Here is a 228,500-nt window from a genome sequence, read left to right as displayed (position 1 = left end):
CCCATCCCGAACCCGGAAGCTAAGACCCACAGCGCCGATGGTACTGCACCCGGGAGGGTGTGGGAGAGTAGGTCACCGCCGGACAACCATTACAGCCAGGCCCCGACACACAGTGTCGGGGCCTGAGCCTTTTAACACCCCAAACACAGAGCTGAAGGCCTCCATAGCAGCCTGTGGAAGTGAGGGAGCGTGGGGGAGGAACATGACACATCTGCGGGAGTGTTGGGTGGGAGGAACACCTGCCGGCGCTTCAGCGTTGATTACTCTTGAGTAGCTTCAACTAAAAACCAACTCGGGAGATCCCATGACTGCACGGACCATCGTCATCACCGGCGCCAGCGACGGGATCGGCGCGTCCGCCGCCCGGACCCTCGCCGCACGAGGCGAGAACGTCGTCGTCGTCGGACGTTCGGCCGAGAAGACCGAACGGATCGCGAACGAAATCGGCGCGGACTACTTCGTCAGCGACTTCGCCGACCTGGCGCAGGTGCGCCGGCTCGCCGCGCAGCTGCGGGAGAAGTACCCGCGGATCGACGTCCTGGCCAACAACGCTGGCGGCATCATGGGCGCCCGGGAGCTCACCGTCGACGGTCACGAGAAGACCTTCCAGATCAACCACTTGGCACCGTTCCTACTCACCACCGAACTGCTGGACACCCTGACCTCCAGCAAGGCCACCGTCATCAACACTTCCAGCGCCGCCAATTCGCTCTACGGCCGGCTGGACATCGACGACCTGGAGCTCGCGAACAAATACTCCGCCAATCTGGCCTACGGTAACGCGAAGCTGGAGAACATCCTCTTCACGGCCGAGCTGCACAACCGCTACCACGCAGCCGGCATCTCCACGGCGGCGTTCCATCCCGGCGTAGTGGCCACCAACTTTGCCGCGGACACCACCAGCCCGTTCCGCTTTATGTACCGAAGCTTCCTCAACCGGTTCATGCTGTCCCCGGAGCAGGGCGCTGACACCCTCGTGTGGCTTGCCACGGCCGTCCCGGGGCAGGAGTGGGTCCCGGGCGCCTACTACGCCAAGCGGGCGCTGGCGAAGGCCAACAAGCAGGCCTACGACGCGGAACTCTCCAGGGAACTGTGGGAGCGCAGCACCGCCATGGTGGCCCAGGACTCCGACAGGCTCGACCCCCGCGGTTGAGCCTCCTCCCAATGAAGGAAATCGTGGGATAGTCTTTCCCTGCCCCTCGCCGACACGCGGCCGAGGGCTTCATATTGGGGGAGTGCTCGAAGGTGCGCCTGAAGAAACTGATGATTGCCTCGCTGGCTGCCAGCGCCGTCGTGCTGAGCGGCACCGCCGTGCCGGCGTCTGCCGCGCCGGCGCCGAAGTCGTACAAGAACTGCACGGAGCTGAACAAGGTCTACCCGCACGGCGTGGGCCGCAAGGGCGCCAAGGACAAGACTACCGGCAAGCGGGTCACCACCTTCCGCGTGGACAACACCCTCTACGGCTACAACGACGGCGGCGCCGTCCGGCACCGCGGCGAGTACGACCTCGACCGTGACAACGACGGCATCGCCTGCGAAAAGCGCTAACCCGACCTTTGCGCCGGGGCCCCGCCAGGCGGTGGGGGTCCCGCTGCTGACGTTCCTGCCCGGTTCTTAGGTCGGCCACGGGATGACTCCGCGCCAACCCGGGCTACACCGGGCTGCCGGAGTGCTGCCGCAGGTTAGAACTGGGCGGGAACGTCGGCCGCTGTGCTGCGGGAGCGTCACGTGCGCCGCCGGAGCTGCGGGAGCCGGAGGCTAGCCTGCGGCTTCGACCTTGTCGATCGCCGTCAGGGCGCTTTCCATCGTCCCGGCGAGGTCGCTGGCCGGGGCGGGCTTAGCAAACAGGTACCCCTGCAGCGAGTCGCAGCCCAGATCCATCAGGTACTTGGCCTGTGCCGGCGTCTCGATGCCCTCGGCCGTGACCTTCAGCCCGAGGTTTTGCGCGGCGTTGATCATGGTGCGGAAGAACGGCAGGTGTTCCTTGCCCGTCTTGATCATCGCCACGAAGGAACGGTCGATCTTGACCTTGTCCAGCGGCAGTTCCTTAAGCCGGCCCAGCGTTGAGTAACCCGTGCCGAAGTCGTCCATCGCGATCCGGACGCCGGCCTCGCGCAGCTGCGCCAACTGCCGGAGCACGTCCGAATCGGCGTCGAAGAACACGCTCTCGGTCAGTTCGAGCATGAGCTGGCGCGGGTCCACCCCGGTGGAGGCGACAATGCCCAGCACGTCGGTGGCGAAGTCCCGGTGCTGGAACTGCAGGCCGGAGACATTCACGGCCACGCTGTACGCGGCGTCGCCGGCCAGCCAGGGCCGGATCTCGGCACAGGCGCGGCGCATGACCTCGTCGCCGATCTCGCGGATCAGGCCGCTCTGTTCGGCCACCGGCAGGAACTGGTTGGGCGGCACCAGCTTGCCGTGCCGCTCCCAGCGCGCGAAGGCCTCGAACTGCACCACGGCGCCGAGCCCGGGGGACACCACCGGCTGGTAGTGGACCGAGATCTGCCCCAGTTCCACCGCCTGCCGCAGGCCGGTCTCGCCCTGGGCTTTGTTGGCGGCCGTGTTCAGCATCTCCGGCCGGAACTGCAGCCAGGTGTTCTTCCCCGCCGCCTTGGCCGCCGTCATGGCCGAGTCCGCCTGCCGCAGCAGTTCAGCGCCGTCGTGGGTCTCCGGCGTCTTGGCCGCCAGTCCCATGCTGACCGCGGGCCGCACCATCGATCCGCCGATCCGTGCCGGGACGTACAGGGACTCGGAAATCCGTTTCGCCACGGCTCCGGCATTGAGGCACTCGGTCAGCAGCACCACGAATTCGTCGCCGCCCAGCCTGGCCACGGTGTCGTGCGGCCGGACGCAGTTGCGCAGCCGGCTGGCCACCTCCACGAGCAGCTCGTCCGCGGCGGAACGGCCCAGCATGTCGTTGTAGCTCTTGAAATCGTCCACGTTGATCAGCAGCACGTCCACCGGGTCCGGCCGGCGCAGCGCCGCGGCGAGGCGCTCGTTGAACAGGGTCCCGTTCGGCAGCCCGGTCAGCGTGTCCCGCAGCACGGCCGCCTTGAGCTGGTCGTCGTGCTCCGCGGGAGTGAGACGGGGAAGCACGCCGGTGGTGCCGGGCACCAGTTCTGCCTCCAGCGAGCCGAATGTCCGACGGCGGGGAGCGGCTGCCGCCGCGGCGGCACCCGCCGTGGCTCCGCCGTCGTGCGGGGTTGCGGGTGGTGTGGCGCCGGGGCGGGCCGGGACTCCCGGGCGCACGGAGACTGCGACGGTCCCGGCCGTGCCGGGCGCTGCCGGAAGCGCGGCGCAGGTGATTTGGACCGGGAACTCGGAGGCGTCGCCGCGGCGGCCCGCGCCGGTGAAGGGCGTCCGCCCGGCGCCGCCTTCCAGTCCGGCGAGGACCTTGTGGAAGTCCTCCCGTGCCGACTCGGCAAGCAGCATGCTGTAGTCGGCGCCCAGCAGTTGCGCCCGGGAATAGCCGAAGAGCTGCTCCGCGGCAGTGTTCAGGAAAGCGATGGATCCATCCGGGCCAAGCAGCAAGAGGGCGTCGGGGCTGTGCTCCAGCACTGTCTGTGCAAACGCTGCGTCCATGATGTGTACTGCCCCCAAAAGCGATGGATCTGTGAATGGTGCCGCGCACCGCCGGGAACCGGATTGGGTTCGCCGCGGCCGCGCCTGCTGAAATCATATGTGGTCGCTAGCACAGTCTCATGCCGCCCCGACAGTAATCGTGAAAGCGTGCGAATATGTCGTCCGGTCGCCCAGACAAGGGGCCGAACTAGAGCGCCACTGCCGGCTCCTGCAGGGCCGTGATGGCCTCCGCGGACTGTGCGACGGCCGCCGCCCGGCGTGCCCCGGGCACGGGGCGGGAGAAGAGGTAGCCCTGCAGGGCGTCGCACTCGTGTTCCATCAGGTACCGGGCCTGGGTGGGCGTCTCGATGCCCTCCGCCGTCACCCGCAGGCCCAGGCTGTGGGCCATGTGGATCATGGACGTCAGGATGGGAAGCCGCTCCTCGCCGGTGTGCAGCATGGACACGAACGACTTGTCGATCTTGACCGCGTCCACCGGAAGCTCCTGCAGGCGGCCCAGCGAGGAGTAGCCGGTGCCGAAGTCGTCCAGCGCCACCCGGATGCCCGCGGCGCGCAGGGTGATCAGCTGCTGGATGACGTGGGAGTCGGCGTCGAAGAACACGCTTTCGGTGACCTCCAGGACCAGCTGGTGCGGATCAACCCGGCTCCATGCGGCGATGTCCAGCACCCGCTCGGCGAAGTCCTTGTGCTGCAGCTGCACGCCGGAGACGTTGACGGCCAGGGTCCGCCCGGGGTCCTCCGCCAGCCAGGACTGCAGCTCGGTGCAGCTTTGCCGGAGCACCTCGGCCCCGATGTCGCGGATCAGGCCGCTGCGCTCCGCGGTCTGGATGAAGGCGTCCGGCGCCATCAGCACCCCGTCGCGTTCCCAGCGGGCCAGGGCCTCAAACTGGATCACCTCGCGGCGGTTCGTGGAGATTACGGGCTGGTAGAAGACGGTGATCTGGCCGAGTTCGACGGCGCGGCGCAGCCCCGCGGTCAGCTGCGTGCGTTCCAGCAAGGTGGCCAGCATCTCCGGCTGGAAGTGCACGTAGCAGTTCTTGCCTGCCTCCTTGGCGGCGTACATGGCCACATCGGCCTGCCGCAACAGCTCGGAGGAAGACATGTCCTCGGTGCCGCGCGTCGCCACGCCCAGGCTCAGCCCCGGGCGCATCAGGGTGCCCTCGATGGAGACCGGGGCGTTCAGCGTGGCCACGATCCGCTGCGCGACCGCGTCCGAATCGCCGCAGCCGACCAGCAGCACCACGAATTCGTCGCCGCCCAGGCGGGCCACGGTGCCGTGCGGGCCCACGCAGTTTTGCAGCCGGCGGGAAATCTCCACCAGCATCTGGTCCCCGGCGTGGTGGCCCAGGATGTCGTTGACTTCCTTGAAGTCGTCCAGGTCCAGCAGCAGCACCGCCACCGGTCCGGGGGACTCCAACGCGGCGGTGGCGCGTTCGTTGAACAGCATCCGGTTCGCCAGCCCGGTCAGCGGATCCTGGAACGCGAGGGCCTTCAGCTGATCAGCCTGCTGTGCCAGCTCGTCGAGGGCGCGGCGGGCCTGGTCCTGCGCCACGGTGCGGGAGGTGACGTCGCGGAAGTTCCAGATCCGGCCCACCACCTCATCGGCGACCTTCTGCGGGCGGGAATACAGCTCCACGGTGCGGCCGTCCTGGAACTCGAGGACGTCGTGGCTGTGCAGCTCGTGGTTGGCGTAGAGCTCGGCGACCTTGGCCTTGAAGCAGTCCGGGGCAACCAATTTCTGGGCGATGAATTTGACCAGGGCGTAGGCGTCCTCCTCGGCGAGGATCTCCCGCGGCATGTCCCACAGCCGCAGGTACTGTTCGTTGACGCCGGTGATCTGGCCGGTGTTGGACACCACCACGATGGCGTCCGCCGTCGTCTCCAGCGTCGCGTCCAGGAGCGAGACGGCGCTGCGCCGGCCGGCGTCGTGGTCCTGGCGGTGCGTGGTGTCGCGGACTGCGACCGCCACCGACGTTCCGGCCGGCGTGGTCACGAGCGAGCAGGTGATTTCCAACGGCAGTTCGCGGCCGTCGCGGTGCAGCCCGAGGCCGGGGAAAGGCCTCGTCCCCGACGTCCCTGCGCGGCCGAGCCGGCTCAGAACCCGCAGGAAGCCGCCGCGGTCGTCCTCCACCAGCAGCCGGTTGTGCGCGACGCCGATCAGCTCCTCGCCGGAGTAGCCGAACAGGCGCTCCGCCGCGGGATTCAGATAGGAGATGACCCCCTCCGTGGTGAGTTGCAGCAACGCGTCAGGGCCCTGCGTCAGCAGGGTTTCCGCCAATCCTTGTTCCACGTCGATGCCAGCCCCCGGGCGTTCGTCACTCGAATCCACCGGCAGGGCGGTGGTCATTAAACTTCAAGCATCATAGGGCCATGAGACCCAAATCACAGCACCGACTGCGTTTGGGCGGCAGTGTCGTGGCGCAATGCGGTGATGGTCCGGGCCGACGCCGAGAGCGCAGCGGGCAGACCGGTCGCCGGTTGGGGCCGGGAAAACAGGAAGCCCTGGAGGGAATCGCATCCGCGTCGCATCAGGTACTCGGCCTGTTCCCGGGTCTCGACGCCTTCAGCGGTGACGGTCAGGCCCAGGCCGTGGGCCATGTCGATCATGCAGTTCAGGATGGGGAGCTCCTCGGTACCGGCGTGGATCAAGGCGACGAAGGACTGATCGATCTTGAGCGTGTCCACCGGGAGGTCCTGCAGGCGGCCCAGCGAGGAGTAGCCGGTGCCGAAGTCGTCCAGCGCCACCCGCACCCCGGCGCCACGGAGCTGCACCAGCTGGCGCTGGACCTGGCAGTCGTCGTCGAAGAAGACACTCTCGGTGACCTCCACGACCAGCTGGTGCGGATCCACCCCGCAGGAGCCCGCGGTCGCGAACAGCAGCTCCGGGAAGTTGCCGTGCTGGAGCTGCACACCGGAGACGTTGACGGCGAGGGACCGGGTGGGGTCCGCGGAAAGCCAGGGCTCCAGCTCCGTGCAGCCGCGCAGCAGGACCTCGGTGCCGATTTCGACGATCAGGCCGCTGCGCTCCGCGGCGGGAATGAACTGATGCGGCGGGACGAGGGCACCGTCGCGTTCCCAGCGGGCCAGCGCCTCGACCTTGACAACGGTGCCCAGCCGGGCGGAGACGATTGGCTGGTAATGCACCGCGATCTCCCCGCTGTCGACCGCGGTGCGCAGCCCGGCCTCCAGGTCGGTGCGCTCCAGCAGTGCGGTCATCATTTCCGGGCGGAAGCGCAGGTAGCGGTTCTTGCCGGCGGACTTGGCAGCGTACATGGCGATGTCGGCGCGGCGGAGCAGCTCGGAGGCATCGACGGCGTCTTCGCTGATGGACGCCAGCCCCAGGCTCAGGCTGGGCCGCAGCATGGTGCCATCAATCCAGACCGGCAGCTTGAGGGATTCGACGACCCGCGCGGCGGCCGCGTCGGCGTCGAGCGACCCGACCAGCAGGACCACGAATTCGTCGCCGCCCAGCCGTGCTACAACGTCGTTGGGCCGGACGCAGGCGCGCAGCCGGCGGCCGACCTCGATCAGCATCTGGTCCCCGGCATGGTGGCCGTGGATGTCGTTGACTTCCTTGAAGTCGTCCAGGTCCAGCAGCAGGACGTCGACGGCGGTCCCGTAGGGTCCGGCCAAGGCGTGCGCCAGACGGTCGTTGAAGAGCTGGCGGTTGGAGAGCCCGGTCAGCGGATCCTGGAACGCGAGGGTCTTCAGCTGGCTGGCCTGCTGCGCGAGGTCCGCCATGGCCTGGTTGATCTGGTCCTGGGCTCGCCGGGCCGCGGTGACGTCCCGGAAGCTCCAGACGCGGCCCACCACGCGGTCCTCGACCTTCTGCGGGCGGGAATACCGTTCAAAGGTCCGCCCGTCGCGGAAGCGCAGCACGTCGTGGCTCTCGGCTTCCGGATCGGCGTAGAGGGCCGTGACCTTTGCGAGGAACTGCTCGGGGTCCGTGAGCTGGCCCAGGACGAAGCCCATCACGGACTCGTCGTCGCCGGTGTCCACGAGTTCGCGGGGGATGCCCCACATCGAGAGGAACTGGTTGTTGACGGAGGAGATCCGGCCCTCGGCACTGACCACAAGGATGCCGTCCGCGGTGGATTCCAGTGTGGCTGAGAGCAGGGACATGGCTTCGCGGAGCCGGGCGTCCTCCTCGGGGCGCGCTGAAGTGCTCACGCGGCCGTAACCGGACAAATCTGAGACCAACGATGCTGCATTCTGAATCCTCCCCTCAGAAATCATAGGGGGCGAAGCGCGGGCCCAGCGCCACGGCGCGGGCGTCCGGCGGGTTGCCGCGCTCCCGCTGGGGCCGGGCCGCTGGGCCGGGGCGCTGGGTCCGGGCTGGGGCCGGGCCGCTCAGACCGGGCCGCTGGGGCCGGGCCGCTCAGTCGGCGGTGGCCAGTCGGCCGGCGGCGGCCGCGTCCGCGCCAATTCCGGCGTCGGCCCTTCCCAGGCCCCGCACCGTCCACCCCGCCGCGGTCCAGGCGGCGGCGTCGAGGGCGTTCCGGGCGTCCAGCACCGTCCGGCGTCGGACCAGCTCCCCGGCCGCGGTCGGGGAGAGCGCGCGGTAGGCCTCCCACTCGGTCAGCAGCAGCACCAGTTCGGCGCCGTCGAGCGCCTGCTCGACGGCGGCCTCGAAGCGCAGCTGCGGATACCGCAGCCAGGCGTTGTTGATCGCCGCCGGATCGGTGACGGTGACATGCGCCCCCGCTTCGGCCAGTTGCTGGGCCACATCCAGGGCGGGGGAGTCGCGGATGTCGTCGGTGTCCGGTTTGAAGGCCGCCCCGAGCACGGTTACCCGCCGGCCGCCCAGCTGGCCGCCGCACAGCTCCCGGGCAGCCTCCACGGTGCGGGTGCGCTGGCCGCGGTTGATGCCGTCCACCGTGGCCATCCAGGCGTCCACCGAGTCCACGCCCAACGCGGCGGCCTGCACCCGGAGGGAACGGATGTCCTTGGGCAGGCAGCCGCCGCCAAAGCCGAGGCCGGCATGCAGGTACCGGCCGCCGATCCGCGGATCCAGGCCCATCGCCTCGCCGAGCTCCGTCACGTCCGCGCCGGATGCCTCGCAGAGTTCGGCCATCGCGTTGATGAAGCTCAGTTTGGTGGCCAGATAGGCGTTCGACGCCGATTTGATCAGCTCAGCGGTCGCGAAGTTGCAGATGAGCCGGGGGATTCCGGCGCAGAGCAGCGGCCCGTACACCGTGTCCAGGGCGGCGGTGACGGCGGCGCCGGGGCTGTTCGGGTGCCGCGCGGATTCCTTGCCGCCCGGTACGCCGTACACCAGCCGGTCCGGCACCAGGGAATCCTTCACCGCCGTGCCCTGGCGCAGGAACTCGGGGTTCCAGCCGAGGAGCACATCCGGGCGCCCGGCCAGCACACCGCGGAGCATGTCCACCGTTCCCACCGGCACGGTGGACTTGCCGACGACGGCGGCACGCGGCGCCAGGAACGGGAGCAACGCTTCGGTGGCGGAGACCAGGTAGCTCAAGTCGGCGCCGTCGGAGGTCTTGGACTGCGGTGTTCCGACGCAGAGAAAATGCAACTGCGCGCCGGCGGCGTCGGCGAAGCTGGTGGAGAAGGCGAGCCGGCCGTTGGCGCGGCCGTCGCGCAGGAGTTCGTCCAGACCCGGTTCGTAGAACGGGGCGGCGCCGCGGTCCAGCTGGGCCACCTTGGCGGCGTCGACGTCGATCCCCACCACGGTGTGCCCCATCGAGGCCAGGGTGGCGGCGTGCACGGCGCCGAGGTAGCCGCAGCCGATCACAGAAATCTTCACAGGGTTGCTCCTCTGGTGGTTGAACGGGGGCTGGCGGAACCGGTGCTGGCGGAACCGGTGCGGGCGGAACCGGTGCGGACCGCTTCGTAGTGCCGCACGAGCTCCTCGCCCAGCGCGTGCCAGGTCCGGCCCTGCACCGAGGCGTGGGCGGCGGCGGCGAAAGCGCGGCGTTTGGCGTCGTCGCCCGTAAGGTCTGCCACCCGGGACCGGAGCGCTGCGAGATCACCCGGTTCGTAAAGCCAGCCGGTCCGCGAATTCTCCACCAGGTCCAGCGGGCCGCCGCGGCCGGTGGCGACCACCGGGACGCCGGAGGCCATAGCCTCCTGGATGGTCTGGCAGAAGGTCTCGAATTCGCCGGGGTGGACGAACAGATCGAACGAGGCGACGGCCCGGGCCAGTTCCTCGCCGCCGAGGAACCCGGTGAACACGGCGTCCGGGAGCGCGGCTTCGAGGGTTTCGCGCTGCGGCCCGCCGCCGACGATCACCAGCCGGGTGCCGGGAATATCTGCGAGCACGGCCAGGTCCTCCACTTGTTTCTCGACGGCGAGCCGGCCGACGTAGCCGATGATGCGTTCGCCGCCGGGGGCGACCGAGGCCCGCCACGCGTCGTCGCGCTTCTCCGGGCTGAACCGCCGGGTGTCCACGCCGCGGCGCCACATGTGCACCCGGGGAATGCCGCGGCCCAGGAACTGGTTCAGCGCAAAGGTCGACGGGACCAGGGTGCGGGTGGCGAGCAGGTGGATCTGCTCCACCCGGTTCCAGGCCCAGTTTTCCAGGAACGGGACGCCGTAGCGGCCCGCGTAGCCGGGGACCTCGGTCTGGTAGACGGCGACGCTGGGGATCCCAAGCTGGTGCGCGGCTTGGGCTGCCCGCCAGCCGAGCACGAACGGCGAGGCGAGGTGGACGACGTCGGGGGCGTAGTCGGCAAGGATTCGCTTGACCCGGGCCACACCGCCCAACGCCACCCGTACGTTCGTGTAGCCGGCCAGCGGCACGGACGGGAGCCGGTGCACCCGCGCGCCGTGGACCTCGCCGGGGACTTGGGGGTCCTGCGCGGATGGCGCGATCACCAGCACCTCGTCGCCGCGGTCCTGCAGATGCTCCAGAACCCTCAGGATGGAGTGCGTGACCCCATTCATCTGCGGCAGGAATGATTCGGCGACTAGTGCGATCCTCACGCCTCCACCGTGGCCGCGGCGGCTGACGGCGCGGGGTTCCCGGTGTGGCCTGCGGGGGAAGAGTGGGTTAACAGGCGTGGGTGGGCCGCGGGTTCCGGGGCCTGGCGGGCCCTTCGGTGTCCCACTGTGCATGCCCGTCGGCCGGACGCGTGTCCGGACATCATCCCAATACGCGCGCTCGCTGCCGCGCCGAATGACGATTATCCAAAAATGGCCGCAAACCAGCTGCCCAGGCGGCCGCTTCTGGCAAGTGGATGGTGCCGGAGTGCGCTGGTTCCCGTGGTCCTTCCAGTCCAGGGCCGCCCGTTTGCCGGAGATGGCCGCCAAGCCGGGCCTCGGAGCGGCCATCTCCGGCAAAACGGGCGCGGTTCGCGCTCGGGGCCGGAGTGCCCGGCGCCCAGGAGCTCCCCGGAGCTCCCCGGAGTGCCCGGTGCCCCGGAATGCCCGCAGTGCCAGGTGCCGCGCCGGCCAGCGTCAGCGGCGCGGATCGTGCCGCAGCACGTCCGGGAGTTCGTCCACGTAGACCGTCTGGGGCGGCTCGTAGTAGATGACCAGCACCTCGTCCCCGACGGCGAAGACGCTCTCCTTGTCGAACGGGTGGGCATGGAAGGCACTCGTCCCGCCGCGGAAGGGCAGCATGACCTCCCCGATGGTGCCGGGCCCCACCCGCCCCGTCACCCGGCCGATCCGGCCGGTCAGGCTGCGGTCGACTTCCTTATGCATCCGGGGCTTTCGGTGGCTGCTTGGCTGCCTGCCGGCCGTCCTGCCGGCCATCTTTCAATGCCGTCCGCAGCGCGGGAAGGTAGTCGCCGACCTGCGCCAGGATGCCGCCGATCATCCGGTTGATGCCCTCCCCGCCGTTGAGGACGGTGAGCTGCCCGACGTGGGCGAACGGCTCCGCGGCCGCGGCGATGATGGCCGGCATGTTCTCGGCCAGCTGCTGCGAGATGACCGCGTCCTGGTTGGTGCCGAGGGCTTCGCCGCGCGCCTTGATGCCGTCGGCTTCGGCCAGCGCTTTGGCCTTGATCGACGACGCCGTCGCGTCACCGCGGGCCTTCGTGGCGGCGGCCTCGGCTTCACCGGTGACGCGGGTGGCCCCGGCGGCGGCCGCGGCAGCTGTCGCATTGGCCTGCGCCTGGAGCTCGGTGCGCCGGGCGTTGACCTGCGCCTCGAGTTCGGTCCGGCGGGCCAGCGCCTCGGCCGCGCTGATGTCCGCGGATTTCTGCCCCTCGGCCTCGGTGCGCTTGGCGTAAGCCTTGGCGTCGGCGGGCTTGCGGATGGTGGTCTGGAGTTTTTGTTCCTCACGGTCCGCCTCGAGCTTGGCGACCTCGGTTTCCTGCACCACCACCTGCTGCCGCGCGGTGGCCTCGGCCAGCGGTCCGGCCTGGGCGGCGTTGGCCCGGGCCCGTTCGGCGTTGGCCTGCGCCTCCGACTGTTTGATCGCGGAGAGGCTCTGGGCGTCGGCGATTTGCGCGGCCGCCTCCGCCTCCCGCTCGGCCGCCTCACGGTTCCGGGTGGCCTCCGCGATCCGGGCTTCCATCTTTACCTGGGCGATGTGCGGCTTGGCGATGTTCTGGATGTAGCCGGTGGGGTCCTGGAGGTCCTTGATCTGGAGCGAATCCACCACCAGGCCGAGCTTTTCCATCTCCACCCCGCTCGCGCTGCGGACCTGCGAGCCGAGCTTGTCGCGCTCGCGGATGATCTCCTCCACGGTCATGCTGCCAATGATGGAGCGCAAATGTCCCTCGAAGACGTTGTAGACCTGGCTCTGCATCTTGGGCTGCTGGCCGAGGAAGCGGCGCGCAGCGTTCGCGATGAACGGCGGCGCGTCGCCGATCTTGTAGATCACCACGCCCTCGACGATCACCTGGATGCCCTGGGAGGTCACGCAGGAGACCTTGAGCTCCGTCTCGTTCAGGGTCAGGGACAGGGTCCGCACGGTCTGCAGGCCGGGAAACACGAGCGCCCCCTTGCCGGTGACGATCTTGAAGTCCATGCCGTCCCGCGTCTCGAGGGTTCCGCGGGTCAGGCCGGAGATGATCAGGGCCTCGTTCGGTTCGGCCACCTTCCACATCAGCTTGATCGCAATCCAGATCACGGCGACGACGACAAGTGCCCCGGCGAGGACCGCGAGGAACGGGACAAAAGCTGAGAAGTCCGGCATGGAAACTCTTTCAGGTCGTGGGGTCAGGCCAGTCTGGGGTGCTGCCGCCGAATAAGTCCAGCATTTGGCGGAACGGCTGGGGCAAAAGAAAGCTGGTGCGGACACCCATGAAGCTCCAGGCGCCCGCACCAGCAGGTAGTACGAATTTGTTGGATTACTGAGAATCGGTCCTCATTCGCGGCTCCCTTTTCCCGGTGTTCGCTTACCGGGTTTGTGCGTCATCGGCCAGATGCCTCGAGAGCAGCCAGCCGGCGCCAATCATTGCCACGCCCAGCACCATGTGGGTCCAGTTGTCCATGGTGTTGAACGCCAGGAAATTGGCCGCCGACCCCACGCCGACGATCAGCCCGTAAACGCTAAAGACGATGTACAGCAGGCCGAAGCCCATGAGGAAGTTCCGGGCTCCCATGCCGTTGCGGGACATGGTCAAGCCCGCGGCGCCAATGGCCAGCTGAACGATGTTCAGCAGCATGGACACCTGGAACAGGCCAAGGAACATGGCCCTGGAATCTGGCCCGAAGAACCTCAGCTCGCTGTACTGCGTGGTGATGCCCGGGATGAACCCCAGGACACCCACGACAAGAAGGACAATACCCACACCCATGCCGACGTTTTGGACATCAGTCCGTCCGAAATGTACGCCGTGTGCATGTGGGGATGCGGTAGTCATTTTCTGCCTCCAACCACTGATTGCGGACACCTTAAATTTTACGGCGGGGTAGCGGAAAAAGCGCCGCCGCAGGGCCACCTGCGGTGGTGCGCTCGGGGCGCGGCGGGCGGCGATGGCAACGTTTCCGGCCGGCTGAAATCGGGGGCCCAAGAGCCTGTCGGAACCCGGCGGAAGGCCCCGCACGTGGCACCATGGAAGACGATGAAACTGCGCGCTGATCAGACCGGGAACCGTGGCCTTCCGATGCCTCTATGGCTGCAGGGGGCGCTGGAGTCCGCGCAGGCCGCCGTGATCTCCGCACTCGTCGTGATCGCACCAATTATCGCGGTCTGGGCCACGGCCGGATTCCGCGAGGGCGGCTTTGAATTCCTCGCCCGGCTGGCCGGCCAGGCCTGGCTGCTGATCCACGGCGTCCCCTTGCTGCTCGAAACCGTCGGCGCCGGAACCGCGGGACGGCCCGAATCCGGCACCCTGTCGCTGATCCCGCTGGGCCTCACGCTCCTCCCGTTCCTGCTCGCCTGGCGCGCGGGGCGGCGGCTGGCCCGCGCCTCCTACACTGACCAGCTCTGGCAGGCGCTGCTCGGCTCCTGGATGATGTACGGCGCCTTCGGATTCGCCACCGGTTTCGTCTGCCGCACCTCCGAGGTCGGTGTCAGCCTGTGGTACGCCTCCATCGTCCCGTTGATCCCCTTCGCGCTCGGCATGGTGATTGGTGCCCGCCGGGAAGCGGGCTCCTGGAGCCGGCTGATCGGCGTCGACGCCGTCGCCTGGCTCTCGCGCACCAGCCAGCACTCGCGCTGGGCAGGCTCCTACCTTGGCTCCGCCGTCAAGGCCGGCTTCGTGGCCGTGATGGCCAGCCTGGCCATGGCTGCCGCCCTCCTCACCGTGGACCTCATCATCCACTGGAACCTCATCATTGCCGTCTACGAGGCGCTCGACGCCGGCCCGGTGGGCGGCGCGGCGCTCACCATCGCGCAGTTGGGCTACCTGCCCAACCTGGCCGTGTTCGCGCTGGCCTGGACTTCCGGCTCCGGGTTCGCGCTCGGCGTCGGATCGCAGGCCGGGCCGCTGGCCACCGCCGTCGGGCCGCTGCCCTCCATCCCGGTGTTCGCCGCGCTGCCCGCCGGTGCGCTGGAGTACGGCTTCGTGGCCCTCGTGGTTCCTGCGCTCGCCGGGCTCCTGGCGGGCTGGTGGTTCCTGCGCGAAGGCGAAAACCACTTCGACGAATGGCTCTCCATCAAGGTCAAGGCGCGCTGGTTCACGGCCACCGTCTCCACGCTGGTCCTGGGCGCCATGATCGGCGCCGTGGCAGGTCTGCTCGCGGCGGCGCTGGCTTGGTTGGCCCGCGGTTCCGCCGGCATCGGACGGCTCACGGAGATCGGCCCGGACCCCCTGACAACGGCGTTGTTCGTGGCAGCTGAAACGGGCATCGGCGTCGTGATCGGCTACGCGGCCGGGCCGTGGCTGGAACGACGGCAGAAACTGCACGAAGCGGATCTGGAACTGGCCGCCGAAGCCGATTAAACGGCGACGTTCCGGGCCTGGCGGGTGGCCGGCGCTAGCGCAGCTGCGTGGGCAGCGAATTCTCCAGCTGGGTCCGGCACGCCGAGGCAGCCTGCTGGGTCAGGGCATGGCGGGCGCACTGCTGGTAGTCCCGGATCTGGTTGAAGAACACCGCGGAGGCCAGCACCATCAGCACCATGACCGCGGAGACCACCAAACCGGAGATGGTGCCGAACAGCACCAGGCGGGATTCCTTGAGCTTCGCCGCACGCACGAGCAGTACGATGCCGAGCACCAGTGCGGCCGCGGTAAGGATTGCGGTGGGCCAGAGGTAGCTGACGTCCAGCTGGAAGACGAAGAACGCCCCAAGCACCGTGACGATAAACGCGCGGAACAGGTTGTGCGTCCGGAGCAGCGATGCCTTGGCCGCTTCGCTCCGGGGATTCTGTCCCCGCTGGGCTCCGCCGGGGTCCTGGGGGGAATTCATATTTTCCAGCGTACGCGAGTGGCCCCATAAGCTAAGTCAATGCGCATAGTTGTCCTCGTCTCAGGCACCGGCTCCAATCTCCAGGCAGTCATCGACGCCGTCAGGGCCGGCGAGCTGGACGTGGAACTCGCCGCCGTTGGCGCCGACCGGCCCGGAACGTACGGGGTGGAGCGCTCCGCGGCCGCTGGGATCCCGACCTTCGTGGTGGATTTCAAGGCCTACCCGGACCGGGCCGCGTGGAATGCCGCGCTTATCGAAGCCGTTGCCGCCTACCGGCCCGACGTCGTCGTGTCCTCCGGGTTCATGCGGATTGTCAGTGCCGACTTCATCGACGCGTTCGGCGGCAAGTACCTGAACACCCATCCGGCGCTGCTGCCGGCCTTCCCCGGCGCGCACGGCGTCCGCGACGCCCTGGCCTACGGCGTGAAGGTCACCGGGTGCACGGTGCACTGGGCGGACGCGGGCGTCGACACCGGCCCGATCATCGCCCAGGAAGCCGTGAGCGTGGACGACGGCGACACCGAGGACACCCTGCACGAGCGCATCAAGACGGTAGAGCGGCGGTTGCTGGTGTCGACGCTGAAGTCGCTCGCCGCGGGAGCTAAGACCCCCAACTAGCCCGCAGTTGTTGTCGTTTTGAGCCCWCAAAACGACAACAACTGCGAGGCAGTTGGGCCCTCCCGGGGCGGCGCCGACGGCCGTTTTTCGACGGGGAAATACCCAACCAAGTAGTCGGCTCGACAAAAGCGAGTACTCCGCGAATAAGTCGGGTAGTGACTGGCGAAAATCGGGTATCTCGCCGCCGGTTGAGGGGCCGTCCGGGGCCATAGTCTGACGCAGTCTCATTCGTCTCTTGCGTCCCTGGGGGTCCATCGTGTCACAGTTCAGCTTTGCCAAAACCAGCCCGAAGGTTCTCTGCCTTACTGCGGCGCTCGTCCTCGGAACGGGCGCCGTTTCTGCCGCCTATGCCGCTTCGACGACGTCCGGCACCGGCGAAATCAGCGGCTGCTACAACATCAACAACGGCGGCCAGCTCCGGGTGCTGGCAGCCGGCCAAACGTGCGATTTGAAGAAGGAAACCGCCATCTCTTGGAACATGCAGGGGATCCAGGGCATTGCCGGCCCGCAGGGGATCCCAGGGATCGCCGGCCCGCAGGGGATCCAGGGGCTCGTAGGCGAGGCCGGCGCCACTGGCGCCATGGGAGCCACCGGAGCCCAGGGTGAGAAGGGCGACAAGGGTGATACCGGCGAGGCCGGCGCCATGGGAGCCACCGGAGCCCAGGGTGAGAAGGGCGACAAGGGTGATACCGGCGAGGCCGGCGCCATGGGAGCCACCGGAGCCCAGGGCGAGAAGGGCGACACCGGCGAGACCGGTGCCCAGGGCATCCAGGGCGAGAAGGGCGAGCCCGGAGCTACCGGTGCCGTCGGTGCAACAGGCGCCACCGGGCTGCAAGGCGAAAAGGGCGACACCGGAGCCATCGGCCCCGTTGGACCGGCCGGTGCCAGGGGGGCCACAGGTGCGACCGGAGCCACCGGAGCCACCGGGGCCACCGGAGCCACCGGGGCGGCCGCGTCGACCAGCGTGACTGTCGAGTCGAACAGCGGCTCAACGCTCGTGGTTCAGGTCAACTGCCCAGCCGGCAGGACCGCCGTCTCGGGCGGCTACTCGCTGGGCTCCACCACCGGCAACAACGGCGCCGTTGTCAGCCAGCCCGTCATGACCGGCGGGACGCCTACCGGCTGGACCGTAACGCAGCGGACAACTACGGCCATGACGGTGTACGCGACCTGCATCCAGTAGCCACCCCCCGAATGCCCTATCACTTGTGGTGCTTCTGAGACCCTCAGGGCAACCAAAAGGGATAGGGCATTTCGGCGTCCCGGGCCGGCGGGGGAGCGGCGGCGGGAAAGCTACTCCAGACGGCGCTGCTTGGTCTCCGGGGCAAAGAACGCCATCCACAGCACCGAGATCAACACCAGACCGCCGGCCAGGGCGAAGGACGTGGCCAGCCCCAGTTCAGGCCACAGGAACGTGGCGAAGATCAACGGCCCGAACCCGGCGCCGAGCCGGGAGAACGTCGAGGCCCAGCCGAAGCCCGAGCCGCGCAGCTCGGTCGGGTAGAGCTCCGACACGTAGGCGTACAGCACCGGGATCGCCACCTGCACCACGAAGCCGAACACCAGCAGCCAGAACACGGCCGCCGTCGGGATGTCCACGACGACGGCGACAATCACCAGCGTCAGCGCCGACAGCGGGCCGGTGATGGCAAGGATCCACTTGCGGCCCGTCCGCTCCACCAGCAGCGCGGCGACCACCACGCCCAGCAGGCCGACAGCGGCCATCGACGCCGTCGTCAGGAACGCCTTGTACTCCTCGAAGCCGGCGCCGATCAGGATCCGGGGCATCCAGGTCAACGACAGGTAATAGACCAGCAGGATGCTGAAGAACAAAGCCCAGGCCGCCGTCGTAATCTTCCAATTGAACTGCCAGAGCGCGCGCAACTGGGTCCAGGCGCTGCCGGCGGAAAGCCGGGGCGCGTCCTGGGGTTCGGGCAGGCTGTAGACCCGGGCCTCGGCGCCGGTGGCCGCGACCAGGTGGTCGATCACCCTGGCGGCTTCCTCGCGGCGGCCCTTGCGGATCAGGAACAGCGGCGACTCCGGGACGCTGCGCCGGATCCAGAACACCAGCAGCGCGGGCAGCACCATGATCAGCATGGTCAGCCGCCAGTCGGCGAAGGCGGCGATCAGCCCGGCCGAGACGAACCCGCACAGCGCCGCACCGATCGGCCACCAGCCATCCATCGCGGTGAGGACCCGGCCGCGCTGCTTGCGGGGCGTGAACTCGCCCACCAGTGCGTAGTCCACCGGGATGCAACCGCCCAGGCCGAAGCCCGCCATGAACCGGAACGCCACGAACCAGAGGAAGCCGGGGGAGAACGCGCCCAGCACCGTGAACACCGAGAAGATCAACAAGGTGGCGGTGAAAGCCTTCTTGCGCCCGATCGTGTCCGCGATGGTGCCCCAGACAAAGGCGCCCACAGCCATACCGATCAGGTTGGAGGTGCCGATCCAGGCCGCGTCGCCAGCGGTCAGGGACCAGTGCTTTGACAGCAACGGAATGAGGATCCCGTTCAGCGTGACGTCCCAGGCATCGAACATGAAGCCCAGGCCGCCGATCAGGAAAATCCGGCCCTGGACCTTCCACCGCCACGGCAGTTCCTGGACCACCTGTTCGCCGCTGGGCACAGTGGTGTAAGTATTCATCTCGCCTCCTGGGAAAACTCTACGTCCCGGCGCGCGCCAGCGGTGAAGCTTCACACTCGGGCGCGCTGGCTCCCGGCGGGGATGCAGAGAGCCGTGACGCGATAAACTGGCCGCATCCCCACCACCCGCGGCCGCGCCGCGATATAAGACGGAGACTTTTGTGAGCTTTACGCAGCTTGAGCGTGTATCCATCGACCGTGTTCCCATCCGCCGGGCCCTCATCTCGGTCTACGACAAGACCGGTCTGGAGGAGCTCGCCAAGGGCCTGCACGAAGCCGGCGTCAAGATCGTCTCCACCGGTTCCACCGCCAAGAAGATCGCCGCCGCCGGAATCCCGGTGCAGGAAGTCGAAGAAGTCACCGGCTCCCCGGAAATGCTGGACGGCCGCGTCAAGACCCTGCACCCGCGCGTGCACGGCGGCATCCTCGCCGACCGCCGCGTCCCGGCGCACATGAAGACGCTCGAGGACATGTCGATCGAGCCGTTCGACCTCGTCGTCGTGAACCTCTACCCCTTCGTGGAGACCGTAAAGTCCGGCGCCGCGCAGGACGACGTCGTCGAGCAGATCGACATCGGCGGCCCCGCGATGGTGCGGTCGGCCGCGAAGAACCACGCCGCCGTCGCGATCGTGGTGGACCCGGCCTCCTACGGTTCCGTCGTGGAGGCGGCCTCCTCGGGCGGCTTTGACCTGAAGACCCGACGCCGGCTCGCCGCCAAGGCGTTCGCGCACACCGCGTCCTACGACACCGCCGTGGCCACCTGGACCGCCAGCCAGTTCCTGGATGAAGACGGCGACGGCGTGATCGACTGGCCCGCCTACGCCGGCCTGGCCCTGGAACGCTCCGAGGTCCTCCGCTACGGCGAAAACCCGCACCAGCAGGCCGCGCTGTATGTGGACAAGGCTGCCCCGGCCGGTATCGCCCAGGCCGACCAGCTGCACGGCAAGGCGATGAGCTACAACAACTTCGTCGACGCCGACGCCGCCCTGCGCGCCGCGTTCGACTTTGCCGAGCCCGCCGTTGCGATCATCAAGCACGCCAACCCCTGCGGCGTTGCCGTGGGTTCCGCCGCCGCGGCGGACCCGATCGCCGACGCCCACGCCAAGGCCCACGCCTGCGATCCGGTGTCCGCGTTCGGCGGCGTGATCGCGGCCAACCGCACCGTCACCGCCGGCATGGCCCGGACCGTGGCCGGGATCTTCACCGAGGTCGTCATCGCGCCGGGCTTTGAGGACGAGGCCGTGGAGATCCTTGCCAAGAAGAAGAACATCCGCCTCCTGACCCTGCCCGAGGGCTACGGCCGCTACCCGACCGAGTTCCGCCAGGTCTCCGGCGGCATGCTGGTCCAGGCCACGGACAAGGTCGACGCCGAGGGCGACAACCCGGCCAACTGGACGCTCGCTGCGGGAGAGGCCGCCGACGCCGCCACCCTGGCCGACCTTGCCTTCGCCTGGACGGCCTGCCGTGCGGCCAAGTCCAACGCGATCCTGCTCGCCGCCGACGGTGCCGCCGTCGGGATCGGCATGGGCCAGGTCAACCGGCTCGACTCCTGCCGTCTCGCCGTCGAGCGGGCCAACACCCTGGGTGTCACAGTGGAGTCCGACGTGGAAGGTGCCGGCGGGGCATCTAACACCGATGCCGCCGGCGCTCCGGAACGGGCCCGCGGCGCCGTTGCAGCCTCGGACGCGTTCTTCCCGTTCGCCGACGGCCTGCAGATCCTGATCGACGCCGGCGTCCGCGCCGTCGTGCAGCCCGGCGGATCCGTCCGCGACGAGGAAGTCATCGCCGCAGCCAACGCCGCCGGCATCACCATGTACTTCACCGGAGCTCGGCACTTCTTCCACTAGGGGACATGCTCAACTGCTGCCACCAAGAATGGACATGCCCTTCCTTTCCGGGAGGGCATGTCCATTTTTGTGCTGTCTTTGGTGTGCTTCGGGGTCCAGGGAGCTGAGGCCGCGGGACATGCTCATTCGTCGGGGCCAGGAGTGGGCGCGGGCGGAAAACTCGGCGGGACATGCTCATCGTGCGCGCCAAGGAGTGGGCGCGGGCGGAAAACTCTGCGGGACATGCTCATCGTGCGCGCCAAGGAGCGGGCATATGCGGATTATGTCCACTGGCCGGCGCGTGCGGCGGGCATGTCCACTCGGAGCGCCAAGGAGCATCGCCGACGGGCATGTCCATCCTTTGCAGTTCGGACCGGGCAAGACCTCCAGGCCTGACGGACATGCCCATCCTTGGAACCCACGAATGGATATATGGGGGTTATGTCCGGCGGGTGGTCTGAGCGATGGTTATGTCCGGCGGGTGGTCTGAGCGATGGGCATGTCCGGTGGGGGGCCAGGCTCAGGAACCAGCACACAGCAACGCGGGGTCACTTGCCGCCCTGTCGAGGGGGAGGGTGGCAAGTGACCCCGCGTTGCCCTATTCCTTTCCTAGGGTGTGGGCGTATTGGGGGTGGGGTTCTTAGGCGGCTGCGGCGGTGCTGTAGGCCTGCTGGATCACCGAGCCCCAGTACGGGCCGTACATCACGGTGGAGCGGCTGCCGTAGCCGTAGCTGTTGATGGAGTTCTGGTAGCCGGAGGAGCTGGTACCGATGAACCAGGGGCCGCCGGACGATCCACCGGTCATGTCGCAAGGGATGCCCTGGGCGTTGAACTGGGGATTGTTGGGATCATCGGAGGCCGGGCCGGTGCAGCTCTTCAACGACTGGCCGTCGAAGGGCGCCGCGGCCGGGTAGCCGTAGGACTTGTAGGTGAGGCCGCGCGCTGCGTTGAACTGGACGCCGGAGGCGCCGACGACGTCGGACAGGTTCTGTCCGTTCAGCGGGGACACGACGGCGAATCCGGTGTCGTACTGCATGTCGCCGGCCGAGCTCCACTGGGTCGTGGTGTAGAGGGCCTTGGCAGCCCACTTGCCGTACGGGGCGGCGCCGTTGAGGTACGCGGGGACGAAGACGAAGTTGGTGGCGAAGGCCCCCGGACCCTCGTTGACGCAGTGTCCGGCGGTGGAGACGGTGCTCTTGTTGGTGGAGGTTACCGAGTTGCCGGAGCAGACGTAGTTGCTGCCGCCCATCGTGAAGAACACTTTGCCGATGTTGGAGATCGGCGACTCGTCGGCGTGCAGGGTGGTCTTGCCCTTGGCGGCCTTGCCGGAGATCTGCGTGCTGGCACCCTTCTCCACGGTGGCGGCGGAGGACTTGTTCCCGCGGGCCAGAGCCTTGTCCGCCAGCACGTCGCCCGGAATGGCCGACTTCATACGCTCGGGCGTCCAGTAGTCGGCGGCCCGCGAGCCGTCGACGGACTGGCTGGCCACCTGGGGAGCCTTCTTGTCCTGCGCCGCAACGGTCGAGGCGGTGGCGCCGCCGGCCGCGCAGATGGCCAGGAGGGCCGCGGCGGAGAGGCTGAAGAGGCTGGTGGCCAGAGTCTTGGGTGTTCTCATGGGTGTCCTAACCGGGAGGAATGCGGGGCGGCCTGCGGGTGCGGGCCGCTGTGATGGGTTAGAAACTACGTCAACTTGACGAACATGTAAAGAACTTTGTCAACAACTGTCACAGCAGATTCGCGCAGGGTTAGGCCGGCTGCACGAGTCACGGGGGCGCCGGAGCCCGTCCCGGATAGGCGCCAATGGGGCCACCTCGGGTAAGTTAGAGCCGTTGAGATAACACAAGATTTCCGGATATCCGCAGACTTTCAGGGAGACGCCCGAGCAATGGCCAAGATTATCTATACCCACACCGACGAAGCGCCGATGCTGGCCACCTATTCGTTCTTGCCGATTGTCGAGGCATTCGCGTCGACGGCCGGTGTGGAAGTGGAGACCCGCGACATTTCGCTAGCCGGCCGCATCATCGCCGTCTTCGGCGACTACCTCACCGAAGAGCAGCGCGTCAGCGACGCCCTGGCTGAACTGGGCGCGCTCGCCAAAAAGCCCGAGGCCAACATCATTAAGCTGCCCAACATCAGCGCCTCCGTGCCGCAGCTGAAGGCCGCCATCGCCGAGCTCCAGGGCCAGGGCTACGCCCTGCCGGACTACCCGGACAACCCGGCCTCGGACGAGGAGACGGACATCCGCTCCCGCTACGACAAGATCAAGGGCTCCGCCGTGAACCCGGTCCTGCGCGAAGGCAACTCCGACCGCCGTGCGCCGCTCTCGGTCAAGAACTACGCCCGGAAGAACCCGCACAGCATGGGCGCCTGGACCCCGGAGTCCAAGACCAACGTCGCCCACATGGATGCCGACGACTTCCGCTCTAACGAGAAGTCCGTGGTCATTGAGGCGGATACCAACCTCAAGGTCCAGCTGGTCAAGGAAGACGGCACGGTCAAGGTCCTGAAGCGGGCGTTCCCCGTGCTGGCCGGCGAAGTCATCGACGGCACCGTGATGCGGGCCGCCGCCCTGGACACCTTCCTCGCCGCCCAGGTTGCCCGGGCCAAGGAAGAGGGCGTGCTCTTCTCCGCACACCTGAAGGCCACCATGATGAAGGTCTCCGACCCGATCATCTTCGGCCACGTCGTCAAGGCCTACTTCTCGGACCTCTTTGCCACCTACGGCGATCAGATCGCCGCGGCCGGCCTGAGCCCCAACAATGGCCTCGCCTCCATCCTCAACGGCCTCGAGGACCTCCCGGAAGAGATCCGCGGCGACGTCGAAGCCGCCATCCAGAAGGGCCTCAACGACGGCCCCGAGCTGGCGATGGTCGACTCGGACAAGGGCATCACCAACCTGCACGTTCCCTCCGACGTCATCGTCGATGCCTCGATGCCGGCCATGATCCGCAGCTCCGGCCACATGTGGGGCCGCGATGGCCAGGAGGCCGACACCCTCGCCGTCCTCCCGGACAGCAGCTACGCCGGGATCTACCAGGTCGTCATCGACGACTGCCGCGCCAACGGCGCCTTCGACCCGACCACCATGGGTACGGTCCCGAACGTCGGGCTGATGGCCCAGGCCGCCGAGGAATACGGCAGCCACGACAAGACCTTCGAGATCCAGGTCGCCGGCACCGTCCAGGTGGTCGACGACGCCGGCACCGTCCTGATCGAACACCAGGTTGCCCCCGGTGACATCTGGCGCGCCTGCCAGACCAAGGACGTGCCGATCCGCGACTGGGTCAAGCTCGCCGTCACCCGCGCCCGCGCCTCCGCCACCCCGGCCGTGTTCTGGCTGGACAAGGGCCGCGCGCACGACGCCCGGATGATCGCCAAGGTCGAGGAATACCTCAAGGACCACGACACCGAGGGCCTGCAGCTCGAAATCATGTCCCCGGACGAGGCCACGGCCTTCACCCTGGCCCGACTGCGCAAGGGCGAGGACACGATCTCGGTCACCGGCAACGTGCTCCGCGACTACCTCACGGACCTGTTCCCGATCCTTGAGCTCGGCACCAGCGCCAAGATGCTCTCGATCGTTCCGCTGATCAACGGCGGCGGCCTGTTCGAGACCGGCGCCGGCGGCTCGGCCCCGAAGCACGTCCAGCAGCTGCTCAAGGAAAACCACCTGCGCTGGGACAGCCTGGGCGAGTTCCTTGCCCTCGCCGTGAGCTTCGAGCACCTGGCAACCTCCACGGGCAACGCCCGCGCGCAGGTCCTCGCGGACACCCTGGACCGCGCCACCGGCACGTTCCTGCTGGAGGACAAGTCCCCGAAGCGCAAGGCCGGCGAGCTGGACAACCGCGGCAGCCACTTCTACCTGGCCAAGTTCTGGGCCGACGAGCTGGCACGCCAGAGCGACGACACCGAGCTGGCCGCGGCCTTCGCCGCCGTCTCGGACGCCCTGGCCGCCAACGAGGAAACCATCGTTGGCGAACTGCTTTCGGTCCAGGGATCCCCGGTGGACATCGGCGGCTACTACCGTCCGGACGAAGCCAAGGTCTCCGCCGTGATGCGGCCCTCGGCCAAGTTCAGCGAAGTGCTGTCCCTGCTGGGCTAGCCCGCACAACGCGAACGGCGCACCGGGAGTTCCCGGTGCGCCGTTCGGCGTTTAAGCAACCGGCCGGTCCATGTCCGGCCGACGACGGCGGTGCGTCCCGCCGTCGTCGGACCGTGGCGGCCGGCGAGTGCCTAGCGGTCGGAGATCCTCCGGTCGCCGCCGGCCTCGCTGGCCGGTTCGGTTGCCAGATCCGGGTCCGCGTCCAGCGGCGCTCCGGTCCCCAGCACGTCGTACTCCGGGTCGGTCACCGGCGTCAGCCCGCCCGCTTCCCCGCTGTTGACCCGTTCGCGCCACGCGCCGGTCTCAAAGTCGCGGCCCTCAATGAACTTCTTGAACCGCTGCAGGTCCGCCCCCACCTGCCGGGAGTCCAGCCCGACCGCAGCGCCGATTTTCTCGGCTGCAGTGCCGGGCTCCCAACTGAGTTCGACGTCGACCCGGGTCTCCGCCGGTCCCAGCTCCGCGAAGCGCACGGTGCCGGCGTTTCGGGGGCTGTCCAGGCTTTCCCAGGACACCTGCCGGTCGGGGTCCTGGCTGGTGATCCTGGCGTCGTAGTCGCGCTTGACCCCGCCGATGCTGGTCTGGAAGTGGACGGTGGTGTCATCGAGCTGCTGGACGGCGTCGACGCCGCTCATAAACTGCGGGAAGTCTTCGAACTGGGTCCACTGGTTGTAGGCCTGGCTCAGGGGGACGTTGACGGCGATGGATTCCTGGACTGTTGCCATGCTTGCTTTCACTCCTTCGGCTGGCAGGCTGCGGCCTGCGCGTCGTTGCAAGGGACGGATACAAGGTTGGTACAAGTGCTCGGACAGCGGTTGGGTCAGTCAGGCCGTTTCCGGCCTGACTGACCAAGCTAGCCGGATCCGGCTAATTGTGAAAGTCCGCGCGCCGTCAGTGGCCGCCCTTGCCCTTGCCCTTGGGCTTGCTCTTCACTACGGGGACAGGCGCCACGGGAGCCGGCGCTGCCGCTGCCTGGGCCGCGGCTGCCGCCTTCGCGGCTGCTGCTGCCGCCGCGGCCGTGGCTGCCGCCGCAGCCTTATCGGCTGCTGCCTTCTTGGCCGCCGCCGCATCCCGGGCGGCTTTGTCGGCCGCCGCCTGCTTGGCCGTGAGGTCGGCGCGCACGGCATCGATGGCCGCCTTGATGCTTTGGTGGCGTTTGAAGGACACTTGTCCGTCCGCCGCCGCCGCGTCGAGCCTGGCCGTCAGTTCGTCCAGCAGTTTCAATGCGCCGGCGGAGTCGTTGGTGGCTGCGGCCTCGGTCACTGCCAGGACCTGGGACTGGAGCTGACGTGCAGCCGTGCCGTCCAGCTCGGGCGGAGCGCCGCATCCGGTGAGTGACCCTGCGATCAGGGCAGCGGTGAGCAGCGGACCGGCTATGGCCAGGTTCCACCGCGGTTTGCCAGTGGCATTCATGGTTGCACGCTCTTCTGCAGTTGCTTCAGGTGCTCGCCCAAATCGCCGGAGACGGCCGGATAGGGCACGACGGCGGGCGGCTGGGGGACAGTGAGGGAGACGGCGACGGCGGCTGCCGCTAGGAGCGCCACCAAGGCGAGGACGACGGCGATCCTCGTGCGGAGTCGGGCCCGCCGGAAGCGTGCGAGCGGGCGGGCCAGCACGCCTGCGCGGCGCGCCGGGGCGTCGTCCGGGGTCAGTGCGTGGTGCCGGCGGGTTCCGGGCCTGATGCCCGGGGCGTGGCCGGCCGAGCCCGCCGCTGTGTTTTGGACAGGGTCCTGAGCTGTGTCCTGGACAACGTCCCGAACTCCCGTCGCCGAGCGCGGCGGCCTGGCGGGCGGTGCGGGCAGTACCCTGGTCCGTTCTTCGGCCAGCAGGCCCGGCAAGGAGTCGGGGGAGACCAGGGCCTGGCGCAACGCAGCCTCCAGGTCGGCCGCCGCGGGCCGGTCCAGGGGGTCCAGTGCGGTCATGGCCCGGATCAGCTGGGCCCACTCGGCCGGCACCGCGTCAGGAATAACGGGGGCGCGGTGCAACCGGGCCACTGCCGACTCGACGGCGCTTCCCGGGTACTCCACGGAGCCCTTGATGCACTCCAGCAGGACCAGTCCCAGCGAGTAGATGTCGCTGGCCGGGCCCATGTCGGCGCCGCGGGCCTGCTCCGGACTCAGGTAGGCGGCCGTTCCCACCATCGTTCCGGTGGCGGTGAGCCTGGTCCCGTCGATGATCCTGGCAATGCCAAAATCGGTCAGCTTTGGCCGCAGCGGTTCTCCGGGTCGGACCTGCACCAGCAGGACGTTGGCCGGCTTGATGTCGCGGTGGATGATTCCGAGGGAGTGGACGTAGGCGAGGGCATCCGCGAGTCCCGCGCCGATCACGGCAAGCTCGTCGAAAGGGACCGGGCTGTGCCGGATCCGGCTCCGGAGGTCCTGGCCCTCCACCAGTTCCATGGTCAGGAAGGGCCTGGGCTCGTCCGGGATCCGGGTGTCCGTGCCGGCGTCGAAGAGCGTTACGAGGCTCGGATGGTTCAGTGTGGCCAGGAGTTCGATCTCGGCCTGCTGGCGCTTGAGCTCATCGGCCTCCGCGGATTGCGGGGCGAAGAGCTTGAGCGCGACGTCCCGGCCCAGGTTCTCGTCCCGGGCAGAGTACACGGACGCCATGCCGCCCCGGCCGATCACTTCGCCCAGACGGTAGCGGCCGCTCAGGATCTCGGTCGTGACCTCACTGGGTAAAGCGTCCACGATGTTCCCCGTCTTTCGTCCTGGCGCCGCGGTGGCGTCCCTAAAGAATAATACGGGTGCGGGTATCGGGTTCCGGCACGGGCCGCATCGTTCATCTGTCGTCTGTGGTGGCGGTTTCACCTTTCTCGCGAAGGGAGGGGGTGCCGCCGGAGCCTGCGAGGCCGTTGAATCCCCCAGCGGACCCAACGACTTCGCTCCGGCGGCAATAGACCTGGACGGGAGCGGCCACGCGTTACGGTGGCCGTCCCGCGGGCGGAGCTTGCGCCGGCGTCGGGCGCAGCAGCCGGCGTGGGCATTGCCGCAGGGATGCGCGTTGGGTGGGGGCCGGACCGGACGCGAGGAGCGCTGAGACGGCGCGCCTAGGCGAAGCGTTGGTGCCGGGTATCCGGTCGCGGACGGTGGTGTCCATGGGGAAATCTCCTGAATGACTGGTGGCGGGCGTGCGTGGCAGCCCGAAGGACCGTGCTCTGCGCAGGAAAGTGGCAGAGGACGGCCCTACTAGTCAGGAGAAGATCCGGGATCGGCGGCGACAGCAGGATGGACGTGCTGTAGCGGGCCGCTGATGGGGTCGGTGCCCATTGGTGGGATGAGGAAGAACGCGCTTGGCGTCCACGCAGCAGCGCCGGAAGGCCCGCTGGACGTGGAACCGCTGCCGGACCCCGACCCTGGGGTCGGCGGGAGCGCAGCGGGGGCAGGCAGCCCGGTGTCGCCGCCACGGGGCCGGGGCGCGTCATTGCCGCCCGTGGGCGCCGCGGGTGCACCGTCTCCGGTCGACCGGGGGCCCGCAGGAGTTCGGTTTCCTGCCGCCAAGGCGCCCGGCAGGCTGCCGCGGGCCGGGACGTCCGGCAGGGTCAGGGAGGGAACGTAGCCGTAGCCCGCCGCAGGGTAAACGGCCCGAAGGCCGCGCGGCCGGTCCACAGCCGCCGGGCTTTGCTTCAGCAAAGGATCAGCGCTTGCCGGGGTAACTGCGGCGGTCTTCCGTGGCGGGACAAGCGGTGCAGGGCCGGCCCCGACCTGGCCCGGGACGACCACGGGGACGACTACCGGCACCGGTACCACCGCAGGCGGGGGCGGGGTGGCCGGGGGTACCGTGCCGGGGACGGATCCGCTCACTGGGGGCGCTGGCTCGGGCGCGGACGGGACAGCCGGGAGGTCTCCGGCGCCGGTGTCGGGAGCGGTGACCGGAACAGCCGGGTCCGTGACGGGTGCCGGATCACTGGAAGGGGCGGGGGCGGGCTCTCCGGGCGGGACCGGCGCGGGAGCCGGGGCGGGCTCGGCCGGGGGACTGGCGACCGGCTCACTGACCGGTGGGACGGGGGCCGGAGTCTCGGTAACCTGGGAGGCCGGTTCGGGCTGGGCAACCGGCAACACCGGTTGCGGGACGACAGGAGGCGAGGACTCCGCAAGCGGCACAACGGGTTGCACGACGGCGGGCTCCGCGACAACTGGCGCCGGGACAGCCGGCACAGGTACAGCCGGAGGCGAAACCTGAGCCGGGGTGACGGCAGGCGCAGTCGGGGCTGGAGCCGACGGTGCCGGGCTTACGGGTGCTATCGGGTCATCGGCCTTCGGGAATTGGATCATGGTCACGACGGCCGAACCGGGGGCGGGTGGAACTGCGCTGGAGACCTTGAGTTCGTCGGCGTTGGCCGTGGCGGCGGAGAGCGCCAGCCAGGACAGTCCGGCTCCCAAGGCCAGCAGCCCCCGTCGCAGGAAGCGGCGCGCACGGGGACGGCTGGCTGCAGATTCCATGCGCAACACACCTCCCCGAAATCCATCGACGATTGGCCTACAGAGTAAGTCCGGGGGCCGGGGCGAGTCCATAGTCCACGGCAAACTTGGGCCCGCAAAGCCCGGAAATCCAGGGTCAGCGCACGTCGTTCGGGTAGCTCACTCCCAGCTGGGCGCGGACGCCGTCGAACAGCCGCATCGTGTTGAGGGAGTCCTCCACGGGCATCACCGGACTCTCGGTGAGGCCCTGCTGGATGCATCGGGTGACCTCGCGGAGTTCGTAGCTGTAGCCGCGCCCCACAACGCTGAACTGTTCGGTGCGAGGCTCCTCGAAGCCGACCCGCACGACGAGTTCCGTGGGGTTGTTGACCGAGCCCAGGCTCTGCAGGAACCCCTGGCTCCCGGCCACCGTGGCGGCGCGCGGCCCATGGGCCAGAAGCGAGGAGGTCAGCTGCGCCTGGGCCCCGTGGTGATAGCCCAGAGTCAGCGCGTTTTGGGCGTCCACGCCGTCGTCATTGATCCAGCCGGTGGCACTGACCGTCTGAGGGAAACCCAGCGTGCCCAGCGCCCACAGCAGCGGATAGATGGTGATGTCCAGCAGGGCTCCGCCGCCGTCCCTGGGAGCCCACAGCCGGGAGGTGGGGGAGTAGGGGGCCGGGAAGCCCAGGTCCGCGCCGACCCACTTGACCTCGCCGATCTCACCCGAAGCAGCGATCTCGAAGGCCCGCTGCATGCTGGGCAGGAACCGGCTCCACATTGCTTCCATCAAGAACAGCCCCTTGTCCCGCGCCAGCTCCACCAGCTCGGCCGCCTCCCGGGCGTTGACGGTAAGGGCCTTCTCGCACAGCACATGCTTGCCGGCCCGCAGGGCCGCCAATGCGATTTCGTGGTGGTGGGCGTGCGGCGTGGCGACATAGACGACGTCGACGGCGTCATTGGCCAGCAGCCGGTCGTAGCCGGCCACGCCGTCGTGGTCCCCGTAAGCCCGGGCAAAGCCATAGTCGGCCGCGAACGCGTCGGCCGCTGCCTGGCTGCGCGAGCTCACCGCGTAGAGCTCCGCGTCCGGGAGGAGTTCGAGGTCCCGGGTGACGGCGGCGGCGATCCCGCCGGTGGCGACCACACCCCACCGCAGCCGGGCGCCGGTGGCCGTCCGCGGGTCCTGGTCGGGTTGGTTGGACAGCCACGGCTTCGCGATAGGGGCAGACATGCTGCCATCTTCTCACCCGGTTGCGGGAGGGGCGCGTCTTTGGCGGCGCGAGCTGCGGGAGGGGCGCGGTTTTGGGGTACAAAAAGGCCCCGGCCCTCCCGCGGTGAACTGGTCACTGCGGGAGAACCGGGGCCCGGTTTTAGAGCGTCAGACTACTTGGTGATCGGTCCGAGTACCGGATCGTCGACGTAAGCGGTCTTAACGTTTTCCTTGGTCACGATGACCGGCTCCAGCAGGTAGGCCGGGACGGTCTTGACCTTGTTGTTGTAGGACTTGTCATCGTTGATCTCAGGCGTCTTGCCGGCCTGGATGTCCTTGACCATGGTGATCGCGTGCTCGACGAGCTTGCGGGTGTCCTTGTTGATGGTGGAGTACTGCTCACCGGCCATGATGGACTTCACGGACTCAACTTCGGAGTCCTGCCCGGTGACGACCGGCAACGGCTTGCCTGCGGCCTTGACCGAGGTCAGGATGGCGCGGGCCAGCGTGTCGTTCGGGGACAGCACGCCGTCCACGGAGGCGCTGCCGTAGGTGCCGGCGAGCAGGGTGTCCATACGGCGCTGGGCGTTCTCAGCCTTCCAGCCCTGGGTAACGGCCTGTTCGAAGGTCTTCTGGCCCGACTTGACCACGAGGGTGCCGTCGTCGATCTTCGGCTGGAGCACCTTCATGGCGCCGTCGAAGAAGACCTTCGCGTTGGCGTCATCGGGGGATCCGGCGAACAGTTCGATGTTGTACGGGCCCGAGGGCTTCTTGGCCTTCATGCCGTCCAGCAGGGCCTGGCCCTGCAGCTCGCCAACCTTGAAGTTGTCGTATGCCACGTAGTAGTCCACGTTGGGGGTGTTCAGGAGCAGACGGTCGTACGCGATGATGGTGGCGCCGGCGTCCTTGGCCTGCTTGAGCTGGGTACCCAGCTGGGCGCCGTCGATGGCACCCACGATGATGACCTTGGCACCCTTGGTGACCATGGCGCTGATCTGGTTCTGCTGTTCCGAGACGCCGCCGTTGGCGAACTGCACATCTGCCTTGAAACCGGCACCCTTGAGGCCGTCGTTGAACAGCTTCTCCGCCAGCACCCAGTTTTCACTGGTCTTCTGGGGGAGTGCGACGCCGATCGAGGAGTCCTTGGGGAACGCCTCGGCGCCGCTGCTCGCGCCACCGGACGTTCCGCTGTCGGAACGGCCGCAGGCTGTCAGCGCCAGTGCCGCAATAGCAGCGATCGCTGCTGCCTTTCCTGCTTTACCAATCATTTGCATTGCTTGGTTCACTTTCTATAGATGGTGTTCGGAGAATCAGGGGTATCGGGGCCAAGAAACCGGTCAGGCTTCCTTGGCAATGACCTCTTTGGTGGAGGTGGTTTCGTCGGGCTTGATCTCGTTGCCGCGGCCGAAGTTCTTCATCATCATGCCGATGATCGACCGCTTGCCCTGGGACTTGTTGTAGACGTCGAAGGCGACGGCGATCAGGAGCACGAGGCCCTTGATGATCTGGGTGAGGTCGGCGCCGACGCCGAGCAGCTGCAGGCCGTTGTTCAGCACGGCCATCACGAGGCCACCGACGATCGAGCCGATCACGGTGCCGACGCCGCCGGTGACCGCGGCGCCGCCGATGAAGACGGCAGCGATCGCGTCAAGTTCCCAGCCGACGCCGTCGAACGGGCCCGAGGCGGTGGAGCGGCCGACGAAGATCATGCCGGCGAGGCCGGCCAGGATGGACATGTTCATCATGACCAGGAAGTTGATCTTCTTGGACTGCACGCCGGACAGCTCGGCCGCGTGCCGGTTGCCGCCGACGGCGTAGACGTGGCGGCCCACGATGGTCTTGGAGGAGATGAAGCCATAGACCAGGACCAGTACGGCGAGGATCAGGCCAGGGATCGGGAACGAGGTGCCCGGACGGCCGGTCGCGAACAGGTACGTGGCGTAGAGGATGGCGCCGCAGATCAGGACGAGTTTGGTGACTGTCACCCAGGCTTCGGGTACCTCGGCGCCCAGGGCCTTGGCCTTCCGGCGGGAGCGGATCTCGCTGACGATGACGAACGCCACACCGGCCAGCCCCAGCAGCAGGGTCAGGTTGTTGTACCCGGTGACCGGCCCGAATTCAGGCAGGTAGCCGGAACCGATGTACTGGAAGTCGGCGGGGACGGGGATGGTGTTGGACTTGCCGACGAACTGGTTGAAGCCGCGGAAGAGCAGCATGCCGGCCAGGGTGACGATGAAGGCCGGGATGCCGACATAGGCGGTCCAGAAGCCCTGCCAGGCGCCGATCAGGACGCCGAGCAGCAAGCCGAACAGGATGCCGAGGTACCACGGGATGCCCCAGTCCTGGATCATCAGGGCGACGCTGACGCCGACGAATGCCGCGACCGACCCTACGGAGAGGTCGATGTGGCCGGCGATGATCACCAGCACCATGCCGATCGCGAGGATCAGGATGTAGGAGTTGCCGTTGAAGAGGTTGATCACGTTGCCCGGGGTGAGGGTGTTGCCCCCGGTGGCGATCTGGAAGAAGACGATCAGTGCAACCAGGGCGAAGATCATGCCGAATTGGCGGGTATTGCCGCCAAAGAGCTTCTTGAGCGCGTTCATTTTGTCAGTCCTTGTTGTCCGGAATGTTCTGGATGGTCCAGAGGGTCAGGCAGTCTTGCGGGCGGAAGTCATGAGTTTCATGAGGCTTTCCTGGCTGGCTTCCTCTTTGTTCAGCACGCCGGTGATGGCGCCTTCGAAGATGGTGTAGATGCGGTCGGAGAGCCCCAACAGTTCAGGAAGCTCCGAGGAGATCACGATGACGCCCTTGCCCTGGTTGGCCAGTTGCTGGATGATCCCGTAAATCTCGTACTTGGCGCCGACGTCGATCCCTCGGGTCGGCTCGTCCAGGATCAGCAGGTCCGGGTCGGTGAACATCCACTTCGCCAGCACCACCTTCTGCTGGTTGCCGCCGGACAACTTGGCGACGCCTTCCTCCACGGACGGCGTCTTGGTGCGCAGCGACTTGCGGTACTGCTCGGCGACGGTGAATTCCTTGTCGGCGTCGACGACGTTGTGCTTGCTGATCTTCTTCAACGCCGCCGAAACCGTGGTGGCCTTGATGTCGTCCAGCAGGTTCAGCCCGAGGGACTTGCGGTCCTCCGTGACGTAGCCGAGGCCCGCGTCGATCGCCTGCTTGACGGTCTTGAGGTGCAGTTCCTTGCCGTCCTTGTAGACCTGGCCGGAGATGAAGCGGCCGTAGGAGCGGCCGAAGAGGGAGCGGGCGAGTTCGGTGCGCCCGGCGCCCATCAGGCCGGCGAAGCCGACGATCTCGCCGCGGCGCACGAAGAAGTTGGAGTTCTTGCAGACCAGGCGGTCCTGGATCTGCGGGTGCCCCACGTTCCAGTTCTTGACCTCGAAGAACGTCTCGCCGATCTTGGGTTCGTGCTCCGGGAACCGGGATTCCAGGGTCCGGCCCACCATGCCCTTGATGATGCGGTCCTCGTCGACGCCGTCAGCCTTGACGTCGAGGGTCTCGATCGACTTGCCGTCGCGGATGATCGTGATGGAGTCGGCGATCTGCTCGATCTCGTTGAGCTTGTGCGAAATGATGATCGAGGTGATGCCCCGGCCCTTCAGGCCCAGGATCAGATCCAGCAGGTGCTGGGAGTCCGATTCGTTGAGGGCCGCGGTGGGCTCGTCGAGGATGAGGAGCTTGACCTTCTTGTTCAGCGCCTTGGCGATCTCCACCAGCTGCTGCTTGCCGACGCCGATTTCCTTGACCGGGGTGTCCGGGTCCTCGCGGAGCCCGACCCGGGCGAGCAGTTCGGTGGAGCGGATCCGTGCCTCGGCCCAGTCGATCACCCCGCGCCTGGTCGGCTCGTTGCCCAGGAAGATGTTCTCCATGATGGACAGCTCCGGGATGAGGGCAAGTTCCTGGTGGATGATCACGATGCCGGCGTGCTCGCTGGCCCGGATGTCCTTGAACTGCTGGACTTCGCTCTGGTAGACGATGTCGCCGGTGTAGCTGCCGTAGGGGTAAACGCCCGAGAGCACCTTCATGAGGGTGGATTTTCCGGCGCCGTTTTCGCCGCAGATGGCGTGGATTTCGCCGGCCTTCACCCGCAGGTTCACCTCGGCCAATGCTTTAACGCCGGGGAACTCTTTGGTGATGGAGCGCATCTCGAGAATTATCGGATCGCTGTGCGTGTTGAGGGACGTCATCTGCCCTTACGCCTCCAATGCATGACTTCGTTGTCCGCCCCTGCAAACCGCAGGGCCGTCTGATGGAAAAGTAAACTGGATCACGCCGTTGTCGTCAAGTCTTTAACGCAACGGCTAGGTAACGGCTGCTTTAGTTTCGCCGTATTCCGGCATGTTGGAAGACCAGCGCGGTGGCGCCAAGGGCCTCGGCACGGTCGCCAAGCGAGGACATCGTCAGGGTGGTGGTTTCGCCGATGACGGGGACCGCGTGGCGCACCAGGCCGCGCCGGATCGGGTCCAGCAGCAGCTCGCCGAGCCCCGCCAGCGGGCCTCCCACCACGATCACCTCCGGGTTGATGAGGTTCGCGACGTTGCCCAGCGCGCGGCCGACGGCGAGCCCGGCGTCGTCCACCACCCGGAGCGTTGCCGAGTCCCGGGCGCGCGCCTTGCGCACGATGTCCTCCGGGGTCAGCGGTGCGTCCTCGCCCCGGCCCAGCAGCTCGATCATGGTGGTGGTGGAGGCGATGGTTTCCAGGCAGCCGCGGTTCCCGCAGCGGCAGACGAGGCCGTGCTCGTGGATGGTGGCATGGCCGATTTCGCCGGTGATCCCGACGTTCCCGTAGTACGGCATTCCGTTCAGGATCAGCCCGGCGCCGATGCCCGAGCCGATCTTCAGGAAGAGCAGGTTGCTGATGCCGGTGTGCGGGCCCCACGTCACCTCGGAGAGCGCGCCCAGATTCGCGTCGTTGTCGACGAATACCGGCAGATCCAGCGCTTCCTCAAGGCGTTTGAGGATGTTGATGCCCACCCACTCGGGCAGGATGGCGCCCTGCGCCACGGTGCCGGTACGGCGGTCGATAGGGCCCGGGATGCCGACGCCGGCCCCCACCAGGGCGCTGCGTTCCACGCCGCTATTGGCCAGCAGCCGGTCGAGCACCCCGACGGCGGCGGTGATGCCCTCCTCGGCGTGGTGGCCCAGCGGCAACAGGACCGATTCCTCCGCCACCACGTGGTAGCTGAGCGAGGCCAGGACCACCCGCAGGTGGCGGCGGCCGAAGTCGATGCCGACTGCGACGGCACCGTTGCTGTTGAGCCGGACGTTCAGGGCGCGGCGCCCGGAGCTGGTGATCGGTTCGGTGGACGCCAGCCCCGCGTCCTGCATGATCTTGACGATGTTGGAGACCGTGGCGGTGGAGAGTCCGGTCTGCCGGGCCAGTTCCGCCTGGGTGGAAGGGCCGGCCAGCAGGCATTCAATGATCCGCTGCTGGTTCAGATGTCGAAGCGCGGACTGCGACCCGGGGTTTTTAGTGCGGCTCCTCGTTGAGCGCGTTGGTGAGGGCATGCAATGAAGAGTGCCGCATCCGGGGCTTGTAGTCAAGAAGTTAACGCATGGAGTGCGGCGCTACGGGATTCCGGCGGCGCCGCGGGGTGCCACCCGGCCTGCGCCCCGCCGCAGGGACGTTCCGCCCTGACCGCCCTCCGACCGGGCGGATTTGCACCAGCCCGGCCTTACCGGGCCGAGGCTAGGCTGGAATAGAGTCCGCGGCAGGCCTGCGGAAAGTCCGGAGAATCTCGAGGTGGTAATGGTGCTGCTGGCCCTGATGCAAGCGAACTCGGCCGTGCTCGACGTGGCGGCGAACGTGGCGGCGGTCGAGGAGGCTGCGCGTGCAGCATCCGCCGAGGGCGCGCAGCTGCTGCTGACGCCGGAACTCTTTCCGGTCGGGTACGCGCCGATCCGGCTGCGTGCGGCCTTTGATCCCGCCACGCTGCCGGCGCTCCGCGCGGCCCTGGCCGGGGTGGCCCGGCGGCACCGGATCGCGCTGGTGTACAGCCTGCCCGCGGTGACGCCGGCAGGGGAGTGGCGGATCTCCGCCACCTTGGTGGATGAATCCGGCGAGGAGTTGCTCCGCTACGAAAAGGTGCACTTGTTCGGCCCCGATGAACGGGAAGCGTTTGCTGCCGCCAGCGAGGCCCCGGATGTCGTGGAGTTCCACGGGTTCAAGACCTCGCTGGTCATTTGCTACGACATCGAGTTTCCCGAGTCCGCCCGGGCCGCCGCCCTGCGCGGCGCTGAACTGCTGCTGGTGCCCACGGCCCTCGCCGGCGGATTCGACGCCGTGCCGGAGGTGCTGGTCCGGGCCCGGGCGCTGGAGAACCAGCTGACCGTGGCCTACGCCAACCACACCGGCGTGGAGGCGGGCTGCGAGTTCCGGGGCGGCAGCATCGTCGCCGGCCCGGACGGTTCCGTCCTGGCCGCGGCCGGACCCGGCGTGGAGCTGCTGTTCGCCGACGTCGGTGTGCCGGCGGACGCCGCCGAGGACGCCGCGGAGCACGGTGCCGACGCCGCGGTGGCCTATCTGCGCGATCGCCGCCCGGAGCTCTACCGCGCCTGGGGGATCTGAGCGGCGGACGTCCGTCCGGCGGACGTTGAGGCTGCCGGGGAGTCGGTAGCGGCGGCCGCGAAGACAGCCGGGACGGTGGCGCCGGCGCCGGCGTCGGCCAGCTCCGGGCCGCCCAGGTACTGCAGCGCGACCCAGAGCTCCGCGCGGGCTTGGGCCTGGTTGAGATCCAGGCCCAGCAGGTCAGCGATGACGCCGAGCTGCCGGCGGACGCTGTTACGGTGCAGTCCCGTGGCCTTCGCGGTGGCGTCCCAGCTGCCGTTCTCGCCAAGCCACGCGCGCAGGATGCCAAGCAGGCTGTCGCGGCGCTCCGGTTCGAGGGCGAGTACGGGTGCCAGCAGGCGCCCGGCCAGCAGGGTGCCGGCCTCGGGGCCGAGCAGGCCCGTCACGGACCAGGTGACGTCGTCCTCCCGCACGCTCCGGCGGCCGGTGAGGACCTGGTTTCGCAGCGAGGAGGCGCGCTGGTGGGCGCCGGCCAGGCCCTCGAAGTCGGTGCCCCCGCCGATCACCAGGCGCCAGCCGAGACGTTCCACCTCGGCGAGCAGCGCGTCGTCGACCCTGAGCCGGGTAATGGCGGCAAAGCCGTAGTCGGTGAGCTCCACGAGTTTGGTGTCGAAGAGCCGGCGCCATTCGAGCAGCTCCCGCACCGGGGCTTCGCCTGTGCGGCGCGGACCGTCCGCCGGCCGGGTGCCCCCGGCGGCGGCGCCGACCCGGACTCCCTGGACGACGCGCAAATGCCCGGACCGGGTGGAGGAAATGCTCTGCGCCAGCAGGTCCTTCAAGCCGGTGACGTGCCGTGCCGTTCCGGAGGCCACGGTCTCCGGATGCAACAGCAACGCCGTGGCCAGCTGGCTCGGGGCCAGGGAACCGCTTGTGCGCTGGCGGACCAGCAGTTCCAGCAGCCCGACGGCGGTGGAGACGACACTGTTCTGGGCCGGGGTCAGCGGTGCGTCCGTGCCGAGGACAAGCGCGCCGAGGGTGGCGTCCCGGGTGCTGCGCAACGGATACCCGAAGACAAGCGAGGAGCCTGCGGCGTCGAATGAATCCATTTCCACCCGGGGACCGCTGCCGGCGAGCAGCCGGGTCAGCAACGGCTGCAAAGCGGCGGAATCGACTCCCGCTGCGGCGCCGGCGCCGGCCTGGAGCCCGGCGGAACCGGCCGCGCCGCGGGCCCGGACTCGTCCGTCCGCGCCGAACAACACGGCCCAGACCGGGACGCGCTGCACGAGGGCCGCGAGGAGTTCATGTTCGGGACGCGCAGACAGGACCGCGCGCATCAGTTGCCGGTTGGTGTCGGCCAGTTGGCGGAAAGTCTTGGCGTTGTCGGATTCGAGGAGCCGGGAGAATTCGAGTCCCAGGGCGGCGAAGGGGAGGCTGCCCGGGATGGACACCAGGGTCAGCCCGTGCCGCCGGCAGGCCGCGACCACAGCGTCCGGCACGGCCTCGAAATAAGGTTCCAGGCCGAAGCCGAGCGCCCCGACCCGGGCCCGGACCAGGCGCTGCACGTAGGCATCCACCGCCGCCTCGCTGCCGCCGACGCCCTCGAAGGGAAGGCCGGCGGTAAGCAGGAACTCGCCGTCGAGCAGGTAGGGGGTCGGGTCGGCCAGCTCGCTCGGCTCGACCCAGCGTAAGCGCTCGTCCCCGTTGCCGGCGTCGTGCAGGACCTCCAGCGCCGGGAGCTGGCGCAGGAACTGCGCCAGCGTGACGAAGCCGAAGCGCTCGGCGTCCTCAGCAGCCACGGCCGGGGCCTTTCCGGCGGCGGCCCGGCGCGCCGTGTCCCGGTGCAATATGTCTCATGACTGAAGACTATAGGTCATTTTGCACAACGGTGAGAGGTGGCTCACAGCCCTAGGGTTGGTCTGGGGAAACCGACCACTACTGAAGATAAGGACGTCAACGATGACTGTGCCAACTCTGCTCGGGGAACGCCCACCGGCCGCCGCCAGCCGCCCCGGGCTCGCCGCCCAGCTCCTGCGCCGCAAGCCGATCGGACAACTGGTCCGCGAGGCCGAAACCGGGCACGGCGGCACGCGGCTGGTCCGCAGCTTCGGTGTGTTGCAGCTGACCATGATCAGCGTCGGCGCCACGCTCGGCACGGGCATCCTGGTGATCCTGGGCGAATCGGTCCCGCTGGCCGGCCCGGCCATCTGGATCTCCTTTGCCATCGCCGGCTTGGCGGCCTTGCTCTCGGCCGTGTCGTACGCGGAGATGGCCGGCCTGGTGCCCGCCGCCGGGTCAAGCTACTCCTACACGTACGCCACGATGGGCGAGGGCATGGCCTGGATCTGCGGCTGGTGCCTGGTGCTCGAATACGCTGTCTCCGTGGCCGCCGTCGCGGTCGGTGCGGGCCAGTACGTCAACGAGGCCCTGGCTGTCTTCGGCCTGACGCTTCCGGACACTGTTTCGCAGCCGCCGGGAGCAGGCGGCGTGCTGAACCTGCCCGCGATCGTCATAGTCGTCCTGGCCATGGTGCTCCTGGTCCGCGGCGCCAAGGAAAGCGCCTGGATCAACACCGCGATCGTCCTGGTCAAGGTCGGCATCCTGCTGTTCTTCTGCGCCGTGGCCTTCACCGCCTTCAACGGCGGGCACTTCGAACCCCTGATGCCAATGGGCGCCGCCGGAGTGTCGGCCGCTGCCTCCCGGGTCTTCTTCTCCTACATCGGCTTCGACGCCGCCTCCACGGCCGGCGAGGAGGCCCGCGATCCCAAGCGCGACCTTCCGCGGGCCATCCTGCTCTCCATGCTGATCGTCACCAGCATCTACGTGCTGGTGGCCGTCGCCGCGATCGGCGCCCGGCCCTGGGGCTGGTTCGACGGCACCGAAGCGGCGCTCGTGAAAATCCTGGAGGAAATCACCGGCCAGCCGTGGGTCGGTGTGCTGTTCGCCGTCGGCGCCGTGCTCGCCATCGCCAGCATCGTGCTGACCGTCCTCTACGGACAGACCCGGATCCTGCTGTCCATGTCCCGCGACGGCCTCGTTCCCAAGGTCTTCGGCCGGGTCTCGGCCCGGACCGGCACCCCGGTTGCCGGAACCCTGATCGTGGGCACCGCCGTCGCGCTGACCGCCGGCCTGGTACCGCTCGGCGCCCTCGCGGACGCCACCAGCATCGGCACCCTCTTCGCGTTCGCGCTGGTCAACGTGGCCGTCATCCACCTGCGGCGCAGCCGGCCGGAACTCACCCGCAGTTTCCGCGTCCCGCTCTTTCCGCTGACACCGGTCCTCGGCGCCATCATGTGCGCCTACCTGATGGCCAACCTCGGTGCCGAGACCTGGGCGGTCTTCGCTGCCTGGATGCTCGTGGGCCTTGCCGCCTACTTCGGCTACGGCCGGAAGAATTCCAGGGTGGCAGCCCTGAGCCACGAGGAATACCGTGAACTATCCGGCCGCCAACCCGCAAACACCACCCCAACCCAGGAAGTGAAGGCAGAGATCTCATGACCACCGCCACCGAACTGCCGCCCGGTCCGGCTTCCACCCCGGCTCATGTCCCGGCCGGGGACGGAACGCCCGCGGCGCCCATCACCATGCTGAATCCGGATTTCCCGTTCAGCTACGACCACTACCTGGCCCACCCGGACGGCTTGGGATCCGTGCCGCCCGAACTGTATGGGACCGAAGTCGCCGTCGTCGGGGCCGGCCTGTCCGGGTTGGTGACCGCCTACGAGCTGATGAAGCTGGGCCTGCGGCCGGTGGTCTATGAGGCCGACCGGATCGGCGGCCGGCTGAGGACCGCCAGTTTCCCGTCCGCCCCCGGCGTCGTGGCGGACCTCGGCGGCATGCGTTTCCCGGTCTCGGGCAAGGCTTTCTACCACTACGTCGACCTCCTCGGCCTGCAGACCCAGGAATTCCCGAATCCGCTGGCGCCGGCGACCTCCAGCACCGTGATCGAGCTCGCAGGCCAGAAGTACTACGCCGAGACCGCCGCGGACCTGCCGCCGTTCTTCCTTGAGGTGGCGGACGCCTGGAAGGCGGCCGTGAACGACGGCGCCGCGTTCGTCGAGATGCAGGAGGCCATCCGGGCCCGGGACACGGCCCGGATCAAGGAGCTGTGGAACGCGCTGCTCCCCGAACTGGACGAGCAGACGTTCTACGGCTTCATCGCCGGCAGCGACGCTTTCAAGCAGGCCGGCTTCGCCCACCGCGAGGCGTTCGGCCAGGTGGGCTTCGGTACCGGCGGCTGGGACACCGACTTCCCCAACTCCATCCTCGAAATCCTTCGGGTGGTCTACACCGACGCCGATGACCAGCACCGGCTCATCGCCGGCGGCGCGCAGCGGCTCCCCGAGGCGCTGTGGGAGCACGCGCCGTCGGGCATGGCCCACTGGCCGGACGGCACCTCCCTGGCTTCCCTGCACGCCGGCGCCCCGCGGGGCGCCGTGGACCGCATCGCGCGGGACGGCGACGGGGACTTCCGGGTCCGGGAACGCTGGGGACGCGAGGCGGCGTACCCGGCTGTGGTGACCACGTGCCAGTCGTGGCTGCTGTCGACGCGCATCCACACGGACGAGTCCCTGTTTCCGGCGCAGCTGTGGACCGCGATCGAGCGCTCGCACTACATGCAGTCCTCCAAGACCTTCGTCATGGTCGACCGGCCGTTCTGGAAGGACATCGACGCCGAGAGCGGCCGTGAGGTCCTGTCCATGACGCTGACCGACCGGCTGAACCGGGCCACGTACCTGCTGGACAACGGCCCGGACCAGCCGGCCGTGATCCTGCTGTCCTACACCTGGAACGACGACGCGCTGAAGTGGCTGGCACTCGATGCCGAAGAACGCGTGAAGCTCATGCTGCACTCGCTCGAGCAGATCTACCCGGGCGTCGACATTGCCAGCCACATCGTTGGCCAGCCGATCACGGTCTCATGGGAGGCCGACCCCAACTTCATGGGCGCGTTCAAAGCCAACCTGCCGGGGCACTACCGCTACCAGCAGCGGCTCTTCACCCACTTCAAGCAGGATGACCTGGCCGCCGAGCAGCGCGGCATCTTCCTCGCCGGCGACGACATTTCCTTCACCGCCGGCTGGGCGGAGGGTGCCGTCACCACCGGTTTGAACGCGGTCTGGGGCGTGGTCAACCATCTCGGCGGCCGGAGCGCCCCGGGGAACCCGGGACCGGGAGAGCTGCTCTCCGAACTGGGCCCGATCGCCCTGGACTGAACGGACTGGACGGAGTGGGTCCGGACTGAACGGACTGAACGGCCCGGGTCCAGCCCCCGCGCTGGCACCCGGGCGGTCAGGCGTGCAGTTCGCGGTGGGCGCGGGCGAGCTCCTGGTAGTGGGCGGCGTTGTGCTTGACGCCCTCGAACTCCTCATCGCTCAGTTCGCGGCGGACCTTCGCCGGCACCCCTGCGACGAGTGACCGGGGCGGCACCACGGTGCCTTCCAGGACCACCGCGCCGGCGGCCACGAGCGAGCCGGCGCCGATCACCGCGCCGTTCAGGATGGTGGCGCTCATGCCGATCAGGCAGTCGTCCTCGACCGTGCAGCCGTGCACCACGGCGCTGTGGCCGACACTGACCCGGGCGCCAATGGTGCAGGGGAAGTCCGGGTCCGCGTGCAGCACGACGTTGTCCTGCAGGTTGGTGCCGGCACCCACGGTGATCGCGGCGGTGTCGGCCCGGACCGAGACGCCGTAGAAGGCGCTGGAGTTCTCTGCCAGCGTGGCCCTGCCAATCACCGAGGCGCTCGGGGCAACGAAGGCGGATTCGTGGACGGCCGGGGTGTCACCGGCGAAAGCGTAAACGGGACTCATGCCTCCAGCCTAGGACACCGGCCTCTTGCGGGCAGGGCGGCGCTGAGTAGTATCGGGGCCATTCCAAAGCACACCCCTGGAGGTGGCCGAGATGTTCCTGCAGTTGATGAAACGTTTGGAAGGCGCCGATGTGCTCGACCCGGCCGTCCGGGCCGCGGAGCCGCTGGCCTCCCGCCTGATCGCCGACGCCCGGCTCCGGCGCTTCTTCCGCGGCGACGCCACCGGCATCCCGCCGCACGTGATCCTCACCGATTTACCCTTCGGGGCGTGGTTCATGGCGATCTTCCTGGACCTCTTTCCGGACGAGGGCAGCCGACGCGCCGCCCGCCGGCTGGTGGGCCTCGGCCTCCTCGCAGCGGCGCCGACCGGACTCAGCGGCTGGGCGGAATGGGCGCGGGCCGACCCAGCCACGCGGCGCGTCGGCGTCGTCCATGCCGCCTCCAACCTCGCTGCGACGCTGCTCTTCCTGGCGTCTTGGCGCGCGCGGCGCAAGGACCGCCACCGGCTGGGCGTGCGCCTGGCACGGGTGGGCGCCGTCCTGCTGGTTGCGGGCGGCTTCCTGGGCGGCTACATGCGCAGCGTCCGACGCCCCTGACAGACAGACGCTCCCGCGGATCCGGCGGAAATCGGCGGAACGCTCCCGCCACACGTGCGGGAGCGTGTGCTGGAGACGCCGGGGGCGCTGCTCAGGCGGGGGAGCGGAGGACCGTGAAGCCGCGTCCGAGGCCGGGGTGCCCGGGTTCGGGCACGACGACGGCGACCGGCGCCCCGGGTTCCGCCACCCGCCGCAGCTCACGGACGACGTCGTCCCACTCCGACGGCGGCGATCCCGCCAGCGCGTCCACCGCCCAGACGGCGGGGAAGGCTGCATCGGCAAAGGGCAGCGCACGGCCGGTCGCGACGGAGGCGGAGAGCCCCCTGGCCCGGGCGGCATGGATGTTCTCCTCGGAGGCGTCCACGCCGGTGAAGTGGATCCCGGCGCGGACAAAGAGCAGCCCGTCCGCGCCGGAGCCGCAGTCCAGGCCCAGCACGCCCCGCCGGCCCTCGGCCTTGAGGAGGGCGAGAAAACCGGAGAGATTGTCCTGCCGCGTTGATGCCATGGCTCCAGTTAAGGGCGGAGCCGGAGTGAAGACAAGCCCTGGCTGAACGCCCTTAGCTGGACGGCCCTAGCTGAAAACAACGGTTCGGTTGCCGTCCAGCAGCACCCGGTGCTCGGCGTGCCACTGGACGGCCTGGGCGAGCGTGCGGCCCTCGACGTCGCGGCCCATCTGGACAAACTGCTCGGCGGTGCGCCGGTGGTCCACCCGGATGACTTCCTGCTCGATGATCGGCCCCTCGTCCAGGGCTGCGGTGACGTAGTGGGCTGTGGCGCCAATAAGCTTCACGCCGCGGGCATGGGCCTGGTGGTACGGCTTGGCGCCCTTGAAGGAGGGCAGGAAGGAATGGTGGATGTTGATGGCCTTGCCGGTGAGCTCCGTGCACAGCTCGTCGGAGAGGATCTGCATGTACCGGGCCAGCACCGTGAGCTCGATGTCGTGCTCGGCCATGAGCTTGCGCAGCGCGTCCTCGGCCTCGACCTTGGTGTCCCGGGTGACGGGGATGTGGTGGAACGGGATGCCGTAGAACTCGGCCAGGCCCGCGAGATCCCGGTGGTTTGAGACGATAGCCGGGATCTCGATCGGCAGGGTGCCGGAACGCTGCAGGAACAGCAGGTCATTGAGGCAGTGCGCCGAGGTGCTCGCCATCAGCAGGGTGCGGACCTTCCGTCCGGCCGGGTTGAGGCTCCATTGCATGCCGAAGGCCTGGGCCACCGGTTCAAGCGCGGCGTGCAGCTCGGCCGGCGCGGCCGCCGTCGTCGCCTCGACCCGCATGAAGAACGTTCCGGTGCCCTGGCTGCCGTACTGCTGCGAGTCCGTAATATTGCAGCCGGCCACGAGGAGGGCGCCGGCCACGGCGTGCACGATCCCGGGGCGGTCCGGGCAGGAGAGGGTCAGAACGTAGGAGGCAGTCAGCTGGTCTTCAGTCACGAAAGACAGCCTACCCGCGGCTGGGATAGTCTGGAGCCGTCGCAACTGGCGTTGGGTGGCTAACCACCAGGGAGCGGCACGCACGCAGACCACGGATCGTACGCCTGGGCCGAGGGTCATGTTTTTCCGGACGGCAGCCACGCTGCCGTCCCGCCGACGGCATCCCCTCAGGGTGCTGCGCCTGCAGTATGGGCCCCGTTTCGGGTGCCCGTAATTTAGCGGCGCCGCGGCGGGCCAGCCGGTAACCTGACCTTAAAGCAGTGACCGTTGCCAAGCCAGGAGTTCTTCGTGACTACTTCCCTTAGCCTTTCCTCAGCAGCCGTGAGCAACCAGCCGCTCGCTGAACTCGACCCCGAAATTGCCGCCGTCCTGGCCCAGGAGCTCGGCCGCCAGCGCGGCACCCTGGAAATGATCGCCTCCGAGAACTTCGCGCCGCGCGCCGTGATGGAGGCACAGGGTTCCGTCCTGACCAACAAGTACGCCGAGGGCTACCCGGGACGCCGCTACTACGGCGGCTGCGAGTACGTCGACATCGCCGAGCAGCTCGCGATCGACCGCGTCAAGGAGCTTTTTGGCGCCGAGTTCGCCAACGTCCAGCCGCACTCCGGTGCGCAGGCCAACGCCGCAGCGCTGTCCGCCATGATCACCCCGGGAGATAAGATCCTGGGCCTCTCGCTGGCCCACGGCGGCCACCTCACCCACGGAATGAAGCTGAACTTCTCCGGCAAGCTGTACGAGGTCGCCGCCTACCAGGTCGAGGAAGACAACTTCCGGATCGACATGGACAAGCTCCGCGCGCAGGCCATCGCCGAGAAGCCCAAGGTCATTATCGCCGGCTGGTCGGCCTACCCCCGCCACCTCGACTTCGCGGCCTTCCGCTCGATCGCCGACGAGGTCGGCGCGCTGCTCTGGACCGACATGGCGCACTTCGCCGGCCTGGTGGCCGCGGGACTGCACCCGAGCCCGGTCCCGCACTCCGACGTCGTCACCTCCACCGTGCACAAGACCCTCGCCGGTCCCCGCTCCGGCGTGATCCTGGCCAAGCAGGAGTGGGCGAAGAAGATCAACTCCAACGTCTTCCCGGGCCAGCAGGGCGGACCGCTGATGCACGTCATCGCCGCGAAGGCCGTCGCCTTCAAGATCGCCGGCACGGAAGAATTCAAGGAGCGCCAGGAGCGTGTGCTGGAGGGCGCCCGGATCATCGCCGACCGCCTGAACCAGTCCGATCTCTCCGACGCCGGAGTCTCCGTGCTGACCGGCGGCACCGACGTGCACCTGGTCCTCGTGGACCTGCGCAACTCCCAGCTGGACGGACAGCAGGCTGAGGACCTCCTGCACTCGGTCGGCATCACGGTCAACCGAAACGCCGTTCCCTTCGACCCGCGCCCGCCGATGGTCACCTCGGGCCTGCGCATCGGCACTCCGGCCCTGGCCACCCGAGGCTTCGGCGCCAAGGAATTCACCGAGGTCGCGGAGATCATCGCCACCGCGCTCAAGGCGGGTTCCGCGACCGACGTCGAAGCGCTCCAAACCCGCGTGGACAAGCTTGCCGAGGACTTCCCGCTGTACCCGCAGCACGAGCAGTGGTGATCCGATGACCGCCACTGACTCTGTCCCCGCAGACTCCGCACCGACGCAGGCGAACACCGCCCGGGTCCTGGACGGCAAGGCGACCGCGGCCGCGATCAAGGCCGAGCTTACCGAACGCGTCGCCGCGCTGAAGACGCATGGGATCGTTCCGGGCCTCGGCACCATCCTGGTCGGCTCCGACCCGGGCAGCACCTGGTACGTGGGCGGCAAACACAAGGACTGCGCCGAGGTGGGGATCACCTCGATCCGCCGCGACCTGCCGGAAGAGACCAGCCAGGAGGAGCTGCTGGCCGTGGTGCGGGAGCTCAATGAGAACCCGGAATGCACGGGCTACATCGTCCAGCTGCCGCTGCCGGCGCACATTGACCAGGACGTCATCCTGGAGGCCATGGATCCGGAGAAAGACGCCGACGGCCTGCACCCGATGAATCTGGGCCGGCTCGTGGCAAATGTCAGCGGGCCCATGAAGTCCCCGCTGCCCTGCACGCCCAAGGGCTGCGTGGAACTCCTGACCCGGCACGGCATCGACCTCAACGGCAAACGCGTCCTCGTGGTGGGCCGCGGTGTCACGATCGGCCGCCCGGTGGGCCTCCTGCTCACCCGCAAAGACGTCAACGCCACCGTCATCCTGGCCCACACCGGCACCGTGGACCTGCCCGCCGAACTCCGGCAGGCCGACGTCGTGATCGCTGCGGCCGGCCAGCCGCACATGATCAAGGCAGAGGACCTCAAGCCCGGCGCCATCGTGCTCGACGTCGGCGTCAGCCGCGTCGACGACGGCACCGGCAAGGCCGTGGTGACCGGGGATGTCGAGCCTGCCGCGGCCGACGTCGCCGCCTGGCTGTCGCCGAACCCCGGGGGAGTGGGGCCGATGACCCGCGCCATGCTGCTGGCCAACGTGGTGGAAACCGCGGAACGCCAGCTGGCAAGCGGGCCCGCCGCCTAGGTGTACTGAGCGCGCAGGGCGCCCCCTCCTTCGGGAGCGGGCGCCCTGGCCGTTTAAGCCGGACATCACGAATTGGCAAACGTCTGGAATATTTTACGAAGAGACTCTTTCATAGTTTGCCGGGATCGACTACCGTGTTTCGGGTGTCTGAACTTGTCTCGAAAGAATCCCCTGTGAGCAGCCCCGAAGGATCCGGCTCTCCCCAGTACGTCATTACCGCCGAAAACCTCACCAAGAAGTACGGTGACATCACCGCCGTCGACGGCATCTCCTTCCGCGTGCCCGCCGGCGAAGCCTTCGGACTGCTCGGGCCCAACGGCGCCGGCAAGTCCACCACCATGAAGATGATCGGCGGCGTTTCGCAGCGCACCTCCGGCAGCCTCAGCATCATGGGCCTGGACCCGGAGCAGCACGGCCCCGAAGTCCGCGCCCACCTCGGCGTGGTGCCGCAGCAGGACAACCTGGATGAGGAACTGAAGGTCCGGGACAATCTGCTGGTCTACGGCCGCTACTTCGGCCTGCCGATGAGCTACCTCAAACCCAAGGCGGACGAGCTGCTTGAGTTCGCGCAGCTGACGGACAAGGCCAAGTCCAAGGTCGACGCGCTCTCCGGCGGCATGAAGCGCCGCCTCACGATCGCCCGTTCCCTGATCAACGAACCGCGGATCCTGCTCCTGGACGAGCCCACCACCGGGCTTGACCCGCAGGCCCGGCACATCCTCTGGGACCGGCTGTTCCGGCTCAAGGAACAGGGCGTCACCCTGATCCTCACCACCCACTACATGGACGAGGCCGAGCAGCTCTGCGACCGCCTGATCGTGGTGGACAAGGGCAAGATCATGGCCGAAGGGTCCCCGGCGAGCCTGATCCGCGAATACTCCACCCGCGAAGTCCTGGAGCTGCGCTTCGGCTCCGAGCGCAACGCCACGGTCGGCTCCGAGCTCGAAGGCATCGGCGAACGGATCGAGACCCTGCCGGACCGCGTGCTCATTTACGCCCACGACGGCGAGGCCGCCCTGGAGCAGGTGTCCGCCCGGGGACTGCACCCGGTCACCTCGCTGGTCCGCCGTTCCTCGCTGGAAGACGTCTTCCTGCGCCTGACCGGCCGGAGCCTCGTTGACTAATTCAATTAACGCCGCGGCGGGGACGACGGCACCGCCCGCCCTGCGCGCTCATTCGCCGGCCGTCTCGGCAGCCCGCGCCCGCCGCTGGGGCGCCTTCTACTACGCCGAGCAGGTCCTGCGGGTCATGAAGGGCTACGGCTGGACCATCGTCATGTACGGCGTCGGCCAGCCGGTGGCCTACCTCTTCGCCATGGGCGTGGGCCTGGCCACGCTGGTGGACACGAACTCCACGGCGGCCTTCGGCGGCGTCAGCTACCTGGCCTTCATCGCCCCCGCCCTGCTAATCTCCGCCGCCGTGATGACCGCCGCTAACGAGTTCACCTTCCCGGTGTTGGACGGCTTCAAATGGCGCCGGGTCTACTACGGTCCGCACGCCTCGCCGCTGACCCCGGAGCAGATCGCGGCCGGGCAGATCATTGCCGTCACGGTGCGGTTCGTGCTGCAGTCCGCCATCTACTTCGGCGTCGTCGCACTCTTCGGTGCGTCCCCGGGCGCCTGGGGCTGGGTCTCGATCCTGGTGGCCACGCTGGCCGGGCTGTCCTTCGGTCTGCCGCTGATGGCCTACGCGGCCACCATCAAGAACGACAGGGGCCAGTTCGCCATGGTCATGCGCTTCATTGTGATGCCACTGTTCCTTTTCTCCGGGACCTTCTTCCCACTGGACACCCTGCCCCTGGCGGTCCGCTGGATCGGCTGGATCTCGCCGATCTGGCACGGCACCGAACTGGGCCGCGTCTTCAGCTACGGCTATCAGGAAGCGCCACTGCTCACCGTGGTCCACGTCGTCTTCCTGCTCGGCCTCGCCGTTCTCGGCTGGGTCCTGACCCGGCGCCAGTTCGCCAAAAGGATGGCATCATGAGCGTGCTCGCCGGACACCGCGATCCGGGAAACCAGGCGGGCGGCCAGAGCGTCACCGACGCCGCCCGCAACCGCCGCTTCGGGCCGCTTTACTCGCGCAACGTGCGCGCCGTCGTCGCCCGCGGGCTGATGGCCACCAAGAGCAGCAACTGGATGGTCATGGTCTCCGGATTCTTCGAACCGGTGCTGTACCTGATCTCGATGGGCGTGGGGCTGGGCGCGATCGTCGGCGCGGTGCAGGGTCCCGGCGGGCAGCAGATCTCGTACGCGGCCTACATCGCCCCGGCCCTGCTGGCGGTTTCGGCGATGAACGGCGCCGTCTACGACTCCACCTGGAACGTCTTCTTCAAGATGAACTTCGCGAAGCTGTACCAGGGCATGCTCTACACCTCCCTGGGACCGATCGACGTCGCGATGGGCGAAATTTTCCTCGCCCTGCTCCGCGGACTCATGTACGCCACCGGCTTCACCGCCGTGATGGGCGTGATGGGCCTGATCACCACGCCGTGGGCCATCCTGATGATCCCGGCGTCGGTGCTGATCGCGTTCGGTTTCGCGAGCTTCGGCATGGGCATCACCAGCTTCATGAAGACCTTCCAGCAGATGGACTGGATCAACTTCGTGATGCTGCCGATGTTCCTCTTCAGCGCCACCTTCTACCCGTTGAGCGTGTACCCGCAGTGGATCCAGTGGCTGATCCAGGCGATGCCGCTGTGGCACGGGGTGGAGCTGCTGCGCCAGATCAGCGTCGGCGTGTTCACCCCCGCCACCGCGGTGCACATCGGTTACTACCTCGCCATGATCGTGCTCGGCGTGGCGTTGACCACCGGCCGGCTCCGCAAACTGTTCCTGAAGTGACACAACCGGTCGTCACAGGCCCGGCGCAAAGGAGAACCCCATGATCGGCAAATGGCACGCCCTCGTCATCGACTGCGAGCAGCCGGACACGGCCGCGACCTTCTACCAGCAGCTGCTCGGCATGGTCCGGGTGGACGAGGATGCGGACTGGATCACGATCGGCGACGCGGCCGACCGCCCCGCGCTCGCTTTCCAGCGGGTCGAGCGGCTGGTCCGGCCGCAGTGGCCGGACGCGGACCACCCGCAGCAGATGCACGTGGACGTGATGGTGGGGGACCTCGACGCCGCGGAGGACGAGGTGCTGAAGCTCGGCGCCACGAACCTGTTCGCCGGCGGAGAGTCCTTCCGGGTCTACTCGGACCCCAGCGGGCACCCGTTTTGCCTGGTGCTGTCCTGACGACGAAGTGACGGCGTAGTTCCCCCCGCGCCGTTCGCCCGGGGTGGAAGCGCAACCCCGGGTCTGGCCGGTTTGCGATAATAGGCACATGCGATCTCTGGACAACCCTTCTGCCAAGCCGTCCGCGTTCAACGCGGCCACCGGAAAATTCTCGATGTTCCGCATCGGCGGTCTCGGGATGACGGTCTTCATCATCGCGTTCCTGGTGGCCGTCATCTTCGCGGCGAACCAGAACGACGTCGTGGGCTGGGTTGTCGCGGTCATCGCCGCCTTTTGGCTCGCTCTGGCATCTTTCGTGGTGTTCAGCATCCAGCGGGCTGCCAAGAAAGCCGGCGCCAAGCTGAACGAGGCGCAGAACGCGTTCAACTCCGCGGTGGGCCGGGCGCCGTCGTCCGGCAGCGCCGACCACGGCGGCACCCGCCTTGTCGGCGACCGCCGCGGAGCGGACGAGGTCCGCGACATGAAGCTGGACCACTCCTTCAAGATTGTCCAGGTGCAGGTCCGCGTGGTGGAGCAGGAACAGGCCAAGGGCGGCGCCGCAGACCAGGACACCATCCGCCGGGCGCTGGAAACCATCGAGATCACGGCCACCAATGCACGGGACATGATCAAGTCCGCGGACGGCACCGACCAGCCGGTCCACGGAACCATCATCGACTAGAGTGGAACGGGTGAGCTCGGCATTGAAGAAGGACCACCTTCGCATCGCATCGGTTAACGTCAACGGCCTCCGCGCCGCCTACAAAAAAGGCATGGCGGAATGGCTGGCGCCGCGTGAGGTCGATATCCTCTGCCTCCAGGAAGTGCGCGCGCCTGATGCGATCGTCCACGAGCTCCTCGGCGAGGGCTGGCACATCCTGCACGCCGAGGCCGAGGCCAAAGGCCGGGCCGGCGTCGCCATTGCTTCCCGCACCGAGCCCGTCGCCACCCGTTCCGGCATCGGCGACGACTACTTCGCGACGGCTGGCCGCTGGGTGGAAGCCGACTACATTGTCCGCGACGCCGCGGGCCAGGCCTCGCAGCTGACCGTGGCCAGCGCCTACGTGCACTCCGGCGAGGCCGGCACCCCGAAGCAGGATGACAAGTTCCGTTTCCTGGACGTGCTGGCAAACCGGCTGCCGGAGCTGGCCAAGCACAGCGACCATGCCCTGGTGGTGGGCGACCTCAACGTCGGCCACACCGAGCTGGACATCAAGAACTGGAAGGGCAACGTCAAACGTGCCGGCTTCCTGCCCGAGGAGCGTGCCTACTTCGACCGCTTCTTCGGCGAGGAAATCGGCTGGAAGGATGTTCACAGGGGCCTGGCGGGTAGCGTCGACGGCCCCTACACTTGGTGGTCGCAGAGGGGACAGGCCTTCGACAACGACACCGGCTGGCGCATTGATTACCACATGGCCACGCCCGCTCTCGCCGCCGCGGCGGTGTCAGCAGTTGTTGACCGGGCGCCGTCCTGGGACACACGCTTCTCCGACCACGCCCCGCTGGTAGTGGACTACCGGCTCTAGTCTTAAGGTTCCTCCCATGACCTCTCCTTCAAACGCGTCGACTCTGGCCGGCGTCGACGCCGGCGTCGCACTGGACGCCGTCGTCTCACCCGCCGGACAGGCTCCGGCGGTTCCCGGTGCCAGGCACCGCATTCTCTCCGGCATGCAGCCCTCCGCCGACTCGTTGCACCTCGGCAACTACCTCGGTGCCCTCGTCAACTGGGTCAGGATGCAGGACGAATACGACGCCGTCTTCTTCATCCCCGACCTGCACGCCATCACGGTGCCGCAGGATCCTGCCGAGCTGGCCCACCGGACCCGCGTCACCGCCGCGCAGTACATTGCCGGCGGGGTCGACGTGGACAAGTGCACGCTCTTCGTCCAGTCCCAGGTCCCGGAACACGCCCAGCTGGCCTGGGTGCTCAACTGCATCACCGGCTTCGGCGAGGCCTCCCGGATGACCCAGTTCAAGGACAAGGCCCTGAAACAGGGCTCGGACCAGGCCAGCGTCGGACTCTTCACCTACCCGATCCTGCAGGCCGCGGACATCCTGCTCTACCAGCCGCACGGCGTGCCGGTGGGGGAGGACCAGCGCCAGCACGTGGAGCTGAGCCGCGACCTCGCGCAGCGCTTCAACTCCCGCTTCGGTGAGACCTTCACGGTGCCCCAGCCCTTCATCCAGAAGGAGTCGGCCAAGATCTACGACCTGCAGCACCCGACGGCGAAGATGTCGAAGTCCGCGGAGTCGCCGGCCGGCCTGATCAACCTGCTGGACGACCCCAAGGTGATCGCCAAGCGGATCAAATCCGCCGTGACGGACGCGGAAACCGAAATCCGCTTCGACCGCGAGAACAAGCCCGGCGTCTCCAACCTGCTGACGATCTACTCGGCCATCAGCGGGCAGAGCGTGGAGCAACTCGTCGCCGCGTATGAGGGCAAGATGTACGGCCACCTCAAGGTGGACCTCGCCGAGGTGGTCACGGAACACCTGAGCCCGATCCGGGACCGGGCGAACCAGCTGCTGGACGATCCTGCGGAGCTGGACCGGCTGCTCGCCCTGGGCGCGGACAAAGCCCGGGAGATCGCCTCGGTCACCCTCCGGGACGTCTACGCCAAGGTCGGCTTCCTGCCCTACGCCGGAGCACGGGGAGTCCACTAGCGCAATGTCCTCTGCCAGCAAAGTCACCGCCAACGACACCGGGCGCGCCGTCCACCACAGCGCACGCAAGGGTTCAGGCGCCGCACCCCACCAAAGTGCGGCGGCCGGCAACGGACAGACCCCGGATGAGGGCATCAGCATCGGCGTCATCCTCGGTTTCCCGCGGGAGATCGCCGAGGAACTGCAGCGTTGGCGGGCCTCCTTCGGGGACCCGATGGCCGCGTCCATACCGGCGCACATAACCCTGGTCACCACCACCATGACGCAGGACTGGGAAGCAACCCGCAACCACGTCCGCGAGGTGGCGCGGGGGCAGGAGCCGTTCACCGTGACGATCGCCGGCACCGGGTCCTTCCGCCCGGTATCGCCGGTGGTCTACCTGAACGTCGAGGCCGGTTTCGGCGAGTGCGTCAGGCTGCACCAGCAGCTCCAGACCGGGCCGCTGGAGCGCGAACTGCCGTTTGCCTACCACCCGCACGTCACCGTGGCCCACGACGTGGCCCCGGAAAGCCTCGACGAGGCCGAGACGGCGCTGAAGAATTACAGGGCCAGCTTCCCGGTGGCTAGCATGGGACTTTACGAGCACGACGACAACGGCATCTGGCAGCTACGGGAAGAGCTTGACTTTGGCACCGAACCTGACGACCACCGAGGCGCGGCCGGCGCAACAGGCGCCCGCTGAACCTCCGCTTCCCACCGACCTCGCCCAGCTGAGGCTGGAAGTCATCCGGAAAAGGGTGGACTGGGGCAAGGCTCGGCGCTCCGCCGGCGGAGGCCTGGCCGCGCCGCTGGCCATGGTCCAGTGGCTGCTCGCCCGGCTCAACGTGTTCCGGCCGATGCGGGCCTTCCGGCATTACAACCTGCAGCACGGCCCGCTGATGAGCGCCGGCATCGGCTTCAACATGTTCTTCTCCATCACCGGCCTGCTGGCCACCGGCTTTTCGATCGCCGGGCTGTTGCTGCGCGGCCAGCCGGCGCTGCTGGACAAGGTCGTCGGCAGCGTCGCCACCAGTGCCCCCGGACTGCTCAAGGTCGGCGGCCGGGAGGGGCTGGTGGACCCGCAGGAGCTGCTGAACCCCAGCGGCCTCGGCTGGACGGCGGTGATCGCCGCCGTCGTCACCGTGGTGACCTCGCTGGGCTGGATTGCCGGCCTGCGTGACGGCCTGCGCGGCGTGCTGCGGCTTCCCCCGCTCAAGGTCAACCCGGTCCTGTTGAAACTGCGCGACACCGGCACCCTCCTGCTGCTCGGCGTCGCCCTGGTGATCAGCGCCGGTGCCTCGCTCGTGTTCGGCACCGCCGCCGGCTGGGTGGCCGAACAGCTCCACCTGGACCCGCTGGTGGCCGGCCCGCTGACTACGTCCATCAAGATCGCGGTGCCGCTGGTTCTGGGCTGGGTGACCGCGCTGATCATGTTCCGGCTCGCCGGCGGGCTCAAACTGCAGCGCCGGGCCCTGCTGGAAGGCACCATCCTGGCCGCGGTGGGCACCAGCGTCCTGCAGATCTTCAGCGCCGAACTCCTCGCCAGCGCCGGCCGGAACCCTATCCTCGCGCCCTTCGCCATCATCATCGGCCTGCTCATCTGGTTCAACCTGGTCAGCCAGGTCTACCTCGTCTCGGCCGCGTGGTCAGCGATCCGCGAAGAGGACGTCACAACAGCCCCGTCCGCCAGGACTGCCGGCTGGGGAGCGCGCCAGGTCCAGCCCGGGAAGACGCCGGCCGAGCAGCGGGAGCGACGCCGCCCGGCGGCTAGCTTCCGGCGTCGAGGTACTGATCGGCCCACGCCGAAATAATCCTGGCGGCGCGGGCTGCCTGGCCCTTGCCGGTGAGCAGGTGATCGGAGCCCTCGAGCGAGACGAAGCTGCGCGGGTGCCGCGCGGTCTGGAAGATGCTGCTGGCATTGTCGATGCCCACCGTGTTGTCGGTGGGGGAGTGCAGCACCATCAGGGGCTTGTGCAGCCGCCGAATGCAATCGGTCAGGTCCGCGTTTTCCAGGTCCTCGACGAAATGCCGGCGGATCTCCACCCGCTTGCCGCCGAGGTCCACCTCGGCGCTGCCCTCGCTCAGGATGCGGTCCAGCGCGGCGTCAAAGACATGCGCGACGTGCTTGGGCGAGAACGGTGCCCCTACCGTGGCGACGGCGTCGAGTTCCGGGATGCTCCCGGCGGCCGCCAGCACCGCGGCCCCGCCGAACGAGTGACCCACGAGCAGCGAGACGGCGCGGCCGGAGTCGCGCATGAACTCGGCCGCCCGGACGGTGTCCGCCACCTTGTGGCTGAAGGACCCCTCGGACCAGAGCCCAGCGGACTCGCCCAGGCCGAGATTGTCGAAGCGGAGCATGCCCACCCCGTTGTCCGCCAGCGCCTTGCACATCCGTGAGGCCGAGGGGCTGTCCTTGCCCAGCGTGAAGCCGTGGGAGAACACGCCCCAGCCTTTTACCGGACCCTCGGGGAGGTCGATGACGCCGGAGAGCAGCTCGCCGGTGGAACCTTCGAAGGACACTTTTTCGGAGCGGGACACGGGGGCCCTTTCATTTAGGGGGCTTACGACGGCGGCGCCCCCACCGGAGGGTGGGAGGCGCCGTCGTCGTTGGAGCTGGTGGCAGGCGTGCGCTAGATCTTGCGGGCCAGGATGGCCTGCTTGACCTCGGCGATTGCCTGCGTGACCTGGATGCCGCGCGGGCAGGCCTCGGTGCAGTTGAAGGTGGTGCGGCAGCGCCACACGCCTTCCTTGTCGTTGAGGATCTCCAGGCGCATGTCGCCGGCGTCATCACGGGAATCGAAGATGAAGCGGTGCGCGTTGACGATCGCGGCCGGGCCGAAGTACTGGCCGTCGGTCCAGAACACCGGGCAGGACGAGGTGCACGCGGCGCACAGGATGCACTTGGTGGTGTCGTCGAACCGTTCGCGGTCCTCGGCGGACTGCAGGCGTTCCTTGGTCGGCTCGTGGCCGCGGTTGATCAGGAAGGGCATGACTTCGCGGAAGGACTGGAAGAACGGCTCCATGTCCACGATCAGGTCCTTTTCCACCGGCAAGCCCTTGATCGGCTCGACCGTGATGGGCTTGGAGGTGTCCAGGTCCTTGAGCAGGGTCTTGCAGGCGAGGCGGTTGCGGCCGTTGATGCGCATGGCATCGGAACCGCAGACGCCGTGGGCGCAGGACCGGCGGAAGGAGACGCTGCCGTCAATCTCCCACTTGACCTTGTGCAGGGCGTCCAGGACACGGTCCGTGCCGTACATGGTGACGTGGAAGTCGTCCCAGGTGGACTCGTCGGAGACCTCCGGGTTGTAGCGGCGCACCTGCAGGTGGACGTCGAAGGACGGGATGTCCCCGCCGCCGCCGACGCCGGCGGGCAGTTCGATCTTGGAGGCTGGCTCAGCGAGTTCAGCGGTCATCTTAGTACTTCCTCACCATCGGCTCGTAGCGCGTAAAGACCACCGGTTTGGTGGCAAGCCGGATGCCGGCAATCGACTCGGCGGAACCGTCCGCCGGTGCGTGGTCATCCTTGTACGCCATGGAGTGCTTCATGAATTTTTCGTCGTCGCGCTCGGGGAAGTCCTCGCGGAAGTGTCCGCCGCGGGATTCCTCGCGGTGCAGGGCCGCCACGGTCATGACCTTGGCGAGCTCCAGCAGGAAGCCCAGTTCCACGGCCTCGAGCAGGTCCAGGTTGAAGCGCTTGCCCTTGTCCTGGACGCTGATGCGCTGGTACCGCTCCTCGAAGGACGCGATGTCCTTCAGGACCTGGTTGAGCGTCTCGGCGGTGCGGAACACCTGCATGTTGGCGTCCATGGTGTCCTGCAGTTCCTTGCGGATCTGGGCCACCTTCTCGGTGCCGTCAGAGGTGCGGACGTGCTCCAGCAGGTTCAGCGTGTAGGCCTCGGGATCCGCGGGCAGTTCCACGAAGTCCGCGGTCTTGGCGTATTCGGCGGCGGCGATGCCCGCGCGCTTGCCGAAGACGTTGATGTCCAGCAGCGAGTTGGTGCCCAGCCGGTTGGAACCGTGCACCGAGACGCAGGCAACCTCGCCCGCCGCGTAGAGACCCGGGACGACGGTGTCGTTGTCCTGCAGGACCTCGGCGCTGATGTTGGTGGGGATGCCGCCCATGGCGTAGTGCGCCGTCGGGAAGACCGGAACCGGCTCCGTGTACGGCTCCACACCCAGGTAGGTGCGGGCAAACTCGGTGATGTCCGGGAGCTTGGCGTCGATGTGCGCCGGCTCGAGGTGCGTCAGGTCGAGCAGGACGTAGTCCTTGTTCGGGCCGCAGCCGCGGCCTTCACGGACTTCGTTGGCCATGGAGCGGGCCACGATGTCGCGCGGGGCGAGGTCCTTGATGGTGGGTGCATAGCGCTCCATGAAGCGCTCACCCTCGGAGTTGCGCAGGATCGCGCCTTCGCCGCGGGCGGCCTCGGAGAGCAGGATGCCCAGGCCGGCCAGGCCGGTTGGGTGGAACTGGAAGAACTCCATGTCCTCCAGCGGGATGCCGCGGCGGAACGCGATGCCCATGCCGTCACCGGTGAGGGTGTGGGCGTTGGAGGTGGTCTTGAAGACCTTGCCGGCGCCGCCGGAGGCGAACACCACGGACTTGGCCTGGAAGACGTGCAGTTCGCCGGAGGCGAGGTCGTAGGACACGACGCCGGCAACGCGCTTCTGCTTGTACGCCGTGCCGTCCTCGCGGACTGCGTCTTCCTCGACGGTGAGCAGGTCGAGGACGTAGTACTCGTTGTAGAACTCGACGTTGTGCTTGACGCAGTTTTGGTACAGCGTCTGCAGGATCATGTGGCCGGTGCGGTCCGCGGCGTAGCAGGCACGGCGGACCGGAGCCTTGCCGTGGTCGCGGGTGTGGCCGCCGAAGCGGCGCTGGTCGATCCGGCCCTCGGGCGTGCGGTTGAACGGCAGGCCCATCTTCTCAAGGTCCAGGACGGCGTCGATCGCTTCCTTCGCCATGACCTCGGCGGCGTCCTGGTCCACCAGGTAGTCGCCGCCCTTGATGGTGTCGAAGGTGTGCCACTCCCAGTTGTCTTCCTCGACATTGGCCAGGGCTGCACACATGCCGCCTTGTGCCGCGCCGGTGTGGGAGCGCGTGGGGTAAAGCTTGGTCAGTACTGCTGTTCGCGCACGCTGACCGGATTCGATCGCGGCGCGCATGCCAGCGCCACCGGCACCGACAATGACGACGTCGTACTTATGGACCTGCATACCAGATGCTCTTTCTCTCAAAATTCGCTGTAAAACACCGCCGGCGGAGCCTGCGCAGTGAAGTCTCGTGATCCCTGTGTCCCGCGCGGGCAGGCAAGGATCAGCGCCCGGAGGCCCGGGCCGCTACGGAGCGGGGCAGAACCCGCCGGGCAGCTGCACGCCGTCGACCACTGGGCACGGGTTGAAGGTGAAGATCACCAGCGTGCCGAGGATGATGATGGCTGCGGCCGCGGCGTAGAGCACGATCTTCAGCCAGAGACGCGTCGCGTCCTTTTCGGCGTAGTCGTTGATGATGGTGCGCACGCCGTTGGTGCCGTGCAGCATGGCGAGCCACAGCATGGCCAGGTCCCAGACCTGCCAGAACGGGTCGGCCCACTTGCCGGCCACGAAGCCGAAGTCGATCGCGTGGATGCCTTCGCCCACCAGCAGGTTGACGGTCAGGTGGCCGAAGATGAGGACCACGAGGACGACGCCGGAAAGCCGCATGAAGAGCCATGCCAGCATTTCGAAGTTGCCCTTGGACGAACCGCTGCGGCGGTACTGCGGCGCAATCTTGCCGCTGCGCGGACTCTGAATGGTTGCACTCATGGCTTAGTGACCTCCGAGGGCGAGGGACAGGTGGCGGATGGAGAAGCCCACCATGACGACGACCCAGAGGGCCAGGACCGTCCACAGCATCTGGCGCTGGTACTTCGCGCCCTTCTTCCAGAAGTCGACGGCGATGATCCGCAGGCCGTTGAAGGCGTGGAATACGATCGCTGCGACGAGGCCCGTTTCACCCAGGGCCATAAGGGGGTTCTTGTAGGCACCGATCACGGCGGTGTAGGCCTCGGGGGACACACGCACCAATGAGGTGTCCAGCACGTGGACCAACAAGAAGAAAAAGATCACTACACCGGTAACGCGGTGTCCAACCCAGGACCACATGCCTTCACGGCCGCGGTACAAGGTGCCAGCTGGTTTTGTCGGCACTGAATAAACCTCCCTGCAACACAGCGGCGCTGGCATGGGATCCACGCGGGGGGAACGCCTGCTGCGAGAGCACTCGTAAGCTCAAGCCTAAATCTAGGCTTCGCCCTCAGCTTATTCAATTCAGCGGATCGATGGTGACGGCGCTCGGCGCGGTTTTTGACCGCTTTTGAGACGAACGCCACATTCGCTTGCGCCGCCGTCGACTCCGTTTGCGTGCGTTGCGTGCCAACTCCGGGGTGTGCGGGCGGCGTTCCGCTAAAGTAGCCGTGATGACTACAGACAATATGGCCAGCCATGACTCACCCCAGGACGCTGCGGCGGACTCCCCGCTGCGGCGTTTCATCGCGGTGATTCCGGCAGGCGGTGTGGGGACCCGGCTCTGGCCGCTGTCCCGGGCCGCCGCCCCCAAATTCCTGCACGATCTCACCGGATCCGGCAGCACGTTGCTGCGCGCCACCTACGACCGGCTGGAACCCCTCGCCGGCAGCCGCGTACTGGTCGTCACCGGAACGGCGCACCGCGAGGCCGTGTGCCGCCAACTGCCCGAGGTGCGCGAGGCGGACCTGGTGCTGGAGAGCGAGCCCAAGGACTCGGGTGCGGCCATCGGCCTCGCCGCGGCGATCCTGTTCGAGCGCGATCCGGAAACGATCATGGGTTCCTTCGCCGCGGATCAGGTCATCAGCCCCGACGCACTGTTCCAGGACGCGGTCCGTGAGGCCATCCACACGGCGGCCGCCGGCAAGATCGTCACCATTGGCATCAAGCCCACGCACCCGTCCACCGGCTTTGGCTACATCCGCGCCGGCGACAAGTTGAGTGTGCCCGGCGCCCCGAGCGCCCACACAGTCGTCGAATTCGTCGAGAAGCCCAGCGAGGAAGTCGCCCAGCAGTACGTGGACAGCGGCGAGTACGTCTGGAACGCGGGCATGTTCGTCGCGCCGGTCTCGCTCATGCTCAAGCACCTGGAGGCCAACCAGCCGGAACTCTTCGCGGGCCTGCAGGAGATTGCCAAGGCCTGGGACACCCCGCTGCGCGACGAGGTCACCTCCCGCGTCTGGCCAACCCTGCCCAAGATCGCCATCGACTACGCGGTCGCCGAGCCCGCCGCGGCAGCCGGGGACGTCGCCGTCGTGCCCGGCACCTTCCGCTGGGACGACGTCGGGGACTTCGCCTCCGTGGGCCGGCTCAACAGTGCCAAGGAGGTCGACGACGTCACCGTGATCGGCGAGGGTGCCCGGGTCTTCACTGAGAACTCGAGCGGCGTGGTGGTCTCCGACACCAAGCGTGTGATCGCCCTGATCGGCATCGAGGATGTGGTGATCGTGGACACCCCCGATGCCCTGCTCGTGATGACGAAGGCGCATTCGCAGCGGGTCAAGGCCGCCGTGGACGCGCTCAAGGCCAGCGGCGACACGGACGTCCTCTAGTCTTCTTCAGCTAAGCGGGACTGTCCTGCCGTAACCGTCCGACAGCGATGCCGCTATTTTTCTGACTCTCGCTAGAGTGATTGTGTGCGCAATTACACTACTGAAGCTGAGCCAACCACCCTGGTGGGGCCGTGGCTGGAGCCACTCCTGCCGGAGCTGATCGCCTTCCGCCGCGACCTGCATGCGCACCCCGAGCTGTCCTTCAAGGAGTTCCGCACCACGGATAAGCTGGCCAAGCGGCTTGAGGCTGCCGGCCTGACCCCGCGCCGGCTCGAGGGTACCGGGCTGACCGTGGATGTCGGCGAGGGCCCCATCGCCACCGCGCTCCGCGGCGACATTGACGCCCTGCCCATCATCGAGGAGACCGGACTGCCGTTCGCGTCCAAGAACCACGGCGTGACGCACGCCTGCGGCCACGACGTCCACACCACCACGATGCTGGGCATCGCCCTGATCCTGCAGCGGATGCACGACTCCTCGCCGCTGGGCGGCACGGTGCGGATCATCTTCCAGCCGGCCGAGGAGACCATGCCCGGCGGGGCGCACGCGTGCATCGAACAAGGTGTGCTGGAGGGGGTGCCGCGGATCCTGGCGCTGCACTGCGACCCCCGGATCGAGGTCGGCAAGATCGGCACCCGGATCGGCGCCATCACCTCGGCGTCGGACACCATCAAGATTGAACTGAGCGGCCGAGGCGGCCACACCTCGCGCCCGCACCTGACCGAGGAACTCGTCTTCGCCCTCGCGCAGATCGCCATCAACGTCCCGGCCGTGCTCTCCCGGCGCGTCGACGTCCGCAGCGGGGTGTCCGTGGTCTGGGGACACATCTCGGCTGGCTCCGCACCGAACGCCATCCCGGCGAGCGGCTACATGGCCGGCACCATGCGCTGCCTGGACCGGGATGCCTGGCACAGCGCGGGGGAGATCCTCGACGAGGTGGTGCAGCAGATCGCGGCGCCCTACGGCGTCGACGTGCACCTGGAGCACACCCGCGGCGTGCCGCCCGTGGTGAACTCCGAACACGAGACCGCGCTGATCGAGGCTTCGGCCCGGGCCGAAATCGGCGAGAGCTCCGTGGTGCTGACGCCGCAGTCGATGGGCGGCGAGGACTTCGCCTGGTTCCTCGCGGACCTGCCCGGCGCGATGATGCGGCTGGGCACGAAAACTCCCGGCGGCGAGGAGTACGACCTGCACCGCGGCGATTACATCCTGGACGAACGCGCCCTGGGCCTCGGCATCCGGGTGCTCACGGCGGCGGCCCTCCGCACCCTCCGCGACCTCTAGGGCAGGCGCCGGCCGACGCTCCGGAGCCGCACCTTCGCCTGCTCAAGGGCGGGCGTGCCCGCGGAAATTCCCCACCTTTCCCTTCGCGGGGCCGGGACGCGCCAGCGCTGCCTGCGGACACGCCGTCGGCGCCCCTTGAGTTGGGGAAATCCGGCGGGCGGCTGCACCGGTAAATGCGTTGTGCACAACTCAGTTGTGCGCAACTTAGTTGTGCGCTAAGGTTTTTAGGTGAGCAAAACTGATTCCCCTGCGTCCGCCGGGACCGACGCCCCCCGCCTGGACAGGCAGGTGTGCTTCGCCATGTACTCGGCTTCGCGGGCCGCTACCGCCGTCTACCGGCCCATACTCGAGGAACTCGGACTGACGTACCCGCAGTACCTCGTGATGATGGTGCTCTGGGAGGACCAGCCCCGCAGCGTCCGCGAGCTGGGCGAGGAACTCGGGCTGGACTCCGGAACCCTCTCGCCGCTGCTCAAGCGCCTCGAGTACCTGGGATACGTGGAACGACGGCGGTCCGCGGCGGACGAACGGCGCGTCGAGGTCTTCCTCACTGAGTCCGGCGCCGCCCTCAGCGCCCGTGCCACCGGAATTCCGCAGCGGCTCGCCGATGCCGCCGGACTCTCCGCTAACGAGCTCGACCAGCTCCGCGAGACCCTGGGCCGGCTCACCGCCGCGCTGCAGTCCGGCCGCTGACCGGCCCCGCCAATTGCGGGCTGCGGCCGCGCGGCAACCCCACAAGCTTCCCTTCCCCCAACAGATTGGAATCCCCATGAAGACCCTCTATACGGCCGAAGCACTGGCCTCCGGCGAAGGCCGCGACGGCAACGCGCAGACGTCCGACGGCAAACTCAATGTCACCCTGGCCAGCCCGGTTGAGCTCGGCGGCAACGGCGAAGGCACCAACCCCGAGCAGCTCTTCGCCGCCGGGTACGCCGCCTGCTTCCACTCTGCCCTGCGCCTGGTGGGCCGCCAGCAGAAGGCGGACCTGACCGACTCCGCCGTCGCCGCGAAGATCCACCTCGGCGCCCTCGACGGCGGCTCCGGCTACGGCATCGCCGCCGAACTCGAGATCGCGCTGCCGGCCGTGGACCGCGAAACCGCCGAAGCGCTCGTCGCCAAGGCCCACGAGGTCTGCCCCTACTCCAACGCCACCCGTGGCAACATCACCGTAGACATCACCATCCTGGAGCTCGCCGCATGAGCACCGAGAACAGCACCCTTCCCGCCACCACCCGAGAGATCCAGCTGGCCTCCCGCCCGCACGGCCGCCCCGTGCCGGAGAACTTCCGGCTGGCCGAATCCCCGCTGCCGGAGCTCCAGGACGGCCAGGTCCTGGTTCGCAACCTGTTCATCTCCGTGGACCCCTACATGCGCGGCCGGATGAACGACGTGAAGTCCTACTCCGCGCCGTTCGCCCTGGACGCCGCCATGGAGGGCGGCGCCGTCGGCGAGGTCATCGCCTCCCGCTCGGCCGACCGCGCGGTTGGGGACACTGTGGTGCACAGCCTCGGCTGGCGCGAGTACGCCGTCCTGGACGCCGCCGCGACGACGCCGGCCCGCACCGACCTGGCCCCGGCGTCGGCCTTCCTGGGTGCCCTCGGCATGACCGGCCTGACCGCCTACGCCGGACTGCTCAAGGTCGCCGAGTTCAAGCCGGGCGAGGCCGTCTTCGTCTCCGGCGCAGCCGGCGCCGTCGGCTCGCTGGTGGGGCAGATTGCCAAGGCCATGGGCGCCTCCCGGGTGATCGGCAGCGCCGGCACCCCGGAGAAGGTGGCCCGCCTGCTGGAGCTCGGCTTCGACGCCGCCTTCAACTACCATGACGGCCCGGTCCGGGACCTGCTGAAGGAGGCCGCGGGGGAGAAGGGCATCGACGTCTACTTCGACAACGTCGGCGGCGAGCACCTCGAGGCCGCGCTGTCCGTGCTCAACGTCGGCGGCCGCGTCGCCATGTGCGGCGCCATCTCTCAGTACAACTCCACCGAGCCGACGCCGGCCCCGCGGAACCTCATGCTGGCCATCGGCAAGCAGCTGACCCTCAAGGGCTTCCTGGTGGGCGGTTACTGGCAGTACATGGGCGAGTTCGTCGAGAAGCTCTCCGGCTGGCTGGCCGACGGCACCGTCCGTTACGACGAGACCGTGGTGGACGGGCTGGAGAACGCACCGCAGGCCTTCATGGACCTGCTGGAGGGCGCCAACACCGGCAAGATGCTGGTCCGCCTCTAAGCTAACTCCGCCTCCAGCGCAGGCGCGAACGTTGCCCCTGGGGCCCCGATTTCCACGATTTCGGGGCCTCACGCGTACGGTCGCGCGGGAACGGCGCAGCGCTTGGTAACAAGTTCTCAACAATCTGTGAAATGGCTGTGAAGTGTGTTACTCGACGTGTTCCATGACACTAAAGTAACTTGCATCAGTGCGCCTCGGCGCAGTGCTGCGAATCCGTCAGTGACAACAGTGTTTCGGGGGAAAACCGGAAGCAGACACTCATTGAACTCCCGTCGTAGCGCCTATCTCTTTCTTCCTGGAGGAACTTTGACGAACTCACTGCGCGCAACTTTCAAGCGCGGTTCAATGGCCGGCGTCGCCACCGCAGGTGCGGCCGCTTTGCTGCTCACCGGTTGCGGGGCTGCCCCGACCGCCAGCAGCACCGCCAGCGCAAGCGCCAGCAACTACACCGGCTGCATCGTGTCCGACTCCGGCGGATTCGACGACCAGTCGTTCAACCAGTCCTCCTACGAGGGCCTGAAGAAGACCGAGAAGGATCTCGGCATCAAGGTCAACCAGGTTGAGTCGAAGACCAACAACGACTTCGAGCCGAACCTGCGCGCCATGGTCACTGCCGGCTGCAACCTGACCATCACGGTCGGCTTCCTGCTCGGCGACGCCACCAAGGCCCAGGCCACGGCGAACCCGGACAAGCACTTCGCGATCATCGACTTCGGCTACGACAAGCCGATCGCCAACGTCAAGCCGATCATCTATGACACGGCCCAGGCTGCTTTCCTGGCCGGCTACCTCGCCGCGGGCACCACCAAGACCGGTACCGTCGCGACCTTCGGCGGCATCAAGATCCCCACCGTCACCATCTTCATGGACGGCTACGCCGACGGCGTGAAGTACTACAACGAGAAGAAGGGCAAGAACGTCAAGGTTCTTGGCTGGGACAAGGCCAAGCAGGACGGCTCCTTCACCGGCGACTTCGAGAAGCAGGACAAGGGCAAGCAGTTCACCCAGAACTTCCTGGACCAGGGTGCGGACATTGTCATGCCCGTCGCCGGTCCGGTCGGCAAGGGTGCAGGCGCAGCGCTGAAGGAAGCCAAGGCAGCAGGCAAGGACGTCAAGCTCATCTGGGTTGACTCCGACGGCTTCCTGACCGCCCCGGATTACAAGGACATCATGCTCTCCTCCGTGATGAAGCAGATGGGCGAGGCCGTTGAGACCGTCGTGAAGGAAGACACGGAAGGCAAGTTCACCAACACGCCTTACGTCGGCACCCTCGCGAACGACGGCGTCCAGCTGGCTCCGTTCCACGACCTGGACTCCCAGGTTCCGGCCGAACTGAAGTCCGAGCTGGACCAGATCAAGAAGGACATCGCCGACGGCAAGCTGAAGGTTGAGTCCGCAGCCAGCCCGAAGGCGTAACTTCCGCCGCTAAGCGCCACGGCCCGGACGGTCCCAGACCGCACGGGCTGTGGCGCTTTTCGTTGCGGCTACTCTTGGCCGCAGCGCTGGCGGCAGGCACTAGGCTGGTTCTGCAGCCCCATCACCCCGTCCGGTCGTGACCCGGACACACTTCGAGATTGGTCAGAGTTTTGAAACTTGAACTCAAGGGGATCACCAAACGCTTCGGCTCCCTGGTAGCCAACGACCACATTGACGTGGTCGTTGAACCCGGGCAGATCCACTGTCTGCTCGGCGAGAACGGCGCCGGCAAGTCCACACTGATGAACGTCCTCTACGGGCTCTACGAACCCACCGAGGGCGAAATCCTCATCGACGACAAACCCGTCAGCTTCCGCGGCCCGGGGGACGCGATGGCGGCAGGCATCGGCATGGTGCACCAACACTTCATGCTGGTCCCGGTCTTCACGGTCGCCGAAAACGTGGCCCTCGGGGCGGAAACCACCAAGGCCGGCGGCTTCCTCAATCTCGATGACACCCGCCGGAAGATCCAGGAGATCTCCGACCGGTACGGCTTCGACGTCGACCCCGACGCCCTGATCGAGGACCTGCCGGTCGGCGTCCAGCAGCGCGTGGAGATCATCAAGGCCCTGGTCCGCGACGCCAAGGTGCTCATCCTCGACGAGCCCACCGCCGTGCTGACCCCGCAGGACACCGACGAGCTGCTGGACATCATGCGCCAGCTCAAGAGCCACGGCACCTCGATCGTCTTCATCTCGCACAAGCTGCGCGAGGTCAAGGCCGTCTCGGACACCATCACGGTGATCCGGCGCGGCAAGGTCGTCGGCACGGCCAGCCCCACGGCCTCGACGACGGAACTCGCCTCCATGATGGTGGGCCGGGCAGTCAACCTGACCCTGGACAAGGCCCCGGCCCGGCCGCAGGAGACCACGTTCCAGGTCAAGGACCTCACCGTGATCGCACCGAGCGGCCAGCACGTCGTGGACGGGATCAGCTTCGACATTGCCCGCGGCGAGATCCTGGCCGTCGCCGGCGTGCAGGGCAACGGGCAGACCGAGCTGACCGAGGCGATCCTCGGCCTGCAGGACCGGGTCCACGGCTCCATCCTGCTCGACGGCGAGGAGTTGGTGGGCCGCAGCGTCAAGGACGTGCTGAAGGCCGGCGTCGGCTTCGTGCCCGAGGACCGCTCGGTGGACGGTCTGATCGGAACGTTCTCGATCGCCGAGAACCTGATCCTGGACCGCTACGACCAGGAACCGTTCGCGAAGGGCATCAGCATGAGCCCGGCGAAGGTGCTGGAAAACGCGAAGACCCGGATCGACGAGTTCGACGTGCGCACCCCGTCCGGCTCGCTCGCCGCGGGCACCCTGTCCGGCGGCAACCAGCAGAAGGTGGTCATGGCTCGCGAGCTGTCGCGCCCGCTGCGCCTCTTTATCGCGTCCCAGCCGACCCGCGGCGTCGACGTCGGCTCCATCGAGTTCCTGCACAAGCGGATCGTAGCGGAACGCGACCACGGCACCCCCGTGATGATCGTCTCCACCGAACTCGACGAAGTGATCGAGCTGGCGGACCGGATCGCCGTGCTTTACAAGGGCAGGCTGGTGGGCATCGTCCCGGCCGGCACCGGACGTGACGTCCTGGGCCTCATGATGGCCGGCCTGTCGCCCGACGAGGCCCACGCCGACAGCACCAAGACCCCGGCAACCGCAGCCGCCGCCCCGGCCGCCGCCGCCCAGCCCGCACAGGAGTCCACCTCCGGCGCCGTAGGAGAGCACCATGACTGAAACCAACCGGCCACGCCACGCGGCTGAATCCGATCCGGCGAAAACCGCGGGAACCGCAGCCCAGCCAACCGCGACGCCGAACACCCCCGACGTCGAAACCGCCGAAACCCCCGACGCCACGGACGCCACCACCGCCACCTCGCTGGACACCGCTGGCGGGGCAATGCGCCCCTCGGCCGTCCCGGTCTCGGGCCAGAGCGGCATCGTCCCCGGCGGCCCCGACTCGCTCATGCGCAAAATCTTCACCGGAAGCGGCATGGTCTCCGTGCTGGCCGTGCTGCTCGCGCTGATCCTCGGCGGCCTGCTGATCGCCAGCACGGACAAGGCCGTCAGCGCGAGCGCGGGCTACCTCTTCGCCCGGCCCAGCGACTTCTTCTCCGCCGTCTGGTCTGCCGCCACCCGCTCCTACGTGGCGCTCTTCCAGGGCTCCGTGTTCAACCCCCGCGGCACCGGCGCGGCCGGGCAGTTCGCCCCGCTGATGGAAACCCTCACCATCGCCACCCCGCTGATCACCGCCGGCCTCGGCGTCGCCCTGGCCTTCCGCGCCGGACTCTTCAACATCGGTGCTCAGGGCCAGATCATCATGGCCGGCATCCTCGCCTCGTGGGTCGGCTTCGCCCTGCACCTGCCGATGGGCCTGCACCTGCTGCTGGTCCTCGTGGCCGGCATCCTCGGCGGCGCCCTCTGGGCCGGCCTGGTCGGCTTCCTCAAGGCCCGCACCGGCGCCCACGAGGTGATCCTGACGATCATGTTCAACTACATCGCGCTGTACTTCCTGCGCTACCTGCTCAACACCCCCGCGTTCCAGCGGCCGGGCGAGACCAACCCGATTTCCCCGATCCTGGACCCCAGTGCCGTCTACCCGCAGATTTTGGGCACCCAGTACCGGCTGCACCTGGGCTTCATCCTGGCCATCGCGGCGACCGTCTTCGTCTGGTGGGTGCTGAACCGCTCCACGATCGGCTTCGAATTCCGGGCCGTCGGCGCCAACCCGAAGGCCGCCCTGACCGCCGGCATCAACGTCCCGCGCGCCACCATCCTGGTGATGGCCATCGCGGGCGCCCTCGCCGGCATGTCCGGCGTCGCCCAGGTGGCCGGCACCGAAAAGGTCCTCACCGACGGCGTCGCGGCCACCTACGGCTTTGACGCCATCACGGTTGCGCTGCTGGGACGCTCGACGCCGTGGGGCACCTTCGCCGCAGGCCTGCTCTTCGGCGCCTTCCGCGCCGGGGCCGTCCAGATGCAGATCCAGACCGGAACCCCGATCGACATCGTGCTGGTGGTCCAGTCGCTGATCGTGCTCTTCATCGCCGCCCCGCCGCTGGTGCGGGCGGTGTTCGGCCTGAACCCGCGCAAGAAGAAGGCCGTCAAGGCCAACAAGTCCAAGACGGCAGCAACCACCGGAGTAGCAGCATGAGCACAACAGCAACGTCGCCCCAGCCGGGGAAGCCGCAGCCTGCACCCCTGGACGGGGGAGCTCCCGCGGCCAAGCACCACCACACGGCCGTGACCGCCAAGCCCGTGACCTGGAAGCTCCCGGTCACCCTGCTGGTGCTGGCCATCGTGGCGTTCGTCTTCTTCGGACTGATGGGGCCGCACCAGACCGCCAAGTTCGGAATCTCCACCGGGAGCGACTTCTTCCAGCTGCCGGCCCTGGAGGTTCAGGCCTTCCTCGGCGGCATCGTTCTCTCGGTGATCATGCTGGCGCTGGCCGGCTATGCCGTGTTCCTCAAGACCCGGAACCGCAAGGTCCCGGCCTGGGTCACGATCGCCTTCATCGCGCTGTTTGTCGCCGCGTTCCTGATCTGGGTGGTCGGCGGGGCCCGCACCACCAGCATTTCCCTCGCCGGGCTGATCGCAGGGTCCGTGACCCTGGCCGTGCCGCTGGTCTTCGGCTCCCTGTCCGGCGTGCTCTGCGAACGCGTCGGCGTCGTGAACATCGCGATCGAAGGCCAGCTCCTGGGCGGCGCCTTCACGGCCGCGATCATCGCCACCCTGACGCACAACCCCTTCCTGGGCCTGCTCGCGGCGGCCATCGCCGGGGCCCTCGTCTCCATGATCCTGGCCCTGTTCAGCATCAAGTACGTGGTCAACCAGATCATCGTCGGCGTCGTGCTCAACGTCCTCGTCTCCGGCGTCACCGGCTTCCTGTTCAGCACGGTCATGCAGGCGGACAAGGACAAGTTCAACTCTCCCGCGCACCTGGACCCGATCACCATCCCGGTCCTGGGCGACATCCCGCTGATCGGCCCGATCCTGTTCAAGCAGTCCTTGATCGGCTACCTGATGTACATCGCCGTGATCGTGGTCTGGGTAGGGCTGTTCAAGACCAAGTGGGGCCTGCGCGTCCGCGCCGTCGGCGAACACCCGCAGGCAGCCGACACCATGGGCATCAAGGTCAACGCCACCCGCTTCTGGAACGTCACCCTCGGCGGCGCCATCGCCGGCATCGGCGGTTCCTTCTTCACCCTCGTGGCGATCGACAGCTTCACCAAGGAAATCTCCGGCGGACGCGGCTTCATCGCCCTGGCCGCACTGATCTTCGGCCGTTGGAACCCGATCGGCGCATTCTTCGCGGCGCTGCTGTTCGGCTTCGCCGACAACCTGCAAAGCATCGTGACGATCATCGGCACCCCGGTTCCGAGCCAGTTCATGGCGATGCTGCCGTACCTCGTGACGGTGCTCGCCGTGGCCGGGCTCGTCGGACGCTCCCGGCCGCCGGCGGCCAGCGGCATCCCGTACGTGAAGGGCTGACCATGGCTGATCACATTAGCGGGAACGGCAACCCGGCAGCGGTCCCGGCCGCCGGCGTGGACTGGGCAGCCCTCGAGGCCGCCGCGGTCGCGGCGATGAAGAACGCCTATGCGCCGTATTCGAAGTTCGCGGTGGGGGCAGCGGCCCTCACCGCGGACGGCCGGATCGTCAGCGGCTGCAACGTCGAAAACGCCAGCTACGGGCTCACGCTGTGCGCCGAGTGCGCGCTGGTCGGCAGCCTGCACATGACCGGCGGCGGCCTGCTGCGCGCCTTCTACTGCGTGGACGCGGACGGCAACGTGCTGATGCCGTGCGGGCGCTGCCGGCAGCTGCTCTACGAATTCCGGGCCCCGGACATGGAACTCATGACCACACAGGGCATCAAGACGATGGACCAGGTGCTTCCCGACGCATTTGGCCCCCAACACCTGGAGGAAACCCGGTGACACAGACCACCAGCACCACTGCCAGCGGCACTGAAGCCTTCGACGCCGTCGACATCATCCGCATCAAGCGCGACAAGGGCGTGCTCAGCGCCGCCCAGATCGACTGGACGATCGACGCCTACACGCGCGGCGCCATCGCCGATGAGCAGATGGCCGCGCTGAACATGGCCATCCTGCTCAACGGAATGGACCGCGCGGAGATCTCCCGCTGGACCGCGGCGATGATCGCCTCCGGCGAGCGGATGGACTTCTCCAGCCTGCGCCGGCCCGACGGCGGCGTGAAAGCCACCTCGGACAAGCACTCCACCGGCGGGGTGGGGGACAAGATCACCCTTCCGCTGGCACCCCTCGTGGCCGTGTTCGGCGTCGCCGTTCCGCAGCTCTCCGGCCGCGGCCTCGGCCACACCGGCGGCACCCTGGACAAGCTCGAGTCCATCCCCGGCTGGCGCGCGGCGTTGAGCAACGAGGAGATGCTGGCCCAGCTGCAGGACGTGGGGGCCGTCATCTGCGCCGCCGGCGCCGGCCTGGCCCCGGCGGACAAGAAGCTCTACGCCCTGCGTGACGTCACCGGCACGGTCGAGGCCATCCCGCTGATCGCCTCCTCGATCATGAGCAAGAAGATCGCCGAAGGCACCGGATCGCTGGTCCTGGACGTCAAGGTGGGCAGCGGCGCGTTCATGAAGGACGAGGCGCGTGCCCGCGAGCTGGCCGAGACCATGGTGGCGCTGGGCAAGGACGCCGGGGTCAACACGGTGGCGCTGCTGACCAACATGAACACGCCCCTGGGCCTCACCGCGGGCAACGCGATCGAGGTCGAGGAATCCGTGGAGGTCCTCGCCGGCGGAGGCCCCGAAGACGTCGTCGAACTCACCGTCCGGCTGGCCGAGGAGATGCTGGCCTGCGCCGGCGTCCACGATGCCGATCCGCGCGCCGCGCTTCGGGACGGCCGCGCCATGGACGTCTGGAACCGGATGATCGAGGCCCAGGGCGGCGATCCGCGCGCCAAACTGCCGGTGGCCAAGGAATCCGAGACCATCTACGCGCCGGCCGACGGCGTGCTGGTGGAACTCGACGCCATGGCCGTTGGCGTCGCAGCCTGGCGCCTCGGCGCCGGCCGCGCCCGCAAGGAGGACCAGGTCCAGGCCGGCGCCGGGGTGCGGATGCACGCCAAGCCGGGCGCCACGGTCCGCGCCGGCGAGCCGCTGATGACCCTGCTGACGGACACCCCGGAGAAGTTCGAACGTGCCAAGGAAGCGCTCGAGCACGCCGCCGTGATCGCCCCCGAGGGCTCCCGCCCGGCCCAGCAACTCATCATCGACCGCATCGCCTGAGGCTCCGGCTGCCGCCTTGCCCTATCACTCCTGGTCCCCAACCCCGGGGGGTTGGCAGCCCCAAATGATAGGGCAACGGCGCCGGGTCCGGCAGTACACTGGCACCACAGTATTCCGGGAGAAACCGGGCACCGCCGTGCGTTAGGAAACCGTGCAGGCAATCAACGACTTCATCCTGGCCGCCGCAGGCCAACCCTGGGTCCTGTTCCTCGTGTTCGCGTGCTGCCTGATCGACGGGTTCTTTCCCCCGGTTCCCAGCGAATCGGTGGTGGTGGGCCTGGCCGCCGTCGCCGCGGCGGCCGAGGTGCCCAACCCGCTTCTGCTGGTGGCCGTGGCAGCCGCCGGGGCGTTCTCCGGGGACAACATCGCCTACCTTATCGGGCGGGCCACCGGGACCGGACGCTGGGCGTGGATGCGCGGATACCGGGCGCAGCGGGCCTTCCTCTGGGCCGGCGGCGAGCTCCGGAAGCGGCCCGCGTCGCTGATCATGGTCGCCCGGTTTGTCCCGATCGGCCGGGTGGCCGTCAACCTGACCGCCGGCGCCACCAACTATGCGCAATCCCGTTTTGTCGCCCTGACGGTGCTTTCCGCGATGCTGTGGTCCGGCTATTCGGTGGGAATCGGCCTTTTCTTCGGGCAATGGTTCGAAGACAACCACCTGCTCGGCGCCACCATCGCGATCATCTGCGCGATCATCCTCGGCATCGCCGTCGACCTCACCCTGAGCAGGCTTCGCGGCCGTGCGCCGGGGGAGCTGGTCCCGGACGACCCGGACCGGCCCGCGCCGCCGGCCGGTTAGGACCGTGCCGGGAACGCCCGCGCCACGGCCGGAAACATCGCTGCGGTGCGTAGCGCAGGACGCCCGGCCCGTGGGACACTTAGGTGCGATTCACGTCACGTCCGTGCCGTGTGCGCCCAGCCGTAACTCATGTCCGTCCCGGGTACGTCCCACCCCTTCAGTTTTCTAGGAGCACAGCCCGCGTGGAGTTCATTAATGAGGCAGTGCTCCATGCAGCAGGCCAGTGGTGGATCTACCCCCTCCTGCTGGTGTTCTTCTTCGTCGACGGCTTCGCCATGGTGGTCCCCAGCGAGACCCTGATTGTCGCCCTCGCCGCGTACTCCCGGCACAGCGGACAGCCCAATCTGTGGATTCTCGGCCTCACGGCGCTCATCGGCGCCATCGCCGGCGACAACATGGCCTACCTGCTGGGGCGCAAAATCGGCATCGAACGGTTCCGCTGGATGCGCAAGCCCAAGGTCCAGCGGGTCTTCGCCTGGGCCCGCTACGAACTGGAAAAGCGCGGCGCGGTGCTGATCTTCACCGCCCGGTACATCCCGTGGGGCCGCGTGGCCGTCAACTACGTCGCCGGCACCACCGGGTTCCCGCACCGCAGGTTCTTCCTCCTGGACGCCTTCGCCTGCGTCACCTGGGTGATCTACTCGCTCGGGATCGGCATTCTGGCCAGTTCCTTCCCCTGGCTACACCACAACCCGCTCCTGAGCGCCGGGATCGCCGTCGTCTTCGCTATTGTCCTCGGAGTGGCCGTTGACCACCTGCTGCGCTGGTGGCACAAGCGCCTGGGCCGGCACGACGAGCCGGAAGCCGCGGAGGCCGACGCGGCGGACGATGCCGCGGCTTCCGGGTCCGAGCCGGCGCTGACCGCCTGGTCGAAGGAGACCGACGCTTCCCGCAAGTAGCGCGGGGAGCCGTCCGACCCTATGGTTGGAACGTGACTGAGACTATTCTTGACGCTGCCCCTGACCTCGAATTCGACCTGAAGGGCCTTCCCAAGGTTTCCCTTCACGACCACCTGGACGGCGGACTGCGTCCGGCCACCATCATTGAACTTGCCGAAGCGGTCGGCCACACGCTGCCCTCCGCCGACCCGGTCGCGCTGGGGGAGTGGTTCCGCGAATCCGCCGACTCCGGTTCGCTGGTCCGCTACCTCGAGACGTTCGACCACACCATCGCCGTCATGCAGACCAAGGAAGGCCTGTTCCGCGTCGCCAAGGAGTTCGTTGAAGACCTCGCGGACGACGGCGTCGTGTACGGCGAAGTGCGCTGGGCCCCGGAACAGCACCTGCAGCAGGGCCTGTCGCTGGACGACGTCGTTGAGGCCGTCCAGGCGGGCCTCGATGCAGGCGTCGACGCCGTCGCCGAGACCGGCCGCGAGATCCAGGTCGGCCAGCTGATCACCGCCATGCGCCACGCCGACCGCGGCCAGGAAATCGCCGAACTGGCCGTCCGGCACCGCTACAAGGGTGCGGTCGGCTTCGACATCGCCGGCGCCGAGGACGGCTTCCTGCCTTCCCGCTTCAAGGACGCCTTCACCTACCTTGCCCAGCACAACTTCCCGGCCACGATCCACGCCGGCGAGGCCGCCGGCCTGGAGAGCATCCAGTCCGCACTCGTTGACGGCCGGGCCCTGCGCCTGGGCCACGGCGTTCGGATCGCCGAGGACGTCACCGTCGAGTTCGAAGAGGCCGACGCCGCCGACGCCGACGATGTCTCCGATATCAACGCCGACAGCGACGAGGTCGACGACAACATCGGCCTGGTAACCCTCGGCGAGCTCGCCAGCTGGGTCCGGGACCGCGGCATCGCACTGGAGATCTGCCCGTCCTCCAACCTGCAGACCGGCGCCATTGCCGGCTTCGGCGAGGGCATCGAAAGCCACCCGGTGGACATGCTCTACCAGCTGGGCTTCAACGTCACGATCAACACGGACAACCGGCTGATGAGCGGCGTGACCCTCACCGACGAGTTCGAACTGCTCGTGGAGACGTTCGACTACGACCTGGACGACCTGCTCGAGCTGACCCTGAACGCAGCCGAAGCCGCGTTCCTGCCGCTGGAGGAGAAGGAAGCCCTGGTCGAATACATCAACGAGGCCTACGCCGACCTTGGCTAAGGACTCCAACCCGGTGGACGCGCCGCTCAGGGATTTGTTGCGAACCATCGCCGAGCTGCGCGTCCACTGCCCCTGGATGGGCGCCCTCAGCCACGAATCCCTCGTGGAATACCTCCTCGAGGAGGCCTATGAGGTGGCTGAAACCATCGAGTCAGACGGCGGCGACGCCGAGCTGCGGGCGGAACTAGGCGATGTCCTGCTGCAGGTGGTGCTGCATGCCCGGCTCGCCGAGGAGCGCGGCGCCTTCGACTTCGACGACGTCGCCCGCGGCCTGCGGGACAAGATGGTCCGGCGCAATCCGCACGTCTTCCGCGCCGACGGCTCCCTGCAGGACTCCTTCCCGGCCACGGTCCAGGAGATCGTGCTGAAGTGGGATGCGGTCAAGAAAGCCGAAAAGCCCGGCCGGGGCCACGCCTTCGACGGCGTCCCGGCCGCGCTGCCGGCGCTGGCCCGGGCGCAGAAGCTTCTGGACCGGGCCGAACGGGCCGGACTGCCGACTGCGTTGGAGCCGGCGCCCGCGACGGTGGCCGCCGCCTCCGCACCCGCCGCGGGACCACCCGCCCCGGCGACCGAGCGGGAGCTTGGCGAGCTGCTGTTCGGCATAGTCGCGGCCGCCCGGCGCAACGGCCTGGACGCCGAACGCGCCCTGCGCGCGGTCAACCGCCATTTCCAGGAGAGCCAGCCCGGCAGCGAGCCCGGCGGCACCGGCGCGGGAGCACCGCGTCCGGGGACTGGATAGCTTTCCGTAACTTATCCCACTCTCGACTAGGCTAGGGGCGACGAGGACGTCGGTTTCCAGCTTGATCCACCGCTAGATTTCCAGCAGTCAGATTCCCAGCAGATCGCTTCACCCAAAGGAGCATATTCATGGCGCTTATCGATGCCATCCACGCCCGCGAGATCCTCGATTCCCGCGGCAACCCGACCGTAGAAGTTGAAGTCCTGCTCTCCGACGGCCAGATCGGCCGCGCAGCAGTTCCCTCCGGCGCCTCCACCGGCGAACACGAGGCCGTGGAACTCCGCGACGGCGACAAGGGCCGTTACCTCGGCAAGGGCGTCCAGAAGGCCGTCGACGCCGTCATCGACCAGATCGCCCCGGCCCTCATCGGCTTCGACGCGACCGACCAGCGCAGCATCGACCAGGCCATGATCGACCTGGACGGCACGGCCAACAAGGGCAAGCTCGGTGCCAACGCGATCCTGGGCGTGTCCCTCGCCGTTGCCAACGCCGCGGCCGCCTCGGCCGACCTGCCGCTTTACAAGTACCTGGGCGGGCCCAACGCGCACGTCCTGCCGGTGCCGCTGATGAACATCCTCAACGGCGGCTCGCACGCCGACTCCGACGTCGACATCCAGGAGTTCATGGTTGTCCCGCTCGGCGCCGAGACCTTCTCCGAGGGCCTGCGCTGGGGCGTCGAGGTTTACCACGCGCTCAAGGCGGTGCTGCAGTCCAAGGGCCTGGCCACCGGCCTGGGTGACGAGGGCGGCTTCGCCCCGAACCTGCCGTCCAACCGCGCGGCCCTGGACCTGATCCAGGAAGCCATCAAGAACGCCGGCTACACCCCGGGCAAGGACATCGCGCTGGCCCTCGACGTCGCCTCCTCCGAGTTCTTCAAGGACGGCGCGTACCAGTTCGAAGGCAAGGCCCTCAGCTCCGCCGAGATGAGCGCCTACTACGCCGAGCTGGTGGCGGACTACCCGCTGGTCTCCATCGAGGACCCGCTGGACGAGAACGACTGGGAAGGCTGGAAGGCCCTCACCGACTCGATCGGCGACAAGGTCCAGATCGTGGGCGATGACCTGTTCGTCACGAACCCGGAGCGCCTCCAGACCGGCATCGATTCGAAGACCGCCAACTCGCTGCTGGTCAAGGTCAACCAGATCGGTTCGCTGACCGAGACGCTCGACGCCGTATCCCTCGCCCAGCGCGCGGGTTACACGACCATCACCTCGCACCGCTCCGGCGAAACCGAGGACACCACCATCGCTGACATCGCCGTTGCCACCAACGCGGGCCAGATCAAGACCGGTGCCCCGGCCCGCTCCGAGCGCGTCGCCAAGTACAACCAGCTGCTGCGCATCGAAGAGGAACTCGACGACGCCGCACGCTACGCCGGACGCAGCGCCTTCCCGCGTTTCAAGGGCTAGTACCCGCAAGAATCAGGTACCGGTGGCTATGGTGGAAAGACCATGGCCACCGGTTCTGTTTTGGCCCGTTCTTTTTTGGCGGCCTGTTTTGGCCGGTTCGTTTGGCCTGTTTGAAGGAGTGACATGGCAACCCGCCGTCCCAAGGTTCCCCGGGCCGCTGCTGCGGCCCCGAAGTCTCCGGCCTCCGGCCGGGGGGAAGCCGACGGCGGCGACGTCATCAGGGCTGATTTCGGCAGTCCGCGGCACGGCATCGAACCCGCCGGCCGGCCAGCCGGCCACGACGCCGGACGGCCGGCGTCTGAAGCGCCGGGAACCGGCAAACCCGGCCCCGTCGGCGGAGCCGCTGCGCCCGCCCGGACGGGAGCTGCAAAGACCGGAGCTGCAAAGGCCGGCGCACGCGAGACCGGGCCAGCCACGCCGGCTGCGGGCAGCGGAGCCGGCACGAAGTCCGGACAGCCCGGGCAAACCGACGGGCTCGATCCCGTCCCGGCCAAGGCCTTCTCCGGACGACTGCTGGCACTCGGCGTCGTGATGATCGCCATCACGATCATGCTGGCGCCCACGGTCAGGATCTTCCTTGAAAAGCGCGCCGAAATAGCTGACCTGGAGGCCGAAATTTCGGCCCAGCAGGCGAAGCAGACGGACCTCAAACGTGAGGTCTCGCGCTGGCAGGACCCGAACTACGTGAAACAACAAGCCCGTGACCGCATTAACATGGTTATGCCCGGCGAAACCGGCTACTGGGTTTACGGCAGCGATCTTCCTGCCGCAACGTCCGGTTCCGGCGCCGCAGCAGGAACAGCCACAGACCCGGCCAATCTGCCGTGGGTGGATTCCCTTTGGGACTCCATCAGGCGGTCGGCAACAGACTAGGAGCGGCGCCCGCCGCCGGATTACCGCAACCCGGTAATTCCAACAGGGCAGGAAGGTGCCGCGCCAGTGGACGAGAACCGAGCGGACGATCCCCGGACCGGGAACCCCATCGACGCGACCCCCATGGAAGGGACCCCAGCGACGGGGGATTCCCGCCAGCCGTCGGCCCGCGACCTTGACGTGCTCAGCCGGCAATTGGGGCGGCCGGTGCGCGACGTCGTCGAGATCCCTGCCCGCTGCGTCTGCGGCAACCCGCTGGTGGCGGCCACCTCGCCGCGGCTGAGCAACGGGACGCCGTTCCCCACCACCTTCTACCTGACCCATCCGGTCATCACCTCGGCCGTGTCCAGGCTGGAGGCGGCCGGGTTGATGAATGAGATGAACGAACGGCTCGGTGCCGACGAGGCGCTGGCGGCGGACTACCGTGCCGCGCATGAGGCGTACCTGCAGTCCCGCGCCGAGATCGGCGCCCGGTCCGGCATCGGGGCCGTCCCGGAGATCGACGGGATCTCCGCAGGCGGCATGCCCACCCGCGTGAAGTGCCTGCATGTCCTGGTGGGCCACTCGCTCGCTGCCGGTCCCGGAGTCAACCCGCTCGGCGACGAGGCCGTAGCCGGCATCAGCGAGTGGTGGACCCCGGACCGTTGCCACTGCGACGGCGCGTGGGACACCGGCGGAGAGGCCCCTTCCCAGGACCTGAGCCGGCACGGTCCGCAGGGTCTGCCCGAAATCGTCGGCCGGCCGGCCCCGGTGCGGAAGTCCCGAACCGGGCATGACGAGAACGGCGCGGATACCGCCGCCGGAGCCGGGCAGTGAGCCGCGTGGCCGCGATCGACTGCGGCACCAACTCCATCCGCCTGCTCATCGCAGATGTCGCCGCGGGCGGCGATACCCTGCCGAAGCTGACCGACGTCGTGCGCGAGATGCGCGTCGTCAGGCTCGGCCAAGGCGTCGACGCCACCGGCGAATTCGCCCAGGACGCGCTGGACCGCACCCTCGAGGCCACCCGTGACTACGCCGAGCTGATCCGCCGCCACGGCGCCGGGAAGGTCCGTTTCGTGGCAACATCCGCAACCCGGGACGCCCGGAACCGCCAGGTCTTCATCGGCGGGGTCCGGGAACTGCTCGGCGTCGAACCCGAGGTGATCAGCGGCGACGAAGAAGCCGCCCTGTCCTTCGCCGGCGCCAGCAGCGTGCTGCCCTCGCGGGGCAAGGACCCGGTGCTGGTGGTGGATCTGGGCGGCGGCAGCACGGAGTTCGTGCTGGGCGACGCCGACGGCGTCATCGCCGCCAAATCGGTCGATGTGGGCTGCGTCCGGATGACCGAACGGCACTTGCAGGACGACCCGCCCACGGCGGAACAGATCGCCGCGGCGGAAGCCGACGTCGACGCCGCCATCAGCCACGCGGCGCTGACGGTGCCGCTGGAGCGCGCCACCGCCGTGGTCGGCGTCGCGGGGTCAGTGACCACAATCACCGCCCACGCCTTGAAGCTCACCGAGTACTCGCCGGCCGCCATCCACGGCACCGAACTTGGCCTGGACACTGCCCGGGAGGCCTGCACCTCGCTGCTCGAAATGACGCGGGACGCCCGGGCCGCCCTGCCCTACATGCACCCGGGCCGGGTGGACGTGATCGGCGCCGGCGGCCTGGTCTGGCGGCGCGTGCTCGAACGCATGGCGGACGTCACAGAGGGCCGCATCACGTCGGCCGTGACGAGCGAACACGATATTCTGGACGGTATTGCCCTGAGCATCAGCTAGCTCCGCGCCGGCACCAACCCACTCCCGGCCCTGTCCGGCAGCGCCGGCAGGAGCAGCCGCCACCCCTGCCGCGCGCCCGGAACGGTCGCGGCCGCAGCCACACCGCCGATTGGACCCGAATGACCAGAGCAACAGCCCGGCGCCGCCGGACCGCCTCCGCGTTGATGGCCCTGGCCCTTGCCGGCGGCAGCGTCGCGGGAGCGCTGTCGGCTGCCCCCGCTGCACACGCGGACAGCACCCGCGACAAGGAGTACTGGCTCGCCGAGTCCGGCATCAAGAAGGCCTGGGCCGTCTCGAAGGGCGCCAACGTTAAGATCGCCGTCATCGACAGCGGCGTGGACGGCAAACATCCGGACCTCAAGGGCGTGCTGACCGGCGGCACGGACGTGTCCGGGGCCGGAGCCGCGGACGGCAGGAAAAGCATCGGCGCCAAACCCGAGCACGGCACTCTGGTGGCGACCATGCTCGCCGGCCGCGGACACCAGCCGGCAAAGTCGACAAAATCCACGGCCCGGCCCTCAGCCACAGCCGGAGTAGGCCCCGACGGGATCGTCGGCGTCGCCCCCGAAGCCGAGATCCTCTCCGTCTCCACCTGGCTCGGATCCGCTAACCCGGGCGGAAAGAGCGACCAGGACCAGATCCCCGCCGCGGTCCGCTGGGCCGTCGACAATGGCGCCCGGGTCATCAACATCTCGCTCGGCAGCACCTCCCCGGAGTGGCCGCAAAGCTGGGACGCGGCGTTCCTTTACGCCGAGCAGAAGGACGTCGTCATTGTCGCCGCCGCCGGCAACCGGGTGGGCGGCAACATCCAGGTGGGCGCCCCGGCGACCATCCCCGGCGTGCTGACGGTGGCCGGCCTGAACCGCAAGGGCGTCGCCAGCATTGACTCCTCGTCCCAGGGCATCAGCATCGGCGTGGCGGCACCAGCCGAGGACCTGGTCGGCGGCCTGCCCGGCGGCGGCTACGCCGAGTGGGCGGGCACTTCGGGCGCAACCCCGATCGTTGCCGGCGTCGCTGCCCTGATCCGCTCGAAATGGCCGGAGATGTCCGCCAGCCAGGTTATTAACCGGATTGTCAGCACCGCGAAGGATGCCGGGCTGCCGGGCAAGGACCCGCTGTACGGCTTCGGCGTGCTGAACGCCGAGGCTGCACTGAAGGCCGATGTGCCGGAAACCACCCTCAATCCGCTGGGTTCGATCTCCGATTGGATCCGTGTGCACCGGCGGGGAAACCCGGTGAGTCCCGCCCCGGCAGCCGAACCCAGCCCCTCGAGTGCGGCGCCGACCCTGCCCGAAGCCACCCTTCCCGTCGCGGAGGCCCCGTCGCCGGCCGACAGCGCCGTCCCGGCAATGGTGGTCCTCGGCTTCGGCGGGCTCTTCGTCTGCATCATCGCCGGGGCCGCCATCCAGCTGCGCCGTGCCCTCCGCGGGCCCGGCACCGCACCCGTGCCGGGCACCGACCCAGGCACCGCCGCGGGCCCCCGCGGCCCGGGGGCAGCGGCGCCGGATTCGGTGCAAGACTAGGCCCCGCAGTAGTTAGTGAAGTTTTTCACAAACTACGGTATTCTTGATCCATGGCATCCACCCCTCAGCTCCAGGACCGTCCCAGGGTACTCGTCGTCGGCGGCGGGTACGTCGGCCTGTACGTAGCCCTCAAACTGCAGAAAAAGATCGCGAATGCCGGTGGCATCGTCACCGTCGTGGATCCGCTGCCCTACATGACTTACCAGCCCTTCCTGCCGGAAGTGGCCGGCGGAAACATCGAGGCGCGTCACGCCGTCGTCTCGCACCGCAAGCACCTCAAGCAGACCGAACTGATCCAGGGCCGCGTCACCTCGATCGACCACGCCAACCGTACGGCCGTGGTGGCGCCGGCTGACGGCGGCGAGAACTTCGAGATCCCCTACTTCGACGTCGTGCTGGCCGCCGGCGCGATCACCCGCACGTTCCCGATCAAGGGCCTCGCGGACAAGGGCATCGGCCTGAAGACGATCGAGGAAGCCGTCGCCCTGCGCAACGGTGTCCTGGAGCGCATCGAAACCGGCTCGCTGATGACCGACCCGGCCGAGCGCGCCCGCGCCCTGACGTTCGTCGTCGTCGGCGGCGGCTTCGCCGGCATCGAGTGCATCACCGAAATGGAAGACCTGGCCCGCGCCGCGGTCAAGAAGAACCCGCGCATCAAGCAGGAGGAAGTCCGCTTCGTCCTGGTCGAGGCCATGGGCCGCATCATGCCCGAGGTCACGGCCAAGCAGGCCGAGTGGGTCGTCGAGCACCTGCGCAGCCGCGGCATCGAGGTGCTGCTCAACACCTCGCTGGACAACGCCGAGGGCTCCCTGAAGCTCATCAACCTGCCGGACAAGACCCCTGCCCAGGAATTCGAATCCGACACCCTGGTCTGGACTGCCGGCGTGCAGGCCAACCCGATGGTCCGCTCCACCGACTTCCCGCTGGAACCCCGCGGCCGTGTCCGTGTCCTCCCGGACCTGCGCGTCTCCGGCGACGAAGGCATCATCGAAAATGCCTGGGCCGCCGGCGACATCGCGGCCGTGCCGGACCTCACCGGCAGCGGCCTGCCGGACGGCACCTGCGTCCCGAACGCCCAGCACGCGCTGCGCCAGGCCAAGCGGCTTGCCAAGAACCTGTGGGCCTCCCGCTGGGACAAGGAGCTCAAGGACTACAAGCACAAGAACCTGGGCGCCGTCGCCGGCTTCGGCGAATGGAAGGGCGTTGCCAACATCAACCTCGTCGGCCGCATCGGCCTCAAGGGCCCGCTGGCCTGGCTCGCACACCGCGGCTACCACGGCCTGGCCATGCCGACGGTCGAGCGCAAGATCCGCGTGATCTCCGGTTGGTTCTGGCAGCTCTTCCTGGGCCGCGACACCACCCAGCTGATGGACCTGGACAACCCGCGCGGGGCCTTCGTGGCCGCGGCGACGCCGGCTCCGAAGCCGGCGGCTGCTCCGGCTCCGGCCGCCGATAAGCCGGCCGAAGCGCCTGCGAAGGAAGCTGCCCCGGCCAACTCCAAGTAGCCGGCAGCAAGCCGACGACGGCGGCCGTTCCCCTTCGGGGGAGCGGCCGCCGTCGTCGTTGGTGCCGCCGCCGGCACCGCCTGGATTGCCGGTCGGATTGGCCGTGGGACGGGCCGACCTGCCTAGACTGGGCCCATGACTCCCGCTGAGAAGGACCTGAACACCTTGCTGGCGACCATGCGGCCGGTGGTGCGCGAAGGCGAGTACGTCTATGCGCTGTGGCCGCACGGCAAACCGCTGGCCGGCCACATTGCGGCCGCGGTCCGGGAGGCCGAGGGTTTGACCGTGGTGCTGCCGCGGGCCGACGCCGATGCCCTGGGCCTCAAGTACGACTTCGTGGCGGCCTGGATCACCCTGCAGGTGCATTCCTCGCTCGAAGCGATCGGACTTACTGCTGCCGTCAGTGCCGCCCTGACCGAGGCCAAGATCAGCTGCAACGTGCTGGCCGGATTCCACCACGACCACCTGCTCGTTCCGGTGGCCGATGCCGAACGCGCCCTCGAGGTGCTCCACGAGCTCTCCGCGGACAGCCGCAGCGCGAACGGCGGCGGGCAGTTGCCGGTGCCGAAGCTGGTCCTGCGCGGCGAACAGCCCGAGGACCGGCCGGCGCTCCTGGCCCTCACCGCAGCGGCCTTCTCCATCTCGCCGGTCACGGGCCTGCCGGTTGAAGGGGAGCCGGAGGAAGTGGACCTGCTGCGGCGGCTCTTCGATTGCGGGGAGTACCTGCCGGATTTCAGCATTGTCGCCGAGCTGGATGGTGAGATCGTGGGCCATGTCATCAGCACCCGGGGCAGGGCGGGGGAGCTGGAGCTGCTGGGGCTGGGCCCGATCGGGGTGGTGCCGCGGCTGCAGCGGCACGGAATCGGATCGGCGCTGATGAAGGAAACCATCGACCGTGCGAATGCCGCGGGGGAGCGGGGCATTGCGTTGCTCGGCAGCCCGGAGTATTACGCCAGGTTTGGCTTCGTGCCTTCCACCTCGCTCGGCGTGCAGGCGCCGGATCCGTCCTGGGGCGACCATTTCCAGCTGCTGCCGCTGGCGCTTTGGCCCGGCGGGGTCAGCGGGACGTTCCGCTACGCCGAGCCCTTCGACGGGGTGCCGGCGGCGTCGTAGGGAGCCGTGGCCGGGATACCATTGACCGGGCGCCCCAGTAGCCCAATTGGCAGAGGCAGCGGACTTAAAATCCGCGTGTTGTGGGTTCGAGTCCCACCTGGGGCACTTCATAATTGCCGCACTGCGCGCCACAATTGCTGCTCGCGGCCCCGGCAGGCGCCTTGGGGCGCCGGGGGTGGTGGGCCTGGCGTGGCCTCCCGGGCCGCACCCAAGCCAATCACCGCGCTTTTCCCGCACGCTGATTTCCTCTATGCAACGAGTGTTATAAGGATGTGACCGTAGTCACTTATTTTCGGGCGGAAATTGCATTAGCTTGAATCTAAATCAGGAACACCTGATCTTTCGCATCAAAGGCCGTTCGCACCTTTAGATCGAGGAGATTTCTCTATGACTTCACTCCCCCAGGTGGCGCCGCGCATCGCTAAGCTCACAGTGCTTAGCCTCGGCGTCGCCCTTCTGGCTACGGCTTGTGGCGGTACGTCCACCGCGCCGGCGTCAAGCGGCTCGGCATCCGCCCAGGCCGCCGGCATCGCTTGCCCGGCCCCGAGCGCAACCGGAGGCTCCACCAGCTCGGCCAGCGCGGCAGGCTCCGTGCCCGCGTCCTCGACCACCACGGATACCCCGCTCAAGATCGGCTCGCTCCTGCCGACCACCGGTTCCCTTGCCTTCCTCGGCCCGCCCGAAATCGCAGGCGTGAACCTTGGCATCAAGGAAATCAACGACGCCGGCGGCGTCCTCGGCAAGCCGGTCCAGGTCATCCACCGCGACTCGGGCGACACCAAGACGGACATCGCCACCCAGTCCACCACCGCGTTGCTGGGCCAGGGTGTCAGCGCCATTGTCGGTGCCGCCTCCTCGGGTGTTTCCAAGACCGTGATCAACCAGATCACCGGCGCCGGAGTCATCCAGTTCTCGCCGGCCAACACCTCGCCGGACTTCACCACGTGGGACGACAAGGGCCTCTACTGGCGCACCGCTCCGTCGGACGTCCTGCAGGGCAAGGTCCTCGGCAACTACATGGCCACCTGTGGCGCCCAGACCGTTGGCATGATCGTATTGAACGACGCTTACGGCACGGGTCTGGCAAAGAACGTCAAGTCGGCCGTTGAATCTGCCGGCGGCAAGGTTGTCGCGGAAGAGCTCTTCAACGAAGGCGATTCCCAGTTCAGCAGCCAGGTGGACAAGGTCCTCGCGGCCAAGCCGGATGCCATCGCCCTGATCACCTTCGACCAGGCCAAGAGCATCGTCCCGCTGATGACGGGCAAGGGCATCAAGCCCACCCAGATCTTCATGGTGGACGGCAACATGTCCGACTACAGCAAGGATTTCAAGGCAGGCACCCTGAAGGGCGCCCAGGGCACCATCCCGGGCACCTTCGCCAAGGATGACTTCAAGAAGAAGCTCCTCGCCATCGATCCGGCGCTCAAGGACTACAGCTACGCAGGCGAGTCCTACGACGCCGTGAACCTGATCGCACTGGCTTCTGAAGCCGCCAAGAGCACCAAGGGCGTGGATATCGCCAAGCAGCTCAAGGCGGTCTCTGAAGGCGGCGAGAAGTGCAACAACTTCGCCTCCTGCGTCACCCTGCTCCGTAACGGCAAGGACATCGACTACGACGGCCAGTCCGGCCCCGTAACGTTCTCCGACGCCGGTGACCCGACGGAAGCCTACATCGGCATCTACGAGTTCCAGGATGACAACAGCTACAAGCCCGTCAAGGAAGAATTCGGCAAGCTGTAAAGCCGCTCTCCAAGACAAACAAGAGACCCCCGTCCCCTCCGGACGGGGGTTTCTTGCGTGCCGGGAGCAGGGAGGGGAGCGGGGGCGAAGGACGCGACCGGGCCTAGGCGTCACGCAGGTCAGTCCTTCGGGCCGCCCGTTCAGTTCGACCCCGCAGAACCAGCCCAACCCGCCGGGTGGAGGCCCAAGACTCTGCTGCGCGTGACGCCGTCGCATAGCCGGGGAGGGGTTCCGACGGCGCGCTGTGGCCGCCGGGGCTAAAGCAACGGATGGAGGCTACGGAATCGGACAAAGGCTGCTCGGATCCGGGCTGCGTCTGTCCGGAACCGCCGCGGAAACCTGGCTTGGGTGCCGCAGAGCGTTCGGCGAGAGTCACGCAGAGGGTGACGGGGGCAGGCGCCGAGCAAGTGGCTGTCGCCGGAGCCCTGCGGGGACCCTGGGCGCCCGGGACGGCACCCACGGGAACCGGACACGCGCCGGGCATGCAGAAGGGCCGCCACCGGCTGGTGACGGCCCTTCTGGACAGCGATGGCCGGACTAGTCGACCGTGTCCGCCAAGGTGCCCAGGTACAGCTGGATGACCTTGGGATCCTTCATGAGTTCCCGGCCGGTTCCCGTGTACGCGTCCTTGCCCTGGTCCAGGACGTAGCCGCGGTCGCAGATCTGCAGGCAGCGGCGCGCGTTCTGCTCCACCATGATCACGGAGACGCCGGCCCGGTTGATCTCGTGCACCCGCAGGAAGGTTTCGTCCTGCTTGACGGGGGAGAGGCCTGCCGAGGGCTCGTCGAGCAGCAGCACGGCCGGGTCCATCATCAGGGCCCGTCCCATGGCGACCATCTGGCGCTCACCGCCGGAGAGCGAGCCGGCGCGCTGGGCCCGGCGCTTGGCCAGCTCCGGGAACAGCTCCGCGACGAAGTCGAACCGCTTGGCGAAGTCCTTAGGGCGCTGGAACATGCCCATCTGGAGGTTCTCTTCGATGGTCAGGGCCGCGAACACGTTGTTAGTCTGCGGGACAAACCCAACGCCCCGGCTGACCAGCTTGTTGGCCTTCAGCCCGGTGATGTCCTGGCCGCGGACCACCACGGAGCCGGAGTGGACCTTGACGAGGCCGAACATGGCCTTCAGCAGGGTCGACTTGCCGGCGCCGTTGGGACCGATGATGCCAATCAACTCACCCTTGCGGGCCTCGATGCTGCAGCCGTTGAGGATGTTGACGCCCGGGATGTAACCGGCCACCAGGTCGGTGACCTTGACGACCGAATCGCCCTCGTATGCGTTAGTCGCGGCGGTGGCCGCACTCGTGGCGCTCATTCTGTGTCCTTCTCTGTCCGGTTCGGCTCAACGCGGTTCGGCTCTGTCCGGTTCGGCTCGCCGAGGCCCGGTTCCTCGGCGCTGCGCCGGCCGTGCGCCGCACCGCTGGCGGTGTCGTGCCCGGGCGCCTCCGTCACGAGCACGTCGGCGGAGATGATGCCCGCGTTCTCGGTGCCGACGATTGATTCCTCGTCCGCCTCGAGTTCGGCTGCCAGCACCTTGATGCCTTCCGAATCGCCAAGATCCACGTCGTGGTGGGCGCCCAGGTAGGCGTCAATCACGGCGGGGTTCTTCATGACCTCAGCGGGCGGCCCCTCGGCCACGATCTTCCCCTCGGCCATCACCACGACCCAGTCGGCGATGTGGCGGACCATGTGCATGTCGTGCTCGACAAACAACACGGTCATGCCCTCGGCCTTGAGGTTCTTGATGTGGTCCAGCAGGGACTGGGTGAGCGCCGGGTTGACGCCTGCCATCGGTTCGTCCAGCATCACGAGCTTCGGACGAACCATCAGCGAACGGGCCATTTCGAGGAGCTTGCGCTGGCCGCCGGAGAGGGACGCCGCGTAGTCGTCCTTCTTGGCGTCGAGTTTGAACTTCTCCAGCAGCACGTTGGCTTCTTCGGTGATCTTCTTTTCCTGGCCGCCCCAGATCCCCTTGAACAGGGCCTTTGAGAGCTTCTCACCGGATTGGTGTGAAGCGCCCAGCCGCATGTTCTCCATGACGGTGAGCTTGCCCATGACCTTGGTCAGCTGGAAGGTGCGGACCATGCCCATGCGGGCCACCTTGTAGGAGGAGACGCCGGCCAGGCTGTTTCCTTCGAACTGCCATTTGCCCGTGTTCGGCGTATCGAAGCCCGTCAACAGGTTGAACAGGGTGGTCTTGCCGGCACCGTTGGGGCCGATCAGGGCCGTGATCTTGTGCCGCGGGATCTCGAGGTATTCGACGTCGACGGCGTCGATGCCGCCGAAGCTGCGGGTGACGTTTTCCGCCACCACAATCGGGTCCCGCTTCTTGCAGCCGGGAGCAATCTCGCCGGCCGCAATCGGACGCGTGTCCGTCATGTAGTCGATGCCCTCCGCGGTCTCGGTGGACCCGAGGCCGGGCTTTGGTTCTTCGCTGTGCATGCTCATGCGAACGCCAGCTCCTTCTTATTGCCGAAGACGCCCTGAGGCCTGAAGATCATCAGCAGCATCAGCGCGATGCCGACCAGGATGTAACGCAGCTGGCCGGCCTGGACCGTGTTCAGCCACGTGACCGCGCCCGATTCGATCAAGCCGTACAGCACGCCCTGGGTGAGCGACAGCACGACCCAGAAGATCATCGCCCCGACGACGGGTCCCAGCACGGTGCCGAGGCCGCCGAGCAGCAGGCAGGTGTAGAGGAAGAACGTCAGCTCGGTGCCGTAGTTGGCCGGCTGCACCGCACCGCGGGGGAGGGTGAAGACCATGCCCGCGAGGGCTCCGAGCACGCCGCCGATGACGAGGGCCTGCATCTTGTAGGAGTAGACGTTCTTGCCGAGCGAGCGGACGGCATTCTCGTCTTCACGGATGCCCTTGAGGACGCGGCCCCAGGGGCTGCGCATGAGCAGCCAGACCAGCAGGCAGCAGACGATCACCAAGGCCCAGCCGACGACGCGGATGAAGAAGTCGCGGTTGTTCATCCCGAAGTAGGACCCTTCGGGGAACGGGTTCATGGCGTAGAAGTCGCCTTCGAAGGCGGCCAGGCCGTTGGCGGAACCGGTCAGCGAGGTGAGCTGGTTCGTGGTGACGATGTAGCGGACGATTTCCGCGGCCGCGATCGTCACGATGGCGAGGTAGTCGGCCCGCAGCCGAAGTGTGGGGATGCCGAGCAGCAAGGCGAAGATCGCCGAGCAGACGACGGCGATCAGCAGGCCCACGAAGAACGGCACGTGGAACGTCAGGGTGGAGATGGCGAAGCCGTAGGCTCCCACCGCCATGAAGCCGGCCTGGCCGAAGTTCAGCAGGCCCGAGTAGCCGAAGTGGACGGCCAGGCCGAGCGCGGCAAGCGCGTAAGCCGCCGTCGTCGGGCTGAACAGTTCACCGGCAGCGCTGGAAAGAATAAATCCGAAGTCCATGTCTGTCTCCTAACCCACGCGCTCGCGGCGGCCCAGGATGCCCTGAGGCCGGAACAAGAGGACAACGATCATGATGAACAGTGCTCCCACGTATTTGAGGTCGGCGGCGAGGCCGAACACGGTGGTCAGCTCCACGAAGATGCCGACGATGATGGAACCGAAGAGGGCGCCCCAGACTGTTCCGAGGCCGCCGAGGGTCACGCCGGCGAAGATGAGCAGCAGGATCTGCGAACCCATGTCGAAGGTGACGCCGGGACGGTAGTACGCCCAGAGAATGCCGCCGAGGGAGGCCAGCATGCCGCCGGTGACCCAGACAATCCGGATGACGCCGTCGACGTCGATGCCGGAGGCCGCCGCCAGTGCCGGGTTGTCGGCCACTGCGCGGGTGGCCTTGCCCAGCCGGGTCTTGAGCAGTACGACGCCGAGGACGGCGATGACAACGACGCTGATGAGCAGGGACCAGAGGTTGTTCGGCGAGATGGAGACCGGCCCGATCTGGATTTCCGCGCTCTGGGCGAAGGGCAGCTGCTGGGTGGCGCCGCCGAAGTAGAACTGGATCACGTAGCGGACGGCGAGGGCGAGGCCGATGCTGACAATCATCATCGGGACCAGGCCGGTGCCGCGGCGCCGCAGCGGCTTCCACAGCCCGGCGTCCTGGACGTAGCCGAACAGACCGCCGCCGAGGAGCGCGAGGATGATGGAGAGCCAGAACGGCAGGTTCATGGCATTGAAGCCGAACACCAGCACGGCGCCGAGCGTGACCATCTCGCCGTGCGCGAAGTTGGTCAGGCCGGTGGTACCGAAGATCAGCGACAGTCCGACCGACGCGAGCGCGAGCAGCAGGCCGAAGCTCAGGCCCGCCACGAGCCGGTTCAGCAGGTTCTGGCCGAAGTCCTGCTCCTGGACGACGATGCCCTTGCCGAAGGCGAAGATCACCGAGAGGTTGGAGGTCTGGCTGAAGCTGACCTTGCGGGGGTTTTCCTGGCCCTCGGCGAGCTTGATGCCCTGGGGCAGGGTTTTCACGTCCAGTTCGACCTCGTAGGTCCCTTGGGTGGGGACGCCGATGGTCCAGGAACCGTTGGGACCCGATTTGGTTGTTCCGGTAAAGTCGCCGCTCTTAGCGGTGATGCTGACACCGGCGAGCGGGGCGCGGTCATCACCGCGGAGGAAGCCGCTGATGCTGTTTTGGAACGAGGTGCTCGACGGGGATGGTGTCGGCGAGGGGGTCGCGGCCTGGGATGCCGGGGCGACGACGAGCAGAAGGGCGGCCACGGCGGCGAAAAGGGCCCCCACAGCTTTCAGCATTCTGCCGCGCCGTCTCTGCGACAGGCCTCTCGGTGTGCTTCTCAAATTGAAAACCTCCACATGGGGGTGGTCTGGGTTGCGCCATTGCAACCGCTGCGAACGGTCAGGGGACGAGGGTAGAGCGGATACTTCGATGCGATGGAGCGGTCCTTGCTTGTGATGTTCGTCACCCTGTTGGGCCAATGTTACAGGCCGGGCGGGTCAACTAATGCCGCTGCGAGCAGGCAGAACGTCGCGATCGCGTAACAACCGTGAAGCCGGCGTCCCAGCAGGATTTAGTCAAGCTAAAGAAAACTTTTGTTGTTCCCGAGGATTCCTAAACATTCGGAGAAGAAGCGCTTCACCGGGGCGGAAGCAGGGCGGGGGCGGGCCGCACCAGATCACGGTTTTGTTGCGGCGGGAACCCGAAGGGAACTATCCCTGCCTGCCGGGCGTGGGAATTGGTAGCGTGAGTCATAACGATCCTCACCACCGATCATCACCTACCCCCTTAATTTGGAGGACACCAGCAATGGCACTTGGCGGAAACCCGATCTTCAACGGAAAGAACTTCCGTGGAGCCACCCAGGCACCGCCTGCCCCGCAAGCGCCGTACGGGCAGGGCTACGGCCAGAACCAGTACGGCCAGAACCCGTATGGCCAGGGCCAGTTCGGCCAGGCACAGGCCGGCTGGAACCCGTCGCAGCAGGCGATGAGCAGCGACCAGCTGCAGGACATGTACAACCGCCCGGCGGCCGGACCGGCCGACAGCGGCCGCATGACCTTCGATGACGTCATCATGAAGACGGCGGCCTGCCTCGCCGCCGTGATCGCCGGCGCGGCCGTCACCCTTGTGGTGGCGCAGGGCCTCGCCTCGATGCTGATGATTGTCGGCGCGCTGGGCGGCTTTGTCCTGGCCCTCGTCAACACCTTCAAGAAGCAGCCCTCGCCGGCGCTGATCCTGGCCTACGCAGCCCTTGAGGGCCTGTTCCTCGGCGGCCTGACCCGGATCCTCGACGGGATGTTCCCCGGCGTCGGCCTCCAGGCCGTGATCGGGACGCTCTCCGTCTTCGCCGTGACCCTGGTGTTGTTCAAGAGCGGCAAGGTCCGCGCGACGCCCCGGGCCATGCGCTTCTTCATGATCGCGATGATCGGCTACGCCGTCTTCGCGCTCGTCAACATGGTCATGATGTGGACCGGCGCCGTGCAGACCCCGTTCGGCCTGCGTACCCAGGTGGAGCTCTTCGGTATCCCGCTGGGTGTCTTCATCGGCCTGCTCGCGATCGGCCTCGCCGCGTTCTCCCTGATCATGGACTTCACCAGCATCGAAGCCGGCGTCCGCAGCGGCGCCCCGCAGCGCTTCTCCTGGACCGCGGCGTTCGGCCTCACGGTCACCCTCGTCTGGCTCTACGTCGAGATCATCCGCCTGCTGGCCATCCTGCGCGGCGACGACTAGCCGGCAGCCGCACAACAGCACGACTTACGAAGCGGGCCCCGCCGGATGGCGGGGCCCGCTTCGTGCCTTCCCCCTCGGGCCAGCCTCAGGCCGGCTTCAGTCCAGCTTGCGGGCTCCCGCCGCGGGGCGGACGCGGAAGACGTCCGGGGCGGCGTAGCCGGCGCGCGCGAAGGCCCGCCCGACGTCGGAACGCACCCGCTGCTCCGCGCCTGCCGGGCTAAGGGCGATCGCGGCTCCGCCGAAGCCGCCGCCGGTCATCCGGGCGCCGATGGCGCCGCCGGCGCGGGCTGTGTCCACCGCGAGGTCCAATTCGGGGCAGGAAATTTCGAAATCGTCCCGCATCGAGGCGTGCGAGGCGTCCAGCAGCGCGCCGATGGCCTGCGGCCCTTCGCCCTCGAGGCGTTCCACCGTCTGCAGCACGCGGTCGTTCTCGGTGACGACGTGGCGGACCCGGTGGAACGTTTCCGTGTCCAGCAGCCCGGCAGCCTCCTCGAGATCCCCGACCCCGACGTCGCGCAGCGCCCGGACGCCGAGCACATCGGCGGCCAGCTCGCAGGACGCGCGCCGGGCCGCGTAGCCACCGCCGGCATGCGAGTGCGAGACCTTCGTGTCGATCACCAGCAGCACCAGGCCGGCTGCCTCGGCGTCGAACGGCACCAGCCGGACGCTCTGGTCCCGGCAGTCGAGGAACACTGCACGGCCCGCGGCGCCCCGGAGCGAGGCCGACTGGTCCATGATCCCGGTGGGGGCTCCGACAAAGTCGTTCTCCGCGCGCTGGGTGGCCAGGACCATGTCCTCCACGCTGAGCCCTGCGCCGGTCAGCTCGTTGACGGCCAGGATGATGGCGCATTCGATGGCATGCGAGGAGGACAGCCCGGCTCCCCGCGGCACGTCGGAGTCCAGGAGCAGGTCCAGTCCGGGGACGGCGAGACCGCGCTGCTCGAGGGCCCAGAGCACGCCGAGCGGATACTTGGTCCAGCCCCTGGCCGTGGCCGGGTCCAGGACGCAAGCGTCCGCCGTCGTCAGCCCTTGGTTTCCGAACGTGGACAGCATCCGCAGCGTGGAGTCGGGCCGGAGCCGGACGGCCACCCGGGCGGTCCGGTCGATGGCGAACGGCAGCACGAACCCCTCGTTGTAATCCGTGTGTTCGCCGATCAGGTTGACCCGCCCCGGGGCCTGCCAAACGCCGTCCGGGGCGGCCCCGAAGACCTCCTTGAACCGCGACCGAAGTTCCTTGGTGCCCGGCGGGGGGTTCATAGGGTGCTGCTTTCCGTGGGGACTGGGTAACTCGTGGCGGCTGCGTCGCGCAGCCGGGCCGCGACGGCCTCCGGCGTGGTGTCGTTGATGAATGCCCCCATCGCTGCCTCCGAGCCGGCCAGGTACTTGAGCTTGTCCGCGGCGCGGCGGGGCGAGGTCAGTTGCAGGTGCAGGTAGCCGGCGGGGCGTAGCACACTGTCCAGCGGCGCCTGCTGCCACGCGGCGATGTACGGGGTGGGGGTGGGGTAGAGGGCATCCAGGCGCCGCAGTAGGTCCAGGTACAGCTGTGCGAGTTCGTCCCTCTCGTCGCCGTCGAGGGCGGCGAGGTCGGGGACCTGCCGATGCGGGACGAGGTGGACTTCCAGCGGCCAGCGGGCGGCGAAGGGCACGTAGGCGCTGAAATGCCGGCCCTCGAGGACCATCCGGCTGCCGTCCGTGCGCTCGGCGCGCAGCAGCGATCCGGTGAGCGTGTCCCGGCCCCCGGCGTCGTCGTAATGTTTCCGCGCGGCGACGGCCAGCACGGCCGCGCGCGGCGGCAGGTAGGGGTAGGCGTAGATCTGGCCGTGCGGGTGGTGCAGCGTGACACCGATTTCCGCGCCGCGGTTCTCGAACGGGAACACCTGCCGGATCCCGGGCAGCGCGCTGAGCGCCGCAGTGCGGACGGCCCAGGCCTCCACCACGGTACGGGCACGCACCTCGCCGAGGCCGCCGAAGGAACCGGTATGGTCCGGGGTGAAGGAGACCACCTCGCAGCGCCCGTACGCCGGCACGCTGGTTCCCCATGCCGGCTGCGCCGGGAGCTGGCCGAGGTCGGGGCCCAGCGAGGGGAAGCGGTTTTCGAAGACGACGACGTCGTAGTCCGGCGCCGGGATTTCCGAGGGGTTGGCCGAGGTGCTCGGACACAGCGGGCACTCATCGGCCGGCGGAAGGTGCGTCCGGGACTGGCGGTGCGCGGCGATCGCCACCCATTCGCCGGTCAGCGCGTCGAAGCGCAGCTCGCCGGCGGCGGCCCGTCCGTCCAGCTCCCGGCGGTCGTCGTGGGCCCGCGGCCGACGCCGCCGCGTGCCTGAATCGGCGGCTGCCTCCCCGGCGGCATCATCGAAGTAATAGAGCTCCCGGCCGTCGGCGAGGGTGCCTTGGGTGATGCTGTTGGCGCGCATTCCATCATTCGATCAGACTTCACGACTTTCCGGCAAAGCCCCGCCGTGTACGGGCGGGCGCACGGTTCGGTACCGTGGTGCCCATGGACCTCCCTGCTTCCCCGGCCTCCCCACACCCTTCCGCCGCCGCAGTTTCCGCTGCCGCAATTTCCGCCGCAGGCGGACCGGGCTCCTCCACCCGGCGCTACGCGAGCGGCAGGCAATACGAACTGCGCCGGGGCGACGCCCTGGCCGTGGTGACCGAACTCGCGGCCGGCCTGCGGCTCTACAGCCGTGCGGGCACCCAACTGACCGAGAGCTACGGCGACGCCGACATCCCGCCCGGCGCCACCGGGATCACGCTGGCGCCGTGGGCAAACCGCGTGGAAGACGGCATCTGGTACCTCAACGGGAAGAAACAGCAGCTCGATATCACCGAGGTGGCCAGAAACAACGCCAGCCACGGGCTGCTGCGGAACGCCTCCTACGAGTTGGTGGAGGAATCGGAATTCTCCGTGACCCTTGAGGCGGCTGTGTTTCCGCAGCACGGCTACCCGTTCCTGCTGCGGCACCGGGTGCGCTACGAACTGGAGGAGGACCTGGGGCTCACCGTCCGCCAGACGCTGATCAACGATTCGCAGGAGCCGGCCCCCTTCGTCCTCGGCGCGCACCCGTACCTGCGGCTGGGGGAGGTGCCGAGCGAAGAACTCACCGTGACCGTCAGCGGCCGCACCCGGCTGGTGACCGACGAGCGCCTGATTCCGCGCAGCACCGAGCCGGTCGCCGGCGACTTCGACCTCCGGGCAGGCCGGCTCGCCGGGGACCTCGACCTGGACTGCGCGTACACGGACCTGGACTTCGACGGCGGCCTGGCACGCAGCACACTGCGCGCCGCCGACGGCCGCAGCGTAAGCCTCTGGCAGGACGAGCACTGCCGCTACGTCCACGTCTTCGTCACCGGCAAGTTCCCGGGCCGGACCACGGCCGTGGCGCTTGAGCCCATGACCGGACCGGCCAACGCCTTCAACAGCGGCGACGGCCTGGGCTGGCTGCCTGCGGGGGAGTCCTTCACGATGAGCTGGGGAATTACTGCCTCCCTCGGCAGCTAGCCGGCCAAAGCCCCGCTGCCGTACCCTTGCCTGAACACCCCGGCTCGTTCCGCGCCGTTTCCTTTGCGCGCCGCACTAGGGAATTATGGGGCTATGACGCCAGCTGAGGACGCCACCCAACGACCCGACTCCGAGCTCCCCGGATATGCCGCGCCCGGGCTTTCCGCCCCTCCTGCCGGCCCCGCCGCCGGCGTAGCTGCCGGAGTGCCTGCCGGCCCGGTGCCGGGCGCCGCCCCGACGGCACCGCGGGCCCGCAGCGACCGGGAACTGGACGAGGACATCCCCTACGGCGTGCGGATTGCGGCGTCGTGGGCGTGGCGGATCGGCCTGATCCTGCTTGTCACCGGCGTGCTCGTCTGGCTGCTCAGCAAAATCAGCTTCCTCATCATCCCGGTGATGGTCGCCGCCCTGCTGGCCGGACTGCTCAGCCCGGTCACCCGCTGGCTGCGCAGGCGCCGGGTGCCCAACGGCGCCGCCGTCGCCATCACCCTGCTCGGCTTCATCGGGGTTATCGCCGGCGCGCTCGCCCTCGTCGGCCGCCAGCTCACCGCCGGCTTCGGCGAGCTCTGGAGCCAGGCGCTTACGGGCCTGCAACAGGTCCAGACCTGGCTGGCCGACGGCCCGCTGCACCTGACGGCCGCGCAGATCGACACCTACGTCAAGGAAGGAGCCGACGCGCTGCAGAAGAACAGCAGCAGCATCCTCAGCGGCGCGCTGACCTTCGGCAGCACCGCCGGGCATTTCGCCGCCGGGCTCCTGATTGCCTTGTTCGTCACGATCTTCTTCCTGCTCGAAGGCGAACGGATCTGGGGGTTCCTGGTCCGGCTGATGCCGCGGAAGGCCCGCCCGGCCGTCAACGGCGCCGGCCGGCGCGGCTGGACCTCAATGGTCAGCTACACCCGGATCCAGATGTTCGTGGCCTTCGTGGATGCCTTGGGGATCGGTGTCGGAGCAGCGATCATCGGCGTCCCGCTGGCCCTGCCGCTTGGCGTGCTGGTGTTCATCGGTTCGTTCATCCCGCTGGTCGGCGCACTCGTCACCGGCGCCGTCGCCGTGCTGCTGGCCCTTGTGGCCAACGGCCTGGTCAACGCCCTCATCATGGTCGGTATTGTGCTGCTGGTCCAGCAGCTGGAAGGCCATATCCTGCAGCCCCTGGTCATGGGCAAGGCCGTCTCGCTCCACCCGGTCGCCGTCATCCTGTCCGTCGCCGCGGGTTCCTACCTCGCCGGCATCCCGGGCGCCCTGTTCTCTGTGCCGATCCTCGCCGTAGCAAACTCGGCCATTCGGTACATTGCGGCCAGAACGTGGGAACATGATGGAGAGCTGGCAGCCGCAAGCCCGCAGGGAGCCCCTGCCCTTGCCGGCGCCGGCCAGGACCCGGCTTCAGGGAGGTCCACCGCCCTGGCGCCGACGCCGGAACCCCTAAAGGAGACTAGTTCGTGAATACCCTCGAGAGCCTGCCCGTCACGTTGGACGATGTCCTGGAGGCGCAGAAGCTGCTCGACGGGATTATAACGCGGACCCCGGTGGAGTCCTCCCGGGCGCTGGGCAGCATCGCCGGCGGCGACGTCTACTTCAAGTGCGAGAACCTGCAGCGCGCCGGTTCCTTCAAGGTGCGCGGCGCCTACGTCCGGATGGCCAAGCTCTCCGCCGAGGAGAAGAAACGCGGCGTCGTCGCGGCCTCGGCCGGCAACCACGCCCAGGGCGTGGCCGTCGCGGCGAAGTCCCTCGGCATCAAGGCCCGCATCTACATGCCGCTCGGCGTCGCCCTGCCCAAGCTTGCCGCGACGCGCAGCCACGGCGCCGAGGTGGTGCTGCACGGCCACAACGTCGACGAGGCGCTGGCCGAGGCCAAGCGCTACGCGGACGAATCGGGCGCCGTCTTTGTCCACCCCTTCGACGACGTCGACGTCGTGGCCGGCCAGGGCACCGTGGGACTGGAAATCCTCGAACAGATCCCGAACGTGGACACCATCCTGATGGGCGTCGGCGGCGGCGGCCTGCTGGCGGGCGTCGCGGTGGCCGTGAAGGCAAGGGCCAAGGAACTCGGCCGGGAGATCCGGATCATTGGCGTGCAGGCCGAAAACGCCGCCGCCTACCCGCCCTCACTCGCCGCCGACGCCCTCGTCCCGCTCAAGCGCGTCTCCACCATGGCGGACGGCATCGCCGTCGGCCGGCCGGGGCAGCTGCCCTTCAGCATCATCCGCGAGCTCGTCGACGACGTCGTCACCGTCAGCGAGGACGCGCTGGCCCGGGCGCTGATCTTCCTGCTGGAACGGGCCAAGATGGTGGTCGAACCGGCCGGCGCCGTGGGCGTGGCCGCCCTGATGGAAGGCAAGATCGAAAACCCCGGGACCACCGCCGTCGTGCTCTCCGGCGGCAACATCGATCCGATGCTCATGCTCAAGGTCATCCAGCGCGGCCTCTCCGCCGCCGGCCGCTACATGACCGTGCGGATGATGCTGGACGACCGGCCCGGCTCGCTCGCGACCATCGCCCGGATCATCGCCGAAAACGACGCGAACGTGACCGGGCTGGACCACACCCGGGTGGGCGGCTCGATCAGCATGGGCGACGTCTCCATCACCGTCAACCTGGAAACCAAGGGCCACGAGCACTGCGAGCAGGTCCTTGGCGCGCTCCGGGCCGAAGGATTCCAGCCGATCGTGGTGCACTAGGCGGCCGCCGTGCTAGAAGCGTCCAAGGCCGAGCGGCGGGATACCCCCGCTGCCCGGGCCCGGCTGGGCCTGCTGGTGGTGGGCTCCTTCGTGCTGTTGCTCTACGCGATCGAGATCGTCAACTCCCTGACGATGCATTCGTTGAACGCCACCTTCGGACTGCGCCCGCGCTCCGCCGACGGGCTGCTGGACATCCTGACCTTCCCGCTGCTGCACGCCAACCTGGCCCACCTGCTCTCCAACACCCTGCCGCTGATCATTTTCGGGTTCCTGGTGTTCCTGTCCGGCGTGCGGGTCTTCGCCACGGCGCTGGCCTCCAGCTGGCTCGGCTCGGGAGCGGCGGTGTGGCTGATCGGCGGGTTCAACATCACGGTGGGAGCGTCCGGGCTGGTCTTCGGGCTCTTCGCATTCCTGCTGGTACGGGGCTTCTTCAACCGCCACTGGGGCCAGATCCTGCTCTCGCTGGTGCTCTTCTTGGCCTACGGCGGCATCCTCTTCGGCATGCTGCCCATCGTGGCGGGCTACGTCTCCTGGCAGGCGCACCTGGGCGGGGCCGCCGGCGGCGTCGTCGCGGCCCTGCTGCTGAGCCGGCGCCGGTAGTTAGAGCCGATACGGTAATTAAACGGCGACCCCGGCCCTCCCGTTGCAGGGGAGGGCCGGCGTCGAGCACTGGTGCTGTTAGCCGACGTACGGCTTGGCGGAGATGATCTCCACCGTGATGTCCTTGCCGTTCGGGGCGGTGTAGCTGAGCTTGTCGCCTTCCTTGTGGCCGACGATGGCGGAACCCAGCGGGGACTTCTCGCTGAAGACGTCCAGCTCGGAGTCGCCGGCGATCTCGCGGGAGCCCAGCAGGAAGGTCTCTTCGTCCCCGGCGATCTTCGCCACGACGATCATGCCGGCCTCGACAATGCCGTCGTCGGCAGCGGCCTCGCCCACGTGCGCATCGCGGAGCAGCACGGTCAGCTGGCGGATGCGGGCCTCGATCTTGCCCTGCTCTTCCTTGGCCGCGTGGTAGCCGCCGTTCTCCTTGAGGTCGCCTTCCTGGCGGGCGGCTTCGATCTTCTGAACGATGTCTGCACGCCCGGCGCCGGAGAGGTGGTCCAGCTCTGCCTTCAGGCGGTCAAAAGCTTCCTGGGTAAGCCAAGCTGCAGTTGCGCTGTTGGTGGTCGACACGGACTTCTCCTTTTGATGGTCAAACAAGCTGGTCAAACAAGCAAAGACCCCGCCACGGTGGCCACTTATGGATCTCAGTAACCAGCTCAGCGGGGCAGGGGTATTGATCCATTGTAGTCAATGCTGTGGATAAACCCAAGAACCGCTGCGGCGCAGATCACACTGTGTTACGCCTTGAGCCCTGCCCGTGCCCGGGTTCCGGGCCCGATTCCTTCGGGATGCGGCTACTTCGAGGCGTCCGGAATCCAGCAGTTGTCCACGACGGCGGACACGGCCTGCGATTCGGTGCGGATGGTCACCCGGTGCACGGTGGTGCGGCCGCCGTCGGCGCCGGCATCGACGGCGTTGGGACCGACGTCGACGACCTTCCAGCCGACGACGGCGAACTTGGCATCCAGGGCCTTGACGGCGCAGTTGGCGGCCGTGGCCGGATTCTTGGTGACCTGGAAATCCGCCTCGGCCACGGTGGCGTCGGGCGTGCTGTAGCCGATGTCCTTGAAGCTGACGGATTCGGTGGAGGCCGACGTCGAAACCCACGCCATGAAGCCGATTCCGGCCGCGAGGGCAGCGATCAGGATGTTGCGCTTGGTCCTGCCGCCCAGTGTGCGCTTTTGGCCGCCGTAGCGATTGGCTAGGCTGGTAGGTGCCGGCGCGGGCGCGGCAGGCTGCTCCTCGGAAGTCACCAGTCCAGTTTAGTGTGGATCGGGCAGGGGAATTTCCGCACCGCCGTTCCGCCCGCGCAGCACCGACCCCGCAGAAGAAAGAGGAGCCGTCCAACGATGACAGCGTCCCCCAGCCCGTCAGCCAAGCTTCGGCTGCTCGCCGTCCACGCGCACCCCGACGACGAGTCCAGCAAGGGCGCCGCGACGATGGCCATGTACGCCGCCTCCGGCGTCGAAGTCATGGTGGCCACCTGCACCGACGGCTCCCGCGGCGACATCCAGAACCCGGCGATGGAGAGTGCGCCGCACCCCAAACGGGACATGGCGGGCGCCCGCCGGCTGGAGATGGACAACGCGGCCAAGGTCCTCGGAATCCGCCAGCGCTGGCTGGGCTTCGTCGACTCCGGCCTGCCCGAAGGCGACCCGCTGCCTCCGCTTCCGGTCGGCTCGTTCGCCACGCTGCCGCTGGAGCGGGCCGCCGCCCCGCTGGTCCGGCTGGTCCGCCACTTCAAGCCGCAGGTCATCCTTAGCTACGACGAGAACGGCGGCTATCCGCACCCGGACCACATCATGGCGCACCGGGTCGCCGTCGAGGCCTTCGAAGCCGCCGGCGACCCGGCACGCTACCCCGGAACCGGCGAAGCCTGGGCACCCAGCAAGCTCTACTACGACCGTGCGTTCAGTCCCGAACGCTTCCGCGCCCTGCACTACGCCCTCGAGGAAGCCGGCCTGCAGTCGCCGTACGCCGAGCGGCTCGCGGCCTGGCTTGAGGCGGACGCGGAAGGGCACACCCCGCCCGCGCCCACGCACCCCACCACCACCCAGATCGCGTGCGGGGACTTCTTCGAGGCCCGCGACGACGCCCTGCGCTCGCACCGCACCCAGATCGATCCGGAGGGCTTCTTCTTCGCGGTGACGCCGGCAATGCAGCGGCAGACCTGGCCGTGGGAGGACTACTCGCTGATCCAGTCCCGGGTCCCCACCGACGTGCCCGAGACGGACTTCTTTGCCGGGCTAAGATAGTTCCAGCAGGGACTTCTATGCCGCGTAGAAGAGTGGTACCGGAAGACCCGCAAAAGACGTTCCCCACAGAAGGTTCCCACCGTGCATTCCTTGTTCATCGCCCTGGCGGCTTCCCCGGCACCGACACCGACGCCGTCGCTGCGCCCGGGACTCGACCAGGACCAGGTCACCCCGGGCCTGCTGGGTTTCTTGCTGACCGCGTTCATCGTGGTGCTAACGGCGCTGCTGATTGTGGACATGGTGCGCCGGATCCGTCGGGTCCGTTACCGGGCGCAGGTGGAGGAAGAGCGGGCCGCCGCCGAGGAAGCCGGACAGGTCCAGGCCGGGCAGCCCGGGGGCGGCAGCCTGGGGGGCTACCCGCAAACCGGCGACGGCGCGGACATCCGGCCGGAAGCCAACGGTGATGCAGGGTCCGGGAACCGCTGACCGCGGCGCCTCCGATGCCTCACCCTGGGCGGCCAACGCCCTGGGCGGGGAACCCTCCGCCTATCTCCGCCAGCACGCCGGCAACCCCGTGCACTGGCAACCCTTCGGCGACGAAGCGTTCACGTTCGCCGCGGCCCGGGACGTTCCGGTGTTCCTGTCGATCGGCTACGCCGCCTGCCACTGGTGCCATGTCATGGCCGGCGAGTCCTTCGAAGACCAGGACACCGCCGACTTCCTGAACGCCAACTTCGTCCCCGTGAAGGTGGACCGGGAGGAACGCCCCGACGTCGACGCCGTCTACATGGCCGCCACGCAGGCCATCAGCGGCGAGGGCGGCTGGCCGATGTCAGTCTTCCTGCTGCCTGACGGCCGGGCCTTCCACGCCGGCACCTACTACCCGCCGCGGCCGATGCCCGGCAGGCCCTCCTTCCGCCAGGTGCTGGAAGCCGTCCGCGAGGCCTGGCTGGAACGCCGCGACGCCGTCGAGCAGAACGCCGCCACGCTGGCGCGCGGCATCGCCGCCGCGCAGTCCGCGTCCGCCGTCCGCTTGGACGCGCCCGCGGCCGTCCTCGACCCGGCCCTGCTTTCCGCGGCGGTGCGCGCCCTGGCCCGCTCCGAAGATGCCGCGGGAGGCTTCGGCGCCGCGCCCAAATTCCCGCCGTCGGCCGTCCTGGAGTTCCTGATCCGGCACGCAGCCACGGCCTCCGACACTGCGGAGGCGGCCCGGGACGTGGCGGGCCGCACGCTCGCCGCGATGGCGCGTTCGGCACTGTTCGACCAACTCGACGGCGGCTTTGCCCGCTACTCCGTGACGCGCGACTGGTCCGTGCCGCACTTCGAGAAGATGCTCTACGACAACGCCCAGTTACTTCGCGTCTACGTCCACTGGGCCCGTCTCGGCGGCACGGACGGGTACCCGGCCGCGGAGGCCGCCGCCGTCGCGGGCAGCACCGCGGACTGGATGCTCGACTCGCTGGGCCTGGCCGGTGCGGCGGCGCAAGATAGCCAAGGCGGCGCCGAAGGCCCGGCGGCGCTTGCGTCGTCCCTCGATGCGGACACCGTGGTGGACGGGGTGCACTCCGAGGGCGCCAGCTATCTGTGGACCCCCGGAGAACTGGCGGAGCTGCTGGGGCCCGCGGACGGCGCCGCCGTGGCCCGGCTGATGCATGTCTCCGATGCCGGCACCGTGTCCGAAGCCGGGTCGCCGCTGCATCCCGGCCACGCGCTGGACGGCCCGGAAGGCGCGTTGTGGCAGCGGGTCCGGCCCGTGCTGCGGCTGGCCCGCGCGGCGCGGCCGCAGCCTGCCCGGGATGACAAGGTGGTGGCCGGCTGGAACGGGCTGGCCCTCGCGGCGTTGGCCGAGGCCAGTGCCGTGCTGGACCGCCCCGAATTGCTTGGCGCGGCCGAGCGGATCGCCGGCTACCTGGAACGGGTGCACTGGACCCCGGGTCAGGGCGGGGAGCCCGGCCGGCTGCTCCGGGTGTCCCACGACGGGTCTGCCCGCGGGATCGGCGGCCTGCTGGAGGACTACGCCTTTTGCGTGGAGGGCCTGTTCGCGCTTTACGCCGTCTCCGGGCGGACGCGATGGTATGCCCTGGCCGAGGCCATCCTGGCGTCCGCCTGCACCCGGTTCGCGGCCGGTGGGGCGCTGCGAGACGCCGCCGGGGAATCAGCACAGGTCCTCAACGCCCAGGGGGGCCGGGCCGGAATGGATCCCTTCGACAACGCCACCCCCAGCGGTGCGGCCGCATTTGCCGGGGTCCTGCTGTCCTCTGCCGCGCTGTCCGGATCCTCGGAGCGCCGCGCCATGGCCGGAAACATCCTGTCCCTGCTGCCGCCGCTAGCCACCAACGCACCCCGGGTGGCCGGGTGGCTGCTGGCCACGGCGCAGGCCGCGCTGGCGGGCCCGGTGGAAGCCGCCGTCGTCGGGGCCGACACGCCGGAGCGGACGGCGCTGCACCGCGCGCTGCTGCTCTCGCCCAGCCCGGGACTCGTGATTGCGCTCCAGGACCCGGCAGGGGACGCCGGGGGCGGCCAGGTCCCCCTGCTCCGCGGCCGCACTGCGGGGCCGGGCGGGTCGCCGCAGGTCTACCTGTGCCGCGGCATGGTTTGCGACCTTCCGGCGGGTTCTGTCGCCGCGCTCCGTGCCCGGCTGGCTACCATGGCGGAATGACTTTTGCCTTGGGGGACCCGGCTCCCTTTGACCTGGTGGTCTTTGACTGCGACGGCGTCCTGGTGGACTCGGAGGTGATCTCGGTCCAGGTGGACCAGCGGGTCCTGGCCGACCTTGGCTGGGAGCTGGAGATCGAGGAAATCGTGCGGCGCTTCGTCGGCCGGAGCGAGGCCAACTTCATCGCCACCGTCGAACGGGAACTGGGCATCGAACTGGCCGAAGGCTGGGACAGGACCTACCAGACGTGGTACCACGATGCCTTCGAACGCGAGCTCACCACCGTCGACGGCGTGGAGGAGGCCCTGGACCGGCTCCGGCTTCCGCACTGTGTTGCCTCCAGCGGCAGCCACGCGAAGATGCGGCGGACACTGGGCCGGACCGGGCTGCTAGACCGTTTTGCCGGCCGGATCTTCAGCGCCACGGAGGTGGCCAACGGCAAGCCGGCCCCGGATCTTTTCCTGCATGCGGCCGGGACGCTCCGGACCGCGCCGGAGCGCTGTGCCGTCGTCGAAGACAGTGCCTACGGGGTGCAGGCGGCGCGGGCCGCGGGGATGCACGCGTTCGCCTATGCGGGCGGAGTGACCCCCGCGGAATGGCTCGCCGGCCCCGGCACCACGGTCTTCCACGACATGCGCCAGCTCCCGGAGTTGATTGCCGCGGGCCGGCCGGGCTGAGGGTGGCGCCGGCGCTGGATTTCCCCAACTTTGGAGTGGGCGCCCGGTGTGTCGGGCCGGAACCCCGGCGGTTCCCGGCGTCTGGAATTCAAAGGTGGGGAGAACCCAGTCGGCCCGGCGGCCCGGCCGGGCTCAGCGGTCAGCCCAGGACGGCGATCGCGATCGCGATGTAGTGCGCGGCGAAGGCAAAGACCGTGAAGGCATGGAATAGCTCGTGGAAGCCGAAGTGCTCGTAGCTGAAATTCGGCTTCTTCAGCGCGTAGAACACGGCGCCGGCAATGTAGAGGGCTCCGCCCACGCAGATCAGCACGGCGGCGGGGGCGCTGGCGGCGAAGAAATCGGGCAGGTAGAACAAGGCCCCGCAACCCAGGGCGATGTAGATCGGCACGTAGAGCCAGCGCGGGGCGTGGGTCCAGAACAAGCGGAAGAGCACCCCGAGCACCGCGCCGGACCAAATCACCCACAGCAGCAGCACGGCCTTGGGTCGGTCCAGGAGCGCCCAAGCCAGCGGTGTGTAGCTGCCGGCGATCACCAGCATGATGTTCGTGTGGTCCAGCCGCTTCAGCACGATCTTGACCCCGGGGGACCAGTTCCCGCGGTGGTAGACAGCGCTGACGCCGAAGAGCAGCACCCCTGTGAAGGCATAGACCGCCGAGGCGGTCTTCAGCTCGGCGGTCGGGGCCAGAAGTACCAGCACCAGGCCTGCAGCAAAGGCCAGTGGCGCCGTGACGGTGTGGATCCAGCCGCGCCATTTCGGCTTGATCATCAGGAGCTCGGCGATCCTGACGGCGGCGTCGTCCACCGGGCTGCTTTCCCGGCCCTTGGGGCTGTTTTCGCTGTGCGCGGACCGCTCGGATCCGGGCTCCGGACTGGTGCTCTCCATGCCGCAATAATAACCTACGGTCCGGTAAGTTACCCGCGGGTAACAAGGTCCGCGGAGGAAAATCGCGACCGCGGTGTGCGTGGTACCTGCCCTCCGGCGGGTAGCCTAGGAATGCACTGACGTCAGACCTCAAGGAAGCCAGGTGAATCTCCGGATGGAACTGCCCGGGTTCCTGTATGGCTTCTACGAGCGCAGCCTCCAACGGTCCCTTGACCCGGAGCGCGTCCCCAAGCACATCGGCGTCATGGTCGACGGCAACAGGCGCTGGGCCCGGCAGTTCAATGCCCCCACCAGCCAGGGCCACCAGGCCGGCGCGGACAAGATCCACGAATTCCTCGGCTGGTGCCAGGAGCTGGGGATCAAAGTCGTCACGCTCTACATGCTCTCCACGGACAACATGAACCGCTCCGGCGAAGAGCTGGACCTGCTGATGGGCATCATCGCCAACACCCTGGACCGCCTCGACGAAGACGCCGACATCTCGGTGCACGCCATGGGCGCCCCGGAACTGCTGCCGGACTACCTCGCCGAGCGGCTCAACAAGCTCACGGCCCGCACCCCCGTGCACGAAAAGATCCACGTCAATGTCGCCGTCGGCTACGGCGGCCGCCGGGAGATCGTCGACGCCGTCCGCGAACTGCTGCACGACGCCGTCGCCCGCGGCGCCGACATCGGCAAGCTGGCCGACGAACTCAGCGTCGACGACATCTCGCGTTTCCTCTACACCCGCGGCCAGCCCGACCCCGACCTCGTGATCCGCACCTCCGGGGAGCAGCGGCTGTCCGGCTTCCTGATGTGGCAAAGCGCCTACAGCGAGTTCTACTTCTGCGAGGCCCTGTGGCCGGCGTTCCGCAAGGTGGACTTCCTCCGCGCGCTGCGCGACTACGCCGGCCGGCAGCGCCGCTTCGGTTCCTGACACGGTTCATCCGGGCTTCACCTGATGTATTCAAGAATCGCCGAAAAATGGATCGGCAATGCGCGGGCCGTGGACGTACGTTAATCCCATCAGCGGGCAAACCGCCGGCTGATCGGGGAGGCCAGTACATGGAGCGGAAGTTCGCACCGGATGTATGGGAGGCCGCGTCCGGCCTCGAGGCCGAGCCGCCTCACCAATAACAATTCCGGGCCAGCGGCCCGGGGCTGGAGTCGATGTGGCTATTTCTGCAGAACTGCCCGGCGTCATTTCCGACCAGGGCAAGAAAGCTACCTCTCGCGCCAAGCGAGCCACTTCCAAGACCGGTGCAGCGCATTCCGACGCTGCGGCCGGTCTTGCTGTTTCCGGGGAAGGAACAGCAAGCCGGGAGGCCGCCCGAAGCTACGTGATCGACACCTCCGTGCTGCTTTCGGACCCGCGGGCGCTGCTGCGCTTCGCCGAGCATGAGGTGATCCTGCCGATCGTTGTCATCACCGAGCTTGAAGGCAAGCGGCACGACCCGGAACTGGGCTACTTCGCCCGCAAGGCGCTGCGCCTGCTCGACGACCTCCGGGTGGAGCACGGCGGCCTGGACCGCGCGATCCCGCTGGGCAACGACGGCGGCACCCTGATGGTCGAGATGAACCACATCTCTGCCGAGGTGCTCCCGGCCGGATTCCGCGGCGGCGACAACGACAGCCGGATCCTCGCCGTCGCCAAGAGCCTCGCCAACGAGGGCCGCGACGTGACCGTGGTGTCCAAGGACCTGCCGATGCGGGTCAAGGCCTCCGCGATGGGACTGCTCGCCGACGAATACCGCAACGAGCTCGTCAAGGACTCCGGCTGGACCGGCATCGCCGAGATCGACGCCGCCGAGGACGAGCTGGCCACGCTCTACGGCCACGAACCGGTCTTCATCCCGGCCGCGGCCGAACTTCCGGTGAACACCGGCCTGGTGCTTCTCTCCAACCGCGGCTCCGCCCTGGGCCGGGTCGGAGCCGACAAGCAGGTCCGCCTGGTCAAGGGGGACCGGGACGTCTTTGGCCTGCACGGACGCTCGGCCGAGCAGCGGCTCGCGATCGACCTGCTGATGGACCCGTCCGTGGGCATCGTGTCCCTCGGCGGGCGGGCCGGCACCGGCAAGTCCGCGCTGGCCCTGTGCGCCGGCCTGGAAGCCGTCCTGGAACGGCGGGAGCACCGCAAGGTAATCGTGTTCCGGCCGCTCTACGCCGTCGGCGGCCAGGAACTCGGCTACCTGCCCGGCTCCGAGTCCGAGAAGATGAACCCCTGGGCGCAGGCCGTCTTCGACACCCTGGGCGCGTTGGTCAGCGAGGAAGTGGTGGAGGAGGTCATGGACCGCGGCATGCTCGAAGTCATGCCGCTCACGCACATCCGCGGGCGTTCACTCCACGACGCGTTCGTGATCGTGGACGAGGCGCAATCCCTCGAGAAGAACGTCCTGCTCACCGTGATGAGCCGGATCGGCCAGAACTCCAAAATCGTGCTGACCCACGACGTCGCCCAGCGCGACAACCTCCGGGTGGGGCGGCACGACGGCGTGGCAGCCGTCGTTGAAACCCTCAAGGGCCACCCGCTCTTCGGCCACATCACCCTTACCCGTTCCGAGCGCTCGCCGATCGCCGCGTTGGTGACGGACATGCTCGAGGGGGCGGAGATCTAGGCTCTGTCGACTTCAGCTCGCCTGGGTTTGGGGCCGTGGTCGGGTTCGCCCGCCACGGCCCTCTGGCCGTCGCTTAGACACGTCCCATCGGCCCCGAGGGTCGCGGGCGACCTCTGGGGGCCGATGCGCCGCGATGCGCGACTACGCGAAAGGCCCGCGGCGCGGCTGGCGAGCTTCCCATCTGCGCGGGGCTGCAAATTCGCCTCGGGTTATCCGATCCCCAGGAACTTCGCGGTGGGGTCGTGGCCTTGGACTTCCAGGGTCCAGGCGGGGCGTTTGAAGGTGGCGGGGGTGAGGCGGACCCGTTGGGAGTCCTGGAGTTCGCCGCCCCAGTTGGCGCGGGTGATGCCGTTGAGCTCGTAGCCGAGGGAGCGGGAGACGCCGAGCGACCGCTGGTTCCAGGCCGCCGCCTCGGATTCGGCGACTTCGGCGCCGAGCCAGTCAAAGGCGTAGAGGGCGACGGCGGCCCGCATTTCCTTGCCCAGTCCGCGGCCCTGGACGCTTTGTCGGAGCCAGGAGCCGGTGCTGACCGTCTTCAGGGTGGCGAAGTCCTTGGCTTCGACGTCCTGGCAGCCGACGAACTCGCCGTCGTGCCAGACGCCCAGCAGCAGGGTCCATTCCTGCGGGGACATATTCCCGCGGCAGCGCCAGTACCACTGCGCCATGTTCGGGCCGAGCTCCCGGGCCGGCATTTCCGCCCAAGGCCGGCTGAACGGGCTGCGGCCTGGTTCGTGGACGCCGCTCAGGGCTGCCCGCACCGCGGCCGGGATGTCCTCGTCGCGGATGGGCCGGAGCGTGAGGCGGGGCGTGGCCAGCGAGAGGGCGAACGGGGGCCAGTAGGAGTCGGGCGCGGTCATCCCGGAAGCCTAACGGCGGGGCGCGGTGGCCGCCAGTCACACGCCGACCCTGGCGGGGAGCGGCACGGACACGGCAAAATCCAGTAGCATCCGAGGGTGATCCATCGACTCGGCGAACTTGGGGGAGCCGCCCCGCTGGCCTTCTGGCTGGCGCTGCTGGCGTGCGCGTACTTCGCCGGCATGGCTGCCCGGCTGACGGTCATCGACGTGCGGCACCACTTGCTGCCCAACCGGATCATCTTTCCCTCCTACGCGGTCGCGGGCGTGCTCCTGCTCGGCGCAGCCGCGGCGCAGGCGGTGGCGGGGGTCCCGGCCGCAGCGTCAGCGTCAGCGCAGGACGGCGGGGCCGGGCTGTTCGGCGTGCCGGGGCTCCGGGTCGTGGCCGGCGGGGCCGTCCTCTGGCTGTTCTATTTCATCCTGCGGGCCGTCTATCCGCCGGGGATGGGCTTTGGCGACGTCAAGCTCGCCGGCGTACTGGGCATGTACCTCGGGTTCCTCGGCTGGGGGCAGGTCTTTGCCGGAACGTTTGCGGCGTTCCTGTTCGGCGGACTCTGGAGTATGGCGTTGCTCGTTTCGCGGCGCGGAACGCTGAAGTCGGACATTCCGTTCGGCCCCTTCATGCTGGCCGGGACTGCGGCCGCGATGCTGCTGCCCGGAGGTTAGGCTGGCGGGATGGCCACCCCTGAATTCATCCTGAAACTGCGTGAGAAGATCGGCCAGGAACCCCTCTGGATTCCCGGCGCCTGCGCCGTGGTCTTCGACGACGCCGGCCGGGTCCTGCTCGGCCAGCGCGCCGACAACGGCCGGTGGGGTCTGATCACCGGGATCCTGGAACCGGGCGAGGAGCCCGCGCCGGGCCTGCTGCGCGAAGTCCTGGAGGAAACCGGCGTGGTGGCCGTTGCCGAAAGGCTGGTCTCGGTGGACGCCGTTGGTCCCACCACCTACCCGAATGGCGACGTCTGCCACTTCCTGACGCTGGTGTTCCGCTGCCGTTATGTCTCCGGGGAGGCGCGCGTCAACGACGACGAATCCCTCGCCGTGGGCTGGTTCCGGCCCGAAGAATTCCCCGAGCTGATGCCCGGGCATCTGGAATCGATCGAACAAGCCCGGGATCCGGACGGCGCGGCGCACTTCCGGAGCTGACGTAGGCCGGTCCGCCCGGCCGGACCGCGGACATGATTGTCAGAGCCCGGCCATAGCCTGATTCCATCCAGCTCTCCCAGCTGGCGACAGTGGCCCGGGCACGCCCGGGCCGGAAACGGGGAAGCATGACAGATTCAGCACTGACGCACGTGTATGTCCTCCTGGACCGCTCCGGTTCCATGAGCTCGATCGCCGATGACACCGTGGGAGGCTTCGCGGCTTTCGTCCGCGAGCAGCAGGCGGTGGCGGGCCGATGCAAGCTTTCGCTGGCGCAGTTCGACGACGTCTACGAGCGGGTCTACGCCGCGGTGGACATCCGGGACGTTCCGCCGCTGGTGCTCCAGCCGCGCGGCAGCACGGCCCTGCACGACGCCATGGTCCGGCTGATCGGGGAGGCCGGCGCTGAGCTGGCGGCGCTGCCCGAACCGGAGCGTCCGGGCACCGTGCTCGTGGCGGTGCTCACCGACGGCCACGAAAATGCCTCACGCGAGGCCAGCGGTGCCATGGTCAAGGCCCTGGTCGAACGCCAGCAGCACCAGTGGGGCTGGCAGTTCACCTACCTTGGAGCCAACCAGGACGCCGTCCTGACGGCGCACGGGCTGGGCATCCGGGCCGAGGACGCCCTGACGTACGCGGCCGGCAACGTGGACGCCGCCTTCTCCGGCCAGTCCGCCAAGACCCGGCGGCTCCGGGAAGCCCGCATGGCGGGTGCCAGCCTGGACGAAGCCGCTGCCTACTCTGCTTACACCGCGGAGGAACGCCGCGCCGCGGGAGGAGAGGTGCCGTTGGAGTAGCACCGCCCGCCTTTCGGATGAGCGCCGTGCCGGCTAAACGCACGACGGCGGCCGGCGCCTTCCGCTGGGAAGGTGCCGGCCGCCGTCGGACGCTACGGGCCGCGGAGCCTGGCGACTAGGCCTTGTGCGGCGGACGCGTCATGGACATGACGTCCAGGGCGGTGTCGAGCTGCTCTTCGGTCAGCTCGCCGCGCTCCAGGAAGCCCATGGCCACGACGGTCTCGCGGATGGTCAGGCCCTCGGCGACTGCCTTCTTGGCGATCTTGGCGGCGTTCTCGTAGCCGATGAACTTGTTCAGCGGCGTGACGATGGACGGCGAGGCTTCGGCGAGGAAGCGGGCGCGCTCCACGTTGGCGGTGATGCCATCGATCATCTTGTCCGCCATGACGCGGCTGGTGTTGGCCAGCAGGCGCACGGATTCGAGCAGGTTGGCGGCCATCACGGGGATGCCGACGTTCAGTTCGAAGGCGCCGTTGGTGCCGGACCAGGCGATGGCGGTGTCATTGCCGATGACCTGGGCGCAGACCATGATGGAGGCCTCGCAGATGACCGGGTTGACCTTGCCGGGCATGATCGAGGAGCCGGGCTGCAGGTCCGGGATCGCGATTTCGCCGAGGCCGGTGTTGGGGCCGGAGCCCATCCAGCGGAGGTCGTTGTTGATCTTCATGAAGGAGATCGCGATGTTGCGCAGCTGGCTGGACGCTTCGATCAGGCCGTCGCGGTTTGCCTGGGCCTCGAAGTGGTCGCGGGCCTCGGTCAGCGGCAGTCCGGTGTCGGCGGCGAGGAGTTCGATGACGCGCTCCGGGAAGCCTGCCGGGGTGTTGATGCCGGTGCCGACGGCGGTGCCGCCCAGCGGGACCTCGGCGACGCGGGGGAGGGAGGCGTTGATGCGTTCGATGCCGTAGCGGACCTGCGCGGCGTAGCCGCCGAACTCCTGGCCGAGGGTGACGGGGGTAGCGTCCATGAGGTGCGTGCGGCCGGACTTCACCACGTCCTTGAACTCGATGGCCTTGCGGTCCAGCGAGTCGGCGAGGTAGCCCAGCGCCGGGATCAGGTCGTTGATCAGCGCCGAGGTGGCAGCCACGTGGACCGAGGTCGGGAAGACATCGTTGGAGGACTGCGAGGCGTTGACGTGGTCGTTCGGGTGAACCACCTTGTCGCTGCCGGCTGCCTTGAGCGCGCGGGACGCGAGCTCGGCGATGACCTCGTTGGTGTTCATGTTCGAGGAGGTTCCGGAACCGGTCTGGAAGACGTCGATCGGGAAGTCGCCGTCGTACTTGCCGGCGGCAACCTCATCGGCGGCGTCCGCAATCGCCTGGGCAAGCTCGCCGTCGAGCACTCCCAGCTCTGCGTTCGCCTGGGCTGCAGCCTTCTTGACACGGGCGAGGGCCTCGATGTGGGCGCGCTCCAAGGTCTTGCCGGAGATCGGGAAGTTCTCGACCGCGCGCTGCGTCTGTGCCCGGTACAGGGCGTTCACGGGAACGCGGACTTCGCCCATCGTGTCGTGTTCAATGCGGAATTCTTCAGTGTTCAAGTCTGCTGTGGAAGTCATGGGCCTAGCTTATTCCGCCCAAGCGTCGCACCGAAAACCATGAACCGGCACTGAAACGAGGCTCCTAGAGCTCACCGATCCCGGAGACGAGGTCTGCCCGGCCCTCGGCGAGGCTGTACGCAAGCCCGATCACGGCGGCACGGCCGCTTCCGACGGCGTCGGAAATCACCCGGGAACTGTCCACCAGGCGCTGCGAGGTCTGCTTGACGTTCTCCACCACCATGTCGTTGACCTCGTGCTGGTCGTTGCGCAGCGAGGTCAGCACCGACGGCGTGATCCGTTCGACCAGGCTCCGCATGAAACCAACCGGCATCTGGCCGGTCTCCACGGCGTCCTTGGTGGCGATGACGGCACCGCAGCTGTCGTGGCCAAGGACCACGATCAGCGGCACACCGAGCACGCTGATGCTGTATTCGAGCGAGCCGAGCACGGCGTCGTCGATCACCTGGCCCGCGGTCCGGACGACGAACGCGTCGCCGAGGCCCAGGTCGAAGATGATTTCGGCGGCCAGGCGCGAGTCGGCGCAGCCGAAGATGACGGCGAACGGATGCTGGTTCTCCACCAGGGAGGACCGCCGCGAGGCGTCCTGGTTCGGGTGCGAGGATTCGCCGGCGACGAAACGGTCATTTCCTTCGCGCAGGCGGCGCCAGGCGAGGGCGGGAGTCAGGTAAGTAGCCACGGCCCTACCTTACGACGCCGGGGTGGCCGAGGGGGAAACCGTGGCTGCCGCGTTACCTTCCAGCGACTTAACAACCGCCGCGGCGAGCACCGAGAATTCTTCCAGCTGCGCGGGTCCGGTCAGGATCACTGTGGTCCCGCGGTAATCGAGCACCATGGACTTCTCGCCCTTGCCGGTGTCGCGCAGCTGCCAGTCGCGGCCGCCGGCGGTCCGCGTCCCGGTCACCGGCGCGTTTTTCGTCTGCTGCAGCAGCCAGGTCGGGTTGGCCTGCCGGGTCTGAACCAGCCCGATGAAGGACTCCTTGGGCGTCAGGTAGCCGACCTCCCAGGTGGCCACGCCACTGCCGGAACCGGACTCCCAGCGGGCGTAGTTCGAGCGGAATGTGTCGCCGGTTTCCGGGGTTACCGGTGTGAATCCCGCCACACCCGCGGCGTTTTGCGCGATGGCGCTGACGTTGATGTCCGGACGGTACCCATCGCTCTTGGGCGAAGGGTTCATCAAGACCACCGGCAGGAACGCGCCAATGCTCAGGGCCAGCGCGATGATCATACCGATCACCGAGGCGTTGGCCCGCTTTGCCGCTGCGGCGCGGATGACGGGCTTGACGGGCTGTTCGCCGGCGGCGCTTTCGCCGTCCGGCGTTGCACCAACGGAGGGCGATCCGGGGGCCTCGGGCGACGTGTCCTGCAATTCATTCACCCCTCTATAGTCGCCCATTCCGGACCGATCTCACATTCGGCGGGAGGGCGCCTGCCGAATTCGGGCAGGTTCACGGTTTGGTCATTCCATGACCGATGGAGGCCGCCGCGACTATGATCAGTACCAGACGAATCACCGCGGTGGCCGGAGACCCGATGCCGCGGGTTCAATGATCGCCACTCGAAGAAGAGGTTCACGTGTCACCAGCGTCCATGACCCAGAAGTACTCCACGCTTTCCCCGTCGCTCGCCGTCGGCATCGACGAGCCTGACCGCAACCTTGCCTTGGAGCTGGTCCGCGTCACGGAGGCCGCGGCCATCGCCGGCGGCCACTGGGTCGGTTTTGGCGACAAGAACAAGGCCGACGGCGCCGCCGTCGACGCCATGCGCTCCTTCCTGCAGACCGTCCACTTCAACGGCGTCGTGGTCATCGGTGAGGGCGAAAAAGACGAAGCCCCGATGCTGTTCAACGGCGAGCGTGTCGGCGACGGCACCGGCCCCGAGTGCGACGTCGCCGTCGACCCGATCGACGGAACCCGGCTGACCGCCCTCGGCATCAACAACGCCCTGGCCGTCCTGGCCGTGGCCGAGCGCGGCTCCATGTTCGACCCCTCCGCCGTGTTCTACATGGAGAAGCTCGTCACCGGTCCGGAAGCCGCCGACATGGTGGACCTGCGCCTGCCGGTGAAGCAGAACCTGCATCTGATCGCCAAGGCCAAGGGCGTCAAGGTCAACCAGCTCAACGTGATGATCCTGGACCGGGACCGGCACCGCCCGCTGGTCGAGGAAATCCGCGAGGCCGGCGCCCGCACGAAGTTCATCATGGACGGCGACGTCGCCGGCGCCATCGCCGCGGCCCGTGCCGGTACCGGCGTCGACGCCCTGATGGGCATCGGCGGAACGCCGGAAGGCATCGTCGCCGCCTGCGCCATCAAGTCCCTCGGCGGCGTCATCCAGGGCCGGCTCTGGCCCACCAGCGACGAAGAGAAGCAAAAGGCCATCGACGCCGGACATGACCTGGACCGGGTGCTCTCCACCAACGACCTGGTCTCCAGCGACAACTGCTACTTCGCGGCTACCGGAATCACCGACGGCGACCTGCTCAAGGGTGTCCGCTACTCCAAGGACAAGGTCCTCACCCAGTCCATCGTGATGCGCTCCAAGTCGGGCACCATCCGCTTCGTGGACGGCGAGCACCAGGCCAGCAAGTGGGAAGGCTACGCCCGCAAGAGCTAGCACCAGCGGCACTCAAGAGATCCCGGGACGCGCCCTGCGTCCCGGGATTTCTTATTTGTGCGGCAGTCCGACGTCGGCTTGCCGGGCTCTCGCCGGCATTGGATAGGGTGGAGCCATGACTTGGCTTGTTACTGGCGGCGCAGGATATATCGGTTCCCATGTGGTCGCGGCTTTGCGCGCGGCGTCGATGCCATCGGTGGTGGTGGATTCACTGTCCAGCGGGCACCGGGAATTCGTCCCGGACGGCGTGCCCTTTGTGCACGGGAACATCCTCGATGCCGAGCTGATGGCCCGCACCATGCTCGATCACGGCGTGACAGGGGTGATCCACCTTGCCGGCTTCAAGTACGCCGGTGTCTCCGTGCAGGAGCCGCTGCTCACTTATGAGCAAAACGTCACCGGAACGGCGGAACTGCTCAAGGCGATGGAGCTCGCCGGAGTCGACAAACTGGTGTTCTCTTCCTCCGCAGCCACGTACGGCACCCCGTCCGGGGACATCGTCACCGAGGACACGCCCACCCGGCCGGAATCCCCGTACGGCGAGAGCAAGCTCATCGGCGAGTGGCTCATCCGGGACCAGGGACGGGCCCGGGGACTGCAGCACACCTCGCTGCGTTACTTTAACGTCGTCGGCTCCGGATCACCCGAGCTTTACGACACGAGCCCGCACAACCTTTTCCCGATCGTGCTGCGGGCGCTGACGTCGGGGAAGACCCCGAAGATCTACGGCACCGACTACAACACCGAGGACGGCACCTGCGTGCGCGACTACGTCCACGTCGCCGACCTCGCGTCGTCCCACGTGGCCGCGGCCCAGGCCCTCGCAGCGGGCCGGACACTGGAGCGTGTCTACAACCTCGGATCCGGCGACGGCCTGTCGGTCCGGCAGATCATGACGGCCATGGCTCAAGTGACCGGCATCGACTTCGAGCCGGAGATCGGGCCGCGCCGGCCCGGGGATCCCGACCGGATCGTCGCCGACGGGACCCTGGCCGGCCGAGACCTTGACTGGAAGATGCGCCACTCTGTCGAGGAGATGGTCGCCAGCGCCTACGAGGCGCAGAAACGCGCGGTTTCGGCCGGAAGCTAGCGCTACTTACCGAGCCTGGCGCGCAGGCCCTTGAGGAGCTGGGCGGCCTTGCGGGCGAGCTGGTACGCGCCGTAGCGGACCTTCTTCACCGGCAGGTCCCAGGTTCCGGGGTACGCAATTTCACGGCCGCCAAAGGATTTCTTGAACGCCGTGAATCCGGCCCACTTATGGTCGGGCTGGTCCGCGGGGGCCACGCCCCAGAGGTCCACGTGCGCCAGGCCCTTGTCCTTGGCATCGGCCATCAGCGTGACCAGCAGCGGAATACCCGCGCTGAGCTTCCGGTGCGTGTCATCCAGGGCGGCGTGCGCATAGGTGCGGGTGTCCGCGGAGTCGTAGGCCAGGGCCGCAGCGATCGGCTTGCCCTCGAGTTCGGCGATGAAGAGCGTGGCGGCGCCGGCCGGCATCAGCGAACGTGCAACCTGGGTCAGGTACTCGTCACTTTGCGGCTTGAAGCCGTTGCGTGCCGCGGTCAGGTGCAGGAACTCCAGCAGCACGGAAATCTCCGCGGGATCCTGGCTGGACCGGAAGGTCACACCCTTCTTATGGATGTTGCGGTACAGGTTGCGGTTGACCGGCTTCATGTCCGCCAGGACGCCCTTGAAGTCGCGGTCCAGGTCCACGATCCAGCTCAGTTCGGGCTGCAGGTTCGCCGGCGCGGGCCGCAGGCCGCGGCTGCGCAGCACGGTGCCGGCGTCGGCGGCCGCGAACCCGGCGCTGACCGGTTCCAGCCGGATGCACACCGCCCCGCACCGTTGCGCCAGCGCCGTCAGGGACTCCAGCGCGGCGTCGAAGGCGGCTAGGGACTCGGCCAGCGGCCCGTACGGCACGTACAGCACCTTCCCGGCAGGGTTGCGTTCCTCGACGGCGAGGAAACGCCAGCCCTCCCCGGCCTGCTCGTGCACGGTGCGGCCCAGGGCGCGCTGGACGTCGGCCCAGTGCGGGCCCTGCAGGAAGTAATCCACGGTTCAGGCCTTCATTCCGGTAGAGACGGCAAAGGCCACGGCGGGCCCGGTGGCACCCGCGACGGGGTGCACGTTGACCGGCGCCTCGGCGGCCGGGAGGAATGCCGAAGCGCCCCGCTCCAGCTGCAGATCGCCCTTGGGGGAGTCCAGCAGGATTGCGCCGGACACCACGATGATGACCGCGGCGCCGGCCTGCGCCAGCGGCACGGGTTCCGCGCCGGGGCGCAGTTCCACCCGCTGCAGCGCGAATTCCTGGAACGGCGGCCGATAGATCTCCTGGCCGAGCATCGTCGTCTCCGCGCTGAGCGCCGGCACGCCGACGGCCTCGAAGGCGATCGTCTTCAGCAGTTCCGGCACGTCCACGAATTTCGGTGTCAGCCCGCCGCGCAGCACGTTGTCCGAGGACGCCATCACCTCGATGCCGAGCCCGTGCAGGTACGCGTGCACATTGCCGGCGGGCAGATACACGGCCTCGCCGGGGGCGAGGGAAATCCGGTTCAGCAGCAGCGAGATCAGCACGCCGGGATCCCCGGGGTAGTCCTGGTTGAGGTTCACCACCGTGGTCAGCTCCGCCCCGTGCGATGCCATGGGCGCGCCGGAGACCAGCGCGGCGACGACGGCGGCCGTCGCGGCGGCGACGTCCTCGCCGCCGGCGATCAGCCGCTCGAAGGCTGCCCTAAGGGCCGCCGGTTCGTCGGACCGGGCCAGGTCTTCAAGCAGCCGGGGGAGCAGGGCCGGGACGTCCAGGCCCGCGACCTCAAGGCACTGCACCAGGTGTAGGAACACGGTCCGCGACTCTGCCGCCGGCCGGAACCCGCAGAGGGCCTCGAACGTCGTCAGGGCGAAAATCATCTCCGGCTTGTGGTTGTCGTCCTTGTAGTTCCGCTCCGTGGCGGCCCGGTCGACGCCGGCAGCCTCCTCGCGGGCGAACCCGGCCCGCGCCTGCTCCAGCGTCGGATGCACCTGCAGGGACAGCGGGCGTTCGGCGGCAAGAACCTTGAGCAGGAACGGCAGCCGCGGACCGAAGCGGGCCACGCTGTCGCCGCCCAGATGGTGCTCCGGGTCGCTGGCGATCAGCTCGTCCAGGGCCAGCCGGCCGCCGTCGCCGTCGGCGGCTGCTGCGGTGACTGCCAGCGACGGGGAGTCCGGGTGGGCGCCGATCCAGAGCTCGGCCTCCGGGCCGCCGGAGGCCGGCCGGCCGAGCAGACCGGCGATCGCGGTGGTCGATCCCCAGGCGTAGGGCCGGAGGACGTTCTCAAGTTCGTACACGGAATACCTATCTGCTCATGGCGAGCTGGTGGCTGGAACCTGCTGGAGGGACGGAACAACCGTCCGGACCTAGAGTGGCGCGCACTGGCCGTTGGTGGCCACCAGGTTGCGGATGGACTGCTCATCGCCGTTGCGTTTGAAGTCGTTGAGCATTTTCTCCGTGATCGGCTCGCCCTCCGGCGTGGTGGTCACGGGAGTGAAGCCCGACGACGACGGCGACGGCGAAGGCTCGGTGGCGGAGAGTGCTCCGGCCGCGGAGAGCGGTCCGGGCACCAGGGCCGGCTGGCGGATGGAGTCGTCGGCTGCCCCGGCCGCGGGAGCGGGGCCGAGCAACTTGTCCACCGCCTGGTGGATCTTGTTGAAGTCCGGCACCGTGGAGAAGGAGGCGTCGAAGTCCGGCGGCCCGATCGTCAGCCGGCTTACGGGCTGGCCCTTGGACTTCATCGCGAGGTCCACGAAGCTGCCGAGCTGGCTGGCGGAAATGTTGGAGTCGACCACCTTGGTGCCGGCCTTGACGATCCCCTCGAATTTCGCGAGCAGCGTCGCGGGATCCATCTGCTTGAGCATCGCCTGCTGGACGCACTGCTGGCGGGCGATCCGGGCGTAATCGTCGACGAATTCGCGGGAGCGGCCGTACCAGAGGGCGTGATAGCCGTCGAGCTTGTTGTCGCCGGCCGGGATCCAGCCCAGCGGCATGCCGTGGATTCCGTTGGCTTCGTCGATGGTGGGGCCGCTGATCGGGACCCACCCGCCGGCCTTGATCCGGATGCCGCCCATGGCGTCGATGAGTTTGGCGAAGCCGTCCATGTCCACCAGCACATAGGCCTGGACCTTGATGCCGAGGGTGCCGGAAACCGCCTCGAGGGTGGCTTGGGCGCCCGGGTCCTGCACGCCGGGGTAAAGATCCTTGTACTTGTTGGTGACCTCGGTGTTGATGGCGTTGATGAGGCACTCATTGCCGCAGTCGTAGCCGTCCGGGTAGATCTTCCGCATCGGGGAGCCCTCGCTGAACTGCGCGTTCTGGAGGTTGCGGGGGATGGAGATGATCGCCGCCTTGCCGGTCTTGGCGTCCACGCTGATCACGGACAGGCTGTCCGGGCGGCGGCCGGTGCGGTCCGCCCCGGCGTCGCCGCCCATCATCAGGAAGTTGTAGCGGCCCTCGGACGGCTCCATGGCCGGGCCGTTGGCGAAGATCGTGCCGATCGCGTCCCGGCCGACGTTCAGCAGGTACGCCGCGTAGCCCAGGCTGCCGCTGCTGAGCAGCATGGCCAGCATCAAGGTGGCGACGACGGCGGTGCGCGTCCCGGTCTCAAGCAGCACCGGGCGGACCAGGCGCAGCGTATTCAGGAACAGGGCCGCCCAGCCGAGGGCGAGCAGCGCAAGCACGATGACCAGCACCAGCGAGGTGGCGGGATTGGCGATGAAGTTGATCAGCGTCGGGCGGGACACCACCAGCAGGACCAGGGCCGCGATGACCAGGACCCATGCGGTCAGGGTGACGCGGAGCGCGAACCGCCCCAGCCGGCGGTTGCCCGCGACGATCTGGGCGCTGCCGGGGACCAGCAGCGTCATCAGGATCAGCAGGAAGGCGCGCTTGGCCAGGACCGGCGACGCCGCTCCGGAGGGGTAGCGGACCGGGTCCGTCAGGGCGCTCCGTGGCGGCTGCGACTTTTCCTGCGCAGCGGCGAAACCTTTGCTCATGTGCTGGACCCCTACCGGCCGCCCCGCGTGACGCTGTTTTCGTCCGAGAAGACTTCGGCCACCTTGCTGCGCAGGTTCGCACCCTTCCGGGTGGCGGCGTCGTTGAGTTCCTGGGCAAACTGCACCAGTTCGGACCGCAGCTGGTCCGCGAGTGCGTCCGTGCCCGAGGCCAGCATCCGGACCGCGAGCAACCCGGCGTTGCGGGCGCCGGCGATCGAGACCGTGGCCACCGGCACACCGGCGGGCATCTGAACGATGGACAGCAGCGAGTCCATCCCGTCCAGGGTCTTCAGCGGCACGGGCACGCCAATCACGGGCAGGGGAGTCACGGAGGCGAGCATGCCGGGGAGGTGTGCTGCGCCGCCGGCGCCGGCGATGATCACGCGCAGGCCGCGTTCATGCGCGGTCTGCCCGTAGCGGATCATCTCGGTGGGCATGCGGTGGGCGGAGACGACGTCGGCTTCGAAGGGGATACCGAATTCGGCCAGCGCCTCGGCGGCGGCCTCCATCACGGGCCAGTCGGAGTCGGACCCCATCACGAGGCCCACAATCGGGGCGGCCCCGTTGCCGGAGTTCCGGGAAACGGAGTCTTGGGCTTCGGTGCTGGCGTTCACGCGTTCTCCTCAGGGTTCCCCGGGTCGGCGGCATGCGCCCGTCCGTCCCGGATGATGTTGGCGACAGTCGCGGCCCGCTGCCGGACGGAGTCGACGTCGGCGGCAGAGGCCCCGACCAGATTGACGTGCCCGATTTTGCGGCCAGGCCGCACGGCCTTGCCGTAGCAGTGGACTTTGGCGGCCGGCTCACTCGCGAGGGCCGCGGGGTAGGCGGAGAACAGGTTCTGGTTCGCGCCGCCGAGGAAATTCTTCATGACCACCACAGGTCCCAGCAGGTCGGTGGCTCCCAGCGGCAGGTTCAGGATGGCGCGCAGGTGCTGTTCGAACTGGCTCGTGACCGAGCCGTCCTGCGTCCAGTGGCCGGTGTTGTGCGGACGCATGGCGAGTTCATTGATCAGGAAGCCGGCGCCGACCCCGGGGGTTTCGAACATCTCCACGGCCATGACGCCGGTGACGCCGAGCTCGTTGGCGATCCGGACGGCGGCGTCCTCGGCCGCGGCGGCGACCTCCAGCGGGATGTCCAGGGCGGGGGCGATGACTTCGTCGCAGACACCGTCGACCTGGACGGTGTGGACCACCGGCCAGGCCCGGGATTCGCCGTCGGGCGTCCGCGCAACCATGGCCGAGAGTTCACGGCTGAACTCCACCTTGGCCTCGGCCAGCAGCGGGCTCATCGCCTCGAACCAGTCGGCCGCGTCCGCGGCATCGTCGGCGGAGGCGACGATCCGGACGCCCTTGCCGTCGTAGCCGCCCCGCGGCGTCTTGAGCACCACCGGCCAGCCGGCGTCGTCCCCGAAGGCAACCAGATCCTGCACGTCCGCCACGGCGGCCCAGCGCGGGTTGGGAAGCTCCAGCCGGTCGATCGCTGCGCGCATCACCAGCTTGTCCTGGGCGTTGACGAGGGCATCCGGGCCCGGGTGGACGTTGACGCCGGCCTCGATCAGGGCGCGCAGGTGCCCGGTGGGGACATGCTCATGGTCAAAGGTCAGCACGTCCAGGCCACGGGAGAACTCCAGCAGGTGGTCAAGGTCCGTGTAGTCGCCGACCGGAGCCTTGGCCACGGCCGCGACGGCGGAAACGTCCTCAGCCTCGGCGAGGACACGGAGTTCGAAGCCGAGGGCGGTCGCGGCAGGGGCCATCATGCGGGCAAGCTGGCCGCCGCCAACCACACCGATTACAGGAAAAGTCACATCTCCCAGCCTACCGAACACCTGCGCGGAACCGGCCTTCGCACGCCCGGGCCGCCCAAACAGCCCTCTAAACAGCGGCATTTTCGGCGCGGTTTGCCGGGCGCCGCCGCGGATTGGGGCCGGCTGGGGGCGCACACCCGGGAAACGGCGCTAAAATGGGCCGTTGGCCATGTGGCCGCCAGATTCCACCAGATTCAAACGGCCATGGAGGGTCATGATTAACACACTTGCAGATCGTGCGCGTGGGCTTGCCTCGCTCTTCTGGCGCGAAGTGGCCAAGTTCGGCGCCGTCGGCGGTGTCGCCTTCATCATCGACAACGGCCTGACGTACTACCTGATGCACGGCGCCATGTCCGACAGCGAGGCGAAGGCCCGCTTCGTCGGTGCAACCGTCGCCACGATCTTTTCCTGGATCGCGAACCGCTTCTGGACCTTCCGCCACCGGCGCCAGGAAAACGTGCTGCGTGAATTCGCCATGTTCGTCCTCATCAACGGCATTGGCATCGGCATCTCCACCGGCCTCACCGCCCTCGCCAAGTACGGCATGGGCATCACGGACAAGAACATGCTTTTCTCCGCCGGCATCGTCGGCATCCTCGTCGCCACGGTGGTGCGGTTCTTCGCCTACCGCTTCCTGGTTTTCAACAAGGAACTCGACGACGAGCCGGAGTTCTCGCACGACCACGAAATCATCGAACGGCACCCGCACGGCCAGGACACCGTCAGAGTTCCCGGGCAGGGCCTCCAGGACCCGGACGTTCCCGGAGTCGAACCCGACCATCGCTGATCCGGTCCCGCCGCTGACAAGACCGGCCCGGGTCAGCTCCGGCTGACGCGCTCGTCACTGAGCAGCCGGTCGGTCACCGCAACGTCCGGGTGCACCAGCACCACGGAACCATCGCGCTGCCACGCCCCGAGGGACTGCGCCAGAACCGATTCGAGGCCCTCGGCGGCCCGGACCAGCAGCCGCTCCCCGCCCTCCGCGGACTCCGCCGCCGGGCCCTTCGCCGGCACGGCAAAACCCTGCAGCAGGTCAGCGTGGCTGTACGCCCCGCCCGCAGCACCCCGCACGGCCCGGCGGCCGGCTTCCGGGTCCACGTGCGGCATGAAGAAGTCGCCATGGGAGCGCACCTCGGCGGCGTAGTCCACGACGCCGGAAGGCAACTCGCCCAGCCAGCGCATCGCCAGCGCCGGCAGCGCGACCGCCACGACGGCGTCGAACGCACCTTCCGCGGCCGCCGGCCCCGGCTCCGCGGTGGCAAGCAGCTCGGCTTCCGCGGCGTCGAGCACCACCTCCATGCCGAGCTGCCAGGCGGCCAGCGCGAGCACCACGGATTTCCAGTGCGCCGGCAGATCCAGTCTCAACCGCGTTCCCGGCTCGGCGTCCAACTCGTCCTGCAAGAGATTGCTGGTCTTGGCCACCCAGTTGTCCAGCACCCGGCCGGAGAGCTCCACGCGTTCGGCGTCGGGCCCGTACCAAGTCAACCGGGGCGAGGTCGACTGGCCGGATCGCAGGGCTGTCATCAGTTCGATTGCCGGGATGCTCATGCCCTCATCTTGCCACGGCGGCGCGGGCGTGATCTCGGTCACGGCCGGAGCGGGGACCCGTCCTGGAGGGTGGCAGGGCGGTGGAGGGCGGCGCCGGAAAATCAGCGTAAACGCAGGAGAATCGCAGAAAAAGCACAAGAAAGTGGTCAGCAGGCTGTCAATTCCTTGCCAGCGGGCGGACGGAGCGCGAAAACTCCCGGGCGTGGCGTGCCCCGGCATTCTGACGGGAATTGATTATTATCTCCGCTGCGGCTTGACTCCCGGATACTTACACACGTGTAATTAGGTATCGAAAGCCAATGCGCATCAGGCGGCACACAACCGAGTGTCCGAGGGTCAGGCAAAGGCTGCAAAATCAGAGAGGGAACGCCAATGGGGCTTGCAGAGCGTATCCATGAAGATGAAGTTGTCGCCGGCCAGGCGACGGCAAAATACCGTTCACGCGGGGTGCCGAGTGACTGGTACGTCGACCCGGCCGATCCGGACGCCGCGGAGCGGTACAACGAACACACCCAGGATTCGCTGCAGGACCAGGCCACGGCCTTCCTCGCAGCCCATGAAGCACTTCTGGCGGGGAATCCGGAGCAGGACAATGATCCGCTCGACCCGCCAATGGAACTGCAGACCCTGCACTCCGGAACCACCGCCCAGCCGGTGTGGATCGGGTTGCCGTCCCGGCAGGACTTCGATGACGAAGGCGAGCTCGGATGGCAGACAGACGCACTCTGCGCGCAGACCGACCCGGAGGCCTTCTTCCCTGAAAAGGGAGGCTCCACCCGCGACGCCAAGAAGGTGTGCGGTGCATGCAATGTACGCTCACAGTGCCTGGAGTACGCCTTGTCCAACGACGAGCGCTTCGGCATCTGGGGCGGCCTCTCCGAGCGGGAACGCCGCCGGCTTAGGAAGCGGGCAGTCTAATTCTTCAAGAAGTACGAGTCACCGCCGTTGTGGTAGCCCACAACGGCGGTGACTATCTCCCCAGGACCCTGGCGGCATTGGCGGCGCAGACCCGTCCAGCGGATGCAGCCATCGGGATCGACACCGGATCACGCGACGACTCGGCGGCACTGCTTGAGCAGGCGCTCGGCAAAGCCAGCGTCACCGTCTTCGACCAGGCCAGGACCGGTATGGGCGGTGCCGTCCAGGCCGGACTGAAGGCGCTCGCGCCCTGGCGCGGGGACGCCGGGCACGCCGCCTCCGAGTGGATCTGGTTGCTGCACGACGACGCCGCGCCGGCTCCCGAGGCCCTCGCCGAGCTCCTGCACGCCGTGGAGCGGGCGCCATCGGTCACCGTGGCCGGCTGCAAGCAGCTGGACTGGCACGCAGGCCGACGGCTGATCGACGTCGGACTTTCCACCAGCCGCTGGGCCGAGCGCCTGACGCTGATCGAAGCCGACGAACTCGACCAGGGCCAGTACGACGGCCGCAGCGACACCTTCGCCGTCAACTCGGCCGGCATGCTGGTGCGCCGCGACGTCTGGGAGGAGCTCCGCGGCTTCGACCCTGCCCTTCCGGGCAGCGGCGACGACGTCGACTTCTGCTGGCGCAACCGGCTCGCCGGCCACCGCGTAGTGGTGGTCCCGAGCGCCCGGATCTTCCACGTGTCGCACCGGCCGCACGCCCAGGGCAACGCGACGGCGGCCCGCAAGGCCCAGGTCCACCTGCGGCTCAAGCACGCCTCGGCCTGGAAGGTTCCGCTGCACGCCGTCGGCGCCCTGCTGGGCAGCCTCTTCAAACTTGTCCTCAGCATCGCCGTCAAGGACCCCGGCCACGGATTCTCCCAGCTGCTGGCAACCCTTGGCGCCCTCGGGAGGCCCGCGGCCGTGTACCGCGGCCGGCGCAACGCGGCCCGCACACGGCGCATCCGCCGCTCCGTCATCAAGGGGCTGCAGACGCCGCGGCGCGAGGTCTGGGCGCACCGGCGTTCGCTGATGGAGGCGCTCGGATCCGACGATACCGACGCGTCGTCCAGGCACGACCCGCTGGCCGAACAGCCCAGCGGTGATTCCGCCGACGACTTCGCCGCCCTGGACATCACCGGGCGCGGCTGGGCGGGAAACGGCGCCCTGCTGGCGCTGCTGCTCACCGCCGCAGCCTCCCTGATCGGCCTGCTGAGCCTGTTCCGCGCCGACGCAGTCACCGGCGGGGCGCTGATCCCGGTCTCGGCCCGCCTCGGCGACATCTGGAACCATGCCTCTGGCTGGTGGATTGCCCTCGGTGCCGGCCTGCCGGGCCACGGCGACCCGTTCGGCTACGTGCTCTGGGGGCTGGGCGTCCTTGGCGCCGGCAACACCAACGGCGCCGTGGCCTGGCTGCTGGTGCTGGCCATGCCGTTGTCCGCGCTGGGGGCCTGGTTCGCCGCCGGCGCCCTGACGCGCCGGCGCAGGCTGCGTCTTGTTGCCGCGCTCATCTGGGCCGGCGCTCCCGCCCTCCAGGTGGCACTCAACCAGGGCCGCCTCGGCGCGCTCATTGCGCACGTGATGATGCCGTTGCTAGTCATGGCCCTGCTCCGCGCCACCGGCTCCGTCCCGGGCCGCGGACGCTACGCCGTCCCCGCGCCGGGCGAGCGGCGCTTCACCGAGGCGCCTCCCGTCAAGCCCGGAATCAACGGCACGCCGTCCTGGACCGCGGCGGCCGCGGCGGGACTGGCGCTGGCAGTCGTTACCGCGGCGGCGCCCTCGCTGCTGCTGCCCTCCTTCACCGTCGTCATACTGTGCGGCGTGCTGCTGCGAGGCCGTGGGCGGACCGTCTGGTGGTCGCTGCTTCCCAGCCTTGCCCTGTTCCTTCCCTTTGCCCTCTCTGCCCTGGACCGGCCGCGGGCCCTGCTGGCCGACCCGGGCCTGCCGCTGGGCTTCGATGCCGCGCCGCTCTGGCAGCAGGCGCTGGGGCAGCCGCTGCGGTTCGAGTCCGGCGCCGGCCTGGCCGGACTGACGGTCTTCGGGCCGGGGGCCGTGCCGTGGGCGCTGCTGCTGGCACTGCTGCTAGGCCTGCCCCTCCTGCTGCTGGCCCTCACCGCTCTGTTCCTCCCGGGCCGGCGTGGCACGGGCCGGCGGCCGCGGCTGGCCCGCAGTTTCTGGGCCGCCGCCGTGCTGATGCTGGCGGGCGGCTGGCTGGCCGGGCACGTCGCCACCGGCGCCAGCGCCGACGTTCTGGTCTCCCCTTTCACCGGGCCAACGGTATCGGCGGCGGCGTTCGCGCTGCTGGGGGCGGCGCTGCTCGGCGCCGAAGCCGTCCTCGACGCCGCAGACGCGACCGCTACGGCCGCACCGGGCCGGGCGTTTTTGGTTCGCAAAATCCTCATCCGGGGCACCGCCGTCACCGCAACGGTGCTCCTGCTCGCCGGGCCCCTGGCCGGGCTCGCCGCGTGGGCCGCGCACAACGTGCTGCAGTCCGACCCGCCTCCGGCCGCCGCGGCCGCCCCGGGCGGGGACGCGTCAGATGCCGCCGCCGGCAGCATCGCGGGGGCGGATGCGGACACCAACGCTGACCATGGCAATGGTGCGCTCGGCACCCGCCGGCTGGTCCAGGCCAGCAAGGCCCGCACGCTCCCGGCGACGGCCATCGACCGCGGCGAGGGACCGGAACAGACCCGGACCCTGGTCCTCTCCGCCAAGGAGGACGGAACGTTCGCGGCCGCGCTCATGCGGGGCGACGGTACCAGGCTGGACGAGCTGTCCGCCGTGGCCTCCGCCCGTCAGGTGATGGGCGAGCCGGGCAAGGAAACGGTCCGGGACGACGACGCCGTCGCGGCTTCCCTGCGCAGCGTGGTCGCCACGATTGCCGCCGGCCAGGGCGTGGACCCCCGCCGGCAGCTCGAGCAGCTCGGCGTCGGGTTCGTGGTCCTGGAGGCCAGCGACAGCTCGGCGGAACTGACGGCCAGCCGGATGGACGCCGTTCCCGGCCTCGTGGCCGTCGGCCAGACCGACGTCGGCTGGTTGTGGCGGATCAGCCCGCTGAACGAGACGGCTGCCAAGGCCGCCGACGTCGCGCACCGCGTGCGCGTCGTCAACGCTGCCGGCACCACCGTCGGGCTGCTGCCCGCCGGGGTGGTCGCCGCCGACGCGGCCGTGCCTGCCGGGCCCGAAGGCCGGCTGGTGGTCCTCGCCGACCGCGCCGATCCGGGCTGGAGCGCCTGGCTCGATGGCCGGCGCCTGACCGCCACCACCGCCGACTGGGCGCAGGCGTTTACCCTGCCGGCCCAGGGCGGCCAGCTCAGCATCCGCTACGAAAACCCGTGGGCCCTCTGGACCGGAATCGTCCAGGCCGTCGTGATCGGCCTGACAATCCTGCTGGCCATTCCGATGCCTGCCCGCCGCCCGAACACCGGGCTCTCCAGGGACGAAGGCTCCCTGCGTAAGGAACATCAGCATGCATGACAACCATGGGGCCCCAACGCCTCCGGAACGGCCCGAACCGGCCAAGCAGCCCCAGACACCGGCGGTTGAGAGCCGGCGGGACAGAAGCGCACGCGGCGCCCAGCCGGACACGGCCCACACCGGGGTTACCGCGTTGGCCCGGCTGAAGAGCCTCTCGGGGGCCGTCGGCGGAGTTCTCTCCGCCGCAGTGCTCGTCGCCGCCGGCGGCGGGCTGGTCGCGGCAGCCGCACTCACCCCGCAGGTCACCGGCAGCCGGCCGCTGGAGGCGCCGCTGGCCGCGGTTCCGGCCGGCAGCAGCGTGGGCATCTGCCCCGGACCTGCACGGCTGCTCGAAGGCACGCCCGTCGGCACCGACCCGCAGTTCAGCCCGGAATCGGCGACCGCCAAGAGCGCGGTCAGCGCCGTCGTCATCAGTTCCAGCACCGGCGCACTTCCCGGAAGCCGGCTCGCCGCGCTGGCCGGCAGCCGGCTGGTGGAACTTGCCAAGGCCACCCCTGCCACCGCGGGGCCGGCCGCAAGCCCCGCCCCGGGCGCCCCTTCGGCGCTGCGGGCCGGCGTGGTGCCGCAGCGCGCTGTCGACGCCGTCAGTGTGCTCAGCGCGGATGCCCAGGGAAACCAGCAGCCCTCTGCCGGGGCCGTGATGAGCTACACGGCCACGGACGGGGATCTGCGCGGCACGGCTGCCGCCGCCTGCCAGCGTCCGGCCAACGACCTGTGGCTGGTCGGGGCGAACACCGCCCTCGGCCGGACCGCCGTGCTGAACCTCAGCAACGCCTCCGGGACGCCGGCTACCGTCAGCCTGGATCTCTTCGGCGCCAAAGGCCCCATCCAGGCCCCCGGCAGCCGCGGGCTGCTGGTCGCGCCGGGCAGCACCCGGTCCATCATCCTGGCCGGCCTGGCGCCCGGGCAGGACCAGCTGAGCGTGCGGGTGCGCAGCACCGGCGGCCCCGTCGCAGCCGTCATCCAGCAAAGCGTGCTGCGCGGGCTGACCCCCGGCGGGGTGGATTTCATTTCGCCGGGAACGGCCCCCGCGACCCGCCAGGTCATCTCCGGCATTGATATCCAGAACCCGGACGCCCTGGCGGCGCTGGCCGCCAAAACCGGCTTTGCCGACGCCAAACCTGCCCTGCAGATCACCGTCCCCGGCGCCGCGGACGCCGTGGTGGAAGTGAAACTATTCGGGCGCGACGGCCAAAAGGCCCTGCCCGGCGGCGGCGTAGTCACCGCCAAGTCGGGCGCCGTCACCGAGGTCTCCCTCGCGGGCGTCCCGGCGGGGCACTACACGGTGGCGGCCAGCTCGGACGTTTCCTTCGCCGCCGCGGCCCGGGTCACCCGTGGGCTCAATGCCGAGGAAGCCGCCGATTTGGCCTGGGCGCCGTCTTCGGCGAGGCTCGGAAGCCAGCACGTCGTTCCGGTGCCCCGGACGGGCGAGCGGTTCCTGATGTTCGGCGCGCCTGAAGGCCGCGCCAAGATCTCGTACACGCCGATCACTGCCGACGGCAAGGTCCGGGCCGCGGCCACAATGGACATTGCCGGCGGAACCACCGCCTCCGTCAGAATTCCCGGGGACGTGGGTGGCTCGCCGCTGGTGGGGTACCTGGTCTCGGCGGCGGGGGATGCGGCCTACGGGGCCGTCATGCTGCAGCAGGGCGGCAGGTCCGACATCGCCAGCATCCCGGTTCTCCCCGGGGCGGCCGGCCAGGAACAGATCCCGGTCACCCTCGGGTACTAATCGCGACGGCCGGCGCTCAGCAACGGCGGCCTAATAGCGGCGGCGGTACACCGGGTCCAGCGACTCGGGCGGGACGCCGAGCATCTCCGCGGTACGCTCCACCACCACGTCATGCACGAGGTCCTGGAGTTCGTCGCGGCTGCCGCAGGCCTGCTCGACAACCCTCCGGTAAAGCGTGATCACGGGGCCCTCCTCCGCCGTCGCCGGTGTGTAGGAGCCCATCGGCGCCGGGGTGCCGTCGGCTACGAGCTTCTCGAGTCCGGGCGGGATTTCCTCGACCGCAAAACGGACCCCGTCCAGCGGCTTGCCCCAGATATCGTGCAGGCGCTGGGCCGAATCCAGGACAAAGTCATCGAAGCGGTCCGAACGTGTCCGGTAGCCGGGCAGCGTCGGGAGCATCAGCTCGCCGCGCAGGCCGCGGCCGTGCCGGTTCCTGCGGCGTTGCCGGAAGCTCTTCCCCTTGGCGGCGCCGCCGTCGCCGGGGTCAGCCAACCGGACCGTAAAGCCGGGATCATGGTGCGATGACTGCATATCTTGACTCTAAACCCGGCGCCTGATTTCTGCGATATGGCGGCCGCCGCGACCCGCCGTCGGAGCCCGCCCGACGCCGTCGGCCGCCCTGGGCGCGGCGTCCCGGGGCCGGACGGGCGTTTCAATGCGCGGGAGCGGGCAGGTGGGGGAGTAGTCTGTGATGTCGTGGGTGCAATTCGTCAGTGTTCAAGGTCAGCCTGCCGCAATTCGGCGGTGGCTACTTTGACGTACGTGTATGCCGACTCCACCGCGGTGCTCGGCCCGCTGGCCACCTACGCCGAGCCGCACTGCTACGACCTTTGCGAACAACATGCCGGTACCCTGACCGTGCCGCGGGGCTGGGAAGTCCTGAGGCTCGCGATGCCGGCCACTCCGGCCGGTCCCGGGCCCGATGACCTGCTGGCCCTTGCCCATGCGGTCCGCGAGGCCGCCGTCCGGCCCGCAGCCGCAGAGCCCGCCCAGGGCCAGCGTGCCGCGCATCCGGCCCTCGAAGCCCCGGCCGCCGCCGACGGTACGCGCCGCGGGCACCTGCGCGTCCTGCGCGAACCCTCCTGAGCCGCGAACTGGCGGTAGGCTGGGAACTGAAATTTCCGTACGCCACCGGCGCCAGCGGCGTCGCCCCCAGGGAGCCTTCACCATGCCACTGATCAGTCCCGAACTGTTGTCTGTCCTGCGCTGCCCCGTGACCGGCTCAGCCCTGGTGCAGGAGGGCGAAGAGCTCGTCGCCGCATCGCCCGACTCGAACGGGCAGAAGCTGCGCTACACGATCGAGGACGGCATCCCGCTGCTGCTGCCGCCGGAGCTGCTGGCCGCGGCCACCGCCGCCTCCTCCGATCAGCACGACGGCGGCCGTCACGACGGCGCGCCCCGCCACGCCGCAGAGTAGCCCCGCCCTCCGGTGCGGGCGGCGGACGGAACAAGCGCCGCCGACCCATCGGAGGGTGCCTCGGCGCCGAACCACTTGCAGTCCCTTCAGCTATATTCCGGCTACCCCAAAGGATCCCCATGACTTTCGACTATAAAATTGCCGACATTTCGCTGGCCGAGGCCGGCCGGCACCAGATCCGCCTCGCAGAGCACGAGATGCCCGGGCTGATGTCCTTGCGCGAGGAGTTCGGCGCGAGCCAGCCACTCAAGGGTGCCCGGATCGCCGGCTCCCTGCACATGACGGTGCAGACGGCCGTGCTGATCGAGACCCTCACCGCCCTCGGCGCCGAGGTCCGCTGGGCTTCTTGCAACATCTTCTCCACCCAGAATGAGGCCGCAGCCGCCGTCGTGGTCGGCCAGGGCACCGTCGAAGACCCGCAGGGCGTTCCGGTGTTCGCCTGGAAGGGCGAGACGCTCGAGGAATACTGGTGGACGGCCGAGCAGATCCTGACCTGGCCCGGTGCGGACAGCAACCCGGACCTGGGCCCGAACATGATCCTCGACGACGGCGGCGACGCCACCATGCTGGTGCACAAGGGCGCGGAATTCGAGGCCCTGGGCGCCGTGCCGGCGGCAGGCGACGATGAGTCCGAGGAGGGCCGCGTCTTCCTCGAGGTGCTGCGCGCCTCGCTGCAGAAGGACCCGCAGAAGTGGACCCGGATAGGCTCGCGCCTGCTCGGCGTAACCGAGGAGACCACCACAGGCGTCCACCGTCTCTACCAGCTCGCCGAGCAGGGCAAGCTGTTGTTCCCGGCGATCAACGTCAACGACTCCGTCACCAAGAGCAAGTTCGACAACAAATACGGCATCCGCCACTCGCTGCCGGACGGCATCAACCGCGCCACCGACGTGCTGATGGGCGGCAAGGTCGCCGTCGTATGCGGGTACGGCGACGTCGGCAAGGGCGCCGCGGAGGCGTTCCGGGGCCAGGGCTCGCGCGTGATCGTCACCGAAATCGACCCGATCTGCGCGCTGCAGGCGGCGATGGACGGCTACCAGGTGGCCACGCTCGAGAGCGTGCTGGCTGAAGGCCACATCTTCATCACCACCACGGGCAACAAGGACGTCATCATGGCCGAGCACATGGCCGGGATGCGCGACAAGGCGATCGTGGGCAACATCGGCCACTTCGACAACGAGATTGACATGGCCGGGCTCGCCCGGATCCCCGGCATCAAGAAGGTCGAGATCAAGCCGCAGGTGCACGAGTGGGTCTTCGATGCCGGGACCGCGGAAGAGCGCTCCATCATCGTCCTGTCCGAGGGCCGGCTGCTGAACCTCGGCAACGCGACCGGGCACCCCTCCTTCGTGATGAGCAACTCCTTCGCCAACCAGACCATCGCGCAGATCGAACTGTTCACCAAGGCGGGCCAGCCGGAAGGTGAGCGCGAGTACGAAAAGCAGGTTTACGTGCTGCCGAAGATCCTCGACGAGAAGGTGGCCCGGCTGCACCTTGGCGCCCTAGGCGTGCAACTGACCGAGCTGACCAAGGAACAGGCCGCCTACCTGGACCTCGACGTCGCCGGCCCGTACAAGCCGGAGCACTACCGCTACTAAGCGCGACACTGCGAGCAAAAGGGGCCCCGGACTTAGCGTCCGGGGCCCCTTTTGTGACCGTATCGTGGCGCTGGCAACGGCGGGCCGCACCAGAAATTCACATATGCTTTCAAGGTAACGTCTGGAAGGACCCGAGTATTGTGATCGCCCCGAAAAGCTGGAGCACCGGCCGGAAAGCCGCCGTGCTGGCAGCCGTATGCGCCCTGGCAGCCGGCGGCGGAGTCTTCGCCGCGGCAGGACCCCTGGCGCACGCCTCCTTTGCCTCCGAAGCAGGATCGCCGGAGCGATCGACCCAAGGCCTGGCCTTCCCGGTGGTGCCCCCGCTCCAGCTCGCCGCCGCGCCCGCCGACGCCGCCGTCCAGGTCAACCCGGCCGCCCCGGTCACCCTGAAGGTGGGCAACGGCCGGATTGAGCGGGCGGCCCTGACAAGCGAGACGGGCCAGTCCGTGGACGGGAAGCTCAGCGCCGACGGATCCAGCTGGGCCGCCGCCGGGCCGCTGGAATTCAACACCCGCTACAGCTACAGCTACTCAGTGGTTGACGGCGCGGGACGATCGACCGAGAACACCCGCAGCTTCACCACGGTGACCACCGCCAACGAGGCGGACGCTGCCATCTATCCGCTGGACGGCATGAAGGTCGGGGTCGCGCAGCCGCTCCAGCTCACCTTCAGCGAGCCGGTACTGAACCGCGCCGCCGTCGAAAAGGCAATCAAGATCAGCTCCACCTCGGGCCAGGTCGGGGACTTCCACTGGTTCAGCAACACCATGGTCCGGTACCGGCCGCAGAATTTCTGGGCGGCCAACAGTACCATCACCATGGACATCAAGCTCTTTGGCGTCAATCTGGGCAAGGGCCAGGTCGGCAACTTCAATAAGTTGGTCACGGTCCACATTGGCGACAAGAAGGTCGCCGTGGCGGATGCCAAGGCGCACACCTTCACGGCCTCGATCAACGACCGGCAAGTCGGGCGGTGGCCCGCGACCATGGGGGACACCCGGTTCCCGTCGGCGCGCGGCTACCTGGTGCTGATGGAGAAATACCGGGTGGAGCACATGGACGCCCGCACCATCGGCCTCAAACCGGGCGACCCGGCCTACTACGGGCAGCTCGACGTCAATTACGCCACACGACTGACCCCCAGCGGCGAGTTCATCCACCAGGCCACGGCCTCCGCGATGCCCTACATCGGCAAGGTCAACCTCTCGCACGGCTGCGTCGGCCTGGGACCGGCCGGCGCCAAGTGGGTCTTCGACAACATGACGACCGGGGACGTGGTCCAGGTGGTCAACACCGACGGCGACTATGCGGCGTACGACGACGGCTTCGGGGACTGGAACATCCCCTGGGCGAAGTACGCGAACTGAGCCGGGGCGCCTGGCAAGGCGCCGGGGGATTTGCACAATGGGGGAATTGCAGTTGGGGGATGCGGGATGGCCAAGACGGTAAGGCAAGGCAAGAGCGGTCGAAGTACCGGCAAGATGCTGGCAGTAGCCGGGATCTGCCTCGCCATCTGTGCCGGCGGAATCGGCGTCGCCACCGGCCCGGTCTGGGCGGACAGCGACCTGCCCTCGGAAGCGGGGTCGCCGATGCGCAACGTCTCGGGCCTGGTTGCGCCTGTCGTGAAGGCCGTTGAACTCGGGGTAACGCCGACCGACGGCGCCCGGGACGTCAACCCGGCCGCCCTGCCGTCGGTCAAAGCCGTCAACGGCGTAATCAAGGACGTGGTGCTGCGGCCCGAACCCGGCGGCGCCCCCGTCCCCGGCACCACCAGCGCGGACGGCTCCACCTGGACCGCCGGGGACCCCCTGGAGTTCGACACCCGGTACCACTACAGCTTCACGATCGTGGACCTGGCCGGCCGGGAGACGAAAAAGGTCCAAAGCTTCTCGACCGTCGCCACGGCCAACGAAGCCGACGCCGCGGTCTATCCGCGGGGCGGCAGCACCATTGGCGCCGGGCAACCCATTGAGATCGTGTTCAGCGAGCCGGTCATCAACAAGGCGGCCATGGAGAAGGCCGTGAAGGTCACCGTCTCCTCCGGTCAGGCCGTCGCCTGGCGCTGGTACTCGGACCGGCGCGTCCGGATCAGGCCGGAGCGCTTCTGGGCCGCCAACAGCCGGATCACCGTGGACCTGAAGCTGTTCGGCGTCGACTTCGGTAACGGCATGGTTGGCAACTCGAACGTCCCGGTGTCCTACAAAGTGGGGCCGCAGCGGCTCGCCGTCGTGGACGACGTCACGAAGACGATGAAGGTCTACTTCGACGGCCGGCTGGTCAAGACCGCACCGGTCACCCTCGGCGGCGAGGACTGGCTATCACCCTCCGGCTACGCCGTCATCATGGAGCAGGAACGCCGCTCCAAATTCAACGCCGGCAGCATCGGCCTCAAGCCCGGCGACAAAGGCTACTACCCGCCGCTTACCGTCGAGTACGCCAACCGGCTGACGACGTCGGGTGTCTACGTCCACCAGGCACTGGAGTCCGCATGGGGCGCGGTGGGCCGGTTCAACGTCTCTCACGGTTGCGTTGGACTGCTCCCGGCGGACGCCCAGTGGTTCTTCAACAACATGAGGACCGGCGACGTGGTGCAGACCCTGAACACGGGGGCGGCGCCGGTGGAGCCGCTGGAAGGCTTCGGTGACTGGAACATCCCCTGGGCCCAGTACGGCAAGCGCTGAGCCCGCGCGGCCGGCAAACGCCGAGCCCCGCGGCCGGACGACGGTCAGCGGGCCCGCTGGTGCGGCAGCCGCCCAAGCCGTGCGCCGAGGCGTGCGTTGCGTTCCCGGGTGAGCCGCAGGCGGTCCAGCTCGCGGCGGCTCCGCTCGCCCAGCACCGCGGCCAGGTATTCCTCCGGCCCGGTTCCGGCCGGCGGCGGGGGAGCAACGTGCGCCGCTAGCTCGGTGGCCAGCGACTGCGCCATCGCCACCCGGGAGCCGGGGGACATGCGGTGGGCCTGGCGGATGAAGAGCGAGGCGCGGCGGGCCGCGGCGTCCGGAATCCGGCCAATGTCCGCGAGCGACACCCAGGGCTGGAGGTGGAACGGCACGCTGTGCAGCACGGGAGCTTCGGCCTGCACCCGCCGTCGCAACGCATAGGTGCCGGCCACCAGGTCACCGAGCCGCTTGGACTTCCCGTTGAAGAGCGCGACGGCGATCGCCAGTCCGCCCAGCGTCGTGTAAATCTCGAGGAAACCTATCAGCCCCCGGATCAGGGCATGCCGGAAACGGATCGCACCGCCGTCGTCGCGCACGATCCGCAGGCCGGTGGCCAGCTTCCCCAGCGACAGGCCGCGGCTGAGGGTCTCCACCGTGACGGGCAGCACCACGAAGCAGAAGACGACGACGACGGTGACCAGGGCGCCCATGGCGGCACGATCCAGCTCGGGGGCGGCGGCGCCGACTACCACCAGCAGGCCCCAGAGCACGGCGGTGTGTGCCAGGACGTCCAGCAGCAGGCCCAGCGCCCGGGCGGCGAACGACGCCGGCCGCAACTCCAGGACGACGCCCTCGCCTGTGATGATGGAACTCAACCCGGACCCCCACTCGTCTGCCAGTCAGGCACAGTCTAACCATCGTCAGGTGCCGGTCCTGAGCGCGGACAGACCTTTGCCGCCACGTTTTCCGGGGCAACCGGGGCCGGAACTGCCCGTTCGCGCCGTGGTGGGGCCGCAACTGCCCGTTCGCGGGCGCTAGGGTGGTGCCGTGGACATCGAGGCGTTCTCCCTGGTGAACGGGGACAAATGGGCGCGGCTGCACGCGCTGGCGCACCAGCGCAGGCTCAGCGGGACCGACGCCGACGAGCTGTTGCGGCTCTACCAAGGCGCATCGGCCGACCTTTCGCTGCTGCGGTCCGTGGCCCCCGAGAGCGGGCTGTCCGCCGCGCTGTCCGCCAGCCTCGCTCAGGCCCGCACCCGCTTCACCGGCGCGAGATCCAACTTCATGGAGGACCTCGCCCAGTTCTTCGTCGTCGCACTGCCCGCCGCCCTCTACCGGATCCGCTGGCTGACCGCCTGGTGCGGGCTCGCGTTCTGCCTGATCGCCGCCGCCTATGCGCTCTGGATCGGCAACTCCCCGGAGGCCCTGCGCGCCCTGGGCTCGGATGCCGAGGTCCGCCGCTACGTGGAGCAGGACTTCATCAACTACTACTCGGAGAATCCCGCCGCGTCCTTCGCCGGCCTGGTCTGGACCAACAACGCCTGGATCGCCGCTCAGGCCGTGGCGCTGGGCATCACCGGGTTCTGGGTCCCGATGATTCTGATCGGCAATGCCCAGGGTGTCGGTGTCGCCGCCGGGGTCTTCGCCGGCGCCGGCAAGCTCGACGTGTTCTTCAGCTACATCCTCCCGCACGGGCTGATGGAACTGACGGCGGTCTTCGTGGCCTGCGCGGCAGGGCTGCGGATCTTCTGGGCAGTGGTGGCGCCCGGGCCGCGCCGCCGCTCGCAGGCGCTCGCCGCCGAGGGCCGCTCGCTCATCACCGTGGCCCTCGGCCTGGTCCTGGTGCTGCTGGTTTCGGGCGTGGTTGAAGGCTATGTGACGCCGAGCGATCTGCCGGTGTGGGCCAAGATCACCATCGGCGCCGCCGTCCTGGCCGCTTATTGGGCGTATGTTCTGGTGTTTGGCGGGCGGGCGCACGGTTCCGGCGCCACCGGTGACCTCGGCAGCGGGGACGCCGGTTACGCCGAAATTTCCGCCTGAATCCGCCCGGCCACGGGGTGGCACCTCGCCGGGGCTGAGGCCCTGACGGTAGGCTCGGTGTCAGATATGTGGCGTTGCCGGCCCAAGGCCCGGCGGCGCGGAACCCTATGGAAGCGAAGCTGCAGTGACCGAAAAAAGTCCCACCCCTCCGAATCGGCAGGATCCGCACCTGGATTCTGCCGACGACGCCGGCGAGCCTGCCTTCGAGTGGATGAAGCCGGCCGGCGCGGGCAAGCGGTCCGACGCGGCGTCCGGAGCTCCCGAGACTGAGCGGACCGCCGCGGCGCCGGACGCTGAGCCCACCGCCGCGACGCAGGACGCTGACCGCACGGCCGCGACGCCGGTTCCGGTCGATCCGGCCGGAACCCCGGCCGCCGGTGAACGCCAGGGCCGGCGCGCCGAACGGAAGGCAGCCGACGACGCCGCGGCCGGCGCTGCCACGCCCGCCGGCGCTGCCGGGACGGAAGAATTCAACGAGTCGCTGCCCACCTCGGCCCTGCAGGTCCGGCCGCCGCGCGAAGAGGTGGAACGCCGCAACGCCGAGCGCGAACATGCCGCCAACGCCAAGCCGGTCGCCCCCCGGGTGATGCAGGTCCTGCTCGCGGTCTGCTACCCGGTGATCCTGCTGGTCCTGGCCGTCCGCGCCGTGACCAGCCCGCTGTTCCTCTGGGTGGAATACAACCGCCCGGGCTTCCCGGGGGACGGCTACGGCTTCAACACCGACGACCGGATGACGTACGGCTCCTACGCTGTCGACTACCTGAGCAACTGGTCCGGCCCGCGCTACCTCGGCGAGCTCGTGAACCGCTCCGGCGAGCCGCTTTTCAAGGACGGCGAAGTCAGCCACATGGCCGACGTCAAGCTTGTCATCCTCTCCGCCTTCGGAGCCGGTGCCTTGCTGGTGGTGCTCAGCCTGGTTGCCATCCTGTACCTGCGCCGGCGCAGCACCGGGGGAGTACGCCGCGGCCTGTTCGCAGGTTCCATTGTCACGCTCGTGATCATCGTCGGCCTGGGCGTACTCGCGGTGCTGGGCTGGGAGCAGTTCTTCACCGAGTTCCACCGCGTCTTCTTCGCCAACGGCACCTGGACCTTCTCCCTTCAGGACACCCTGATCCGGCTGTTCCCGGGCCAATTCTGGGTTGACGCCGGGATCGTGATCGGTGCCCTCGTCCTGCTCGCAGCCCTGCTCACGCTGATCCTCACCTGGCCGACCCGCAAACGCCGCGGACTGCCACCCCGGGTCCGGAATGCCTCCGCCGCCGAGGACGCCGGGGACGTCGCCGCGGACCCGGCCGAGCTCAAGGGCCGCCGCTTCAAGCGCAGCCGGAACGGCGCCGTCGACGGCCCGGCCGGCCGCGACGCAGACGCCGGAACCGACGCCGCCAGCAACGAAGCGGCAGCCGCTCGCCGCGAGGGCGCCTCCTAAGCCTGGAGACCCGGAGACCCAAAGACCCGGAGAGACAAAAAGCGGCCGGCACGAGAGTGCCGGCCGCTTTTGCGTGCGCCGCTGCCGGGCGCCGCGTCCCTAGCCGTAGATCCGGTCGATGTGGGCCTGGAAATCACGCACAACGGCGGAGCGCTTGAGCTTCAGTGACGGCGTGAGGTGCCCGGACTCGACCGTGAAATCGGCGTCCAGCACCACGAAGGTGCGGATCGACTCCGCCTTGGACACCAAGGCGTTGGCGTCGTCGACGGCGGCCTGGATGGCGGCCCGGACCTGGTCGTTGGCCGCCGCCTCCGTGGCGCCCATGACGGGGATGCGCTGCGCGGCACACCAGTTCTCCAGGCCCTCCGGGTCCAGGTTGACCAGGGCTGACACAAACGGCCGCCCGTCACCGACCACCACTGCCTGCGCCACCAGCTGGTGCTCGCGGATCTTTTCCTCCAGCGGTCCGGGTGCCACGTTCTTTCCGCCCGCGGTGACCAGCAGGTCCTTCTTCCGCCCCGTGATGGTCAGGAAACCGTCGGCGTCCAGGGAGCCGAGGTCGCCGGTGCGGAAAAACCCGTCGACGAACGCTTCGGCGTTGGCCGCCTCGTTGGCGTGGTACCCCTTGAAGACACCGATGCCCTTGACCAGGATCTCGCCGTCGTCGGCGATCCTGATGGTGGTGCCGGGCACCGGGATGCCCACGGTCCCCACCTTGGTGCGGGTCGGGGTGTTGGCCGTGCACGGCGCCGTCGTTTCGGTCAGGCCGTAGCCTTCGAGGACGGGGACGCCGGCGCCGCGGAAGAAGTGCGCATCGTGGGAACTGAGCGGGCTGGCCCCGGAGACGGTGTAGCCGAGGCGGCCGCCGAACGCCTGCCGCAGTTTCGGGTACAGCACCCGGTCGAAGACGCCGTGCTTGGCGCGCAGGAGCCAGCCGGGCCCGGCGCCCTCACCGCGGGCGGCGGCTTCGAGCGCCTTTGAGTAGTCGACGGCGACGGCGGCGGCCGCCTCGAAGAGGCGGTCCTTGCCGGCCAGCGCCGCTTTGTGCGCGGCGCCGGCATAGACCTTCTCAAAGATCCGGGGCACTACGAGGAGGAAGGTCGGCTGGAACGTGCCGAGGTCCTCCAGCAGTTCCTTGGCATTGGAGGTGTGGCCCAGCGTGGTCCCGGCACTGAGGCAGATCACCTGCACGGCGCGGGCCAGGACGTGGGCCAGCGGGAGGAACATCAGCGTCCGGGTGGGGGGCTGCAGCAGGATCTCCGGCAGGAACAGGACGATGTTCTTCGCGACGAGGGCAAAGTTGCCGTGCGTGATTTCGCAGCCCTTGGGCCGGCCCGTGGTGCCGGAAGTGTAGACCAGGGAGGCCACATCGGCGAGGCCGGCCGCCGAGCGCTGCCGCTCCAGCTCGGCGTCGCTGACGCCGGTGCCGGCGGCAGCCAGGCTGGCGAGGTTCGGCGCCGCGCCGTCGTAGTCCATCCGGACCACGCCGAGCACCCGGCCCGCCAGCAGCTCCGAGCCGTCCAGCACGCCCTGTACCAGCGTGGCCTTCGCCGCGTTTTCGACGAAGACGCGGCGGGCGCCGGAGTCGTGCAGGATCCACTCGACCTGGCTGGCGGAGGAGGTCTCATAGATGGGGACGGTGACGCCGCCGGCGAACCAGATGGCGAAGTCCACCACGGTCCATTCGTACCGGGTGGCGGACATGACCGCGACCGTCTCGCCCGGGGTAAGTCCGCCGGCGATCAGCCCCTTGGCCAGGGCCGTGACCTGGTCCAGGAACTGCTGGGCCGGAATGTCTGTCCAGCCGGCGGGGCCCTTGCGGGCATAGAGCGCATGCACCGGATCCTTGGCGTGCTGCTCCAGCAGCAGGTCCGTGACATTGCTTTCCGGATCCAGCTCGACGAGCAGTCCGGTGCTAGCTTCTCTCACAACCCGTGTCTCCCGTTCCGGTCCGCGGCCCCGCGGACGCGGGCTCCGCTAGTAATCCTGCCCTAGATCCAGGACGGCATCCACATCCGCAGGCGCCAGTCCTGGTACGTAATCAGCTCCGCGGTCCACACCGGGTAAAAGAACGCCGAGAGCAGCACGGCCGCGACGACAAACAGCGCGACGAGTAGGAGGCCGGAGCGGCGCCGCCAGAGCGGGTCGGTGCGCCGGCCCAGGACCAGCCCCAGGCAGTACACCAGGGCCAGCACCAGGAACGGCTCGAAGGACACCGCATAGAAGAAGAACATGGTGCGTTCCGGGTACATGAACCACGGCAGGTAGCCGGCGCCCACGGCGGCCAGGATGGCCCCGGCGCGCCAGTCGCGCCGGCCCGCCCACCAGAAGAGCAAGATGCCGAGGCAGACCGCCGCGCTCCACCAGATCAGCGGGTTGCCGACCGAGAGGATGGCCGAGGTGCAACTGGGCAGCTCGCAGCCGGCCGTTCCCTGCTTGGACGACTCATAGAAGAACGACGTAGGCCGGCCCAGCACCAGCCAGCTCCAGGCACTCGCCTCGTAGGGGTGGTCCGCGCTCAGGCCCTGGTGGAACTTGTAGGCCTCGAGGTGGTAGTGGGCCAACGAACGGAGTGAATCGGGCAGCCAGCCCCACTGGGCCGAGGGGTTGGTTTCGGCCCAGTGCCGGAAATAGGCGTTGCTGGAGCGGAACCAGCCAGCCCAGGTGGCCGTGTAGACCAGTGCCGCGACCGGGACGATGCTCAGGAAGGCGCCGATGCCGTCCTTGAGGATGCCGCCCGTGATCCAGCCATGCACGCCGGCGATCCGGCGCGCGCTGAGGTCCCACAGGACCGTCATCAGCCCGAAGCCGGCCAGGAAGAACAGGGCGGACCATTTGGTGCCGACCGCGAGACCGAGGCAGACACCGGCGGCCAGCCGCCACCAGCGGATCCCCAGCCACGGCCCGGCCGCAAGCTGCAGCCGGGAGGGGCGCCCCTCGGCGGAGGCCGCGGCTTGTCTGCCGAGCCGCTTCGCGAGCCGGCGGCGGCCGTCGTCGCGGTCCATCAGCAGCGCGCCAAAGGCCGCGAGGATCCAGAACATCAGGAAAATGTCCAGCAGCGAGGTGCGGGACATCACCAGGTGGTGGCCGTCCACCGCCAGCAGCACCCCGGCCACGGCGCCCAGGGTGAGCGAGCGGAAAAGCTTCTGCGCAATCAAGGCGAGCAGGAAGATCGAAAGGGTGCCGGTCAGGGCGGCCCCGAAGCGCCACCCGAAGGGGTTTTCCGGGCCGAAGAGCCACATCCCGGCGGCGATCATCCACTTGCCCACCGGCGGGTGGACCACGTACTCGGGGCTGTCCAGCAGTACCCCGGGGTTGCCCGCGATGAAGGAGTCGTTGGCCTTGTCCGGCCAGGCGCGCTCGTAGCCGCTGACCAGGAGGGAGTAGCCGTCCTTGACGTAGTAGGTCTCGTCGAACACCAGGTTGTGCGGGGTGTCCAGCCGGACAAAGCGCAGGATTCCGCCAAGCACCGCGGTGAGGGCCGGGATGAGCCAGAACCACAGGCGCAGCGAGGGCGGATAGTCGCGCCAGCTGCGGATGTTGCCGATCAGCCGCTCTGTCAGGTCCTCGGCGTCGAATGCCTTGCCGGGACGGCTGATCCAGCGGTGGCCCTCGAGGTTGCGTCCGGTGCCCGGCAGGTCCGGCCTCCGGGCGTGGTGGCGGGTGCTGTCCGGGCTGCCGTCGGCGGGCACGGCCTCGGCTGAACCGGCCTCGGCAGGCCGCATGGGGGTCTGCGTCACGTTGCCATGCTACCTTTCGCGGCCGTGATCGTCGGTCCCGCGCGCCCGCCGGCAGTAGGCTTATGGGGTGGATCCCGAACAAAGCACCTCCCAACGCAATTCCCCGGCACCCGCCTCCGCCGACGCCGTTCCGGCAGCGGGGACGGCCGCCGGACCGGGCCGGATCGTGCTTGCCGCCACCCCGATCGGCAACGTCGGCGACGCCTCCGCCCGGCTGATCGGGCTGCTGGAAACGGCGGACATCGTCGCTGCCGAGGACACCCGGCGGCTGCACCGGCTGGTTCAAAGCCTCGGCATCACCGTGGCGGGCCGGGTGATCAGCTACCACGAGCACAACGAGGCAGCCAAGACCGGCGAACTCCTGGACCAGGTCCGCTCCGGCAAGACCCTGGTCATGGTGACCGACGCCGGCATGCCCTCGGTCTCGGACCCCGGCTTCCGCCTGGTCGAAGGCGCCGTCGCCGCCGGGCTCACCGTCACCGCCGTTCCGGGCCCGTCCGCCGTACTGACCGCGCTCGCCCTCTCCGGGCTGCCGACGGACCGCTTTTGTTTCGAGGGCTTCCTGCCGCGGAAGGCCGGCGAACGGACCTCGCGGCTCGCGGACCTCGACGCCGAGCGTCGCACCATGGTGTTCTTCGAGGCGCCGCACCGGCTGGAGCCCATGCTCCGGGCCTTGCACGAACGCTTCGGCGCCGACCGCCGCGCGGCCGTCTGCCGGGAACTCACCAAAACCTACGAAGAGGTCATCCGCGGGACCCTGCGCGAACTGCTCCGCTGGGCCGAAACCAACGAGGTCCGTGGCGAGATCGCCGTCGTCGTGGGCGGTGCGCCCGAGCGGGAGCCGGGTAAGCCGGAGGACCAGGTCGCGGCCGTGAACGCGCTGATCGCCCAGGGCATCCGGCTGAAGGAGGCCGTCGCCGCGGTGGCCGATGACGCCAGGGTCAGCAAACGCGAACTCTATTCCGCCGTTCTCGCCGCGCGCTGACGCGGGGCTCCGGCCGCGGGCCGCGGGGCCGCGCCGCCGTTGTGCAGCTGCACAGCAGATCCGGCTTGGTCTAGTGCGCAGATGCGTAGACACCCCGGAGAGCCCGGCAGTACCGTGGCAGTAGTCCAGGCCCGCGGCGCAAGCCGGTGCGGGGCTGATCAGAAAATTTTCCGAACCCATTGCTGACGAGGGAGTCATTGTGACTGTAACTGCCCAGCCCACCGTTACCGCGGAGCGCGAGGCCGCACTGCTGGCGTCCGTGCCGACCGGCCTGCTGATTGACGGACAGTGGCGTCCGGCCGCGTCCGGCAAGACGTTCGACGTCGAGGATCCCGCCACCGGCAAGGTGCTGTTGAGCCTGGCCGACGCCGGTCCCGAGGACGGCGCCGCGGCCCTGGACGCGGCCGCCGCCGCGCAGGAGTCCTGGGCCAAGGTCCCGCCGCGGGAGCGCGGTGAGATCCTGCGCCGCGCCTTCGAGCTCGTGACCGAACGGGCCGAGGACTTCGCGCTGCTGATGACCCTGGAGATGGGCAAGCCGCTGGCCGAAGCCCGCGGCGAAGTCACCTACGGCGCCGAGTTCCTGCGCTGGTTCTCCGAGGAGGCCGTCCGCGCGTTTGGCCGCTACTCGGTTTCCCCGGACGGCAAGTCCCGGCTCCTGGTGACCAAGAAGCCGGTGGGGCCGTGCCTGCTGATTACGCCGTGGAACTTCCCGCTGGCCATGGCCACCCGCAAGATCGCCCCGGCCGTCGCCGCCGGCTGCACCATGGTGCTCAAGTCCGCGAACCTCACGCCGCTGACCTCGCAGCTCTTTGCCGCCGTCATGCTGGAAGCCGGCCTGCCCGCGGGCGTGCTGAACGTGATCCCGACCTCCACCGCGGGCGCCACGACCGGCCCGCTGATCAAGGATTCCCGGCTCCGTAAGCTTTCCTTCACCGGCTCCACCGAGGTGGGCCGCCGGCTGCTCGCGGACGCCTCCGAGACGGTGCTGCGGACCTCGATGGAACTCGGCGGCAACGCCCCGTTCGTGGTGTTTGAGGACGCCGACGTCGACGCCGCGGTAGCCGGAGCAATGCTGGCGAAGCTGCGGAACATGGGCGAGGCCTGCACCGCGGCGAACCGCTTCATCGTGCACGAGTCCGTGGCCGACGAGTTCGCGGAGAAGTTCGCCGCGAAGATGAAGGACATGACCACGGCCCGGGGCACCGAGGCGGACTCCAAGGTCGGCCCGCTGATCGACGCGAAGAGCCGCGACAAGGTCCACGAGCTCGTCACGGACGCGGTGAACGCCGGCGCTGTGACAGTGCTGGGCGGCGCCGCCGTCGAGGGTCCGGGCTACTTCTACCAGCCCACGATCCTCAAGGGCGTCACCGAGGGCACCCGGATCCTGTCCGAGGAGATCTTCGGACCCGTCGCCCCGATCATCACCTTCGACACCGAGGACGAGGCCGTCCGGCTCGCGAACAACACCGAATACGGCCTGGTGGCCTACGTCTTCACCAAGGACCTCAACCGGGGCATCCGGATGGGCGAACGCCTCGAAACCGGCATGCTGGGCCTGAACGCCGGCGTCGTGTCCAACGCGGCAGCACCGTTCGGCGGAGTCAAGCAGTCCGGCCTGGGCCGCGAAGGCGGCCTCGAAGGCATCGAGGAATACCTCTACACGCAGTACATCGGCATCGCCGACCCCTACGCCGGCTAGCTTCGGCGAAGCCTGCGGGCGGCGTCGCGGACCCTGGACCAGGATTCCGCGGCGCCGCGTCCGGCTGACCTGGCCGGGACCGAAACGGCCCGCAGCGGTGTCCATGCCCGGCGCCGCCAGCGGGCCGTGAGCGACGGCGGCAGCCAGATGGCGCGCCAACGGGTCCACCACGAAGCGTGGGCGCGCAATGCGTCCCGGACCTGTTCGACCCTGTCCGCGGGAGAGCCCGGCAGGGAGCCCGGCAGGGAGTCCGGCCGGGAGTCCGGCCGGGAGTTGCCCGCCGGGGAGTCCGTGTCGGGGCGGCCGTAGCGCTGCCGTTCAAAGTCGGCGCTCAGGGAGGCCACGGCAGCGTGGGCCGGGGCGTCCACGCCGCCCGGCTCGCCGAGCGCCGCTGAACCGCGCAGCCGGGCGGAAAAATGCCGCGGCGTTTCGCTGCTGCGCGGCGGGATCCCGAAGTCCGTGGCCAGGTCCCGCAGCTCCGCCCAGGCCGGGGCGGCTGCCCCCGACAAGCCGGAGGCCTTGAGCCGCCGCCGCCGGACGCCGCCGCGCGCCAGCGCCGGGGCCGACAGTAGCAGGAGCACCAGCAGCAGCCCGCCGGCGCCGTACAACAGGGGGGCCAGGCTGCTGCCGGACCCGTCCCCGCCCGCGGTTGCGGGCAACGGCAACGGTGCGGGCGCAGGGGCCGCCGTGGGTTTGAGGTCATCCTCGGGGATCAGGCCATCGTTGTTCTCGTTGGTGCTGGCGCCGCTGCGCGCCGCTGGCTCGGTGGCGTAGCCCGGCACCACGCCGCGCGAGGGCGTCGGCTCGAAGGCCACCCAGCCGACGCCCTGGAAGTACAGTTCGGGCCAGGCGTGCGCGTCACGGGCGTCCACCTCATACTCGGGCAGCGCCCCCAGGCCCGGGATCGTCACGGTGGACCCGGTGGCGCGTCCGGGAGCGTAGCCGACGGCGACCCGGCTCGGGATCCCCTCCAGCCGCGCCATCACGGCCATCGCCGAGGAGAAGTGGATGCAGTAGCCGCTCTTCTGGGCCAGGAAGTCCGCCAGCACTGACAACCCGTTGCCGTCGTAGCCACCCTGGACGGGGGACTGAAGCGAGTAGCTGAACTCCGCGGAACGCAGGTACTGCTGGATCGCCATGGCCTTGGCGTAGTTGCCGCGGCTTCCCGCAGTGACCGTGTCCGCAGTCTGCCGCACGATCTGGGGTACGTTGGCGGGGACCCGGGTGAAGGTGTCCGGCACCGCCTGCGCCCTGTCCGGGGAGTCAGCCAGCACGGCCCGGGTGAGCTTCGGCGCCACCGACGCCACAACGTACTGCTGGTTGCGCGAGTTGGTGTCCAGGCCCTTGATGCTCAGCGTGGCCGGATCCCAGCTCCACCGGCCGGTCAGGCCGTTCACCGACTCGGGCGCGTAGGGGGCGGGCAGGTACGGGCTCGTGAACTGGCCCGTGTTGACGGCCGTGACCACCCGGACCTGTTCTTCCACGCTGGGGGCGGGCCCCGGGTCCATCCTTCCGGTGCCCGGCTGCCGGCTGGCGTCACGGTCGTCCGGCGCCCACGCATCGCCGTCGAAGCTGTCCACGGTGACGGAGCGCAGGTACGGCGCCTGCGAGGCGTTGGTGGCGTAGGTAATCCGTCCGTCGCCGGTGGGGCTGCGCAGGCTGTTGCCGAGGCTGATCATGGGGTTCAATCCGCTCGCGGATCCCCAGGGATTCAGCCGGGATCCCTGCGGAAAGATGCCCTGGTCGAAGCCCGGGATGGCCAGCTGGAACAGCAGCGTCAGGACCAGCGCCACCGCCCCGGTCAGGGAAGCGCGTTTGAGCTGGCCGGGATTGCGCGCCGTGTCCGCCCGGGTCCGGGAGTTGGGGTGGAACCAGTGGCTGCTGGCCAGGATCATGAGGTAGCCCGCCGCGGCGCCGGTGAAGCCCAGCCAGCCGACGCTCTGCGGTTTCACCATGGCCGGAACCACCAGGATGGCCAGGATCCCGAGCCCGCTGGTCGCCGGCAGCGCGAGCGGGACGGCGAGGGCGTCGACCAGGATCACCACCAGGCCGAGCACCCCGCAGATCAGCAGGACGATGCCGGCGTTGGGCGCCACCGGTGAGCTCTCGGCGAGCACGGTCTCGCTGGCCCGCCGCAGGTACCGCTGCAGCTGGGCCATGGTGTCGCCGGACGGAATGAATCCGGCGATGCTGTGCTGGCGGAAGAAGGTGAAGGTGAGGACCAGGGCCAGCACCACGAAGCCTCCCGCGCCGACCAGGACGCCGTGCAGCCGCAGGGCCCGGAGCCCCGCCATCGCCAGCGCGACGGTGAAAACCGTGGTGAGCACTGCCGGGTACCAGGCCCAGCCGCGCAGCACGCCGTTGAGCCCCAGCGCCGCGCCGGCGACGGCCACCGCGACGGCGAGCCCCATTGCCCAGGGCTCGACGCCGGCACCCTTCGGCCCGGCGGCCGCGCCCGGCGCCGGGACGGAGGGCCGTCCGGGCTCGGCCGCGGACGGTCCCGGGGCCCTGTTGCGCTGCGGGGTCAGGGTCATCGCCGGCCTCCGGCGACGGGCCGGGCACCGTCGGCCGCCGCTGATCCTGCGGCCGGCGGAAGCCCGGCGGCGCCGTCCTGGTCGAAGGCGGACCAGGCGGCCGGCAGCGGGGTGGCCGCGGAGACGGCGACGGCGCGCCAGCCGCCGCGGCGCAGGAACTCCAGGACCGGCCCGGTGTCAGCCGCGCGGTCCGTGACCAGGAGGGCGAAGGCATTCGCGCCGAACCCCGCCGCCGGGGCCAGCGCGCGCGCCTCCGCCGGCGAGAGACGGCCCAGGATCGCCAGGATCGGCCCCCGCAGGCGGTGCGCGGAGAGCTTGTCCATCAGCCGGTCGTCGAAAGGCTGCGGCCCGGCGTCGGCTGCGCCGTGGCGCGGACCGCTGAGCGCGATGGCGGCCAGGCTCTCCGCAATGGACTGCAGGCCGCCGGTCCCGGCGTACTCGTCGGCCTCCGGCTCCGGCGCCGACGGCGAATTCAGGAAGGCCGGATCCCCGGCCGGGTCCAGGCAGCGCAGCGCGTAGTTGCGCTCGCCAAGGTGGGTGCTGATGGACATCGCGGCCGTGACGGCCCATTCGAAGGCGTCGCTGGTGACCAGTTCATGCCCGTCCGCGGCCGCGCCGCCGGAAACATAGCCGGCGCCCTGCGCGTAGGCCTGGAAGCGCTGGTCCAGGATGATCGTGGCTTCCGGAGTCGTGACCGATTCCTCCTGCCGCACCATGAGGGAGCCGTGCCGGGCGGTCGCCGCCCAGTGCACGCGGCGCATCGGATCGCCGTGCCGGTACTCGCGGGTCATGACGTCGTCGTCGCTGGGGTTCGCGCGGATCCGCGTTGCGGTGACGCCGTCGTGGCCGCGTGCGCCCGCGAGCCCGGTCGCGGGGAGCTCGACGGCGGCGGGGGTCACCGTGAGGACGTCGCCGGCGTCGATCGCGTGGCGGTGCACGGAGAGCCCGAAAGGGTCGCTGAATTCGGCCGTGACCGGCCCGATCAGGAACTGGCCGCGTTTCGCGCTCCGAAGCTGGTATTCGTAGCGGCTGGTTCCCGCGACGGCGGTCCGCGCCGGGAAGCGGAACACCGGGGACTGCCCGAACCGGGACGGCAACTGCTCCTCCATCAGGGCCAGGCCGTTGCCCGGACCGGTGCGGGCCACCGCCAGCCGGACGGTGGTCGTCGCGGAGGTCTCCACCGGGGATGGGTTGAACTCGCGGTAGACCCGGAACCGGGGTTTCAGCACGCGCGTGCCGGCAAGGGACAGCAGCGGGAGGACCAGCAACAGGAGCGCCAGCGCCAGCAGGTCGCGGCGGCCCAGTATTTGAGCGGCCAGCAGGGACAGGACGCCCGCTCCCAACAGGCCCCAGCCGCGCGAGCTGAAGATGTGCCTAGGGAACCGGTCCAGCACCGCCACGGCCGCCTCAGCCCCCTAGCGGCCGGTGGGGAGGGCCGACGGCCGCGCGGCGGAACGGCCGCCGTCGCCGTCGGTGCGGGTCCGGGCCTGCGCTGGCGCCGTTTCCTGCCCGACCGGCACCCGCGCGAGGATGGACCGGATGACGCTCTGCGGCGTCTCTCCGGTGCTGGCGGCCTTGCGGTCCAGGATGATCCGGTGGGCCAGCACCGATTCCGCCACGCTCACGACGTCGTCGGGCAGCACGAAGTCCCGGCCCTCCAGTGCGGCGGTGGCCTTCGCAGCACGCAGCAGCTGCAGCATGGACCGGGGGCTCGCGCCAAGCCGGAGCATGGCGCTCTCCCTCGTGGCGCGGCCCAGGGCCACCGTGTATTCCTTGATCGGACGGGATACATAGACCTGCTGGACGGTGGCGATCATTGACGCCACCTCGTCCGCGGTTACCACGGCCGTCACCCTGGTCAGCGGGGACGTGGCCTGGTGGGTCTCCAGCATCTCCATCTCGGCGTCGCGGTCCGGATAGCCCATCGAGATTCGGGCCATGAAGCGGTCGCGCTGCGCTTCCGGCAGCGGATAGGTGCCTTCCATCTCGATCGGGTTCTGCGTCGCCACCACCATGAAGGGTTCGTCCAGTTTGTAGGATTTCCCGTCCACCGTGACCTGGTGCTCCTCCATGCACTCCAACAGTGCGGACTGGGTCTTGGCGGAGGCGCGGTTGATCTCGTCGCCAATCACGATGTTGGCGAACACCGCGCCGGGGCGGAACTCGAACATCCGGGAGGCCTGGTTGTAGATGGACACGCCCGTGACATCGGAGGGCAGCAGATCCGGGGTGAACTGGATCCGGCTGACGGAACAGTCGATGGTCCGGGCGAGGGTCTTGGCCAGCAGCGTCTTGCCCACGCCGGGAACGTCCTCGAGGAGCAGGTGGCCCTGGGCGAGGAGCACAGTCAGCGCCAGCTTGGCGGCTTCGGCCTTGCCGTCGATCACCGTGTTGATGGCCCGCAGGATGCGCTCGCTGGCGGCGTGGAATGCCGCGGCCTCCATCGGCGCCGGAATAACGCCGGCTCGCGCCGGGAGGCCCTGCGGCTCCGGCAGCGCTTCGTCAACGGAGGTACGTCGGTGGTAGTCCATCGGCAGCCTTTCAGCCCTGGTGCGGTCCGGGCGGAGCGGCGGGAAGGCCGGGCCCCCACTGCTGCACGCCTGTCTTGGTATCAGCGTACTAACACAACTGACAAAGCAGACAGAGAGTTCCGGGTAATTCTCCGCCCGGCCCGCAGCTAGGCTGGAAGGATGTGCAATCCGCTGATCCCCGCACCCTTCCGCGAGACCGGCAGCGACGGAAGCGGCGCCGGCCCGTCCGGAACTGCCCCGTCCGCCCGGAAGCCGTATCCGCCGGCGCCGGAACCGTTGCCCGTCCCGGTGATGGACAACCACACCCACCTGGACTTCCCGGATGCCGATTTTGCCAACGGGAGCCCGGCAGTCAGCATCAAAGATGTCCTCGACGCCGCCGAGGCCGTGGGGGTCCGGGGCGCCGTGCAGGTGGGCTGCGACCTTGAGTCATCCCGCTTCACCGTGCAGGCGGTGGAGGAGGACTCGCGGCTGCTTGGCGCCGTCGCGCTGCACCCCAACGACGCCCCGGCCTACGCGGCCCGCGGCGAACTGGAGGAGGCGCTGGCGGAAATCGAGGCGCTGGCCTCCCACCCGCGGATCCGTGCCATCGGCGAGACCGGCCTTGATTTCTTCCGCACCGAGGGGGAGGGGCTCGCCCAGCAGCGGTACTCCTTCCGCCGCCACATCGATATCGCCAAGCGGCTTGGCCTGACTCTGCAGATCCACGACCGCGACGCCCACGACGACGTCGTACAGGTGCTCCGGGAGGAGGGCGCTCCGGAACGGGTGGTTTTCCACTGCTTCTCCGGCGGCGAGGAGCTCGCCCGGACCTGCAATGCCGAGGGCTGGTACATGTCGTTCGCCGGGACAGTGACCTTCAAGAACGCGGCGAACCTGCGCGCGGCCCTGGCCATCGCCGAGCCCGGACGCATCCTTGTCGAAACCGACGCCCCGTTCCTCACTCCGCACCCGCACCGGGGGAGGCCAAACGCCAGCTACATGATTCCTTACACGGTTCGGGCGATGGCGGAATTGACAGGCCGCGAGCTCTCCGCGCTGTGCACGCAGTTGGCCGAAAATACCCTGCAGGCATACGGATCCTGGGACTGAAGGCAGCACCCGCCGTCACTCTGGCAACATACCGGGTATGCACAAAATCTTGGTTGGTTTATAACGCTACGGTTACAGTGGACAACTATTAGCCGGGGTCGGGGAAGGCCTTCGGAGAATTTCACTACCTCAGGGCGCGCATTGTGGCAAAGGATCCACGTGTGCGCTCTCGTTTGGAAGTGTGGCGGTGCCCGCGTTTTCCGCAAATATCCGGAGCTGCTCCGGAGCTGCCCTTGGGGGTGTTTGCGCCGGGGAAACGTGTGCGCTTTTCCCCGTGCCCGGATGGTCCAAAAGATATGGGCAATCGTGGTCAAGTTCTTCACATCGGACGGCAAGTTCAGCTTCGTCAAGGTCGGCGCGCAACTCGTGGTGCTCGTGGCACTCGTGCTCGGCCTGGTCGCCTTCGTTGGCAACAACAAGACGGTCACCCTCAACGTCGACGGACGAGTGAGCTCCGTGCAGACCTTCGGCGGCACCGTCGGCCAAGTGGTCCGCGGCGCCAAGGTCGAGCTGCAGGCCGCCGACAAGGTGTCGCCTTCGGCTGAATCCCATGTGCAGGACGGATCCGTCATCAACGTCAACCTCGCCAAGGCCGTGAAGGTCAGCGTGGACGGCGCCGAGCGGACCATCACCACCACCGCGCCCACCGTCGAAGGGCTCGTGACGGAACTCGGCGTCGCCTCCGCCTCGAAGATCTCCGTTCCGAAGGACGCGCAGCTGGCCGTCTCCGGTTCCTTCGTCAGTATCTCCACGCCGAAGGCCGTGACCCTCGTGGCCGACGGCAAGGCCACTAAGACCATGACGACGGCGGCGACCGTCGGCGGCGTCCTCGCCGACGCCGGCGTCAAGCTCGGCGCCAGCGACCGCACCTCGCAGCCCGGCAACGCGCCGGTCGTCAACAACATGGTGGTCAAGGTCTCCCGCGTTGACACGTCCAAGACCGCGGCCACCACCGAAGCCGTACCCTTCGAGACGCTGACCGCCGAGGACGCGGCGCTGCCGAAGGGCGAGCAGAAGGTCATCCAGGCCGGTGTGGCCGGCAGCATCAGCAAGAGCTTCAAGCTGGTCCTCGTGGACGGCCGTATCGCCTCCCGGACGCTCGTGGCCCAGAAGGTCACGCGCGAGCCGGTCACCGAAAAGGTCAGCATCGGCACCAAGGAGAAGCCCAAGGTGGAGGCTGCCGCCCCGGCCGCCGCAAACACCGGCGCCGCGGCCCCGGCGATGATGAACGTGGGCATGTGGGACAAGATCGCGCAGTGCGAGTCCGGCGGCAACTGGTCCATCAACTCCGGCAACGGCTACTACGGCGGGCTCCAGTTCGACGTCCAGACCTGGCTCGGTGCCGGCGGCGGCGCGTATGCCCCCAACGCCAGCCAGGCCAGCAAGGCCCAGCAGATTGCCATTGCCAACCGCGTCTACGCTGAGCGCGGACTGTCCCCGTGGGGCTGCGGCTGGGCGGCCTCCAGCTGACACCCCATTCCGGCCCGCGTGGCCGGTCAGGCAACCACGGTTGCCGCATCGGCTGACCACCGCCGCGGCGCACCTTCGAAGGCCGGTCCCGGATCCCGGGACCGGCCTTCGCCGTTGCCGCCGCGGGATAGGATACCTAGGTGACTGAACCGACCCCCTCCGCCCCCGTCGAGCGCTCCGCGGCGACCGCCGGTGCCCCAGCGCAGCTCCTGGGCGCCTCCGACATCCGCAGGCTGGCCGAGGAAATCGGGGTCCGTCCCACCAAGACCCTGGGCCAGAACTTCGTCATCGACGGCAACACCATCCGGCGCATCGTCGCCGCTGCGGACATCAGCGCGGACGAGACCGTGCTGGAAGTCGGTCCGGGCCTCGGCTCGCTGACCTTGGGCCTACTGGACGCCGCCACCTCGGTCGTCGCCGTCGAAATCGACCCGGTCCTCGCCGCCAAACTGCCCGACACCGTGGCACGCTGGCGCCCCGGCGCCGTCGAAAATTTCCACCTGGTCCTCGCCGACGCGATGAAGGTGACCGAGCTGCCGGTGCAGCCCACGGCGCTGGTCGCCAATCTTCCCTACAACGTGGCCGTCCCCGTCGTGCTGCACCTGCTGCAGCATTTCCCGAGCCTGCGGCACGGCCTGGTCATGGTCCAGGACGAGGTGGCCGACCGGCTCGCCGCCGGCCCGGGTTCCAAGACCTACGGCGTCCCCTCGGTCAAGGCAGCCTGGTACAGCGGCATGCGCAAGGCCGGTGTGATCGGGATGAACGTCTTCTGGCCGGCGCCCAAGATCCATTCCGGGCTCGTCGCCTTCACCCGGCGGGAACCGCCGGCAACCTCCGCCACCCGGGAAGAGGTCTTCGCCGTCATCGATGCGGCCTTCGCCCAGCGGCGCAAGACCCTCCGGGCCGCTCTGGCGGGCTGGGCCGGAAGCGCCGCCGAAGCCGAACGCTGTCTCCGGGCCGCCGGCGTCGACCCCACCGCCCGGGGCGAAGTGCTCGATATCACCGCCTTCGCCCGCATCGCCGAAGCACACGCCCGGCCCGGCACCTGAGCGCCGCGGCCGACGGTTCTGCTTGGAGCCTCAGCCTGCCATGCCATAGCGTGGAGCCATGAACGCAGTGAGAGGGCGCTTTGCCGCCAGGACTGTCCGGGTCAAGGCACCCGGCAAGGTGAACGTCTCACTAGATGTCGGACCGCTGCGCCCGGACGGCTACCACTCGGTGGCAAGCGTCTACCTTGCCGTATCCCTGTATGAAGAGGTCGCCGCCACCAGCACGGACACCGGCGAGATAACGGTCAGCATCAGCCCGGCCAGCACCCTTGACCTGGACGGCGTCGACATCCCGCTCGACGAACGCAACCTTGCGTACAAGGCCGCGGCCATCATGGCCGATGTCTCGGAGCACTCCACCGGCGTGCACCTCGAAATCATCAAGCGGGTTCCGGTCGCCGGAGGCATGGGCGGCGGCTCGGCCGACGCCGCGGCCACCCTGCTGGCCTGCGACGCGCTGTGGAACAGCGGGCTCTCCCGGGACGAACTGGCCCACCTCGCTGCCGAGCTGGGGGCCGACGTGCCGTTCTCCCTGCTGGGAGGGACTGCCGTCGGACTGGGCCTGGGCGACGAGCTCTCCCCGGCGCTGGTGAAGGCTCAGACGGACTGGGTGCTCGTCACCGCGGATTTCGGTCTGCCTACCCCCGCGGTCTTTAAAACCCTGGACCGGCTGCGCGCGGACGAAGGGGTGGAAGTCGAGGAGCCCACCGCCGTCGATCCCCGCGTCCTCGCCGCGCTCCGCAGCGGCGACGCCGATGCGCTCAGCCGGGTCTTGGTCAACGATCTGCAGCGCGCCTCGATCGAGCTGGCACCCGGGCTCCGCGACGTCCTGGGGCTGGGCGAATCCTGCGGCGCGATCGCGGGAATCGTCTCCGGCTCCGGCCCCACGGTGGCGCTGCTGGCGCACAGCCCGGCCGCGGCCGAGGGACTCGCCGAAGACCTGCGCCACCACGGCCTCGACGCCCAGGCGGTCCACGGCCCGGTGCACGGCGCCCGGATCATTTCCGATACGCTCCTTTAGTAGCTTTGACTGTATAGACGTCATATACGTCAGAGCTACGTCAGCTAAGCAGCGTCTTTAGCTCGACCATTTCATCTAGGAAAGCAGTTCCCAGTGGCACACCTGCTCGGCGGCGAGAACCTCACGGTCTCGTACGCAACCCGTACCGTCCTCGATGGCATCACCCTCGGCCTTGAAGAGGGCGACCGGATCGGCATGGTGGGCCGCAACGGCGACGGCAAGTCGACGCTGATGCGGCTGCTGGCCATGCGTGCCACCCCCGACTCCGGCCGGGTGACCAAGCGCAGCGAGGTCAACATCGGCTACCTGGACCAGAGCGACGTGCTCGACGGCGACCTCACCGTCGGCGCCGCGATCGTCGGGGACCAGGCCGACTACGAATGGGCCCGCAACCCGCAGATCCGCGAAATCATGGGCGGGCTCGTGTCCGACGTCGACTGGCACGCCAACGTGCACGCGCTCTCCGGCGGGCAGAAGCGCCGTGTGGCGCTGGCCAAGCTGCTGATCGAGGACCACGATGTCATCATGCTCGACGAGCCCACCAACCACCTCGACGTCGAGGGCGTCGCGTGGCTGTCACGGCACCTGAAGACCCGCTGGCGGCCCAACCAGGGCGCGTTCCTCGTGGTCACCCACGACCGCTGGTTCCTCGACGAAGTCTGCAACAAGACCTGGGAAATCCACGACGGCATCATGGACCCGTTCGACGGCGGTTACGCCGCCTACGTGCTGGCCCGCGCCGAGCGTGACCGGGCTGCCTCCGTGACGGAGGGCAAACGCCAGCAGCTCGTCAAGAAGGAACTTGCCTGGCTCCGGCGCGGCGCCCCCGCCCGCACCGCGAAGCCTAAGTTCCGGATCGAGGCAGCCAACGCCCTGATTGCGGATGTCCCCGAGCCGCGCGACTCGACGGCCCTGAGCAAGATGGCCACCGCCCGGCTCGGCAAGGACGTCCTGGACCTCGAGAACGTCTCCCTCGACTTCCTCGGCGGCGAGCCCGGGCAGAAGCTCTTCGACAACATCACGCTGCGGCTCGCGCCGGGCGAGCGGCTGGGACTCGTGGGCGTCAACGGTGCCGGCAAAACCACCCTGCTGAAGCTCCTCAACGGCGAAATCCAGCCCACCTCGGGGAAGGTCAAGCGCGGCAAGACCGTGGTCACCGCGGTCCTGACCCAGGAGGTCAAGGAGCTCGACGACGTCAAGGACCTGCGCGTCATCGAAGTGATCGAGCGCGAGAAGCGATCGTTCAACGTCGGCGGCAAGGAGTTCACCGCCGGGCAGCTCGTGGAGCAGCTCGGCTTCACGAACGAGAAGCAGTGGACCCCGGTCAAGGACCTCTCCGGTGGCGAACGCCGCCGCCTTCAGCTCCTGCGCCTGCTGGTGGGGGAGCCGAACGTCCTGATGCTTGATGAGCCCACCAACGACCTCGACACGGACACCCTCGCCGCCGTCGAGGACGTGCTGGACGGCTGGCCGGGCACGCTCGTGGTGGTCAGCCACGACCGCTATCTGCTGGAACGCGTCACGGACCACCAGATGGCCCTGCTCGGTGACGGCAAGATCCGCGCCCTGCCGCGCGGCGTGGACCAGTACCTGGAACTGCGCGAGGCTGCGCTGGCAGGCTCCACCATCACCGGCGGCGGCAACCCGGTCACCTCCTCCAGCGCCGCTGCGGCCCCGGCTGCCACCGGACCATCCGAAGCCGAGAAGCGCGACGCCCGCAAGGCCAAGAACCGGATCGACCGGCAGCTGGGCAAACTCAAGCAGCAGGAAGACAAGATCCACGCCCAGATGACCGCCGGCGCCGGCGACGCCTCCAAGTTCGACGAGCTCGCCGGCCTGAACGCGAAGCTGCAGCAGCTCTCCGCCGAACGCGAGGCCCTCGAACTCGAATGGCTCGAAGCCCTCGAGGTCCTCGGCGAGTAACGCCCAAGGCGGAGTCTTCTCCGGACATGTTCCGTGTGCAGGGTCAGGAATGGGCATGCCCGCTGCAGCCCTGCAGGACTCACGGACATGTCCGTCGTTCGGGCCCGGGAATGGGCATGCCCGTTCCAACCCTGCAGGACTCACGGACATGTCCGTCGTTCGGGCCCGGGAATGGGCATATTGGTGATATGTCCATTGCCCGCGAGTAGAGACGGGCATGTCCCTCGGGTGGGCGTGAAGCGGGGCCGCTGGGCATGTCCCTCGGCCCGCGAGCAGGGACGGGCATGTCCCTCGGGTCGGCACGCGGAGGATTGCTTATGGCTCCCGTTCCGGGCTCAGGGCCGCTGCGCCGCGTAGGTGACCGCTGGGCAACCATTGGGCGGGGTTGCTCAGTCCTCGCTGCGGAGTCCCGGGTCCTTTTGCAGGCCGGTGAGGCCGTTCCAGGCGAGGTTGACCAGGTGCGCGGCGACTTCGCGTTTGTCCGGGGTCCGGCTGTCCTGCCACCACTGCCCGGTCATCGCGACCATGCCGACCAGCATCTGGGCGTACATGGCTCCGTCGGCTGCGCTGAAGCCACGGTGGGCGAACTCGTCGGCCAGGATGTACTCGACCCGTGCCGCCACCTGCGAGAGCAGGGTGGAGAACGCGCCTTCGGGCTGTGACGGCGGGGCGTCGCGCATCAGGATGCGGAAGCCGTCGGTCCGGTCCTCGATGTAGCCCAGCAGCGCCAGGGCGGCCCGCTCCACCAGGACGCGGGGCTTGGCCTCCTCGGAGAGCGCCTCATTGATGGAGCCGAGCAGGATCCGGAATTCGTGCTCCACCACCTGGGTGTAGAGGCCTTCCTTGGAGCCGAAGTGTTCGTAAATCACCGGCTTCGAAACGCCGGCTGCGGCGGCAATCTCCTCGAGGGTGGTGCCGTCGAGGCCGCGGAGGGCGAAGAGTCCCCGGCCGATGCCGATCAGCTGGGTGCGCCGCTGGGGCCCGGTCATTCGCGACCTGGGGATGTAGCCGGAGGCCCGCACCGGCCTGCCGGTGCGGTGGTCCGCCCCTCCGGACACGCCTGCGCTGTTGCTCACAGCACCATCATGCCTTACAGCGGTGCCCGTCCCCGGGCGTTGAGTCGCACGAGCAACATCCTTCGTGGCAGAATTGTCTCTTGTGCCACCGGCTCGCTGCCGTGGCATGGTCCGCTCTGGTGTAATGGCAGCACCCCGGCCTTTGGAGCCGTGGAGTATAGGTTCGAGTCCTATGGGCGGAACTGTCGTGGGCGCCCGCAGCCGGAGGAACCGGTCCGGGCGGGCGGGGGCCGGCGGAAGTCCAGTAGGATGAAGAGCATGCCGCGACCGGATTGCGGTCCGGCACGGCCGCGCGGAGCCGGCAACAAGGTGGACCACCTGGCTGTCGCCCCGGGTCAACCGAGATCGACCGAGCAGCGGCACTGAGTCAGGCCACTGAGCAAGGAGAGCCCGTACGTGAGCCCCGAGAACACCGGCCCCGCCGCCGTCATCGTCCTAGCTGCAGGCGCCGGTACCCGGATGAAATCCCGTACCCCCAAGATCCTCCACGAGATTGGCGGTCGCTCCCTCGTCGGCCACGCCCTCAACGCCGCCCGCGCCATCCGGCCCCGCGAGCTGGCCCTCGTGGTCCGCCACGAACGCGACCAGGTCGCCGCGCACATCGCCGAAATCGACCCGCAGGCCTTGATCGTCGACCAGGACGACGTCCCCGGCACCGGCCGTGCCGTCGAAGCCGCCCTCGAGGCCCTCGACGCGCTCCACCCCGAAGCCCGGCTGAGCGGAACCGTCGTCGTCACCTACGGCGACGTCCCCCTGCTCACCGGCGAACTGCTTTCCGAACTGGTCGCCGTGCACGAGGCGGACGGCAACGCCGTCACCGTCCTCACCGCCGTCCTGGACGATGCCGCCGGCTACGGCCGCATTCTCCGCGGCGTGGACGGCACCGTGACCGGCATCCGCGAACACAAGGACGCCAGCGACGTCGAACGCGAAATCCGCGAAGTCAACTCCGGCATCTACGCTTTCGACGCCGGCGTGCTGCGGGACGCCCTGGTCCACGTCACCACGGACAACGTCCAGGGCGAGAAGTACCTCACCGATGTCCTCTCCCTGGCCCGCGCCGCCGGGGGACGGGTCGCCGCCGTCGTGACCGAGGACCGCTGGCAGGTCGAAGGCGCGAACGACCGCGTTCAGCTCTCCGCCCTCGGCGCCGAACACAACCGGCGCATCGTCGAGGCCTGGATGCGCGCCGGTGTCACCGTCGTCGACCCGGCCACCACTTGGATCGACGCCACCGTGACCCTCGACGAGGATGTCCGCCTGCTGCCCAACACCCAGCTGCACGGCTCCACCACCGTGGCGCGCGACGCCGTCGTCGGCCCGGACACCACGCTGACCGACGTGCGGATCGGCGAAGGCGCCAAGGTGGTCCGCACCCACGGGTCCGGCTCCACCATCGGCGCCAACGCCAGCGTTGGCCCCTTCACCTACCTGCGCCCCGGCACCGTCCTGGGCGAGACCGGCAAGATCGGCGCGTTCTACGAGACCAAGAACGTCACCATCGGCCGCGGCTCGAAACTCTCCCACCTCGGCTACGCCGGCGACGCGGAGATCGGCGAGGACACCAACATCGGCTGCGGCAACATCACGGCCAACTACGACGGCGAGAAGAAGCACCGCACGGTCATCGGCTCCGGCGTCCGCACCGGATCCAACACGGTGTTCGTGGCTCCGGTCCAGGTGGGCGACGGCGCGTACAGCGGCGCGGGCGCCGTGATCCGCAGCGACGTCCCCGCCGGCGCCCTGGCCTTGACCATCGCCAAGCAGCGGAACTCCGAAGGCTGGGTCCTCTCGCACCGCCCGGGCTCCATCTCCGCCGCGCTGGCCGAAGCCGCCGGCGCCACCTCATCATCTTCCAGTACTCCGGCATCGACAGAAGAGGGCTAGCAAACATGAGCGAAATTACGGCACACGGGGAGAAGAAGCTGGTGCTCGCCGCCGGGCGGGCACACCCGGAGCTGGCGCGCGAGATCGCCAAGGAGCTGGGCACCGAACTGCTGCCCCTGGACGCCTACGACTTCGCCAACGGCGAGATCTACGTCCGGGCCGGCGAAAGCGTCCGCGGCACCGACGCCTTTGTCATCCAGGCGCACCCGGCACCGCTGAACAACTGGCTCATGGAACAGCTGATCATGATCGATTCGCTCAAGCGGGCCTCCGCCAAGCGCATCACCGTGGTCTCGCCGTTCTACCCGTACGCCCGCCAGGACAAGAAGGGCCGCGGCCGCGAGCCGATCTCCGCCCGCCTGGTCGCGGACCTGTACAAGACCGCCGGCGCCGACCGCATCATGAGCGTGGACCTGCACACCTCGCAGATCCAGGGCTTCTTCGACGGCCCCGTGGACCACCTGATGGCTATCCCGCTCCTCGCGGACTACATCCGCACCCGCGTCGGCTCGGACAAGATCACCGTCGTGTCCCCGGACACCGGGCGCGTCCGCGTAGCCGAGCAGTGGGCCGAACGCCTCGGCGGCGCGCCGCTGGCCTTCGTGCACAAGAGCCGTGACCTGACCGTGCCCAACCAGGCGGTCTCCAAGACCGTCGTGGGCCAGATCGAGGGCCGCACCTGCGTGCTGATCGACGACATGATCGACACCGGCGGAACCATCTCCGGCGCCGTCCAGGTGCTCAAGAACGCCGGCGCCAAGGATGTCATCATCGCCGCGACCCACGCCGTGTTCTCCGACCCGGCGTCGCAGCGCCTCGCCGAATCCGGCGCCCGTGAAGTCGTGGTCACCAACACCCTGCCAATCTCCCCGAGCAAGCACTTCCCGCAGCTCACCGTGCTGTCCATCGCTCCGCTGATCGCCCGCGCGATCCGCGAAGTGTTCGACGACGGCTCCGTCACGAGCCTCTTCGACGGCAACGCCTAGCGGCTAAGCAGCAACACCCAGCCGCGTGCCCGTCCGGGCACCCGGTACCCGGCGCCGGGCCCCGTTTTCGCTAAACGGGGCCCGGCACTGCTAAACTCGTTCCGATACCTTGGCGAGGGAGAGCACCGGTAAACCGCTTGCACGGAAAATGTGCACGGTTGGCTGTACTGCTGGTCTCCGTAATCGACTGGGTCTGAATCTCCCTTCTGAAGGGCGGCCCGGCCGCCCGGCGTTGAAGGTCGCTGACAGACCTCCGCCCTTGCTGAACACCGTTCGTCCCAGAGGAGATATCCATGTCTGAGCAGAAGCTCGCAGCAGAAGTCCGCACCGAATTCGGCAAGGGCTTCGCCCGCCGCGCCCGCATGGCCAACCTGATCCCGGCCGTCATCTACGGCCACGGTGCAGAGCCGATCCACATCACCCTGCCGGCCAAGGCCACCACCCTGGCCGTCCGCACCGCCAACGCCCTGCTGTCCCTGGACATCAACGGCGAAGAGCACCTCGCCTTGGTCAAGGACATCCAGCGCAACCCGATCAAGCAGATCATCGAGCACCTCGACCTGCTGACCGTCCGCAAGGGCGAGAAGGTCACCGTTGACGTCCCCGTTCACGTCACCGGCGACGTTGCCCCGGGCAACGTCCACAACCTCGAGATGACCACCGTCTCGCTCGAGGCCGAGGCAACCCACCTGCCGACCGCCGTCGAGGTCAGCATCGAAGGCCGCGGCGCCGGCGAGCACATCCACGCGTCCGACCTCGTGCTGCCGAAGGGCACCCTCCTGCTGGCAGACGCCGACGCCCTGGTTGTCAACATCTCCGAAGCCGTCGAAATCGTCGAGGAAGAAGAGACCACGGAAGAGGCTGCTCCGGCCGCCGAAGCCGCAGAGTCCTCCGAGGCTGCCGCCGAGTAATTCCGGCGCATTCTCAGGTGGCCGGGTCCCGACGGGGCCCGGCCGCCGTCGTCTCCGCCCCCCGCCGCACCTGGCCCGACGCCCCAAGAAGGATTGATCCATGACTGACAGCTGGCTGATCGTAGGCCTCGGCAACCCGGGTGCCGAATACGCCCACAACCGGCATAACGTGGGTCAGATGGTGCTCGATGAACTCGCGCACCGGGTCGGCGGCGGCTTCAAGTCGCACAAATCCCGCGCCCAGGTCCTCGAGGGCCGGCTCGGTATCGGCGGTCCCCGCGTGGTGCTCGCCAAGCCCCTGAGCTACATGAATGTCTCCGGCGGGCCGGTCTCCGCGCTGGCGAAGTTCTACGACATCGAGCCCGCCCGCGTCATTGCCGTCCACGACGAGATCGACATTCCTTTCAACACCGTCAAGCTCAAGATCGGCGGCGGCGAGGGCGGCCACAACGGCCTGCGCGATATCTCCAAGGCGCTGGCCACGAAGGACTACCTGCGGGTCCGCGTGGGCGTGGGCCGGCCGCCCGGCCGGATGGACACCGCCGATTTCGTGCTGCGGGACTTCGCCGCGCCGGAGAAGAAGGAACTCCCGTTCCTGATCGACGCGGCTGCCGACGCGGTGGAGGCACTGGTCCGTGACGGACTCCAGTCTGCCCAACAAAAGTTCCACCCCGCGAAAGCCGAGTAGCCGCCCTCGCCCTGCCCCGGCGGCGGGAGCCCAGTGACACCCGCCCCGTCTCAAGGGCCGGTCTTCCTTTCCAAGCGTCCCGGCTTGCCGTTATGATCTGTCTACTTGTCGGGGGATAGGGTTACGCTACTTCTAGGCGGACGGTTTCAGGTTTGCCGTCCGCACAGCGGTACGAAGGAAACTAGATGTCGAGGGATTCACTGGGCTGGGGGAATGTTTCCACTGCATTGGCACCGGCCGAAGTTCAAGAGGCCGCGGGGCCGGTGAATAGACACGCGTGGTCCGGTCTGGCACGCGGCGCCGATGCCGACCGCGTGCGGGCCGCCCTGACCGCGCCCGACAGCATGGGTGTGGTCATCACGGGGGACCGGGGAGTCGGCAAATCCCTCGTCGGACGCAGTGCCCTCGCCGGCTTCGGTCCGGACGTCTTTACACTCCAGCTCCGAAGTTCCGGGTCCGGCTCCGCCACGCCCTACGGATGCCTCGCATTCACCCTGGCCCGGCTCCCGCAAAGCGCCCTCGGATCGCCCACCGCGATCCTGCACGGCATCACCTCGCTGATCCGCAACGACGCCGCCGGCCGAAAGTGCGTGATCCTGCTGGACAATGCGGGCTCCCTCGACGAACAAAGCACCGGGGTGCTGCTGAACCTGCTGCAAACCGGAACGGCCAGGCTCGTCGCCACCGCACAGCGCGCCACCGACCTGCCGCCCGACTTCTACTGGCTCATCACCTCCGGCCAGCTCGCCGAGGTCCGGCTCGACACCATGACCGAGATCGAAACCCGGGAAGTGCTCCAGGCTGCGCTCGGGCACCGGGTCTCAACCGCCCTGGCAAGCCAGATGCACGAACTCGTCGGCGGCAGCCCCACGCTCCTGCAGGCCGTCGTGTCGGAGCAGATCGAACGCGGCAATCTGGTGCTGTCCGGCTCCGTGTGGACGCTGGTGGACGAGGTCGTGCTGGACGGGAAGACGGCGCTGGAGGACATCGTCAGGGCCCGGTACGCCAGGGAATCGCCGGAGGCGCGGGAAGTGATCGAGGTGCTTTCCTGCGCACGCTGCATGTCCCTGTCCCGGCTTGCCCGGATGTACGGCCCGGGACTCATCGCTGACATGGAGGATGCCGGGCAGATCGTCGTCGACCGCACCGACCAGCACCTCGTAACGCTCGGGGACCGGTATCTGGGCGACATCGTCCGGAACTGGCTGAGTGTCGAGCGCCGGCTGGAGCTGCGCGACAAGGTTCCCGGCCACCAGGAACATGAACTGGCGGAACTGACCGTCGAGGACCTGCTGGCCTACGCGGCCTGGACGCACGACTGCCACGCCGAGCTGGCGCCGGCCCACGCGCTGGCGGCGGCCCAGGCCGCTGTCCGCCTCTTCGACCCGAAGTTCGCGCTCAAGTGCGCCGGCAGCATCAGCTCCGGCGACGGCGAATGGCCCGCCGGGCAACTGCAGAAGGCCGCCGCGTACCTGCAGCTGGGGCTTCCCCTGCAAGCGATGTCCGCGCTCGACGACATTTCCGAGGCACAGATCAACGGGCTGGAGCCGGAGACCTTCGCCGAGCTGGTTGCGGCCAAGGCCGATTGCATGGCGTGGCTGGAGGACCGCAGCGGGAAGGTGCCGGAGCTTATCCGGCAGGCCCGGCTGCGGCTGCAGGAATTCCGGCAGGGCGACCCGCCGGCCGGCGCTGAAGCACTGGCCCGCGCCGGCCTGTGCCTGGACCTGTGCGAGTTCAATTACCTGTCCTTTATCGGCGACTACGAGCCGATGATGGACCGGCTCCGCGCCGCCGCCACGGCCGCCGACGCCGACGCGCTGGACCCGGTGCACCGGCTCCGGACCTCGATCATCCTGATGGAAGCCCTCTGCGTGACGGGCAAGGAACTCGAGGCCCGCCAGCTGATGCGCGAGATCGGCGGGAAGCTGGGCGACTGGTCCAACGTCCCGCGGATCCGCGAGAACTTCGCCTGGCGGGCCTTCAACGTCCTGCTGCTCTCGGGCCAGTGGCGCCAAAGCATCGACATGCTCAAGGACGCCAGCGGGCGTGCCGGGCACGGCCTGCATTCCGGCAGCGCCGCCACCGACCTCGCCGTCGGGCTCGCCTATGTGTACGCGGGCCGGGGCTACCTGGCCCTTGACCCGCTGCTGGCCGCGATCGCCCAGCTTGAAGTCAGGACCAGCCTGCATGCGCTGCGGCAGGCCTACGCCGCAACGGCCTTTGCGTACGCGCAGATGGGCAATTCAGTGCAGGCCACCGTCTACCTGGACCGCGCACGCTCCGCCGACGGGCCGGCACGCTTCGTGGTCAGCAGTTCGACCGAGTTCTGCATGGATATGGCCTCCCGGTGGCTGGGCGACCCCGAAGCGAAAGACCGGCTGGTTCACGCCGCCGAGCGGCACTTCCGCAACGGCCGCTACACCCTGGCCGGGATCTGCATGCTGGGCGCCACGGTCAACGGCAGCGTCAAGGACTTCCAGTTCATGGAAGACATCGCAGCGCTCCGGCAGGGCCCGCTCGCGGAGCTGTCCCGGGTGGTGGCGGTCGGAAGCCGGAAGAAGGACGCCGTCGTGATGCTCGAGGCCGCCGGACAGGCGGCCGCGCTGGAGCTCGACGCCGTCCAGGCCAGGTGCGCGGCGCTCGCGTTCGACTTTGCCAAGGCGGCCGGGCTGGCGGGGACCGCGACTGCGGCGCACAACATGCTGGAGGTCCTGTCCGAATCGGTGCCGGCGCTGCCAATCGTTCCCCGGACCAAGGGGCCCCTGCTGACGGAGCGGGAGCGGCAAATTGCGGCCCTCGCCGGGAATGGAGTTTCCAACAAGGACATTGCCCTGGAAGTGGGTATTTCGGTTCGAACGGTGGAGGGGCACTTGTACCAGGTATTCACGAAACTCGGGGTGTCCTCGCGGAGTGATCTGCTTGGACTCATCTAGGGCCCGGGCGGAAGCGCCTGTGGAGGAGGAGAACCGCGTCCTGACGGGGCGCTCGGAGGACGTAAGCTCCGCGGTGGAGGCACTCCAAGGCGGCACGCGGGTCGCCGTGCTGCTGCTCGGGGACCACGGGATCGGCAAGTCAACGGTGATGGAGGCCGTCGCGGCCAAACTCAGCGGCGAGGTGACGCCGGTGCGCCTGCACGGCAGCCCGGCCCTGAGCCACGTGCCGTACGGCGTCCTGGCGCCGTTCATCGTCGACTTGCCCGTCGAGGACGCCACCTCCCAGCTGGCCGTTTTGCGGATCTTCTGGAGCTACCTCGAGGGGCAGCGGCGGGCGACCCAGAAACCTCTCCTGCTGATTGTCGACGACGCCCATGACCTGGATGAGGCGACGGCCGGTGTCCTCGTGGAACTCGCCGCCGCCGGCTGGGCAAAACTGCTCGTCAGCGCGGCGGCCCGCCCGGGACTGCCGGAGCCGCTCCTCCAGCTTTGGTTCGAGGGCATTGCCGAACGTCACGACCTGCGCCCGCTCACCCGGGAGCAAACGACCGAAATCCTGGTGCACCAGCTGGGTCCCCAGGTCCTGCCCAGCGTCGCCGAGATGCTCTGGGAGGCGTCCGCCGGCAACCCGCTGCTGCTCAGCTGCCTGGTCGACGACGCGAAGAATGACGGTACGTTGCTCCAGCGCAACGGGGTGTGGCTGCTCACCCGCCCGCTGAACAGCCACGGGGAACGGCTGACCGACGTCGTCCGGCGCCAACTGCTCCGGCGCTCGGCCGACGAACGCAAGGCCCTGAACCTTGTGGCGCTGGCCGAGCCGGTGTCCCGGACGCTGATTGAAGCCTTGGTGGACGAAGCCACCGTGGCGGGGCTGATCGAAGAGGAGCTGGTCCGGGTTTCGGACGCCCCCCAGCCTGAACTGCGGCTGTGGCATTCGGTCTACGGCGACACTCTCCGGAACCTGATCTCCCCGGCACGCAGCCTCCAGCTCCGGCAGAGCCTGCTGCGGCTGATGGACCGGGAACCGGCGTCGGCCGAGGGCCTCCTCCGGCACGTCAGCTGGTCGATGGAATGCGGCGTCGAGGTCGAGGACCGGCAGCTGCTCCGGGCCGCGGTGCTCGCCAGCAGGCTCTTCGAGGACGACCTCGCCCGCAAGGCCGCGTCCCAGGTCAAGGACCCGGAGCTGCAGATCGCGGCGCGGTCGGTGATAGCACGCACGCACTACAACACCTCCAACCATGCCTCTGCCCGGGACATCCTGGAGGCGGATTTCGCCAAGGGACGCACGGTGACGAGCCTGCTCACCGGGTCCCTGCTGTGGGCGGCGGTCCTCTCCGCGCTGGGCCATTCCCCGGCCGACATCATTAAGCGCGCTGACGCACTGCTGCGCGCCGGCGAGCGACTCGCCGCGGAGAACCCCGGCGACGCCGACAGCATCCTTACCGCCACCCGCGACCGGGTGCGGACCATCCGCAGCATGGTCCTGGCACTCGCGGGCTACGGCGAGGGCGCGGCGGCCGCCGGAGCCCCGGACCGTGAAACCGGCGGCAGTGTTTCCGGCGGCGACGATGACCGGCCGCCAGCCGCCAACAATCTTGACAGGGCCTTCAGCCTGGCGCTCCAGTCGGAGCAGCTGCTGGTTCAGGGCAAACCTGACAGCGCCTTCGCGGCGGCCACGGCAGCCTTGGAAGCAGCCGGGGCCGACCACGGCGAACTGTATTTCCTCTCCGACTTCCTGGTGGTCCGCGCCGTCACAGCGGCTATCCACGCAGGGGACTGGACCGCGGCGGAAAGCCTGCTTGGAGGGTTCGTGGCGGCCTTTGGACCAAGCCTGATCTCGTTCGGCGGCGGGGTGCACGCGGCCACCGGCATCATCCTGCTCTACCAAGGCAAGGCGGCGGAGGCCAAACGGACGCTGCGTGCGGCGCTTGAGGCCCTGCGGGTCGCGGATCCCCAGCAACTGTTTTCCCTGACGGCGGCCATGGCCTTCGCCGCCGCTGCCGAGATCGGCGCCACGGAGAAAGCCGCAGGGTTGCTGGCGGACTACGAATCCGCCCGGCCGGCTGTCTCCAGGTACCTGCGGACGCTCTCCGAGATGGCAGTGGTGTACGGCAAAGCCAGGCTGGGCGGCCACCGTCGCGCGGCGGAGGAGCTGGAAAAACTGGGCAGGCCCGACGGCGCCGGCGACACCGTGGGACTGGAGTTCGACGCCCTGGCCTTCAGGCTGGCCCTCGGCGATACGGATGCCGCCGTGCGGCTGCGGGAGCTCAAGCCGGTACTGGAGGGCCGCCGGGCCGCGGCCGTCTGCGGCTACGCCGAGGCGCTCGGCACGGAGCAGCCCGCGCAGCTGATTGACGCCGCCAAGAGCTGCGAGGAAGCCGAACTTTGGGGCTTCGCGGGCCTGGCGTACGGCGCCGCCGCGAGCGCCTACCACGCCGCCGGCGACACGCTGCGGGAGCGGATGGCAGTGTCGCAGCAGCAGCGCTGCCGCGATCGTGCCGAGAGCCTGCCGGGGCAGGAACCGGCCGGGCCGGACGACACGCTCGGACTGCTGACCCGCCGGGAACGCGACATCGTGGCGCTGGCCGTCCGCGGCCTGAGCGACCGTCAGATCGCCGCGGAACTGCAGGTCTCGGTCCGGACCGTTGAGGGCCACCTGTACCGCAGCTACGCCAAGTTGAACATCAGCGGACGCGACGAACTTCGAAGGGTGGCCGGGGAGTAGGTGTTTCCTGCTTCGCCGGAGCGCACCACACCGGCGGCACTCGTAGACCGCCGGCGACTACTTGGTTTGCGGCCCGGGGGCGCCTCGGGGTTTCCGAGTACAGCCACGTAGACCCGGGATCGATACCCGCACCGCAATCGAGTACTACCTACGGATGCCTTTGCCCGGGGTAGTCCATACCGTGGAGATATCACTGGTTAAACATTGATTGCGAAGGTCTCTCCCATGTTTCAGCAAGAAGCCGGCGTGCCTGCTGGCAGCGGTAAAACGGACGCGCTCTTAGCAATACACCGGCCAACCCAGGGACGGCAGGATAAACCCTTCACCCGACAACAGACTGTTTCGGAGATCGTCGAAACCCTGACCTCAGGAGCAGGCTGCGGCGTCGTGCTCGTGGGCGAACACGGGGCCGGGAAGTCCTTCATCGCCCAGCGCGCCCTCGAACAGCTCGGCGATGACTACCTGGTTGTCCAGGTCCGCGGGAGTTCCATAGCCTCAAAGCTGCCCTACGGCGCCCTGAGCGTACTCCTCAATGACCTCGATGCCTCGCACCTGGAACACCCCCTCATGGTGCTGCGCGGACTCACCCACCTGCTGCAGACCAAAGCCCAGGGCCGCGGCGTCGTCCTGTTCGTGGACAACGCCCACGACCTGGATGACCTGTCCTGCATGATGGTGGCCCAGCTCAGCGCCGGAGGGCACGTGACGCTGCTCGCCGCCAGCGTGGACCTGCACCATGTTGGCGGGGACATCATGGGGCTCTGGAAGGACGACCTGCTCCGCCGCGTGGACCTGGAACCCTTCGACTTCGCCGAGACCTCGGCCACGCTCAACCAGGAGTATGGGGGACACTTCTCGCATTCCGCCGCCCGGGCGCTCTGGACCGCCAGCGGAGGGAACGCGCTCTTCCTGCATTCGCTGGCCCGGGAGCAGATCAAGCTCGGCACCGTCGTCCGGCAGGACGGCTCGTGGATCCTGGACGGACGCCCAATCGCGCTGACCGGTGAGGTGCGGGACGTCGTCAAGGCCCGGCTGAACCGGCTCAGCCCGGGCCAGCGCGACGTCTTCGAACTGTTGGCGCTCGCCGGCGCCGTCCCGCTGCAGACGCTCATGAGGATCTTCAATCCGCAGGACATGGACAACCTGCAGGAGCGCGCCCTGATCCAGGTCAGCCACGACCACCCGCCGATGGTCAGTGTCGCCAACGCGGTCACCGCGTCAATCGTCGCCAGCGTGGTCCCTCCGGGCCGCAGCGCGGAACTCCGGCGCCGGCTCACGGCCGTGCTGTCGGACACCGAACAGGCCAAAGCCGGCGGAGCCACGGACCTCGCCTGGGCGCTCGACTGCGGGGAGCGGATCAGCGCGGAAACCGCCGTGGCGGCCGCACGCCAGGCCAACAACGCCTCGGATCCCACTTCGGCGCTGAGGTTCATCCACGAAATCGATGGTTGCGGGGCGCTCGCCGGGGCGGTCGTCGAAACGGTGAAGGCCCATATCTCGTTCAACAACAACGAGTCCGCGCGGCGGATCCTCCACGGACTCGATGATTCTGCCGCCGAGGAGTACCCGCTGACCGAGTGGGTCGCCCTGCAGCTCCTTCGGGCCGAGCTGGACCACCGGAGCGCGGCCACCGCAGCCGAAGCCCCGGCCAGGTTGCGGATGGTCCGCGAGCGCCTTTACGGGCAGCCCGCGGAAGATCCGGCCGAACTGGAATGGGCCCGCGGGCAGCTGCGCCTCGCCGAAGTCAAACTTGCCGCCTTCGAGGGCCGCTATGACGACGTTCTGGCAGTCCGTGCCGATCTTGACCCCGAACTGGGCAGCGAAACAGGCATTCTCACCGCGAGCCTGCTCTGCGAGACCATGGCCGTCAGCGGAAATGTCCTCGGCGCCATGGCGCTGGGCAAGCAGATTATGGCGGCGGCCGCGACCGTCCCGCTGGCAGACACCACCGTGCGCGACATCAGGGGACGCTTCCTGCTGCTCCTGCTCCTTTCCGCGAAGTTCCGGGAGGCGTCTGCCTTCATTGCGACCGCGACCGGCACGGCCGAGCCGCACGCCCGCCTCGGGGGGATGTTCGAAATCGGCCAGGGTGTCATCGATCTTCATGCCGGGCGCCTTGAGAGCGCGATTCCCTGGCTGGAGGCGGGGATGTGGCAGCTCCGGACCCAGGATCCCGACGGGTTGTCCGGCCTGGCCACGGCCGCTTGTGCTTATGCGGCAGGGCTCGCCGGCGACGAGGAAAAAGCCAGCCTGCTGCTCGCCGAAGTGGCGCAGCCGCAACGCCACGGTTCCTGGCTGGTTGGCCGGGTGACGCGCTACTTTGAGCTTTGCGCGCTGGCTGAACTCGGCCAACGCGCAGCTGCCATCCGCACCCTCCTCGCCGAGGCGGCGAGCGAGGCGGACGCCGGCTCGCCGGCCACCGGGCTGCTATTCCTGTCCGCGGCGGCACGGCTCGGGGACCGCCAGCTTTGCCAGAAGCTAGCCGGCCTCGCCGCCCAGGTCACCGGGCAGTTCGCCCAGCTGTGCCTGCGCCTGGCAGAGGGAGTGAAGGACGGCGCCAGCGAGCAGCTGCTGGCTGTGGCCAAGGATGCCGATGCCGCCGGGAACGCGCTCTTTGCCCGCGACGTGGCCCGGCGGGCGGTCTACTGCGCCAATGAAGCCGGGAACCGGATCGCGCTCCGCATCTCGCAGCGCACGGAACAGTCCCTCGACGACAGGTTCGGAAGCCCCGGAAACGGCCTGCATTCGCTGACCACCTCCACGCTGACGGCCCGCGAGTGCGAAGTGGCTGTCCGGGCGGCGGCCGGAACATCCAACCGCAAGATCGCGGAACAGATGCACGTTTCGGTCCGCACGGTGGAAGGCCACCTTTACCAGGTGTACTCAAAACTCCATGTCGCGAGCCGATCGGAGCTGAAGGATGTCATCTCGGCACCGGCGGCCAGCGCCCGCATCGGCTGACCGGCGCAGGGGCAGACCCGGCACGCGGGGCTCGGTCGACGACGGTGCGAGGGGCCCGCTGTGGAAGGCCTGACCGATGCGGCCACCCTGATCGGCCGATTCGGCGTCGTCCGGGACGTGATCCACTGCCTGCGCGAGGAGGGCAGGGCCGGGGCCTTGATTGTCGGGGGAGCGGGGTCCGGGAAAACCGTCGTCATCAAGGCCGTGCTGGCGGAGCTTCGGCCGCAGGGAGCGGTGATCCGCCTCGCCGCCACGCCGGCGCTCGCAGCGGTCCGCTTCGGAGCGCTGACGCCCTACCTGGCGGGCCTGCCGGACCACGATCTCGATTCCTATGCGGCCGTGCTGGGGGCGGTGACTGCCAGCCTCAGATCCGAGCCGGCCCTCGCGCTGTTCGTGATCGACGACGCCCAACACCTGGACCGGGGGACTATCCAGCTGATCGCGCAGGCGGTCGCCACCGGCGCGGCGCGGCTGCTCGCCGCCTGCCGGCCTGGTCCGCTGGTCCCCGAGGAGTTCCTGGCGCTCTGGGGCGACGGCCTCATCTCGAAGTTTGACCTGGCCGCCCTGAGCCGGGGTGAGGTGCACCAACTCTGCGAACAGGTGCTGCGGGCGGACGTGTCTCCGTGGGTGAGCGAACTGTTCGCCAAAATGACCGCGGGCAATCCGTTCATGCTGATGTCGCTGATAGACCATGCTCGGGACACGGGCGCGATCGGAAAGCGCCGCGGAACGTGGTTCCTCCTGGCCCCGCCGGACCTCGGCGATGTCCCGGCAGCGGATCTGGTGGACCACCAGCTCCGTTCCATGTCAGCGGAGGAAAAAACCGCCGCCGCCATCGTCGCCCTGGCCGGGCCCCTGTCGCTGGGCCAGATTCTCCGGTTCAGCAGCCCCCGTGCCGTCGACGCCCTTGAAATGGCCGGAATCATCACGGTCTCGCGGGACCTGGACCGCATCGTCAGGCCGGCCAGCCCGCTCATCGGCGAAATCATCCGCCGCCGCGTCCCTGCGGGCCGGAGTGTCAGCCTCAGGTCCAGCCTCCTGGCCCTTCCCTGGGTGGGCGCCGTGCACCCGGACGCATTCCTGAACCAGGTGCGCTGGTCGCTGGATTCCGGCGCGGAACCAGCGTCCCCGGAGCTGCTCGCGGCTGCCACGGCCGCCAACGCGGGCCTGGACGCCGCGACGGCGATCCGGGCCGCCGGGGCGATCCAGGAGGACCGGTTCATGTCGGAGGCCAGGATCCAGCTGGCCTATTCCAGCTATATCCTCGGCCGCCACGGGGAGGCGACCGATTTTCTCGAGGCCGCGCAGCCGTGGCGGTACGGCCGCGCGTCCTATCTCGCCGCACTCCTGGCTGCCCGGCTCGGGAACTTGGTGGCAGGCGTCGATGTGCCGCGTGAGGCTGGCGCCGGGGAACCGATTCCCGGCATCCCGGATGAGCCGGCGTGGGCGGAGGCAAGCGTGGGCCTCGCCACCGCACTCTTGCTGGAGGACTGGGAGGGCAGGACCACGGAGCTTCAGGAGAGGCTTCGGGAGCTGATCACCGCCGCCGACGCCAACGCGGAAATCCGTATCCCGGCGATGTCGCGCCTGGCCGAGGTCTGGACCGCGCAAGGCCGGGTGCTGGAGGGACTGGGTCTCGGCCGGGAGGCCTGGCGCGACGTGCAGGAGGACGGCCTGGTGCTTCCCCTCGTCCACGAGGACGTCCTGGCGCGGTACTGCCTGAGCCTGGTCCGGGCCGGGGAGTGGGAGGAACTCGCTTCGGTCCTGGACGACTATTCCTCGAACCTGGCCCCGCGGCTGGTGTACAGCGGCGGACTGCTGCACGTGATGCGCGGCTACTCCCGGCTGCGGCAGGGGCGGGTCCCGGAAAGCCTGGCGGAGCTGCTGCTCGGCGTCGAAGAACTCCTGATCGCCGACCCCTGGGAACTGTCCGCCTTCGCCCGTGCGGTGACAGCCTACGCCGCCTCCGCCGTCGGGCATCCAGGCGAGGCGGCAGAGCAGGCGCAAGCCTTCCGCAGCGCCGCCTACCGGGCGCCGGAGACACTGCGGCTCCTCGCAGAGGCTTACTGTACCGCCGCCGAACAGGCCTCCGGCGGGGACGCGGACGACGCGCGCCGCGAGCTGGGCCGGCTCGCGGACGAGGCGCAGCAGCAGGGGCTCAGAGCCGTCGAGACCGACATCCGCCGGTTGGCCCTCCGCGGCGGGGACACTGCAGCCGCCGCGGCGCTGGCGGCCAGCAGCGGCGCCGTCGACGTGCCGGAGGCGCGCCTGCTGCGGGCCTACGCGCTCGCCGTCACGGCCGCGGATTCGACGGCGCTTACGGCGCTCAGCGACCAGGCCATGAACGCGGGGCACCTGCTGCTGGCGCTCGAAGCCGCGCAGCAGGCCGCACGACTGCTGGAGAACGACCCGGAAAAATGGAAGCTCACAGCCGTGCAGCGCAAGGTGCACCGCCGGATGGTCGCGGCCGGCATGTCCGGTCCATTGAGCAACGCCCAAGGTGAACACCGTGCCGAGTTGACCGCCCGCGAATCCGAGATCCTGAAGCTGGTGACGGCCGGGGACACGAACGCGGAAATTGCCGCCAAACTCACCGTTTCCCAGCGGACCGTCGAGGGGCACCTGTACCGGATCTTCGGGAAGCTCGGCGTCAGTCGCCGCGGCGAACTTGTGGAAATCCAAAAGGATCTTGATTTGCCCTAGCCTCCAGACCGACAGTAACCAAGCCATCGAGGGCGCCCAGTCCCGCAGTTACAGGCGTCCCCGGTGGCCTGCGTATCGAGCGAGTGACACCAACGCCGGACGAGTATGGCCAAGTAGTTCCGCAGCCAGGAAAGAGGGAGAAGTCGGGTAAATCCTACTCGTGTGCAGATCCGGCCCCCGCGATTGACTTAAGTCAGTCCCGGGAACGACTCAAAAAGTCCTAAAATTAGTATTTAGAGGGCGGTATTGGAACGCGGGCAACCGCAGCAGCCACCGGAAACGCTGGCTGCGTAGACACCTCCCACACCCGAACTCCTTCATTGGAACGGTACGGTGCCGCAGGCGGCAGCCGTACCCCAAAGACGGAGCCGGCGGCGTCAGAGCCTTCTGAGACCGAGGCTCTCCCCCCAGCCGCCGCCGGCTCCCTTTTTACGGTCTGCAGCACGGAAAGTTGGGGGAACTGCCGTAGACGCGGCAACGGACACCGCGCCCGCCCCAGTAGGCGAGGCAACGGTTCGGATCAAAGCCCCGCCAGGGTGCCACGGCACCCGGCGGGGCATTTGACGTTCCGGAACCGTTTCGGGACATGTGCCGGCTTCACCGCAGAGCACAATCCGGCGTGCCGCCAGCGGTACGGATGTCCCTGTGGCCCGCTTGGCCCGACTCAACGGCCGGGCCGAAACCGGGCGCCGCCGGAACGTGGGATAATTAGGTCTAATCTGCGTGACGTAATAGGACCAGCCCGGCCGGGCGCCCCCGCTACGCCCCAGCGAAAGCCGATCCAGGAGTTACTGCCCATGGTTGCCACACCAGCCCATCTCCTCCGCTCAGCCACGGCGCTGGGCAACGAGGAGGTCCTGCGGATCCGCAACGACTTCCCGATCCTGCACCGGTCCGTCAACGGGCACCCGCTCGTCTACCTGGATTCCGGTGCCACGTCACAGAATCCGCTCAGCGTGCTGGAAGCGGAGCAGGAGTTCTACGAACAGCGGAACTCCGCGGTGCACCGCGGCGCGCACTACCTCGCGGTGGAGGCCACCGAGGCCTTCGAGGACGCCCGCGAGACCGTGGCGGGCTTCATCGGCGCGGACCCGGACGAACTGATCTGGACGTCCAACGCCACCGAGGGCCTGAACCTGCTCAGCTACTCCTTCCTGAACGCCTCCCTGCCCGGCGCCCCGGCGGAAGCTGCCCGCTTCGCGCTGGCCGCCGGCGACGAGATCGTGGTCACCGAGATGGAGCACCACGCCAACCTGATTCCCTGGCAGCAGCTGGCGGACCGGACCGGCGCCGTACTGAAGTTCATCCCGGTCGACGATGCCGGCGCCCTGGACCTCGACGCCGCCGCGCGCCTGATCGGCGGCCGCACGCGCGTGCTGGCCTTCACCCACGCCTCCAACGTCCTGGGGACCATCAACCCGGTGTCCACGCTGGTCCCGCTGGCCCGCGCCGTCGGTGCCCTCGTCGTGCTGGACGCCTGCCAGTCCGCCCCGCACCTGCCCCTCGACGTCAAGGCCCTGGACGTGGACTTCGCCGTTTTCTCGGGGCACAAGATGCTCGGCCCCACCGGAATAGGCGGACTCTACGGGCGCTCGGAACTGCTCAATGCCATGCCTCCCTTCCTGACCGGCGGCTCCATGATCACCACTGTCACGATGGAGCGCGCCGGGTTCCTGCCCAGCCCGCAGCGGTTCGAGGCCGGCACCCAGAAGATCTCCCAGGCCGTGGCGCTCGCCGCCGCCGCCAACTACCTCAGCGAAACCGGCCTGGCCCGGATCCACGCCTGGGAAACGGAACTGGGCCAGCGGCTCGTGGCAGGCCTCGCGGCCATCCCCGGGATCCGCGTGCTGGGCCCGGCGGCGGGGGAGGAACGGATCGGCCTGGCCGCGTTCGACGTCGCCGGAGTGCACGCGCACGACGTCGGGCAGTTCCTGGACAGCCGCGGGATCGCCGTCCGCGTGGGCCACCACTGCGCCCAGCCGCTGCACCGCCGGCTCGGACTCACCGCGAGCACGAGGGCCAGCACCTACCTGTACAACACCACGGACGACGTCGACGCGTTCCTCGACGCCGTCGCCGGGGTCCGCGGATACTTTCAAGCCTGAGGACGGCACTGCATGAGTCTTGACCAGCTGTACCAACAGATCATCCTGGAGCACTCCAAAGCACGCCACGGCAGCGGCCTGGCCGGCGCCGGAGTGCCCGAAGGGGCCAGCAGCGGCCAGTCGCACCAGCTCAACCCGGTCTGCGGCGACGAAATCACGCTGCGGGTGTCGGTGGCAGGCGGAAAGGTCAGCGAGCTGCGCTGGGACGGCGAGGGCTGTTCGATCTCGATGGCGTCGGCCTCCGTGCTGACCGACCTCGCCGAGGGACTGGATCCGGACGAGCTGCGCAGCGTGATCGACAGCTTCCGCGAGGTGCTGCGCTCCCGCGGCAAGGTGCCCGCCGACCCGGAGATCCTGGGCGACGCAGCGGCCTTTGAAGGTGTGTCCCGCTACGCCGCTCGGGTCAAGTGCGCGATGCTCTCATGGGTCGCTGCCGAGGACGCCCTCGGCCAGGCGGTCGCGGCCCAGAACCGTACCTCCTAGGTCCGTACCTCTTAGGACCCAAGCGGCCAGGACCGCAGGGGCCTCAAGGGGCCCAGCGGCGCCGCCGGACCAGCAATGTGAGCAGGGCGCCGAGGACGGCCCCCAGGGTGTTGGCCAGGACATCGGCCATCGTGGGATAGCGTCCGGGCAGGAAGAGCAACTGTGCAAGTTCGATGGCGCACGAGATCAGGAGCCCGGCGGCCGCGCCGACCCACCAGTAGCCACGGCCGATGATCAAGGCCACGAGGGCGCCCAGCGGAACGAAGAGCAGCACATTGGCGGCGGACTCCACAAAGCCGTAGTCGACCCAGCCGGGAATGCCTCGGCCGTGCAGCCACCTCAACGCCGCGCGCAGCAGCCCGGCGACCGGGCGGTCCACCGGCTGCGGCCACAGGGCGACGGCAGCCAGCACCGCGACGTAGGCGATGAGTCCCCACGTGGCCACGCGCTGGGGCCGCAAGGCATCCCCCTTCGGCAGTGGACAGGCATTTTCCTGAGTCTAGCCCCGCCGCCGCCGCGGGGTTAACCCAACTGGCTCGCAGTTGTTGTCGTTTTGAAGAGTCATAACGTCAACAACTGCGAGCCAGTTGGCCGGGGGAGAGCCGGTCAGTTCAGCAGGCCCGTGATCCCGATCGCCGCCGTCGCCGCGCCGAGCAGCATCGAAATGCTGACCAGCACGACGTGGACGGTGAGGAAGCGGGTGGCCTTGCCGCCGGCGTCGCGCGCCCGCGGGTCCTTCATGACCCGGCGCAGGAACTGGGGCCAGACGGCCAGGGACCAGACGCCGGCCACGATCAGGACGGCGGCCAGGGCACCGGGCAGCTCCATCGCCTAGTGGCTTTCGAGCCAGGCCTGGGCCTGCGTGGACTGGATGTTGAGGGCCTTGCCGACCATCGGCTCGGCCGCGTCGGCGATCTTCCCGCCCAGCAGCGGCACGGACGAGGTGACCGTTCCCTCCAGCTCGATCCGGGTGCTGCCGCCGTCGGCCACGAGGCGCTGCACGGCGTTGACGTCCAGCGGGGCGCCGGCGACCTTCAGCGAGATGTTGCTCTGCCGCGAACCGTCGGCCTCCGGGGCGCCCCAGCTCTCCAGCTGCGTCACCTTCAGGCTCTCACCGACGAACTTACGGGCCAGGTCCGGCATCCGGGTCGTGGGGATGGTGCGGACCGTCGTGGTGTTGAAGGCGCCGGCGGGGTCGCCGTCGACGGTAAACGATTCAAGGGTTCCTCCGACGAGTTCGCTGGTGTGGCGCAGGAAGTCCTCGTTGACGAAAACTGCCGTGACGCTCTCAACGCTGTGCGGAAGGGTGGTGGATGCACTCAGGGCCATTGGGGGTCCTCCATGGGGTGGGGCTGGACGTTTCGGGCTCCCAACATCCTACGCGGTGGGCCCCGCCGGTTCCGATTCGGCGGCTGGCTCCGTCTCTGCGAGGCGCTGCGCCGCTGCCGCGATATTCCGCGACATCGCGGGGAAAATGAGGCTGTGGAACGGCAGGACCGCGAGCCAGTAGAGCTTGCCGCTGAGGCCCTTCGGGAAGAAGATGGCCCGTTGCCGGTAGCGGCTGCCGGTGCCCTCGGGTTCGACCGAAAGTTCCAGCCAAGCCCGGCCGGGTGCCCGCATCTCGGCCCGCAGCCGGAGCAGCCGGCCGCGGTCGATCCGCTCGACCCGCCACCAGTCCACCACCTCGCCTTCGGCCAGCAGGTGCGGGTGCCGCCGGCCGCGCGCCAGGCCCGCGCCGCCGGTGAGCTTGTCCAGCCATCCGCGTACGCTCCAGGCCAGCGGCAGCGAGTACCAGCCGTTGCGGCCGCCGATGCCTTCGATGATGGTCCAGACGTGTTTCGGGTCCACCGCACTGGAGTAGCTGCGCTCGTCGAGGTAGACGCGGTGGCCGGCCCACTCCGGATCGCTCGGCAGCGGATCGGCGTCGGCTCCGGCGCTGGCCCAGGTGGTCTCCACCTGGCCGTCCCGTTCCTTGCCCAGCGCCAGGGCGACGGCCCGCCGGTAGGGGGTGAGGCCGCCCTCGGGCAGCGGGATGTAGGAGTCGATGTCATGCTCCCGGGAGACGGCGTCGTGCTGCAGCGACTCCACCAGGGGCAGCGACATGGACAGCGGGATCGGCGTGGTCAGCGCGACCCACATGCCCGCGAGCTTGGGCGCGGGGATGGGAAGGGCAAGCACCACCCGGTGCGGGAGTCCGGCCTCCGCCGCGTACTCCTGCATCATCCCGGCGTAGCTGAGCACCTGCCGTGAGCCGATGTCGAAGGTGCGGTTGATCTTGCCCTCCAGCGACGCCGCACCGACAAGGTAGTACAGCACGTCCCGCACCGCGATGGCCTCGATCTTGTTCCGTACCCAGCTGGGGGCGGGCATCACCGGCAGGGTCTCGGACAGGTGCCGGATCATTTCGAAGGAGGCCGAGCCGGAGCCGATCACCACGCCGGCCTGGAACACGACCGCGTCCACCGGGCCGTCGAGGAAGACCTTGCCCACGGCCTCGCGGGAGCGCATGTGGGTGGAGAGCTCGGCGCCGGAGGGGTGCAGCCCGCCGAGGTAGACGATCCGGTCCACGCCGGCCCCCGCGGCCGCCTGCGCCGCCGTCTCGGCCATCGCCTTTTCCTTCGCCTCGAACCCGGCGCCGCCGGCCATCGAGTGGACCAGGTAGTAGAGCACGTCGACGCCGGCCAGCGCCTCCTGCAGCGCCGCGCCGTCGTCGAGGCTGCTCTGGACCACCTCGACCTGGTCCAGCCAGGGGACGCCAGCGATTTTGGCCGGGGTGCGGACCAGGACCTTCACCCGGTGGCCGGCCTCAAGCAGCCGGGGGACCAGCCGGCCGCCGATGTAACCGGTGGCGCCGGTCACGAGCACGGTCTTCGGGTTCGTGGCGTTGGGGGTGCCGTTCATGGGTGGCTCCTTCATCATTGCGGATATAAGCCATTCGGAGCGCCGGCCGCGCTGGACTGCAGCCTGGACGGCCGGATCCCCATCCTGCCAGCTTAGTCCCGGGTGCCGGCCCGCCTCCGGGTCGCGGTAGGCTGGAAGTACCCGGGATTCTTGCGAATTTCGGGTATTCGTGTTGCCTGCATGCCCGTGATCACCCCAGGAGTTCCCGCCATGAGCCTCAACGGCCCTTCTCTCACCGGTCTGCGGCGTGTCCTCGCCGAGGACACGTCCTTTGCCCGGGTGCAGGCCGAAGCGTCCCGGCCGTTCACGGCCCGCAGCGAGGACTACCAGATCAGCGCCCCCGCCGGGCTGCGCGCTGCGCTGCTCGCGGAGATGGCCGACGGCCTCGCGTCCGACGGCGGGGCTGCCGACGGCGCCGCCGCCCCGGTGGTGCTGGCCGTCACCGCCACCGGCCGCGAGGCCGAAGACCTTGCCGCCGCGCTGGGCGCCTTCCTGCCGGCCGGCACGGTCGCGGAATTCCCCAGCTGGGAGACCCTGCCGCACGAGCGGCTCTCGCCGCGCTCGGACACCGTCGGCCGCCGGCTCTCCGTGCTCCGCCGCCTCGCGCACCCCGAGGCCGGGGGCGCCCTGCGCGTCGTCGTCGCCCCGGTCCGGGCCGTGGTGCAGCCGATCGTGGCCGGGCTCGGCGAGCTGGTCCCGGTGACCCTCAAGCTCGGCCAGGAGGTCCCGTTCGGCGACGTCGTGAAGAACCTCGCCGACGCCGCCTACGCCCGGGTGGACATGGTCACCCGGCGCGGTGAATTCGCGGTCCGCGGCGGCATGCTGGACGTTTTCCCGCCCACCGAGGACCACCCGATCCGGGTGGAATTCTTCGGCGACGAGGTCGAGCAGATGCGCTGGTTCGCCGTCGCCGACCAGCGCTCGCTAACCGCGCCGGGCGTGCACCACCCCACCGAACTGCACGCCCCGCCCTGCCGCGAAATCCTGATCACGCCCTCGGTGATGTCCCGGGCCGCGACGCTGAAGTCCCAGCTGCCGGCCGCGGCGGACATGCTGGAAAAGATCGCCGGCGGCATCGCCGTCGAGGGAATGGAATCCCTGGCCCCGGTGCTGGTCGATTCCATGGTGCCCTTCCTGGACCAGTTCCCGGAGGGCTCCATCTCGGTGGTGATTGAACCCGAAAAGGTCCGCACCCGCGCCCACGACCTCGCCGCCACCAACGAGGAGTTCCTCGAGGCAGCCTGGTCCACGGCCTCCGACGGCGGGACCGCCCCGCTGGATTTGAGCTCCGCGGCCTCGGAGGCCCTGCACTCGGCGAGCTTCCGCTCGCTGGGCGAGACCCGCAGCACAGCCCTCGCGCACGGAGTCTCCTGGTGGTCCATCACCTCGCTCGCCAGCGACGAGGAACTGCTGCCGGAGATCGACGTGCTGAACCTGCACGCCCGCGAACCCCGCGGCTACCAGGGCGACGTGGCCGAGATGATGGACTTCATCGGTTCGCACGTGCGGGAACAGTGGCGGATCGTCGTCGCCACCGAGGGCCCCGGCCCGGCGCAGCGCCTCGCCGAACTGTTCCACGACAACGACATCCCGTGCGCCCGGGTGGACACCCTCGACGCCGACCCGCAGCCCGGCCTGATCGAGGTGACCACCGCCGCCGTCGGCCGCGGCTTCGTCCTTGACCGGCTCAAGGTGGCCCTGCTGACCGAGGCCGACCTGCTGGGCCGCACCTCCGCCGGGTCCACCAAGGACATGCGCCGGATGCCGTCCAAGCGGCGCAACGCCGTGGACCCGCTGCAACTGCTGGCCGGCGACTTCGTGGTGCACGAACAGCACGGCATCGGCCGGTTCGTGGAGCTGATCCAGCGCAAGGTCGCGGGCGGTGGAGACGGCGTGCGCGAATACCTGGTGCTCGAATACGCGCCCTCCAAGCGTGGTGCCCCGGGTGACCGGCTCTTCGTCCCCACCGACCAGCTGGACCAGGTCACCCGCTACGTCGGCGGCGACACCCCGGTGCTGAGCAAGATGGGCGGCTCGGACTGGGCCAGCACCAAGTCCAAGGCGCGCAAGGCCGTCAAGGAGATCGCCGGCGAACTGATCCGGCTGTACTCGGCCCGGATGGCCTCCCGCGGCCACGCCTTCGGCCCCGACACCCCGTGGCAGCGCGAACTCGAGGAGGCCTTCCCCTACGTGGAGACCCCGGATCAGCTGACCACCATCAACGAGGTCAAGGCGGACATGGAACGGGAGATCCCGATGGACCGCCTGGTCTCCGGCGACGTCGGCTACGGCAAGACCGAGATTGCCGTCCGGGCGGCGTTCAAGGCGGTCCAGGACGGCAAGCAGGTGGCCGTGCTGGTGCCCACCACGCTGCTGGCGCAGCAGCACTACGAGACCTTCACCGAGCGCTTCTCCGGCTTCCCGCTGCGGGTCAAGCCGCTGTCCCGCTTCCAGGGCGCCAAGGAGGCCAAGGAAACGGCCGAGGGAGTGAAGAACGGCTCGGTGGACGTCGTGATTGGCACGCACCGGCTGCTGTCCAAGGACTTCGCGTTCAAGGACCTTGGCCTCGTGATCGTGGACGAGGAGCAGCGCTTCGGCGTCGAACACAAGGAAGCGCTGAAGAAGATGCGCACCAACGTGGACGTCCTGGCCATGAGCGCCACCCCCATCCCGCGCACCCTGGAGATGTCGCTGACCGGCATCCGCGAAACGTCCACGCTGGCGACCCCGCCGGAGGAGCGGCACCCCGTGCTCACCTACGTCGGCCCGTACACGGATAAGCAGACGTCGGCCGCGATCCGCCGCGAGCTGATGCGCGAAGGACAGGTCTTCTTCGTGCATAACCGGGTTTCCACGATCGAACGCACCGCCGCGAAGATCCGCGAACTGGTCCCGGAAGCCCGCGTCGAGGTGGCGCACGGCAAGATGTCCGAAAGCCGGCTGGAACAGATCATCGTGGACTTCTGGGAGAAGCGCTTCGACGTCCTGGTCTGCACCACCATCATCGAGACCGGGCTGGACATCTCCAACGCCAACACCCTGATTGTCGACGGCGCGGACAAGTACGGGCTCTCCCAGCTGCACCAGCTGCGCGGGCGCGTGGGCCGCGGCCGGGAACGGGCCTACGCCTACTTCCTCTACCCCTCCGAAAAGCCGCTGGGCGAGGTGGCGCTGGAACGGCTCAAGGCCGTAGCGACGCACAACGAACTCGGCGCCGGCATGCAGCTGGCCATGAAGGACCTCGAGATCCGCGGCGCCGGCAACCTGCTTGGCGGCGAGCAGTCCGGCCACATCCAGGGCGTCGGCTTCGACCTCTACATCCGGCTGGTCGGCGAGGCCGTGGCGGACTACCGGGGCGAGGCCGAGGAGAAGGCCGCGGAGATGAAGATCGAGCTGCCGGTCAACGCGCACCTGCCGCACGACTACGTACCCGGTGAGCGGTTGCGCCTCGAGGCCTACCGGAAGCTGGCCGCGGCACTGAGCAACGAGGCGATCGAGGAGGTCGAGGCCGAGCTCGTGGACCGCTACGGGGAGCTGCCGCTGCCGGCGAAGAACCTCGTCGCGGTGGCCCGGTTCCGGGTCGGGGCGCGCGAGGCCGGCCTCACTGACGTCGCCCTGCAGGGCAACTTCATCAAGTTCTCGCCGGCCCAGCTGCCGGAGTCCAAGCTGATGCGGCTGGCCCGGATGTACCCCGGCTCGCAGGCGAAACCGGCTTTGGACGCGGTGCTGATCCCCAAGCCCAAGACGGCCCGGATCGGCGGCCGCGACCTGCAGGATGCCGAGATCCTGGCCTGGGCCAACGGCGTGATCGAGGCGATCTTCTCCGACGTCCCGCTCTCGGTGGGCTAAACCGTGATGGGAGGACACCACGCCGCGTCCGGGGCCGCGGCGTGGGTGGCTATTGCCTCGACCGGGCCCTACGCGCTGGGCTGGTATCCGCTGGATGCAACCGGCATCGTGATCGGCGGGATGGCAACGGCCGGGACTGCGCTGGTCTGCGACTGGGACCACCGCTCCAGCACGGTGGCGCATGCCCTGCCGCCGCTCTCGAACATGATCGCCGTGGGGATCGAGAATGCCTCCGGCGGCCACCGCCAGGGCACCCACTCGGTCCTCGGCGCCGCGTTCTTCGTGTTGCTCGCGGTCATGGCCGGGCAGGCCCAGCTGCAGACGGACTGGGGGCTGCTCTCCGTGGGCGCAGGGCTGCTGTGCATGTTCATGATCAACATTGCCGCAAAGGCGCTGAAGCTGTTTCCCAAGTACGGCTGGATCAGCAACTGGATCTTCGCCCTGACCATGGCGGGCCTGGTGACCTGGTTCGCGCCGCACCAGTGGTCCTGGCTGCCGGTGTCGATGCTCACCGGCGTCCTGGTGCACATCGTGGGCGACATGATCACCACCGGGGGAGTGCCTCTGCTCTGGCCGTTGGTGGTCAAGCCGCCGAAGTTCCTGCGCAGGCTGCCGTTGGTCAAGGACGTCTGGAAGGCCAACGGGGCATTTTCCATCCCGCTGCTGGGCCGGGCCGGCTCGCGGCGCGAATGGTTCGTGCTGATCCCGGTCAGCGCGTACGCCATGGTCGGGATGTTCTCCGCCGTGCTTGCCCTGGCCAAGGGGCACTTCCCGGCCGCCCTCGCGCTGGGGACCGCGCTGGTCAGCCGCCTGCTGGCCGTCGTCGGCGGCTAGGGCCGCCGCGCTTTTCCGCTGCGGTTCCGGACGTGCGCGGCCCGGATCCCGGGTGCCTTAGCCCGCATCCGCCGCGCTTGTCCGGACCGGCCGCTTAAACAACTGAAGCCCCGGAAAACCGGGGCTTCAGTTCGAAGCGTGGTTAGCTCTCGCCTGCGGAGTCGGAGCGGCCCGTGATGGTCTGCGGGATCCAGAATGCCAGGGCGAACAGGATGAGGCAGGCGGCCATCGGCCAGGGGTTGCCCAGGCTGAGGAAGGACAGCGAATACAGGGCGCCGAAGAACAGGGCCATCATCAGGACAAACAGCACGACGCTGGATGCCAGGCTGTTTTCGCCGCGCTGGGTCTTGGTGGTGTTGCTGGACATTCGTTCCTCCTCGGCCCCGCGGGGCTCAAAAACTGTGGCGGCAGCGGCTGTGACCGGTGCACGGTCAGTACGCGGACGAACCCTGTTCGCCCTTGACGATCGCGATGCCGGAGCTGGCGCCAATACGTGTTGCACCTGCAGCAATCATAGCCTGCGCGTCGGCGAGCGAACGCACGCCGCCCGAGGCCTTGACACCGAGCCCCGGACCCACGGTGCGGCGCATCAGGGCGACGTCCTCGGCCGTGGCTCCGCCGCCGTTGAATCCGGTGGAGGTCTTCACGAAGTCCGCGCCGGCCTCGACGGCGGCCTCGCAGGCGAGGACCTTCTGGGCGTCGTCGAGCAGTGCGGTCTCGATGATGACCTTCAGGATGGCGCCGCCGGAGTGGACGGCCTCGGCGACGGCGCGGATGTCATCCACCAGGGCGCCTTTGTCGTTTGCCCGTGCCGCGGCGATGTTGATCACCATGTCGATCTCGTCGGCGCCGTCGAGCACCGCGCCGCGGGCTTCGAAGGCCTTGACGTCGCTGGGGGTGGCGCCCAGCGGGAAGCCGATCACGGAGCAGCTCAGCACGCCGGTACCCCTGAGCGCGGTCTTGACGGTCTTGACCCAGATGGGGTTCACGCAGACGGACTTGAAGTGGTACTCGGCCGCCTCGGCGCAGACCTTCAGGACCTCGGCCTCACTGGCCTCCGGCTTGAGCAGGGTGTGGTCGATGTACGAGGCAATGTTGCCCGCAGCGCCCTGGTTGTCGGTGCCGGCGGCGTCGGTGGCCGTGTTGGCTTCGTTGCTCATGATGGTCCCTTTCCTGGCGGACCTGGTTCATGCCCGGTCCGGCGTGCTGACACGGCGTGTGTCGTGGCTTCTCAGTGCACCATCTTGCCATAACGCCACCCGGCCGGCGTCGGGCCTACGCCGCCTGCGCGAGGGGCTCTGAGAGGGACGCCTGAAGTAGCGCCGCGGCGCAGACGCCGGCGGCGGAACCGGCGGCGACCAGCAGGCCCAGCCGTACGCCGTCGTACGCCGCCGCGTCGCCGATGGCCCAGATCCCCGGCACGGAGGTGCGGTAGTCCGTGCCCACCACGATGCCGCCCTGCGGCGCGGTGGCCAGGCCGGCGGTGCGGGCGAGGCTGTCGCGGGAAACGCGCTCTTCGGCGAGGACTACGAGGTCCCCGCTCATGCTGGAGCCGTCGTCGAACACGATCCCGGCGGCGGGCAGCGCGGAGCCGGCGAGGGTGGGGACGACGGCGGACGGGCGCAGCGTGGTGCGGACGGGCCGGACGCCGCGCGCCCGGAGCACCGCCTCGGCCTGGCCCGCGGCGGTGCCGGTGCCCACCAGGATGCCCAGCGGCCTGCGGCCCAGGACCCGGGTGACGTCCTTGACGGCGTCGCCCAGGCGGGTGGCGTCATCAATCGTGGAGTAGCTGAGGCAGCGGCCCGCACCCTCGATCGGCGCGAGGGCCGGCGTCGAACTGGTGGCGATTACCAGCTGGTCGTAGCTGAACTCGAGGCCGTCCGCGGTGGTGACCCGCCGCTCCGCCGCGTCGATGAAGCTGGCAGGCTGCCCGAAGCGGACCGAGACCTGGGGCAGGGCGGCGAGTTCCAGCAGCTCCTCCGGGGCATCGTCGCGGCTGCTGAGCACGGTGATGCCGCCGGCGAAAGGGGTGCGCGTGAGCTGGCGGACCAGCGCCTGGGCGGCCGGGCCGGCCCCGGCGACGACGATCCGCGGCCGGGTCTGGGCGGTGGCGGACACGGTGGAGATGGCGGACGCTTCCGTAACGGACATGTGCTGGCCCTTTCGCTGGTGGGCCGGATGTGGCCCGTGTTCTTGATGTTCCCCAGCGTAGGGGGCCGGCTTTTCGCGGAGGTTTCCGCGGTGTTGCAGTATTTTCGCGGTTCGTTCGCCAGTTGTTACCAGCTGGTAATGCCGTGGGTCACACCCGGATCCGGTAGCCGCGCTTGACCACCGTCTCCACCAGGCTGCCGTCCGGCAGCGCGGAGCGGAGCCTGCTGACGGTCATGTCCAGGGCGTGGACCGATCCGCGCAGCTCCAGCAGTTCGGAGAGCGCGTCGCGGGACAGCACGGCCCCACCGGCACCCAGCAGCGCCCGCAGCAACAAGAGCGGCGCCGGGGCCAGCTCCACGGCCTCGCCGTCGATCCGCAGCGACCTGCCGCGCAGCTCCACCGCGCCCGAGGCGGTAGCCAGCCGTCGTACATGGTTCAGGGCCAGGTGTTCCACGACCAGCCGGATCAGGGCGCCCATCCGAAACCGTTCCGGGATCAGCGGCTGCACCCCGGCGTCGAGCAGCGGCTGGGCGGTGATGGGCCCGACGACGGCGGTGGCCACCGTGGTCTTCAGGCTCTCCACAAGCTGTTTGTAGAGGCCCATCTCGTGCGCCGTGCTCCACAGCGCATCGACGGCGGGGGCGCTTGTGAAGGTCAGCACGTCCAGGTTGCCGCCGCACGCCGCCTCGATCAGTTTCGGCAGCCGGTCCGCGCCGTCGGGCTTGACCCAGCGGTACGGAGTGACGGTCATGACGTTGGCGCCGGACATCCGCAGCCGCTCCAGCTGCCGGACATCGGTGTAGCCGTGCAGCTGCACGGCGACGGTCTTGCCCCGCACCCCCTCGGCCAGCAGCATGTCCACCAGGGTGGAGGTGGTCTCGTCGCTGCTGATCCCGACGTCGGCCAGGCCGGCCGCGCGGACGGCGCCGCGGGCCTTGGGGCCGCGGACGAACATCCGGGTGGCGCCGAGGGTTTCCAGCAGCTGTTCGCCGATGCCGAAGGTGTCCGCCGCCTCGCACCAGCGGCGCATGCCGTAGGCGGTGGTGGCGATGCAGAGCTCCGGCCGGGCCTCGATGATGGCGCGGGTGTCCTCGATCAGCCGCAGGTCTTCCTGGACCGGGGCGATCTTCAGCGCCGGGGCGTGCAGCACCTCCGCGCCGCGCCGTTCCAGGGCCTCGATCAGGTCCTGGGAACGGCGGTGCGAGGTGACCCCGATCCTGAAGCCCTCCAGCGGCAGCTCAGCCTTCTCCGGCGCTTCATCTGTGGCGGGTGCCCCGGGCGAGGGTGCTCCGGCGGCCTGCGCTCCCGGGCCGGCGGCGGCAATGGCCTCCAGCGCGCTCACGGCGCTCACGCTCCCATCAGGGACGCGGCGAGGCGGTCCAGTTCGGCTTCGGCTTCGGCACAGCCGCGGTTGGCCTCGGCCACCCTCACCACCTCGCCGATCACCAGCACGGCGGGGTTGCTGCAGTCCGCGGCCGCCGTCGTAATGCTGCCCAGTTCGGCGATGGTGGTCCGCTGGCCCGGGCGGTAGCCGCGTTCGACGACGGCCATCGGCATGTCCGCGCGCATCCCGGCGCGCCGCAGTCCCGCGGCCAGCTGGTGCAGGGTGCCAATGCCCATCAGCACCACGATGGTGCCGCCCAGCCCGGCCAAGTGCGTGTGTTCCTTCTCGGTCAGCGGGGCGTGTCCGGAAACCACGGTGAACATGTGGCTGACCTCGCGGTGCGTGACCGGGATCCCGGCCGCGGCGGGGACGGAGATGGCGCTGGTGACCCCGGAGACCACCCGCACGGGCACGCCCGCCTTCACGCAGGCGGCCACTTCCTCGCCGCCCCGGCCGAAGACGTACGGGTCCCCGCCCTTGAGCCGGACCACGTTCTTCCCGGCCAGGGCTGCGTCGACCATGAGTTCCTCAATGCCGGACTGGCTGACGGGGTGGTGGCCGGGCCGCTTGCCCACATCCACGAGCTCCGCCGTCGTCAGTGCGGGCAGTTCCTGGTAGGGGGCGAGCCGGTCATAGAACACGACGTCGGCGTCCCGCAGCGCCTGGACGGCCGCCACGGTCAGCAATTCAGTGGTCCCGGGTCCGCCGCCCACCAGGGTGACATGGCCGGCGGGGCCGGCGGCGGGCTCTGCCGCGACCGGGATGCCGGTCTCGTGGCAGCGCTCCAGCAGGGCCGCCCAGCCCGGCTGGCCGTCGTCGACCGCGGCGACCAGAAAGGGCCGCTCCGGCAGCGCGCCGTCGTGCGCTCCGCCGTCCGGGCGGCTGAGCCGGGACACCACGGCCCCGGCCGCCTGGTAGCGCCGGACGGCCTGGCGGGCGGCGGTGTCCGCACCGGTGACGAGGACTTCGCGGCCGCTGAGATCGATGCTGAGCTGCATGTTAGGCCTGGCTTTCGGTAGGGGCAGACGAGACGGCGGGGCCGGCAGTTGCGGGGCCGCTGTCGGCGTCGGCGGGACGGACCGGGATGCTGGCGGCGATCAGCACCGGCTGCTGCCCGGCCTGCGCCTTCTCCTCCGCGGTGGCGGGGCGCATCTGGCCGCGCTCCGGGACGAAGGAGATCGAGTCGTCCTTTTGGTCCGGGGCGTTGACGAAGGAGCGGAAGCGGCGCAGCCGTTCAGGATCCTTGAGCGTCTCGGCCCACTCGTCCTGGTAGGTGTCCACGTGCTTGGCCATGGCTGCCTCAAGGTCCGCGGCGATGCCGAGCGAGTCGCGCACCACCACGTCCTCGACGTGCTTCAGGCCGCCGTCGAGCTCTTCCTGCCAGCGCGCGGTGCGCTGCAGCCGGTCCGCGGTGCGGATGTAGTACATCAGGTAGCGGTCGATGTACTTCAGCAGGGTCTCCTCGTCCAGGTCCTGCGCAAGGAGCTGGGCGTGCGCCGGCTGGAAGCCGCCGTTGCCGCCCACGTAGAGGTTCCAGCCCTTGTCCGTGGCGATCACGCCGACGTCCTTGCCGCGGGCCTCGGCGCATTCGCGGGCGCAGCCGGAGACGCCCATCTTCAGCTTGTGCGGGCTGCGCAGTCCGCGGTAGCGCAGCTCCAGCGTGATCGCGAGGGCGACGGCGTCCTGGACGCCGAAGCGGCACCAAGTGGACCCGACGCAGGACTTCACGGTGCGCAGCGACTTGCCGTAGGCCTGGCCGGACTCGAAACCCGCGTCCACGAGTTCCTTCCAGATGTCCGGGAGCTGTTCCAGCCGGGCGCCGAACATGTCGATCCGCTGGCCGCCGGTGATCTTGGTGTAGAGGCCGTACTTCTCGGCGACGGCGGCGATCACGCCGAGCTTCTTCGGGGTGATCTCGCCGCCCGCGATCCGGGGAACCACCGAGTAGCTGCCATCCTTTTGCATGTTGGCCAGGGCGCGGTCGTTGGTGTCCTGCAGGGTCCCGCGGCCGGCGTCGAGCACGTAGGCGCTGTGCTGGCTGGCGAGGATGTTGGCGATGGTGGGCTTGCAGATGTCGCAGCCGGTGCCGGTGCCGTAGCGGGCCAGGATGTCCTCGAAGGAGGCCAGTTCCAGGACCTTGATGGCGTCGAAGAGTTCCTGCCGGGAGAGTTCGAAGTGTTCGCAGAGGGCCTTGGAGACGGCGACGCCGGACTTGGCAAGTTCGCCTTCGAGCAGCTTCTTCAGCATCGGCACGCAGGAGCCGCACTGGGTGCCGGCACGGGTGCAGCCCTTGAGGTCGCCGAGGTCCTGGACCGGGGCGTTGCCCTCGCAGGCGCCGCAGCCATTGACGGCGTCGCGGATGGCTCCGGCGGCCACGTTGTTGCAGGAGCACAGGATGGCGTCGTCCGGGAGGCTGGCCTCCAAGGCTTCGCCGCCGCCGGCCGCGGTGAGGTAGGCGCCGGGTTCGGCGGCCAGTTCGCGGCCGAGCATCGGGCGCAGCGAGGTGTACGGGGTCGCGTCGCCGACGAAGATGCCGCCCAGCAGGGTCTTGGCGTCGTCGGTGGTGACGATCTTCTGGTACACGCCGCGGGCCGGGTCCGCGTAGACGATTTCGAGGGCGTGGTCCGTGCGGGCGAAGGCGTCGCCGAAGCTGGCGACGTCGACGCCGGAGAGCTTGAGCTTGGTGGCGGTGTCGAAGCCCGGGAAGGTCGCGCCGCCGCCGTGCAGCCGGTCCGCGACGATCTCCGCCATGGTGTTGGCGGGGGCCACCAGGCCCAGGCACATGCCGCCGAAGTTGGCGACCTCGCCGATCGCCCAGACGCCGGGCACCTGGGTCTGGCAGCCGTCGGAGATCACGACGCCGCCGCGCGGGCCGAGTTCGAACTGCTGCTGTGCGCCCTCGCCGGCCCGGAACAGTTCGTCGCGGGGGCGTACGCCGATTGCGACGATCACAATGTCGGCCTCCACGGTGCGGCCGTCGGCCATCAGCACGCCGGTGACCTGGCCGTCGTCGTCGGAGAGGACCTCGGCGGGGAAGACGCCGCCGTGGACGGTGAAGCCCTTGGCCTCGATCAGTCGGCCGAGCGCCTGCCCGGCGCCCTCGTCCAGCTGGGTGTTCATCAGCCAGGGGGAGCCGTTGATGACGATCGGCACGGCGCCGAGCTGTTCGGTGCCGGCCGCGGATTCGAGGCCGAGCAGGCCGCCGCCGATCGTGACGGCGTTGACCTTCCGGCCCAGCTTGGCGGTGAGTTCCGCGATCGCCTGGTTGATGGCCCGGACGTCCTCGAGGGTGCGGTAGACGTGGGTGAGTTCGGCGCCGGGGATGGGCAGGCGGGCGGCGTCGGAGCCGGTCGCGACGACCAGTTCGTCGTACGGGTAGACGGTGCCCGCGGCGGTTTCCACGGTTTTCGCGGCGGTGTCGATGCCGGTGACGCGCTCGCCGGTCCTGAGCGTGAGGGCGTCGTGGTCCCACATTGAGGCGCTGCCCAGGGTGAGGTCCACGTCCGCATCGGTGAGCGCCTTGCTGAGCGCGACGCGGTCGTAGGGGAGGTGCGCTTCCTCGGTGAGGACGGTGACCTGCCAGCCGTCGAGGCCGCGGGCGTGCATGGCGTCGGCGAAGCGGTGCGCGGCGGGTCCGCCGCCGGCGACGACGACGCGTCGGGGGACCTGCCGGGATTCCGTCCGGGAGCGTTCGTTTTCGGGGCTGGCGGTCTGTCCGGTCACGGGTGGCCTTTCGTTGGGCCGCAGGCGGTGCTCTGCAACGGTTAGATCCAGCTGCTTCGATCGGCCTGTGCTGTCAGCGGCATCGATCGGCTGGTCCGTTCAGCCTAGGGACCGGCAGTTTCGCTTCAGTTTCCCTTTTGTTTCGTGATCTTAACTTCTGCATCACGGCTGCGTTTCGGGCTGCGTGAGGTCTCTTTTACCGGCCGGACACATTGGCAGCACGCCGTTGAAACACCCCGCTCCTAGCGTGGAGCCATGGCCGCAGCTGTGGCCAGGAAACTTTGAGAGGGGCCGACATGACTGCCGTACTGGAAAGCGCAGCCCGCAGCTTTGTGGAGCGAACCGCCGACGAAAGCGGCTGGCACCGGGTGTGCGCCGTGGAAGACCTGGAGCCCGGCTGGGGCGAGGCCGCGCTGATCGCCGGACACCAGGTGGCCTTGATCCGTACCGCGGCCGGTGAGGTGTTCGCCGTCGAGCACGCCGATCCTGCCACCGGCGCCCATGTCATGGCCCGCGGCATCACCGGCTCCCGCGGTGCGCGCCCCACGCTGGCCTCGCCGCTGCACAAGGAGGTCTACGACCTCGGGACAGGGGAGTGCCTAGGCACCCCCGAGCTGCGCCTGGGCACGTACGCCGTCCGGGTGACGGACGGCTTCGTCGAGGTGGCGCTCTAGAGCCCGAGCGCCTCGCGCACGTCGGCCAGGACGCCGTCCAGGGCCGCACGGGCTTCGAGGCGCGCCTGCGGCAATTCGGCGGCGGATCCGACGCTGCGGATCACCTCGAGGTAGCACTTGAGCTTCGGTTCCGTGCCGCTGGGGCGGATGATGACGCGGCTACCGTCCTTCGTCAGGTAGAGCAGTCCGTCGGTGGGCGGGAGCTGTTCGCTGCCCTCGGCCAGGTCCGCCGCGGTCTCGACGGCGGAGCCCCCGAAGGAGTCCGGCGGGCTGACCCGCAGCCGGTTCATCATGGCGTCCAGCAGGCCMAGGTCCGCAACCCGGATGCTGAGCTGGTCGCTCGCGTGCAGCCCGTGCACCAGGTACAGCTCGTCCAGGGTGTCGAAGATCGTCTTGCCCTCGGCCTTCGCGGCCGCGGCGAGTTCGGCGATCAGCACCGCGGCCGAAATGCCGTCCTTGTCCCGCACCAGCGACGGCGCGACGCAGTAGCCCAGCGCCTCCTCGTAGCCGTAGAGCAGGCCGGGCACGCGGGCGATCCACTTGAATCCGGTGAGGGTTTCCTCGTGGGCGTAGCCCGCGGCGGCGGCGATGCGGGCCAGCAGCCGGGAGGACACGATCGAATTGGCGAAGACGCCGGCAGCGGCACCCCCTGCGGCCCCGTCGGTGGCGGCCAGCCGGGCCACGACGTGTGCCCCCAGCAGGGCGCCCACCTCGTCCCCGCGCAGCATCCGCCAGGCGCCGGTGTCCGGGTCCTTCGCGGCAACCGCGGCGCGGTCGGCGTCGGGGTCGTTGGCGATCACAATGTCGGCGTCCACCCGGGCCGCGGTTTCCAGCGCGAGGTCCAGCGCGCCGGGCTCCTCGGGGTTGGGGAAGTTCACGGTGGGGAAGTCGGGGTCCGGTTCGGCCTGCTCGGCCACCAGCGTGACGTCGGTGAATCCCGCGGCTTTGAGTACCGCCACGGCCGTCTCGCCGCCCACACCGTGCATGGGCGTCAGGACGATCTTCAGCTCGCGGGCCGGGAAGCGCTCCGGCACGGCGAGGGCGGCGACGGCGGCCTCGTAGTCGGTGGCGATGGAGGGATCCAGCACCGTCCAGCCCCCGGCGGCCAGGGCAATCGAATCCAGTGCGCCGACGGCGTCGATCTCCGCGGCGATCAGCGCATCGTAGGGCGCCACGATCTGGGCGCCGCGTCCGCTCTCCTCGACGGCGTGGCGGCCAAGGTAGACCTTGTAGCCGTTGTCCTGCGGCGGGTTGTGGCTTGCCGTGACCATCACGCCGCCGTCGCAGTCCAGGGCGCGGACCGCGTAGGCGAGCAGCGGCGTGGGCAGCGCGGCCGGCATCAGGAACGTTTCGATGCCGGCGGCGGTGAAGATCGCGGCGGTTTCTTCGGCGAAGATGTCGGAGTTGTAGCGGGCGTCGTAGCCGACGACGGCGCGCGGCCGGGTCCCCGGCGCTGCCTGCGCAACAGCGCTGCCGAGGAAGGCCGCCAGGCCCGCGGCGGCGCGGCGCACCACGACGCGGTTCATCCGGTTCGGCCCGGCGCCGAGGGCCGCCCGCAGACCCGCGGTGCCGAACTGGAGCGTGCCGCTGAAGCTGTCCGCCAGTTCCTGCCGTGCTCCCGCTGCTCCCTCGTCGGTAAGGCGGACCAGCTCGGTCAGGGCGGCGGCGGTCGCGGGATCCGGGTCCTGGGCCGCCCAGGTGCGGGCGTCGCTCAACAGTCGGGTCAGTGCGGCATCGGAAGACGTCATGGGTACCAAACTAGCGTCAAAGCTGGGCCGGGCGCGCCCCGACAAGCGCGGGCGGGGCTTACAGTTCCATCACACCCGGGCGGCCAGGGGCGCGCGGGCTGGCACATCACGGCAGTGTTTTCCGGCCGGTGCTGCCGCGAAGGGTCGGCTCGGCGCAGGTCTTCCGAAGGATCGGCTCAAGACTGCGGCGAAGGCAGTGGCGGGTCATTGACACCCATTTTTCCGGACACGTAACGTCTGGAATATGAAAATGGGCCGTGGGGTGGAATGGGCCGTGCACTCGTGCGTCAACATGGCCTGGACGCCGCCGGGGGAGGCCGTGAACAGCGCCAGGCTCGCGGCCTTGTACAAGCTCCCCGCGGCGTACCTGAACAAGCAGCTCCAGGCCCTGGTCCGCGCCGGGATCCTGACCTCGGTCTCGGGCCCGCGCGGCGGCTTCCACCTCGCGCGCAGGCCGGAGAACATCACCGTGCTGGATGTGGTCCTGGCCCTGGAAGGGCAGGAGCCGGCCTTCCGCTGTGAAGCCATCCTCGGCGACATGCCGGAGGCTGACCGGCAGGAGAACTTCGTCCGGACCTGCCTGATCTCCCAGACCATGCGGCAGGCGGAGCTGGCCTGGCGGCAGGCGCTGGCACGGCAGACCATCGCCGGGATCGCCGACTCGATGGAGCGTCGGCTTCCCGGCGGCCGCGACAAGGCCGTCCGCCGTCTCACCGCAGGCCTGGGCTAGGGGCGCTGGGGGCTTTAGGGGCCCCGGTCCGCGCCCGGCCTGCAGGGGCCGGCTTAGAGCTTGGCGATGATCTCCGCGAGCAGCTTGGAGATGCGCGGACCCGCGGCCTGGCCGGCCTCAAGGACCTCCTCATGGCTCAGCGGCACCGGGCTGATGCCGGCGGCAAGGTTGGTGACCAGCGAGATGCCGAAGACCTCCATGCCCGCATGGCGGCCGGCGATGGCCTCCAGCGCGGTGGACATGCCCACCAGGGACGCGCCGATCCGCTTGGCGTACTGCACCTCGGCCGGGGTCTCGTAGTGCGGGCCGGTGAACTGCGCGTAGACGCCTTCGTCCAAGCTGGGATCTACCTCACGGGCCAGGCCGCGGATCCGCGAGGAGTACAGGTCGGTGAGGTCCACGAAGGTAGCGCCCTCGAGGGGGGACGTGGCGGTGAGGTTGATGTGGTCGCTGATCAGCACGGGGGTGCCCGGCGCCCAGTCCTCGTTCAAGCCGCCGCAGCCGTTGGTGAGGACCAGCGTCTTGCAGCCGGCGGCGGCCGCGGTGCGAACGCCATGCACGACGGCGCGGACGCCCTTGCCCTCGTAGTAGTGCGTGCGGGCGCCCAGGACCAGGGCGCGCTTGCCTTCCCGGGTCAGCACCGAGCGGATGGTGCCCACGTGGCCCACCACGGAGGGGGAGGAAAAGCCGGGGACCTCGTCCGCGGAGAGCGTGGCGGTGGTCTCGCCGATCAGTTCGGCGGCGTCGCCCCAGCCCGAGCCAAGCACCAGCGCGACATCGTGGCTGTCGACGCCGGTCTCTTCGGCAATGTAGTCGGCGGCGGCGCGGGCGGCGTCGAAGGGGTCCGTGTTCAGGAATTCTGTATTACTCACTGGTACAAGCTACCGTGCCCGTGCCGCACCGCACAGCATCTTTATTGGTGGCGCCGGTCCGGATGATGGACAATGGATGATTGTGACTACGCATCCCGATTTCAGTGCCCCCCGGATCGCAATTCTTGGCGGAGGGCCCGGTGGCTACGAAGCCGCCATGGTCGCCGCATCGCTGGGAGCGCAGGTCACCATTATTGAGCGCGCCGGACTCGGCGGATCGGCGGTGCTGACCGACGTCGTGCCGTCCAAGACCTTGATCGCGACGGCGGACCTGATGACCCGCGTGGGGGAGGCCGGCGAGCTGGGTGTGAAGTTCGACCTCGACGGCGGCGACTGCAGCCCGACGATGCGTGCGGACCTCAAGCACATCAACGACCGCCTGCTGGGCCTCGCCCGGCAGCAGTCCGCCGACATCCAGAAGGGCCTGGAGGGCCAGGGCGTCCGCATCCTGCTCGGCTCCGGCAAGATGCTGGACAACCACACGATCGAGGTCCTCACTTCCGAGGGCACCGAGACCATTGAGGCCGACGCCATCCTGCTCGCCGTCGGCGCCCACCCGCGCGAACTGCCCACGGCCCGGCCGGACGGCGAGCGCATCCTGAACTGGGCACAGATCTACAACATGGACGAGCTGCCCGAGGAACTGATCGTGGTGGGCTCGGGCGTCACCGGCGCCGAATTCGCCTCCGCCTACAACGGCCTTGGCTCCAAGGTCACCCTGATTTCTTCCCGCGACCGGGTGCTGCCCGGCTCGGACACGGACGCGGCCGAGGTGCTGGAAGGCGTCTTCGAACGCCGCGGCGTGAAGGTGTTGTCCCGGGCCCGCGCCGAGACGGTGGAGCGCACGGAGGGCGGCGTCGTGGTCACCCTCGGCGACGGTTCCAAGGTCACCGGCAGCCACTGCCTGGTGGCCGTCGGCTCCATTCCGAACACCGCCGGGATCGGCCTGGAGGAGGCCGGCGTCGCGCTGACCGAGAGCGGCCACATCAAGGTCGACGGCGTCTCGCGCACCACCGCGCCGAACATCTACGCCGCGGGCGACTGCACCGGCGTGCTGGCCCTCGCTTCGGTCGCGGCCATGCAGGGACGCATCGCGATCGCGCACTTCCTCGGCGACAGCGTCACCCCGCTCAAGCTGCACCAAGTGGCCTCGAACATCTTCACCTCCCCGGAGATCGCCAACGTCGGCGTCTCCGAGGCGGAGATCGACTCCGGCAAATACCAGGGCGACGTCGTCAAGCTCTCGCTGCGCAGCAACGCGCGCGCCAAGATGCGCAACCACAAGGACGGTTTCATCAAGATTTTCGCCCGCAAGGGCTCCGGCACTGTGATCGGCGGCGTCGTGGTGGGGCCGAACGCCTCCGAGCTGATCTTCGCGATCTCCCTCGCGGTGACGCAGAAACTGCACGTCGACGACGTCGCCAGCACCTTCACGGTGTACCCGTCGCTCAGCGGCTCCATCTCCGAAGCGGCACGGCGGTTGCACGTCCACATGTAGCTGGCCGAGAGTTCCTTCGGCCGCGAACAGTCAGCACCGGCGCCCCCCAGGGCGCCGGTGCTTGGCTTTAAGCCCGGTGTGTTGGTTTGAGCAGGGGAGCCATCTTCCGTGCCGGTTTACATTCTGACATTTCATGCATATATTGTCAGAATGAATAGCCGTCCAGACGCCATCATCGACGCGGCCTACGTGTGCTTCACCCGCCACGGTGCCCGCCGGACCACAATGCACGACCTGGCGGAGGAAGCCGGCATGTCCCGGGCGGCCCTGTACCAGTACTTCCGCAACAAGGAAGACGTGTTCCGGGCGCTGGTCGAGCGCCTGCTGGCCGGTGCCCTCGCCGCCTCCGAACACGCGGCGGAAATGGAAGGGCTCCCCGAGGCGCGGCTGGCAGGGATCCTGTCGGCCAAGCTCGGCCTGGTGATGCAGATCTGGCGGGACAGCCCGGCACATGCGGCAGAACTCCTTGGCGTCGACACACGCCTGAGTTCGGACGTGCTTGGACGCTACGACGAGGCAATGCTCGGTCTGCTGACGCGGACGCTTCAGGACTCTTACCCGGCGGCGGACGCCCCGGAAGCCGCCGAGATCCTGCTGGCCTTCACCCGCGGCCTGGAGGCGGGCGTTTCCAATCCAGCCGCCCTGCCCGAGCGTCTGCGTCGGGGCGTCGAAGTCTTCGTCACCGGTCTCAACAGCCTCACTCCTACGAAGGAACAACCATGACCACAGCAGTACTGATCACCGGAGCCTCCTCCGGCATTGGCCGCGCGACAGCCGAACGGCTGCTCGCCCAACCCGGGTTCACCGTCTACGCCACCGCGCGACAGCCTGAGGCGATTGCCGATCTTGGGCGTGCCGGAGCCAAAGTCCTGGCGCTCGACGTCACCGACGAAGCATCGATGGCCGCGGCCGTTGGCGCCGTCGAGGAACAGCACGGCAGCGTCGGAGTCCTCATCAACAATGCCGGTTACGGCGAGTACGGGACGATCGAGGAAGCCGAGCTGGATGCGGTCAGGCGGCAGTTCGAGACCAACGTTTTCGGCTTTTCCCGGATGATCCAGCTGGTGCTGCCGGGGATGCGGGCCGCCGGGGCCGGGCGGATCGTCAACATCGGTTCGATGGGAGGCCGGGTCACGTTCCCCGTCGGAGGCTACTATCACGCCACTAAGTACGCCGTGGAGGCCATCACTGACGCGCTCCGCTTCGAGACCGCGCCCTTCGGCATCCACACCTCCTTGATCGCCCCGGGCCTGATCCGCACCGGCTTTGGCGCCACCGCCTCCCGGACCCTGGCCGCCTCCGGCAAAGCGGCAGGACCGTACGCGGCCCTGCGGGCTGCCGCGGACGAGCAAATGGCCACCTCCTACGCCTCGCCGGTCCTCGCTGCCGAACCCGACGCCGTCGCCAGCGCGGTTGAGCACGCAGTGACGTCCCGCCGGCCCCGGCCCCGCTATACCGTCACCCCGGCCGCCAAAGCCATCGTCCAGTCCCGGCGGTTCCTGGGCTCGGGACTTTTCGATGCCTACCTCCGCCTGCAGTTCAAGAGCAAGAAATGAAGCCCACCGACAGTTGGCCCGCACCCTTCGACCCCTCGACGGCGCGGGTTTACGCCTACAACGAGATCCGCACCCACCTGCCTGCCGAACTGCTTTGGCAGGTGCTCATCGAAGCGGCCGCGTGGCCCCGGTGGTACCGCAATGCCCGCGACGTAAGCATTGATGGCGGAGGGCAACTGCTGACCAGCGCATCGACCTTCACCTGGACCACCTTCGGCCTCCGCGTGGCCGGCACAGTCCGGGAGTTCGCCCCGTCCAGCCGGCTGGCCTGGGAGGGCGCCGGGCGCGGGTCCTCCGGATACCACCGCTGGGATCTGCAGCCCACCCCCGACGGCGGCACGCTCATTGTGACCGAAGAGGTCCAAAGCGGAATCATCGCGCGGCTTCTGGGACCGGTAGTGAAGCGGAGCATCGAACGGCAGCACCAACACTGGCTCGAGGCCCTGGTCGAGACAGCGGAAGCCGCGACGGTCAGGCCGTAGGCCACGTCGACCCCAGGGACGGTGCACCTTACCGACTCGCACCGGCGGAAAAGGGAGGGACCGGCGGAAGTTTCCGCCGGTCCCTCCCTTTTTGTTCCGCTCAGGCGGCCGCTTAGAACGGGTACGGCGCGATGTCCGGGCGCATCGTGAGCCACTGGATCTCCGTGAAGGACTCCATATTGGCGTGGTGGCCGCCGATCCGGGAACCGTTGCCGGAGTTCTTCGTTCCGCCGAACGGGGAGTTCGCCTCGTCGGAGACCGTCTGCTCATTGATATGGACCTTGCCGGAGTCGAGCCGGTCCGCGATGGTCATGGCCATGCCGACGTCGCCCAGGATGCCGATCGACAGGCCGTATTCGTTGTCGTTGGCCAGCGCCACGGCCTCGTCAAGGGTGGAGAACTTCATCACCGGCGCCACCGGGCCGAAGATCTCGTCCTTCCACGCCGGGCTGTCCTCCTTCAGGTCCACCAGCACGGTGGGCTGGTAGAACCGGCCGTCGTGGGTGCCGCCGGCAGCCAGCCGGGCGCCGGCCTGCACCGCGTCCTGGACAATTCCGTCCACCCGGTGCAGCTGGCGTTCGTCGATCACCGGGCCCAGTGCCACGGTGCCGCTCTTCGGATCTCCCACCGGCAGGTGGCCGGCCTTCTCGGCGAGGGCGGCGACGTAGTCCTCGTAAATGTCCTCGTGGACAATGTGCCGGCCGGCCGCCATGCAGATCTGGCCCTGGTGCATGAATGATCCGAAGGCGGCCGCTGAGGCTGCCTTGGCCAGGTCGGCGCCGGGCAGCACGATCAGCGCGTTGTTGCCGCCCAGCTCGAGGTGGGCACGCTTGAGCAGCCGGCCGGCGGTTTCGCCGATCTTGCGGCCGGCCGCCGTCGAGCCGGTAAAGGCGATCACCCGGACTTCGGGGGCTTCGACGACGGCGGCGCCGATGTCCGCGCCGCCGGGCAGCAGCGAGAGCAGTCCCTGCGGGAGTCCGGCCTCCTCGAAGATCCGCATCAGCGTCACCCCGCCGCAGACCGCGGTGCGGGGGTCCGGCTTGAGCAGCACCGCGTTGCCGAGGGCGAGGGCTGGGGCGACGGCGCGGATCGAGAGGATCAGCGGGAAGTTGAACGGTGCGATCACCGAGACCACGCCCACCGGCCGGCGTCGGGCGAAGGACCAACGGTTTTCGTTGGAGGTGAGCACGTCGCCGGCCGGGAGTGAGGGCAGTGCAGAGGCGTCATAGCATTCGTTGGCGGCGATGTGCGTTTCCAGTCCGGCCTTGGGCGGGATGCCGCCGGATTCGCGCACGATCCAGTCCTGGATTTCCGCGCCGTGCTCCTCCCAGAGCTGCCCGGCACGGCGCAGTACGGCCGCGCGGTCCTCGGGATTGCGGGCGGCCCATTCCTTCTGTGCCTTGGCAGCGGCCGTGGCGGCCTCCCGGACATCCGCAACGGAGGCGACGCCGTAGCTGCCCAGGGTGTCGCCGGTGGCTGGTTCGACGGCGTCGGCGGTCCCACCGCCGCCGGTGCGCCAGCCGTTGAGGTAGATCTTGCCCTCCCAGAGGGCTGAGTCGAGCAGGGACATGTCTGTCCTTTCATCGTGGGGCTGCCTGAGGCAGTCTGGTGCGGCCGTCCGCCGGGCCGAAAGCGTACGGGCCGATCCCGTCCATCACATGCTGTGCCGGCTCCGCCGTCAAGACCCTCGGTGACATTCGGCCCTAGCCCGGCGCTAAACGGTGCTCGCACAGTGGACCATGGCCAACATTTACCTTCCGTTCGGGACCGTCGAGGGCCAGACGGCCCGGATCGCCGAGTACATCGCCTACGTCATCCGTGAGCACGGCCACGAGGCACGGACCGCCGACCTGCAGACCGCCGGCGACGCCCTCCCGGATGAGTACGACGCCGTCATCGTCGGCGCCTCGGTCCACATGGGCAAGCACGAGGGGGTCGTCACCGACTTCGTCCGCGCGAACAAGGCCGCGCTGGAACGTTTGCCTTCGGCGTTGTTCTCGGTCAGCCTCGCCGTGGTCGGGGACGAGGGACGGGCGGAAAGCTATGTGGAGAAGTTCGAGGAGGAAACGGGGTGGCGGCCGGCGCACGTCGGCTTGTTCGGCGGGGCCCTGCTGTACAGCGAGTACGGCTTCCTCAAGCGGCACATGATGAAGAGGATCGTCAGCGGACAGGGTTCCCCGGACACGGACATGTCCCGCGACTACGTCTATACCGAGTGGGACGGCGTCCGGCGCTTTGCGGAGGACTTCCTGGCCGGCTTGCCCGCCGCCAGCGCCTAGACGACCGCGGCCCGAACGCTTCCCGACGCCGAACTGCCCCTGGCCATCCGGGCCGCCAGCAGGTAGACGGCACCGGTGATCAGCGGGACCGCGCTTGCCGCCGCGAGCGAGGCGATCGGGCCCGACCGGCCGAGCACCGTGATCAGCAGCGGCAGCGCACCCAGGGCCAGCAGCAGCCAACCCGCCAGGGCGGTCCGCTTCAACCCGAGGATGGCGGCCGGGAACGCCAGGGCGACGACGCCGACGGCCAGCACCGGTCCGTTCACTTCCTGGAAGCTGCGCGCCATCGTCGAGTCGACGGCAAACCACACGCAAAGCGCCACGAAGGCCGCCGTCAGTGCCACCAGCAGGGGAGCTGCCCCCGCCGGCCAGAACCAGGCGAGGGCCGCTAGGACCAGCATCGGAATCGCCCAGGCCAGGAGCACCGTCAGACCGGACGACCCGCCCGGTTCCTCCAGGGCGTAGCCGCCGATGAATGCCGCGCCGAACACGGTGAAGACCGTCATCAGCACCGCGCCCGTCCGGGTCAGCGCGGTCGCGCGCCGCTGCGGATCCTTCTGCCGGTTGAGCACAACTCCGAGCACGACGGCGACCACGACGACGGCGGCCACGGCCTGGATGATGGGGACCGACATGGGTGCCTCCCAGGGGCGGTGGGATCCTGTGCTTATTGAAGCCCAGCGGGGGAGCGCGGCCAAGGGGAGAAAGGCCTGATGGGGCGAACGAGTGCAATCGCCAAACCTGTCTCAGGCCGGGCCGTCATACGCCGTCATTTGGGGTCTTCCATCGAGGAGCGGTCTTGCTATCGTCGCAAGTAAGAATGCCGCCACGCGGCCAAGCTGGCGAGCCCTTGCCGGCTCCTCGACGAAGGACCACCATGAAGCGCACACGACTTTCCGTTATCGGCCTCATCGCAGCTGCAGGACTCGCCCTGGCCGGATGCGGGTCGGCGTCCACGACGCCTGCCAGCTCCGCACCGGCAGGCGGCCCGGACACCTCGTTGAGCGACGTCAAGAGCGCCGGGGTGCTCAGGGTCGGTACCGAGGGCACCTACAAGCCTTTCTCCTTCCACGCCAACGGCAGCGGCGAACTGACCGGCTACGACGTCGAGATCATCACCGCCGTCGCCGGCAAGCTCGGCGTCAAGCCGGCCTTCCAGGAGACGCAGTTCGACGCCATCTTTGCCGGACTCGAAGCCAAGCGGTTCGACGTCGTCGCCAACCAGGTCTCAATCACGGACGAACGCAAGGCGAAATACGACTTCTCCACCCCGTACACCGTCAGCACCGGCGTCATTGTCACCAAGTCCGACAACGGGGACATCACCTCCTTCGACAGCCTGAAGGGCAAGACCACGGCGCAGTCGCTGACGAGCAACTGGTACAAGCTGGCACAGCAGAGCGGAGCCAACGTGCAGGCGGTTGAGGGCTGGGCACAGGCCATCACGCTGCTCAAGCAGGGCCGCGTCGATGCCACCATCAACGACAAGCTCACATACCTTGACCAGCAGAAGACGGCCCGCGATGACAGCATCAAGATTGCCGCCGAGACCACGGACAAGTCACTCAGCGCCTTCGCGTTCCGCAAGGGCTCGACCAGCCTGACCGCCGCCGTCGACAAGGCCCTCACCGAACTGCAGGCCGACGGTACCCTCAAGAAGATTTCGCAGAAGTACTTCAACGCCGACGTCACCAAGTAGCCGGATGGAAACCGTCGAAGAACGCGGCTCCCGATCATGACGATCAACTGGGATCTCGTCTGGGGGTCGCTGGGACCGATCCTGATGGGGGCGATCACCGGCACCATTCCCGTGGCGCTGGCCTCGTTCGCCCTGGGGCTGCTGCTTGCCCTGCTGGTCGCCCTGATGCGGCTCAGCCGCAATCCCGTCCTCTCGGCGATCGCACGGATCTACATCTCCGTAATCCGCGGCACGCCGCTGTTGGTTCAGCTGTTTGTCATCTTCTACGGGCTGCCGTCCATCGGCATCACCATCAGTCCGTGGCCCAGCGCGATCATCGCCTTCTCCCTGAACGTGGGCGGCTACGCCGCCGAAGTCATTCGGGCGGCCATCCTGTCCGTTCCCAAAGGCCAGTGGGAGGCCGGCCACACCATCGGCATGTCGCGGCGCCAGTCACTGGTGCGGATCATCCTGCCGCAGGCCGCGAGGGTCTCGGTCCCGCCGTTGTCCAACACCTTCATCAGCCTGGTCAAGGACACCTCGCTGGCCTCGCTGATCCTGGTGACCGAGCTGTTCCGCCAGGCGCAACAGGTGGCGGCCTTCAGCCAGGAATTCATGCTGCTGTACCTGGAAGCAGCCGTCATCTACTGGATCATCTGCCTGGTCCTCGCCGGCGGCCAGTCAGCCCTCGAGAAGAGATTGGACCGCTATGTCGCCCACTGAATCCGATCTCCCGGACGGTGGCCTCCCGGACGCAACACCGGACGCCACCCCGCTCCTGTCCGTCCGCGGACTCCGCAAGGCGTTTGGAAAGCACGAAGTGCTCAAATCCATTGACGTGAACGTCCGCCGGGGTGAAGTGGTCACCCTGATCGGGCCCTCCGGGTCCGGCAAAACGACGGTCCTACGGTGCCTCAACGGCCTCGAAGTTCCCGACGCCGGCGTCGTGGAGTTCGACGGCGACCTCACGGTCGACTTTTCGGAGCAGGTGTCCAAGAAGCAGCTGGCGGCCATGCGGGACCGCAGCGCGATGGTGTTCCAGCACTACAACCTGTTCCCGCACAAGACCACCCTGGAAAACGTCATCGAGGGCCCGGTCCAGGTGCAGAAGCGGCCCAAGGCCGAGGCCGTCAAGGAGGCCCGGGAACTGCTCGCCCGGGTCGGGCTTGCCGACAAGGAAAACAGCTATCCCTTCGAGCTCTCCGGCGGCCAGCAGCAGCGGGTCGGCATCGTGCGCGCCCTGGCCCTGCGGCCGCAGCTGCTGCTTTTTGACGAGCCGACGTCGGCGCTTGACCCCGAGCTGGTGGGTGACGTCCTGACCGTCATCAAGGAGTTGGCGGACGAGGGCTGGACCATGGTCGTGGTCACCCACGAGCTCGCCTTCGCCCGCGAGGTTGCCGACGAAGTCATCTTCATGGACGGCGGGGTGGTCGTGGAACGTGGGCACCCGGACACGGTGCTGCGCGCCCCGCGCGAGGAGCGCACCCGGCAGTTCGTGGACCGGCTGCTGAACCCGTTCTAAGGCAGGTCCCTAGGCCACCGCGCCTTGGAAGTGCTTCTCGATGAGCCCCTTGATGTCCTCGTGGCAGCCGCCGCAGCCGGTGCCGGCGCGGGTGGAGGCTGAGACCTCGGCCACCGTCCCGCAACCGGAGGAAACCGCGGCGGCAATGGAAGTCCCGCTCACCCCGGCGCACCGGCACACCCTGCGGTCCGGATCAGTAGCAGTAGGAGCAGCTTGGTCCGGGCCGTCCAGGCGCAGCAGCAGCGACCGGTCCGCGGGGAGCTCCGCGCCGCGCTCGAAGAGCTGTACCAGTTCCGCCGCCGTGCGCGGCATGCCCACGGCCACGAGGCCCTCAAGCACACCTGCGCGCGTGGTCATCTTGACGTAGCGCCCGTGCTCAGGGTCGGCCCACTGGGCCACCTGTAGCCGGGCCCGGCCGCCAACGGCGCCCGGGGTCAGGGCTTCCTCGTCCCAGGGCTCCGCGGAGACGTCCCCGGCCACGGCCATGGTCAGCCCGCGGGCCTTGAGCACCAGCACGCCCGGCTGTTCCGCCGGCAGCGGCGGCAGGGTTTCCGCCCCGGCCGGGGAGCCGGAGGCCAGCAGTGTCAGGTATTCGGCGAGCCATTCGGCCTGCCGCCAGCCCGGTCCCACCAGCCCGGACGGGCCCCGGGCGCTCCGGCAGTCCAGGCAGTCCGGGTCGGGGCAGCGGACCTCGGCGCAGTCGCCGATCGCGAAGATGTGGGGTTCGTGGTGCGCCCGCAGCCGGTGGTCCACCAGGATGCCGGCCGCCGTCGACAGTCCGCAGCCCTCGGCGAGTTCGGTCCGCGGCCGGACGCCGCAGGAGAGGACCAGCAGCTCGCCGTCGATCGCGGCACCGTCCTCCAGCAGCAGCGCGGAGAAGCCGCCGTCGGGCGCGTTGTGTTCAACGGCGACCGAGCGCGCGTTGCCGGCCACCTTCACGCCGCAGTTCCGCAGCGAAGCTGCCAGCACGGCGCCGCCGCCGCGGTCCATGTTGCGCCCCAGCGGGTGCGGGCCGTTGTGCACGACGGTCACGGCGGCGCCCTCCTCGGCTGCGGCCAGCGCCGTCTCGAGTCCCAGAACGCCGCCGCCGAGGACCACCACGCGCTTTCCGCCGGCTACCGCCGCCTGCAGCGCCGAGGCATCCGCCAGGTCCCGCAGCGCCGTCACGCCGGCGGGCAGCACCGGGGCGGCCGGATCCGGGTTCAGCCCGGTGAGGTTGGGGATTACCGGACGGGAACCGGTGGCGAAGACAAGCCGGTCGTAGCCGGGGGAGCCGCCGTCGCTGAGGAGGACCCGCTGCCGGGCGCGGTTCACCCGGCGGACCCGGGTGCCCAGCCGGACATCCACGCCGTCGGCAACCAGCGCCGCCGCATCGGCCAGCGCCATGGCGCCTGCCGTGGTCCGGCCGACGCCGAGGTCGGCCACCAGCACCCGGTTGTAGGCCGCCTCCGCCTCCTCGCCGACCACCGTCAGTTCCACCAGGCCTCCCCGCACCGCGGGCAGCAACTCGTCGATCAGCCGCGCCGCCACCGGGCCGAAGCCCACCACCACAATCCGTTCCGTCATGATGCACCTTCCATCTGGAGGACTTCGGCCTGCACTCCTTCGACCCGGGAGCCTGCCGCAGCAGGCCGCACCCACACCTTGCTGGTCTTGAATTCCGGCATCCCGGAGACCGGGTCCGTGGCGGCCTCGGTGAGCCGGTTCGCGCTCTCCCATCCTGGGAAGTGGAACGGCAGGAACACCGTCTCCGGCCGGATCCCCGCGCTCAGCTCCGCCCGGCAGAGGACCTCGCCGCGCCCGTTGGCGACAGCTACGACGTCGCCCTCGGCGATGCCCTGCGCCGCGGCGGCGGCCGGGTGGATCTGCAGCCGCGCCTCGGGCTGTGCGGCGGCGAGGGCGGCCACCCGGCGGGTCTGGACGCCGGACTGGTAGTGCTCCAGCAGACGCCCGGTGATCAGGGTCATCGGGGTGCCCGCCGGGTCGGCGCCGCCCGCCGCGACCGGAAGCGTTCGACGGCGCGGCGCCACTGGAGTGAACACCGCCCGGCCGTCCGGATGGGCGAAGGAGTCCAGGAACAGCCGCGGCGTCCCGGATCTCCCGGCCGGGTAGGGCCAGTAGGCTTCCTCGCCGCGGTCCAGCAAGGCGTAGTCGATCCCGGAGTAGTCGGCCAGGCCGCCCGCGGAGGCGAGCCGGAGCTCCTCGAACACGGTCTCCGGATCCTCGCTGAAGGTCGAGGGCGCGTCCAACAGCGCGGCCAGCCGGGTCATGATCCAGAGTTCGCTGCGCACACCGGGCGGGGGAGTGATGGCCCGCCGGCGGCGCAGCACCCGGCCCTCGAGGTTGGTCAGGGTGCCTTCCTCCTCCGCCCACTGGGTCACCGGCAGGACCAGGTCCGCCTCGGCCGCGGTCTCGGACATAAAGAAGTCGCAGACCACCAGGAAGTCCAGGCTGCGCAGCCCGGCGATCACGGCGTTCGCATCCGGGGCGGAGACCGCCACGTTGGCGCCGTGAACGAAGAGGCAGCGGACGCCGTCGGGCCGCCCCAGGGACTGGAGCAGCTCGACGGCGGGGACGCCGGGACCGGGGATCGAGGATTCGGGGACACCCCATACGCCGGCGACGTGGGCGCGGGCGGCGGGGTCGGTGATCTTGCGGTAGCCGGGAAGCTGGTCCGCCTTCTGGCCGTGCTCGCGGCCGCCCTGGCCGTTGCCCTGGCCGGTGAGGGTGCCGTAGCCGCTGCGCGCCGAGCCCGGCAGGCCCAGCAGCAGGGCGAGGTTGATGGCGGCGGTGGCCGTGTCCGTGCCGTCCACGTGCTGCTCCACGCCGCGGCCGGTGAGGATGTAACTGCCGCCCTGCCGCGCACCTTCGGCCAGCCGCCGGGCGGTGTCGCGGACCAGCCCGGCCGGGACCCCGGTGAGGGACTGCACGCGCTCCGGCCAGTAGGGGCCGACGCTGCGGACCAGGGCCGGGTAGCCGGTGGTCCGCTCCGCGATGTAGGCGCCGTCCGTCAGGTCCTCGTGGATGACAACGTGGGCCAGGCCCAGCAGCAGGGCCAGGTCGGTGCCCGGCAGGGGCTGCAGGTGCAGGCCGCCGCCGTCGGCAGTGAATGCCGCGGTGGCGGAGCGCCGGGGGTCGACGACGATCAGCCCGCCGGCGTCGCGGGCCCCTTGCAGGTGCTGGACGAACGGCGGCATGGTCTCGGCGACGTTGGAGCCCAGCAGCAGGACGGTGCTGGCGGAACCCAGGTCCGCCAGCGGGAACGGCAGGCCCCGGTCCAGGCCGAAGGCCCGCATCCCGGCCGCGGCGGCCGAGGACATGCAGAACCGGCCGTTATAGTCGATCCGCGAGGTGCCCAGCGCCAGCCGGGCGAATTTGCCCAGCTGGTAGGCCTTCTCGTTGGTCAGGCCGCCACCGCCGAACACCCCGACGGCGTCCGGCCCGTACGCGGCGCGGGTGTTCTTGACCGCGGCGGCGGTGAGCTCCAGGGCCGTGTCCCAGCTGACCGGTCGGTGCACGCCGTCGGGGCCCCGGAGCAGCGGCTCGGTGACGCGCCCCGGGTGCTCCAGCAGCGACGCCGAGGTCCAGCCCTTGCGGCACAGGCCGCCGCGGTTGGTGGGGAAGTCCCGGCCGGCCACTTCCAGCGGAGTCTCGGGCCGTGCCGGAGCTGCAGCCGCCGGAACTGCCGACGCCGGTTGCACCTCCGGAACGGTCAGCGTCATGGCGCACTGGAGGGCACAGTACGGGCAGTGCGTGGCGGCGCCGTCGCTCATTTAGACGTGTCCTTTTCCGTGGCGGGTGGCGGGGCGCAGGTAGCAGGTCCAGCAGACGGCCAGCATCACCAGGTAGGCCGCGACGAAGCCGTAAAAGGCCGGGGTGTAGGAACCGCTGGCGGTGTTGGAAGCGTTCAGGACCTGCGGGATTACGAAGCCGCCGTAGGCGCCGATCGCGGAGATCAGGCCCAGCGCGGAGGACGCCAGCCGCTGGGTGGCCACGGTGCTGGCCCCGGACAGGGCTGCCCGGCTGTGCAGGGCGAAGATCACCGGGATCATCCGGTAGGTGGCCCCGTTGCCGAAGCCGCTGGCGGTGAACAGCGCCAGGAACAGGGCCAGGAAGAGCCAGAAGTTGCCCAGCGGCAGGGTCCAGACCATGGCCAGGGTGATGACGGCCATCGCGGCGAACGCGGTCACGGTCATCCGCGCGCCGCCCAGCCTGTCCGCCATCCTGCCGCCGTAGGGCCGGGCCAGCGAGCCGACCAGCGGCCCGAGGAACGCCAGGGACAAGGCCACGGTCCCGACGCCGATCGAGGAGAAGGCCGGGAAGTAGTCCTTGATGAGTTTGGGGAACACGCCGGCGAAGCCGATGAAGGAGCCAAAGGTGCCAATGTAGAGCAGCGCCATGATCCACAGGTGCGGTTCCTTGACCGCGGCGAGCGAGCCGGCGACGTCGCCCTTGGCGCTGGTCAGGTTGTCCATGTACTTCCAGGCGCCGAAGGCGGCGAGCAGGATCAACGGGATCCACATCAGCCCGGCCACCGGCAGGTTCACGGTCCCGGCGGCCAGCACGGTAATGGCGACCGGCACGGCGAGCTGGGCGACGGCGGCGCCCAGGTTCCCGCCGGCGGCGTTCAGCCCCAGCGCCCAGCCCTTTTCGCGGGCCGGGTAGAAGAAGGTGATGTTGGCCATCGAGCTGGCGAAGTTGCCGCCGCCGAATCCGGCCAGGGCGGCCACGAGCAGCATGACGCCGAACGGGGTGCCGGGGTTTCCGACGCACAGGGCCAGCCCGGTCGAGGGGATCAGCAGCAGCATGGCCGAGACGATGGTCCAGTTCCGGCCGCCGAAGCGGGGAACCATGAAGGTGTAGGGGATCCGGAGCGTCGCACCCACCAGGCTGGGCATCGAGATCAGCCAGAAGATTTCGTTGGTGGAGAAGCGGAAGCCGGCCCCGGGGAGCTGGACCACCACTATCGACCAGAGCTGCCAGACCACAAAGCCCAGGAACTCGGCGAAGATGGACCAGTTCAGGTTCCGCCGGGCGATGCCGCGGCCCAGGGACTCCCACTGGGTCTTGTTCTCGGCGTCCCAGTTGGCGATCCAGCGGCCCGGGCGGTACTCGAGCGCGGGGCCGGCGACGGCGGTGCGCTCGGCGGCGGGTGCGGCATCGGCGTCGTGGTTGGGGGAAACGCCGGTTGCGGCGTCGGCAATGCGTTCAGCAGTCACGGGGACCTCCTTCGGGGTTGTCCCTCAAAACTAGGGACGCCGCATTTCCGGGACGCTCGCGCTTTGTTAACGTGCTGTGACGTTTGCCTATCGGCTCCTTTGTGACGGCGTGAGGCGGCGTGGGCGCCGCAGCGGGGGCGACCAACAGGTGGGACGACACGAATCGTCCAAATAGTGGAACATTTGTCCATTGCGTGGACACGAGGAACTAATATCAGACATATATCCATTCCTTAGCCGGACGCCTCTCCGCAGGGCGATCCGGTCTTCATGAAAGCGTCACTACATGTCATCCACTGCCACTTCGACGGAGCATGGGTCCGCCAAGCAGGTGAACTCGCGCGGCCGCGTGATCGTCGCCAGCTTGATCGGCACCACCGTTGAGTTCTACGACTTCTACGTCTACGCCACGGCCGCCGTCCTGGTCTTCCCGAAGCTCTTCTTCCCGGGCCAGAACGAGACCACCCAGCTGCTGAGCTCTTTCGCCGTCTTCGGCGTTGCCTTCATCGCCCGCCCGCTCGGCTCGATCGTCTTCGGCCACTTCGGTGACAAGTTCGGCCGCAAGGGCACCCTGGTCGCCTCGCTGCTCACCATGGGCATCGCGACGTTCCTGATCGGCTGCCTCCCGACGGCCACCGTTCCCGGCTGGACCTTCTGGGCCCCGGCCCTGCTCGTCGTGATGCGCTTCGCCCAGGGCCTCGCCCTCGGCGGCGAATGGAGTGGCGCGGCCCTGCTGGCCACCGAGAACGCCCCGGCCAACAAACGCGCCATCTACGGCACGTTCCCGCAGTTGGGCGCGCCGATCGGCTTCATCATCGCCAACGTGATCTTCCTGGTCTTCAGCTACACCCTGAGCCCGGCGGCCTTCGAAGCGTGGGGCTGGCGCGTGCCGTTCCTGCTCAGCGCCGTCATGGTCATCATCGGCCTGTACGTCCGGCTCAAGCTGATCGAAACCCCGGCCTTCACCAAGGTCATCGAATCCAACGAGGTCGCCAAGCTGCCGCTGGGCCGGGTCTTCAAGAGCAGCTGGCGCCAGCTGATCCTGGGCACGTTCATCATGCTCGCCACCTACGTGCTCTTCTACCTGATGACCACGTTCACCCTGACCTACGGCACCCGCGCATCCAGCCTGGACGCCGCCAAGGCCGCCGCCGAGAAGGCCGGCAAGCCGATGACCGAGGCAGCAGCCGCTGCCTTTGTCCCGGGCCTGGGCTTCACCCGCAACGACTTCCTCTGGATGCTCATTGCCGGCGTCGTGTTCTTCGGCATCTTCACCCTGGTCTCCGGTCCGCTGGCCGAAAAGTACGGCCGCCGCAAGATGCTGATTGCCGTGACCGCGGGCATCTTCGTCTTCGGCCTGCTGTTCGTTCCGCTCTTCAGCGGCGGCTTCGTCGGCACCATGGCCCTGCTGATCATCGGCTTCTCCCTGATGGGCCTCACGTTCGGGCCGATGGGCGCGCTGCTGCCGGAGCTGTTCCCGACCAACGTCCGGTACACCGGCTCGGCCATCAGCTACAACGTCTCCAGCATCCTGGGCGCGGCTGTGGCACCGTTCATCGCCGTCTGGCTCTGGGAACTGGCGAAGGGCAGCCCCGTGCTGGTGGGCGTGTACCTTACCGCCATGGCCGTGCTGACGCTGATCGCCCTGTTTGTGAGCAAGGAAACCCGCGACCTGGATTACGAGAACAACGTAGCCTGACGCTCCAGCCCGGATATTGGCCGAAATGCCCGGTGTGTTCTGTGGACACGCCGGGCATTTCCGTGTCCCGGGGCGGTGGCGGCTGAATAACTGGGCAGGAGCGCGACGACGGGGCCCCGCGACGGGCCTGCGGCGGGGCCCCTACCGGGCGTAGCGCTCGACGAAGTTGCGCAGGATGGCCATCGGCTCGGTGACGTTGTGATGCCGGGCCTGGGCCATCAGCTCCTCGGCGGAGTCGGGTGGGAAGTAGCCGGCGTGGCGGTAGATGTCGATCCGCGTGGTGAGGCCGTCGGCGTCGAGCTCGGGGTGGAACTGGGTGGCGTAAAGGTTAGAGCGGATCCGGAACATCTGCACCGGGCAGGTCTCGGAACTGGCCAGCAGCACGGCCCCGCCGGGCAGCACAGTGCAGGCCTCCTTGTGGCCCACGAACGCCGTGAACCGCTCCGGCAGGCCGCGCAGAAGCGGGTCCTGCTGCCCGGCGGAAGTGATGCTGACGGTGACGCCGCCCAGGCCCTCGCCGTAGGTCCGGTCGATCACGGCGCCCTGGTGCAGTCCCAGGGTGCCGACGCCGTAGCAGGCGCCCAGGAACGGGAAGTCCTCGGCCACGATCCGGTCCAGCAAGGCGAACAGCTCGCGCTCCACCCGGTGCTGGACGTCGCTCTTATGCTCCGCGGGGTCGCTGGAGGTAAACGGGCTGCCGCCCACAATCACGCCGGAGTACTCGCTGAGCTCCAGCCGGGGCAGCGGGGCTGCCTCCATCCGGACCCGGTGCAGCTCGGTCTCGGCGAGCCCGGTGTAGCGCAGGTAGGCGAGGTATTCGTCGTCGGCGGCGGCGTCCTCGGCGCGGGAGGCGAGGAGCAGAAATGGCTTCACGTAACTAAGTCTGCCCCCGCCGCCGGCGATGCCGCTAACCGGCCGGCTCGCCGTCCTCGATCATGGCGATCACGGCGCCCGCGGAGACGGTCTCGCCGGCCGATGCGGAGAGCCCGATCACGATGCCGGTGCGGTGTGCGGTAAGCGGCTGTTCCATCTTCATGGCTTCGAGCACGACGACGAGGTCGCCTTCGGAAACCCGCTCGCCCTCGGCGACGGCAACCTTCACGATGGTGCCCTGCATCGGGGAGGTCAGGGCGTTGCCGCCGGCCGGCGCCGCCGTGCCGGCGCTCCGGGAGCGCTTCTTGGCTTTCGCCGGCTTGCCGCCACCGCCGCCGGAGATGGAGCCGAGGGACGCCGGGAGCACCACTTCGAGGCGCTTGCCGCCGACCTCGACGACGACGCGCTGGCGTTCGCCGGCGTCGGCTGCTTCAGCTGCGGTGCCGGTGGGAGTCCAGGCGGGGATGTCGTTGACGAAGGCGGTCTCGATCCAGCGGGTGTGGACCTTGAACGGGCCTTCGGCGGGGGCGAAGTCGGGGTTGCTGACGACGGCGAGGTCGAACGGGATGACGGTGGGGATGCCCTCAACCACCATTTCCTCGAGGGCGCGGCGGGAGCGCTGCAGGGCCTGGGCGCGGGTGGCACCGGTGACGATCAGTTTGGAGAGCATCGAGTCGAAGTTGCCGCTGATGACGTCGCCCTGCTCCACGCCGGAGTCGATCCGAACGCCGGGACCGGTGGGATTCAACAGCTTGGTGATGGTGCCGGGGGCGGGCATGAAGTTCCGGCCCGGGTCCTCGCCGGTGATGCGGAATTCGATCGAGTGGCCGCGGACCTCGGGGTCGCCGTAGCCGAGCTCCTCGCCGCGGGCCAGCCGGAACTGCTCGCGGACCAGGTCGATCCCGGTGACTTCCTCGGAGACGCAGTGCTCCACCTGGAGGCGGGTGTTGACCTCGAGGAAGGAGATGGTGCCGTCCTGGCCGACGAGGAACTCGCAGGTGCCGGCGCCGAGGTAGCCGGCTTCCTTGAGGATGGCCTTGGAGGAGTCGTAGAGCCGCTGGTTCTGCTCCTCGGTGAGGAACGGGGCCGGGGCTTCTTCCACCAGCTTCTGGTTGCGGCGCTGCAGAGAGCAGTCGCGGGTGGACACGACGACGACGTTGCCGTGGGCGTCGGCGAGGCACTGGGTCTCGACGTGGCGCGGGGCGTCCAGGAAGCGCTCGATGAAGCACTCGCCGCGGCCGAACGCTGCGGTGGCTTCGCGGACGGCGGATTCGAAAAGCTCGGGGATCTCCTCGCGGGTGCGGGCGACCTTGATGCCGCGTCCGCCGCCGCCGAAGGCTGCCTTGATGGCGACCGGCAGGCCGAACTTGTCGACGAATTCGAGGATTTCCTCGGCGGAATTCACCGGATCGGCGGTGCCGGGGACCTGCGGGGCGCCGACCTTCTCGGCGATGTGGCGGGCTTGGACCTTGTCGCCGAGGGCGGAGATGGCCTCGGGGGAGGGCCCGATCCAGGTGATGCCGGCGGCGATCACCTTCGAGGCAAACTCGGCGTTCTCGGCGAGGAAGCCGTAGCCGGGGTGGATGGCGTCGGCGCCGGAGCGCTGGGCCACCTCGATCAGCTTGTCCATCACCAGGTAGGACTCGGCGGCGGTGTTGCCGCCCAGGGCGTAAGCCTCGTCGGCGAGCTTGACGTGCAGGGCATCGCGGTCCGGATCCGCGTAGACGGCCACGGAGGCGATGCCTTCATCGCGTGCGGCGCGGATGATGCGCACGGCGATTTCGCCCCGGTTGGCGATCAGCACCTTGCTCAGGCGGTGGGTGCCCGGCGTGGTGGCTGCGGGCACTGACGTTGCGGACTGCTCCGAATTTGCTGACAAGGCGTCTCCTTCTTTCCTTCAGGGAGCCTAGCGCGGTTTTGTGGGTTCCGCCGATATTACTTGCGGATCCCGCGCGTAAACGGCCGATCCTTTGTGGGGTTCCTACAAGGTGGTGCGAAATGGCTCACTCGGCACGGACCGCGGAGGTGCCCCGGAGTTCACTCGGCGCGGATGTCGGCGGGGTCGGCGGCCCCTCCGGTCCAGAGTTCGGTGACATTCACTTTGGCCTGGCCCAGCAGGCTGCGCAGGGTGGAGATGGAGAGCCCGACGACGGTGTGCGGGTCGCCGTCGACCTTGCGGATAAAGGCCCCGCCGTAGCCGTCGATCGTGAAGGAGCCGGCGCACTGCAGCGGCTCGCCGGTGGCGATGTACGTGTCGATCTCGTCCTCGCTCATCTCCATGAAGTGCACCTCCGCGGAGGAGACAGCGCCCAGCGTCGCGCCGGTGCCGGTGCCGGCGTCGTCGTCGTCGTCGTCCGAGGATTTCGTGTCCGTGTCGCGGCAGTCGACCAGCCAGTGGCCGGTGTGCAGCACGCCCATGCTGCCGCTCATCCGGAGCATCCGTTCCCTGGCGACGTCGGCGGTGTACGGCTTGCCGTGGGCCTCGCCCTCGAACTCGAAGACCGAGTCGCAGCCGATCACCAGGGCGCCGTCGGCCTCGGGCAGCGAGGCGACGGCCTCGGCCTTGGCGCGCGCCAGCAGCAGGGCGGTGTCGTGCGGGTCGGTCACACCGTAGCGGGCCTGCACGGCGTCCTCGTCGACGTCCGAGACGAGGACGTCGTGGGCGATGCCGGCGTTGCTGAGCAGCTTGGTGCGGGCGGGGGACTGGGAGGCAAGAATGAGGCGGGTCACGGCTCCAGCCTAGTTCACGGGCGGTACAGCAACGCGGGGTCACTTCGCGCCCATCCGAAGGGGATTTATGGGCGCGAAGTGACCCCGCGTTGCTTTGGTCGGTGCCGGCTAGCGCGCGGCGACTTCCTCGGGCTCGCCGGCGCCGGCAGCGTCGGCATCGGCATCGGACGTCGGCTTGTGCAGCTTGGCGCCCTCGACGTCGACGTCCGGCAGGATGCGGTCCAGCCAGCGGGGGAGCCACCAGGCCTTGCGGCCGAGCAGGTACATCACGGCCGGGACGATCGTCATGCGCACCACGAACGCGTCCACCAGCACGCCGAAGGCCATCGCGAAGCCCAGCGGCCGCACCATGTTCAGGTGCGAGAAGATGAAGCCGGAGAACACGCTGACCATGATGATCGCGGCCGCGGTAACCACGGCGGCCGCGTGGCTGAAGCCGGAACGGACCGCGTGCTTGGCCGTTTCGCCGTGCATGTAGGACTCGCGCATGCCGGAGGCGATAAACACCTGGTAGTCCATGGCCAGGCCGAACAGCACGCCGATCAGGATGATGGGCAGGAAGCTCAGCACCGCGCCGGGGTTCTCGACGCCGAACACGGTTCCCAGCCAGCCCCACTGGTACACCGCGACGACGCCGCCGAACGCGGCCGCGAGCGAGAGCAGGAATCCGCCGGTGGCCAGGAGCGGCACCACGATGGACCGGAACACCAGCAGCAGCAGGATCAGCGAGAGCCCGACGACGATCGCCAGGTAGGGCGGCAGCGCGGCGCCGAGCTTGCTGGAGACGTCGACGTTGCCGGCGGTCTGGCCGGTGAGGCCGATGCCGACGCCGGTGGTGTCCTGGATCCGGCCCTTTTCGGCGCGCAGATCCGAGACCACCTCGACGGTGCTGGCGCTGGCCGGACCCTCCTTCGGCAGGATCTGGAAGACGGCGGTGCGGCGGTCCTCGCTCAGCGCCAGCGGCACCGCGGCGGCAACGTTGTCCGTCTTGCGCAGGATGTCCGCGACGTCGAACTGCTTGGCCTGCGCCTCGGCGGCACTGAGGCCCGCGGGGAAGTCGCCGACGACGATGATCGGCCCGGTCATGCCCTCGCCAAAGCTCCGCTTGGTGACGTCATAGGCCTTGAACGCCTGCGAGGCGACCGGCTCCGAACTGGCATCCGGCAGGGCGAGCCGGAGCTGGCTGGCGGGCAGGGCCACCACGCCCAGCAGGAGCACGCCGGCCACCAGGGCCAGCCAGGGGTGCCGGGTGACGACGCCGCCCCAGCCGTGGCTGCTGCGGTATTCATCCCTGGCACGGTCCTCGGTCTCGTGGCCCGGGACGGCGTTGTGCCGCTCCGCCTTGGCCCAGGCCCGCTTGGAAATCAGTTTGCGGCCCACCAGGGACAGGACGGCCGGCGTCAAAGTCAGGGCGACGACGACGGCGACGGCCACCGTGGCGGCGGCGGAGAGACCCATGACGGCGAGGAACGGCAGCCCCGGCACCACGAGGGCAGCGAGGGCAATGATCACCGTGAGGCCGGCGAAGAGCACCGCGTTGCCGGAGGTACCGGTGGCCAGGGCCACGGACTCTTCGGGATCCATGCCCTTGAGCAGCTGGCCGCGGTGCCGGTTGACGATGAACAGGGAGTAGTCGATGCCGACGGCCAGGCCGAGCATGAGCGCCAGCATCGGGGAAATGGAGCTCATGTCGACGGCGCCGCTGAGCGCGAAGGTACCGCCGACGCCGACGGCCACGCCGACGATTGCCATCAGCAGCGGGAGGCCGGCGGCGACGAGGGTGCCGAGCATGATGATGAGCACCAAGGCGGCGACGGCGATGCCGATGATCTCCGCGGTGCCGAAGATCTCGGAGATGTCCTCGCTGATTTCCTTGCTGGGCAGGGCGGTCACGTTGGCGGCGGAGACCTCCTTGACGATGTCCTGGACTTCCTGCCGCACCTCCGGCTTGAGGCCGTTGATCGAGGTCTTGAACTGCACCTGGGCGATGGCGGCCTTGCCGTCCTCGGAGACAAAGCGCAGGCCGTTGGAGGCCTCAAGCTGGCGCTTGCCGAGCGCCAGCTTGGCGTTGCCGGCCTCGAGTTCCTTGGTGCCGGCGTCGAGCTTGGCCTGCCCGGCGGCGAGGGCGGCCTTCTGCTGGCCGAGCTGGGCCTCGACGGCCGCGGGCGGCAGCCCGGCGGCGGCCATCTGCTGCTCGGCGTCGGCCAGCTGGGCCTTGCCGGCGGCGAGCTCCGCAGCGGCCTTGTCCAGCTGGGCCTTGCCCGCCGCGGCCTTCTGCTCTCCGGCAGCAAGGTCCGTGACGGCCTTGTCCAGCTGGGCCTGGGTGGCGAACGGATCCACGGTCCCCTGGACGTCGGGGAGGGTCTTCAGCTTGGTCAGCGCGGCGGAGACCGCGTCCTTGCCGGCCTGGCCGAACTGCGCGTCGTTGGCTTCAAAAACGATGCTCGCGGAGCCGCCCGAGGAGGACGGGAGTTCCTTTTTGAGCTTGTCCGCCATCTGCTGGGTTTCGGTACCCGGGATCTGGAAGTTGTTGGACAGCGTGCCGTGAAGCGCCGCCGCGGCGCCGCCGACGGCAACCATGACGGCAAGCCAGAGGGAGATGACGAGCCAGCGGTGGCGGTAGGAGAACTTGCCGAGTCGATAGAGCAAAAGAGCCATGTCAGGACCGATCTGGGGAAGGGGCGGCGGGTGGGGTGGCGGCCGGGACGGCTGCGGGGGAGGCAAATCCGGAGCCCAGCAGGCCCATGGAGTCGATCAGGAGTTGGCGCAGGGTGGAGAGCGATTCGGGGGTGAGTGAGCCGCCGCAGCGTGCGAACCAAACATCCATGGCGGCTTTGCCGCAGTAGATGACCGAGCCGGCGAGGGCGCGCAGGTACAGCTCGTCGATTTCGACGCCGGAGCCCCGGGCGAAGCGTTCGCGGGCGGCGTCGATGATCTCGGCGGTGCAGTGGTCCCAGGCCTCGAGCTCGGACCGGTTGAGCTGCGGGTTGGACTGGCCCAGGCTGTAGAGCTCAGCCAGCGGAGCAATGGTCATCGGGTCGGCGAGTTCAACCAGGGCCGCCTGCGCTGATTCCAGGATCGGTTCGTCGGCCGGGCGCAGCCGGAACTGCTGGAGCGCGGTGTCCAGGAACCCGTGGGTTACGGAGGCGATGACCACTTCGGTGCTGCTGAAGTAGTTGAAGAAGGTCCGGCGGGAGATGCCGGCGGTTTCGGCGATGTCCTCCACCGTGAAGTTGCCCGGGCCCCTGGAACGGAGCAGGCCGAGCGCGGCATCCGTAATGGCCTGCCGGGTGGCGGCCTTGTTGAGTTCGCGTCGCGACGGCGGCGCCGCCCCGCCGTCGGGGTCGGAAAGGGGCGGAGTGGGCATGCACTTACACTATGTGCATGTTTGCACTCAGGGCAAGTTTCTGGGCTCAGCTCGTCAGCTGGACGGACTGGCCCGTTGCGCCGGGCTCGCCGGCGCCCAGCGGGATGGCAAACACCGCCGTGCCGTAGGCGCAGATCTCCGTCCAGTTGTTGGCCATGTGGGCCGTGTCGAACCGCATCGCCACGATCGCGTTGGCACCGCGCTGCGCGGCCTCCGCGACCATCCGCGCCATGACCTCCTGCCGGCTCTCGTAAAGCACCTGGGTCAGTTCGCGCAGCTCGCCGCCGGCCAGCGAACGTAATCCCGCCACGACCTGGGCGCCGACGTCCCGCGACCGCACGGTCAGTCCCATGACTTCGCCGAAGACGGCGTCAATCCGGTGGCCGGGGATGTCGTTTGAGGTGACGATCAGCATGACCTGAGCCTAGCCACTTTGCGCCCCGGGACAAGGGAAGGTTTTGGGGAACGGCACGGCCTGGAAGCATTCACAGGAAGATGAAAGGTTCTGGACAGCTCCCGCCGAAGCCCGCGGCACACACTGGAGTCACGTCTTGCGAAAGACCACTGACCGCAGAGCCGTCGCTGTACGGCAGATCCAGGAGAGCGCACATGTCACGTACCAAGAGAATCACGCTCGGCATTTCGGCCGCCGCCCTGGCGCTGGGCGCCGGCGTCGGAGTCGCTGGGATGGCCTCCGCCACCACGACGCCGACCCCCACCCCCAGCTCCACCGCTTCCCCGGACGGCAGCAGCACAAAGGGTGACGGCTCGGGCATGGGAATGCGCGGCGGGCACGGCCCTGGCGGTGAACGCGGCGAACGCGGAGGCTTCGGCGGTGCGCGGGCATCCGAACTCGCGGCCAAGCTCGGCGTGGACGAAGCCAAGGTCACCGACGCGCTGAAAGCCTTCCGCGACGCCCACAAACCGACTGCCCGGCCGGCTGAAGGTACCCGGCCGGACAGGGCGGCCATGGAGGCGGAGCTGGCCAAGTCCCTCGCGTCCTCGTTGGGCATTGACGAGGCCAAGGTGACGGCGGCCCTGACGGAGCTCCGCACCGCCGAACAGGCGGAACGCGCCGCGGCGCTGAAGACCAGGCTGGACAAGGCTGTCAGCGACGGCACCCTGACCCAGGCCGAGGCCGACGCGGTCACCAAGGCCGTCGAGAAGGGCGTTATCGGCGGAGGCGGCCACTAGGGCGCAGCAGCACCAGGACCATAAAAAAGTAGTCCCCGGGAGGAGAACCCCGGGGACTACTTTCGTTGGGCGCTGGGCTTAGGCCTTGGCGCCGGCCAGTTCGCGTCCCTCGGCAGCCGGGACACCGCCGTCGGCGTCCACACGGGAGGCGTCCACAACATCGGCGTCCACGACGTCGTCGCTGAACGGGTCACCGTTGCGCGGGGCGTTGTAGAGCGACTCGTCCAGGATGCCCTGGCGCTTGGCCACGATGGTGGGGACCAGAGCCTGGCCTGCCACGTTGACCGCGGTGCGGCCCATGTCCAGGATCGGGTCGATCGCCAGCAGGAGGCCGACGCCGGCCAGCGGCAGTCCCAGCGTGGAGAGCGTCAGGGTCAGCATGACGACGGCGCCGGTGGTGCCGGCAGTAGCGGCGGAGCCCAGCACCGAGACGAGGGCGATCAGCAGGTACTGGGTGAAGTCCAGCTGGATGCCGAAGAACTGGGCCACGAAGATCGCGGATACAGCCGGGTAGATCGCGGCGCAGCCGTCCATCTTGGTGGTGGCGCCCAGCGGCACGGCGAAGGAGGCGTAGGCGCGGGGCACGCCCAGGGAGCGTTCGGTCACGCGCTGGGTCAGCGGCAGGGTCCCTACGGAGGAGCGGGAAACGAAGGCCAGCTGCACCGCGGGCCAGACGCCGGAGAAGTACTGCTTGATGGACAGGCCGTGGCTGCGGACCAGGACCGGGTACACCACGAACAGCACGAGGGCGAGGCCAACGTAGATGGCAAAGGTGAACTTGCCGAGCGAGCCGATGGTGTCCCAACCGTAGACGGCCACGGCGTTGCCGATCAGGCCGACGGTGCCGAGCGGGGCGATCCGGATGATCCACCAGAGGACCTTCTGGATCACGGCGAGTGCGGAGGCGTTGAGGTTCAGGAACGGCTCGGCGGCCTTGCCCACCTTCAGGGCCGCGATGCCGACGGCGATCGCGATCACGAGGATCTGGAGGACATTGAAGCTCACGGCGGTGGTCGCGACGCCGTCCGTGACGGTGGTGCTCGCGCCGAGGCCCAGGAAGTTCTTCGGGAACAGCCCGGTCAGGAACGCCCACCAGTCACCGGACTTGCCGGCGTACTCGGCCTGCTTGGTGATGCCGGTGCCAGCGCCGGGCTGCAGCAGCACGCCCAGGCCGATGCCGATCAGCACCGCGATCAGCGAGGTGATCGCGAACCAGAGCAGCGTGTTCCAGGCCAGCCGGGCCGCGTTGGAGACGGCGCGCAGGTTGGAGATGGAGCTGACGACCGCGGTAAAGATGAGCGGCAGGACGGCGGTCTGCAGCAGCGAGACGTAGCTCGAGCCGATGGTCTGCAGGGTGGCGCCGAGGGCGTTGGGGTTGGCCTTGGTGCTGCCTGTGTATTTCGCGAGCAGGCCAAGGCCCAGGCCCACGATCAGGGCGGCGATGATTTGGAAGCCGAATGAGCCGGCCCATTTGGGCAGCTGGAAACCGGGCTTTCCTGCGGTTGCGGGGGTGCTTGTCTGAGTGGTCACCCGAATACGCTAGGACCGGGCTGCATAACACGACGAACGAACGTTGAGAAATGTTACGCGTCCCAGATATTCCCCCGCCCACAAGATCCCCGCAAAGACGCCGAAAGACCACCCATTTATGAAGTTATTCCACCCCAGAGTGTGGCGATTGTCTCGCCCGTGCCCGGGGGAGTGCCCGGGGGAGTAGGCAGCGGCGCGGCAGCCTTCCGGAAGCGTGCGTCTAAGCGTGGGCCCACACCGTCAGGGTTCCCTGCCCGAGCTTGCGAGGGGAGGGAGACGGTGGGGAGGACGCGCGAGCACGCGGAGGAAGGCGGCCGTGCCTGCAACAGGCCCGGCCTACCCCAGCAGCGCCCGCTTCAGCGTGTCCAACCCCACGGAGCCCATGTTGAGCGCCTTGGTGTGGAAGGCCTTGAGGTCGAAGCCCGGCCGGGATTCGAGCTCGGCGCGGATCTGCTCCCAGAGCCGCTGGCCCACCTTGTACGACGGTGCCTGCCCCGGCCAGCCGAGGTAACGGGTGAACTCGAACTTGAGCTGGCCCTCGCTGATCGCAAGGTTCTGCTTCAGGAACTCGTACCCCGTGTCCGGAGTCCAGGTGCCCGACCCCCAACGCTCGGGCACCTCCAACTCCAGATGCACGCCGATGTCGAACACCACCCGGGCCGCCCGCATGCGCTGCATGTCCAGCATGCCCATGTGGTCGCCCGGATCCTTCAAATAGCCGAGCTCCTGCATCAGCTTCTCGGCGTACAGTGCCCAGCCTTCCCCGTGCCCGGAGGTCCAGCAGACGTTGCGCCGCCACTTGTTCAGCAGCTCCCGCCGGTAAGTGGCCGTGGCGACCTGCAGGTGGTGGCCCGGCACGCCCTCGTGGTAGACCGTGGTGGTCTCGGCCCAGGTGGTGAAGGTGTCCTCGCCCGGCGGCACGGACCACCACATCCGGCCCGGCCGGCTGAAGTCGTCCGAGGGGCCGGTGTAGTAGATGCCGCCTTCCTGGGTGGGGGCAATCTTGCACTCGAGCGTCTTCATGGCGTCCGGGATGTCGAAGTGCACGCCGGCGAGGTCGGCCACAGCCTTGTCGGAGAGCTCCTGCATCCAGGCCCGGAGGGCTTCGGTGCCCTTGAGCTGGCGGGCCGGATCGTTGTTCAGGATTTCCTTGGCCTCTTCGACCGTGGCGCCGGGCCGGATCTCGTTGGCCACGCGCTCCTGTTCGGCGATCAGGCGGTCGAGTTCCTGGACACCCCAGGCGTAGGTCTCCTCAAGGTCCACCGTGGCGCCGAGGAAGGAGCGGGAGGCCAGGGCATAGCGTTCGCGGCCCACGGCGTCCTTTTCCGGGGCGGCCGGCAGCAGTTCGGATTCCAGGAAGCCGGCCAGCCGGGCATAGGCCGCGCGGGCGGCGGCAGCTCCCGCGTCGAGCTTGGACTGCACGTCTTCGGGCAGCGGACCCTCGGCGGTCTTTGCCTCGGCGGCCAGCTTGGCGAAGAAGCCGTCGTCCGCGGCGTGCTTGGTGGTCTGTTCGATCACGATCCGCACCTGGCGGGCGGCGGAGACCCGGCCGGCGTCCCGGGCCGTGCGCAGCGACACGATGTAACCGTCCAGGGCAGCGGGGACATTGTGCGCGCGGCCGGCGATGTGCTCCCACTGCGCGGCGGTGTCCATCGGCATCAGGTCGAAGATCGCGCGGATCTCCTGGGCCGGGGAGGCGATGTTGTTCAGCTCGGCCAGGTCCCAGCCGGAGTCGTGGATCTCCAGCTGCAGGCCGAGGCGCTCGTGCATCGCGTCCAGGGTGACGGCGTCGACGTCGTCAGCGGGCTCCAGCCCGTCCAGCGCGGCGAGGGCCTCGCGGGCCGCGGCAGCGAACTCCTCATGGCCGGCGGGGGAGAAGTCCGGGTACTCGGTTTCGTGGCCGGGCAGGCCCAGCTCGGTGGCGAAGCTCGGGTTGAGCCGGATCAGGGTGTCCGTGAAGGCGTCAGCGACGACGTCGATCGCGGTCTGCGGGCGTGCCGGAACCGGATTGTCGGGCGTGGTGTTCTGAGTTGTTTGGGTAGTCACCCGAACGAGACTAGCCGGGCCGCGCCAGTTATGAAAGGGTTACTGAACTTTTCTTAGCCGCGGCTGCGCTTCCACGAGCCCGGGCCCGGCTTCGGCGCCAGTTGCAGCTGCTGCCGCCGGATCCAGTGCCGCACGCCCGGCTTCTCCGCAGCGGCCGTCTCGCCGCTGCCCAGGGAAAGGACGACTGCGGTCAGTGCCGCGAGTTCTTCGGCCGTCGGCTCGCCCTTCACGACGGCGAGCGCCGGCTGTGCCGCCGGCTGGGTGGCTCCCGGCTCGGTGCCCGGTTCGATCGAGGGCGTCACAGCGGGATGTTCCCGTGCTTCTTGGCGGGCAGGCTGGCACGCTTGTCCCGCAGCGCGCGCAGGCCCTTGATGATCTGCAGCCGCGTCTCGGACGGGGCGATCACCGCGTCCACGTAGCCCAGCTGGGCGGCCTGGTACGGGTTGAGCAGCTCCTCCTCGTACTGCCGGATGACCTCGGCGCGCTTGGCCTCGACGTCGCCGCCGGCCTCCGCAACCGCGGCGAGCTCGCGGCGGTACAGGATGTTGACCGCGCCCTGGGCGCCCATCACGCCGATCTGCGCGGTGGGCCAGGCCAGGTTGAGGTCGGCGCCGAGCTTCTTGGAGCCCATCACGATGTACGCGCCGCCGTAGGCCTTGCGGGTGATCACGGTCAGCTTCGGCACGGTGGCCTCGGCGTAGGCGTAGAGCAGTTTCGCGCCGCGGCGGATGATGCCCTGGAACTCCTGGTCCTTGCCCGGCAGGAAGCCCGGCACGTCCACCAGCGTGATGATGGGGATGTTGAAGGCGTCGCAGTGCCGGACAAAGCGGGCGGCCTTCTCCGAGGCTGCGATGTCCAGGGTGCCGGCGAACTGCATCGGCTGGTTGGCCACGATGCCCACGGTGTGGCCCTCGACCCGGCCGTAGCCGATGATCACGTTCGGCGCGTAGAGCGACTGCATCTCCAGGAAGTGCGCGTCGTCGACGATCTGTTCGATCACCTTGCGCATGTCGTACGGCTGGTTGGCCGAGTCCGGGATGAGCACATCGAGGGCCAGGTCGTCGTCGTCGAGCTCCGGCTGCTGGCTGTGCTCCAGCACCGGGGCTTCGGCGAGGTTGTTTGAGGGCAGGAAGTCCAGCAGTTCGCGGACGAACTCGACGGCGTCCGCCTCGTCGGCGGCGAGGTAGGTGGAGGTGCCGGTGTTGGCGTTGTGCTGCCGCGCCCCGCCGAGGGTCTCCATGTCGACGTCTTCGCCGGTGACGGTCTTGATCACGTCCGGGCCGGTGATGAACATGTGCGAGGTCTTGTTCACCATGACGACGTAGTCGGTCAGGGCGGGGGAGTAGGCCGCGCCGCCGGCGGAGGGGCCCATGATGAGCGAAATCTGCGGCACGACGCCGGAGGCGTGGACGTTGTTGCGGAAGATGTCCGCGAACATGGCCAGCGAGGCGACGCCTTCCTGGATGCGGGCGCCGCCGCCGTCGAGGATGCCGACCACGGGGCAGCCGTTGCGCAGCGCGAACTCCTGGACCTTGACGATCTTCTCGCCGTTGACCTGGCTCAGTGAACCGCCGTAGACGGAGAAGTCCTGGCTGTAGACGGCCACGGGCCGGCCGTCCACGGTGCCGTAACCGGAGACCAGGCCGTCGCCCAGCGGCTTCTTCTTCTCCATGCCGAACGCCGTGGAGCGGTGCACGGCGAGGGCGTCGAACTCGACGAAGGACCCGGCGTCGAGCAGCAGGTCGATACGCTCGCGGGCGGTGTTCTTGCCGCGCGCGTGCTGTTTCTCGATCGCTTCCGGGCCGGAGGGCTGCTCGGCACGGGCCTGGCGGTCGCGGAAATCGGCAATCTTTCCCGCGGTCGTGGTCAGATCGTGGCTCATCAAGTGTCTCCGGCTCTGTTGTTCGCTGCTGTTCATCGTTACGGCTGTCGCAGGCCTGTGCGGTGGCGCTTAAGTGGATTCCACACAAAAACATGGCCGTGCTGGCAAGTCTAGTGACGGTATTCGTCCGCGCCGCTGTAGAAAACCTACAATTTTCACCCCAAGCTTCACCGCCGGCTGCTGCGCTCCAGCCCAGTTGCCCGCGGCCGCACCGGGGCTGGACCCCGGAATTCCGCGGGTGCGGGCCATATTTCCGCGTCCGCGCGGGCAATAACCGGGCGGGAACGTCATGACCGTCCCGCGAAAAGGTATGTTACTGGTGAGTAACATCGGCTAAGGTGGGGCTATGACTTCAAGCAACGACGCTTCGGCCGTCTCCCCGGAACCCCGCCAGCCGGAGCCGTACCAGGCCTCGGGTACCCTGGCGGGCCGCACCATCCTGATGTCCGGCGGCAGCCGCGGCATCGGCCTGGCGATCGCCCTCCGTGCGGCCCGGGACGGCGCCAATATCGTGCTGCTGGCCAAGACCGGCCAGCCGCACGCCAAACTCGAGGGCACCGTCTACTCGGCCGCCGAGCAGATCGAGGAGGCCGGGGGACAGGCGCTGCCGCTGGTCGGCGATGTGCGCAACGACGCCGACGTCGCCGGCGCGGTTGCCGCCGCCGTCGAACGCTTCGGCGGGATCGACATTGTGGTCAACAATGCCTCGGCGATCGACCTCTCCAAGACCGACGCCGTGGACATGAAGCGCTATGACCTCATGCAGGACATCAACGTCCGCGGCACCTTCCTGCTCAGCAAGCTCGCCCTGCCGGCGCTCCGCGAGTCCACGGCCGGGCAGATCCTCACGCTCTCGCCCCCGCTGAACCTGGACCCCAAGTGGGCCGGCATGCACCTTGCCTACACCATGGCCAAGTACGGCATGAGCCTGACCACGCTGGGCCTGGCCGAGGAACTCAAGGTGGACGGCATCAGCGTGAACTCGCTCTGGCCCTGCACCCTGATCGACACCGCCGCGATCCGCAACATGCCCGGCGGCGAGCAGATCGTCCGCGGTGCGCGCGGCCCGCAGATCATGGCCGACGCCGCCCACGCCGTGCTGACCGCCAGCAATGCCATCCCGGCATCCGGCAGTTGGAGCGGAAATTTCTACACCGACGAAGAGGTGCTGGCCGCAGCCGGCGTCACGGACTTCGCGCCGTACAGCCTGGGCGCGCCGGAAGACCGGCTGGTTCCTGACATTTTCCTCTGAGTTTCCGGCCGCTTTTTCGCCGTTCCGGGGCGGTGCGGGCCGCCGAGACTCCCCACCTTTGCGGGTTCGACGCCGGAATGCCGCGGCGTGTCAGTGCAACGCGCCGCGGCGGCGTCCAAACGTGGGGACGTTCCGCGGTGACCGGGCCGCAGCCGGCGGAACGGTAACTCGGTAGGATTCAAGCATGCAAGCCGCGCAGGAGACACCGGACCGTCCACCCCTGGACCAGGGCGCCCTCAGCGACGCCGCGTTCCTCTCGGCCAACGGCATCCCGCAACTGACCGTAGTGGAGTCCACCGGCTCCACCAACGCGGACCTGCTGCGCGGCGTGAGCGTGGATCCCGGTGCCTGGCCGGACCTGTCCGTGCTCACTGCTGAGTACCAGAGCGCCGCCCGCGGCCGCCTGGACCGGCACTGGGAAGCCCCGGCCCGCAGTTCCGTTTCGGTCTCGATCGTGCTCCGGCCGGTCAACGCCGAGGGCCGCCCGCTGCCCACCCAGAGCTACTCCTGGCTTTCGCTGCTTGCCGCGCTCGCGCTGCGGGAGGCCCTGCTGGAAACCGCCGGCATCCCGGCCGAACTCAAATGGCCCAACGACGTCCTGGTCCGCGGCCAGAAGATCGCCGGCATCCTCGCACAGTTGGGCCCCATGGGCGACGGCGCCGTTCCCCCCGTGGTGCTCGGGACCGGGCTGAACGTCACTCTCACCGAGGCCGAACTTCCGGTGCCCACGGCCACCTCGGTGCTGTTGGAACACCCGACGACGGTGGACCGGACGGCACTGCTGAAAAGCTACCTCTCCCGCTTCGCCACGCTCTACCGCAGCTTCTGCAACGCCGACGGCGACCCCGCCGCGGGAATGGCTGGCGGTCCTTCGCTGCACAAGCGGGTGGAGCACGTGCTGACCACCCTCGGCAAGCAGGTCCGGGCCCAGCTTCCCGGCGACCACGAGATCATCGGCCACGCCACCAGGCTGGACGACTACGGATCCCTGCTGGTGGTCGATGCGGCCGGGCACGAGCACGTGGTGACCGCCGGCGACGTCGTGCACCTGCGTCCGTGGACCCCTCCCGGCGAGGCCGGCGGCGAAAGCGGCTATGCGTAAGGAGCTCCTCCCGGGCGAGCAAGTGATTGTCGTTACCCGCCCCCAGCCGCGGACACTGATCGTCCCGGGCCTGCTGTTCATCCTGGTCTCCGCCCTCACCGCCTTTGCCTGCGCCTGGATTGTGAAGGGCGGGCCGGCCAAACTCGTCCCGCTCGTCACTCCCGACTGGACGCCGTGGCTGATCGGCGGCTGCCTGGCGCTGGCGGCCTGGGTGCTGGTGGGCTACTGCCTCCCCAGGGTGGTGACCTGGCACGCCAGCCGCTACACCCTGACCAGCCGGCGCCTGGTTGCCCGATACGGCATGTTGCGGCGGCGCGACCAGCAGGTTCCGCTGGCCGCGGTCCGTAATGTGTTCATCGAACAGACGCTGCTCCAACGGACCCTGCGCTCGGGGAATATATCCTTGGATACCGGGTACCCCTCCAGCACGGTGATTCCGGACGTCCCCGAAGTCATGACGTTCCGGAACTTCATTCTCGACGCGTTAGACGAACTTCCGGAGGACGAACTGCTTGAGGCCGACGACACGATGCACGATCCCGGCGAATGGCCCATGGACTTGAGAGAAGGTGGAAGAGATGAACGCTGAGAACGTGCACCCCGACACCGGACTCCTGGCCGCCGAACCCTCGGACGTGCCCGAAGCGGTACTCGAAGCGTCCTCCCTCGAAGCCGCCGTGCTGGACTCCCTCGCAACTTCCGACGCCGATGACCCGGCCGACTTCGACACCGACGCCGGCTCCGACGCCACTGACCCCGCCGACGGTGCTGCTGACCCCGCCACCGGTGCTGCTGACCCCGCCACCGACGACAACGCTGATACCGACGACGACGCCGCCGCCGCCGGCCCGGCTGCCGCCGAAGAGCCGCCTGCCACCCCTCCCACCGGCACCATGTCCGCGGAACGCCTCGCCACCAAGGCTCTCGAGCAGCGGCTGCTGGGCGGCGAACGCAAGCTGCGCCGCCGCGAGGTGGCTGCCGGTGCAGGGCTGTCCCTGCTGTCCGCCCGGAAACTCTGGCGCGCCCTCGGGTTCCCCAACCTCGGCGACGACGACGTGGCGTTCACGGAACGGGACCAGTCCGCGCTGAGCACAATTGTGGACCTGGTCCGCGCCGGCAAGCTCACCGAGGAAGCGGCCATCTCCGTCACCCGCGCCATCGGCCAGATGACGGACCGCATGGTGGTCTGGCAGATCGAGGCCCTGGTGGAGGATATGGTCCACCAGCAGGGGGTCACCGACGCCGTGGCCCGCAAGCGGTTGGTCAGCGAACTGCCCTCGCTCGTGGACGCACTCGAGGAAATGCTGGTCTACTCCTGGCGCCGCCAGCTCAACGCCGGGGTGCAGCGCCTGGCCGTGCGCGCCGAGGCCGGCCTGGCCTCAAGCGAGGAAGGCCGCGAAGGGGACGAGGACGACGCCCCGCTGCCGCTCGCCCGCGCCGTCGGCTTCGCGGACCTGGTCTCCTATACCAGCCTGTCCCGCCGGATGAACGAAAAGACGCTTGCCCAGCTGGTGCAGCGCTTTGAGAACAAGTGCGCGGAAATCATTTCCGTCGGCGGCGGACGCCTCGTGAAGACGGTCGGCGATGAAGTCCTCTACATTGCCGAAACCCCTGCTGCCGGGGCCGAGATCTCGCTGGCCCTCTCGCAGGCCTTCAACGAGGACGAGATCCTGCCGCAGGCGCGCGTGGCCATGGTGTGGGGCCGCATCCTCTCCCGGCTGGGTGACATCTACGGGCCCACCGTGAACCTGGCCGCCCGCCTCACGGCGCTGGCCGATCCGGGCACCGTGCTGGTGGACTCCATGACCGCGGCGGCGCTGGAACACGACGAACGCTTCGTACTGCTTCCCCGCGACGCCGAGAACGTGCGCGGCTTCGGCGAAATCCACCCCGTGGAGCTGCAACGGGGCAGCGGGAGGGGCCTGGTCCTGGATTAGGCGGCCAGGCAAAGACCCTGAGCGCCCGCAATAGCGGCGCGCAGGTTTCTCTATTCGATGGTCAATATGTCATAGTCGTGGATATCCGACCACGCCAAGGCACTTCACTGCGTCCAGCGGGCGTGACACTGGGGGACAGCAGGAAATGAAATACATCCTCGATACCGTGCGGGCAAAAACACGCCCCGGCGTCCGCCCTGCCCGAACCAAAACCGCATCCGCAGCCCGGACAAAACACCGCAAAAACTACCTGACCGCAACCGGTCTTGTGGCTGCTGCTGCGGTGTTGGTGACGGGGGCCATCATCTATCCGGGGTTTAAGACTGCTGAGGTGGAGTTGAACGATGGTGGTGTGTGGGTGGTGTCGAAGGCGAAGAATGCGGTGGGGCGGTTGAATTATCCGTCGCGGGTGTTGGATGGTGCGGTGACGC

At 68.8% G+C, this 228,500-nt stretch carries 189 protein-coding genes, 2 tRNA genes, 1 rRNA gene, 1 pseudogene and 1 riboswitch; of the genes and pseudogenes, 111 read left to right on the top strand and 82 right to left on the bottom strand.

Annotation, left to right across the window (positions count from 1 at the left end; genetic code table 11):
• The 3 genes from rrf to AC1DBD_RS12285 form a co-directional block, all read left to right on the top strand.
• A 5S ribosomal RNA gene (gene rrf, locus AC1DBD_RS12295) occupies positions 1-84 on the top strand; the annotation flags it as partial.
• A gap of 220 nt (positions 85-304) precedes the next feature.
• A complete protein-coding gene (locus tag AC1DBD_RS12290; RefSeq protein ID WP_476982200.1) occupies positions 305-1,153 on the top strand; it encodes an SDR family NAD(P)-dependent oxidoreductase in 849 nt (282 codons plus the stop codon).
• A gap of 92 nt (positions 1,154-1,245) precedes the next feature.
• The gene (locus tag AC1DBD_RS12285) at positions 1,246-1,548 is read left to right on the top strand and encodes an excalibur calcium-binding domain-containing protein (protein ID WP_441418558.1); all 303 of its coding nucleotides are present in this window, start codon (positions 1,246-1,248) and stop codon (positions 1,546-1,548) included.
• A 210-nt stretch (positions 1,549-1,758) separates the two neighbouring features.
• Here the strand turns inward: AC1DBD_RS12285 and AC1DBD_RS12280 are convergent, their stop codons facing one another.
• The 8 genes from AC1DBD_RS12280 to AC1DBD_RS12245 form a co-directional block, all read right to left on the bottom strand.
• The gene (locus AC1DBD_RS12280; protein WP_476893285.1) at positions 1,759-3,582 is read right to left on the bottom strand and encodes a putative bifunctional diguanylate cyclase/phosphodiesterase; all 1,824 of its coding nucleotides are present in this window, start codon (positions 3,580-3,582) and stop codon (positions 1,759-1,761) included.
• Positions 3,583-3,769: 187 nt separating this feature from the next.
• Entirely contained in the window at positions 3,770-5,929 is a 2,160-nt protein-coding gene (locus AC1DBD_RS12275; protein WP_441418556.1) for a putative bifunctional diguanylate cyclase/phosphodiesterase, read from the bottom strand.
• 35 nt (positions 5,930-5,964) lie between these two features.
• Positions 5,965-7,752, bottom strand: a complete 1,788-nt coding sequence (locus AC1DBD_RS12270; protein WP_441418555.1) for a putative bifunctional diguanylate cyclase/phosphodiesterase — start codon at positions 7,750-7,752, stop codon at positions 5,965-5,967.
• Between the two features lie 208 nt (positions 7,753-7,960).
• Positions 7,961-9,349, bottom strand: coding sequence for a UDP-glucose dehydrogenase family protein (locus AC1DBD_RS12265; RefSeq protein ID WP_441418554.1), 1,389 nt, complete (start codon positions 9,347-9,349; stop codon positions 7,961-7,963).
• Entirely contained in the window at positions 9,346-10,527 is a 1,182-nt protein-coding gene (locus AC1DBD_RS12260) for a glycosyltransferase family 4 protein (RefSeq protein ID WP_441418553.1), read from the bottom strand. Before AC1DBD_RS12260 ends, AC1DBD_RS12265 begins: the two co-directional genes overlap by 4 nt.
• 474 nt (positions 10,528-11,001) lie before the next feature.
• On the bottom strand, positions 11,002-11,250 hold the full coding sequence (locus AC1DBD_RS12255; protein WP_441418552.1) for a hypothetical protein: 249 nt from the start codon (positions 11,248-11,250) through the stop codon (positions 11,002-11,004).
• Positions 11,243-12,691, bottom strand: coding sequence for a flotillin family protein (locus AC1DBD_RS12250; RefSeq protein ID WP_476982199.1), 1,449 nt, complete (start codon positions 12,689-12,691; stop codon positions 11,243-11,245). Before AC1DBD_RS12250 ends, AC1DBD_RS12255 begins: the two co-directional genes overlap by 8 nt.
• A gap of 202 nt (positions 12,692-12,893) precedes the next feature.
• On the bottom strand, positions 12,894-13,361 hold the full coding sequence (locus AC1DBD_RS12245; RefSeq protein ID WP_441418550.1) for a DUF4383 domain-containing protein: 468 nt from the start codon (positions 13,359-13,361) through the stop codon (positions 12,894-12,896).
• 201 nt (positions 13,362-13,562) lie between these two features.
• Here AC1DBD_RS12245 and AC1DBD_RS12240 point away from each other — a divergent pair, with 201 nt between their 5' ends.
• A complete protein-coding gene (locus AC1DBD_RS12240) occupies positions 13,563-14,885 on the top strand; it encodes a cell division protein PerM (RefSeq protein ID WP_476893295.1) in 1,323 nt (440 codons plus the stop codon).
• A gap of 34 nt (positions 14,886-14,919) precedes the next feature.
• Here the strand turns inward: AC1DBD_RS12240 and AC1DBD_RS12235 are convergent, their stop codons facing one another.
• Positions 14,920-15,351: a hypothetical protein gene (locus AC1DBD_RS12235; RefSeq protein WP_476982198.1), complete on the bottom strand. Its 432-nt coding sequence runs from the start codon at positions 15,349-15,351 to the stop codon at positions 14,920-14,922.
• Positions 15,352-15,390: 39 nt separating this feature from the next.
• Here AC1DBD_RS12235 and purN point away from each other — a divergent pair, with 39 nt between their 5' ends.
• Both purN and AC1DBD_RS12225 read left to right on the top strand, forming a co-directional pair.
• Positions 15,391-15,969 carry a phosphoribosylglycinamide formyltransferase gene (purN, locus tag AC1DBD_RS12230; protein ID WP_476982197.1) on the top strand — a complete coding sequence of 193 codons (579 nt, stop codon included), beginning with the start codon at positions 15,391-15,393 and terminating at the stop codon, positions 15,967-15,969.
• 256 nt (positions 15,970-16,225) lie between these two features.
• A complete protein-coding gene (locus tag AC1DBD_RS12225; protein WP_441418547.1) occupies positions 16,226-17,152 on the top strand; it encodes a collagen-like domain-containing protein in 927 nt (308 codons plus the stop codon).
• A 110-nt stretch (positions 17,153-17,262) separates the two neighbouring features.
• On the opposite strand, the gene AC1DBD_RS12220 is transcribed toward AC1DBD_RS12225, so the two are convergent.
• A complete protein-coding gene (locus tag AC1DBD_RS12220; RefSeq protein ID WP_476982196.1) occupies positions 17,263-18,615 on the bottom strand; it encodes an MFS transporter in 1,353 nt (450 codons plus the stop codon).
• A 160-nt stretch (positions 18,616-18,775) separates the two neighbouring features.
• Here AC1DBD_RS12220 and purH point away from each other — a divergent pair, with 160 nt between their 5' ends.
• Positions 18,776-20,461: a bifunctional phosphoribosylaminoimidazolecarboxamide formyltransferase/IMP cyclohydrolase gene (gene purH / locus AC1DBD_RS12215; protein ID WP_476982195.1), complete on the top strand. Its 1,686-nt coding sequence runs from the start codon at positions 18,776-18,778 to the stop codon at positions 20,459-20,461.
• 619 nt (positions 20,462-21,080) lie between these two features.
• Here the strand turns inward: purH and AC1DBD_RS12210 are convergent.
• A complete protein-coding gene (locus AC1DBD_RS12210; protein ID WP_476909377.1) occupies positions 21,081-22,055 on the bottom strand; it encodes a trypsin-like serine peptidase in 975 nt (324 codons plus the stop codon).
• A gap of 270 nt (positions 22,056-22,325) precedes the next feature.
• Here AC1DBD_RS12210 and AC1DBD_RS12205 point away from each other — a divergent pair, with 270 nt between their 5' ends.
• Positions 22,326-24,545 (top strand): NADP-dependent isocitrate dehydrogenase, encoded by a 2,220-nt coding sequence (locus AC1DBD_RS12205; RefSeq protein ID WP_476982194.1) that lies wholly within the window; start codon positions 22,326-22,328, stop codon positions 24,543-24,545.
• A gap of 131 nt (positions 24,546-24,676) precedes the next feature.
• Here the strand turns inward: AC1DBD_RS12205 and AC1DBD_RS12200 are convergent, their stop codons facing one another.
• The 8 genes from AC1DBD_RS12200 to AC1DBD_RS12165 form a co-directional block, all read right to left on the bottom strand.
• Entirely contained in the window at positions 24,677-25,267 is a 591-nt protein-coding gene (locus tag AC1DBD_RS12200; protein WP_476909375.1) for an SRPBCC family protein, read from the bottom strand.
• Between the two features lie 166 nt (positions 25,268-25,433).
• Positions 25,434-25,955, bottom strand: coding sequence for a mucin-associated surface protein (locus tag AC1DBD_RS12195; RefSeq protein ID WP_476982193.1), 522 nt, complete (start codon positions 25,953-25,955; stop codon positions 25,434-25,436).
• Complete coding sequence (locus tag AC1DBD_RS12190; protein ID WP_476982207.1) at positions 25,952-27,235, bottom strand: serine/threonine-protein kinase; 1,284 nt, start codon at positions 27,233-27,235, stop codon at positions 25,952-25,954. The genes AC1DBD_RS12195 and AC1DBD_RS12190 overlap by 4 nt, the downstream gene beginning before the upstream one ends.
• Positions 27,236-29,099: 1,864 nt before the next feature.
• A complete protein-coding gene (locus AC1DBD_RS12185; protein WP_476982192.1) occupies positions 29,100-30,170 on the bottom strand; it encodes a Gfo/Idh/MocA family protein in 1,071 nt (356 codons plus the stop codon).
• A 152-nt stretch (positions 30,171-30,322) separates the two neighbouring features.
• Positions 30,323-31,423, bottom strand: a complete 1,101-nt coding sequence (locus AC1DBD_RS12180; RefSeq protein ID WP_441418539.1) for a substrate-binding domain-containing protein — start codon at positions 31,421-31,423, stop codon at positions 30,323-30,325.
• 63 nt (positions 31,424-31,486) lie between these two features.
• Entirely contained in the window at positions 31,487-32,755 is a 1,269-nt protein-coding gene (gene mmsB / locus AC1DBD_RS12175; RefSeq protein WP_441418538.1) for a multiple monosaccharide ABC transporter permease, read from the bottom strand.
• A 45-nt stretch (positions 32,756-32,800) separates the two neighbouring features.
• A complete protein-coding gene (mmsA, locus tag AC1DBD_RS12170) occupies positions 32,801-34,357 on the bottom strand; it encodes a multiple monosaccharide ABC transporter ATP-binding protein (RefSeq protein ID WP_175323572.1) in 1,557 nt (518 codons plus the stop codon).
• Between the two features lie 130 nt (positions 34,358-34,487).
• Positions 34,488-35,678: an ROK family transcriptional regulator gene (locus tag AC1DBD_RS12165; protein ID WP_441418537.1), complete on the bottom strand. Its 1,191-nt coding sequence runs from the start codon at positions 35,676-35,678 to the stop codon at positions 34,488-34,490.
• 241 nt (positions 35,679-35,919) lie between these two features.
• Between AC1DBD_RS12165 and AC1DBD_RS12160 the strand changes: the two genes are divergently transcribed.
• Positions 35,920-36,738, top strand: a complete 819-nt coding sequence (locus AC1DBD_RS12160) for a nitrilase-related carbon-nitrogen hydrolase (protein WP_476926124.1) — start codon at positions 35,920-35,922, stop codon at positions 36,736-36,738.
• Here AC1DBD_RS12160 and AC1DBD_RS12155 read toward each other — a convergent pair.
• The gene (locus AC1DBD_RS12155) at positions 36,717-38,474 is read right to left on the bottom strand and encodes a PucR family transcriptional regulator (RefSeq protein WP_476982191.1); all 1,758 of its coding nucleotides are present in this window, start codon (positions 38,472-38,474) and stop codon (positions 36,717-36,719) included. The two genes, AC1DBD_RS12160 and AC1DBD_RS12155, sit on opposite strands and share 22 nt — an antisense overlap.
• Positions 38,475-38,634: 160 nt before the next feature.
• Between AC1DBD_RS12155 and AC1DBD_RS12150 the strand changes: the two genes are divergently transcribed.
• On the top strand, positions 38,635-40,173 hold the full coding sequence (locus AC1DBD_RS12150) for an amino acid permease (RefSeq protein ID WP_441418535.1): 1,539 nt from the start codon (positions 38,635-38,637) through the stop codon (positions 40,171-40,173).
• On the top strand, positions 40,170-41,891 hold the full coding sequence (locus tag AC1DBD_RS12145) for a flavin monoamine oxidase family protein (RefSeq protein ID WP_476982190.1): 1,722 nt from the start codon (positions 40,170-40,172) through the stop codon (positions 41,889-41,891). The genes AC1DBD_RS12150 and AC1DBD_RS12145 overlap by 4 nt, the downstream gene beginning before the upstream one ends.
• Positions 41,892-41,967: 76 nt before the next feature.
• Here the strand turns inward: AC1DBD_RS12145 and AC1DBD_RS12140 are convergent, their stop codons facing one another.
• Positions 41,968-42,486, bottom strand: a complete 519-nt coding sequence (locus tag AC1DBD_RS12140) for a gamma carbonic anhydrase family protein (protein ID WP_441418533.1) — start codon at positions 42,484-42,486, stop codon at positions 41,968-41,970.
• Positions 42,487-42,592: 106 nt separating this feature from the next.
• Here AC1DBD_RS12140 and AC1DBD_RS12135 point away from each other — a divergent pair, with 106 nt between their 5' ends.
• Positions 42,593-43,081, top strand: coding sequence for a DUF2231 domain-containing protein (locus AC1DBD_RS12135; RefSeq protein ID WP_476982189.1), 489 nt, complete (start codon positions 42,593-42,595; stop codon positions 43,079-43,081).
• Positions 43,082-43,172: 91 nt separating this feature from the next.
• Here the strand turns inward: AC1DBD_RS12135 and AC1DBD_RS12130 are convergent, their stop codons facing one another.
• Together AC1DBD_RS12130 and purU are read right to left on the bottom strand one after the other, a co-directional pair.
• Complete coding sequence (locus AC1DBD_RS12130; RefSeq protein WP_441418531.1) at positions 43,173-43,586, bottom strand: class I SAM-dependent methyltransferase; 414 nt, start codon at positions 43,584-43,586, stop codon at positions 43,173-43,175.
• A gap of 66 nt (positions 43,587-43,652) precedes the next feature.
• Positions 43,653-44,513: a formyltetrahydrofolate deformylase gene (gene purU / locus AC1DBD_RS12125; protein WP_476917639.1), complete on the bottom strand. Its 861-nt coding sequence runs from the start codon at positions 44,511-44,513 to the stop codon at positions 43,653-43,655.
• Between the two features lie 31 nt (positions 44,514-44,544).
• A riboswitch (ZMP/ZTP riboswitch) is annotated at positions 44,545-44,630 on the top strand.
• Positions 44,631-44,801: 171 nt separating this feature from the next.
• Here purU and glyA point away from each other — a divergent pair.
• From glyA to AC1DBD_RS12070, 11 genes are all read left to right on the top strand, one after another.
• The gene (gene glyA, locus AC1DBD_RS12120) at positions 44,802-46,103 is read left to right on the top strand and encodes a serine hydroxymethyltransferase (RefSeq protein ID WP_441418529.1); all 1,302 of its coding nucleotides are present in this window, start codon (positions 44,802-44,804) and stop codon (positions 46,101-46,103) included.
• A 4-nt stretch (positions 46,104-46,107) separates the two neighbouring features.
• The gene (locus AC1DBD_RS12115) at positions 46,108-47,049 is read left to right on the top strand and encodes a bifunctional methylenetetrahydrofolate dehydrogenase/methenyltetrahydrofolate cyclohydrolase (protein ID WP_476917640.1); all 942 of its coding nucleotides are present in this window, start codon (positions 46,108-46,110) and stop codon (positions 47,047-47,049) included.
• Between the two features lie 173 nt (positions 47,050-47,222).
• Positions 47,223-48,173: an ABC transporter ATP-binding protein gene (locus AC1DBD_RS12110; RefSeq protein WP_441418527.1), complete on the top strand. Its 951-nt coding sequence runs from the start codon at positions 47,223-47,225 to the stop codon at positions 48,171-48,173.
• Positions 48,166-49,032 (top strand): ABC transporter permease, encoded by an 867-nt coding sequence (locus AC1DBD_RS12105; RefSeq protein WP_441418526.1) that lies wholly within the window; start codon positions 48,166-48,168, stop codon positions 49,030-49,032. Before AC1DBD_RS12110 ends, AC1DBD_RS12105 begins: the two co-directional genes overlap by 8 nt.
• Positions 49,029-49,889 (top strand): ABC transporter permease, encoded by an 861-nt coding sequence (locus AC1DBD_RS12100; RefSeq protein WP_476893272.1) that lies wholly within the window; start codon positions 49,029-49,031, stop codon positions 49,887-49,889. The genes AC1DBD_RS12105 and AC1DBD_RS12100 overlap by 4 nt, the downstream gene beginning before the upstream one ends.
• 40 nt (positions 49,890-49,929) lie before the next feature.
• Entirely contained in the window at positions 49,930-50,286 is a 357-nt protein-coding gene (locus AC1DBD_RS12095; protein ID WP_476926112.1) for a VOC family protein, read from the top strand.
• Positions 50,287-50,374: 88 nt separating this feature from the next.
• Positions 50,375-50,947, top strand: a complete 573-nt coding sequence (locus AC1DBD_RS12090; protein ID WP_441418523.1) for a hypothetical protein — start codon at positions 50,375-50,377, stop codon at positions 50,945-50,947.
• Between the two features lie 10 nt (positions 50,948-50,957).
• Positions 50,958-51,791, top strand: coding sequence for an exodeoxyribonuclease III (locus tag AC1DBD_RS12085; protein ID WP_476982188.1), 834 nt, complete (start codon positions 50,958-50,960; stop codon positions 51,789-51,791).
• A 16-nt stretch (positions 51,792-51,807) separates the two neighbouring features.
• Positions 51,808-52,929 (top strand): tryptophan--tRNA ligase, encoded by a 1,122-nt coding sequence (trpS, locus tag AC1DBD_RS12080; protein WP_476926111.1) that lies wholly within the window; start codon positions 51,808-51,810, stop codon positions 52,927-52,929.
• A gap of 4 nt (positions 52,930-52,933) precedes the next feature.
• Positions 52,934-53,611, top strand: coding sequence for a 2'-5' RNA ligase family protein (locus tag AC1DBD_RS12075; RefSeq protein ID WP_441418520.1), 678 nt, complete (start codon positions 52,934-52,936; stop codon positions 53,609-53,611).
• Positions 53,556-54,719, top strand: a complete 1,164-nt coding sequence (locus tag AC1DBD_RS12070; protein WP_441418519.1) for a YihY/virulence factor BrkB family protein — start codon at positions 53,556-53,558, stop codon at positions 54,717-54,719. The genes AC1DBD_RS12075 and AC1DBD_RS12070 overlap by 56 nt, the downstream gene beginning before the upstream one ends.
• Here the strand turns inward: AC1DBD_RS12070 and AC1DBD_RS12065 are convergent.
• The 5 genes from AC1DBD_RS12065 to sdhC form a co-directional block, all read right to left on the bottom strand.
• Positions 54,676-55,446 (bottom strand): alpha/beta hydrolase family protein, encoded by a 771-nt coding sequence (locus tag AC1DBD_RS12065; protein WP_476893268.1) that lies wholly within the window; start codon positions 55,444-55,446, stop codon positions 54,676-54,678. The two genes, AC1DBD_RS12070 and AC1DBD_RS12065, sit on opposite strands and share 44 nt — an antisense overlap.
• 92 nt (positions 55,447-55,538) lie before the next feature.
• On the bottom strand, positions 55,539-56,321 hold the full coding sequence (locus AC1DBD_RS12060; protein WP_476982187.1) for a succinate dehydrogenase iron-sulfur subunit: 783 nt from the start codon (positions 56,319-56,321) through the stop codon (positions 55,539-55,541).
• Between the two features lies 1 nt (position 56,322).
• Positions 56,323-58,122: a succinate dehydrogenase flavoprotein subunit gene (sdhA, locus tag AC1DBD_RS12055; protein ID WP_476917642.1), complete on the bottom strand. Its 1,800-nt coding sequence runs from the start codon at positions 58,120-58,122 to the stop codon at positions 56,323-56,325.
• A gap of 123 nt (positions 58,123-58,245) precedes the next feature.
• On the bottom strand, positions 58,246-58,710 hold the full coding sequence (locus AC1DBD_RS12050; protein WP_175323591.1) for a succinate dehydrogenase hydrophobic membrane anchor subunit: 465 nt from the start codon (positions 58,708-58,710) through the stop codon (positions 58,246-58,248).
• A 3-nt stretch (positions 58,711-58,713) separates the two neighbouring features.
• Positions 58,714-59,094: a succinate dehydrogenase, cytochrome b556 subunit gene (gene sdhC, locus AC1DBD_RS12045; protein WP_082575171.1), complete on the bottom strand. Its 381-nt coding sequence runs from the start codon at positions 59,092-59,094 to the stop codon at positions 58,714-58,716.
• A 269-nt stretch (positions 59,095-59,363) separates the two neighbouring features.
• Between sdhC and AC1DBD_RS12040 the strand changes: the two genes are divergently transcribed.
• From AC1DBD_RS12040 to AC1DBD_RS11925, 24 genes are all read left to right on the top strand, one after another.
• Positions 59,364-60,521 carry a mannose-1-phosphate guanylyltransferase gene (locus tag AC1DBD_RS12040; RefSeq protein WP_441418516.1) on the top strand — a complete coding sequence of 386 codons (1,158 nt, stop codon included), beginning with the start codon at positions 59,364-59,366 and terminating at the stop codon, positions 60,519-60,521.
• A gap of 84 nt (positions 60,522-60,605) precedes the next feature.
• Positions 60,606-61,805: an amidohydrolase gene (locus AC1DBD_RS12035; protein WP_441418515.1), complete on the top strand. Its 1,200-nt coding sequence runs from the start codon at positions 60,606-60,608 to the stop codon at positions 61,803-61,805.
• A 300-nt stretch (positions 61,806-62,105) separates the two neighbouring features.
• On the top strand, positions 62,106-62,498 hold the full coding sequence (locus AC1DBD_RS12030; RefSeq protein WP_441418573.1) for a MarR family winged helix-turn-helix transcriptional regulator: 393 nt from the start codon (positions 62,106-62,108) through the stop codon (positions 62,496-62,498).
• A 76-nt stretch (positions 62,499-62,574) separates the two neighbouring features.
• Positions 62,575-63,006, top strand: a complete 432-nt coding sequence (locus AC1DBD_RS12025) for an organic hydroperoxide resistance protein (protein ID WP_476982186.1) — start codon at positions 62,575-62,577, stop codon at positions 63,004-63,006.
• Complete coding sequence (locus AC1DBD_RS12020) at positions 63,003-64,028, top strand: NADP-dependent oxidoreductase (RefSeq protein WP_441418513.1); 1,026 nt, start codon at positions 63,003-63,005, stop codon at positions 64,026-64,028. Before AC1DBD_RS12025 ends, AC1DBD_RS12020 begins: the two co-directional genes overlap by 4 nt.
• Before the next feature lie 306 nt (positions 64,029-64,334).
• Complete coding sequence (locus tag AC1DBD_RS12015; RefSeq protein ID WP_441418512.1) at positions 64,335-65,444, top strand: BMP family lipoprotein; 1,110 nt, start codon at positions 64,335-64,337, stop codon at positions 65,442-65,444.
• A 170-nt stretch (positions 65,445-65,614) separates the two neighbouring features.
• A complete protein-coding gene (locus tag AC1DBD_RS12010; RefSeq protein WP_476917644.1) occupies positions 65,615-67,228 on the top strand; it encodes an ABC transporter ATP-binding protein in 1,614 nt (537 codons plus the stop codon).
• The gene (locus AC1DBD_RS12005) at positions 67,221-68,645 is read left to right on the top strand and encodes an ABC transporter permease (protein WP_476982185.1); all 1,425 of its coding nucleotides are present in this window, start codon (positions 67,221-67,223) and stop codon (positions 68,643-68,645) included. Before AC1DBD_RS12010 ends, AC1DBD_RS12005 begins: the two co-directional genes overlap by 8 nt.
• Entirely contained in the window at positions 68,642-69,982 is a 1,341-nt protein-coding gene (locus tag AC1DBD_RS12000) for an ABC transporter permease (protein ID WP_476982184.1), read from the top strand. The genes AC1DBD_RS12005 and AC1DBD_RS12000 overlap by 4 nt, the downstream gene beginning before the upstream one ends.
• Positions 69,983-69,984: 2 nt before the next feature.
• Complete coding sequence (locus tag AC1DBD_RS11995) at positions 69,985-70,428, top strand: cytidine deaminase (protein ID WP_476926104.1); 444 nt, start codon at positions 69,985-69,987, stop codon at positions 70,426-70,428.
• Positions 70,425-71,759 (top strand): thymidine phosphorylase, encoded by a 1,335-nt coding sequence (locus tag AC1DBD_RS11990; RefSeq protein WP_476893265.1) that lies wholly within the window; start codon positions 70,425-70,427, stop codon positions 71,757-71,759. Before AC1DBD_RS11995 ends, AC1DBD_RS11990 begins: the two co-directional genes overlap by 4 nt.
• A gap of 151 nt (positions 71,760-71,910) precedes the next feature.
• Positions 71,911-72,558: a DedA family protein gene (locus tag AC1DBD_RS11985; protein WP_476982183.1), complete on the top strand. Its 648-nt coding sequence runs from the start codon at positions 71,911-71,913 to the stop codon at positions 72,556-72,558.
• A 182-nt stretch (positions 72,559-72,740) separates the two neighbouring features.
• Positions 72,741-73,457 carry a DedA family protein gene (locus tag AC1DBD_RS11980; RefSeq protein ID WP_441418506.1) on the top strand — a complete coding sequence of 239 codons (717 nt, stop codon included), beginning with the start codon at positions 72,741-72,743 and terminating at the stop codon, positions 73,455-73,457.
• Between the two features lie 32 nt (positions 73,458-73,489).
• Positions 73,490-74,671 (top strand): adenosine deaminase, encoded by a 1,182-nt coding sequence (locus AC1DBD_RS11975; protein WP_476982182.1) that lies wholly within the window; start codon positions 73,490-73,492, stop codon positions 74,669-74,671.
• A gap of 76 nt (positions 74,672-74,747) precedes the next feature.
• A complete protein-coding gene (locus tag AC1DBD_RS11970; RefSeq protein ID WP_476982206.1) occupies positions 74,748-75,410 on the top strand; it encodes a MazG nucleotide pyrophosphohydrolase domain-containing protein in 663 nt (220 codons plus the stop codon).
• Between the two features lie 128 nt (positions 75,411-75,538).
• Positions 75,539-76,819: a phosphopyruvate hydratase gene (gene eno / locus AC1DBD_RS11965; protein ID WP_441418504.1), complete on the top strand. Its 1,281-nt coding sequence runs from the start codon at positions 75,539-75,541 to the stop codon at positions 76,817-76,819.
• A gap of 123 nt (positions 76,820-76,942) precedes the next feature.
• Positions 76,943-77,692, top strand: coding sequence for an FtsB family cell division protein (locus AC1DBD_RS11960; RefSeq protein WP_476982181.1), 750 nt, complete (start codon positions 76,943-76,945; stop codon positions 77,690-77,692).
• A 123-nt stretch (positions 77,693-77,815) separates the two neighbouring features.
• A complete protein-coding gene (locus AC1DBD_RS11955) occupies positions 77,816-78,508 on the top strand; it encodes a DUF501 domain-containing protein (RefSeq protein WP_476982205.1) in 693 nt (230 codons plus the stop codon).
• Positions 78,505-79,455 carry a Ppx/GppA phosphatase family protein gene (locus AC1DBD_RS11950; protein WP_476982180.1) on the top strand — a complete coding sequence of 317 codons (951 nt, stop codon included), beginning with the start codon at positions 78,505-78,507 and terminating at the stop codon, positions 79,453-79,455. The genes AC1DBD_RS11955 and AC1DBD_RS11950 overlap by 4 nt, the downstream gene beginning before the upstream one ends.
• Before the next feature lie 119 nt (positions 79,456-79,574).
• Positions 79,575-80,978, top strand: a complete 1,404-nt coding sequence (locus AC1DBD_RS11945; RefSeq protein ID WP_476982179.1) for a S8 family serine peptidase — start codon at positions 79,575-79,577, stop codon at positions 80,976-80,978.
• Positions 80,979-81,028: 50 nt separating this feature from the next.
• Positions 81,029-82,483, top strand: a complete 1,455-nt coding sequence (locus AC1DBD_RS11940; protein WP_441418500.1) for an NAD(P)/FAD-dependent oxidoreductase — start codon at positions 81,029-81,031, stop codon at positions 82,481-82,483.
• A 135-nt stretch (positions 82,484-82,618) separates the two neighbouring features.
• Positions 82,619-83,596 (top strand): N-acetyltransferase, encoded by a 978-nt coding sequence (locus AC1DBD_RS11935; protein WP_441418499.1) that lies wholly within the window; start codon positions 82,619-82,621, stop codon positions 83,594-83,596.
• Between the two features lie 31 nt (positions 83,597-83,627).
• Positions 83,628-83,701: transfer RNA gene (locus AC1DBD_RS11930), tRNA-Leu, on the top strand.
• Positions 83,702-83,983: 282 nt separating this feature from the next.
• Complete coding sequence (locus AC1DBD_RS11925) at positions 83,984-85,336, top strand: ABC transporter substrate-binding protein (protein ID WP_441418498.1); 1,353 nt, start codon at positions 83,984-83,986, stop codon at positions 85,334-85,336.
• A gap of 537 nt (positions 85,337-85,873) precedes the next feature.
• On the opposite strand, the gene AC1DBD_RS11920 is transcribed toward AC1DBD_RS11925, so the two are convergent.
• From AC1DBD_RS11920 to AC1DBD_RS11905, 4 genes are read right to left on the bottom strand one after another with little or no spacing between them, the layout of a single operon-like run.
• The gene (locus AC1DBD_RS11920; protein ID WP_476909364.1) at positions 85,874-86,647 is read right to left on the bottom strand and encodes an ABC transporter ATP-binding protein; all 774 of its coding nucleotides are present in this window, start codon (positions 86,645-86,647) and stop codon (positions 85,874-85,876) included.
• Positions 86,644-87,780 (bottom strand): ABC transporter ATP-binding protein, encoded by a 1,137-nt coding sequence (locus AC1DBD_RS11915; protein ID WP_476982178.1) that lies wholly within the window; start codon positions 87,778-87,780, stop codon positions 86,644-86,646. The genes AC1DBD_RS11920 and AC1DBD_RS11915 overlap by 4 nt, the downstream gene beginning before the upstream one ends.
• On the bottom strand, positions 87,777-88,745 hold the full coding sequence (locus AC1DBD_RS11910; protein WP_476893262.1) for a branched-chain amino acid ABC transporter permease: 969 nt from the start codon (positions 88,743-88,745) through the stop codon (positions 87,777-87,779). Before AC1DBD_RS11910 ends, AC1DBD_RS11915 begins: the two co-directional genes overlap by 4 nt.
• A gap of 9 nt (positions 88,746-88,754) precedes the next feature.
• Positions 88,755-90,050, bottom strand: a complete 1,296-nt coding sequence (locus AC1DBD_RS11905) for a branched-chain amino acid ABC transporter permease (protein ID WP_476982177.1) — start codon at positions 90,048-90,050, stop codon at positions 88,755-88,757.
• 511 nt (positions 90,051-90,561) lie between these two features.
• Between AC1DBD_RS11905 and AC1DBD_RS11900 the strand changes: the two genes are divergently transcribed.
• Complete coding sequence (locus tag AC1DBD_RS11900) at positions 90,562-91,485, top strand: Bax inhibitor-1/YccA family protein (RefSeq protein ID WP_476982176.1); 924 nt, start codon at positions 90,562-90,564, stop codon at positions 91,483-91,485.
• A 96-nt stretch (positions 91,486-91,581) separates the two neighbouring features.
• Here AC1DBD_RS11900 and galK read toward each other — a convergent pair whose 3' ends face one another.
• Entirely contained in the window at positions 91,582-92,742 is a 1,161-nt protein-coding gene (galK, locus tag AC1DBD_RS11895; protein WP_476982175.1) for a galactokinase, read from the bottom strand.
• Positions 92,739-93,902 (bottom strand): galactose-1-phosphate uridylyltransferase, encoded by a 1,164-nt coding sequence (gene galT / locus AC1DBD_RS11890; protein WP_476909359.1) that lies wholly within the window; start codon positions 93,900-93,902, stop codon positions 92,739-92,741. Before galT ends, galK begins: the two co-directional genes overlap by 4 nt.
• A gap of 83 nt (positions 93,903-93,985) precedes the next feature.
• On the opposite strand from galT, the gene AC1DBD_RS11885 reads away from it, so the two are divergent.
• From AC1DBD_RS11885 to AC1DBD_RS11870, 4 genes and pseudogenes are all read left to right on the top strand, one after another.
• Positions 93,986-94,990, top strand: coding sequence for an aldose 1-epimerase family protein (locus AC1DBD_RS11885; RefSeq protein WP_476982174.1), 1,005 nt, complete (start codon positions 93,986-93,988; stop codon positions 94,988-94,990).
• A 93-nt stretch (positions 94,991-95,083) separates the two neighbouring features.
• Positions 95,084-96,426, top strand: a pseudogene (locus AC1DBD_RS11880) (AI-2E family transporter).
• A gap of 3 nt (positions 96,427-96,429) precedes the next feature.
• Positions 96,430-97,668 carry a threonine ammonia-lyase gene (gene ilvA / locus AC1DBD_RS11875; RefSeq protein WP_441418489.1) on the top strand — a complete coding sequence of 413 codons (1,239 nt, stop codon included), beginning with the start codon at positions 96,430-96,432 and terminating at the stop codon, positions 97,666-97,668.
• 9 nt (positions 97,669-97,677) lie between these two features.
• Complete coding sequence (locus AC1DBD_RS11870) at positions 97,678-98,268, top strand: rhomboid family intramembrane serine protease (protein ID WP_441418488.1); 591 nt, start codon at positions 97,678-97,680, stop codon at positions 98,266-98,268.
• A gap of 78 nt (positions 98,269-98,346) precedes the next feature.
• Here the strand turns inward: AC1DBD_RS11870 and greA are convergent, their stop codons facing one another.
• Positions 98,347-98,841: a transcription elongation factor GreA gene (gene greA, locus AC1DBD_RS11865; RefSeq protein ID WP_138769984.1), complete on the bottom strand. Its 495-nt coding sequence runs from the start codon at positions 98,839-98,841 to the stop codon at positions 98,347-98,349.
• Positions 98,842-99,065: 224 nt separating this feature from the next.
• Entirely contained in the window at positions 99,066-99,524 is a 459-nt protein-coding gene (locus AC1DBD_RS11860) for a DUF4307 domain-containing protein (protein WP_476982173.1), read from the bottom strand.
• Positions 99,525-99,620: 96 nt separating this feature from the next.
• Between AC1DBD_RS11860 and mca the strand changes: the two genes are divergently transcribed.
• The 4 genes from mca (at position 99,621) to AC1DBD_RS11840 (ending at position 103,799) form a co-directional block, all read left to right on the top strand.
• Complete coding sequence (mca, locus tag AC1DBD_RS11855; protein ID WP_476982172.1) at positions 99,621-100,526, top strand: mycothiol conjugate amidase Mca; 906 nt, start codon at positions 99,621-99,623, stop codon at positions 100,524-100,526.
• Between the two features lie 81 nt (positions 100,527-100,607).
• Entirely contained in the window at positions 100,608-100,952 is a 345-nt protein-coding gene (locus AC1DBD_RS11850) for a hypothetical protein (protein WP_476893257.1), read from the top strand.
• Entirely contained in the window at positions 100,930-103,125 is a 2,196-nt protein-coding gene (locus tag AC1DBD_RS11845; protein WP_476982204.1) for a thioredoxin domain-containing protein, read from the top strand. Before AC1DBD_RS11850 ends, AC1DBD_RS11845 begins: the two co-directional genes overlap by 23 nt.
• Complete coding sequence (locus AC1DBD_RS11840) at positions 103,122-103,799, top strand: HAD family hydrolase (RefSeq protein WP_476982171.1); 678 nt, start codon at positions 103,122-103,124, stop codon at positions 103,797-103,799. Before AC1DBD_RS11845 ends, AC1DBD_RS11840 begins: the two co-directional genes overlap by 4 nt.
• A 139-nt stretch (positions 103,800-103,938) precedes the next feature.
• Here AC1DBD_RS11840 and trhA read toward each other — a convergent pair whose 3' ends face one another.
• Positions 103,939-104,580, bottom strand: a complete 642-nt coding sequence (gene trhA, locus AC1DBD_RS11835; protein ID WP_441418569.1) for a PAQR family membrane homeostasis protein TrhA — start codon at positions 104,578-104,580, stop codon at positions 103,939-103,941.
• A 256-nt stretch (positions 104,581-104,836) separates the two neighbouring features.
• Between trhA and AC1DBD_RS11830 the strand changes: the two genes are divergently transcribed.
• Together AC1DBD_RS11830 and AC1DBD_RS11825 are read left to right on the top strand one after the other, a co-directional pair.
• A complete protein-coding gene (locus tag AC1DBD_RS11830; protein ID WP_346959534.1) occupies positions 104,837-105,598 on the top strand; it encodes an isoprenyl transferase in 762 nt (253 codons plus the stop codon).
• 235 nt (positions 105,599-105,833) lie between these two features.
• Positions 105,834-107,276, top strand: coding sequence for a PhoH family protein (locus tag AC1DBD_RS11825; protein ID WP_476893254.1), 1,443 nt, complete (start codon positions 105,834-105,836; stop codon positions 107,274-107,276).
• A 209-nt stretch (positions 107,277-107,485) separates the two neighbouring features.
• Here the strand turns inward: AC1DBD_RS11825 and AC1DBD_RS11820 are convergent, their stop codons facing one another.
• Positions 107,486-108,133, bottom strand: coding sequence for a GNAT family N-acetyltransferase (locus AC1DBD_RS11820; RefSeq protein WP_476982170.1), 648 nt, complete (start codon positions 108,131-108,133; stop codon positions 107,486-107,488).
• 96 nt (positions 108,134-108,229) lie between these two features.
• Here AC1DBD_RS11820 and AC1DBD_RS11815 point away from each other — a divergent pair, with 96 nt between their 5' ends.
• The 3 genes from AC1DBD_RS11815 (at position 108,230) to AC1DBD_RS11805 (ending at position 110,070) form a co-directional block, all read left to right on the top strand.
• Positions 108,230-108,796 (top strand): prepilin peptidase, encoded by a 567-nt coding sequence (locus tag AC1DBD_RS11815; RefSeq protein ID WP_476982169.1) that lies wholly within the window; start codon positions 108,230-108,232, stop codon positions 108,794-108,796.
• A 9-nt stretch (positions 108,797-108,805) separates the two neighbouring features.
• Complete coding sequence (locus tag AC1DBD_RS11810; protein WP_441418479.1) at positions 108,806-109,276, top strand: NUDIX hydrolase; 471 nt, start codon at positions 108,806-108,808, stop codon at positions 109,274-109,276.
• 125 nt (positions 109,277-109,401) lie between these two features.
• Positions 109,402-110,070 (top strand): VWA domain-containing protein, encoded by a 669-nt coding sequence (locus tag AC1DBD_RS11805; protein WP_476909353.1) that lies wholly within the window; start codon positions 109,402-109,404, stop codon positions 110,068-110,070.
• A gap of 115 nt (positions 110,071-110,185) precedes the next feature.
• On the opposite strand, the gene AC1DBD_RS11800 is transcribed toward AC1DBD_RS11805, so the two are convergent.
• The 3 genes from AC1DBD_RS11800 to AC1DBD_RS11790 form a co-directional block, all read right to left on the bottom strand.
• Positions 110,186-111,622 carry a class II fumarate hydratase gene (locus AC1DBD_RS11800; protein ID WP_441418477.1) on the bottom strand — a complete coding sequence of 479 codons (1,437 nt, stop codon included), beginning with the start codon at positions 111,620-111,622 and terminating at the stop codon, positions 110,186-110,188.
• A gap of 64 nt (positions 111,623-111,686) precedes the next feature.
• Complete coding sequence (locus AC1DBD_RS11795; protein ID WP_441418476.1) at positions 111,687-112,301, bottom strand: carbonic anhydrase; 615 nt, start codon at positions 112,299-112,301, stop codon at positions 111,687-111,689.
• Between the two features lie 9 nt (positions 112,302-112,310).
• Positions 112,311-112,991: a DUF4245 domain-containing protein gene (locus tag AC1DBD_RS11790; RefSeq protein WP_476893292.1), complete on the bottom strand. Its 681-nt coding sequence runs from the start codon at positions 112,989-112,991 to the stop codon at positions 112,311-112,313.
• A 221-nt stretch (positions 112,992-113,212) separates the two neighbouring features.
• On the opposite strand from AC1DBD_RS11790, the gene glpX reads away from it, so the two are divergent.
• Both glpX and galE read left to right on the top strand, forming a co-directional pair.
• Positions 113,213-114,235 (top strand): class II fructose-bisphosphatase, encoded by a 1,023-nt coding sequence (gene glpX, locus AC1DBD_RS11785; RefSeq protein WP_175322845.1) that lies wholly within the window; start codon positions 113,213-113,215, stop codon positions 114,233-114,235.
• A 115-nt stretch (positions 114,236-114,350) separates the two neighbouring features.
• Positions 114,351-115,325, top strand: coding sequence for a UDP-glucose 4-epimerase GalE (gene galE / locus AC1DBD_RS11780; protein ID WP_476893250.1), 975 nt, complete (start codon positions 114,351-114,353; stop codon positions 115,323-115,325).
• Between the two features lie 2 nt (positions 115,326-115,327).
• Here galE and AC1DBD_RS11775 read toward each other — a convergent pair whose 3' ends face one another.
• From AC1DBD_RS11775 to AC1DBD_RS11755, 5 genes are all read right to left on the bottom strand, one after another.
• A complete protein-coding gene (locus AC1DBD_RS11775) occupies positions 115,328-116,287 on the bottom strand; it encodes a lipid II:glycine glycyltransferase FemX (RefSeq protein WP_476893249.1) in 960 nt (319 codons plus the stop codon).
• 3 nt (positions 116,288-116,290) lie between these two features.
• Complete coding sequence (gene manA / locus AC1DBD_RS11770; protein ID WP_476982168.1) at positions 116,291-117,556, bottom strand: mannose-6-phosphate isomerase, class I; 1,266 nt, start codon at positions 117,554-117,556, stop codon at positions 116,291-116,293.
• Between the two features lie 69 nt (positions 117,557-117,625).
• Positions 117,626-119,257, bottom strand: coding sequence for an LCP family protein (locus AC1DBD_RS11765; protein WP_476982167.1), 1,632 nt, complete (start codon positions 119,255-119,257; stop codon positions 117,626-117,628).
• Between the two features lie 11 nt (positions 119,258-119,268).
• Positions 119,269-119,793 (bottom strand): 5-(carboxyamino)imidazole ribonucleotide mutase, encoded by a 525-nt coding sequence (gene purE, locus AC1DBD_RS11760; RefSeq protein ID WP_476893291.1) that lies wholly within the window; start codon positions 119,791-119,793, stop codon positions 119,269-119,271.
• A 74-nt stretch (positions 119,794-119,867) separates the two neighbouring features.
• Positions 119,868-121,061: a 5-(carboxyamino)imidazole ribonucleotide synthase gene (locus tag AC1DBD_RS11755; protein WP_476982166.1), complete on the bottom strand. Its 1,194-nt coding sequence runs from the start codon at positions 121,059-121,061 to the stop codon at positions 119,868-119,870.
• Between the two features lie 214 nt (positions 121,062-121,275).
• Between AC1DBD_RS11755 and AC1DBD_RS11750 the strand changes: the two genes are divergently transcribed.
• Entirely contained in the window at positions 121,276-121,848 is a 573-nt protein-coding gene (locus AC1DBD_RS11750; protein ID WP_441418470.1) for a GtrA family protein, read from the top strand.
• Positions 121,849-121,880: 32 nt separating this feature from the next.
• Here AC1DBD_RS11750 and AC1DBD_RS11745 read toward each other — a convergent pair whose 3' ends face one another.
• Positions 121,881-122,609 (bottom strand): TIGR03089 family protein, encoded by a 729-nt coding sequence (locus tag AC1DBD_RS11745; RefSeq protein ID WP_476982165.1) that lies wholly within the window; start codon positions 122,607-122,609, stop codon positions 121,881-121,883.
• A gap of 372 nt (positions 122,610-122,981) precedes the next feature.
• On the opposite strand from AC1DBD_RS11745, the gene AC1DBD_RS11740 reads away from it, so the two are divergent.
• From AC1DBD_RS11740 to AC1DBD_RS11730, 3 genes are read left to right on the top strand one after another with little or no spacing between them, the layout of a single operon-like run.
• Positions 122,982-123,527: a WhiB family transcriptional regulator gene (locus tag AC1DBD_RS11740; protein ID WP_175322802.1), complete on the top strand. Its 546-nt coding sequence runs from the start codon at positions 122,982-122,984 to the stop codon at positions 123,525-123,527.
• Between the two features lie 29 nt (positions 123,528-123,556).
• A complete protein-coding gene (locus tag AC1DBD_RS11735) occupies positions 123,557-126,985 on the top strand; it encodes a glycosyltransferase family 2 protein (protein ID WP_476982164.1) in 3,429 nt (1,142 codons plus the stop codon).
• A complete protein-coding gene (locus AC1DBD_RS11730) occupies positions 126,978-128,717 on the top strand; it encodes a DUF5719 family protein (protein ID WP_476982163.1) in 1,740 nt (579 codons plus the stop codon). Before AC1DBD_RS11735 ends, AC1DBD_RS11730 begins: the two co-directional genes overlap by 8 nt.
• A 30-nt stretch (positions 128,718-128,747) precedes the next feature.
• On the opposite strand, the gene AC1DBD_RS11725 is transcribed toward AC1DBD_RS11730, so the two are convergent.
• Positions 128,748-129,248: a metallopeptidase family protein gene (locus AC1DBD_RS11725; protein ID WP_441418466.1), complete on the bottom strand. Its 501-nt coding sequence runs from the start codon at positions 129,246-129,248 to the stop codon at positions 128,748-128,750.
• Between the two features lie 165 nt (positions 129,249-129,413).
• On the opposite strand from AC1DBD_RS11725, the gene AC1DBD_RS11720 reads away from it, so the two are divergent.
• The 5 genes from AC1DBD_RS11720 (at position 129,414) to AC1DBD_RS11700 (ending at position 134,413) form a co-directional block, all read left to right on the top strand.
• Positions 129,414-129,803, top strand: a complete 390-nt coding sequence (locus AC1DBD_RS11720) for a DUF3499 domain-containing protein (protein ID WP_476982162.1) — start codon at positions 129,414-129,416, stop codon at positions 129,801-129,803.
• Between the two features lie 82 nt (positions 129,804-129,885).
• A complete protein-coding gene (locus AC1DBD_RS11715) occupies positions 129,886-130,134 on the top strand; it encodes a Trm112 family protein (RefSeq protein ID WP_441418465.1) in 249 nt (82 codons plus the stop codon).
• Between the two features lie 119 nt (positions 130,135-130,253).
• A complete protein-coding gene (gene ahcY / locus AC1DBD_RS11710) occupies positions 130,254-131,732 on the top strand; it encodes an adenosylhomocysteinase (RefSeq protein WP_441418464.1) in 1,479 nt (492 codons plus the stop codon).
• A gap of 143 nt (positions 131,733-131,875) precedes the next feature.
• Entirely contained in the window at positions 131,876-133,099 is a 1,224-nt protein-coding gene (locus tag AC1DBD_RS11705) for a L,D-transpeptidase (RefSeq protein ID WP_476982203.1), read from the top strand.
• Positions 133,100-133,213: 114 nt separating this feature from the next.
• Positions 133,214-134,413: a L,D-transpeptidase gene (locus AC1DBD_RS11700; RefSeq protein WP_476926094.1), complete on the top strand. Its 1,200-nt coding sequence runs from the start codon at positions 133,214-133,216 to the stop codon at positions 134,411-134,413.
• A 44-nt stretch (positions 134,414-134,457) separates the two neighbouring features.
• Here AC1DBD_RS11700 and AC1DBD_RS11695 read toward each other — a convergent pair whose 3' ends face one another.
• A complete protein-coding gene (locus AC1DBD_RS11695; protein ID WP_441418462.1) occupies positions 134,458-135,264 on the bottom strand; it encodes an RDD family protein in 807 nt (268 codons plus the stop codon).
• 172 nt (positions 135,265-135,436) lie between these two features.
• Between AC1DBD_RS11695 and AC1DBD_RS11690 the strand changes: the two genes are divergently transcribed.
• Both AC1DBD_RS11690 and AC1DBD_RS11685 read left to right on the top strand, forming a co-directional pair.
• Positions 135,437-136,429, top strand: coding sequence for a stage II sporulation protein M (locus tag AC1DBD_RS11690; RefSeq protein WP_476982161.1), 993 nt, complete (start codon positions 135,437-135,439; stop codon positions 136,427-136,429).
• Positions 136,430-136,553: 124 nt separating this feature from the next.
• Positions 136,554-137,855, top strand: a complete 1,302-nt coding sequence (locus AC1DBD_RS11685; protein ID WP_476982160.1) for a TIGR01906 family membrane protein — start codon at positions 136,554-136,556, stop codon at positions 137,853-137,855.
• 99 nt (positions 137,856-137,954) lie between these two features.
• On the opposite strand, the gene AC1DBD_RS11680 is transcribed toward AC1DBD_RS11685, so the two are convergent.
• Together AC1DBD_RS11680 and AC1DBD_RS11675 are read right to left on the bottom strand one after the other, a co-directional pair.
• Positions 137,955-139,784 carry an AMP-dependent synthetase/ligase gene (locus AC1DBD_RS11680; RefSeq protein WP_476982159.1) on the bottom strand — a complete coding sequence of 610 codons (1,830 nt, stop codon included), beginning with the start codon at positions 139,782-139,784 and terminating at the stop codon, positions 137,955-137,957.
• Between the two features lie 62 nt (positions 139,785-139,846).
• Positions 139,847-141,595, bottom strand: coding sequence for a dolichyl-phosphate-mannose--protein mannosyltransferase (locus tag AC1DBD_RS11675; protein ID WP_476982158.1), 1,749 nt, complete (start codon positions 141,593-141,595; stop codon positions 139,847-139,849).
• A gap of 67 nt (positions 141,596-141,662) precedes the next feature.
• On the opposite strand from AC1DBD_RS11675, the gene rsmI reads away from it, so the two are divergent.
• Positions 141,663-142,580, top strand: a complete 918-nt coding sequence (gene rsmI, locus AC1DBD_RS11670) for a 16S rRNA (cytidine(1402)-2'-O)-methyltransferase (protein WP_476982157.1) — start codon at positions 141,663-141,665, stop codon at positions 142,578-142,580.
• 199 nt (positions 142,581-142,779) lie between these two features.
• Positions 142,780-144,279 (top strand): NAD-dependent succinate-semialdehyde dehydrogenase, encoded by a 1,500-nt coding sequence (locus tag AC1DBD_RS11665; RefSeq protein ID WP_441418456.1) that lies wholly within the window; start codon positions 142,780-142,782, stop codon positions 144,277-144,279.
• Here the strand turns inward: AC1DBD_RS11665 and AC1DBD_RS11660 are convergent.
• The 3 genes from AC1DBD_RS11660 to AC1DBD_RS11650 are packed head-to-tail and all read right to left on the bottom strand — an operon-like array spanning position 144,276 to position 149,344.
• Positions 144,276-146,813, bottom strand: coding sequence for a transglutaminase TgpA family protein (locus AC1DBD_RS11660; protein ID WP_476982156.1), 2,538 nt, complete (start codon positions 146,811-146,813; stop codon positions 144,276-144,278). The genes AC1DBD_RS11665 and AC1DBD_RS11660 overlap by 4 nt on opposite strands.
• Entirely contained in the window at positions 146,810-148,213 is a 1,404-nt protein-coding gene (locus tag AC1DBD_RS11655) for a DUF58 domain-containing protein (RefSeq protein ID WP_476982155.1), read from the bottom strand. The genes AC1DBD_RS11660 and AC1DBD_RS11655 overlap by 4 nt, the downstream gene beginning before the upstream one ends.
• 15 nt (positions 148,214-148,228) lie before the next feature.
• Complete coding sequence (locus AC1DBD_RS11650) at positions 148,229-149,344, bottom strand: AAA family ATPase (RefSeq protein ID WP_476917574.1); 1,116 nt, start codon at positions 149,342-149,344, stop codon at positions 148,229-148,231.
• A gap of 159 nt (positions 149,345-149,503) precedes the next feature.
• Here AC1DBD_RS11650 and AC1DBD_RS11645 point away from each other — a divergent pair, with 159 nt between their 5' ends.
• The 5 genes from AC1DBD_RS11645 (at position 149,504) to AC1DBD_RS11625 (ending at position 155,899) form a co-directional block, all read left to right on the top strand.
• The gene (locus AC1DBD_RS11645) at positions 149,504-150,436 is read left to right on the top strand and encodes a TatD family hydrolase (RefSeq protein WP_476982154.1); all 933 of its coding nucleotides are present in this window, start codon (positions 149,504-149,506) and stop codon (positions 150,434-150,436) included.
• Between the two features lie 282 nt (positions 150,437-150,718).
• Positions 150,719-151,906, top strand: coding sequence for a ubiquitin-like domain-containing protein (locus AC1DBD_RS11640; RefSeq protein ID WP_476893230.1), 1,188 nt, complete (start codon positions 150,719-150,721; stop codon positions 151,904-151,906).
• A gap of 140 nt (positions 151,907-152,046) precedes the next feature.
• Entirely contained in the window at positions 152,047-152,955 is a 909-nt protein-coding gene (rsmA, locus tag AC1DBD_RS11635) for a 16S rRNA (adenine(1518)-N(6)/adenine(1519)-N(6))-dimethyltransferase RsmA (RefSeq protein ID WP_476982153.1), read from the top strand.
• A gap of 58 nt (positions 152,956-153,013) precedes the next feature.
• Complete coding sequence (locus AC1DBD_RS11630) at positions 153,014-153,976, top strand: 4-(cytidine 5'-diphospho)-2-C-methyl-D-erythritol kinase (protein WP_476982152.1); 963 nt, start codon at positions 153,014-153,016, stop codon at positions 153,974-153,976.
• A gap of 93 nt (positions 153,977-154,069) precedes the next feature.
• Positions 154,070-155,899, top strand: a complete 1,830-nt coding sequence (locus AC1DBD_RS11625) for an ABC-F family ATP-binding cassette domain-containing protein (protein ID WP_441418448.1) — start codon at positions 154,070-154,072, stop codon at positions 155,897-155,899.
• A 389-nt stretch (positions 155,900-156,288) separates the two neighbouring features.
• On the opposite strand, the gene AC1DBD_RS11620 is transcribed toward AC1DBD_RS11625, so the two are convergent.
• Positions 156,289-156,888, bottom strand: a complete 600-nt coding sequence (locus AC1DBD_RS11620; protein WP_476982202.1) for a TetR/AcrR family transcriptional regulator — start codon at positions 156,886-156,888, stop codon at positions 156,289-156,291.
• Positions 156,889-157,085: 197 nt separating this feature from the next.
• Between AC1DBD_RS11620 and AC1DBD_RS11615 the strand changes: the two genes are divergently transcribed.
• The 11 genes from AC1DBD_RS11615 to sufU all read left to right on the top strand — a co-directional run bounded on the left by AC1DBD_RS11615 (position 157,086) and on the right by sufU (position 175,357).
• Positions 157,086-157,157, top strand: a tRNA-Gln gene (locus AC1DBD_RS11615).
• Positions 157,158-157,371: 214 nt separating this feature from the next.
• On the top strand, positions 157,372-158,862 hold the full coding sequence (gene glmU, locus AC1DBD_RS11610) for a bifunctional UDP-N-acetylglucosamine diphosphorylase/glucosamine-1-phosphate N-acetyltransferase GlmU (protein ID WP_476982151.1): 1,491 nt from the start codon (positions 157,372-157,374) through the stop codon (positions 158,860-158,862).
• A gap of 5 nt (positions 158,863-158,867) precedes the next feature.
• Positions 158,868-159,848 carry a ribose-phosphate diphosphokinase gene (locus AC1DBD_RS11605; RefSeq protein ID WP_175322781.1) on the top strand — a complete coding sequence of 327 codons (981 nt, stop codon included), beginning with the start codon at positions 158,868-158,870 and terminating at the stop codon, positions 159,846-159,848.
• A gap of 293 nt (positions 159,849-160,141) precedes the next feature.
• Positions 160,142-160,759, top strand: coding sequence for a 50S ribosomal protein L25/general stress protein Ctc (locus AC1DBD_RS11600; RefSeq protein WP_476893227.1), 618 nt, complete (start codon positions 160,142-160,144; stop codon positions 160,757-160,759).
• 100 nt (positions 160,760-160,859) lie between these two features.
• Positions 160,860-161,447, top strand: coding sequence for an aminoacyl-tRNA hydrolase (gene pth, locus AC1DBD_RS11595; protein ID WP_441418445.1), 588 nt, complete (start codon positions 160,860-160,862; stop codon positions 161,445-161,447).
• Positions 161,448-161,710: 263 nt separating this feature from the next.
• Positions 161,711-164,380, top strand: a complete 2,670-nt coding sequence (locus AC1DBD_RS11590) for a helix-turn-helix transcriptional regulator (protein ID WP_476909341.1) — start codon at positions 161,711-161,713, stop codon at positions 164,378-164,380.
• Between the two features lie 19 nt (positions 164,381-164,399).
• Complete coding sequence (locus AC1DBD_RS11585; RefSeq protein ID WP_476982150.1) at positions 164,400-167,105, top strand: helix-turn-helix transcriptional regulator; 2,706 nt, start codon at positions 164,400-164,402, stop codon at positions 167,103-167,105.
• A 225-nt stretch (positions 167,106-167,330) separates the two neighbouring features.
• Entirely contained in the window at positions 167,331-170,066 is a 2,736-nt protein-coding gene (locus AC1DBD_RS11580) for a helix-turn-helix transcriptional regulator (protein ID WP_476893224.1), read from the top strand.
• Between the two features lie 60 nt (positions 170,067-170,126).
• Positions 170,127-172,769: a LuxR C-terminal-related transcriptional regulator gene (locus AC1DBD_RS11575; RefSeq protein ID WP_476982149.1), complete on the top strand. Its 2,643-nt coding sequence runs from the start codon at positions 170,127-170,129 to the stop codon at positions 172,767-172,769.
• A gap of 791 nt (positions 172,770-173,560) precedes the next feature.
• Positions 173,561-174,874: a SufS family cysteine desulfurase gene (locus AC1DBD_RS11570; RefSeq protein WP_441418564.1), complete on the top strand. Its 1,314-nt coding sequence runs from the start codon at positions 173,561-173,563 to the stop codon at positions 174,872-174,874.
• Positions 174,875-174,886: 12 nt separating this feature from the next.
• The gene (gene sufU, locus AC1DBD_RS11565; protein WP_441418440.1) at positions 174,887-175,357 is read left to right on the top strand and encodes a Fe-S cluster assembly sulfur transfer protein SufU; all 471 of its coding nucleotides are present in this window, start codon (positions 174,887-174,889) and stop codon (positions 175,355-175,357) included.
• A gap of 43 nt (positions 175,358-175,400) precedes the next feature.
• On the opposite strand, the gene AC1DBD_RS11560 is transcribed toward sufU, so the two are convergent.
• The 4 genes from AC1DBD_RS11560 to AC1DBD_RS11545 all read right to left on the bottom strand — a co-directional run bounded on the left by AC1DBD_RS11560 (position 175,401) and on the right by AC1DBD_RS11545 (position 178,258).
• A complete protein-coding gene (locus AC1DBD_RS11560; RefSeq protein WP_441418439.1) occupies positions 175,401-175,817 on the bottom strand; it encodes a VanZ family protein in 417 nt (138 codons plus the stop codon).
• 146 nt (positions 175,818-175,963) lie between these two features.
• Complete coding sequence (locus AC1DBD_RS11555) at positions 175,964-176,185, bottom strand: SCO4848 family membrane protein (protein ID WP_441418438.1); 222 nt, start codon at positions 176,183-176,185, stop codon at positions 175,964-175,966.
• Between the two features lie 3 nt (positions 176,186-176,188).
• Positions 176,189-176,686, bottom strand: a complete 498-nt coding sequence (locus AC1DBD_RS11550) for a DUF2505 domain-containing protein (protein ID WP_476909336.1) — start codon at positions 176,684-176,686, stop codon at positions 176,189-176,191.
• Between the two features lie 48 nt (positions 176,687-176,734).
• Positions 176,735-178,258 carry an SDR family oxidoreductase gene (locus tag AC1DBD_RS11545; RefSeq protein ID WP_476909335.1) on the bottom strand — a complete coding sequence of 508 codons (1,524 nt, stop codon included), beginning with the start codon at positions 178,256-178,258 and terminating at the stop codon, positions 176,735-176,737.
• A gap of 210 nt (positions 178,259-178,468) precedes the next feature.
• Between AC1DBD_RS11545 and mfd the strand changes: the two genes are divergently transcribed.
• Both mfd and AC1DBD_RS11535 read left to right on the top strand, forming a co-directional pair.
• Positions 178,469-182,107 carry a transcription-repair coupling factor gene (gene mfd, locus AC1DBD_RS11540; protein WP_476982148.1) on the top strand — a complete coding sequence of 1,213 codons (3,639 nt, stop codon included), beginning with the start codon at positions 178,469-178,471 and terminating at the stop codon, positions 182,105-182,107.
• Between the two features lie 6 nt (positions 182,108-182,113).
• Entirely contained in the window at positions 182,114-182,941 is an 828-nt protein-coding gene (locus AC1DBD_RS11535) for a metal-dependent hydrolase (protein WP_476982147.1), read from the top strand.
• 142 nt (positions 182,942-183,083) lie between these two features.
• On the opposite strand, the gene AC1DBD_RS11530 is transcribed toward AC1DBD_RS11535, so the two are convergent.
• From AC1DBD_RS11530 to nirB, 6 genes are all read right to left on the bottom strand, one after another.
• Complete coding sequence (locus AC1DBD_RS11530; protein WP_175322755.1) at positions 183,084-183,308, bottom strand: hypothetical protein; 225 nt, start codon at positions 183,306-183,308, stop codon at positions 183,084-183,086.
• Between the two features lie 64 nt (positions 183,309-183,372).
• The gene (deoC, locus tag AC1DBD_RS11525; protein ID WP_476982146.1) at positions 183,373-184,101 is read right to left on the bottom strand and encodes a deoxyribose-phosphate aldolase; all 729 of its coding nucleotides are present in this window, start codon (positions 184,099-184,101) and stop codon (positions 183,373-183,375) included.
• 115 nt (positions 184,102-184,216) lie between these two features.
• Positions 184,217-185,092, bottom strand: coding sequence for an FAD-dependent oxidoreductase (locus tag AC1DBD_RS11520; RefSeq protein ID WP_476982145.1), 876 nt, complete (start codon positions 185,090-185,092; stop codon positions 184,217-184,219).
• Positions 185,093-185,240: 148 nt separating this feature from the next.
• The gene (locus AC1DBD_RS11515) at positions 185,241-186,329 is read right to left on the bottom strand and encodes a uroporphyrinogen-III synthase (RefSeq protein ID WP_476893289.1); all 1,089 of its coding nucleotides are present in this window, start codon (positions 186,327-186,329) and stop codon (positions 185,241-185,243) included.
• 110 nt (positions 186,330-186,439) lie between these two features.
• Positions 186,440-187,474, bottom strand: a complete 1,035-nt coding sequence (cobA, locus tag AC1DBD_RS11510; protein WP_476982144.1) for a uroporphyrinogen-III C-methyltransferase — start codon at positions 187,472-187,474, stop codon at positions 186,440-186,442.
• A 1-nt stretch (position 187,475) separates the two neighbouring features.
• Positions 187,476-190,199 (bottom strand): nitrite reductase large subunit NirB, encoded by a 2,724-nt coding sequence (gene nirB / locus AC1DBD_RS11505; RefSeq protein ID WP_476917810.1) that lies wholly within the window; start codon positions 190,197-190,199, stop codon positions 187,476-187,478.
• A gap of 296 nt (positions 190,200-190,495) precedes the next feature.
• Here nirB and nirD point away from each other — a divergent pair, with 296 nt between their 5' ends.
• Positions 190,496-190,873, top strand: a complete 378-nt coding sequence (gene nirD, locus AC1DBD_RS11500) for a nitrite reductase small subunit NirD (RefSeq protein WP_441418430.1) — start codon at positions 190,496-190,498, stop codon at positions 190,871-190,873.
• Here the strand turns inward: nirD and AC1DBD_RS11495 are convergent.
• Entirely contained in the window at positions 190,870-192,621 is a 1,752-nt protein-coding gene (locus tag AC1DBD_RS11495) for a phospho-sugar mutase (protein ID WP_476982143.1), read from the bottom strand. The two genes, nirD and AC1DBD_RS11495, sit on opposite strands and share 4 nt — an antisense overlap.
• Before the next feature lie 244 nt (positions 192,622-192,865).
• Here AC1DBD_RS11495 and AC1DBD_RS11490 point away from each other — a divergent pair, with 244 nt between their 5' ends.
• Complete coding sequence (locus AC1DBD_RS11490) at positions 192,866-193,351, top strand: RrF2 family transcriptional regulator (RefSeq protein WP_441418428.1); 486 nt, start codon at positions 192,866-192,868, stop codon at positions 193,349-193,351.
• A gap of 53 nt (positions 193,352-193,404) precedes the next feature.
• Here AC1DBD_RS11490 and AC1DBD_RS11485 read toward each other — a convergent pair whose 3' ends face one another.
• A complete protein-coding gene (locus AC1DBD_RS11485) occupies positions 193,405-194,223 on the bottom strand; it encodes a purine-nucleoside phosphorylase (RefSeq protein WP_476893217.1) in 819 nt (272 codons plus the stop codon).
• An 82-nt stretch (positions 194,224-194,305) separates the two neighbouring features.
• Here AC1DBD_RS11485 and AC1DBD_RS11480 point away from each other — a divergent pair, with 82 nt between their 5' ends.
• The 4 genes from AC1DBD_RS11480 to AC1DBD_RS11465 all read left to right on the top strand — a co-directional run bounded on the left by AC1DBD_RS11480 (position 194,306) and on the right by AC1DBD_RS11465 (position 197,759).
• A complete protein-coding gene (locus tag AC1DBD_RS11480) occupies positions 194,306-195,721 on the top strand; it encodes an NAD(P)H-quinone dehydrogenase (RefSeq protein WP_441418426.1) in 1,416 nt (471 codons plus the stop codon).
• Positions 195,722-195,871: 150 nt separating this feature from the next.
• Positions 195,872-196,444, top strand: a complete 573-nt coding sequence (locus tag AC1DBD_RS11475) for a TetR/AcrR family transcriptional regulator (protein ID WP_476982142.1) — start codon at positions 195,872-195,874, stop codon at positions 196,442-196,444.
• On the top strand, positions 196,441-197,277 hold the full coding sequence (locus AC1DBD_RS11470) for an oxidoreductase (RefSeq protein ID WP_476982141.1): 837 nt from the start codon (positions 196,441-196,443) through the stop codon (positions 197,275-197,277). The genes AC1DBD_RS11475 and AC1DBD_RS11470 overlap by 4 nt, the downstream gene beginning before the upstream one ends.
• On the top strand, positions 197,274-197,759 hold the full coding sequence (locus AC1DBD_RS11465) for an SRPBCC domain-containing protein (protein WP_476982140.1): 486 nt from the start codon (positions 197,274-197,276) through the stop codon (positions 197,757-197,759). The genes AC1DBD_RS11470 and AC1DBD_RS11465 overlap by 4 nt, the downstream gene beginning before the upstream one ends.
• A gap of 112 nt (positions 197,760-197,871) precedes the next feature.
• Here AC1DBD_RS11465 and AC1DBD_RS11460 read toward each other — a convergent pair whose 3' ends face one another.
• Complete coding sequence (locus AC1DBD_RS11460; RefSeq protein ID WP_476893214.1) at positions 197,872-199,329, bottom strand: benzaldehyde dehydrogenase; 1,458 nt, start codon at positions 199,327-199,329, stop codon at positions 197,872-197,874.
• A 169-nt stretch (positions 199,330-199,498) separates the two neighbouring features.
• Here AC1DBD_RS11460 and AC1DBD_RS11455 point away from each other — a divergent pair, with 169 nt between their 5' ends.
• Positions 199,499-200,038, top strand: coding sequence for a flavodoxin domain-containing protein (locus tag AC1DBD_RS11455; RefSeq protein ID WP_476893213.1), 540 nt, complete (start codon positions 199,499-199,501; stop codon positions 200,036-200,038).
• On the opposite strand, the gene AC1DBD_RS11450 is transcribed toward AC1DBD_RS11455, so the two are convergent.
• Positions 200,035-200,673 (bottom strand): hypothetical protein, encoded by a 639-nt coding sequence (locus tag AC1DBD_RS11450; RefSeq protein ID WP_476982139.1) that lies wholly within the window; start codon positions 200,671-200,673, stop codon positions 200,035-200,037. The genes AC1DBD_RS11455 and AC1DBD_RS11450 overlap by 4 nt on opposite strands.
• 242 nt (positions 200,674-200,915) lie before the next feature.
• Between AC1DBD_RS11450 and AC1DBD_RS11445 the strand changes: the two genes are divergently transcribed.
• From AC1DBD_RS11445 to AC1DBD_RS11435, 3 genes are read left to right on the top strand one after another with little or no spacing between them, the layout of a single operon-like run.
• A complete protein-coding gene (locus tag AC1DBD_RS11445) occupies positions 200,916-201,737 on the top strand; it encodes an amino acid ABC transporter substrate-binding protein (protein WP_441418419.1) in 822 nt (273 codons plus the stop codon).
• 36 nt (positions 201,738-201,773) lie between these two features.
• On the top strand, positions 201,774-202,439 hold the full coding sequence (locus AC1DBD_RS11440) for an amino acid ABC transporter permease (protein WP_476982138.1): 666 nt from the start codon (positions 201,774-201,776) through the stop codon (positions 202,437-202,439).
• Positions 202,426-203,238 carry an amino acid ABC transporter ATP-binding protein gene (locus tag AC1DBD_RS11435; RefSeq protein ID WP_476982137.1) on the top strand — a complete coding sequence of 271 codons (813 nt, stop codon included), beginning with the start codon at positions 202,426-202,428 and terminating at the stop codon, positions 203,236-203,238. The genes AC1DBD_RS11440 and AC1DBD_RS11435 overlap by 14 nt, the downstream gene beginning before the upstream one ends.
• Positions 203,239-203,247: 9 nt before the next feature.
• On the opposite strand, the gene AC1DBD_RS11430 is transcribed toward AC1DBD_RS11435, so the two are convergent.
• The 3 genes from AC1DBD_RS11430 to AC1DBD_RS11420 are packed head-to-tail and all read right to left on the bottom strand — an operon-like array spanning position 203,248 to position 208,457.
• Positions 203,248-204,804 carry an FAD-dependent oxidoreductase gene (locus tag AC1DBD_RS11430; protein WP_476982136.1) on the bottom strand — a complete coding sequence of 519 codons (1,557 nt, stop codon included), beginning with the start codon at positions 204,802-204,804 and terminating at the stop codon, positions 203,248-203,250.
• Positions 204,801-207,011 carry a molybdopterin oxidoreductase family protein gene (locus AC1DBD_RS11425; RefSeq protein WP_476982135.1) on the bottom strand — a complete coding sequence of 737 codons (2,211 nt, stop codon included), beginning with the start codon at positions 207,009-207,011 and terminating at the stop codon, positions 204,801-204,803. Before AC1DBD_RS11425 ends, AC1DBD_RS11430 begins: the two co-directional genes overlap by 4 nt.
• Positions 207,012-208,457, bottom strand: a complete 1,446-nt coding sequence (locus AC1DBD_RS11420) for an MFS transporter (protein ID WP_476982134.1) — start codon at positions 208,455-208,457, stop codon at positions 207,012-207,014.
• Between the two features lie 286 nt (positions 208,458-208,743).
• On the opposite strand from AC1DBD_RS11420, the gene AC1DBD_RS11415 reads away from it, so the two are divergent.
• On the top strand, positions 208,744-210,156 hold the full coding sequence (locus AC1DBD_RS11415; protein ID WP_441418414.1) for an MFS transporter: 1,413 nt from the start codon (positions 208,744-208,746) through the stop codon (positions 210,154-210,156).
• A 141-nt stretch (positions 210,157-210,297) separates the two neighbouring features.
• Here AC1DBD_RS11415 and AC1DBD_RS11410 read toward each other — a convergent pair whose 3' ends face one another.
• The 6 genes from AC1DBD_RS11410 to AC1DBD_RS11385 all read right to left on the bottom strand — a co-directional run bounded on the left by AC1DBD_RS11410 (position 210,298) and on the right by AC1DBD_RS11385 (position 217,541).
• Complete coding sequence (locus AC1DBD_RS11410; RefSeq protein ID WP_441418413.1) at positions 210,298-211,029, bottom strand: glutamine amidotransferase; 732 nt, start codon at positions 211,027-211,029, stop codon at positions 210,298-210,300.
• 34 nt (positions 211,030-211,063) lie between these two features.
• Positions 211,064-212,875, bottom strand: a complete 1,812-nt coding sequence (locus AC1DBD_RS11405) for an acetyl/propionyl/methylcrotonyl-CoA carboxylase subunit alpha (RefSeq protein ID WP_476982201.1) — start codon at positions 212,873-212,875, stop codon at positions 211,064-211,066.
• A 191-nt stretch (positions 212,876-213,066) separates the two neighbouring features.
• Positions 213,067-213,759: a Maf family protein gene (locus tag AC1DBD_RS11400; protein ID WP_476982133.1), complete on the bottom strand. Its 693-nt coding sequence runs from the start codon at positions 213,757-213,759 to the stop codon at positions 213,067-213,069.
• A 108-nt stretch (positions 213,760-213,867) separates the two neighbouring features.
• Positions 213,868-216,417 (bottom strand): MMPL family transporter, encoded by a 2,550-nt coding sequence (locus AC1DBD_RS11395; RefSeq protein WP_476982132.1) that lies wholly within the window; start codon positions 216,415-216,417, stop codon positions 213,868-213,870.
• A gap of 1 nt (position 216,418) precedes the next feature.
• Positions 216,419-217,126, bottom strand: a complete 708-nt coding sequence (locus AC1DBD_RS11390; protein ID WP_476893205.1) for a TetR/AcrR family transcriptional regulator — start codon at positions 217,124-217,126, stop codon at positions 216,419-216,421.
• 46 nt (positions 217,127-217,172) lie between these two features.
• On the bottom strand, positions 217,173-217,541 hold the full coding sequence (locus AC1DBD_RS11385; RefSeq protein ID WP_476893204.1) for a YbjQ family protein: 369 nt from the start codon (positions 217,539-217,541) through the stop codon (positions 217,173-217,175).
• Positions 217,542-217,735: 194 nt separating this feature from the next.
• Here AC1DBD_RS11385 and AC1DBD_RS11380 point away from each other — a divergent pair, with 194 nt between their 5' ends.
• Positions 217,736-218,320, top strand: a complete 585-nt coding sequence (locus AC1DBD_RS11380; RefSeq protein ID WP_476982131.1) for a hypothetical protein — start codon at positions 217,736-217,738, stop codon at positions 218,318-218,320.
• Between the two features lie 78 nt (positions 218,321-218,398).
• Here the strand turns inward: AC1DBD_RS11380 and AC1DBD_RS11375 are convergent, their stop codons facing one another.
• The 4 genes from AC1DBD_RS11375 to AC1DBD_RS11360 all read right to left on the bottom strand — a co-directional run bounded on the left by AC1DBD_RS11375 (position 218,399) and on the right by AC1DBD_RS11360 (position 223,778).
• The gene (locus tag AC1DBD_RS11375; RefSeq protein WP_476982130.1) at positions 218,399-219,850 is read right to left on the bottom strand and encodes a dicarboxylate/amino acid:cation symporter; all 1,452 of its coding nucleotides are present in this window, start codon (positions 219,848-219,850) and stop codon (positions 218,399-218,401) included.
• Between the two features lie 336 nt (positions 219,851-220,186).
• Positions 220,187-221,896: a DUF885 domain-containing protein gene (locus AC1DBD_RS11370; RefSeq protein ID WP_476982129.1), complete on the bottom strand. Its 1,710-nt coding sequence runs from the start codon at positions 221,894-221,896 to the stop codon at positions 220,187-220,189.
• 53 nt (positions 221,897-221,949) lie between these two features.
• Positions 221,950-222,198 carry an acyl-CoA carboxylase subunit epsilon gene (locus AC1DBD_RS11365; RefSeq protein WP_476982128.1) on the bottom strand — a complete coding sequence of 83 codons (249 nt, stop codon included), beginning with the start codon at positions 222,196-222,198 and terminating at the stop codon, positions 221,950-221,952.
• Positions 222,195-223,778 carry an acyl-CoA carboxylase subunit beta gene (locus AC1DBD_RS11360; RefSeq protein WP_476982127.1) on the bottom strand — a complete coding sequence of 528 codons (1,584 nt, stop codon included), beginning with the start codon at positions 223,776-223,778 and terminating at the stop codon, positions 222,195-222,197. The genes AC1DBD_RS11365 and AC1DBD_RS11360 overlap by 4 nt, the downstream gene beginning before the upstream one ends.
• Positions 223,779-224,124: 346 nt before the next feature.
• Here AC1DBD_RS11360 and AC1DBD_RS11355 point away from each other — a divergent pair, with 346 nt between their 5' ends.
• From AC1DBD_RS11355 to AC1DBD_RS11335, 5 genes are all read left to right on the top strand, one after another.
• Positions 224,125-225,030 (top strand): SDR family oxidoreductase, encoded by a 906-nt coding sequence (locus tag AC1DBD_RS11355; RefSeq protein WP_441418403.1) that lies wholly within the window; start codon positions 224,125-224,127, stop codon positions 225,028-225,030.
• 184 nt (positions 225,031-225,214) lie between these two features.
• Positions 225,215-226,132, top strand: a complete 918-nt coding sequence (locus AC1DBD_RS11350) for a biotin--[acetyl-CoA-carboxylase] ligase (RefSeq protein WP_476893200.1) — start codon at positions 225,215-225,217, stop codon at positions 226,130-226,132.
• A complete protein-coding gene (locus AC1DBD_RS11345; protein WP_476893199.1) occupies positions 226,125-226,721 on the top strand; it encodes a PH domain-containing protein in 597 nt (198 codons plus the stop codon). The genes AC1DBD_RS11350 and AC1DBD_RS11345 overlap by 8 nt, the downstream gene beginning before the upstream one ends.
• Positions 226,711-228,069 (top strand): adenylate/guanylate cyclase domain-containing protein, encoded by a 1,359-nt coding sequence (locus AC1DBD_RS11340; protein ID WP_441418400.1) that lies wholly within the window; start codon positions 226,711-226,713, stop codon positions 228,067-228,069. Before AC1DBD_RS11345 ends, AC1DBD_RS11340 begins: the two co-directional genes overlap by 11 nt.
• Before the next feature lie 145 nt (positions 228,070-228,214).
• The coding region (locus tag AC1DBD_RS11335) for a hypothetical protein (protein ID WP_476982126.1) at positions 228,215-228,500 on the top strand (286 nt) is incomplete at its 3' end.

The organism is Arthrobacter sp. 10T419 (assembly GCF_056394105.1).
Note: the sequence above shows the minus strand (reverse complement) of the source record. Positions and strands in the feature narration are given on the sequence as shown.

Excerpts from the sequence above, each read along its gene's own strand:
- AC1DBD_RS11580 (WP_476893224.1), top strand. The coding sequence starts at position 167,331 with ATGTTTCAGCAAGAAGCCGGCGTGCCTGCTGGCAGCGGTAAAACGGAC.
- glpX (WP_175322845.1), top strand. The coding sequence starts at position 113,213 with ATGACCCAGAAGTACTCCACGCTTTCCCCGTCGCTCGCCGTCGGCATC.
- AC1DBD_RS12150 (WP_441418535.1), top strand. The coding sequence starts at position 38,635 with ATGACTGTGCCAACTCTGCTCGGGGAACGCCCACCGGCCGCCGCCAGC.
- AC1DBD_RS11915 (WP_476982178.1), bottom strand. The coding sequence starts at position 87,780 with ATGAGCATGCACAGCGAAGAACCAAAGCCCGGCCTCGGGTCCACCGAG.
- AC1DBD_RS11605 (WP_175322781.1), top strand. The coding sequence starts at position 158,868 with ATGAGCGAAATTACGGCACACGGGGAGAAGAAGCTGGTGCTCGCCGCC.
- AC1DBD_RS11925 (WP_441418498.1), top strand. The coding sequence starts at position 83,984 with ATGACTTCACTCCCCCAGGTGGCGCCGCGCATCGCTAAGCTCACAGTG.
- AC1DBD_RS11910 (WP_476893262.1), bottom strand. The coding sequence starts at position 88,745 with ATGGACTTCGGATTTATTCTTTCCAGCGCTGCCGGTGAACTGTTCAGC.
- AC1DBD_RS11345 (WP_476893199.1), top strand. The coding sequence starts at position 226,125 with ATGCGTAAGGAGCTCCTCCCGGGCGAGCAAGTGATTGTCGTTACCCGC.
- galK (WP_476982175.1), bottom strand. The coding sequence starts at position 92,742 with ATGAACCCCCCGCCGGGCACCAAGGAACTTCGGTCGCGGTTCAAGGAG.
- AC1DBD_RS12145 (WP_476982190.1), top strand. The coding sequence starts at position 40,170 with ATGACCACCGCCACCGAACTGCCGCCCGGTCCGGCTTCCACCCCGGCT.
- AC1DBD_RS12290 (WP_476982200.1), top strand. The coding sequence starts at position 305 with ATGACTGCACGGACCATCGTCATCACCGGCGCCAGCGACGGGATCGGC.
- AC1DBD_RS12005 (WP_476982185.1), top strand. The coding sequence starts at position 67,221 with ATGACTGAAACCAACCGGCCACGCCACGCGGCTGAATCCGATCCGGCG.
- AC1DBD_RS12255 (WP_441418552.1), bottom strand. The coding sequence starts at position 11,250 with ATGCATAAGGAAGTCGACCGCAGCCTGACCGGCCGGATCGGCCGGGTG.
- AC1DBD_RS11530 (WP_175322755.1), bottom strand. The coding sequence starts at position 183,308 with ATGTCCAGCAACACCACCAAGACCCAGCGCGGCGAAAACAGCCTGGCA.
- AC1DBD_RS12165 (WP_441418537.1), bottom strand. The coding sequence starts at position 35,678 with ATGCCCTCACCAACGCGCTCAACGAGGAGCCGCACTAAAAACCCCGGG.
- AC1DBD_RS11475 (WP_476982142.1), top strand. The coding sequence starts at position 195,872 with ATGAATAGCCGTCCAGACGCCATCATCGACGCGGCCTACGTGTGCTTC.
- AC1DBD_RS12130 (WP_441418531.1), bottom strand. The coding sequence starts at position 43,586 with ATGGCATCAACGCGGCAGGACAATCTCTCCGGTTTTCTCGCCCTCCTC.
- AC1DBD_RS12210 (WP_476909377.1), bottom strand. The coding sequence starts at position 22,055 with ATGAGAACACCCAAGACTCTGGCCACCAGCCTCTTCAGCCTCTCCGCC.
- sdhA (WP_476917642.1), bottom strand. The coding sequence starts at position 58,122 with ATGCAGGTCCATAAGTACGACGTCGTCATTGTCGGTGCCGGTGGCGCT.
- AC1DBD_RS11765 (WP_476982167.1), bottom strand. The coding sequence starts at position 119,257 with ATGAGCAAAGGTTTCGCCGCTGCGCAGGAAAAGTCGCAGCCGCCACGG.
- AC1DBD_RS12040 (WP_441418516.1), top strand. The coding sequence starts at position 59,364 with ATGACTACAGACAATATGGCCAGCCATGACTCACCCCAGGACGCTGCG.
- AC1DBD_RS11700 (WP_476926094.1), top strand. The coding sequence starts at position 133,214 with ATGCTGGCAGTAGCCGGGATCTGCCTCGCCATCTGTGCCGGCGGAATC.
- AC1DBD_RS11430 (WP_476982136.1), bottom strand. The coding sequence starts at position 204,804 with ATGACGGAACGGATTGTGGTGGTGGGCTTCGGCCCGGTGGCGGCGCGG.
- AC1DBD_RS11715 (WP_441418465.1), top strand. The coding sequence starts at position 129,886 with ATGCCACTGATCAGTCCCGAACTGTTGTCTGTCCTGCGCTGCCCCGTG.
- AC1DBD_RS12135 (WP_476982189.1), top strand. The coding sequence starts at position 42,593 with ATGAAACGTTTGGAAGGCGCCGATGTGCTCGACCCGGCCGTCCGGGCC.
- AC1DBD_RS12090 (WP_441418523.1), top strand. The coding sequence starts at position 50,375 with ATGCGATCTCTGGACAACCCTTCTGCCAAGCCGTCCGCGTTCAACGCG.
- AC1DBD_RS11650 (WP_476917574.1), bottom strand. The coding sequence starts at position 149,344 with ATGGACTACCACCGACGTACCTCCGTTGACGAAGCGCTGCCGGAGCCG.
- AC1DBD_RS11745 (WP_476982165.1), bottom strand. The coding sequence starts at position 122,609 with ATGAGCATCCCGGCAATCGAACTGATGACAGCCCTGCGATCCGGCCAG.
- AC1DBD_RS11435 (WP_476982137.1), top strand. The coding sequence starts at position 202,426 with ATGTCGCCCACTGAATCCGATCTCCCGGACGGTGGCCTCCCGGACGCA.
- AC1DBD_RS11555 (WP_441418438.1), bottom strand. The coding sequence starts at position 176,185 with ATGGAGCTGCCCGGTGCCCTGGCCGCCGTCCTGATCGTGGCCGGCGTC.
- galT (WP_476909359.1), bottom strand. The coding sequence starts at position 93,902 with ATGCGCGCCAACAGCATCACCCAAGGCACCCTCGCCGACGGCCGGGAG.
- AC1DBD_RS11960 (WP_476982181.1), top strand. The coding sequence starts at position 76,943 with ATGGCAACCCGCCGTCCCAAGGTTCCCCGGGCCGCTGCTGCGGCCCCG.
- AC1DBD_RS11645 (WP_476982154.1), top strand. The coding sequence starts at position 149,504 with ATGTGCAATCCGCTGATCCCCGCACCCTTCCGCGAGACCGGCAGCGAC.
- AC1DBD_RS11455 (WP_476893213.1), top strand. The coding sequence starts at position 199,499 with ATGGCCAACATTTACCTTCCGTTCGGGACCGTCGAGGGCCAGACGGCC.
- AC1DBD_RS11660 (WP_476982156.1), bottom strand. The coding sequence starts at position 146,813 with ATGACCCTGACCCCGCAGCGCAACAGGGCCCCGGGACCGTCCGCGGCC.
- AC1DBD_RS11445 (WP_441418419.1), top strand. The coding sequence starts at position 200,916 with ATGAAGCGCACACGACTTTCCGTTATCGGCCTCATCGCAGCTGCAGGA.
- AC1DBD_RS11935 (WP_441418499.1), top strand. The coding sequence starts at position 82,619 with ATGACTCCCGCTGAGAAGGACCTGAACACCTTGCTGGCGACCATGCGG.
- deoC (WP_476982146.1), bottom strand. The coding sequence starts at position 184,101 with ATGAGCAACGAAGCCAACACGGCCACCGACGCCGCCGGCACCGACAAC.
- AC1DBD_RS11830 (WP_346959534.1), top strand. The coding sequence starts at position 104,837 with ATGGAACTGCCCGGGTTCCTGTATGGCTTCTACGAGCGCAGCCTCCAA.
- AC1DBD_RS11970 (WP_476982206.1), top strand. The coding sequence starts at position 74,748 with ATGGGCGCCCTCAGCCACGAATCCCTCGTGGAATACCTCCTCGAGGAG.
- AC1DBD_RS11425 (WP_476982135.1), bottom strand. The coding sequence starts at position 207,011 with ATGAGCGACGGCGCCGCCACGCACTGCCCGTACTGTGCCCTCCAGTGC.
- AC1DBD_RS11545 (WP_476909335.1), bottom strand. The coding sequence starts at position 178,258 with ATGAACGGCACCCCCAACGCCACGAACCCGAAGACCGTGCTCGTGACC.
- AC1DBD_RS12000 (WP_476982184.1), top strand. The coding sequence starts at position 68,642 with ATGAGCACAACAGCAACGTCGCCCCAGCCGGGGAAGCCGCAGCCTGCA.
- AC1DBD_RS11740 (WP_175322802.1), top strand. The coding sequence starts at position 122,982 with ATGGGGCTTGCAGAGCGTATCCATGAAGATGAAGTTGTCGCCGGCCAG.
- AC1DBD_RS11620 (WP_476982202.1), bottom strand. The coding sequence starts at position 156,888 with ATGACCGGGCCCCAGCGGCGCACCCAGCTGATCGGCATCGGCCGGGGA.
- sufU (WP_441418440.1), top strand. The coding sequence starts at position 174,887 with ATGAGTCTTGACCAGCTGTACCAACAGATCATCCTGGAGCACTCCAAA.
- AC1DBD_RS11800 (WP_441418477.1), bottom strand. The coding sequence starts at position 111,622 with ATGACTTCCACAGCAGACTTGAACACTGAAGAATTCCGCATTGAACAC.
- AC1DBD_RS11465 (WP_476982140.1), top strand. The coding sequence starts at position 197,274 with ATGAAGCCCACCGACAGTTGGCCCGCACCCTTCGACCCCTCGACGGCG.
- trpS (WP_476926111.1), top strand. The coding sequence starts at position 51,808 with ATGACCTCTCCTTCAAACGCGTCGACTCTGGCCGGCGTCGACGCCGGC.
- AC1DBD_RS12140 (WP_441418533.1), bottom strand. The coding sequence starts at position 42,486 with ATGAGTCCCGTTTACGCTTTCGCCGGTGACACCCCGGCCGTCCACGAA.
- AC1DBD_RS12060 (WP_476982187.1), bottom strand. The coding sequence starts at position 56,321 with ATGACCGCTGAACTCGCTGAGCCAGCCTCCAAGATCGAACTGCCCGCC.
- AC1DBD_RS11750 (WP_441418470.1), top strand. The coding sequence starts at position 121,276 with ATGATTAACACACTTGCAGATCGTGCGCGTGGGCTTGCCTCGCTCTTC.
- cobA (WP_476982144.1), bottom strand. The coding sequence starts at position 187,474 with ATGCAGCTCAGCATCGATCTCAGCGGCCGCGAAGTCCTCGTCACCGGT.
- AC1DBD_RS11805 (WP_476909353.1), top strand. The coding sequence starts at position 109,402 with ATGACAGATTCAGCACTGACGCACGTGTATGTCCTCCTGGACCGCTCC.
- AC1DBD_RS12020 (WP_441418513.1), top strand. The coding sequence starts at position 63,003 with ATGAGCACCGAGAACAGCACCCTTCCCGCCACCACCCGAGAGATCCAG.
- AC1DBD_RS11470 (WP_476982141.1), top strand. The coding sequence starts at position 196,441 with ATGACCACAGCAGTACTGATCACCGGAGCCTCCTCCGGCATTGGCCGC.
- AC1DBD_RS11810 (WP_441418479.1), top strand. The coding sequence starts at position 108,806 with ATGGCCACCCCTGAATTCATCCTGAAACTGCGTGAGAAGATCGGCCAG.
- AC1DBD_RS11350 (WP_476893200.1), top strand. The coding sequence starts at position 225,215 with ATGCAAGCCGCGCAGGAGACACCGGACCGTCCACCCCTGGACCAGGGC.
- mmsB (WP_441418538.1), bottom strand. The coding sequence starts at position 32,755 with ATGAACGCGCTCAAGAAGCTCTTTGGCGGCAATACCCGCCAATTCGGC.
- AC1DBD_RS11900 (WP_476982176.1), top strand. The coding sequence starts at position 90,562 with ATGGCACTTGGCGGAAACCCGATCTTCAACGGAAAGAACTTCCGTGGA.
- AC1DBD_RS11640 (WP_476893230.1), top strand. The coding sequence starts at position 150,719 with ATGGTCCAAAAGATATGGGCAATCGTGGTCAAGTTCTTCACATCGGAC.
- mfd (WP_476982148.1), top strand. The coding sequence starts at position 178,469 with ATGAGCCTCAACGGCCCTTCTCTCACCGGTCTGCGGCGTGTCCTCGCC.
- eno (WP_441418504.1), top strand. The coding sequence starts at position 75,539 with ATGGCGCTTATCGATGCCATCCACGCCCGCGAGATCCTCGATTCCCGC.
- AC1DBD_RS11490 (WP_441418428.1), top strand. The coding sequence starts at position 192,866 with ATGAAAATGGGCCGTGGGGTGGAATGGGCCGTGCACTCGTGCGTCAAC.
- ahcY (WP_441418464.1), top strand. The coding sequence starts at position 130,254 with ATGACTTTCGACTATAAAATTGCCGACATTTCGCTGGCCGAGGCCGGC.
- AC1DBD_RS11535 (WP_476982147.1), top strand. The coding sequence starts at position 182,114 with ATGGGAGGACACCACGCCGCGTCCGGGGCCGCGGCGTGGGTGGCTATT.
- AC1DBD_RS11550 (WP_476909336.1), bottom strand. The coding sequence starts at position 176,686 with ATGGCCCTGAGTGCATCCACCACCCTTCCGCACAGCGTTGAGAGCGTC.
- AC1DBD_RS12280 (WP_476893285.1), bottom strand. The coding sequence starts at position 3,582 with ATGGACGCAGCGTTTGCACAGACAGTGCTGGAGCACAGCCCCGACGCC.
- purN (WP_476982197.1), top strand. The coding sequence starts at position 15,391 with ATGCGCATAGTTGTCCTCGTCTCAGGCACCGGCTCCAATCTCCAGGCA.
- AC1DBD_RS11390 (WP_476893205.1), bottom strand. The coding sequence starts at position 217,126 with ATGCCCACTCCGCCCCTTTCCGACCCCGACGGCGGGGCGGCGCCGCCG.
- AC1DBD_RS11955 (WP_476982205.1), top strand. The coding sequence starts at position 77,816 with ATGGAAGGGACCCCAGCGACGGGGGATTCCCGCCAGCCGTCGGCCCGC.
- AC1DBD_RS11845 (WP_476982204.1), top strand. The coding sequence starts at position 100,930 with ATGCAGGGTCCGGGAACCGCTGACCGCGGCGCCTCCGATGCCTCACCC.
- AC1DBD_RS11395 (WP_476982132.1), bottom strand. The coding sequence starts at position 216,417 with ATGGCTCTTTTGCTCTATCGACTCGGCAAGTTCTCCTACCGCCACCGC.
- AC1DBD_RS12095 (WP_476926112.1), top strand. The coding sequence starts at position 49,930 with ATGATCGGCAAATGGCACGCCCTCGTCATCGACTGCGAGCAGCCGGAC.
- nirD (WP_441418430.1), top strand. The coding sequence starts at position 190,496 with ATGACTGCCGTACTGGAAAGCGCAGCCCGCAGCTTTGTGGAGCGAACC.
- AC1DBD_RS12275 (WP_441418556.1), bottom strand. The coding sequence starts at position 5,929 with ATGACCACCGCCCTGCCGGTGGATTCGAGTGACGAACGCCCGGGGGCT.
- AC1DBD_RS11840 (WP_476982171.1), top strand. The coding sequence starts at position 103,122 with ATGACTTTTGCCTTGGGGGACCCGGCTCCCTTTGACCTGGTGGTCTTT.
- AC1DBD_RS12100 (WP_476893272.1), top strand. The coding sequence starts at position 49,029 with ATGAGCGTGCTCGCCGGACACCGCGATCCGGGAAACCAGGCGGGCGGC.
- AC1DBD_RS12115 (WP_476917640.1), top strand. The coding sequence starts at position 46,108 with ATGACCGCCACTGACTCTGTCCCCGCAGACTCCGCACCGACGCAGGCG.
- AC1DBD_RS12030 (WP_441418573.1), top strand. The coding sequence starts at position 62,106 with ATGTACTCGGCTTCGCGGGCCGCTACCGCCGTCTACCGGCCCATACTC.
- AC1DBD_RS11725 (WP_441418466.1), bottom strand. The coding sequence starts at position 129,248 with ATGCAGTCATCGCACCATGATCCCGGCTTTACGGTCCGGTTGGCTGAC.
- AC1DBD_RS11355 (WP_441418403.1), top strand. The coding sequence starts at position 224,125 with ATGACTTCAAGCAACGACGCTTCGGCCGTCTCCCCGGAACCCCGCCAG.
- AC1DBD_RS12185 (WP_476982192.1), bottom strand. The coding sequence starts at position 30,170 with ATGTCTGCCCCTATCGCGAAGCCGTGGCTGTCCAACCAACCCGACCAG.
- AC1DBD_RS11940 (WP_441418500.1), top strand. The coding sequence starts at position 81,029 with ATGGCATCCACCCCTCAGCTCCAGGACCGTCCCAGGGTACTCGTCGTC.
- AC1DBD_RS11440 (WP_476982138.1), top strand. The coding sequence starts at position 201,774 with ATGACGATCAACTGGGATCTCGTCTGGGGGTCGCTGGGACCGATCCTG.
- AC1DBD_RS11415 (WP_441418414.1), top strand. The coding sequence starts at position 208,744 with ATGTCATCCACTGCCACTTCGACGGAGCATGGGTCCGCCAAGCAGGTG.
- AC1DBD_RS11600 (WP_476893227.1), top strand. The coding sequence starts at position 160,142 with ATGTCTGAGCAGAAGCTCGCAGCAGAAGTCCGCACCGAATTCGGCAAG.
- AC1DBD_RS12025 (WP_476982186.1), top strand. The coding sequence starts at position 62,575 with ATGAAGACCCTCTATACGGCCGAAGCACTGGCCTCCGGCGAAGGCCGC.
- AC1DBD_RS11630 (WP_476982152.1), top strand. The coding sequence starts at position 153,014 with ATGAACGCAGTGAGAGGGCGCTTTGCCGCCAGGACTGTCCGGGTCAAG.
- AC1DBD_RS12240 (WP_476893295.1), top strand. The coding sequence starts at position 13,563 with ATGAAACTGCGCGCTGATCAGACCGGGAACCGTGGCCTTCCGATGCCT.
- AC1DBD_RS11820 (WP_476982170.1), bottom strand. The coding sequence starts at position 108,133 with ATGACCGCGCCCGACTCCTACTGGCCCCCGTTCGCCCTCTCGCTGGCC.
- AC1DBD_RS12160 (WP_476926124.1), top strand. The coding sequence starts at position 35,920 with ATGGTGCTGCTGGCCCTGATGCAAGCGAACTCGGCCGTGCTCGACGTG.
- AC1DBD_RS12250 (WP_476982199.1), bottom strand. The coding sequence starts at position 12,691 with ATGCCGGACTTCTCAGCTTTTGTCCCGTTCCTCGCGGTCCTCGCCGGG.
- AC1DBD_RS11885 (WP_476982174.1), top strand. The coding sequence starts at position 93,986 with ATGGACCTCCCTGCTTCCCCGGCCTCCCCACACCCTTCCGCCGCCGCA.
- AC1DBD_RS11520 (WP_476982145.1), bottom strand. The coding sequence starts at position 185,092 with ATGTCCGTTACGGAAGCGTCCGCCATCTCCACCGTGTCCGCCACCGCC.
- AC1DBD_RS11385 (WP_476893204.1), bottom strand. The coding sequence starts at position 217,541 with ATGCTGATCGTCACCTCAAACGACATCCCCGGCCACCGGATTGACGCC.
- AC1DBD_RS11920 (WP_476909364.1), bottom strand. The coding sequence starts at position 86,647 with ATGAGCGCCACGAGTGCGGCCACCGCCGCGACTAACGCATACGAGGGC.
- AC1DBD_RS12235 (WP_476982198.1), bottom strand. The coding sequence starts at position 15,351 with ATGAATTCCCCCCAGGACCCCGGCGGAGCCCAGCGGGGACAGAATCCC.
- AC1DBD_RS12200 (WP_476909375.1), bottom strand. The coding sequence starts at position 25,267 with ATGGCAACAGTCCAGGAATCCATCGCCGTCAACGTCCCCCTGAGCCAG.
- AC1DBD_RS11380 (WP_476982131.1), top strand. The coding sequence starts at position 217,736 with ATGTCACGTACCAAGAGAATCACGCTCGGCATTTCGGCCGCCGCCCTG.
- AC1DBD_RS12195 (WP_476982193.1), bottom strand. The coding sequence starts at position 25,955 with ATGAATGCCACTGGCAAACCGCGGTGGAACCTGGCCATAGCCGGTCCG.
- AC1DBD_RS12245 (WP_441418550.1), bottom strand. The coding sequence starts at position 13,361 with ATGACTACCGCATCCCCACATGCACACGGCGTACATTTCGGACGGACT.
- AC1DBD_RS11360 (WP_476982127.1), bottom strand. The coding sequence starts at position 223,778 with ATGAGCCACGATCTGACCACGACCGCGGGAAAGATTGCCGATTTCCGC.
- pth (WP_441418445.1), top strand. The coding sequence starts at position 160,860 with ATGACTGACAGCTGGCTGATCGTAGGCCTCGGCAACCCGGGTGCCGAA.
- AC1DBD_RS11460 (WP_476893214.1), bottom strand. The coding sequence starts at position 199,329 with ATGTCCCTGCTCGACTCAGCCCTCTGGGAGGGCAAGATCTACCTCAAC.
- AC1DBD_RS12205 (WP_476982194.1), top strand. The coding sequence starts at position 22,326 with ATGGCCAAGATTATCTATACCCACACCGACGAAGCGCCGATGCTGGCC.
- galE (WP_476893250.1), top strand. The coding sequence starts at position 114,351 with ATGACTTGGCTTGTTACTGGCGGCGCAGGATATATCGGTTCCCATGTG.
- AC1DBD_RS12220 (WP_476982196.1), bottom strand. The coding sequence starts at position 18,615 with ATGAATACTTACACCACTGTGCCCAGCGGCGAACAGGTGGTCCAGGAA.
- AC1DBD_RS12075 (WP_441418520.1), top strand. The coding sequence starts at position 52,934 with ATGTCCTCTGCCAGCAAAGTCACCGCCAACGACACCGGGCGCGCCGTC.
- AC1DBD_RS11905 (WP_476982177.1), bottom strand. The coding sequence starts at position 90,050 with ATGCTGAAAGCTGTGGGGGCCCTTTTCGCCGCCGTGGCCGCCCTTCTG.
- AC1DBD_RS11340 (WP_441418400.1), top strand. The coding sequence starts at position 226,711 with ATGAACGCTGAGAACGTGCACCCCGACACCGGACTCCTGGCCGCCGAA.
- AC1DBD_RS11995 (WP_476926104.1), top strand. The coding sequence starts at position 69,985 with ATGGCTGATCACATTAGCGGGAACGGCAACCCGGCAGCGGTCCCGGCC.
- mca (WP_476982172.1), top strand. The coding sequence starts at position 99,621 with ATGACAGCGTCCCCCAGCCCGTCAGCCAAGCTTCGGCTGCTCGCCGTC.
- AC1DBD_RS12180 (WP_441418539.1), bottom strand. The coding sequence starts at position 31,423 with ATGCAAATGATTGGTAAAGCAGGAAAGGCAGCAGCGATCGCTGCTATT.
- AC1DBD_RS11450 (WP_476982139.1), bottom strand. The coding sequence starts at position 200,673 with ATGTCGGTCCCCATCATCCAGGCCGTGGCCGCCGTCGTCGTGGTCGCC.
- mmsA (WP_175323572.1), bottom strand. The coding sequence starts at position 34,357 with ATGACGTCCCTCAACACGCACAGCGATCCGATAATTCTCGAGATGCGC.
- purE (WP_476893291.1), bottom strand. The coding sequence starts at position 119,793 with ATGGGGTCCGACTCCGACTGGCCCGTGATGGAGGCCGCCGCCGAGGCG.
- AC1DBD_RS11730 (WP_476982163.1), top strand. The coding sequence starts at position 126,978 with ATGCATGACAACCATGGGGCCCCAACGCCTCCGGAACGGCCCGAACCG.
- AC1DBD_RS12050 (WP_175323591.1), bottom strand. The coding sequence starts at position 58,710 with ATGAGTGCAACCATTCAGAGTCCGCGCAGCGGCAAGATTGCGCCGCAG.
- AC1DBD_RS11945 (WP_476982179.1), top strand. The coding sequence starts at position 79,575 with ATGACCAGAGCAACAGCCCGGCGCCGCCGGACCGCCTCCGCGTTGATG.